The sequence below is a fragment of the Roseovarius sp. genome, from assembly GCF_040219995.1.
Classification (GTDB): domain Bacteria; phylum Pseudomonadota; class Alphaproteobacteria; order Rhodobacterales; family Rhodobacteraceae; genus Roseovarius.
Map to the genome: position 1 here is coordinate 57,672 of NZ_JAVJUC010000046.1, position 170,932 is coordinate 228,603.

Below are 170,932 nucleotides of genomic sequence, written 5' to 3' on the forward strand. Positions count from 1 at the left end.
CACCTGGAATTCAACGACCTGCCGGTCAGCCTGACCGCGCGTGCTGGAGCGGGAACAGAGGTTGCCTTTCTGTCCGCAACGGAGTGGCACGACCTTCCCGATGAGACGCGCATCGCGTTCTTCGCCACGTTCTTCGGCGAACTTGTCACCGAGCGGATGGAGCATTTTCAGCAGACCATCAACTGTTGCAGCGTCACTGCCGCAGCCCTCAGCCTGTCGGCCCTCGGCTTTCCCTGCGACGTCAATGACATCTTCCGTAAGGCCAACCTGCCCAGTGCCTATGTCGTCAATACCGGGATCGCCCTTGGCGAATTGTTCGACATCGCCTGCACCTACATTCACACCAAGGGCCTGAACGACCGCGTGAAGGTGCGCGTCCATTACATGGATGCCGACACCACGGACGAGCACATGCTGCGCGACGGCATCATGGAATCCGTGCAGGTCGCCGGCAACAATGACATCATCGTCGCAAATTTTCAGGTGGGTCTCGCGCATGGCCGCACCGACATGCCGGGCGGGCATTTCGCCGTTATCGCGAAATGCAATCCCAGCACCGGGCTTGTTCACATGATGGATGTCCATCCCGAGAAATACGGCAAGATGTGGGTGACCACCACCGCCCGGCTGCATGCCGCGATGTCCGATCGTGACGGTGGGTCACTGCGGTCGCGCGGCCTGCTGCGGTTCTCGGCGCGCGAGGCGATGGATACCGAGTTGACGACCTTCGCGCAGGACTGTCGCTATGTCGACAGCACCGCGCATCTTGACATCACGAACGAGAAGCGCCGCGAGATGTTCCGCCGTTCCACGCCGAACCTGAACGGTCTCAGTGTCTTGGCTGAAAGTTTCGAGCTGTTCGGCGATCACTGGGCGAGCGAGGACAAGCTGCTGCGCTCGACCGACGTGTCCTATACGGAATCGCTCAGCACGATCCGCTCGGCCAAGGAGCTGGCGGAGATCGCCCATCAATATCTCGGGAAGTTCTCGGATCTGCATCTCGATGCCGAAAGCCGCATCTTCGAGGAACGCGATGAGGACGAGGCAGACGATCCCGAGGCGTGGTTCACAGAGCAACTCGACCAGCTTGGTACAGCGTCGCAGCGGCACCTGATGGTCAATATCGACCTCAACGCCGTGCTGGGGCACGAGGCAGTGGCAATCCCCGAAAGCGCCTATGTCGAGACTGCGCTTTTGCAGGAATTCTGGTGCCTGTGCATCGCCTATGACGCCGATACCGATTACGTGACGCTGGTCGACATGAGCCCGGCGACATCACAGGTCTGGCAGGTCCCGCGCTCTCACCTGTTTCGCGGTCTGCGCGAAAAGCGCAATCCGTCCATGGTCCTGCTGTTGCGCAAGGACGTGCCCAAAGATCCCGGCGACGTCACTCGCCTGATTTCCGAGAATACGCTGGCGCTGTTTTACGATCCTGACGACTCGTGGTCCTACATGCTGCAAAGCATCCTTTCCAACATCGGCGTGACCAAGATCTTTCAGCAGGACGTGTCTGGCAATGGCACGCTGGCTTCGCGGATGCGCCAACAACTGGAGCGTCTGACCGGCAAGGCGACAGTGCCCTACATGTTCCTGAACGGCGAATACCTTGGGCGGCGTGACGATATCGTCAACGCCATCCTCAGCGGATCGCTTCAGGAACGGATCCGCGCGGCTGGCCTGCCGGCCCTGCCCGCCGACGAGACCCCCAGCCTCGAGCACAACCTCTACGGCTATCCCAAGGGCGGGCTGACCGAACCGCGCGACGGCAAACGCAACGTTCTCTTGTGCGCCTGCGGGTCCTCCGCCGCCGACAAGGTGCCGCGACTGGTCGAGGAACTGACCGCCGCGGGCCACCATGTAAAGCTGGCCCCGTCACCACAGGCCGAACATTTCTTCAAGGATTTCGGAACCGAAACGATCCTGAACAATATCAAACACAGCGACATCTACCGCGACAGCGACGAGTGGAACTTTCGCTACGAGCAATTCGACATGAAAGTGCGCGCCTCGCATCTTGCCTTGTGTGACTGGGCTGATTGCGTGATCGTCGCGCCGATCACCTGCAACACCATGGGCAAGGTCGCGAACGGGATCGGCGACAGCCTGATCACCTCGGTCTTCGTTGCGTGGCAGTACCAGAAAAAGCCGGTGATCTTTTGTCCGGCCTGCAACACCAACATGTGGAACAACATCAACACGCAGAACAACGTCGCGCAATTGAAACGTCTCGGCGGCACATTCGTGGGCCCAAGATCGGACAAGCTGTCGAATGGCATGGTCGGCGTCGGGGCGATGGCGACACCCGAGGAAATCCTGGCGGCCCTCGACGTCGCCTTTGACGACCTTGATCATCAGGAGCACCGGGTGATCAAATGGGCGCAAGAGGCATCACGCCAGAATGACGGCGGCCTCTGGCCAAGGATATTTCGCACGATCGAGGAACAGGTGGTCGGCGTGAATATCGTCGACGAGGAAAGCGGCGATAGCCTGCTGCACTTTGCGGCGGGCGGCGCGGGCGAAACCTCGGGGCATGGCACGGCTCAGGGCAAAACGGATCTGAACGCCGCGCGAAAGCTCATTGAGTTGGGGATCGACGTTAACATCGTCAACGCGTTCGGCTTCTCGGCGATGCATGTCGCGATGAAGAATCGTGCCGAGGACATCATCAACCTGCTGCTTGATCAGGACGACTTCAACGTTAGGAGTTGCCTGCAACTGTTGAGTGAAGTGGAATTGTCCGAGCAGGTCTATACCCGCCTGGTCGACTGGTCGAAAAAGTTCAATGTCGATGATCCAGACGCGGTTGGTCTGGACAGTGCCGGGCAGGACAGCCCGGGCACCGAGGCCGAAACAACCCATCTCTACTTCACCTATGGCTCGCTCAAACGCGGCTTCCCCAATCACGACAAGTACAAGGATCTGTTGTCGGACTTTGTCGGCGAGGCCAAGACCTTTCAACGTGTACCGCTGGTCGTTCAGAACGAACCCGCCTGCACCAACAACAAATGCCCCTACCTGCACCGCATGGCAACACTCGTCGATCTGAAAGGCCATGGACAACAGGTCATGGGCGAGGTTTACCGGGTCAAGTCGAGCGGACTGAAAGAGATCGATAAGCTGGAGGGCTACAACGGCCCGGGGCAAAAGAACACCTACATGCGCAAGACGATCTCGGTCGTCGTCAACGGCGAGAAAGTGCAGGCGCATTGCTACTTCATCGCCGAGCCGCAGGCGTATATGCAAAGCGTGAAAGACGGGACATCCTCGATCCTGTCAGAATACACTCTGGACATGGCACAGGGTGCGCTCAAGCCTGGATGGGAGACCCCGATCGGCGGCTGACCCACCCTGCCCCGCACGTTCGCCAGCCCGCCCGTCTCGTCGACGGGCCGGTTGGCGAACCCTGCTTTCAATCAAAATACTTAAGTATTTTCAGCTACATGAAAGTCACCTGAGGCCCCCTTGAACTTCGGGTTGAAACACGCGACAGTCTTCACGAGGTAGATAGATGCACGACAGTCGAACCGCGACCGCCGGGCAAAAATCGAGGGGGAGGGGCCGGTATGGTCGTGCGAACCATCAACGGTTTGAATGAAATCGTTGGGCGAATAATATCTGTTCTGGCCATCATTTTCGCCGCGATCATCATTTATGATGTGGTTCTGCGCTACATGTTCAGCGAGCCGACACGTTGGGCCTTTGATGTGTCCAAGCAACTCTTCGGTTTCTACTTCGTGCTGCTCGGCGGTTACGCGCTACGGCACAAGGCGCATGTGCGTGTCGATATCCTGACTGAAAAGCTGGGGCGCGGCGGTCAGCGCATCGCCGACCTGCTGGGCTACGCGATCTTCTTCTTCCCCTTCGCCTGGGTATTTCTCACCCGCTCCTGGGATTTTGCCGCGCGCTCCTGGGCGCAGGGTGAAGTCACCTATGGGGCCATTCAGATGCCGGTCTATCCGCTCAAGATGGCGATGTGCGTCGCTGCCGGGCTGTTGCTGCTACAGGGGCTCGCCGAGGTTCTCAAGATCATATTCGACCGGCAGGAGGCCTCTGAATGAACCCCGAACTCATTGCCGTTTTGATGTTCGGCCTGCTTCTTCTGGGCCTCTTTCTCGGGCATCCGCTGGCCTTCGTTCTGGGCGGCACCGCAGTGCTGACCGCGATCATCGCCGGAAAGCCGATGGTTCTGGGCATCGTCATCAACCGCATCTTCGGCGATGTGCTGGACAATTACACCCTGATCGCGATTCCGCTCTTTGTCCTGATGGCCCGATTTCTATCGGATTCAGGCGTCACCGACCGAATGTTCGAGACGCTGCGACTGATGCTCAGTCAGGTGCGCGGCGGATTGGCACTCGCGGTGGTATTCATCTCGATCCTGCTGGCGGCAACCACGGGCATCATCGGCGCGTCGATCACCGTGATGGGCGTGATGGCCCTGCGCCCGATGCTGCAATACGGCTATGCGCCGTCGCTCACCGCCGGGGTAATCGCCGCCTCGGGCTGTCTCGGCATCCTCATTCCGCCGTCGATCATGCTGATCCTGATGGCCAGCTATTCGCCGCTCTCGGTGGGCGAGTTGTTCGCGGGCTCGATGATCCCCGGCGTGCTGCTCGGCCTCAGCTACGCTGTCTATGTCTACATCATCTCGGTGCTGCGCCCCGACCTCGCCCCGGCGGTGGAGCCCGACGAGAAGGTCGAGCGCGCCACACTGATGCGGATGCTGGCGGTCGAGGCGCTGCCACCGCTCGTGCTCATTTTCGGCATTCTCGGCTCGCTTCTGGCAGGCATTGCCACCGCGACCGAGGCGTCGGCGATCGGCGCGGCGCTCGCGCTGCTGATCGTGATCGCGCGCGGGCGGTTCAGCTTGGCACCTTCTACGGCGCGATGCTCGAGACCGGGCGCACCTCGGCGATGATCCTGTTCATCGTGGTGGGTGCCACCGCATTCACGGGCGTGTTCAACATCACCGGTGGCCTGCGCGCCACGCAAGAACTGATCCGCACGCTCGACATGGAACCGTGGATGCTGATCACCATGATGATGGCGATCGTGTTCATCCTCGGGGCGTTTCTGGACTGGACCGGGATCGTCCTGCTGTCCTTCCCGATCTTCCTGCCGATCATTCAGGAAATGCCCGACGTGAACCTGCTGTGGTTCGTCGTGCTGATGGCCGTCGTGCTGCAAACCTCGTTCCTGACGCCACCATTCGGCTATGCGCTGTTTTACCTGCGGGCCATCGCGCCCAAGGATTTGCGCACTGGCTCGATCATCCGCGGCGTGCTGCCGTTCATCGCGCTGATTGTTGCGATGTGTGTGCTCGTCGCGATCTTTCCGGCGCTGGTCACCTGGCTGCCGGATGTCCTCTACACCAAGTAACCACAACCATGGAGAAGGGAGATACCATGACCATCAAGGCATTCGTACTCGCGGCGGGGACCGCGACCGCGCTGGCCGGGCAGGCCACCGCGCAAGAGAACTGGACGATGACCACAACCTGGCCGTCCTCGCTTGAACTGATCGAGACCGACCGTCACTTCGTCGATCTCGCCAACAAGCTGACCCAAGGCGAATTGACTATCGAGTTCTTCGACGGCGGCTCGCTCGTGCCCTCGGGCGAAGTCTTTGGCGCGGTCGAATCGGGCACCATCCAGGCGGGGGCCGACTGGCCGGGCTACTGGGCCGGGCGCGACGCGGCCTTCTCGCCGCTGGCCACGACGCCAAGCCTCTTCAACGCCGTCGATTACGTCAACTGGATCCAGCAATGGGGCGGTGCCGACCTCTATAACGAGATCTACGGCAACTATAACATGGTCTATCTGCCCTACGGCGTGACCAACAACGAATCCGGCTTCCGCACCAACGAGCCGATCCGCAACCTCGAAGACCTGCAAGGCAAGCGCCTGCGCCTCTCGGGGCTGGAGCAGGGCAAGCTGCTGGAACGTCTAGGCGGCAATCAGGTCTCCATGGCAGGTGGCGAAATCTACCAGTCGCTGGAGCGTGGCGTGATCGACGGGGCCGAGTTCTCGACCCCCAATGTCGACTGGTCGGGCGGCTTTCAGCAGGTCACCGAGTATTGGGCGACGCCGGGCTGGCACCAGTCCGCCTCGGTCTTTGGTGTGATGATCAACAAGTCCGCCTGGGACGCGCTCAGCGCCGAGACGCAGGAGAAACTGCAGATCGCCGCTGACGCAACGCTCTTGTGGTCGCTCGCCTTCACCGAAAAGCGCGCGACCGAAGCCTATGCCAAGTTCGACGAGGCGGTCGAGATCAACCGCTATGACGACGAGACGCTGGCCAAGGTTCAGGAGATGGCCAACGAGGTGATCGTCGAGACCGCCTGCGAAAACCCGAACTCGGCCAAGGTCTATCTGAGCATGGTCGAGTATCTCAACGACTACGCACAATGGCGCGATGCCTCGGCTCCGTTCAACCTCGGGCGCACGCCCAACGGGCCCGACGCCGCCGCCCTGCGCGATTGCGTCAAGTAAGCCTGACGCGCACCGACAAAACAAATGCCCGCCGGAAACGGCGGGCATTTTTCATGGCTGCCCCTGACTATTCCGCAAGATGACAGGCCACCCGGGTGTCGCCAATTCTCCGCATCTCCGGGCGCTCGATGCGGCAGCGCTCAACGGCCAGCGGGCAGCGCGGGTGAAACGCGCAGCCCGGCGGCGGGTTGATCGCGTCGGGGATCTCGCCCTTGGGCGGATCGACCTCGCGGCCATAGGCATCCATCCGTGGGGCCGCATCAAAGAGCATCCGCGTGTAGGGGTGCTTGGGGTCGCTGAACAGCCGGTCGCGCGGCGCCTCCTCGACCAGCCGCCCCAGATAGAGCACGCCGATCACGTCGGCCATGTGATGCACCACCGTCAGATCGTGGCTGATGAACAGGTAGGTCAGGCCAAACTCCTCGCGCAGGTCCGACATGAGGTTGAGCACCTGGCTCTGCACCGAGACATCGAGCGCCGAGGTCGGTTCGTCGCAGACGATGATCTTGGGCTCGGACGACAGCGCGCGGGCGATACAGATACGCTGCCGCTGGCCGCCGGAGAATTCGTGCGGATATTTGCCCGCATCCGCCGCCGAGAGGCCCACCTGTTCCAGCAGCCGCTCGGCCAACCCGTCGGTCTTGCCGCCGCGCGCGGCGACCGGTTCGGCGATGATGTCGCGCACCCGCCAGCGCGGGTTGAGGCTGGCGTAAGGGTCCTGGAAGATCATCTGGATATCGGCGCGCACGGCGTCGATCTTCTTTGCATCGGTTTCGCTCGCCAGATCGACGCCCTCGATCTCGACCATGCCCTCTGACGGGGGCACCAGCCCGACGATGATCTTGCCGATGGTGGATTTGCCCGATCCGCTCTCGCCCACCAGCGCGTAGACGCTGTTCTCGGGCACCTCAAAGCTCACCTCCGACACGGCGGTCAGCAGCGCGCGAGGCTGACGCTCGATCACCCGGTTGAGCCAGGGTTTCGAGACGTCGAAAATGCGGGTGAGGTTCTCAACCTTGATGATCGGGCTCATGCCTCGGCCTCTTCTGTCGCGTCGGTGTTGAGCGGGAACCAGCAGGCGGCGCGCCCGTCGCAGCGCTCCAGCGTCGGGCCCGGCTCCTCGCGGCAGCTCGGCTGCGCGCGCTCGCAGCGCGGGGAAAAGGCGCAGCCGGGGGGCAGGTTGCCCAGCCGAGGCATCGCGCCGGGGATCTGTCGCAGCCGCGCCCGGCCCTGGCTTGCGAGCGGGGTCGAGGCCATGAGACCGGCGGTATAGGGATGCCGGGCACGGCCCAGTACCTCGCGCACCGGGCCAAGCTCGGCCAGTCGCCCGGCATACATCACCGCCACGCGGTCGGCGGCCTCGGCGATCACGCCCATGTCATGGGTGACCAGCATCACCGCGACCCCCCTCTCGCGGCAGAGGCGCTTCAAGAGCACGATGATCTGCGCCTGCACAGAGACATCGAGCGCCGTGGTGGGCTCGTCGGCGATCACCAGGTCAGGCTCGGCGCAGAGCGCCAGCGCGATCACCACCCGCTGCCGCATCCCGCCCGAGAATTCGTGCGGATAGCTGCCCATCCGCTGGCGCGCCGCCGGGATGCCCACCTCATCAAGCGCGGCCACGGCGCGGCGGCGCGCCTCAGACTGGCTCACATCGAGATGTTCGAGGATCGTCTCGGCCAGCTGATCGCCCACGGTCAGCAGCGGGTTGAGCGAGGTGAGCGGGTCCTGAAAGATCATCCCCATCCGCTTACCCCGCAGCCGCCGGAGCGCCTCGCCGCGCAGGGAATGCACCGGCTGGCCGCTCAGCAGCACCTCGCCGGAGGTGATCCGCGCGGGCGGGTCCAGAAGGCCGATCACGGCATTGCCGGTCATGGACTTACCAGCCCCGGATTCGCCCACCACGCCGAGGATCTCCCCTGCCGCGATATCGTAGCTGACGTGATCCACGGGCCGCAGGACACCATGCCGCGTGGGAATTTCCACGACGAGGTCGCGGACGGAGAGGACGGGGGTATCGGTCATCGCAACCTCGGGTTCAGCGCGTCGCGCAGCCAATCGCCCAGCAGGTTGATCGACAGCGCCAGCGCCAGCAGGGTCATGGCGGGGAAGAACAGGATCCACCATTCACCGGAGAACATGAACTCCTGCCCGATGCGAATGAGCGTGCCGAGCGAGGGTTTGGTGGGGGGGGCGCCGACGCCGAGGAACGACAGCGTCGCCTCGGCGATGATGGCAAGCGCCAGCGAGATTGTCGCGATCACCAGCACCGGGTTGAGCACGTTGGGCAGGATGTGGCGCAGCATGATCGAGAACGGCGTGCGGCCGATCAGCCGCGCCGCCTGCACGTATTCCTTGTTCTTCTCGACCAGCGTGGCCCCTCGCACCACGCGGGCGAACTGTACCCAGTCGCTGAGGCCGATGGCGAGGATCAGCACCCAGATCGCCATCGCGTCGCGATGCTCGGGCGGGGTGATGCCCTTGGCGATGCCGAAGATCAGCATCGCCACCAGGATCGCCGGAAAGGTCAGCTGCACATCGGCGACGCGCATGATGATGGTCTCGGTCCAGCCGCCGAGATAGCCCGCCATCAGGCCCACGGTGACGCCGATGAGCATCGCCAGGAACACCGCCGACAGGCCGACAAACAGCGATATCCGCATCCCGAACAGGATCGTCGAGAACACGTCGCGCCCCTGATCGTCGGTGCCCAGCACGAAAAACTCGCCGGTGAACTGATTGGCCTGCCCCGGCGGGGTAAAGCCGTTCATCAGGTTGAGCGTGGCGGGGTTGAACGGGTCATGCGGTGCAATGAGCGGCGCAAAGAGCGCCCCCAGCATCATCAGCAGCACCACCGCATAGGAGACCACCGCCACCGGCGAATGCCGGAACGACCAGATGAAATCGCTCTCCCACATGCGGCGCAGGCGCGAGGGGGGCGGGGGTGTTGTGGGTGTCTCGATTCGGGTCTCGGCCATGTCAGTGCCCCCCTGCGGTGCGGTCGACGCGCAGGCGCGGGTCGACCGCGAAATAGAGCATGTCGACGATCAGGTTGATGCCCACGAACATCACCGAAATCAGCATCAGATAGGCGGCCATCACAGGGATATCGACGAACTGGATCGCATTGATGAAGAGCAGCCCGACGCCGGGCCATTGAAACACCGTCTCGGTGATGATCGCAAAGGCGATGATCGAGCCGAGTTGCAGGCCGGTGATGGTGATCACCGGCACCAGCGTGTTCTTGAGCGCGTGGCGGAAATTGATGGAGTTCTCGCGGATGCCACGGGCGCGGGCAAAGCGGATATACTCCATGCGCAGCACCTCGAGCATCTCGGTGCGCACCAGCCGCATGATCAGCGTCATCTGGTAGAGGCCGAGGGTGATCGCGGGCAGTATCAATGCCTTGAGCCCGCTTTCGGTGAGAAAGCCGGTGGTCCACCAGCCGATGCGCGTGACCTCACCGCGCCCGAAACTGGGCAGCCAGCCAAGCTCGACCGAAAAGAGGTAGATGAGCAGGATGCCGATAAGGAAGGTGGGCAGCGACACCCCGATGAGCGAGACGGTCATGATAACATTGGCCGCGACCCCCCGTCGCCAGATCGCGGTGAAGATCCCGAGGGCGATGCCTCCCGCAAGCGCCATGAGGCCCGAGACGAAGGCCAGTTCTAGCGTGGCGGGCAGGCGCTCGACGAGGATTTCCGACACCGGCCGCCCCTGCCGGTAGCTCAGCCCGAAATTGCCCTGCACCGCCTGTTCCAGAAACCGCCAGTATTGCACCGGAAAGGGCTGATCTAGGCCCAGTTCGGCGGTGAGCCGCGCGATATCGGCCTGGGTGCGCTCCTGCCCCAGCATCGCGTCGACCGGATCGCCCACGAAGCGGAACATGGCGAAGGCGACAAGGCCAACGACCAGGAGCACGAGCACCGATTGGGCGACGCGTCGAATGATATAGGCCAGCATGAATGACTCCGGCTCGCGAGGAGAAAGGGGAGGGCGGCAGGCGCAGGGCCCGCCGCCCGTCCGGTCTTACTTCATGGTGAAGTATTTCACCTTCGGGTCGTCCTCGGGGCTGACCTCGATACCGACATTTTCCTTCATCCCCCAGTTCAGCACCTGGTGGTGAATCGGCAGGTAGAGCACCTCGTCCTGCACCGTGTTCCAGATCTCGGCGATGGTCGCGTTGCGCTTGTCGAGATCGGTCTCCGACGCGAGGCTCACGATCTTGGCGTCGAGATCGGGGTTTGAATAGCCCGTGCCGTTCCAGCTGCCACGCTCTTCGCCGCGCGTATGCACGAGGAAGTTGAAGATATACTCGCTGTCATAGGTCGGAACACCCCAGCCCAGCATGTAGAAATCGGTGCCCCCCGAGGAGATCAGCGGGAAATGCTGCGCCTTGGGCTTGGCATCGAGATTGACGGTGATGCCGATCTGGCCGAACATGCCGACGGCGGCCTGACAGATGCCCTCGTCGTTGACATAGCGGTCATTCGGGCAATCGAGCTGGATCGAGAAGCCGTCGCCATAGCCCGCCTCTTCCATCAGCGCCTTGGCCTTGTCGGTATTGGTCTCGACCTGGTCCATCTCCTCGGTCCAGCCATTGACGAAGGGCGGCGCGATGATGCCCGCAGGCTGGCTCTGCCCGCGCATCACCACCTGACGGATGGCATCGCGGTTGATGGCAAGGTTCATCGCCTCGCGCACGCGCACATCCGCGAGCGGGTTCTTGCCCTCGACATTGTCGTTCGGGATGTCGTCAGGGCCCTGATTGAGACCGAAGAAGATCGTCCGGTTCTGCGGCGCGGTCTTGACCACCAGACCGTCGGTGCCCGACACCCGCTGGAGATCCTGCACCGGCACGTCCTGAATGAAATCGACCTCGCCCGAGAGCAGGGCCGCCACCCGCGTGGCGGCGTTCTGGATCGGGGTGTAGACGATCTCGCTCACCTCCATCGGGAACTGGTCCATGCCCCAATAATCGTCATTGCGCGTCAGCACGGTTTTCACATCCGGCTCGCGGCTCACCAGCTTGAACGCGCCGGTGCCGTTGGCGTTGGTGGTGGCGTGGGTCGTCTCGCCGCCATCCACGTCCTGCACCTCGACCACGCCATTGGCCTCGGCCCAGCCGCTATCCATCATGAACAGGTTGGTCAGGTTCGAGGGCAGGATCGGGTTTGGCCCGTCGGTGACGAATTCGACGGTGTGATCATCCACCGCGCGCACCTCCACGACCGAGGACAGCAATTCCTTCATCCGCGACTGTTCGGATTGCGCGCGGTTGATCGAAAAGACCACATCCTCGGCGGTGAAATCCGCGCCGTCGTGATAGGTCACGCCCTGCCGCAGGTTGAAGACCCAGACATTGGGGTCGTCTTCCTTGGGGGCCCAGTCGGTGGCAAGCGCCGCCTCGAACGCCCCGGTCATGTCGCGGATGATGAGCGGCTCATAGACCTGATGGGCGAGGGTATGGGTCGGCCCTTCGTTTTGTGCATGCGGATCGAGCGTCAGCGAATCGCCCGCTCGTGCCCACCGAAGCGTTTCAGCGGAGGCGCCAATTGTGGTGCTGGCCAAAAGCACAGCGGTCAGAACTATCGTCTTTTTCATGATTATCTCCCTGTCAGCAGACCCGGGCCGCAGCGCGGGCTGATAGCGACAACAATAACCAAGTTTGTCACGCCTTCAACAAAACCCTCGGGTAAAGCAACACGGCGCGCCCCATGCCAGGGCGCGCCGCTCAATTGGATCGCATCGCGGCCCGCTTTCAGGCCATGGCACCGATCAGACTTCTGCAAGGTTCCCAAGCAGAACACCAGTCAGTTGCAGATCTCCACCTTCGATGATCGCGCCGCTTTCCGTACCGGTTTCATAGCTCACATTGCTATTCGACGTGCCGCTGAGGTCCTGTGTATCGTCGAGGAAAACCCATCGCGGTGCATTCTCAGTCTCAAGCCCCACTGCAAAGCGCAGGATGTCGAGTGCGTCAGTCACGTTGACCGCGCCGCTCTGATCGACATCCGCTGCAATGAAATCCATCGCATTTGCAGGGCCAAAACTCGGATTCAGCCCGACCGCAAGGCGCAGCGCATTAAGCGCGTCAGTCACGTCGATACTGGCATCGCCCGTATCAAAGTCGCGCACCGCATCCACCCGGCCTTCACCGGTCAAAGACCCGAGCCGCAGGTTATATGCGCCCGGTGTCCCGGCGGCCTGCCCCAGGATCGGCGCACCCCCGGCGGTGAAATTCACCACCGCCCCGTCGATACCCGCACCGCTCTCATCAATCAGGCTGACATTGAGCGTGAGTCGATCTTCACCAGGATTGAGCGTACCCGCAGAACCGGTATTCTCCGGGGTCGGGGCGGTCTGGTCCGACGATGATTCGATAAAGGTCTCATCCCCCGTGAGAAGGAAGTCGATCAGTGCGTTCTCGTAGGCCACTGTGCCGGGCGTAAGGCCTGCGCCTTCGACAGCTGTGCGCGCGGCACCCACAGCAATGTCGTCAAAATCATCGACACTCAGGATGTCGCCCGGCGCATCCGGATCGTAGAAGCCCTCAAGCGTCTCACCGGCATCATAGGTGAACAGGCTCTGTTCCTCGGTCGTTACCCGCCAGTCGTCGCGGAACTCGCCATACAGGTCATCAAAGGCCAGCGGGCGCTCCAGCACGGTGCCATCGGCGCGCGCGATATCGTCATCCGGATTGCCGTTGCCATCGCCCAACAAGCCCTCGACTGCGCCCGCCATGTCGGCGCTGATCTGCACGCTGAGATCGACAAACGCCTCGCGCACGATAACGTTAAGCCGCGCATCGCCGTTGCCAACCGTGCCATCCGCACCGGCGAAGATAACCGTGTACATGTCGCCATCGCGCGCAATCAGGTCATTGCCGACCTCGATGGCGTCCCCGTCCGCGATCGTCGTCACCACGCCTCCGATCGACAGCGGGCTGTCATCGGCCGAGTCGATCATCACCTCCTCGCCATTCCCCAGCCTTGCGGCAATGGCGATATTAGCCGAGACATTGGGCACCGGGTCGCCCAGATCATCGAGCACCGGCCCCATCCGCGACTGAATCTCGAAATCGCTGAAGCTGCCTTCCGAGGTGCCGCGCAGCAGCACGTATTCGCCGATGGCGTGGAAATCGTACCCCACCCCATCGAGCGTCAGCAGGTGCGGATCGCCCACCGTCCATGCAATCGGCGTGGTCGGCGGCGGCGGCGGCGTGCCGGCATCCGGATCGGCCAAAGCCTGAACGTCGGCAACGCTCAGGCTGCTGAAGATCAGATTGCCACCATTGCCCAAATCGACCGTGGTCTCGCCCCCGTTATCGGTCGCATTCGCCAGCGCCGTATTGCGCCCGACCAAACCAAGGCCCGTGAACGAGAAATCCAGCGCATCCTCGGCGGCGTTGAAATCCTCGATCACCGTGCGGCCGTTGCCGACGAAGAAGATATCGCTGCCACTGCCGCCGTTCAGCGTGGCATCCCCCTCCCCCCCGGCCAGCGTGTCGTCACCGCCCCCGGCGATTATGGTGTCATTGCCCTGACCGCCTTCAAAACGCTCGTTCTCATCAGTGCCGATGAAGGAGTCGTTGCCCTGCGTGCCGCGAAAATGCTCGAAGCCGGAGATCGTGTCGGTGAAGGTGCCGCCGCCAAAGAACACGCCGGTCGCCACACCCGTCGCGGCGTTTATGCTGACGGATTCGATAAATGAATCGTAGCGCAGCCGGTCAAAGCCAAGGCCCCCGTCGAGGTCGTTATTGCCGCCGGTGTAACGGTAGGATTCAGCATTGTCCGAGCCGACGAAGGTGTCATTGCCCGCCGTTCCGCGCACCTCCCACACCGGGGCGGTGCCGCCGATCGTCTCTGCATTGCCGAAGCCGTCATCGGCGATGGTGCGGGTGGCGAGATTGACGTCGATGCCTTGCGTTCCGTCACTCATATCGAGCCGCACCGCGCCGATGGGGTCGGCACCCTCGACACGTTCGGTGCCATTGCCGTTCACGATGATCGTATCGACCCCGTCACCAGGCTGAATACTCATCCATTGTTCACCCTCGGGCGAGACGTCGAATGTGTCCGCGCCGGAGGTGCCGATGATCGAAAGCCCCCCCGTCGTCCAGCCAGAAAGGAGCGGGAGTTCGACATTGGTGAACGTGTCGGTACCAAGCCCGCCCTTGGCCACGCTGCCGGTATTCGCGCCGCCATCGACCTGCACATCGATCGTCGAGACAATACCGCTGTAATCGACCACGACGAAGCCGCCTGGATCGGAGGTAATCCCTGTAAAGTCGATCTCGTCATTCCCGCCAGACCCCTGCACGAGATCGAAGCTGGGATTGTCCCCGGTCGTGATCAGATCATCCCCCGCCGTGCCGGTGAGCGTGTCATTATCATCAGTGCCCAGCACCAGATTGCCAGACCCCGGCGTAACGAATTGCACGTCGGCCCCGGCCAGATCAGCAGCGCTCAGGTTTCCAAACGAAACAGTGTTGCCATCGCCGAAATCGACCAGGGCACCGCCCTCAAGTTCAGGAAAAACATTCAGCGAGGCAAAGGTGCTGGCGGGGACGTCCGTCGCATTGGCAATCGCCGCATCCACCGCCGCCTGATCCAGCCCCGCCATCCGTACGATCAGCGTTTCAGTCGCAACATCGAAATCTGCAATCGTGTCATTGCCGCCGAGGTGCACGAAGGTGTCTGTACCCTCCTGACCTTCGTAGAGGTTGTCCACGAGCGCCTCGCCGGTGATCTGATCATCCCCGTCCGAGCCACGCAGATGCTCAAAGCCCGCGATCGTGTCGGTGAAGGTGCCGCCACCGGCGAGCGTGCCCGTGGCCGTGCCCGCCGTCGCGTCGATCGTGACCGATGCGATGGTGTCGCGGTCATAGCGCAGCCGGTCGAAGCCACCCCCGCCATCCAGCGTGTTGTTGCCACCCAGCGCCGTGTAAGACTCGTCACGGAACGAGCCGGTGACCGTGTCATCAAAGCCCGACCCCTGAATATCCCAGACTAAACTTGTTCCGGTGATGGTTTCGGTATTGCCGAACCCGTCATTCACGATCTGGCCGGACCCGTTCGCCAGGTTGATGTCGATCGCCTGATTGACCTCGCGGAAGTCAAGCCGCACCAGACCCGTGCCGTTGATCGAAAAACTATCGACGCCCGCGCCACCACTAAGGCTCATCCATTGCTCGCCCTCGGGCGTCACGTCAAAGGTATCGTCTCCCACGGTCCCCCGGATGCTCAGCCCGCCGATCGACCAGCCCGAAAAGAGCGGGTTATCCACTTCGACAAGCGTGTCGGTGCCCGCAGCCCCCCCCGCCGCGAACTTGGTGACCGTGCCGGTGTTCCCACCACCGTTGATCACCACGTCAATCCGGTCAAACCCGCCATAGCCGATCCCGACATAGCCATCAGTGATGCCGCTCATATCGATCGTGTCATCGCCGGTCGAACCGCTTACAAAGTCGAATCCGGTATCGCCACCGGCATTGTCCCCGGTCGTGATCAGATCATCCCCCGCCGTGCCCACGAGGTCGTCACTGCCGTCCGTGCCCAACACCAGATTACCAGACCCCGGCCTTACGAATTGCACGTCTGCCCCAGCCAGATCAGCCACCGTCAGCCCGGCGAACGTCACCGTGCTGCCGCCAAAGTCGACCTGCGCGCCCTGTGAGAACGAGCCCGACACATCGCCCGGCGCGTCCGTGGCCGCCGCCATCGCCGCATCTACCGCCGCCTGGTCGAGTCCGGCCAAGCGCACAAGGAGGATGTCTTCGCCCGCGTTGAAATCCCCGATCATGTCGTTGCCGCCCAGATGATCAAATCTGTCGGCACCGCCACGCCCCTCGTAGCGGTTGTCCACCCCGGCCTCGCCGATGATCGTATCATCGCCGGATGAGCCCCGCAGCCGCTCAAATCCACTAATCGTGTCGGTGAAGGTGCCGCCACCGTCGAAGGTACCGGTCACCACGCCACCCGCCGCGTCAATCACGACCGAGGCCACACCAGCCGAATCGTAGCGCAACCGGTCAAAGCCAAGCCCGCCATCGAGGTTGTTGTTGCCACCGGTATAGCGGTAGGATTCGGCATTGTCCGAGCCAACGAAAGTATCATCCCCGCCGGAGCCCCAGACCTCCCAGATCGGCGCATTGCCGTTGATTTGTTCTATGTTGCCATAGCCGTCATCGGCGATTTCTCCAGTCGCGAGATTGACGTCGATCCCATCGCCAAACCGCATGTCGAGCCGCAAGGCGCCGACGTCGTCATTGGGGTCAAGGCGCTGACCGACAGACGTGTTGATCGTGTAGGTGTCCTGCCCCGCGCCGCCGCGAATGCTCATCCATTGAAGATCATCGAGCGTGACGTTGAACGTGTCGTCAAAGCCCGTCCCGTCGAGCCCGAGACCGCCCACGGTCCAGCCCGCGAACATCGGATTTTCCACGCCGAGCAATGTGTCGGTGCCAAGCGCCCCCTTGTCCACCGTGCCAGTATTGGTCGCCCCGTTGATCGTCACATCGATGCCCGAGCCGAGACCGCTGTAACCCAGACCCATGAAGGCCGTGTTCGGATTCATGCCGGTCATGTCGATGATATCATCGCCCGCCGAGCCGACCACCGCATCCCCGTTCGGCGTCGCATCGCCGGTCGTGATCAGATCATCGCCCGGGGTGCCTTCGAGGAAATCGTCGCCATCCGTGCCAATCGTGCTCGATGCTGTGGGCAATCCACCATCACCAACTGTGACATTGATGTTAGCGACGTCTGCCGCGCTCAACCCCACAAAGCCGAGGCTTTCACCCGATATGAACCCAACAAGCTGGCGGTCTCCGACGCCACCGGGATCGGCAAAGAAAAAGGAATTGGCAAAGGCATCTTCAATATCCTGCTGGGTCACGCCTGGAATGTCGATGAGGATGCTGTCATTCGCGACATCGAAGTCGGTGATGATGTCATTACCACCGGAATAAACGTACGTGTCTTGCCCGGTTCCAAGCGAAACGAAATCGTCGCCAAGACCACCGCCGATGGTGTCATTGCCGTCACGCCCTTCCAGACGGTTGTCGTTGGTATCGCCCGCGAGGCTGTCGCCATTGTTCGAGCCGCGCAATTGCGCGATACCGCTTACGCTGTGCGTGAAGCCGTTGCCGTCCCAGGTGCCGGTCACCGTGCCCGCGCCCAGATCGGCTATGATCTGACCGACCCCGGACCGGTCATAGCGCAGCCGGTCGAACCCGCCGCCGCCGTCGAGCGTGTCGTCGCCACCACGCAGGATGAAGCTCTCGTTCGACATGCTGCCGGTGATATCATCGGCTAGATCGGTGCCGCGCACCTCCCAGACATCACCCGGCCCGTCGATCGTCTCGGCATTGCCGAAGCCGTCATCGGCGATGGTGCCGGTGCCCAAATCAACGTCGATCCCACCGGGTGAGCCGGTAAAGGCAAAATCGAGCCGCACGAAGCCTTCCGTACCGATGGTGAAACTATCGGTCCCGTCGCCCGCGCGCGCCTGCATCCACTGGTCCGCGCCGGGGGCAAGGTTGAACACGTCGTCGCTCGCCGTGCCGATCACGCCCAGACCGCCTTCGTTACCCCCCGCCGTCAACGGGTTCGCGATTCCAATCAGCGTGTCGGTACCAAGCGCGCCCTTGTCCACGTCGAATGTATTCGTCGCGCTGTCGATCGTCACAGTCACCGGCCCGCCAAGCGCGCCATAACCCAGTGTGAGGAACGCCGTGCTCTGGTTCATACCCGACGCGTCGATCGTGTCATCGCCCGTGCTGCCCTCCACGAAATCCCCGTCCGGCGTGGTATCGCCGGTACCGATGTAATCATCGCCCACCGTGCCCACGAGGTTATCATTGCCATCCGTGCCAGCGATAACGCTCGCGGGGCTGGGGTCGACCGAGACGCTCGTCAGGCTGCTAAAATCGATGGTCGCACCTTCGGCGAGCGCACCGGAAGCTGCGGTAAGGCCACCCACCTGAATCGATTCGTTCAGAGTTTGGAGTTGTGCAGGGGTCGTGGGCAGGGTGAGCGGATCTCCACCGATCTGAAAAACGACCGTTTCCGAAGACCCGTCCTCGTCCCGAAACTCGAATTCCAGGATATCATGGCTGGTGCCACCCGTAGTGGCAATGGTGCCCAGTCTCGTAATGTCATCATTCGGCAGGGGCACAGGTCCACCTGGCACCCCCGGCCCGCTGAGCGTGGCCGACGCAACGGCCGCCGTGATATCGACGACCGGCAGGTCTTGGGCCGTTGCGGCCTCTTCGACGCTGTAAGAGAAGGACGTTTGACCCGCCGGAATTATGAGGACAAGCGAAACCGCATTGACTTCAATGACATCGTCAGATGTGTCCCGCGATATCTGAAACCCGGAAAGTGTAAACGTCGGCATCGGAAAATTCCCCTTTGTGATGGTCTTGCGCGCCAGAATATGGCGGGATGGATATTGCCCGAGTTAAACTGGACTGTCGCTTCGCAATCAAGTTTTCAGTCGCACACTCCTTGAAAAAGGGCTGAAATTTCTCAGGATACCTGCATATTTCCCCTAAGGGTTGCGTCCATCGAACGCCACAAAACCTCGAGTTTTCCCGCGATGTCGTGCGGCGACACGACCACAGATCGGTCATATTCGCGCCCAACTCTCACCCCGCTGGCGGACTATGTTATTAACAGTCGTGCGCTTGCGCCGTTTCTTGCAACAGACCGATCAGATCAGCGAAACCCTTGGGGCACTCATGCTTACAGCCAACGAACAGCTCTTTCTCGAACTGGTGAACGCAGCCCGTCTGGACCCTCTGGGCGAAGCCGCACGTCAGGGCATCGACCTGAACGAAGGGCTTGACCCGGGCACGATTGCGGACACGCCGGTGCAGGCCCTCGCCCCAAATGCGCAGGTGCAACAGGCGGCGGCCGAACACGGTCAGTGGATACTCGACACCGACACCTTCGAGCACACCGGCGAAGGCGGCAGCTCGCCTGGCGATCGGATGGAGGCGGCGGGGTATATTTTCGAGGGCTCGTGGAGTTGGGGGGAAAACCTGGCGCTGCTGCGCACCACCGGCTCGATCGACCTCGAAAGTGCGATCACGGACCACCATGACGGCCTATACGCGAGCCCGGGCCATCGCGAAAACCTCTTTGCCGCGCATTTCCGCGAAACCGGCATCTCTCAGCAACGCGGCGAATTCGAAGAGGGCTGGGACGCCTCAGTCCTCACCCACAAATTCGCCACATCGGGTAGCGACTTTTTCCTCACCGGCGTCATTTACAACGACACCAACTTCGACTTCGCCTATTCCGTGGGCGAAGGCCGGGACGCGTTTCAGATCTCGGCGGCGGGGGCGACAACAGCGACATGGGCGGCAGGGGGCTATAGCCTTGCCCTCGGCAGTGACCCCGCCGTCAGCGTGACACTTGGCGAGCCCGGCAGTGGCATATCGCTGACGGTCGACATGTCACAGGGAAATGTCAAACTCGATCTGCTCAACGGTGATCGGATCCTGACATCGGGAAATGTCGTTCTGGGCGAGGGAGCGCTCGATGTGCAGATGCTGGGCGCGGTAGACAACTCCGCAACCGGCAATACACTCGAAAATTTCTTCTATGTCGGACGCGGTGACAACAGCTTGACCGGCGGCGGCGGTCTCGACACGGTCGTCTTCACCGGACAGCGCAGCGAATTCGATATCGCCGAAACCGGCACTGGACAATTCACCATCACCGACCTGCGCGATGGCCCGGAGAGCGACGGGACCAATACGCTTACGGATATCGCCTTCGCGCAATTCACGGATTCCACCATATCGCTACAGCCTACAGGTACCGGCACCGCAATAAGCGGTCTGGTCAGCACGCCCGCAGCACAAGGCGCCGCCGATCTCGTTCTCAGCTTTAGCCTCTCCGATGGCAGCGAACAGGTCCTGGCCACGGATACGTCCGGACATTTCGATCTGCATCTGCCCACGGGACTGACCGGCCATATCGACCTCGCACCCGGGGCGACCAGCACCCAAACCCCCGACGTCGGCGATGCGCTCGACATTCTGCGGATCGCGGTCGGGCTCGCACCGTCCTTCGGGCCTGCCACGCCGCATGATCTGATCGCGGCAGATGTGGATATGTCGGGTGATATTACAGTCAATGACGCACTGAACGTGCTGCGTGCCGCGGTCGGGCTCGAAACACCCGACGTCGGACCCGGAGACTATGTGCTCCTCGATTCCAGCCAGTCATTCGACGGATTGAACGCGGGCTCCGTCACCTATGAGACAGGTGCCGATCTCGATCACGGGCTGGACGGGGGAACGCTCGATCTACAGTTGGTCACTCTCGGGGATCTGGGCGCAACTCAGGCCGTCTGAGACAACACGACGTCAGAGGGATCCATCCACATTACCCGGCAAGATCGCCGTCATCAGAAATTCGAATCCGGGATCGAACGGCACGGTCAACCGTAGACCATCCGTGACAGGCGCACTCCCCGCCGCTATCGCCGCCAGATCGGCCTCGGGGTCAAGGAAGAGCCATTCCGGCCCGATCTCGAGCGGCAGGCCAACGGCCAGGCGCAGAACACCAAGCGCATCGCTCACACTGACCGTCCCGTCGCGGTCGAAATCAGCGGCGATCTGATGAACCGACGAGGCCGGCCCGAAACTGGGATCGAGCCCAACCGCGAGCCGCAGCACATCAAGCGCATCACTCACGTCAATAGCCGGGTCGCCTGCGCTGTAGTTACGCAGAATGCTCAGACGCCCGGTCTCACCAGCAAAGCCCGCCAGATCGAACCGTCCCTCGGCATCGGCCGTCAGACGGGCCATACCCGCACCGTCAGGCGTGAACGTGATCTCGGCCCCGATGAGCCATGGGTTCGGCTCAGAGGGACGGATCAGCAGCACATGTGCAGCCTCAGGTATTGGCGCAGGCCCAGGATCAGCGCCCGGCGGCGTCGGCTCTGGCTCGGGTGACCGCGCGCCGTCGAGCAGCGCAAGCGAAATCCTGTCCGGCCCGTCAAAGGCTGATCCGAAGAGATCCTCGCGTCCGAGTGTTGTGCCATCATGGCTCTGGATCACCACTACGTCATCGCGAAACACGATCCGTGCCCCCCCAGTGACCCGCGTGACGGTCAGTTGATCGGGATTGCGCAGCATAGTGTAATCCGACAGGTCCAACCTGTCCTGCGCCACATTGAAATCAGTGATCCTGACCTCGCCTCCGCCGCTTTGCATGACAAAGAGATCAGCCCCTACCCCGCCGGTCATGGTGGTCCCCGATGGCCCTGCAACAAGGATATCATCCCCGGCCCCACCCGATAGGGTGCTTGCCGCGGCTTCGGCTACAACAAGGTCATCGCCCGCCCCACCGGCCAGCACGCCCGCGCCACGCAGCACCACGCCGATATTGTCCATCGGCACGCTCAGATGCGCCAGACCGCCATTGCCCTGCGTCGCGACAATGACTTGCAGCGCGTCTTGCGCATGCACCGCCGCCAGCCGCGTGATCCCGTCGAGCCGCGCCGCCGCGTCACTCGCGATACTGTCGAGATGCACCAGCCGACCATCCGGCAAGAGCGTCAACAAACTCAACCCGTCATCGCTGCCGCCCGCCACCACGAAGACCTGCCCTGCAACCTGCGCAACCGCGATATCCTGCACGTCGGCAAACCGACTGAAACGGCTGTCGATCAGGTGGTCGCGGACCTGTAGCGCGCCTGTGGCCGATACCTCGAGCACGCTCAGCGAATCCGTCCCGGCCGCACCCAGAACCGCGAACTGCGTGCCATGCGCAGCGACTGTCTCGATCGCGGTCGGGTTTGCCACGCCGAATCCATCCTCGACCCCGACCGCATGGCCAAACGTGACACGACCGGCCAGGTCGACCCACTCGCTTTCGACACCGTCCAGCGTGGCCCGGGTCAGGATCACACCTTCGGCACCCTGCATCAGGCTCAAAGCGCTGTCCGGCCCGGTCCAGTCTTGCAATCGGCTCAGCCCGGCATCAGCCTCCATGCGGTAAATTCCACCGCCCGACAGGGCCAGCACACCGCCCCCCGCGTCATCGCCCAGATAGGCCAGCCGGTCCACTGCCCCAAGCGCGGGATCGACCGGCACCGGCGCGCGGATGGCCTCGAACGTTCCATCCTGTGCCAGACCATACGAAATCAGCCGCCCGTCACCGACGCCGAGCAACAGCATCGCCTCCTCCGGCGCGCCGCCAACGGCAATATCACGGCTCAGGGTAGCACTGAACGACGGCGCGAACAGCACACTGTCGTGTAGGCTCAATGTCCCCGACGCCCCCAGCCGATACACGCTGAGCCCGCCGCCTGCATCGGTGGCAGCATAGATCAGTGTCTCGCCATTCAGCTCATTGGCAGTCAAGGCGCGGATCGCCGTATCCAGACGCGCCTCACCCGTGATCACGCGTGCATTGAAATGCAGACGCATCTTGCCCCCTTCGTGTGCAACTCAAGCCCGGATCATGGCCACGGGCAACGGCACGCACGGGGCGGAAACCTTGCTCAAAGAGTGATTTATTCGGAAGGGTTTAATTGCATTTGACGAATTGCCCTGACACCGAATTAGACCGAAAAATTGATTTTTCCCTTGTCAAAATGGCACGGACACTTGAGAAACTAGTCAACAATCCATCACTTTCTGAACTGCGAGGCCGATGTGACCAAGAATTTTTCAAAACCCGTTGATGCGCGTTCCACTGTTTCCACTGAAATCGATAGAAAGGCCTTTGTCCGCGACTGGATCGCGAAACGTCTCACGGCAGGAAAACTTGCGGGATCGGGGCTCATCGGTGCCGTCCTGACCCTGCCGATGCTGGCCGCGGCACAAACCACCGGTGAATTCGTCAGCGCCTCAGGGATCGAGGGCGTGACTGATGTGCGTACGATGCCGGATGGTTCGGCCCAGCTCACCATGAGCAACGGCACCACGATTTCCGTGCCCGCCGCAGATGTTCAGATCGCCACCAATGGACAGGTTCTCGTCAGCGACCGGATCATAGACATCGCCGCCGAGGTGATGGCAGGCGGAGCGGGCGGCGTCGGCGGCGGTGCCATCGCCGCCGGACTTGCCGGAGGTGCCGGGCTCGCAGCGGCAGCCGGGGGCGGCGGCAGTGACGGTGGCGATGGTCCACCTGCGCTGCCAGTGCTCAACGGGGAAGACTTTCAATCGACGGTCCTCGGTGTCAGCGGCGGCTTCAACAACGGCAACACGGGCATTGGGCTGCCCGAGGGCACAAGTTCCGTCGAGGTCACCATAACCGACGAAGACGGTGAGGAAACCACCGTGCCCGCACAGCTTGACGAAGAGGGCAACTGGACGACCCCTGAAGCCGATAACCTTCCCCAGGGCAACGTCACGGTGACCGTCACATCTTTTGACGCAGACGGCGAGGAAATCGGCAGCACTTCGCAGGAATTCAATGTCGATACGGTCCCCCCGACCATCACCATCGATGACACCGGTGCGGGCGAGGATGGCGTCCTTAACCTCACCGAGCAGGGCGAGGGGATCACCCTCTCCGGCTCGACCGATGCCGAGGACGGGCAGACCGTGACCGTCATGGTTGGCACAGAGGAATTCACCACCACCGCCTCGGGCGGGGCTTGGAGCGTTGTCGTTCCGGCCGGCAGCCTCGCGACAATCGAGGACGGAGCCACCGTCGAAATCACGGCCAACGTCGCGGATGCAGCGGGCAACGAGGCGGTCGAGGCGACCGACAGCTTTGGCACCGATCTCAGCGCTGCGATCACAATTGAGACGATCGCGGGCGATCCGGTGGCTGCGGCCGACATCACCGCCGCCGACCGTGTGGGTGGCTTCGACGTCACCGGCTCTGTCACCGGCGTTGAGGACGGCCAGACCGTCACCGTCACGCTCAACGGGACCGACTTCACAGCACAGGTGGCAGGCGGTGAGTTCACCGTGCCGATCTCCGCAGGCTTCCTCAACGGCCTCGACGCGGGCCCCGTCACACTCAACGTCTCGGCCAGCGTCACGGACGTGGCAGGCAACACCGCCACCGACACGCCCGCCCCGATCGCTGCCGATTTCACCGGCCCGTCGATCGCGATAGACCCGATCCCGACCACCAGCGGCGATGACACCCTCAACATCGAGGAACGCGCCAACGGCTTCGAAGTGTCCGGCACAACCGACCGCGTGGCGCAGGGCAGCACCGTCACCGTTACGGTGAACGGTGAAGAGCTGACCGGCCCCGTCACCGTTGATGCAAATGGCGACTGGTCCGTCACCGTCGCTTCAGGCGACGGCGGCACCTTCCCACAAAACGGCCCGGTCACGATCACCGCAGAGGTCACAGACTCCGACTCCGGCATTCCCGCCTCAGCCGTCCCGCTCGACCTCAACGTCGATCTTCAGGCCCCCACGATTGAAATCACCGATACAGGGACCGGCGACGACGGTATTCTCAACCTCACCGAACAGGGCGAGGGGGTTACCATCTCCGGCACCACCGATGCCGAGGACGGACAAGAAGTGACCGTCCGCCTCTTCGACGGCCCCACACAGATACCCGGTGGGGGCGGCACCGAGTACACCGCCACCGCCTCGGGCGGCAACTGGTCGGTGGACATTCCCGCCGCGACGCTGGCGCAATTTGTGGGCGACGGCACCGTACGCGTCACCGCCGATGTCTCGGATTTGGCTGGCAACCCGGCGGAGACAACGGAGCAAAGCTTCGGCCGCGACCTCACCGCGCCGACCATCTCGTTTAACGACATTTCCGGTGACAACCAGATCGGGCTGCTCGACGTGCAGGGCGACCTCTTGATCAGCGGCTCCACCAATGCCGAGATCGGCCGGCCGGTCACACTCACCTTTGATGGACAGACCTTCACCGGTGAAGTTATCGGCAACAGCCTCGGCGGTGCCGAGCCGAATTCTTGGTCGGTGATAGTGCCGCAAAGCGCAATTCAGGCGATTCAGACCGAGGCCAATACAGGTGACGGTACGCTCAGCGACATTCCTGTCACTGCCACCGTCACCGATGCTGCGGGCAACCCCGCGGACGCGCCCGCGACGACCACAGTCGACGCCGATTTCAACGGCCCTTCGATCACCATCGACGATATCTCGGGCGACAACCTCGTCAACGCCGCCGAGGCTGGCGAAGACATCATCCTCTCGGGCACCACCAACAACGTGCCCGACAGCGAGGATGTGACGCTCAATGTGGGCAGCCTTGGACCGTTGACCGTCGGTATCGTCGGCGGTGTCTGGCAGACCTCGCTGACCCCCGCACAGGCAACGACAGCGGGCCTCACGGATGGCGCGACGGTCGATATCACGGCTGATGTGACCGACGGCGATGGCGTGCCAGCCCCGCAGGCCACGGCCGAGATCACGGCGGATTTCACCGCGCCGACCATCGCCATAAACACCGTTTCCGATGACGACATCATCAATATCGACGACAGTACGGAATCGCTGATCATCTCCGGGACCACCACCGGGGTTGAGGCTGGGCAATCCGTCTCGGTGAATGTCGAGGGTCTTGGTGGCGAGTCTGCCGAAGTCGGCGCAGACGGCACATGGAGCGTGGGTTTCACGCCCACCCTTACCGAACAGTGGGTCACGGATGAGGGCAACGGGGCAACGCCCGCCATCACCGCCAATGTGACCGACCTCGCGGGCAACCCAGCACCAGAGGCATCGCGCCCGGTCACTATCGACGTCAGTGCACCGACCGTCAGCATCAATCCGCTGCCTCTTGGTATGGATGACGTGATGAACCTTGCCGAACAGGGCACAGACCTGGTGATCACCGGAACCGCGACCGACACGACCGAGGTTACAGTCACCTTCAACGGCACCGCACTCGCCCCGGTCGCGGTGACCGGCGGCAACTGGACGCTCACCATCCCGTCGGCCGATCTTACCGGGCTTGCCGATGGCGCAACCATCGCCGTGCAGGCAGATGTGACCGACAGTTCAGACAACACCGCGCAGGACACCGCCTCTTTCGGCACCGATTTCACGGCCCCAACCATCACGATCACCGATACTGGCGTCGGGCCGGACGATATCCTCAACATCGCCGAGAGCGAGGCGGGGATCACCGTGACGGGTAATGTGACCGGTGCCGACGGTCAGACCGTAGCCGTCACGCTGAGCGGCGCGGCGGCAACACCCATCGTCGGCACCGGCACGGTCACCGGCGGCACCTTCGCGGTAGAGTTCACATCGGGTGATCTTTCCAGCATCGGCTCCTGGCCCTCCGCGACCGTCACCGCCGAGGTCTCTGACGCGGCGGGCAACCCGGCGACCCCAGCAACCGACAGCTTCGATATCGACCTCACCGCACCCACCATCGCCTTCGACGATCCGCCGCCTGCAGATTTCGTCCTTGGCATCGAGGAACGCGACAGCCTTGAAACCGAAGGCGTCGCCGTCACCACGACAGAACCCGATGGCACGCCCGTCACGCTGACCTTTACCCGTCCAGACGGGTCGGGCGGCACGGTCACGGATGTCACGATCAACACCACCGTATCGAACGGCGGGACGTTCGACATCCCCCTCACAGCCGCACAAATCGCCACACTTGAGGACGAGACGACCTACACGCTCGACCTCACGATCACCGACGATGCCGGCAATACCGGATCCGACCAGATCGACGTGCCAACCGATTTTGTACCGATCCTCACGATCGACGAAGTCGGCGTGGACGGGGCGGTCGACCTGTCGGATACCGAGGATGCCAGCATCACCGGCACCACGCTCGGGGTCGAGGAGGGTCGACCAGTCACGGTGACCGTCACCGGGTCGACCAGCGGTCAGGTTCTCAACACCACGGCGGCTGTCGGTGCGGGCGGGATATGGACTCTGCCGATCGACCCTACGTTTTTCGACGAGCTGGAAGCGGGCGAGACCTTTACCGTCAGCGCATCCGTGAGCAATGACGCAGGCCGGGCAGCGAACGCGGAACAGGCCGATATCGACGCTTATCTTGCCTCGCTTTATGCAATCGTGAACACCGCTGAAAGCGGGGCTACGCTTACGATGAGCGCGATCGCGGGAGAGGGGCTGGATACAGACGCAGGCATCACCACCACGATGTCTTTTGATCCAGCGCGGGCCACCTACATCAACGGGAGCGATGACGACAATCTCGACCTTTTCATCGCCAACACAGCGAATGCGGCGACTGGAAGCGTCCTTTTCAGCGGAGGGACCGCTAGTGGGTCGCTGGCCGATGGAGATGTACTTTATACATTCGATATGACGGACCAAGGGACAGGCCCAATTACGCTCAGTTTCGTTGAGGAAAGCCAAGGCGGTCCGACCGAACTCCAGATCGGCACCGCCGGGGGCGACACGCTCACTGCGTCGAACACCGACTCGGTCATTCAGGCCAAGGGCGGCGATGACAGCATCGACGTCTCGGAGAGCGGCACCAATATCGTCGTGTTCGAACTGGATCAGGCCAGCAACGGCACCGACACCGTGACCGGATTTACCACCGGCGACACGTTCCAGTCGGATGTCATCGCCTTCCTCGGCGAGGCAGACCTGCGCGGCGACGGGGATTTCGTCCAGAGCATGACGGACGGTCAGGCCATCGGCGTCAACACCGGTTTCGTGATCTTCACCACCGCGCTTGCCGACACCAACGCGGCCACGCTTGAAACTGCGTTCGAGGGCCTTCTGGATGAAACTGCGGGCGACGTGGTCTACTTCCTCGCAGGGGATGGCACCAATGCCGCACTGGCGCGGGTAGACGTCACCGCACCGGATGACGCCTCGGTCGAAATCCTCGCGAATTTCAGCGATATCGGCGATCTGAGCCAGCTCAACGCCGATAACGTGATCCTGCCCGACCCTGCCGGCATCACCTGAGACAAGCGTTGCACCAATAAGACAGGCGGGCCGGATTGCGCATGCTCCGGTCCGCCTGACGTTTGCAATGCCCGGCCTTTGCGGAGTAGTAAGAAACTGAGGGAATAATCGGCAGTCATGAACGCGGTGACACAAACGGCGCAGGTCGCAATCAGCAAGGACCGCCACGGCGGGCGCTTTTGGCAGCGTTTCGCCTCCTATGCGTTTGCGCGCGACCGGCATAGCGTGCCCATCGTCCTCGCCGAGCTTGAACCGGCAGCGAGCGCGTTTCCCCTTGTCTTTCGCCGCAGCGCAACCGGCAGCGTGGAACCACACGCCCTTCTGCACCTGACGGCGGGCGAGCCTTCGCCCTTCGTCGCCTCCGACGGCACGTGGCGGGGCACCTATGTACCCTCGATCCTGCGCGCCCATCCCTTTGCCGCAACCCCTGCGCAGGCGGGCGCAGAGATGGCCCTGCTGGTGGACGAGACAAGCGGCCTGGTCACCGATAACCCCAAGGACGAGGCATTTTTCGACGAAACCGGCGCGCCCTCGTCAGCGCTAGAACAGGTGATCGCCTTCTTTCGCACCCGTGCGCAATCCGAACTGGCCACGCAAGCCGCCTGTGCCGCCCTGCAGGCTGCGGGGCTGCTATCGCCACTCGCCCCCCTGGCGGGCATGAACGACAGCGACGCCGACGGCTTGCTCACCGTCGATCCGGCCAGGCTCGACGCGCTCGATCCTGCCGCCCTGCCCGATCTTTGGTCCTGCGGCGCGCTGCGGCTCGCCCATGCGCAGCGCGTCTCGCTCTGCCATGCCCGGTGGATGGCACGGGCGCTGCGCGCCGGGGCGGATTTCGCACCGCGCACAAGCGCCCCTGCCCCCGACAGCAACCTTTCAGGCTTTCTCGACGCGCTCGCCGATGCGCAGGATCACGACAGGGGCACAGTGTGACCGGACCCCGAATACCCGCTCTCGTCGCCACGCTCTGCCTGTTACTTGCCGCCTGTGCCGAGCAGCCGGATCTTGCACCGGTGCGGGCGAGCCTGGAGAGCGGCACTGCGGGGCTCGGGGCTGACCGGGTGCCCGACACGGTGGCGCGCGAGGCCTTTGGCCAGCATATCGTGCGGGCTGTCATGGCCGAGCCCGCAATCACCCGCAGCACAGCCGAGATTCGCGGCGCCCGCGCCGACAAGCGTGCCGCCGATGGGGCCTTTCGCCCAGATCTCAGTGTCGGTGTGAATGCCCAGACCCGGCTCGACAGCAACACGAACAGCGACAGCGGGCCGTTCCTGCGCGTCTCGCAACTGGTTTACGATGCCGGGGCCGCGCGCTCCAACCAGACTGCCGCCGAGGCCCGGGTGCTGCAAAGCCGCGCGCAGCAGATCGAGACAGGCGCACGGGTGACGCTCGAAGCGGTCGAGGTCTACAAGCGCCTGCTCACCAGCCGCCGCCTGCTGGCCATCGCCGAGGAAAACCTGAACGTGCTGCGCGACTTCGCGGGCCAGATCGAAGAGCGCGCCGAGCGCGGTGCAGGCTCCACCGCCGACCGCCTGATCGCCCAGAGCCGCGTCGCAGATGCCGAAACGCAGCGCGTCGATGCGCAGGCGCAGTTGGAACGCGCCGAGGCCGCCTTCCGCCGCCTCTTCGGCGACATCCCGGCGAACCTGCCGCGCCCGGTCAAAGCCCCGCCCCTGCCCGCCGGTGAGGCCGATGTTCTCGACCAGAGCCCGCGCCTGCGTGCCGCCAACGCCACGCTCAAGGCCGCCGAGGCCGATCTCATGGCGGCCAGTGCCCGCCGTCAGCCGGGTGTAGAACTGGGTGCCACCGGGCAGCGCGCCTCGGGTGGCGGCGGTGATCTGGCGCTTGATCTCACGCTCAACTACAGCCTCGACACGCGGGGCGAGCGCCGCGCCGCCGTCGATGCAGCCCAGGCCCGGCTTGATGCCGCGCAGGCCGAACGCGACACGCTTTTGCGTGACGTGCGCGAGGCATTGGCCTTTGTGCGCACCGATCAGTCGGCAGGCGAGGCGCGGGTGATCGCAGCCCGGCAGGCCGTGGCCAGCAATGCCGCCAGCGTCGATGCGGCGCGCGAACAGTTCAGCATCGGACGCCGCAGCATGGTCGACCTACTGGACGCGCAGCGCGATTACGTGCGTGCCGAGGACACCCTGATCCGCGCTGAACAGGAACGTTTCCTGACCGACTACGCCGCGCTTGCGCTGACCGGCGACATTCTTGACCTCTTCGACATCACCCTGCCAGAGGTGACGCCATGACCACGCCGTCACCCCGCGTGGTCCCGCTCGACCGCGAGGCGCGCAGCCGCCCCGACGAAACGTCGCCGCTCGAGGCCTGCCTGCTGCATGCCGCCGCTTCGCTCGATCGTCCAATGACGCTTGCAGCGCTGCATGCCGTTCAAAGTTCCGACGTCACCGGAACGCTCGGCGTGCGAGAGGCGATCACGGCGGCAGAGCGTGCAGGGATGCAGGCGGCCTTCGGCGCACGCAAGCTCCGCGATTTCGACAGCACGCTCACACCCGCCATCTTGCTGCTCGAGGGCGAGCGTGCGGTGGTGCTCCACGGGGTGACCGGCAACGGGCAGCTTGCCATTCACGATCCCGCCCTTGGTGAAGGCATTGGCGAGATTGCCCGCGACGATCTGGAACAGCAATATACCGGCCATGCGATTCTGCTGCGCCGCGAACACCGCGAGGATATCCTCGCCAGTTCCGAGGGACGGCGCGGGCACTGGTTCTGGTCGGCCCTTGCCGCCAATCGCTGGTCCTATACGCAGGTCTTGCTGGCCGCGGTGCTGGCAAATTTCCTCGGGCTGACCACCTCGATCTTCATCATGGTGGTCTATGACCGCGTGCTGCCCAACGAGGCGACCGAGTCGCTCATCGCACTGACCATCGGGGTGGGCATCGCGCTCCTGTTCGACTTCCTGATCAAGAACCTGCGCGCGGGCTTTATCGACCGCGCGGGGCAACGCGCCGACATGGTGATGGGGCGGCGCATCTTCGATCAATTGCTCGACATGCAGATGCGCGCGCGCAAGGGCTCGACGGGCGCGCTCGCCAGCACCCTGCGCGAGTTCGAGACGCTGCGCGATTTCTTCACCTCCGCGACCCTCGTCGCGGTGGTCGATCTGCCCTTCATCCTGCTTTTCATCGGGGTCATCTGGATGATCGGCGGGCCATTGGCCCTAGTTCCTGCCATCGCCGTGCCGTTGGTGCTGATCGTCGGCATCGCGGTGCAGCCCGTCCTCGCTCGCCTCGCCGAGCAGAGCTTCAAGGACGGTCAATCGAAGCAGGGCGTGCTGGTGGAAACCGTCTCAGGGCTGGAAACGATCAAGGCCACCGGGGCCGCGCGCCGCATGCGCGCCCGGTGGGAAGAGGCCATCGCCCGTCAATCCGAACATGGCGCCCGCGCCCGCGCCGTCACCCAACTGGCGATGAACGCTACCAGCTTCACGCAGCAGACGGCACAGGTGATGATCGTTTTCTACGGCGTTTTCCTGATCACCGCGGGCGAGGTCAGCATGGGCGCGCTGATTGCCAGCGTGATCCTGACAGGGCGCGCTCTGGCTCCGCTTGCACAACTGGCCCAGACCCTCACCCGCCTCAATCAGGCGCGCAGTTCCTATCGCAATCTCGACGCGTTGATGCGCGCCGACAGCGAACGCCCAGAAGGCCGCCACTGGCTCAGCCGCCCGCGCCTCGACGGGCGCATCCGCTTCGACGACGTGCATTTCAGCTATCCCGACCAGACCGTTGCCGCCCTCAAGGGGGTGAGCTTTACCATCCAACCGGGAGAAAAGGTCGCCATCCTGGGCCGTATCGGATCGGGCAAGAGCACCGTCGCGCGGCTGCTCTTGGGGCTTTACGCCCCGGACAAGGGCGCTGTGCTGGTGGATGACACGGATATTCGCCAGATTGACCCCGGCGACCTGCGGCGCAATATCGGCTCGGTCCTGCAGGACGTATGGCTATTCTCCGGCACCGTGCGCGAGAACATCGCAATCGGCGCACGCCGCCCCCGCGATGCCGATATTCTGGAGGCCGCGCGCATCGCGGGCGTCGAGGATTTCGTGGCAAAGCACCCCTCGGGCTATGATCTGATGCTTGCGGAACGGGGCGAAGGGCTCTCGGGCGGGCAGAAACAGGCGATCACGCTGGCGCGCGCCCTCGTCGGTCAGCCCCCGGTGCTCCTTCTTGATGAGCCGACCAGCGCGATGGACGTGCAGAACGAGCGCGACGTGATCGCCCGCCTCAAGGAGGAGGCCAAGGACCGCACGCTCATCGTGATCACTCACCGCACGAGCCTGCTTGATCTGGTGGACCGGGTCATTGTAATCGAGGACGGGCGCGTCGGGGCCGATGGCGACAAGTCGATCCTGGCACGCGCCGCACGACAGGCGGGGGCGAAGGATGGCGCGTGACCACGATCTCGACCGTCTGGCCCGCGAGATGCGCGGGCGCTCCGCGCTGCGCGGCTCGATCCTCCTCTTCACCATTCTGGCCTTCCTCGCCATTGCGGTCATCTGGGCCGCAAGCACCGAGATCGACGACGTCACCCGCGCCGATGGGCGCATCGTGCCTTCGGCCTCGGTGCAGGTGATCGAGGCGGCGGAACCGGGCGTGCTGCAATCACTCCATGTCAAAGAGGGACAGGTCGTCGAAAAGGGCGATCTGCTGATGGAACTGGACGGCACCCTGCTGGACAGTCAACTCGATCAGGAACAACAGCGCGCCTATGGCCTCATGGCTCGGATCGAACGATTGCAAGCGGAAATCGACGGGGTCAATCTTGCCTTCAGCCCCGATCTGGTGGCGCGCGCAGCGGATGTGGTCAGGTCTGAGACCGCACTTTATCGCGGGCGGCAGGCCGAGTTGCGCGCCGAGATCGACATTCTCGAACGCCAGCGTCTGCAACGTCGGCAGGAATACGAGGAAGGGTTGGTCGACCGGCAGACCGCCCAAGAAACCCTCGCCGTTCTGACCGAGGAACGCGACATGATGGAACCTCTGGTTGAGCGCGGTATGGAACCCGCCACCACACTCCTCTCGCTGCGCCGCTCCGAGGCCGAATGGCGCGGTCGCGAGGTGCGGGCCCGCGCCTCACTCACCCGGCTGCAATCCGCGCTTGATGAGATCGACGACCGGATCGCCGCACAGCGCAGCCGCTTTCGCAGTGCTGCACTCACGGATCTGGCCACCGCGACAGCGGAACTGGCAGCGTTGAAACCGGCCCTCCCCGCCCTCCAGAGCCGCGCCGCACGCTCTCGCCTCTACGCGCCGGTGCGTGGCATCGTCAACCGCATCCACAGCCCCACCGTCGGGGCGTTGGCCCGCCCAGGCGAGGAGTTGATCGAGATCGTGCCGCTTGATGACACACTTCTGGTCGAGGCTTATGTGCGTCCCGACGACATCGCCTTTCTCTATCCCGGCCAGCCGGTGAAGGTGACGATCACCGCTTATGACGCGTCGCGCTACGGCAACCTCTCGGGCGAGATCGTCCGCATCGGTGCCGACACGATCACCCGCACGGAACGCAGCGAAGAAGAGGTCTTCGTCGTGGAAATCCGCACCACCGATACGATCCTCGATGCCGATGGCGTCGAGGTCGAGATCATGCCGGGCATGGTCGCGCAGGCCGATATCCTCGCGGGGCGTAAGACCGTGCTCGATTACATCTTGCGGCCCGTCGTCCGGGTCAAGGAGCGCGCCCTGCGCGACTGAGACCGCCAGGTGCCGCGCTTAACAGATGCGCGGAAGCTGCTCGCCCACGAGCATGTCCACGATGCGCGCGCCACCAAACAGCGTGCGCATCGTGACCCGCCCGGCATTGCCCTCCATCACCCGGCCGATCGCCACGGCACCTGCTCCTTCAGGGCGCGAACGCATCGCGGCAAGCGCCGCCTGAGATTCAGCCTCCGGGACCACCGCCACCAGCGTCCCCTCATTGGCGAGGTAGAGCGGATCAAGCCCGAGGATCTCGCACATGCCCTTGACCTCCGTGCGCAGCGGCAGCGCCGCCTCGTCAATCTCGATCGCGAGCCCCGCCGCCTCGGCCAGTTCATTGAGGACCGACGCCACGCCGCCACGCGTCGCATCACGCGCGGCGCGCATGCCGGGTGCCGCCTCCAACACCGCCTCCATCAGATGGCCCAGCCCCTGACAATCCGACGAAATATCAGCCCCGAGCGCCATATCCCCCCGTGCCGCCAGAATGGCCGCGCCGTGATCGCCCAGCACACCGTTGACCAGCACCACGTCGCCGCTCTCGATATACCCCGCCTGCAGATCGCGCCCCGGCGGGATCACCCCGATCCCCGAAGTGTTGACGAACACCTTGTCGGCCATGCCGCGGCCCACCACCTTGGTGTCGCCAGTCACGATGCGCACGCCCGCATGGTCGGCCTCTGCCCGCATCGAGGCCACGATGCGCCGCAAGAGCGCCACCTCGGTGCCTTCCTCGATTATGAAGGCCGCCGATAGCCACAAGGGCCGCGCGCCACCAACGACGAGATCATTGACCGTGCCACACACCGCGATCTTGCCGATATCGCCTCCCGGAAATTCCACCGGATCGACAACGAAACTGTCGGTCGTAAAAGCCAGCCGTGCGCCCGGTACCTGCAACGCATCGCTTGTCAGGCGTGCCTGGTCCTCCATCAGGTCGGGCACAAAAACGGAAGTGAACACCTCTTCGATCAGGTCGCGCATCGCCTTGCCGCCACCGCCGTGGGCCAACGTAACCCGCTCATCCCTCATGCTCATCCTGACCGTCACCTTTCCAATAATACTCGCGCGATGCGCACCACTCGCTCAGCCCCGTGCGGCCCGGATCAGACGCAGGATATCCTGCGCCGCCTCGGGGATGTTGGTGCCGGGGCCGAAGATCGCCTTCACACCCGCCTTTTTCAGGAACTCGTAGTCCTGCTGCGGAATGACACCGCCGCAAATCACCAGGATATCACCCGCGTCGCGCGCCCCCAGTGCTTGGATCAGGCGCGGTGCCAGCGTCTTGTGCCCCGCCGCCTGAGAGCTGATACCGACCACATGCACGTCGTTGTCGATGGCGTCCTGCGCGGCCTCTTCCGGCGTTTGAAAGAGCGGGCCAACATCGACGTCAAAGCCGATATCGGCGAAAGCCGTGGCGATCACCTTGGCCCCGCGGTCATGCCCGTCCTGCCCCATCTTCACGACCAGCATGCGCGGTCGCCGCCCCTCTTCCTCGGCGAAATCCTCGACCGATTTCTGGATTGCGGCAAAGCCCTCGTCGCCCTCATAGGCGGCGCCGTAAACCCCGGCCAGCGTCTTGACCTCGGCGCGGTGCCGTCCGAATTCCTTTTCCAGCGCCATGCTGATTTCCCCCACAGTGGCGCGGGCGCGCGCGGCCTCGACCGCCGCGTCCAAGAGGTTGCCGCCCGCGCTGGCGCGGCGGGTCAATTCATCCAGTGCCGCGTCGCAGACCGCCTGATCGCGGGTCGCGCGGATACGCTCCAGCGCCTTGATCTGGCCGTCGCGCACCTTGACGTTATCGACATCGAGAATGTCGATCGGATCTTCCTTGTCCTTGCGATACTTGTTGACGCCGACGATCACCTCATCGCCCCGGTCAATCATCGCCTGCCGGGTCGCCGCCGTCTCCTCTATGCGCAGCTTGGGCATGCCGCTCTCGACCGCGCGGGTCATGCCGCCCATTTCCTCGACCTCCTCGATCAGTTCCCACGCTTTTTCCGCCAGATCGTGGGTCAGTTTTTCCACATAGTAAGAGCCCGCCAGCGGATCGACCACGTTGGTGACACCGGTTTCTTCCTGCAAGATCAACTGCGTGTTGCGCGCTATCCGGGCGCTGAAATCGGTAGGCAGGGCAATCGCCTCGTCGAGCGCGTTGGTGTGCAAGCTTTGCGTCCCGCCCAGAACCGCGCTCATCGCCTCATAAGCGGTGCGCACCACGTTGTTATAGGGGTCCTGCTCCTGCAGGCTCACACCGCTGGTCTGGCAATGGGTGCGCAGCATCTTGGATTTCTCGGATGTGGCCCCGAATTCGGTCATGATCCGGTGCCACAGCAGCCGCGCGGCGCGCAGCTTGGCGGCCTCCATAAAGAAATTCATCCCGATGGCGAAAAAGAACGACAGGCGCGGCGCGAAACTGTCCACGTCCATCCCCGCCTCGATCGCCGCCTTCACGTATTCGCGGCCATCGGCCAGCGTGTAGGCCAGCTCCTGCACGAGGTTCGCGCCCGCCTCCTGCATGTGATAGCCCGAGATCGAGATCGAGTTGAAGCGCGGCATGTGCTCCGCCGTATACCCGATGATGTCCGAGACGATCCGCATCGAGGGTGCGGGCGGGTAGATATAGGTGTTGCGGACCATGAATTCCTTCAGAATGTCATTCTGGATGGTGCCAGAGAGCAGGGCCTTGTCATGCCCCTGCTCTTCGCCCGCGACGATGAAGCTGGCCAGCACCGGGATCACCGCGCCGTTCATCGTCATCGAGACGCTGACCTTGTCGAGCGGGATGCCGTCGAAGAGGATCTTCATGTCCTCGACGGAGTCAATCGCGACACCAGCCTTGCCGACATCGCCCTCGACACGCGGATGGTCGCTGTCATAGCCGCGATGTGTGGCGAGATCGAAGGCGACCGAGACACCCTGTTGCCCGGCAGCGAGGTTGCGGCGGTAAAAGGCGTTAGATTCCTCGGCCGTGGAAAAGCCCGCATATTGCCGGATCGTCCAGGGCCGCCCGGCATACATCGTGGCCTTCACGCCACGGGTGAATGGCGCCTCGCCGGGAATACCGCCCAGATGCGGCAGGTCGGCCACATCCTCGTGGGTATAGAGCGGCTCGACCTCGATGCCCTCGAGCGTCTTCCATGTCAGATCGCTCAGCGGTCGTCCGCGCAGTTCGCCCTCTGCGATCCTACGCCAGTCGTCTTTCTTCGATGCCATTGTCTTGTCCTCTTGTCGTGCGACCGTCGGGCGGGTGTTTCCCCGCCTCGTTCGGTCCGGTTTCCTCTATCAGTCGGGCCAGACCATCCGCCCCGGCACTGAGCCAGAAGAGATCGTCTGCATAGGCCTCTTGCAGGGCCTGTTTTTGGTAGGCGTCAAAGGGTTGCCAGCGCCCCTCGCCCTCGGGCAGAAGGCCCACATCGCCGCCGCGCGCCGCCACTGCCCGGCGCAGCGCGGCAAGATCGGGCGCGCGGTTCAGCCAGACGCGCGCCGCGCGGCGAGGGGTTTCGTCCAGCCCGATCATGTGGTGCAGCCGGTCTTCGGGGCGCGAGCCATGGCGCTCATGCGGCAGCACCACGAGATCGACGCCCGGCAGCGCGCAGGCCAGATCGCCGATCACCTCGCGCCAGTGCCGATTGACGGTGACCAGCCGGTCGAGATCGCCCGCCTCCGGCAGGCGATGACCGCGCGCCACGCCATAGGCCAGCGCCGAGGACCACCAGGCATCCTGCCCCCGGATCGAGACCGCCACACGGCTGATCCGCCCGTCAAAGGCATGGGCATAGCGCGCCATCCGCTCGCCCGCGCCGTCATAGAGGCGGCCCTGCCGCAGGTTGCGGCGGGCGGCGCCGATCATGTTCTCGTCGCTGACCACGATCCGGCGCAGCCCCGCCTTGCGCGCCTGTGACAGCCGCAATGCGATGCGCCCGCGCGCGCGATCCATCTGCCGCGCCGCACTCTCACCGCCGGGCAGGGGAATGACCCCGGTCAGGATCCCGTCGCGCGTGACGTCAGGCCCCCAGACGCCGAGACCCTGCGCCGCCAGCGCGGCGGCATTGGCGCGCATGTAGTGTTGAAAGCTCGTGGTCGCGGTGCGATGCGCCCCCAGATGCAGGATGATCTCCATGACAGCCCTCGCCTTTTGCCCATATGCCACGTGCCCCGTTCGGCGCATGGTCCTGCCCGGCAGGCTAGGGGCAAATCCTGAGCATCGGATTAATCTGGCAATTTTCGGGCACGGGCCGAATTCTCCCTTCGCAATCGCGCGCACAGGGCCTATATCTTGCCCAGCAGGAGACCCCATGAAACCCATCTTGACGCTTGTTTTCGCAGTCTTTACCGCGACCGCCGCCCTTGCACAGACCGAGGAGGGCGTGGAGTTCGATGGTATGATCTTTGGTGCCGATGAGATCAATTTGAACGAATTGAAGTGGATAAAACGCCCTCTTGTCGTGTTTGCCGATACGCCCAACGACCCGCGATTCATCGAACAGATGGAATATATCGAAGGGCGGCTTTCGGCGCTCGAGGCGCTTGACGTGATCGTCATCACCGACACCGATCCCGCAGCCCAGACCGACATCCGGCGCAAACTCCGCCCGCGCGGCTTCGGGCTTGTGGGCATCGCCAAGGACGGGTCGATTTTCCTGCGCAAGCCGACACCGTGGCATGTGCGCGAGATCATGCGCTCGATCGACAAGCTGCCCGCCCGGCAGCGCGAATTGCGCGAAGGCTCGGCAGGCGACAGTTGATCGCGCGCCCTCATCACGCCTCTCCCTGCACGACAATCAGATATCCCGGTGCCCGCGTCATCAGGATCAGCGCGCCGCGCGTCTCGTCCCAGGCCAGAACCGTCCCGGTCTCGTCGAGCGCATGGCGAAACGCGCTCTCGGTCACCTCGGTCATGCAGGTCCGCGCCTCTAGCCCCGCGCGCCGCATCGCCATACCTGTGGGGCGGTGGTAATTGGCCATGACGACCATCGCCATATCCGCCCCCTGCCCCGGCATGTCGAGCGCCGCCGCACCTCGCAGCGCAATCTCGCGCTGCATCCCTGCCACGCTGTCGGTCACGGAAAGCGCCGATTTCACCTGCCCGGTGACCAGGTCATATAGGCCCACGGCACAGCCCCGCCGGGCCTCAAAGGCCTGCGTGTCGCCGAGGGAAAACCACTGCCCCAGCCACACCCGCTGCGCCGCCTCGTCCTCGCGCTGACAGCCTGCCACAAGGGCAAGCGCCGCCAGACAGGCGAGCGGCACAGGGCTATGGTTTAGGGCGCGGGTCATCCCCTCACTCAAACTCCATGATAACGTCGTCCACCGCGAGGCTGTCGCCCGGCCCGGCATTGACCTTCGACACAACGCCCTTGCGCTCCGCGCGCAGGATGTTTTCCATCTTCATCGCCTCCACCGTGCAGAGCGCCTGACCCTCCTGCACCTCGTCGCCCTCGGCGACGTTGACCTTGACGATCAGCCCGGGCATCGGGCAGAGCAGCATCTTGGATGTATCAGCGGCAAGTTTCTCGGGCATTAACGCCGCCAGTTCCGCCTGCCGGGGCGTGCGCACATGCACCTTGAGGTCGGCCCCGCGCGAGCGGATGCGGAATCCCTGGGTGATCTTGCCCACCTTGAGCACCAGCGCATCGCCATCCACGTCGAGCCGCGCCAGCGTGTCGCCCGGCGTCCAGTCGCTGCTGACGCGCAGGGTGCTGCCATCTTCGAACCGCACGCTCGCACCCTCGCGGTCGGCGGCGACGGTCACCGGATAGCTGTGCCCTTGCAGGCTCACCACCCAGTCCTCGCCGACGTGGCGCTCGTGATTGTCCATCCGCCCTGAGACCCGGGTGCGCCGGATTTCCGCCACCCGGTGCATCGCCGCCGTGCTCGCCGCGATCCGGCGCAGCACGTCCTCAGGCAACTCCACCCCGCTGAACCCTTCGGGATATTCCTCAGCGATGAAGGCGGTGGTCATATCGCCGCTGACGAATTTCGGATGATCCATCACCGCGCTGAGGAACGGCAAGTTGTGGCCGATCCCCTCGACCTCGAAGGCGTCAAGCGCGTTGCGCATCCCCTCGATGGCCGCCGTCCGCGTCGGGCCCCATGTGCAGAGCTTGGCGATCATCGGGTCGTAATACATGCTGATCTCACCGCCCTCATAGACGCCGGTATCGTTGCGCACCACGGCGCCCTCGATATCAAGTTCCTCGGGCGGGCGATAGCGGGTGAGACGGCCGATCGAGGGCAGGAAGCCGCGATAGGGATCCTCGGCATAGAGCCGGTTCTCGATGGCCCAGCCGTTGATCTTCACATCGTCCTGAGTGAGCGCCAGCTTTTCGCCATAGGCCACACGGATCATATGCTCGACCAGATCGACGCCGGTGATCAGTTCGGTCACCGGATGCTCGACCTGCAAGCGGGTGTTCATCTCGAGGAAATAGAAACTGCGGTCGCCATCGACGATGAATTCCACCGTGCCCGCACTGGCATAGCCGACGGCATGGGAGAGGGCCAAGGACTGCTCGCCCATGGCGCGGCGGGTCTCCTCGTCGAGGAACGGGCTCGGGGCCTCTTCCACGACCTTCTGGTTACGGCGCTGGATGGAGCATTCACGCTCGTTGAGATACACCCCGTTGCCATGGCTGTCGCAGAGAACCTGAATCTCGATATGGCGCGGCTGCGTCACGAACTTCTCGATGAAGATCCGGTCATCCCCGAAACTGCTCGCAGCCTCGTTCTTGGAGCTTTGAAAGCCCTCGCGCGCCTCCTCGTCACTCCAGGCGATGCGCATGCCCTTGCCGCCGCCGCCGGCACTGGCCTTGATCATCACCGGATAGCCGATCTCGTTGGAGATCTTCACCGCCTCCTCAGCGTCCTCGATCAAGCCCATGTAGCCCGGAACGGTGCTGACATCGGCCTCCTGCGCAATCTTCTTGCTGGTAATCTTGTCCCCCATCGCCTCAATCGCCTTTACGGGCGGGCCGACAAAGGCCACGCCCTCGGCCTCCAGCGCCTTGGCAAATTTGGGGTTCTCGGACAGGAAGCCATAGCCCGGATGCACCGCCTCGGCCCCGGTTTGACGAATCGCCTCCATCACCTTGTCGATGACGATATAGCTCTCATTCGCGGGGGGCGGACCGATATGCACCGCCTCATCCGCCATCTGCACATGCAGCGCGTGACGGTCGGCGTCGGAATAGATCGCGACCGTCGCAATCCCCATCTTACGCGCCGTCTTGATGACGCGGCAGGCGATTTCGCCCCGGTTGGCGATCAGGATCTTCTTGAACATGCTATCGGTCCCTTCTTGAGAGTCTTGGCCGCGCGACACTGTCAGTCGTGGGCCCGGTTTGGCTCTTGCCATAAAAAAGGCCACCGCTGCCCAACGCAGCGATGGCCGAAATGGAAGTGGTCCGCGCTGTGCGCGCGACCGCGGTCACATCTTCAGCAACGGCCCGGATAGGCCTGGCAATAGATGACGTTACCAGCGGCCCCCACGGCGGCACCGGTGACGACGCTGCCACCGACCACGGCCCCTGTGACGGCACCCGCGCCCCCGCCCAGAAGGGCCTGTTCCGGGACCGTGTCACCACAGGCCGCAAGCCCGAGAAGGGCAATCGCGGCCATGGCAGAAACAATCCTGAGTTGTTTCTTCTGCGGTTTTCGAGTCGTGTGCATGGGCCTGTGGCTCCTTCTGTCAGCGCATGTTGATCCGCGCCACAAAAGCTCAGTCCGCGCGCTGCGTCAAAGCGGTCCTCTCTGCACGCAGCATAACCGGCGAACTGCCGCTCACTCTTATAAGGCTCTGTAAAAAAAGAAAAAGTGGGCGGCGTGCGCAAGCCTGCACACAGCCGCCCAACAGGGGAAGGGTAACGGAAATGACATATGGTCAAAGCCGCTGGGGAACGGGCCTCCGTTACCTTCTGAAACATGGCATTGCGTGAAGCGCACGCCAAATCCAAACCGCAGCGCAGCGCTGTATCGGCGAGGCTTTGCGCATTTCCGCACGCATTGCGCGAATTCATGCCGATCTGGGTGTGGCTCATTCGTCCAGACCCTCGAAGACTTCGGGAAAATTTGTCCGTGCCACACTCACATCGACCACCAGAAGCGACTCATAGCTTTCAGGATCGAACGACTCCTCGGCGGGCTTTACCTCGCGGCCCAGAAACCAGCTCAGACGCCCGGCATCGAGGTTGCCGCGCTCGAACGGCTCATCGCCGAAACACTCCCACAGCGCGCGCAGAAACCCGACATCGGCCCGCTTGTCAACAGGACGGCGATCCCGGTAACGCTCGCGCGCGGTGAGCGGCGTGGCTCCCTTGGGATTGGCGCGGCGAATGGTAAATTGATAATCCGTTCCCGGCAGACGCCCGGGAAATCCGCGATGCTTCAGCATGTGGCGCCCTCCGGATCACAGGGGCGCGTTAGCGGTGGTAGTGCCGGAGCGGATGGTGACACCCGCTCCGGAGCAAGCCCAATGGGCTTACTTGTACTTGCCAGTGCTGGCCGGCTCGGTCGAGATGGGCTCGGGCTCAACGACCACAAACTCTTCTTCCGCGGGCTGTGCGCAGGCTGCGACAAAGGCGACGAGGCCGATGGCGAGAACGCTCTTGATGCTGTTCGACATGTATAACTCCTGTCTCTCGTATCTTCGAAAACTGGCGCGCGCAGACATAATGCTGACGCCCGCCAAGTGGGCGAGGTAAAGGTCGCTTGGGTGCAACCCTCGGGCAAGCTAGCCGAAATTTCAAGATTTGAATACATGCAATCCGCAAACCGGCGCGCATGTGTCCGCAAAGTCGCAGTGCTCAGCCCCGGAGAATCCGGCCCCGCAAGATATTGCGTTCGCATCAAAACATCTCCCAGATGCAGGTGTCGCCCTCGGGCCGGTATGCCTCGAAGACCTGTATGACGGCGGGATCGTAAACCCCGAATTCCGAGGGCCGATCGGCGAGCGAGATCACCACGCGGCCCGGTTGCGGCCCGATATTGGACAGCCGAGGCAAGGCATAGGTCACGCATAGCCAATCAAGATCCTCCATCACCCGTTCCAACCCGGCCTCACCGCCCTCGAACCCCTCCGCCACGAAGCGGAACCTGTAGGTCAGACCGCCGCCAGCGGGCCGATCGGTCAGCACCTCGTGAACTCGCGCCTCCAGCCCCGATGGCAGCCGCAGCACCTCCTCCTGCGCCGCGGCTGCGCAGGGCAGCGCCAGCAGCACGAACGCCATGCCCGCCGCCAGCCTCACCGCCCCGATCCCGACCAGCGCGCGACACGCGCCGGATCCTCGAAGAGCGCGGCGATCCGCGCCTCGGCGTCAGTACGGGCAAACCGCCCTGCCACCGTTCCTCCTGCCCGGAGCCGCAGACCGCCCTCTTCGCGCCAGACACGCACCACCGGGGCAAAGCCGCGCAAATGCTGCAAGGCACGCCACATGTCCTGTCGCACCCGATGCGCCACACGGACGCGCGATGCCTCGGGCAGATGCCCCTCGACGGCCAGATCGAACCGCGCGGGAAGGCGCCGCGCCACCGTCAATGCGCCGTCCTCCTCTTCGATCAGATGCCAGCGCCCGCGGGCCATGCCCCTCGCCTCCTCGTTTCTTCTGGCCACAAATATCCCGGGGGAGTCGCCCGGCACGGGCGACGGGGGCAGCGCCCCCATGCCCTCACAGCGGGATGTTGTCGTGCTTCTTCCAGGGCAAGTTCTTCTTCTTGTTGCGCAGCGATGCAAACGCCCGGCTCACCCGCATCCGCGTGCTGCGCGGCTGGATCACTTCGTCAATGAACCCGCGCTCGGCAGCGACGAAGGGATTGGCGAAGCGATCCTCGTAGCTTTTGGTATGCGCGGCAATCTTTTCCGCATCGCCAAGGTCAGAGCGATAGATGATCTCGGTTGCACCCTTGGCCCCCATCACCGCGATCTCGGACGTCGGCCAGGCATAGTTGAAATCGGCGCGCAGATGCTTGGAGGCCATCACCACATAGGCCCCGCCATAGGCCTTGCGGGTGATTACCGTGACCTTAGGCACCGTCGCCTCGCCATACGCATAGAGCAGCTTCGCCCCATGCTTGATCACCCCGCCATATTCCTGACCGGTGCCGGGCAGGAAACCGGGCACGTCGACCAGCGTCAGGATCGGGATTTCGAAGCAGTCGCAGAACCGCACAAAGCGCGCCGCCTTGCGGCTGCTGTCGATGTCGAGACAGCCCGCCAGAACCATCGGCTGATTGGCCACGACGCCCACGGTCTGCCCTTCAAGCCGGATGAAACCGGTGATCATGTTCTTGGCGAATTCGGCCTGAATCTCGTAGAAATCCGCCTCATCGGCGATCTTGTGGATCAATTCCTTCATGTCATAGGGCATGTTGGGATTGTCGGGAATGAGCGTGTCGAGACTTGCCTCTACCCGTCCCGGCTCATCGAAGAACGGGCGTTTGGGGGGCTTCTCGCGGTTGTTGAGCGGCAGGAAATCCACCAACCTGCGGACCTCAGCCAACGCCTCGACATCATTCTCGAAGGCCGCGTCGGCAACCGAGCTTTTGCGCGTGTGCGTAACCGCGCCGCCCAGCTCCTCCGCCGTGACCTGCTCGTTGGTCACTGTCTTGACCACGTCGGGGCCGGTCACGAACATGTAAGAGCTGTCTTTCACCATGAAGATGAAATCGGTCATTGCGGGCGAGTAAACCGCGCCGCCCGCGCACGGCCCCATGATGACACTGATCTGCGGCACCACGCCCGAGGCCTCGATATTGCGCTGGAACACCTCGCCATACCCCGCAAGGCTGTCGACGCCTTCCTGAATCCGCGCCCCGCCCGAATCGTTGATACCGATGACCGGCGCGCCGTTCTCGACGGCCATATCCATGATCTTGCAGATCTTCTGCGCGTGTGTGGCGCTGACCGAGCCGCCAAGCACGGTGAAATCCTGGCTGAAGACATAGACCTGACGGCCGTTGATCGTGCCCCAGCCGGTGACCACGCCGTCGCCATAGGGGCGGTTCTTTTCCATGCCGAAATCGGTGCAGCGATGCGCCATGAACATATCGAATTCCTCGAAACTGCCCTCGTCGAGCAACAGCTCGACGCGCTCGCGCGCGATCAGCTTGCCACGCCCGTGCTGCGCGTCGATGCGGGCCTCGCCGCCGCCCAGCCGCGCATCGGCACGACGGCTTTCGAGTTCCTCCAGAATGTCTTTCATGGCGCTCCCCTTTTCTCTCTTGGCGCGCAGCATAAGGAGTGCGGCGCGCAGGACCAAACAGAATCCGGCAAATTTGCAAACTATTGCAAAACATCAATTGAATAACTGTAAACTTGCTAATCAACTTCGGTTTTGCAACCTGACCCGATGGACATCCCCGCGCCCGCATCCTAGCCATGTGGACATGAGCCCGGAACCCCGCGTCCGTTTCCTGGACCGCGCCACACCACCACATATCTCGACACTGATCCTGCTCGCGGGGCTGTCGGCGCTCGCGATGAACATCTTTCTCCCCTCCCTGCCGGGCATGGTCGCGTATTTCAAGACCGAATACCGGCTGATCCAGCTTTCAGTGGCGCTCTATCTGGGCGTCAACGCGGCGTTGCAACTGCTGATGGGGCCGATTTCCGACCGTTGGGGTCGGCGCCCGGTCATCCTGTGGGGGCTGGGCCTGTTCCTCGTGGCGACCCTCGGCTGTCTCGCGGCGCCCAACGTCTACGTGTTTCTCACTTTCCGAATGGTGCAGGCCAGCGTCGTCGTGGCGATGGTACTTTCCCGCGCGATCGTGCGGGACATGGTGCCACAGGATCGCGCCGCCTCGATGATCGGCTATGTGACCATGGGAATGGCGGTGGTGCCGATGATCGGCCCGGCCTTTGGCGGGGTACTCGACGAGATCTTTGGTTGGCAGGCGAATTTCTGGCTGCTCTTCATTCTCGGCGCAGCGCTCTTCGCGCTGTGCTGGCGCGATCTCGGCGAGACCGCACCGCTGACCGGGCGCACCCTGCTGCAACAGTTCCGCGATTATCCCGCCCTGCTGACCTCGCGCCGCTTCTGGGGCTATGCAGCGGCGGCGGGGCTGTCGTCGGGGTCGTTCTTTGCCTATCTCGGCGGTGCGCCCTATGTCGACGATCAGGTTTTCGGCCTGCCACCTTCAACCTTGGGGCTGCTCTTCGGCGCGCCCGCGATAGGCTATTTCCTCGGCAATTTCGCCTCGGGCCGCTACTCGATGCGCTTCGGCGTCAACCGGATGGTGCTCTGGGGAGCATTGTTCAATGGGGGCGGTATCGGCCTTAACCTCGCCTTGTTTCAGTTAGGCTTCGGCTCTCCGCTCACGTTCTTCGGGCTGATGACCTTCATGGGTCTGGGCAATGGAATGGTGATCCCCAACGCCACCGCAGGGGCGCTGTCGATCCGGCCCGATCTGGCGGGCACGGCAAGTGGGCTTTCGGGGGCGCTGATGATCGGGCTGGGGGCCGCGCTCTCGGCGCTGGCGGGGATGCTGCTGACACCGGGCAGCGGGGCCGTCACACTCCTGTCGATCATGTTCGCCACTGGGTTGGCGGCGGTCGTCACCATCCTGCTTGTTATCCGCCGAGAACGTCGGCTTGGATTGGCGCAATAGACAACGCGCGGGCGATACCCCGCCTATTCCTGCGCGCTCCGCATCTGCTCCGCGATCTGCGATGCCCATTCTCCGATGATCGGCAGGAACTCGATCTGGCTGAGCGCCCAGACAATCAGCGACAACAGCACCGTCGCACCCAACACGGTGCCAAGCCCCACCGCCAGCCCGCGCGCGAAGTTGAACGCCAGAAGGCGCGGCATGTTGTTGTGGATGCGCACGAAGCGATGCCGGTTCAGGGTCTCAAGCTCGGCCCTCAGGGCGCGCAATTCCTCGCTCAGATCATCGCTCTTGGCGGGATCATCCTTCATCCGAACGTCGCCACCACGTCATACATTACCGGCTCGAAACTCTTGCACAAATCGTTGATCTTGCGATTGCGCGCACGCATCTCGTCGCTGCGCAGCATCGCCTGAAAATCCTCGCGCGAGCGCCATTGCGAATAATTTGCGATCCGGGTCTGTGCGTCGTTCACATGCAGACCGGCGGCGATGAAACCGGACTGCTTCGAGATGAAATCGCGATAGGCGTCTTCCAGCAGGTCAAGCAGGTCCTGACAGGTGCCCGGTGTCGCCTCAAACGTGGTGAGCACGGTCTGATGAGTGGTCTGGGATGTGATATGCGGCATGGCGCACCTCCTTTGAGGTGAGCCTAGCATGCGGTCGCGACACGGTAAATTCTCCGCGCCCCTTAACCCTCGCTTTACTCTTTTTAACGAGGGTTAACGCGGAGGTAACCATGTCTCGATGCCTGGCTCTTGCCGTACTGCTCTCGTTCTGGCTGGCGAGCCCGGTCTTGTCGGGTGCCTGGCCGCGCGAAAAAGGTACGGTGTTCCTGTCTCTCGCGGGTCAGGCGGAGGGTCCGGATGAACATGGAGTCTACCGGCAGAATTTCACCCTTTTCGCCGAATACGGGCTGACCAACCGGCTCACGCTCGGGGTGGATGCCGGAGGCGATGCGCTGCGGATGACCAAGGCCATCGGCTTTCTACGCTGGCCGCTGGGTCGTACCGACCGCCAGGTGAAACTCGCCTTTGAACTGGGGGCGGGTCAGGTTGACGGCGAAAACGCCCTGCGTCCGGGTCTGTCACTTGGCCGCGGCATCGAGATACTCAAACGTCACGGCTGGCTGGCCGCAGATGGCCGTGCGATCCTGTTCACCGGCGGCGGCATGACGCTGGAAAGCGATCTGACCTTCGGCCTATCCGTCACGAATCGCAGCAAGGTGATCCTGCAGATCCAGACCGGGCATCCAAAACTGGGGGCCGCCTACGCCCGCTTCGCGCCGTCCTTCGTATTCGAGACCAAACCCGGCGCACATATCGAATTCGGGTTGATCGAGCCGCTGATCGGTGACGGGGACCGCGGTGTCAAACTGGGGCTCTGGCGCAAATTCTAACCACGTCAGAGCCCGGCTTTTATCACAGCGCGTCGTCGATCCGTACCCGAAGTATGACTCGGCCTGACACAGGCGTTGGCCAGCGCAGGTTGATGCGATCATTCTCCGGGCCCTGGCTTGCTTCGAAATAGGGCACCACATGCATCACCTCACCGCCGCTACTGCGCAGCGGCCCATCGGCCAGCACAGATTCGACTGTCTGTGCCCAAGCCCCGAACGGAAGGCGTGGGGCTGGTTCGATGACCCATGTGGCACCGGCGCTCGCCTCTTCATGCGCCATGACAAGCGGGCTTTCGGCCTGAATGTCGATGTTGTGAAAGGTGTTCTGGGCGAAGGTGATGCCGCGCACCCGGTCGAAATCCAGATCGGCAAAGCTGGTATCCACGGCCTCCACCCGGTCAATCGACCCGATCGCGCGAAACGTATTGCCGGTGACCGTCATACCATTCAGGAAATGCCCGGGCCCATGCGGCTTGACTGTAATGAAGGTAAACCATGGCACCATGTCGCTGGCCAGAAAGACATTGCCCGTGACGCTTAGCGCGCTGAAGGAAAACTCGCTGGCGAACTCGGGGGCGGAATCATGCTCGTTCACCCACTCGATGAAACAGTTGTCGATATAGTTGCCGCTGATCGTACCGCGATTGTTGGTACGGGTCAGCACGAAGCCCGCGCTGCGGATCCCGTTTGCGGCGGAATCCCCCTGAAACACGTGGTTGTCGGTGATCAGAGAGCTTGATCCGGCCATGACCGCGAAATGCCGGAAGAACGTGGCGCGGTTGTCGCGGATCTTGAGGTCATTGGCATTGGCGTTGAAGCCGATGCTGGCGCGTTCGGTCACCAGAAGCGGGCTCTCGTTTGAGAGGAACTGGCAGCGGTCGATCATCATGCCCTGATCGCCCTCGCCGTGGCTGGTGATGCCGCGATCTTTGGGGCGGGTGATGAAACAGTCGCGAAAATGGTTGGCCGAGCCCGAGGGCGGTAGCAACACGGCGCTGCAATCCCCCGCGCACTGGAAATCCACCTCCGAGAACACCATGCGCGACACGTCCTGAAAGCCGCTGAAATCGAGCATATATTTGAAGCGAAGAAAGGTGAAGACCTGCGTGCCGGCCGCATCGAACAGCGGCTGGCTGAGCGTCAGCCGGCCAGCGGCGATGTTGCGCGAGGTGACATAAACCTCGCGGCCCACGCCGTTACCCTCGACCAGCGATCCGACGGCGATATTCGCTACATCCACGACGTTTGACAGGCGTTTGTTGTTGGCCTCAGGGTCATAGCTGGCCTGCGAGATGACGATATCTGTGCCCCAGGCGGGGGTCGGGAAAACTGAGAACTGTCCGTTCTGGATAACGTGGCGCTGGTTGTAGGTGCTGCGATTGCCCACGACGGCGGCCATATCGACGGGTTCGCGCAGTGCGATCTTGCGCCCCGCGAGATTGAGCGTGACATGGCCTGCATTGTTCAAGAGCGCCTGATAGGCCTTCTTGAACGCCAGTTCGCTGTCGCCGAACGCGTCGATATAGGCGGGCAGGTCGTAATTCTTGGTCAGCGACAGGATCGCATCCTCGGGCATCGCCAGCGTCCCCTCGAACCGGATGCGGCTCTGGATCGTGGTGCTTGACCCAAGGAAATATGTACCCGCAGGCACGATGATCTCACGCCCGCCCGCCGCCGTGTCGGCGGCCTCAAAAGCGGCGTGATCGTCGGTCACCCCGTCACCGATGGCACCGTGATCGCGCACATCGACCATGGCGATTACATCGCGCAGGAAGAACCGGCTCACATCCTCGATCTCGATATCATCAATCCGCACGACGCCCCCCGACGGGCCGGTCAGGTCGATCCCGAAATGCCCGAACACCGCCTGCGGCCCCCAGACCATATCGACCCCCGGGCGCTGACCGATGCCGACGATGGCACTTACCTCGACCACCTCGCCATAGGTCGTCAGCGTGACCTGCGTCGCCTCGACCGTCACACCGGCAAGCGCCGCGCCACTGGTATCCCCGGCAAATGCGGCAATCCGCACATTGGGCAGGTTGCCCGCGATGGCCTTGACCCGCGCGCGCACCTGAAGGTAGCACCCCGGCAGGATCGGCGTCTCGCCCATGAAGCGCAGGCGCTGCACAGCCTCAATCTTCTGCAGTTCCAGCGCGCCGCCGAAATCCTGATCGGCCGGGACAAAAGCCGCATTGGCCGCATTTTCATAAGTGTCCGAGCCGGGCCGCCCGTCGCCGCGCGACCACTGATCGAGCCCCGCCGCGAAGGGCCGGGGCATGAGAACGATGCCTTGGGTGATTGCCTTGTTCATGGATATCCCTTTCTCTCTCCCGCGCCGCGCGTGGTGGGGAGAGGGGATAGCCACAAGGCGTTAACCGGATGTCAGGGCACCGTCACGGTGCCCCTTGGATGGCTCAGGCGGCCACCTCGGGGGCCTCTCGCACCTGCACACCGTTGATTTTCCAGCCGTCTTCCAGCTCGACCATCTCGTAATCGACGATCCAGGCCTTTCCCGCAGGGCCGCGCAACATCACACTCTGCCACAGCTTGCCCGCGATCACCTCGGCGTCGAGAAAGGTCACGTCCGACGGGCGCCAGACCATCGGATACCCCTCGCGCACCATCGTGCCGAAGGTCTCCGGCGTGCCGAACTTGCGCTGAATGAACGGGCTGGCGAAACTGTAGGCGCGGTCCACGTCCTCGGCCAGAAACGCCTCGATCTGGGATGAAATGACCGACCGCAGGGCCGCCTCGTCAGAGCGTGCCGCACCGCTCAAACCAAGGGCGACGGTCAGGGATAGAATGAAATACCGCATGGCAACACCTCCATACCGAGCAGAGATAGGCCGCCGCCCTAGCGTTGCAAGCTTTCCAGATAGGCGACCAGATCGGCCATCGGCGGGCTGACCCTCAAAGTCTCGCCCCGCTCGGTGCGCAGGGCCACGCTACGCGGCTCGAAGAAATCGCCATAGATCGGCATCTCGCTGCCATGCGCGACAATCGGATCGCGCCCGTCTATCCGCTCCACCACGCGCGCCAGCGGAAAATGCCCGCCATTGGCGCGTTGCAGGCCAGTCAGATCGGTCGGATCAATGGTCAGCACCATCTTCATCGGGCCATTGCCTTGGGCGGCCGGACCGTGACAGGCCGCGCAGTAACGGTCATAGACCGCCTTGCCCCCCCGCACATCCTGCGCCTGCGCAGCGCTTGCCAGAATTGCGAGGGCCAATGGGAAAAAAATGGCTTTCATTGCGGCCTCCTTGCACCCTGTCGCCAGTCTCTCCCGCAAAAGTGCCGCCCGCCATGATCAAAGTCAAACACCGGCCCACCAGTCCCAGAAGCCGTTTCAAACGGCTTCAAAAGCAGCTTGCAAGCCGCTTTCCACGCGCTTTTCAAAGCGCGTTACAAGGCCTTTGCAAACGGCCTTTCGCCCTCACCCAGCGAGCTCGAGCACCTGTTGCCAAACCGGATCGGCCACCTCGACCGGATCAGCAGGCCGCTTGCCCTGCCCCGGCAGGCGGGCCCCCTCATCCTGCGTGGCCGCCTCGGCCACCTGCGCCAGCCGGTCGAAGAACGCACCCGAGACCTCTGGATCCATCAGCAGGTAATATTGCCCCAGATCATGCGGCGGCCCCTCGGGGGCTTTGAGCGGCTTGACGCCCCGGCTCACCACCCCGCCCGTCATCCCCGCTGCCAGCAGTTCCGCCATCAGGCCAAAGCCCCAGCCCTTGGGGCCGCCGATGCTGACCAATGAGCCGCCAAGCGCGGCCTCTGGATCGGTGGTGGGCTGACCAGCAGCATCCACCGCCCAGCCTTCGGGGATAGGCTCGCCCGCGGCCTTGGCCATGGTGATCTTGCCCAGTGCAACCACCGTCGTCGACTGATCGAACTGCATGGCGATACCGCCCTGCCCGTCCGGCACGGAAAAGGCGATCGGGTTGGTGCCGATGACGCGCGTCTTGCCACCCGGGGCCGCCACGATGGGCGAGGCATTGGTCATCCCCAGACCGATCAGGCCCCGGTCTGCGATCTGCTCGGTGAAATACCCCAGAGAGGTGCAGGTATGCGCGTGCCCCACCGCAAGGCTCGCCACGCCGCAGTCGCGCGCCGCCTCCGCCGCCCGGTCAATCCCCCGGGCAAAGGCGGGCTGCGCAAAGCCGAATTTCGCATCGACGACCACAGCGCCCGGGCGCGGCTGCGTCACCTCGGGCTCCACATCGCCCTTGACGCGCCCGGTCTGCAATTGCTGGCAATAGCTTTCGAGATAGTAGAGCCCGCAGATCCGGTTGCCGACGCTTTCCACCTTGCGCACCGCGCGCGCCACCTCTGCGGCAATCCACGGCTGCGCACCATGCCGGATCAGCGCCGCGCGCGTCTGTGCCTCGATATCGTTCAGGGAAATATGCACCATGCCGCTCTCCGATCATTTGAACGATAGCTATGGTGGTGCCGCGATCACAGGTCAATTCAGACCTTCTGAACGCAGCTTCAGCTTTTGCGAAACGCAAGAATTCAGCCCGCCACGATCCGCCCCTGATCAAGCTTCACGATCCGGTCCATCCGCGCCGCCAGATCAAGGTTATGCGTCGCAATCAGCGCCGACAGTCCGGTCCCCCGCACCAGCCCGGTCAGCGCCCCGAACACCTGATCCGAGGTGCCGGGATCGAGATTGCCGGTCGGCTCGTCGGCCAGCAGAACGCGCGGGCTGTTCGCGAGCGCCCGGCAAAAGGCCACCCGCTGCTGCTCGCCCCCCGACATCGCCGAGGGGCGATGCCCCGCGCGCGCGCCCACGCCCACCTGCTCCAGCAACTCTTGCGCCCGCGCCTGCGCCGCCTTGCGCGCCACGCCATTGGCCAGCTGCGGCAGAACGATATTTTCCAGCGCGCTGAACTCGGGCAGCAGATGGTGGAACTGATAGACAAAGCCAACCTCCTGCCGCCGCAGTGCCGTGCGCCGCCGGTCGCTCAGCCCGGTCATATCCTCGCCGCCGATCTCGACCCGGCCCGCATCGGCCACATCCAGGAGCCCCGCGATATGCAACAGCGTCGATTTGCCCGCCCCCGACGGCGCCACAAGCGCCACCATCTCGCCCTTGGCCAGCATCAGGTCAGCCCCCGCCAGCACCTGCACCTCGCCGGTCTGCCCCTTGTTGTAGGTCTTCTCGATCCCCGTCAGCCGCAGCATCACGTCACTCATAGCGCAGCGCCTCCACCGGGTTCATCCGCGCCGCCCGCCGCGCCGGAAAGATCGTGACCACAAAGGACAGTCCCAGCGAGAGCATAACCGCCGACAGCACATCGCCCGCCTGCAACTGCGCCGGCAAATGATAGATGCCGCGTATCGACGGGTCCCAGACCTGCCCGCCCATCAGCACGTTCACGAAGCTGAAAATCGGGTCGATATAGATCGCGAATAGGCAGCCGAAGATCACCCCCGCCGCCGTGCCTATGAGGCCGGTAAACGCGCCGCAGATGAAGAAGATGCGCAGCACCGAGCCCTCGCTCAGCCCTATGGTGCGTAATATGCCGATATCGCGCCCCTTGTTCTTGACCAGCATGATCAGCCCGGAGGTGATGTTCATCGCCGCGATCAGCACGAGGATCGAGAGAATCACGAACATCACGTTATCCTCAACCTCCAGCGCGCGCAGGAACGAGCCGCTGGAATCCTGCCATGTCCAGACCTGCGCGCGCTCACCCGCAGCACGCAACAGCGGCAGGGTCATGTCGTCAACGTTTTCCGGGGCCTCGACCATTACTTCCAGCTCATCCGCGCGCCCGTCGCGGTTGAAGAACGATTGCGCCTCGGCAAAGGGCAGATAGACCCGCACCCGGTCGATGTCATAGCGCCCTGCGGTGAAGATATAGACCACCTCATAGGCATTGATACGCGGGCTTGTGCCAAGCGGCGTCTTAACCCCGTTGGGCGAGATCAGCTTGATCCGCTCGCCCACAGTCACGCCCAGTTCCTGCGCCACACCCGAGCCGATGGCGATGCCCTCTGCAAATCGCGCGATATCCCCGCGCGAGGCCTCTGCATCGGCCACGCGCGGAATCGTGCGTAGATCCTCCGGGCGGATTCCAAAAACCTGAACCCCAGCGTTGCGGTCACGCGCACTGGCCATCACCTGCCCCTTGACCAAAGGGGCCACCCGGGTCACGCTTGGCACATTGCGCACCCGGTCTGCCATCGCTTCGTATTCCCCGATGGTGCGGTCGAGGCGGCCAGACTGTTCATCGACCGTGCCTGCGTTGTAGATCGTCACATGCGCGTTGGCGCCGAGGATCGTATCGACGAATTCCGCCCGAAAGCCAGAACGCACAGCGAGCGTCGCAATCAGCGCAAAGACCGCCAGCGTGATGCCAATGAGGCTGATCCAGGTCATCACGCTCACGCCTCCTTCGGCGCGCTTGGCACGCAGGTAGCGCCAGGCGATCATCCACTCGAACGCGGCAAAAGGGGCGGGCGATCTGGCCATTGCGGCTCCTTCGGTCAAGTCGCGCGGACAGTGCTGTTTTCGCTAGGGGGCGTCAAGGTCGTGCGGCCTAACTGAGCGCCTGCATCACATGGCCTCACATTCACACGAGATGCTCTGGGGCAGGCCTGAGTCGACGCCATCTTATTACAGCAACCACATGAAAGGTGCCGCCATGCAACGCCCCATCCGACGCCGACGCCCGCCGCTACCCCTTGTCTATCGTCACCCCCGGCCTTGGCGGTTTGACGACTGGGCCGCCATCTGACGCGACCGCAAGGCCACAGTTGGCGGCGCGTGGCGACCCTGCACCACATTTCGTTTTTGCGTCCTTGCATCGCCTCGGTATAACGACGACATCCCGTTCAGGAGGTTTGTTCATGACCCATCGCCGCCATTTTCTTGCAACTGGCCTTGCCGCTATTGCACCCGCACTTGTGCCGGGCCTTGCCCGCGCCTTTGAGCTTGATCCAAAATTCACGCCGCAAGAGGTGACGTTCGACCCGAAGTACCAGCCCGGCCAACTAATCGTGCTGCCGCGCGCACATTTCCTGTATCTGGTCATCGAACCGGGCCGCGCCCGCCGCTATGGTGTGGGGGTGGGCCGTGCGGGACTGGAATTTACCGGCACGGCCACCATCGACGTCAAGAAGAAATGGCCCACATGGCGCCCGACAAATGAGATGATCGAACGCGAGCCGCGAACCTATGACCGCTTCAAGGACAATGATTACGTCCAGCCTGGCGGCCCCGAGAACCCGCTCGGCTCGCGCGCGCTCTACCTCTTTCAGAACGGGCGTGACACCTATTACCGGATCCACGGCACAACGCAGCCATCTTCGATAGGACGCTCGGTCTCGAACGGCTGCATCCGCATGATCAACGACCATGTGCAGGATCTGTATGAACGCGTCCCTGTCGGAACCGTGGTCACCGTTCTCTAGAGCAGCGATTGACACAAGCGGATCGGGGCGCGGCCCCAATCCATGAATGTGATCTTCGCGGGCTGAATTGTACAATACGCTCGACGTCGCTTCGCGATCATACTTGATTTTCGAAAGCCTCAATCCCATACTCAGCTCTGCGACGTTACCACTATCGACCATCTGCTCCTTCTACGGCTCAGTCACTCGATCTTGCACGACAGAGCCGGGCTGCCGCACTCCCGCGGGCAGCAAAAACTGAAGGAGAACAGAGCGATGGCTTCTGGCACCGTGAAATGGTTCAATTCCACCAAGGGCTACGGCTTCATTGCGCCCGATGGCGGCGGCAAGGACGTTTTCGTCCACATTTCCGCTGTTGAGCGCGCCGGTCTGACCGGTCTGGCCGACGACCAGAAAGTGAATTTCGACATCGAAGCCGGTCGTGACGGCCGCGAATCTGCGTCGAACATCACCCTCGCCTAAGGCGTTGACAGATTTGACGAAACTGGGCCCCGCGCGGGCCCTTTTTCATTGCGGGACTTCATTGCGCGGCGGCGATCAGCTCGGCCACATGTGGCCCCAACGCCTCGACGATCCGCCGCACGCCTTCGGCATTGGGATGGATGCCGTCGGGCTGAAAGTAGCGCTGCAACGCCGCGGGGTCGCCTTCGCCCAGCCCGGCAAAGAACGCCGGCGCCAGCATCGCGTCGTAAGCCTCCGACAATTCGGGGTAAATCGCGTCGAACTCAGCCTTGTAATCGGCCCCGTAATTGCCCGGTGCGGCCATCGGGACCAGCAAGACCTCGACCCCCCTGACTTCGGCCACCTCTAGAATTGTCTCGATGTTGCCGCGACTTACCGCCGGGTCAATGCCCCGCAACAGGTCATTGCCGCCAAGCGTCACGATCATCGCGTCGATCTCGGGCGTCAGGCTCCAGTCTACCCGCGCGGCGCCGCCCGCCGTGGTATCCCCGGATACGCCGGCGTTGATCACCTCCGCTTCAACCCCCTGATCTTGCAGCCAATTCCGCATCTGCGGGACAAAGCCATCTTCCTCGGGCAACCCGTAGCCCTGGGTCAGACTGTCGCCCAATGCCAAAACCGTGACCGGTTCTGCCGCGCTTGCCGGGCTGACAAGCGCGCCGATCACGGCTAAGACCTTGCCCATCCCCCGCAGGGCCCCATATGTCAAAAAACCCTTTTCAATCAGGCGCAAACGCATGAACTCTCCTCTTCTGTCCCTCTCCGATGCATCGCTCGCGCTGGAGGGGAATACCGGTCTCGTCCGGATACTCCACGGGATCACGCTGGATGTCCACCGGGGCGAGAGTGTCGGGCTGGTCGGCCCGTCGGGCTCCGGCAAATCTTCGCTGCTGATGCTGATGGGCGGGCTGGAGCGCGCCACCGGCGGCACCGTCCGCGCGCTCGACCACGATCTCGGCGCGCTCACCGAGGATCAGCTCGCCCGCCTGCGCCGCGACAATTTCGGCGTCGTCTTTCAATCCTTTCACCTCATCCCCACGATGACCGCGCTGGAAAATGTCGCGACGCCGCTGGAGCTTGCGGGCGCGCCCGATGCCGATGCCCGCGCGCTTGAGGAACTCACCGGCGTCGGGCTCGCGGACCGTGCCGGTCATTACCCCTCGCAGCTTTCGGGCGGGGAGCAGCAGCGCGTGGCGCTCGCCCGCGCCGCAGCACCACGCCCGGCGATCATCCTGGCCGATGAGCCCACCGGCAACCTCGATAGCAGCACCGGCGAGACGATCATCGAATTGCTGTTCGGGCTGCGCGACCGCCACGGTGCGACGCTGGTTCTGGTGACCCACGATTCCGATCTCGCCACGCGCTGCGACCGGGTCATCAGCCTGCGCGACGGGCGCATCGAGGGCACCGCATGAGTGTGAGAACCGCGGCGAAATTCGCCCGGCGCGAGCTCCGCGGCGGCCTGCGCGGGTTTCGCATCTTCCTCGCCTGCGTGATCCTCGGCGTGGCCGCCATCGCCGCTGTCGGCACCCTGCGCGAAAGCGTGCGCGCCGGGCTTGCCGATCAGGGCGCAGCGCTTCTGGGGGGCGACGCCGAACTCGAACTGACCTACCGCTTCGCCACCGAGGTCGAGCGAGACTGGATGGAGGGCGCGGCGATTGAGGTCTCGGAAATCGCCGATTTCCGCTCCATGGCGCTCGGACCCGAGGGCACGCGCGAACTCACGCAGGTCAAGGCCGTCGATAGCGCCTATCCCCTTGTCGGAGAGATAGAAATATCCCCCGACATGCCGCTCAAGGCGGCGCTTGCCGGGGCGAATGACCTGCCCGGCGCGGTGATGCAGCCGCTCCTGATCTCCCGCCTCGGCCTAGACATCGGCGATACGTTTCGACTTGGAGAGCAGGAGTTTCGCCTCATGGCCGAACTGGTGCGCGAGCCCGACCCCTCGCGGGCGGGCTTCGGTCTCGGCCCCCGCACCATCGTCGCGCGCGCCGCACTCAACGGCTCGGGGCTGCTGTCGCCCGGCTCGCTCTTCACCTCGAAATACCGGCTGACCCTGCCGCCCGGCACCGATCTCGCCGCGATGGAGCGTCGCGCGACCGAGGAACTGGACGGCAGTGGCTTTCGCTGGAACGACGCCCGCAACGCCAGCCCCCGCGTCGCCGAATTCGTCACCCGCCTCGGGGCGTTCCTCGTGCTCGTTGGGCTCTCGGGCCTTGCCGTGGGCGGCGTCGGCATCTCGGCGGCGCTGCGCAGCTATCTCGCGGGCAAGGTGCAGGTCATCGCCACATTGCGCAGCCTCGGCGCGGATCAGCGGACCATCTTTCTGACCTACTTTCTTCAGGTCGGTGTTCTGGCCGTTCTCGGCATCATCGGCGGGCTGATCCTCGGCGTCGGTCTGCCGGTCCTGCTTGGGCCTTTCATCGCCGCGCGCCTGCCGGTGCCTGCGGTCTTTGCCGCCTATCCCGCCCCGATGATCGAGGCGACGCTCTACAGCATTCTCAGCGTTCTGATCTTCACCCTCTGGCCCCTTGCCCGGGCGCGCGAAGTGCGCGCCGCGGCGCTCTACCGCGAGGCGGCGGGTGCGCGTCACGGCTGGCCCGGCACGGCCTATGTTATTGCCACGCTTGTGCTTATCGGCCTTTTGCTGACTGCGGCGGCGCTCTTTTCCGGCAACCTGGCGCTCACCCTCTGGACAGCAGGCGGCATCATCGGCGCGCTCGGCGCGCTTAGCCTCGCGGCACTCGGGGTTCAGCGTGCCGCCCGCGCCCTGCGTCCCCGTCTACGCAGCCGTCCCGCGCTTGGCTGGGCGCTCGGGGCCATCGGCGGGCCGGGCAGCACCGCCGCCCCGGTCATGCTCTCGCTCGGGCTGGGCCTCACGGTGCTCGCCGCCGTCGGACAGATCGACGGCAACCTGCGCCGTGCCATCGCCGGAGACCTGCCCGAGCGCGCGCCGTCCTTCTTCTTCGTCGATCTGCAAAAGGACCAGATGCCGTGGTTCCTCGACCGGCTGGAGACCGACCCGGCGGTCAGCCGCATTGACCATGCGCCGATGCTGCGCGGCATCATCAGCCGCATCAACGACCGCCCGGCACGCGAGGTGGCCCCGGGGCATTGGGTGGTCGAGGGTGACCGCGCGATCAGCTATGCCGAGACGCTGCCCGCACGCACCACCCTCACTGCGGGCGACTGGTGGGGCAATGATTACACCGGGCAGCCGCAGCTCAGCTTCGCTGCCGAAGAGGCGGCGGAAATGGGCATCGGCCTCGGCGACGAGATCACCGTCAACATCCTCGGACGGGATATCACCGCGCCCATCACCTCGCTGCGCGAGGTGGATTTCTCCAGCGTCGGCATGGGCTTCGTCATGCTGATGAATCCCTCCGCCCTCGCCGGTGCGCCGCATACCTTCATCGCCACGGTCTATGCCGACAGCCAGGCCGCCGAAGAGGCGATCCTGCGCGAGGTCACCGACCGCTACCCGAACGTGACCGCGATCAATGTGCGCGACGCGCTGATGCGCGTGACGGATCTTCTGGCCAGCCTCGCCTCTGCCACCTCCTGGGGGGCCTCGGTCACGCTGCTCACGGGCTTTCTGGTGCTGATCGGGGCGGCGGCGGCGGACGGGCGCGCGCGCACCTATGAGGCCGCGATCCTCAAGACGCTTGGCGCGGCGCGCGCGCAGATCCTGACCAGCATCGCGCTGCGTGCCATCCTGCTGGGCACAGCCGCAGGCGGCGTGGCGCTGGCGGCGGGCATCGGCGGGGGCTGGGCCGTCAGCCATTTCGTGATGGAGACACCCTTCACGGTGATCTGGCCCTCGGCGCTTGCCATCGTCGCGGGGGGCATCGCGGTCACATTGCTGGCCGGGCTTGCCTTTGCCCTGCGCCCGCTGCGCGCCCGCCCCGCCCGCATCCTGCGGGCCCGCGAATAGCCCCTTCTTTTTGGCAAAAATACTCTCGAGGGTCCGGGGGTGAAACCCCCGGCGGATCGGTCGGCGAAAGCCGGTCGATGATCCCTTCACCAAACGCCACGTTGATTTTGCGCAACCCGGCTGGCACTGCATGCGCGCATCGACAGGAGTGCTCATGAGTGATTCGCTGCCCATCCCGCTTTCTCCCCCGCTGACCACCGCGCAGCAGACCGCCCTCGTCAATCTCGTGCGCCGCGCCTCGCGGGCCGAGATCATGCCACGTTTCCGCACGGTGACCCGCGCCGAGGCCGACACCAAATCCGGGCCGACAGATCTGGTGACCGAAGCCGACCGTCAGGCCGAGGCGATGCTGGCGCGCGGGCTGCAACGGATGTTTCCGCATGCCCTGATCGTGGGCGAAGAGGCCGTGGCCGAGAACCCGGATTTGCGCGATGCGGTGGCCGAAGCAGAACTCGCCTTTATAATTGACCCGGTCGATGGCACCTGGAATTTCGTCCACGGCCTGCCGCTCTTCGGGGTGATCATCGCCGTCACCCGCTTTGGCCGCCCGGTTCTGGGGTTGCTGCATGATCCGGTCTCCGACGATTGGATCATCGCCGATGAGGCAAGCCCCGCGCGCCTTGCCGCAGCTCTCGGGTCCGAACGCGCGGTACGCGTCTCAAAGGGCGGCGACCTGGCGGATTTGCAAGGCTACATCCATTTCTATCTCATGCCACAGGATCAGCAGGAGCGCGTAGCCCCGCTTCTCGCGACACTGGCCCGGTGTTTTACCTTGCGCTGTTCGTGCCACGAATACCGCCTGCTGGCGCAGGGCGCGGCGGATTTCATCCTATCCGGTGTGCTCAACCCGTGGGATCACGCGGCGGGTGTGCTGATCTGCCAACAGGCGGGCGGCGTGGCGTGGATGCTTGACGGGCGCGACTACAATACCGCGATCACCGAGGGGTTCCTGCTCTGCGCCTCGGATCAGGCCACTTGGGACCGCTTGCGCGATCACTTCGACTGCCTTCTGGAGGATTGAGCGGGCATCATCAGTTTTTCATTGCCATAAAACCGCCATAACGGCATGTATAAATGACCCTTCGGGTCTCAATCATGTTAGTTTTCGGAATTTTCTTATGACGTCCAAGCCGCGCGCTACGGATGACGACGATGCAATAACCCTGTCCGATGAGGACCGGGCGGCGACGATTGATCGTCTCTATGATGTCGCGCTTGATCCGACCGGCTACGAGGCCCTTCTTGACCATTGGGAAAGCACGGTCGGACCATTGCGGGCGCGGGTCGATCTGAACGCGCCGCGCCTGCTGGACGACCCGCGTATGGCAGCGCATTTCCGCCGCGCGACAGAGTTTCTCGACCGGGTCAAGGTCACGGCTCCGACGCCCGGCACGACAGCCGAGGATCTCGAGGCCATCCTGGCGCCGTTCGACCGCGTTCCGGCGGCACTGCTCGACCGGAACAATGATATCCGCGCGGCGAATGCCGCGGCACGCGTGGTGATGCAACTGCCCGCACAGGCACACCTCGGAGATCTGCCGATTCATGACGCCGACAGAGAGGCGGTCGCCGAGACGCTCGCCCTGCTCTTCGAGGATCGCGCCAAGGACAGCGCCGTCCTGCGCGTACGCTCGCAGCGCGCCGATCACCTGATCGTCTTTCGCCTGCAACGCTGCATCGCCGCTGACGGCACAGTGTTGGTCCTCGCCGCCTCGAACGAGGTCAGCCTACCAAAGGGTTTCTGCGACATCCTGCGTCAGGCCTTTGATCTTACGGCTACCGAGGCCGATATACTCTGTCATCTGGTCGATTGCCGCAGCGTGAGTGACATTGCTGTGGATCGGGACCGGTCGGTGGATACGATCCGGGCGCAGATCAAGTCGATCCTCGCCAAGACCGAAACCCATTCTCAACTTGAGTTGGTGCGGCTGGCGCTGTCGATGATCGACATGACGGCGTTGACGGTACGCTCGGCCACGGGCCAACACGATGTCTGCCGTGGGTCTGCCACTCTCGCCGAGCGCGGCTTTCATTCGCTGCAGGCCTTTGATGGACGAAGGGTGGACTATCTGGTGCTGGGCGCGCCGCAGGGACGCCCGGTGCTGTACCTGCCGCTTGATTTCGGACTGGTCCGCTGGCCCGCCTCAGCCGAGGCTTGCGCCACCGCGCGCAGCCTACGGATCATCGTGCCGCTGCGTCCGGGCTATGGTGGTTCCGACATGGTCGGACGTGGCGTGGATTATGATACCGCCCTTATTCAGGACACGATGCTGGTGCTGGCCGCCGAAGGCGTGGCGCGCTGCCCGATCATCGCGCTCAGCGGGGATACATATTATGCCGTGCGATTGGCCCGCGCCAATCCCGGGTTCTTTACCGGCATTATCGCGTGTTCCGGCATGCTGCCCCTCACCCGCCGCGAGCAGTTCGAGCGGATGGATAAATGGCATCGCTTCATCATGGCCGGTGCCAAATATACGCCGCATCTGCTGCCCTTCATGGTCAAGGCCGGCTTTCTTCTGGCACAGAAGCTTGGCAAGCGCGGGTTCATTCATGCGGTCTTTGGTAATTCCGCAGCCGACATCGCCACCTTCGAGGAACGCGAGGTGTACGAGGCTATTGTCACCGGCTCCGACGTCGCGCTTTCGAAGACCCATTGCGCACACGAGGCGTTCTCACGTCAGCTCATCGCCGGGCAACTGACCGACTGGACGAGCGATCTCACTGCGCTGCGCGGACAGGTTCCCCTGATCCTGATGAACGGTGCACAGGATCCGCAGGTGCCTGTCGCCACCTATGAAGAGTTTCGCCGCGATCACGACTGGATCGAATTTCACCTGTTCGAGGATGCCGGGCAGTTGGCCTTCTTCCGCCACTGGCGCGATGTGCTTGATCGGCTCATACCTCTTCTCGGGGATTGAGTGTGAAATAGCACCCTCATACCCCATTTGGGGTATGACAGACTCAGCACATTCACATTAGCGTGAGGCCACGTGATCAGATCGGGTGATTGTGAGTGATGGCGCAACCGTTCCTGTCGCGTATTCGGCGCGTCTGACGTGCTGAATGCCATTTTAGACAGATATTTCATAGTAAGAAGGCGGCCCGTCTGGGCCGCCTTATTTTTAGCTGTTCTATTCCGCCGCCTCCGCATAGTCCTCCAGCGGCGGGCAGGTGCAGATAAGGTGCCGGTCGCCATAGACATTGTCCACCCGGTTGACCGGTGGCCAGTACTTGTCCACCCGGAAGGCACCCGGCGGGAAACAGCCTTGTTCGCGGCTATAGGGCCGGTCCCACTCGCGAATGAGATCCTCCATCGTGTGCGGCGCGTTCTTGAGCGGGTTGTTCTCGGCCTCCATCCGCCCCTCCTCAATGTCGCGGATCTCCTGCCGGATGGCCAGCATCGCCTCGCAAAAGCGGTCCAACTCGGCCTTGGTCTCGCTCTCCGTGGGCTCCACCATCAGCGTGCCGGGCACCGGAAAGCTCATCGTGGGCGCGTGAAAGCCGCAATCCATCAGCCGCTTGGCGATATCGTCCACCGTGACACCCGCGCTTTTCTCGAACGGACGCGTGTCGAGGATGCATTCATGCGCCACCCGGCCCGTCGGCCCCTTGTAGAGCACGTCATAGGCGCCCTCCAGCCGCTTGGCGATATAGTTGGCATTGAGGATCGCCACCCGCGTCGCCTGGGTGAGGCCCGCGCCGCCCATCATCAGGCAATAGGCCCATGAAATCGGCAGCAACGAGGGCGAGCCATAGGGCGCGGCGCTGACCGGCCCCTCTTCGCCGCCTGTCGCCGGATGGCCCGGCAGATGCGGCACCAGATGCGCCTTGACGCCAATCGGTCCCATGCCCGGCCCACCGCCGCCATGCGGGATGCAGAAGGTCTTGTGCAGGTTGAGATGGCTCACGTCGCCGCCCACGTCACCGGGCCGTGCGAGCCCCACCATGGCGTTCATGTTGGCCCCGTCGATATAGACCTGCCCGCCATGTTTGTGGGTGATGTCGCAGACCTCGCGCACCGTCTCCTCGAACACGCCGTGCGTTGAGGGATAGGTGATCATGCAGCCCGCAAGGTTCTCGGAATGCTTTTCGGCCTTGGCGCGAAAATCCTCCACGTCGATATCGCCGTTCTCGGCGGATTTCACGACGACCACATCCCAGCCCACCATATGCGCACTTGCCGGGTTGGTACCGTGCGCGCTGACAGGGATAAGGCAAACCTTTCGATGCCCCTCGCCATTCGCCCGGTGATACGCAGAAATCGTCAGGAGCCCCGCATATTCGCCCTGCGCGCCGGAATTGGGCTGCATGGAAATCGCGGCATAGCCGGTGATGTCACACAACTTGGCCGACAGGTCATCGATCATCTCCTTGTAGCCAAGCGCCTGATCCGCAGGCACGAATGGATGCAGCAGCGAAAACTCGCGCCAGCTGACCGGCATCATCTCGGCGGCGGAATTGAGCTTCATCGTGCAGCTGCCCAAGGGGATCATCGCCCGGTCAAGCGCCAGATCGCGATCCGCCAGACGGCGCATGTAGCGCATCATCTCGGTCTCGGCCCGGTTCATGTGAAAGACCGGATGCGTGAGATACGCGCTCTCGCGCTGCAGCGCCTCGGGGATGCGATATTCATGCGTGAAATCGCTGTCCTCCATGATGATCCCGAAGGCGCGCCAGACCGCCTCCACGGTCGCGGTGCGGGTGCGTTCATCAAGCGTGATGCCTATCTTGGTGTCGCCGACGCGGCGCAGGTTCACACCCTCGCGCACCGCCGATTGCAGCACGCCGCGTTGCAGCAGCCCCACATCGACGGTGATGGTGTCGAAGAAATCGCCCGGCTCGACATGAAATCCCGCCGCCTCCAGCCCCTTGGCCAGTCGCACGGTCTTGCGGTGGATGCGCTGCGCGATGGCGCGCAGACCCTTGGGACCGTGGAACACCGCATACATCGACGCCATGACAGCCAAGAGCGCCTGCGCGGTGCAGACATTCGAGGTGGCCTTCTCGCGGCGGATATGCTGCTCGCGGGTTTGCAGGCTAAGGCGGTAGGCACGGTTGCCGTGGCTGTCCACACTCACCCCCACGATCCTGCCTGGCAAAGCGCGCTTGTAGGCGTCTTTCGTGGCCATATAGGCGGCATGCGGGCCGCCATAGCCCACCGGCACGCCGAACCGCTGTGTCGAGCCCACGGCGATGTCGGCCCCCATGGCGCCCGGCTCTTTCAGCAGGGTCAGCGCCAGAGGGTCGGCGATCACGATGCCGATGGCCTTGGCCTCGTGCAATGCCGCGATCTCGGCGCTGAAATCGCGCAGATGTCCATGCGTGCCCGGATACTGGAAGATCGCGCCGAACACCTTGTCGGCCTCCATATCCTCGGGCGCGCCTACGATCACCTCGATATCCAGAGGCGCGGCGCGGGTCTGCATCACGGCGATATTCTGCGGGTGACAATTCTCATCGACAAAGAACGCCCGCGCCTTGGACTTGGCGACGCGCTGCGCCATGGTCATCGCCTCGGCTGCCGCCGTCGCCTCGTCGAGAAGCGAGGCATTGGCAATCTCCAGCCCGGTCAGATCGCTCACCATGGTCTGAAAATTCAGCAGCGCCTCCAGCCGTCCCTGGCTGATCTCGGGCTGATAGGGCGTGTAGGCGGTGTACCAGGCCGGGTTCTCGAAGATATTGCGCTGGATCGCGGGCGGCGTGACCGTGCCATGATAGCCCTGCCCGATCAGCGAGGTCAGCACCTTGTTCTTGGACGCGGTCTGCCACATGTGATGCAGCAATTCGCTTTCCGACTTGGGCTTGCCGAAATCGAGCGGGGCCTCCTGCCGGATGGATTTCGGCACCGTCTCGTCGATCAGCGCATCAAGGGTCTCCACGCCCAGCACCTCGAACATCTCGCCCATCTCCTCGGGCGAGGGGCCGATATGGCGGCGATTGGCGAAATCATAGGGCAGGTAGTCGGTCGCTTTGAACGGCATGTCGGTGTCCTCATCGCATCCGGGGGCGGCGCGCGCCGGCCCCCTGCTTCATCTTTCCGAAAAATACTCTCACTGAGGGATAAAACTCAGCCAATGTATTTCTTGTAGGCGGCCTCATCCATGAACTCGTCCATCTGACCGGGCTCAGACGGCTTCATCTTGAAGAACCACGCATCGCCCTGCGGGTCGTCATTGACCTTGCCGGGCTCATCGGTGAGCGTCTCGTTGACCTCGACGATCTCTCCATCGATGGGCGCGAGGATATCCGAGGCCGCCTTGACGCTTTCAATCACGACGATCTCGTCATCCTTGGTGACCTGCTTGCCGACCTCGGGCAGTTCGACAAAGACCACATCGCCCAATTGCTCGCTGGCATGCTCGGTGATGCCCACGACCACGACATCGTCTTCTTCGCGCAGCCATTCATGTTCTTCGGTGAATTTCATCTTGTGCTCCCTGGTGCTGGTTCAGCGTTTGAAATTGGCGGGGGTGAAGGGCAGCTTCGCCACCCTGACAGGAAGGCGCTTGCCGCGCACTTCCCCAAAAAGCTCGGTTTCCACTTTGGCCATCTCTGTAGGCACATAGCCCATCGACATCGGCCCTTCGATCGTAGGTCCGAACGCGCCAGAGGTGACATGGCCCACGGGGTCGCCCCCCTCGGCGGCGGCGAAAAGCGGCGTGCCCTCGCGCATCGGCGCGCGGCCCTCGGGGCGCAGGCCGACACGGGCGCGGGCTGCGCCGGTCTGCAGCTCATTCAGAATGCGCGCGGCACCCGGAAAGCCCCCGGCCCGGTCGCCGCCTGTGCGACGCACCTTCTGGATGGCCCAGTTGAGACTGGCCTCGACCGGGCTGGTGGTGGTGTCGATATCGTGCCCGTAGAGACACAGCCCTGCCTCGAGCCGCAGGCTGTCGCGCGCGCCGAGGCCGATGGGCTCGACGTCCTCATGCGACAGCAGCGCACGGGCCAATGGCTCGGCCTGATCCTCGGGCACGGAAACCTCATAGCCATCTTCCCCGGTATATCCCGAACGCGAGATCCACAGATCTCCGAAACCGCTGTCGAAAATGCCCACATCCATGAAGCGCATCTGCGCCACGCCCGGCACCAGTGCCTCCAGCACTCCCTCGGCGGCGGGGCCTTGCAATGCAAGCAGCGCACGGTCGGTGATCTCCTCGACCTCGACGCCCGAAAGCCCGGCCCGCATATGCGCGATATCGTCGGTCTTGCAGGCGGCGTTGACCACGACGAACATGTGATCGCCGCGATTGGCCAGCATCAGATCGTCCAGAATACCGCCCGTGTCATTGGTGAACACACCGTAGCGCTGCCGCATCACTCCCAGACCCATCAGATCGACGGGCACCAGCCCCTCCATCGCGCGGGCGACCTCTGCATAGCCGCCCGGCGCGCGCAGGATCAACTGCCCCATGTGGCTCACGTCAAACAGCCCCGCCTTGGCGCGGCAATGCAGATGCTCTTTCATCACGCCCATGGGATATTGCACCGGCATGTCATAGCCCGCGAAAGGCACCATTTTGGCCCCCAATTCACGGTGCAGCGCGTTGAGCGGTGTGATCTCCAGATCGGCCATCAGCGTCCTTCCCTATCCATCCGGGCCGGATCATGTGCTGATCGCTCCGGCACCGACAAGACGCGGGCCAAAGGCCGCGCCGCGATGCCCCCTCTGTCCTTTCGCCTGAGATCGCTATCCCTTCGGCGCCCCGCATGTCGCAGCCGGGTCTCTCCAGAGTTCATTTGACGGGGCAGGTCCCTTTTGCCTGAGAGTTTCCGGGGCGGTTGCTCCTTCGGCACTGGCACGCGCCAGTTCTCCCTGTCCAGTCGGGGTGCACGCTAGTATACCGCGCGCAGGCCTTCAAGCCCGTTTCATGCAGGGCACGGCTGAAAAGATCGTGAAAAGCGCCTCGTTGTCGCAGACCAACGCATCGAGCGTCACCTCGTCGAGATGGGCATAAAACGCCTCGACCGCATCCACGAGGGCCACCCGCAACCGGCAGGCCGAGGTCAGCGGGCAGGTATTGTCCACATCGGCAAAGCATTCGGCGACGGGGGTGTTTTCCTCCAGCCGACGAAACACCTCACCCACCCGGATCTCCGACATCGGGCGGCCAAGGGTCACGCCGCCGGTGCGCCCGCGCTGCGTGTGCAGGAACCCAAGCTGCCCCAGTTTGTTGATGATCTGCGCCAGATGGCTCTCGGAGGTGTTGCAGCGCTCGGCGATCTCGGACTTGGTGACCAGACGCCCCTCATTGGCCGCGCAGAACATGAGCAGGCGGATGGCGATGTTGGTGCGTTTGGTGATCCGCATGGTGTCCGGCTCCCTTGCTTGAATTCGGCGAGGATTGCCCCGAGACTGATAAGAAACCATGATTCAGATCAAAGGAGCGGCAAAACCTTCATGCAGGATGCATATTTCTTCGGCTATGGCAGCCTTGTGAACCGCGCGACCCATGTGTTTGAGGGCGCGCAGACGGCGCATCTCAGGGGCTGGCGGCGCATCTGGCGGCATACCGATCTGCGGCCCGTTGCCTATCTCACGGTGGTGCCAGACGAGGAGGCCGAGATCGACGGGCTGATTGCGCCGGTGCCCGGTGCCGATTGGCCCGCGCTCGACGCGCGCGAGGCGGCCTATATCCGCGCGCCCGCCGCGCATCAGGTACGCCACGCCCTGCCGCATGCGCCCGAGATCGCGGTCTATACCATCCCCGCCGGCCACCACGGCGCACCGACACAAGCGCATCCCATCCTGCTGAGCTATGTCGACGTCGTCGTGCAGGGCTATCTGCGCGAATTCGGCGAGGCCGGGGTGGCGCGGTTCTTTGACACCACCCAAGGCTGGGACGCCCCCATTCTCGATGACCGCGCCACCCCGCGCTATCCGCGCCATCAGGCGCTGAGCGGCGAGGAGCGCGATCTGACCGACATGCATCTGGCCCGGCTCGGCCCCTCGATCATCGCGGCTCTGGAATGACGCAAGACCGCCCATGGACAGGCCCCGGCAGGCACGCCACTATCTCAGAGTGTAACGGTGACAGGGGGCACTTGCGGTGAAGTTCCATTTTCTCTCGACATGGGCGATGACCCTGTTGCGGCTGAGCCGCAGGCTCTGGCTGCGGGTCAGCCTTTTCGCCCTGCTTGCCGTGCTCGCGGCGGCGGTATCGATCCTGCTCGAAGACCAGATTCCCTCGGCGTTGAAAGACCGGTTCACCACCGAATCGGTGATGCCGATCCTGTCGATCCTCGCCTCTGGCATGCTCGCGGTCAGCACCTTCTCGCTCAACGTGATGGTAACGGCGCATAACGCGGCGGCGCAGCAGACCACCCCGCGCGTGCACCGCATCCTGCTGGCCGACACCACCACCCATACCGCGCTTGCGGTCTTTATCGGGGCCTTCGTCTATGCGCTCAGCTCGATCATTCTGATCAAGTCGAATGTCTATCCCGAAGGCTCGAGTGTGCTGGTTCTCGGCTTCACCGTGGCGGTCGTGGTGCTGGTCTTGCTGGCGCTGTTGCGCTGGATTCATCACCTCAGCGACCTCAGCAGCATGGATGCCACGCTCGAGGCGACCGAGGCCGCCGCGCGCGCCTGCCTCATCCGCGCCCGCCGCCTGCCCTCTCTTGGGGGGGTGGTGATGACGCAGGAGACGGCCATTCCCGAACAGGCCAGCCCGCTCACGGCCCCGGCGACGGGCTATGTGCAGTTCATCGATATGCCGGGCATCAGCGAGCGGCTGAAATCAGATCAAAAGCGCGTCTATCTTTATGCCCGCCCCGGCGATTATGTGATCGAGGACCAGACCATCGGACATGCGATCGGCCTCGACGATGACGGGATCAAGGCTGTCGCGCGCCATCTTACCATCGGCCGGTACCGCACGTTCGAGCAGGATGCCTCCTACGGGTTGCTGGTGCTGTCAGAAACCGCCTCGCGCGCGCTCTCGCAGGGGATCAACGATCCGGGCACGGCGATCGCGGTGATGTGCCGTCAGGAAAAGCTGCTGCTTGAATGGGCGCATGCCGAGCCACAAAAGAAAGCGCCGCTTTTCTCGCGCATCTTTCTGCCCGACACCTCGCGCCACGCGATGATCGAGAACGCCTTTGCCGGAGCCGCCCGCGACGGGGCCGATCAGATCGAGGTCGCGCTGCGGCTGCGCGACGCGCTCGGGCGGATCGCGGACGCCCCGGATCCCGATCTGGCGGAGGCGGCGCGCGAGATGAGCACGCGGGCGCTTGACTATGCCGACGCGGCGCTGCCGCTCGAGCGCGAGCGCAAGCGTCTGCGCGACGCAACCGGCGGGATCAGTTTCTTGCCTTGATCACCTGCAAGAGCGGCAGAACTTTCGCCATCTCCGGCCCGCGCGCCTGACCAGTCAGCGCCAGACGCAGCGGCATGAAGAGGCCCTTGCCCTTGCGCCCCGTCGCGTCCTTGATCTCGGCGGTCCATTTGCCCCAGGTCTCGTTGTCATGCGGCCCCTCGGGCAGGAGCGCCATCGCCTCGGCGATGAAAGCGCGATCCTCCTCTTCAATCACCGGCTCGGCCCCGTCGCGAAACATCGCCCACCACGCCTCAAGATCATTGAGCGTGGTGACGTTCTCGCGCGTGACCTCCCAGAATTGCGGGGCAAGGGCGTCAGGCACGCCAATCTCTGCGATGGTCCCGGCCACCGCCTCATAGGGCCGCGCACCGATGATCCGGGCGGTGAGCGGGAAGAGGTCGTGCTCGTCGAACTTGGTCGGCGCGGCACCGAACCGCTCGATGTCAAACCCCTCGATCAACTCGGACATATCAGTCCGCAGCTCCACCGGATCAGCCGAGCCGAGCCGCGCCATCAGGCTCAGGAGCGCCATCGGCTCCACCCCCCGCGCGCGAAAATCGCGCAGGGAAAGTGTGCCAAGACGCTTGGACAAAGCCTCGCCCTGCGGACCGGTCAAAAGCGAGTGATGCGCGAATTGCGGCGCCGTGCCGCCAAGTGCCTCGATAATTTGGATCTGCGTCGCGGTATTGGTCACATGATCCGAGCCGCGCACCACATGGGTCACGCCCATTTCGACGTCATCCACCACCGAGGCCAGCGTATAGAGCACCTGCCCGTCACCGCGAATGAGCACCGGATCCGAGACCGAGGCCGCATCGATGGAAATCTCGCCAAGGATGCCATCCTGCCAGATGATCCGCTCCTGATTAAGCTTGAAGCGCCAGACGCCATTGCCACGCTCCGCGCGCAGGGCCGCTTTTTCCTCCTCTGACAGGCTCAGCGCGGCACGGTCATAAACCGGCGGGCGGCCCATGTTGAGCTGCTTCTTGCGCTTGAGGTCAAGCTCCGTCGGTGTCTCGAACGCCTCGTAGAACCGTCCCATGTCGCGCAGCCGGTCGGCGGCTTCGGCATAGCGGTCGAGCCGTTCGGACTGCCGCTCGACCCGGTCCCAATGCAGGCCCAGCCAGTCGAGATCGTATTTGATCGCGTCCACATATTCCTGCCTGGAACGCTCCGGGTCGGTGTCGTCGATGCGCAGGATGAAGGTGCCGCCCGCCTTGGCGGCGATGAGGTAATTCATCAGCGCGGTGCGCAGGTTGCCCACATGGATATATCCGGTGGGCGACGGGGCGAAACGGGTGGTGGTCATGGGCGTCTCCTGACTGTCGCGCGGGCTTTGTCACAGGCGCGGGCGATTGTCCAGATTGCGGCGGCTCTAGCCCTGGGTGGGCCAGGCGTGATGCTCGTCGTCGATCACGAAGGCATGCGCGTGCCGCCGCCCGCCATGGGCGCGCAGATGCGGATGATCCTCGGGCAGGTCTGGATGTTCGTGCTCGGGTGCATCTGGCAGACCGGCGGGCCAGAGCCGCGCCGCCAGAGCCAGCCCCAGAGCCGCCACACCTGCAAGCAGCATCAGGGCAGGCCCCATGCCCGCCGCATTCCCCGCCCAACCCGCCAGAGGGTAAGTCAGCAGCCAGCAGGCATGGCTCAGTGCGAATTGCGCGGCAAAGACCGCCGGGCGATCCTCGGCATGGGCAGAGCGGCGCAACAGCCGACCCGAAGGCGTCAGGATGGTTGAATAGAGAAACCCGGTCATCCCCCAGACCAGCAGGAACACGCCCCACCCCGGCAGCCCGCCGCGCCAGAGTATCGCCCCCATCAGGAGGGCCATCACAATCAGGCCACTTGCGCCTGCCATCATCACCGGCCGGTCTGAAAGATGATCAAGCAGGCGCGGCAGGACCAGCGCCGCCGCCATCGAACCCGCGCCAAAGGCGGCCATCGCAATCGCCAGACCGGTCTCACCCGCGCCGTAATCGCCGCGCACCAGCACCACGGTATTGACCAGCACAAATGCCCCGACCGAGGCGGCCGCGAGGTTGAGCGCCAGGAGCCCGCGCAGGCGCGGCGTCGCCAGATAGATGCGCAGCCCTCGCGACAGACGCTCGCGGAACGGGCGCGCCGCTGCCGTGCCGCTCAGGACAGGGATCACCGACACCGCCACCAGAAGGGCGGACCCGACAAACCCCGCCACCGTGCCCAGAAACAGCCAGTGATAGCTCATCACCGTCAGCAAGAGACCGGCCAGCGCCGGGCTTGTCAGGTTCTCCAGGTCATAAGCCATGCGCGACAGCGACAGCGCCCGGGTATAATCGCGCTCCTCGGGCAGCACATCGGGCAGCACCGCCTGATAGGCCGGGGTGAAAGTGGCCGAGGCAGCCTGCAACACGAAGATCAGTCCGTAGACCTGCCAAAGATCGCTGACAAAGGGCAGGCAAAGCGCCACCGCCGCCCGAATGAGATCGGCCCCGATCAGCACGGCCTTGCGTGGCAGCCGCTGCACCAGTGCCTGCGCGACGGGCGAGAGCCCCACATAGGCCACCATCTTGATCGTATAAGCCGTGCCCAGCACCAACCCCGCGCGATCCCCCGCGAAATCATAGGCCAGAAGGCCGAGCGCCACGGTCAGCAGCCCCGAGCCTACGAGCGCCACGACCTGAGCAGCGAACAGGCGGGAATAATCGCGGTTCCGGAACAGGGACAACATGGCTCCATGCTAACCGTTCTGCGGGTCGCTTCGAAAGGGGCAAGCGCGCAGGTGTCCGGTTCTCAAATTTGCGTGACCGTCAATCGTGCTACATGCAACTACGCTATTGTTTGCGAGGAATAACGAAACAGGAGGTTCACATGTCCCGCACCACTCTCACCCGCCGCGCTGTTCTGGGCTCGGCCGCAGCCCTGCCGCTGGCCGCTGTCGCCGCCACATCCGCGCGCGCCACTGCGCCGATGATGGGCGCAGGCACCACGCGCTTCAACCGCGTGACGCTTGGCGACTTCGAAGTCACGACGCTTCTGGCCGCCACCACGCCGCGCCCCGACCCGCATTCGATCTTCGGGCTCAACGTGGACAAGGCGACCTTCGACGAGGCGTCCGCCGCGGCCAACATCCCCACCGATCAGGCGCAGTTCTTCTTCACCCCCACGGTGGTGAATACAGGCAGCGAACTGGTCCTCTTCGATACCGGGCTCAACCCCGAGGGCATCACCTCCGCGCTGGAGGCGGCAGGCTACACGCCCGATCAGGTCGATGTGGTGGTGATCACCCATATGCATGGCGACCATATCGGCGGGCTGATGGGCGATGGTGGCGCAACCTTCGCCAATGCCCGCTATGTGACCGCGAGCACCGAATTCGACGCGTGGGCGGCGATGGACAATCAGACCTTCAACGCCAAGATGCGCCCGCTGGCCGAACAGACCGAGATGATCGGCGACGGGGCGAGCGTCGCCTCAGGCATCACCGCGATGGCGGCGCATGGCCACACGCCCGGCCACACGGCCTATATGATCGAGAGCGGCGGCAGCCAGCTTCTGATCGCGGCGGATTTCGCCAATCACTATGTCTGGTCGCTGGGATATCCCGATTGGGAGGTCAAGTTCGACATGGACAAGGCCAAGGCCGTCGAAACTCGTCGCCGCCTGCGTGGTATGCTGGCCGCCGACAAGATCCCCTTCGTCGGCTATCACATGCCCTGGCCCGGCACCGGCTATGTCTCGGCCAAGGGCGACGGCTTTGTCTACGAGCCGACCAGCTATCAACTTATGCTGTGACAGCCGGGCGGGGGCGGATTTACTTTCCCGCCCCCGCGCCCCATATCGCCGGGATGAAAGACCCGGCACCCAACCTCGCAGAGATCGAAAACATCGCCCACAATGCCCTCGCGCAGCTGCCCGAAGCGTTCAGACGCGCGGCGTCCGACGTGGCGCTGATCGTGACCGAGTGGCCGCCGGCGCGTATCCTCGCAGAGATGGAGATCGATGATCCGCTCGATCTGACCGGGCTTTACGAGGGCATACCGCTCACCGAGAAATCCAGCTTCGACCAACCGCTCGGCCCCGATACGGTCTGGCTGTTTCGCGCGCCGATCCTGGCGGAATGGCGCGACCGGGGGGATGTGAGCCTGGAGAATCTGGTGACCCATGTGGTGGTGCATGAATTTGCCCATCACCTCGGCTGGTCGGACACGGATATCGCCATGATCGACCGCTGGTGGGAATGAGGCATTCCCGTTTCGAATGGCTGACGCCATCCGACCCGCCGGGGGCGCTGCCCCCGGACCCCCGGAATACTTGGGCCAAAAAGAAACCTGGGCAAGGTCAGAGTTGGCCTGCCGCCTGCAACCGCTCCCAGGCGAATTTGACATAGCTGCTGCGGAACGAATGCCCGCCAGGATGCAGGCACAGCTCGAGAATCTCGCCGCGCGGGTTGCGGCGGCTTTGGCATTCGAGGTCTCCCTCGATCAGTTCACCCGCCGGGCTGAAGCCGCCGAGATGTTCGTACATGTCCATCGATTCCGAGACCTTGCCCTGCCAGGTTTCGCGAATCGGTCGCCCCTCGAGCGGCACCGTGGGGTCGCTGCGCCCGTGGATATGCACGAGGCTCGCCGCCGGTGTCTCGCAGCTGTCGGGCGGACCCTTCCAGAACGTACCCGCGATGGCGGCAAAGCCCGCGAACCGCTCGGGCATGGTGCAGGCGAGGTTCCAGACCATCATGCCGCCCGCCGAAAACCCCGCCGCCATCAGCCGCCCTGTATCTATGGGAAAACGCCGCGCGGCATCCTCGATCACCGTCTCGACATAGCGATATTCTAGCGATCCGTCGGCCTCCATATGGCTGGGGGACGAGGGAATGACCCAGTCGTCATCGGCGGATTTGAGCGCGATGAGCGCCAGCCCCATGTCCGACACCATGCGGCGCAGGTTGGCGTTGCGCATCACCGCCGCCGCCGAACCGCGATAACCATGCGCGTAGATGATCGCGCCGACCGGGCCCTTGGCCTGCCCATCAGGCAAAGCGATGCGATAGTGTCGTTCGCCGATACGACAATTGGTATCTGGCCCACAGGCCAATGCGCCCCCGGTCCAGAACAGGACGAAAAAAGCAGGCAAAATCGCAAGATGTCTCATCACTGGCTCCCTCAGACTCGGCAACAGACTGCGCCTGTCAGGCCGTGCATGACAAGTCACAAGCACGTATCGCGCGTGACACGATCACAACTTTGTGAACGCAACTCACGACACCAAGAAACGGATTGGTAACTCTCATGGCTCTTGATGGGCAGTGCGATGCGGACTGGAGGAAGACCCATGAGGATACGCTTGGCATTTTACGCGCTAATGGCGCTTGCTCTGTTCGGCGGACCGGGTGCGCAGGCGCAGTCTCAGGCCGAGTTGCGAACGACACTGCAGGCGGCGTTGCAGCGCAACCTTGGCCGTTCGATGCTTGGCGGCGCGTTGCCGCATGTAGACCTGAAAACGGGAACACTGACCCGGTTCTATCCAACCGAGAACCACCAGGTAATCCTGAAAATGGGCGGAGTGTATGTGATGTGCTCTACCTTGGTGACCGAGGATGGACGAGAGGCGCTGGTTGACTACTACATAACCGAAAGCGACGGACGCTTTGGCGTCATCCGGACCGAGATCGACAACCGCGCGCCGCTGCGCGCATTGATGGAGGCGGGGCACGCCACGCGGCTGGAGTGAGCCGATGACCACGGCCGAAACGACCGACCCACGCACGCCCACCCTAGGGCTATATTTGCGGCTGACAGCGGTGATGGTGCCCACCTTCCTGATCTTCGCCGGATCGGGGCTTTTGTGGCTCAGCGAAAAGAACCTTTTGCGCAGCGAAGAGGCTATGGCGATGCGGATAGGCAATGCCACCTCGCGCGTCGGCGGGGCGCTGGAGCGGTTCAGCGATCAGAACCCCGAGCCGGTCGATTGGCAAAGCCCATATGTCACCGATCTCATGCAGACCCTATTGGGCGATCCCGCGATCCGCTGCGTGCAACTGCTTGACGCAGAACGCGGAGACGTGCTTGCCGTCGTGCCACAGGGGCTAGGCTGCCAGGGGGCCGAGCGCGCACTGTCGCTGCCCTACGAGGTTTATTCCTGGCCAATCACCGAACTGGTTACGCGCTTTGACGAGCGCGAGATTGCAACAGTGAAACGCTATCAGCGCGATTTTCTGCTGCTGTTGCTCGTGGGAGGAATCCTGATTGCGACACTCGCCAATTGGGTGTCATTTCGGGTGATCGTGGGACGCCCTCTGCGCCGCCTGATCGGACGCCTGGAAGACGCCCGAGAAACGGCGATTGCCGCGAACGAGGCCAAATCCGATTTTCTGGCCAAGATGAGCCACGAAATTCGCACTCCGATGAACGGGATCATCGGCATGGCCGATGTGCTCTCAGAATCCGATTTATCACAGGAACAGGCCAGCTATGTGCGCACGATCACCCGCTCGGGCGATGCACTCCTGACGATCATCAACGACATTCTCGATTTCTCGAAAATCGAGGCGGGTAAACTCACGCTCGCGCAGGAACCCTACCGGCTGCGCGAACTCGTCGAGGATGTGACGCAGCTCTTGGCACCGCTCGCCGCCCGCAAGGGGATCGCGCTCTACGGCCATGTTTCCCCCGACCTGCCGGACGTGATGCTGGGCGATGCCGGGCGCGTGCGGCAGATACTCGTCAACATCGCGGGGAACGCCGTCAAGTTCACACTGGAGGGACATGTCGCGCTCGAAGTGGCACGGGGTACTGCCGGCGAGGTTGTTCTTTCGGTTACCGATACCGGTGTGGGCATCCCGAAGGACCAGCAAGCCAACGTCTTTGCAGCGTTCGAACAAGCGGACAACAGCGCCGCACGCAACTTTGGTGGCACCGGCCTCGGTCTTGCCGTCAGCCGCCAGCTTGTCATCTTGATGGGCGGGCGCATCTCCCTTAATAGCCGCGAAGGCCATGGGACACGGTTCGATATCACCCTGCCGCTCGTGCCGGACGGCGGAACAAGAGACGGGCTCTGCGCCGCCCCCCTCGTCTTGCCGGGTGCCGAGCCGCCGATGATCTGGGTGCTTGACCCGCTCGCTGGCCGCAAAAAGGCGATGACGAATTTACTCTCGCATCTCGGGGCCGCGATCGGGGACGCCTCACGACCCGACAGTGCCGCGCCCGATCTTCTGATTCTCGATGAAGCCGCCGCAGTGCCCACAAACACCGCCCAAGTGCCCCGCATCGTTCTATCGGACACACCGACCGCGCCGCCACCGAACGGTGCGATCCTGCGCAAACCCCTGCAAGAGGGGCTTTTCCTGGAAACGGTGCGACGGGTTCTCCAAGGGCAACATAAACTCTCTGAGGGTATCTCTAGGGCAGGCCATCCCGCTGCCCCGCGGATCACCTCCACGAGTGCACCACCAGGTTGGGCAGATGGGCTGGATGTGCTCGCAGTTGATGACAACGCAACGAATCGGCTGTTGCTTGAACGCTATTTCACCGGTTCCGGGGCAAGGCTGCGCCTTGCCAGCGGTGGAGCGGAAGCCGTCGAACTCCAAAGCGAGCGGCAGGCCGATCTTGTGTTGATGGATGTCTCCATGCCGGGGATGGACGGGCATCAGGCGACGGGACTGATCCGCACGCATGAGGCGGCACATGATCAGCCATCCGCACATGTCGTGGCAGTCACCGCCAATGTTCTGGACCAGCATCGGCAGGCGGCACATCTGGCCGGGATGGATGGCTTTCTGAGCAAGCCGCTCCGCAAGGCGGAGCTGATCGCCTATGTGAGTCGCTATCGCGAAACATGGGATCAGCTGAGCTGTCCCGCCAGTGCGACCACATGGCCGCGCGCCGCAGAATAGCCACTCACTACACTTCCGTCGCACCCTCACGCCAACGGTTAATGATGGGATACCGCCGGTCGAGCCAGAAGGCGCGCTTGCTCAGCCGCGCCCCCGGCGCCGACTGAAACCGCTTGTACTCGCTGATATAGAGCAGGTGTTCGACCTTGGCCGCATCCACTGCGTCATAGCCCGCCACGACGCAATCGGAGACTGATCCGTCCTGATCCACGAGGATGTGTAGGATGTCGTCAAGCACCGGGTAATCAGGCAGCGAATCGCTGTCCTTCTGATCCGCGCGCAGCTCCGCGCTCGGCGGCTTGTCGATCACGCGTGCGGGGATGACCGCGCCCTCAGGCCCCTGCATCCAGCCCCGGTGATGAGTATTGCGCCAGCGACAGATCTCGAACACCCGCGTCTTGTAGAGATCCTTGATCGGATTGTACCCGCCCGCCATGTCACCGTAGATCGTGGCATAACCCACGGCCACCTCGGACTTGTTGCCGGTCGTCAGGAGCATCTCGCCGAACTTATTCGACAGCGCCATCAGCAACAGTCCGCGCAACCTTGACTGGATGTTCTCCTCGGTCAGGTCCGGTTCAGTCCCCTCGAAAAGCGGCGCGAGCGTCGCGGTGATCGCCGCTCGACCCTCTGCAATGGGAACAAAATCGTAGCGGCACCCCAGATTTTCGGCGATTGCCCTGGCATCCTCCAGCGAGTCCTCCGACGTGTATTCAGAGGGCAGCATCACGCAGCGCACGTTCTCGGCGCCAATCGCATCGACCGCGACGGTCGCCACGATCGCGCTGTCCACCCCGCCCGACAACCCCAGCAAAACGCGCGAAAACCCCGCCTTGCGCAGGTAATCGCGCAGCGCCAGCACCATCGCATTGTAATCCTGTTCCAAATCATCCGGCAGATGCGCCAACGCGCCCGGCAAAGCCTGCCAACCGGCAGGCCCCCGTTCAAAATCGACATGCGACACGGCCTCTTCGAACATCGGCAGTTGCACGACCAACCCGCCCCCGGGGTTGAGCACGAAAGACCCGCCATCAAAGACCTGATCGTCCTGCCCGCCCACGAGATTGAGATAGACCAGCGGTAGTCCCGTCTCGATCACGCGCGCCACCATCAAGTTCTGGCGGGTCTCAATCTTGTCACGGTAATGCGGCGACCCGTTGGGCACGAGCAGCATCTCGGCCCCCGTCTCTGCAAGCGTTTCGGCCACGTCGTCGTGCCAGGCATCCTCGCAGATGGGGCTACCGATGCGCAGGCCACGTACGGTATAGGGGCCCGTCACGTCGCCGCTTTGATAGATGCGCTTTTCGTCAAAAACGGTCTCATTGGGCAGGTGATGCTTGAACACCCGCGCCGTCACCTGCCCGCCCTGCAGGATGTAATAGGCGTTATAGAGCCCTGCCCCTTCGAGCGCTGGACCGCCGATCGCGATGGCGGGACCATCGGCACAGTCGCGCGCAAGCGTCTCGATGGCGGCGATGGCGGCCTGGTGAAAGGCCGGTTTCATCACCAGATCCTGCGGGTTGTAGCCGGTGATGAACATCTCGGGCAGCGCCACGAGGTCAGCCCCCGCCGCGCGCCCCGCCTCCCAGGCGGCCCGCGCGCGTGCCGCATTGCCCGCAAGATCACCCACCGTGGCGTTCAACTGCGCCAGTGTCAGCCGGAACCGGTCCGCCATGCGCGTGCCCCTTCATCCTGTCCTGCGCCTGATTTAGCAGAACGCCGCGCGAGGGAAAGCCGATTTGCCCGAAACCCGTTGTCACGACTGCTTGCGTCCACTAGATTTGCCGCACCGTCGGGCAATGGGGCGGGATCGGGCATCGGGGCAGACATGACGCGCTTGTTGACACGGACGATTATATTGACCGCCACATTTGCGGTCGCAGGCGTGGCCACCGCACAGGATGGCGAGGTCGAAACGAAACAATATGACGATGGTGGCATCTACGAGGGCACGTTCAAGGACGGGCTCCAACATGGCACCGGCACCTATACCCTGCCCAACGGCTATGAATATACCGGTGAGTGGGTCGAGGGCGAGATCAGGGGCCGCGGTGTGGCGCGCTTTCCCAATGGATCAGTCTACGACGGCGAGTTCGCGCGCGGCAAACCCAATGGCATCGGCAAGATCGTGTTCACCGACGGCGGTACCTACGAGGGCGAGTGGAGCGACGGCAAGATCACCGGTCAGGGCGTCGCCGTCTACGCCAACGGCGTGCGCTACGAGGGCGGTTTTCTGAATGCGATGCATCATGGGCGCGGCCGTATGGAAAGCCCCGGTGGCTATCGATACGACGGCGATTGGGTCAACGGCGTCAAGGAAGGTCAGGCGACGATCACCTATCCCGACGGCGCGATCTACGAAGGCGCTGTGGCGCGTGGTGCGCGCGAAGGTGACGGCAAGCTCACCATGTCCGACGGGTTGATCTACGAGGGCACATGGAAGGCAGGCCAGATCGACGGCACCGGCAAACTGATCCAGCCCAACGGCGACGTGTACGAAGGCGATCTTGTGGCTGGACGACGCGAAGGCACTGGCCGCGTGACCTATGAGAACGGCGATGTCTACGAGGGCGAGTTTCAGGATGATCGCCGCCACGGCCAAGGCACCTTCACCGGAACTGATGGCTATCACTATGAGGGCGAGTGGCGCGCCGGCAAGATTTCAGGTGAAGGCCGCGTGACCTATCCCGATGGTTCGGTCTATGTGGGCGAGTTTCGTGATGATCTCGCCAACGGTCAGGGCAAGATCACCTATCCCGACGGCTCCACCTACGAGGGCGACTGGGTAGGCGGCGTGATCGAGGGCAGCGGCACCGCGACCTATCCTAACGGGCTGGTCTACGAGGGTGAGTTCGTCGATGCCAAGAACCACGGTCAGGGTGTGATGACCTATCCCGACGGCTATCGCTATGAGGGCGAATGGCAAAACGGGCAACGACACGGGCAGGGTACGGCCACGTATCCTGACGGCACCGTCTATGAAGGCGGGTTCGCCGATGGGCAGCGCCATGGACAGGGCAAGATCACCATGCCTGATGGCTTCGTCTACGAGGGGGAATGGCAAAACGGTGAGATTTCGGGCCGGGGTGTGGCCACCTACACCAACGGCGATGTCTACGAAGGCATGTTCCGCGCGGGCAAGCGGCAGGGCGAGGGCACGATGCGCTATTCCAGCGGTCAGGAAGCCAGCGGCACATGGGAAGACGGCGCGCTGACCCGCAACACCGAAACGGCGGACTGATCACACGACGCGCCCGGCGTCGATATCCTCCAGCACCTTGGCGGCCCCGTCGAGCACGGCTGTCCGCCGCGCCTCGTCCATCTTGTCCCATGTGCGATAGACCGGCCCCATTCGTGGATTGCGCCCGAACCGGTCGCGGTGCCGGATGACGAAATCCCAGTAGAGCAGGTTGAACGGACACGCCCCTTCGCCCGTCTTTTGCTTCACCGAATAGGCGCAGGTGGTGCAGTAATCAGACATCTTCGCGATGTAATTGCCAGAGGATATGTAGGGTTTCGAGGCTATGATCCCGCCATCCGCGAACTGGCTCATTCCGATGACGTTCGGTGCTTCGACCCATTCGAACGCATCGGCATAGACGGCCAGATACCACTCATGCACCTGGCCCGGGTCGATGCCTGCGAGCAGCGCAAAGTTGCCTGTCACCATCAGCCGCTGGATGTGGTGTGCGTAGGCCTCTTCCTGCGTTTGCTCAACTGCTTGCGCGACGCAGTTCATCCGCGTCTCGCCACCCCAATAAAACCAGGGCAAATCACGGGTCTGGCCCAGCGTGTTGCGTGCCGTATAGCCCGGCCCCTCGCGAAAATAGATCCCGCGCATGTATTCACGCCAGCCGATCACCTGCCGGATGTAACCTTCGGCGGCATTGATCGGCACCCGCCCCGCTTGCCACTCCTCAACCACACGAGAGCAGATAGCCAAGGGATCAAGCAGGCCGATATTGAGGTACATGGAAATGACCGAGTGATGCACATAGCGGTCATCCTGTAGCATCGCGTCCTGATAATCGCCGAAGCCCGCCAGTAGATGTTTGACGAAATGGTCGAGTGCGCGCTTGGCCTGCGCCGAGGTCACCCCGAACCAGAACGGGTGAATATCCCCGAAATTATCACCAAACCGCGCCTCGACCAGATCGAGCACGTCCGCCGTGATCTCATCCGGGGTGAAGCGCATCGGGCGCGCGCGCAGCATGTCGGATTTCGCTGGCTTACGGTTGTCGTGGTCATAGTTCCACTTGGCGCCCGCCGGTTTGTCACCCTCCATCATCAGGCCCGTCTTGCGCCGCATTTCGCGGTAGAAATACTCCATCCGCAGTTCCTTGCGGCCCTCGGCCCATTGGTCGAACTCGTCAAGGCTGCAAATGAAGCGATCATCCGGCAGTTGCGTCACGGTCAGCGGGGCATTCCCGAGCGCCTCGATCAGCCGCCATTCACCGGGTTGGGTGACGATCACCTCCGAGGTCCCATGCTCTTGCCCGCGGCGCATCAATTCACCGACGATGCTCTTGCTGGCCTCGGGATCATCCAGCAGCGTATACGTGACCTGCCAGCCATCCTCGCGCAATTCTTGGGCAAAATGGCGCATGGCCGACAGGATCAACGCGATTTTCTTGGGGTGATGGGGGACATATGTGCCCTCCTCCATCACCTCAGCCATAACCACGATATCGCGGGATTTGTCGGCCTCGCGCAGTGCTGACAATTCGTGGCTCAACTGGTCGCCCAGCACGAGGACAAGACGCCCTACCATGGCACCCGCGCGCCCTGCCAATCAAAGAATTGCCCGCTATCCTCGACCGTTAAATCGCCGATCACCGACAGCAGGTTCTGCGCCGCCTCTTCGGGCGGCACCGACGGATGTCGACCAAGGTATTTCTCGGTGAACGGCGTCTGCACGGTGCCGGGATGAAGTGCGACGCAAATCGCCTCGCGATGGCTGCGCCCCAGCTCTATAGCCCCGGTGTGGATCATTTGGTTGAGCGCCGCCTTGGCGGTGCGATAGCTGTACCAGCCGCCAAATCCGTTATCCCCGATCGAGCCGACCCGCGCCGAGAGGGCCGCGAAAAAGCAGCGCCCGTCACGCGGCAAGAGCCGCACGGCGTGTTTCAAAACCAGTGACGGGCCGATGCAATTCAGCGCAAACTGATCCATCATCGACTTGGGCGTCACCTGCTTGAGCGCCTTCTCAGGCTGCGCGCCGTCGATCTCCAGCGCACCAGTCGCGACGAGGACCAGATCATACGGCCCGTCTAGCCGCCCCAACCCTGCCTCAACGGAGGATTCGTCGGTCACGTCGAGCCCGTCCGCGCTGCGCGACAGGCCGGTGACCGCCACGCCCCGCGCGCTCAGCGCCTCGGATACCGCCCGCCCGATGCCACCGGACGCGCCTATGATCAATGCCTTATCCATGATCGCAGAGCTAGCCGATGAGGCATAGGCTTCAAGCCTGTTTCGCAGGGGGCGGAAAAATTTCGGGGTTTTCATCGGCGTGCGGCGCTCTTATAGTTTTGATCATGTTGATGCAGAACCATATCGCCCGCCTGCCCCGCGCCCCCCGGCGCGGCCTCCGGGCTGTTCTGCTAGGCCTAAGCCGCCTCTGAGCGTGCCGTCATGGCGCGACCGCTCAGAGGATGTGCCGTTTTCGCGCCGCAGGCTTAGGATTCATTGAAAGAGACCCGACATGACAGATCAGACCAAAGATAAAGTGGTGATCTTTGACACCACCCTCCGCGATGGCGAACAGTCGCCCGGCGCGACCATGACCCACGCCGAAAAGCTCGAAATCGCGTCGATGCTCGACGAAATGGGCGTCGATATCATCGAGGCGGGCTTTCCGGTCGCCTCCGAGGGAGATTTTCGCGCCGTCAGCGAGATCGCCAAACAGGCGAAAGATGCCACGATTTGCGGCCTCGCCCGCGCCAACCTCAAGGACATCGACCGCTGCTGGGACGCGGTGAAACACGCGAATTCCCCGCGCATTCATACCTTCATCGGCACCTCGCCGCTGCACCGTGCGATCCCCAATCTCACGCAGGATGAAATGGCCGACCGCATCCACGAGACGGTGACGCATGCGCGCAACCTCTGTGACAACGTGCAATGGTCGCCGATGGATGCCACGCGCACCGAATGGGACTATCTCAAGCGCGTCGTCGAAATCGCGATCAAGGCGGGCGCCACGACGATCAACATCCCCGACACGGTGGGCTATACCGCCCCGGTCGAGAGCGCCGATCTGATCCGCCGCCTCATCAATGAGGTGCCGGGCGCCGATGAAATCGTCTTTGCAACCCATTGCCATAATGACCTCGGCATGGCGACCGCCAACGCCCTTGCGGCCGTCGCTGGCGGCGCGCGGCAGATCGAATGCACGATCAACGGGCTGGGCGAGCGCGCGGGCAACACCGCGCTGGAAGAGGTGGTGATGGCGCTCAAGGTGCGCGGCGACATCATGCCCTATGAGACCGGTATCGACACTCGCAAGATCATGAACATCTCGCGCCGGGTGGCGGCTGTGTCGGGCTTTGCCGTGCAGTACAACAAGGCGATCGTCGGCAAGAACGCCTTTGCGCACGAGTCGGGCATCCACCAGGACGGCATGCTCAAGAACGCCGAGACCTTCGAGATCATGCGCCCCGAGGATGTGGGCCTCGCCGCCACCAATATCGTCATGGGCAAGCATTCGGGCCGCGCCGCGCTGCGCGCCAAGCTGCATGATCTCGGTTACGACCTTGCCGACAATCAGTTGGGCGACGTGTTCGTGCGGTTCAAGGAACTCGCCGATCGCAAGAAAGAGGTCTATGACGAGGACCTGATCGCATTGGTGAATGCCGGGCTCGATGACGAGAGCGACCGCTTGCAGATCAAGCACTTGCAAGTGATCTGCGGCACCGACGGGCCGCAAAAGGCGACGCTCACCATGGTGATCGACGGCGAAGAAAAATCGACCGAGGCCACCGGCGACGGCCCGGTGGATGCCACTTTCAACGCGGTCAAGGCGCTCTTTCCGCATGAGGCGCGGCTGCAACTCTACCAGGTGGCCGCCGTGACCGAGGGCACCGACGCACAGGCCACCGTGTCCGTGCGGATGGAGGAAGAGGGCCGCATCGTGACCGGGCAATCGGCGGATACCGATACCGTCGTGGCCAGCGCCCGTGCCTATGTCCACGCGCTCAATCGGCTGCTGGTACAGCGCGAGAAAACCGGCAGTGACAAGCGTGAAGTCAGCTACAAGGACGTCTCCTGACGCCCGTCGATCACGCCCACGCCCGGCCCAGACCGGGTGGGGGCAGACCGCTCAGACCATCAAGGCTGTCGCCACCAGGAAGGCCCCTGCCGCAAGGCCCGACGACACCGTGCGCAGGTGGTTGAACATCGTCCATCGCCGCACGTAGTGCCGCCAATAGGTCAGCGTATCCGGCGCATCGGCCCTCATCATATCCAGCCGCTTGTTCATCGGCACGTTGCCCAGCATCGTCACCAGCACGGTGCCGATCACATAGAGCGCGGCCCCCGCGACGATCCAGAACATTGCCGCCCCCTCGATACGGGCAACCGCGTAGAGCCCAAGGGCCACCGCCACCGGATCGAGCCCCAAGAGGGCCACAAGGAAAGCCGAGCCATAAACCTCGCGATTGATCATCTGCATCGCCTCGATCCCGGCCACGCCCCGCGCCACCCCGAGCGCACGCATCACGAAATCGGAAAAGGTGAGAAACACCCCCGACACCAGTGCCATGGCGAGCGCGGTGCCACCAAAGACGATCAGTTCCACTAGATTTGTCATATCTTTGTCTCCTGTTCGAGTATTGGGGTCTCAGGCTGCCATGCGGCCCATGTCGCGCGCGCGTTCGATCCAGCGGCCGCGCTTGGCCGCGTCCGACAGCTTGACCGAGCCGAATTGCACCACCTTGCGCGGCTTGATCCCGCAGAATTTCAGCACCTGATTACGGATAACCCGACGCGGCGGCTTGAGATAAAGAAGCGTGTCGATCAGCGTCGGCGTGTCCGAGGTGAGGATCGCATCCGCCGTACGGCCCGTTAGCAACTTGTCCCAGCCCATACCGCGCTTGTGGTATTTGAACCCGAAGCCCGAGTTCAGCGCACGATCCAGCACCGCCTTGGCGCGCGCGGGCATCGCTCCCCACCAATAGGGATGCACGATCAGCAGGTGATCGGCCCAGGCAACATTCTCCTGCCACGCCAAGAGGTCGGGTTCGAGTGCGGGCATGTCCGGGCCATAGCCCTCGAAATGCGGATCAAAGAGCATGGCGTTGAGATCCATACGCCGGATTGTGGCCCCGGCGCTCTCAGCACCGGCCTCATACGCATCGGCGAGAGCGGAACAGAAGGACGTGGCGCGGGGGTGGGCCACCCAGATGAATATCTTGCGGGTCATATTGATTTCTCCGTTGACTTTACATTGTGTAAATTGACACGGTGTCAATAAGCGAAAGGTTTACTCTATGTCAAGCGAAATTTCGACGACCCGCGACCGCATTCTCAATGCCGCGTGGACCCTGCTGGAATCAAACCCGGGCGTGGCCGCGCGTATGTCGGATATCGCCAAGGCGGCAGGCGTCAGCCGGCAGGCACTCTACCTGCATTTTCCGAATCGGACGGAGCTTTTCATCGCGGTGACGCGGCATCAGGATGCGGTCTTCGGCGTGCAGGACATGCTCGAGGCAAGCCGTGCTGCTGCAACCGGAGAGGCCCGGCTGCAGGCGTTCATCACCGCCTGGGGCAATTACATTCCGCGCATTTTCGGCGTCGCCAAGACCCTGCTGGTCATGCGCGAAACCGATGCCGACGCGGCGCAAGCCTGGGACGAGCGAATGGCTGACATGCGCGAGGGCTGTGCCGCTGCGGTGGCGGCTCTGGCGCGGGACGGGGCATTGGTCATGGAGGAGCGCGAGGCGACCGACCTCTTGTGGACGCTGCTTTCGATCCCGACATGGGAGCATCTCACGCGGCTCTGCGGCTGGCCGCAGGAGCTTTACATGTCGGAGATTACCCGCCTCGCACGGCTCGGGCTTTGTGGGCAGGCATAAGTATCATCCCGGGCGCGGGCGGATTTACTCCGCCCATTCCCAGGGGCGCGTGAACTGGCCGAGGACGTGGCCGATAGCTTCTTCATCCGCGTCGCCGGTCCGGGTCAGCTGCGCCACCAGCCCGCGTTTCTTGTCATCCACCACTGAGGTCACCTGCGCGGCAATGCCCGCCTCGCCGAGTGCGGCGTTATATATCCGGGTGATCGCGCGCTTGCGCAAATCGGGTTTGAAGACCTTGCCAACGGCGGTCTTGGGCAACTCGTCCAGCACCTCGATATATTTCGGGATCGCGGCGCGCTCATGCACGTGAATCTTGCAATGCTCCAGCAGGTCCGCGCCGGTGGCACTGCCGCCCTCGACCAGCTCGACATAGGCGCAGGGCATTTCGCCGGAATAGATATCGGGTTGCCCAATCGCCCCGGCCATGGCCACATCGTGATGCGCCATCAGCGCCTCCTCGATATCCGCCGGGTCGATATTGTGCCCACCCCGGATGATCAGATCCTTGGCGCGCCCGGTGATCCAGAGATAGCCATCGCCGTCGATCCGCCCCAGATCACCGGTACGCAGATAGCTCTCGTGGTGATAAAGATCCTTGTTCTTGGCCGCCTCGGTATAGGTGCTGCCCGGAAAAACCCCGGGGTTCGAGATGCAGATTTCGCCCACCTCGTCAGTGTCGCATTCCACCGGTTGGCCCTCCGCCACCTTGTATATACGCACATCTGTATAGGGAAACGGCACCCCGACCGAGCCCACTTTCTTCTGGCCCTCGGGCGGGTTGCACGACACAAGACAGGTCGCCTCGGTCAGCCCATAGCCCTCGATAACCTTCATGCCCGTGGCGGATTCGAAACGGTTGAAAAGTTCCAACGGCATCGGCGCGGAGCCGGAAAACGCGTTCTTGACGGTCGACAGATCGGCATCCACCTTGCGCTGCATCAACGCCGAAACGGCGGTCGGCACGGTAATCACGAAGCTGATCTTCCAGCGTTCGCAAAGCTTCCAGAAGTTGTCGAACACCCCCTCGCCGCGATAGCCCGCAGGCGTCGGAAAGACCACATGCGCGCCCGACTTGATACAGGCCATCAGGATCACGTGGCAGGCAAAGACATGAAACAGCGGCAGCGGGCACATCACGTTGTCGTCCTCGGTGAACAGCAGGGTATGCCCGACCCAGCCGTTATAGATCATGCCTGAATATTTGTGCTGCGCGACCTTCGGCATGCCCGTAGTGCCGCCCGTGTGGAAATAGGCAGCGACCCGGTCGCCCGCACTATCCTTGAAATTCAGTGTCTTGCTCTGTCCCGCCATCGCCTTGTTGAAATCGAGCACATCGGCATGGTGACCGGTCGGATTCTTCGGGCGCACCAGCGGCACGATCCAGCTCTTCGGCGGGGTCAGGTAGCGGTTGAGATCAATCTCATAAACTGTGTGCACATCGGGCGCGTGGCGCACCGCCTCGGCAGTCTTCTGCGCGATATCGGTCTTGGGGAAGGCCTTGAGCGTGACCACCACCTTGGCCCCGGTTTCGCGCAGAATGGCGGCGATCTGTTCAGGCTCCAAGAGCGGGTTGACCGGGTTGACGATCCCCGCAATCGCGCCACCGATTGTGGCGACGGCGGTCTCGATACAGTTGGGCAGGACCAACGCGATCACATCGTCCTCAGCCAGTTTCAGGCTGCGGAAAAGGTTCGCCGACTGACAGCACTGATCGTGAAACTGTTGCCATGTCAGGCTCTGCGCCTTGTCGGTGGGGCCAGAAAGCAACTGATAGCTGAGTGCCGGACGGTCCGGAAAGGCGCGCGCGGTCTCGCTAAGCATCTGGTAGAGCGTCGCCGGTTTCTCACGCGCCTCCCAAGGCATCTCGTTCTGAATGTCGAGCGCGTCCTGCCGCGATGTGAAAGCCATCGGTCCGTCCTCCCATTATGCCCCGCCTCTCCCGCGCGGGTGCTCCCTGCGCGACAGAATGTGCGGGAATGCGAGGCGGCGCAAGTTTTACGCTGCGTATCCGTGTCTCTCGGCTAACGCCTCAGTCCTGCGGGCCGAGGCACCCGGTCAGCGCGCGCGCCATGCCGCGCAGTATTTCCGGATAGAGCGAAGGACCGGGGGCGACATCACTGGCCAAGGGATCAAGCACGCCGTGGCCGACGTCATCACCAAAGACCGTGCGAACCAGCTTTGGGTCGAATTGCGGCTCGGAAAAGACACAGACAATATCCAGCTCTTCGGACATGTCCCGAAGTGCGGCGACCCGCGCAGGCCCCGGGTCGGCGGCATCCCCGAGTGCTATCGCACCCGCTGCCGCAATGTCGAAACGTGCCTCGAAATACTGATAGGCATCGTGAAACACGAGGAACGGCACGTCGCGCAACGGCGCAATTTGTTTGGCGATATCGGCCTGAAGAGCGGCGATCTCTGCTTGCACCGCTGCGGAATTTGCCTTGTAGAGCGCGGCGTTTTCCGGATCGTGCTCTGCCAGTTCATCCGCGATGACATCCAGCCAGATCCGTGCGTTCGCCGGATCGAGCCAGGCATGCGGATCGGCCCCGTCATGGGCGTGGCCGTGATCATCGTGGCCGTGGTCATCGTGTGCATGATCGTCATGGCCGAGGTCGTGGTCGCCATGCTCATCAAAGGCGATGCCCTCGCGGAATGGCAAAACGCGCGTCTCACCGGCCCCCAGAAGGGCAATCACATGCGCATCTTCGGCCAGCGAGGCGATCGACCCTTCAAGCCAGGGCGTCAACCCCTCCCCTATCCAGAAGACGAGGTCGGCTGCCTCCAGCGCCGCCGCCTCGGACGGGCGCATCGCGTACCCGTGCGGCGATGCGCCGGGCGCGATCAGAAGATCGGGCGTGCCTGCCCCCTCCATGACCTGCGCCACGAGCGAATGTACCGGCGTGATATCGGCCACGACCTTGGGTGCCTCAGCCTGTGCCGCCCCGGCAAACCCCAGACCGGCACTCAATGCTGCGATGACTCGAAGCGACATGGAAGACCCTCTCTATATGTAATATCATAACGTATCAGAGCGCTTGATAATTGTAACTCTATAACATATCAAGCCCCAAAATTACCCGCAGTGGAGGCCCGTCATGGATACCATCGGATTCGAGCAGCATGATCACAAAAGCTGTGTGCAGGGCGCTCTTTCGGCTGTCGAGGCACAGTGCGCCGCACATAAGCTGCAATTCACTCCGGTGCGCCGCCGGGTACTGGAAATCCTGCTCAGCGAGCACCGCGCCATGGGCGCCTATGAAATTCTCGACGTGCTGCGCGACGAAGGTCTGGGGTCGCAGCCCCCGGTCGCCTATCGCGCGCTCGACTTCCTCGTCAGTCATCGCTTCGCGCACAAGGTCGAACGGCTCAACGCCTTCATCGCCTGCACCCATCCGGGGCAGACGCACACGCCCGCCTTCCTTATCTGCCGCAACTGCGATGCCGTAGCCGAGGCCCATGCCGAACCCACGCGCGGCATTCTGGGCAGGGCCGCCGATGAGGCGGGCTTTGCCATCGAGCAGGCCGTGGTCGAAGCCGTGGGCCTGTGCCCCAACTGCCGCGAGGAGCAGCCCGCATGCGCCTGATCGAGACCGACGGGATCGCGGTGCGCCTAGGCGGGTCCATGGTGCTACACGATGTGAGCCTCGCCGTTGAGCGGGGCGAGATCGTGACCATCGTCGGTCCCAACGGATCGGGTAAATCAACGCTCCTGCGCACCATCATCGGCGCGATCAAACCAGCCCGCGGACAGATCCGCCGATCGCCCGGGCTGCGCATCGGGTATGTCCCACAAAAGCTGCATATCGACCCTACCCTGCCCCTCACCGTGGCCCGGTTCCTGAGCCTGCCGCGCCGCCACTCGCCCGCGACCGTGCGTGCGGCGCTTGAACAGGCAGGGTCGCCCGACCAGCGGGACCGGCAGATGACCGATCTCTCGGGCGGGCAATTCCAACGAGTGCTTCTTGCCCGGGCGCTGATGGAGAAACCTGACTTGTTGATTCTCGACGAGGCCACGCAGGGCCTTGACCAACCCGGCTCCGCCGCGTTCTACCGCCGGATTGAGGAGGTCCGGCAGGAGATGGGCTGCGCCGTGCTGATGGTCAGCCACGAATTGCACGTGGTGATGAGTGCCAGCGACCGGGTGATCTGCCTCAACGGTCATGTCTGCTGCGAAGGTCGCCCCGAGATCGTGGCACAGGCCGAAGAATACCGCGCCATTTTCGGAACCGGCACGCAGGGCGCGCTCGCACTTTACCGCCACGACCATGACCACGGTCATGATCATGATCACGATCATCCGCACAGCCACGAGGCCGCCGAATAATGCTTGACGATTTCCTGATGCGCGCGGCACTTGCCGGGCTTGGCGTGGCGATTGCGGCGGCGCCCCTCGGCAGTTTCGTGGTCTGGCGGCGCATGGCCTATTTCGGTGACGCCACGGCGCATGCCGCGATCCTCGGCGTGGCCGTGGCATTGGCCTTTTCGATGTCGGTCTTTGTCGGTGCGCTGGTGATGTCACTGATCATGGCGACCACAGTCTCTACGCTGTCGGGGCGCGGCTTTGCTATGGACACGCTTTTGGGGGTTCTGGCGCATTCCGCGCTCGCCTTCGGCCTTGTGGCGGTGTCGTTCCTGTCAGGCGTTCGGATCGACCTGATGGCTTATCTCTTCGGCGACATCCTCGCCGTCAGCCGAGGTGACCTGGCGGTGATCTGGGGCGGCGCAGCACTCGTGCTGGGGCTGCTGGCGTGGCGGTGGCAGGCCCTCTTGACCGCGACGCTCAGCCCGGACCTGGCCTACTCAGCGGGCATTGATCCCAAACGCGAGCAATTGGTCCTTACACTCGCTCTTGCCGTTGTCGTTGCGGTGGCGATCAAGGTCGTTGGCGTGCTGCTGATTGCCGCCATGCTGATCGTGCCCGCCGCCGCAGCCCGCCCTCTGTCCACAACGCCCGAGCGCATGGCGCTCATCGCAGCATTAATCGCGGCCGCCTCGGCGCTCGGCGGTCTGCGGGCGTCCTTTGCGATGGACACGCCCACGGGGCCAACCATCGTCTGCGCCGCCGCGACGATCTTTGCCGCAACGACGCTCGGCAGCAGCCTCTGGCGCAGGCACCGCAGTCCGTCTGTCTTGTGATCAGCTTTTCCATTCAGTGATCTGACTTAATTTGTCGGGAATACTATTGACTCTTTTAGTCAGTAATTCGTAGGAATAACCCACGAATTCACTCGGAAACCTGAAAGGAACCCCGATGCACCCGTTCAAAGCCGCAATGAGCGTGACCGCCCTCATGGCCCTGACCGCGCCTGCCTTCGCGCAGGAGGTCAATCTCTATTCCAGCCGTCACTACGACAGCGACGACGCGCTCTATGCCGCCTTTACCGAGAAGACCGGCATCACAATAAATCGCATCGAAGCCAAGGCTGACGAGTTGATGGCCCGTATGGAGGCCGAGGGTGCCAACAGCCCCGCCGACGTGTTCATGACCGTCGATGTGGGCCGCATCTCGCGCGCCGAAGAGCGGGGGCTGCTCCAGCCGTTCGAGTCGCAAACGATCGAAGCCAACGTACCCGCGCATCTGCGCGACGACGAGAATCTCTGGACCGGTCTCTCGCAGCGCGCGCGCATCATCTTCTATTCCAAGGAGCGGGTCGAAAACCCGCCGCGCACCTACGAAGAGCTGGCCGACCCCGCCTATGAGGGGCAAATCTGCATTCGGTCTTCATCGAACATCTACAACCAGTCGCTCATGGCCTCTATCATCGAGAACCACGGCAAAGAAGCAGCCAAGGAGTGGGCCGCGGGCATCGTTAAGAATATGGCGCGCGAACCGCAGGGCGGCGACACCGACCAGCTGCGCGGCATCGTCTCGGGTGAGTGCGACATCGCCGTGGCCAACACCTATTACTTCGCCCGCGGCCTCGCCAGCGACGTGGACGGGCTGACCAGCGGTATCGACGGCATCGGCTGGGTCTGGCCGAACCAGAGCGGACGCGGCGCGCATGTCAACCTCGCCGCCGCCGGGATCGCCGCCAATGCGCCCAACAAGGACGAGGCCACGGCACTGCTGGAATTCCTCGCCAGCCAGGAGGCGCAGGCGCAATTCGCCAATGCCAACAACGAATATCCGGTCATGTCCGGTGTGCCGATTGGTGAGCATGTCGCCAAGATGGGGCTCTTCATTCCCGACAATGACACGCCGACCGCGTCGTTCAAGGCACATGCCGCAGACGCACAAACCATCTTCAACGAGGTTGGCTGGGACTGATCGGGCAAGACCCTCTCACGGACAAACGAATGCCGGGTTCGGGGATGAACCCGGCATTTTCAATCGTGGCGCATCGCGATCAGATGCCCCAGGCCGCGCATTTACGATCCACCGTCTTGCGCGCGACGCCCAGCCGGCGTGCCGCCTCGGCGCGGTTGCCCCCGCAGGCATCGAGCACGGCCATGATGTGACGCTGTTCGACCAGATCCAGCGTTTCAATCGCCTGAGTGCCGGTGACACGCCCGGAGCCCGCAAACTCCTCTGGAAACTCCCCCAGGATCACCGAGCGTTCGATCAGGTTGCGCAATTCGCGCACATTGCCGGGCCAGTCGTAGCGGCTGAGCTTGAGCAGCACCTCCTCGTTCAGCTCCAGCGCGGGCATGCCGAGCGAGCGGGAAAACTCGCTCATGAACAGGGCGGCGAGTTCCACGATATCTTCGGCGCGTTCGCTGAGGCGGGGCATCTCGACATTGACGATATTGATCCGGTGGTAAAGGTCAGCGCGGAAACGGCCCGCTTTCACCGCCTCTTGCAGATCGGCATTGGTGGCAAAGAGAAAGCGCAGGTTGAGCGGCACTTCCCGTTCCGACCCCAAGGGCCTGATCCGCTTGTCCTCCAGCACCCGCAACAGCCCGGCCTGCACATGTTCGGGCAGTTGCGCCACCTCATCGAGCAGCAGCGTGCCGCCATCGGCATGCAGCAAGAGCCCATCCTTGCGCGGCCGCCCGTCCTCGACCACACCGAACAGTTCCTCGGCGATCCGGTCTGCGGAAATGGCGGCACAATTGACCGCGACAAAGGGTTTCTCGGCCCGGTCCGACAGCCCGTGCAAGGTGCGCGCGGCGATTTCCTTGCCGGTCCCGCTCGCCCCGGTGAAAAGCACCGAGGTCGGCAAAGGTGCCAGCTTGGTCAGCATCTCGCGCACCGCCTGAACGGGGGCGGAATTGCCCAGAAGCCGCCCGCGCGCCGCCTGCCCACCCTCCGAGAGTTCATGCCGCAAGAGGTAGTTCTCGCGCGCCAGATACTTGCGGTCGAGCGCCCGCGCGACCGCGTTCAGGATCTGGTTGGCGCGAAACGGTTTGAGGACGAAATCGCTGACCCCCGCGCGCAGCGCCTTGATCGCGGTATCAAGATCCGCATAGGCGGTGATCAGGATCGTATCGGCAAAAAGCCCGACCTGCCGCTGCTCCTCCAGCCAATCAAGCCCGCTCTTGCCCGGCATAACGTTGTCGAGGATCACCAGATCGAAATGCACCTGATCGAGGATCTCGCCCGCCTCCTCGGCAGAGCGCGCCTGTTCCACCCGCTTGCAGCGCGGCCCGAGCGTCTTGATCAGGAAATTCCGCATTCCCGGCTCATCGTCGATGATGAGCACGGCGGCGCGCGACAGGTTCTCACCATAGTCGTCGCGAGTCTCGTCGGGCGCGGGCCTGGCCGTCATTCAGCCGGGTCACCCAGCCGGACAGCGTCGCCCGCGCGCTTGGCCTCGGAGGTGTAGCCCAACTCGTGCAGGACGGTGGGTGCGGCGGCGGTGATGATCCCGCAGGCGACAAAGGCCGCAATCATGACTTTCATTTCTCAGTTCCCTTCTGTTGCAGTGGCCCGGCGCAGGTAGTCTATCATATCCTGCCGGTCCTCGGGTGCCGTGATCCGTTGCATCGGCATCTTGGAGCCGGGGATGTAGTGATCCGGGCCAAGGTCGAACAGCGCGTCTATGGTCTGTTCACTCCAGACGATATCTGCACCGTCCAGCGTGTCGGAATAGGCATAGCCGGGCAACGTTCCGGCGCGACGTCCGAAGATCCCGTGCAATGTCGGCCCCGCCTTGCGCGAGGGCGGCGGCGTCAGCGCGTGGCAGATCGAGCATTTGCGCATGAATTGCCGTTCGCCGTTGTCCATCTCCTCTGCCGGACGCAGAAAGCTGTGCTCAACAGCACCCGCCGGGTCATAGTCGTCGAGCAGGTCCACCGGCCAGCCATAGATCACCTCGCTCAGGCCGCCCGCATAGATCATGCCACCATCGGGCGAAAATTCGAGCGCCCAGACCGGGCCCCGCGCCATCGCCTGAAAATCCCGTGCGATCTGCCAATCGTCGGTGTCGATCACCATGATATAGCCGTGCCCGTCCCCTGCCGCCAGTTGCCCCGTCTCGGCATGAAAGGCGAGCGACAGGACCGGGCGGCGGTCGAGCGTGAAATCGGCAATCTCTTGCCCCGTGTTCGGGTCCACGACCCGCGTCGCGCCATCCACCGCGCCATAGGCCAGCCACGCATCCCCCGGCCCAAGCACGAGGCGGTTGATGCCAAATCCTTGATTGAGCAATTCGCGCGGCGGTGCGCCCGTCTCGCGCCACTGCCATTCGCGCAGCGTGCCATCGGCAGAGGAGGAATAGAGCAGGCGGCCATCCTCACTGAACGCCACATCGGTCACCGCCGCATCATGCCCCTTGAGAAACCGCGCCTCGCCCCCTGCCACCGGCCAGAGGCCGATGGAGCCGTCCCAACTGGCCGAGGCGATCCACGCACCGTCAGGCGAGACATCGAGTGCGGCGATCTTACCCTGATGTCCCTCAAATCGCTGGCCTTCGCCGGTAGTCCGATCCCAGACAATGACCGTGAAATCATCCCCACCGCTGACGACGCGATCTTCGTCCAAAGGCTCGACCGTCACGACCGCCGCCGCGTGCCCCTCGAACCAACGCGGCGCACGGCCCTGCCAGAGGCCCACAGAGTTGTCGAAACTGGCCGACACAACCTGACCGCTCTCGGGCAAGACGCTCAGCCCCATCACAGGCCCGCCATGCCCCTTGAGCGTGGTGAACTCCTGCGCCGCCAGCGGGGCGATCCCCGCCAACCCCATGAGCCAGAGACCGAGCACCAGCACGCGCATGGCTATTCCGCGGGCGTGCCGGCCTTGGTGCGATCTGAGCCGGGGTCGGGCGCATGGCCCTTCTCCTGCAACTCCTCGAGCCACAAACCGTGGTGCTCACGCGCCCATTGCTCCTCGACCTCGCCCGAGCCCATGGCGTCGAACGCGCCCTCCATTCCGACAGAGCCGATATAGATATGCGCGAGGATGATCGCGGTCAGCACAAATGCCATGATCGAATGCCACAGCGTCGCCAGCTGCATTTCCTCATGCGGGGCAAGCATCTCGGGCAGTACGCCGAAACCCACGGCCTGCGGCAGCCCGGTGTCGTTGAGAATGGCAAAGGTCTTGGCGAACATCGGCAGTTCAAACGGGAACAGCAGCGACAGGCCCGAGGCCGAGATCGACGCCCCAAACACGATGGTCGCCCAGAAGATCATCTTCTGCCCGGCGTTGAATTTCTTGGCGGGCGGATGCACGCCCTTGGTGAAGATGCCCCCGCCGACAGCGAGCCATTTCAGGTCGGTTCGGTTGGGAATGTTGTGCAGAACCCACATGAAGAACACCATCACGAGGCCCAGCATGAAGGCCCAGGAAATGTTGTTATGAACCCATTTCGACCCCACGGCGATTGTCGAGAACGCCTCATGCCCCAGAAGCGGAATGACCACCATTCGGCCAAAAAGCACAACCAGACCGGTAATCGCCAATACGATGAACGAGCCCGCCATCAGCCAATGGCCAAAGCGCTCGACGGCCTGAAACCGGGTCACACTGCGCCCTGTCTTTTCGCCGTCGATGCGAATACGGCCACGGATCAGGAGAAAGAGCGCAAGCAACACAATCGTGATGCCAAGGAGATAGGCGCCATAAGTCGCCAGTGGTCCTTGGCGAAATGCCAGCCACGACATGCCGCCATCCTGAATGAGCACGCGTGCCTCCGGCCCGCCGGACGACACCTTGACGTCATCAAGACCATAACGCAGCGCGCGCCAGACCTCGGCGTCAGAGGACCCACCAAGCGTGCCCAACTGTCCTGCCATCCCGGCGGCATCGTCGCCGCCTGTGGCATTGCGACGGAACGAGTCATCGACCGGCTCACCGCGCTGACGGGCCAGAATATCTTCGAGCGTCTGTGCGCCACCGGTTGCGCCGCGGTCGGGGCCGGATGGGGCGGGCGTGTCCTGTGCTGCAGCGGGCAGGGCGAGCAGGAGACATAGAGCCATGCTGAGTAAAGCGCGCATCATATCCTCGATCATTGTATAAGCTTCCGATTTCCTTCAAGGAAATCGGATCGGAAACTTTCAAAGTTTCCGATGCCGGGCGTCTTGAGGACACCCTGCATCGGTCACCGGCCGGGACGGTGCCCGGCCGGTCCGTGACGGAACTCAGCCGCCGCTTTGCTGGCCGTAGGCACTGCCCCAGCCCCACGCGCCTGACCCAAAGCCGCGCGCCACGACGCGTTCACGGTAGATGCTCGAGACGACATCGCCGTCTCCAGCCAGAAGCGCCTTGGTCGAGCACATCTCGGCGCAGATGGGCAACTTGCCCTCGGCAATCCGGTTGCGCCCGTACTTCTGGAACTCGGCCTGGCTGTGGTTCTCTTCCGGGCCGCCCTTGCAGAAAGTACACTTGTCCATCTTGCCACGACTGCCGAAATTGCCCGCCTGCGGGAATTGCGGCGCACCGAAGGGGCACGCGTAGAAGCAATAGCCGCAACCGATGCACAGGTCCTTGGAGTGCAGAACCACGCCTTCCTCATCCTGGTAGAAACAATCCACCGGACAGACGGCCATGCAGGGCGCGTCCGAACAGTGCATGCACGCGACCGAGATCGAACGCTCACCCGGCTTGCCGTCGTTGATCGTCACCACCTTGCGGCGGTTGATCCCCCACGGCACCTCGTGCTCGTTCTTGCAGGCCGTGACGCAGGCGTTGCATTCGATGCAGCGTTCGGCGTCGCACAGAAACTTTGCTCTTGCCATATCAGTATCTCCTTATGCTGCAACGATTTTGCAGAGAGTCGCCTTGGTCTCCTGCATTTGCGTAACCGAGTCGTAGCCATAGGTCTGGGCGGTGTTCGTAGCTTCACCCAGAACATAGGGATCGGCGCCGTCGGGATACTTGTCCCGCAGGTCCTTGCCCTCGAAATGACCGCCGAAGTGGAACGGCATGAAAGCCACGCCCTGCCCCACACGTTCGGTCACCATCGCCATGACCTTGACCTTTCCGCCCTCGGGCCCTTCGACCCAGACCTGCGATCCGTCCCGGACGCCGATATTGTTGGCGTCATGCGGATTGATCTCGACGAACATGTCTTGCTGCAATTCCGCAAGCCACGGGTTCGAACGCGTCTCGTCGCCACCACCCTCGTATTCGACCAGACGGCCGGAGGTGAGGATGATCGGGTAATCCTTCGAGAAGTCGTTCTTCTGGATCGAGGCATACATGGTCGGCAGGCGGTAGGCGTGCCGGTCCTCGTAGGTCGGATAATCCGCCACCAGATCGCGCCGGTTGGTATAGAGCGGCTCGCGATGGATCGGCACCGGATCGGGGAAGGTCCAGACCACGGCGCGCGCCTTGGCATTGCCGAACGGGGCGCATTCATGGGCAATCGCCACCCGCTGGATGCCGCCCGAAAGGTCGGTTTTCCAGTTGGTGTCGGGGCCCGCGACCGCGTCGATCGCACTGCGTTCCTCGTCGGTCAGTTCGCTGTCCCAACCCAGATCCATCAGCATCTGCATGGTGAATTCCGGATACCCGTCCTGGATATCGGAGCCCGCCGAGTAGACGCCTTCGGCCAGCAGATTGTCGCCATCCCGCTCGACGCCGAAACGCGCGCGGAAGGTCAGACCACCCTCGGAGACCGGCTTGGACATATCGTAGAGGATATGCGTGCCCGGGTGCCCCATTTCGGGCGTGCCCCAGCAAGGCCACGGCAGACCGTAGGTCTCGCCATCCGCAGGCCCGCCAACGGCGCGCAGCGTGGTGCGGTCGAAGGTGTGCTGGTTGGCCATGTGCAGCTTCATCCGCTCAGGGCTCTGCCCGGTATAGCCAATCGTCCACATGCCGCGATTGAACTCGCGGGTGATGCTCTCGACATTCGGCGTCTCGGGGTCATCCATCTCGATATTGCGGAAGAACCGATCAGCCCAGCCGAACTTGTTGGCGAACTTGGCCATGATGACCTCGTCCGGCTTGCTCTCGAACAGAGGCTCGACCACGCGGTCCCGCCACTGGAGCGAGCGGTTCGAGGCGGTGACAGAGCCGCGCGTCTCGAACTGGGTACAGGCCGGCAGCAGGTAGACGCCATCGGTGCGGTCATGCATCACCGCCGAAACCGTCGGATAGGGATCGACCACGACCAGCATGTCGAGCTGTTCCATCGCCGTCTTCATTTCCTTGCCGCGCGTCTGGCTGTTGGGCGCATGCCCCCAGAGCACCATGGCCCGAACCTTGTTGGGGTTGTCCATGTTGGCAGGGTCTTCGAGCACGCCGTCGATCCAGCGGCTGACCGGGATACCGCTCAATTGCTGGAGCGACTGGTCCTTGCCATCCTTGTCCTTAATCGTGGCGAACTGGGCGTCGAGCCACTCCATATCCTCGCCCCAGACCCGGCCCCAATGCGCCCAGGACCCTTTTGCAAGGCCGTAATAGCCCGGCAGTGTGTGGCTGAGAACGCCGAGGTCCGTGGCACCCTGTACGTTGTCATGGCCACGGAAGATGTTGGTGCCGCCACCGGCGGTGCCCATGTTGCCGAGCGCCAGTTGCAGGATGCAGTAAGCGCGGGTGTTGTTGTTGCCGTTGGTGTGCTGCGTGCCACCCATGCACCAGATCACGGTGCCGGGACGACTATTGGCGAGCGTCCGCGCCACGCGGCGCAGCTGGCTGCCCGGCGCACCGGTCACCCGCTCCACCTCTTCGGGCGTCCACTTGGCCACCTCGTCGCGGATCTGGTCCATGCCCCAGACACGGGTGCGGATGAACTCCTTGTCCTCCCAGCCGTTCTCGAAGATGTGCCACAGGATGCCCCAGACGAGCGCCACGTCCGACCCGGGACGGAAGCGCACATATTCATCGGCATGCGCCGCCGTGCGGGTAAAGCGCGGGTCGCAGACGATGAGGGGGGCGTTGTTCTCTTCCTTGGCCTTCAGCACATGCAGGAGCGAGACGGGGTGCGCCTCGGCCGGGTTGCCGCCGATGATGAAGATCGCCTTGGAATTGTGGATGTCGTTGTAGCTGTTGGTCATGGCGCCGTAGCCCCATGTATTCGCAACGCCGGCCACGGTCGTCGAGTGACAGATCCGCGCCTGATGATCCACGTTGTTGGTGCCCCAATAGGCGGCGAACTTGCGGAAGAGATAGGCCTGCTCGTTATTGTGCTTGGCGCTGCCCAGCCAATAGACCGAATCCGGGCCGCTCTCTTCGCGGATCTTCATCATGCCGTCGCCGATCTCGTCGATCGCCTGTTCCCAACTGATGCGCTTCCACTCGCCGCCCTCTTTCTTCATTGGGTACTTGAGGCGGCGCTCGCCGTGCGCGTGCTCGCGCACCGACGCGCCCTTGGCGCAATGCGCCCCGAGGTTGAAGGGGCTGTCCCAGCCGGGCTCCTGACCCGTCCAGACACCGTTTTGCACCTCTGCCACGACCGTACAGCCGACCGAGCAATGGGTGCAGACGGATTTCACGGTTTGCACCGCCTCGACGGCGGCGCTTTGAGCATTCGCGCGAGTGACGGTGCCACCCATGGCACCGATGGCCGCCAGGCCACCGATGGCCAGACCGCTGCCGCGCAGGAACGCGCGGCGGTCGACCGATGTGTCGGCGACCTCAGACAGGATACTGGTCCGCTGGGGGCGTCGCGCAACCCCGTTGGTCTTTTTCCTAAGCATGTTTCTCTCTCCTCCCTGGGCCTGAATTCAGGCTGGGTACTGCGGTTTCCCCTGACAGTCGGGCGTCACGCAACCAGTCGTCAGCGGTGTTGGACGGCGTCCGGAACTTAGAACCGGGCGCTGTCAAAGTAAGCGCGGGTATGCGCGGTGTCCTGCATCTTGTCCGATGTCAGGTCGGGCTCGGCGGCTTCGGCCTTGCCCGCGGTCACCACGCTTGCGACCGCGACAGCGGGCGCGCCGGTGGCGGCCATCTTGAGGAAATCGCGGCGGCTGCTGCCATCCTCGGGTTTCCTGGTCATGAAGGTTTCCCTCCTCTGGTTATGGCAGGCTGATGCCCGCCGGTTAACGCGCGGGATCATCCCGCGCTCATCCGAAAGCCCTGCGTCTCGATCTCCATTAACACCCGCCCGACAGCACCGACCGAGGCATAGAGAACCGAATTACGCGCGGCCTCCAAATCGCTGAAAAAATGCCCGGCCCAAGGGCCGACATGCTTTGCAAAAAATGTCTTTTGCTCGGCGAGCGTTGCCGGTTTGCCGAAGCGGCCCCGGATCAACCCGGCCATCATCTCCATGCAGGAGGCGATATTATCCTCGGGCTCATAGACATTTTCGGCCCGCGTCATCCCGCGCGCGGCCATGTCCCGGCGCAGGCCGGCCAGCGGCTTTTCATTGAGAAAGCCGGTCAGGTAGTAGCTGGCATAGGGCAGCAGTTCACCCCGGCCCAGCCCGATGAAAAGCGCGTTGAACTCGCTCTCGACCGCGCCGGGCTTGCTCACGCGGGCGACGCGGGCGAGCGCCGCGATGGCCTGCCCCATATCGCTCTGATCACCGCTCAGCGCGGCGGTCTTGTCGAGCAGGTCCTGCCCCGGCGGGCGCGCCAGCAGGGCGGCGAGGAAATCATAAAGATCGGCGCGCAGTGCGTCCTCCTCAGCGATCTCCGGCGTGGCGGTCTGGTCTTGCATAAGGGCCTCTTGCTGGGTCATGCCGATGCTCCGGCGGTATCGTCAAACTCGAACCGCATGCGGCGGCGTGGCGGTGCGGCCTCCTCGGCCTCGGGCGTATCGGCCCAGGCATACGGCTCTGCCGTCTCCTGTCGCTCCTCGGCCTCCGCGACCTGCGGGTAGTCTTCTTCGGCCTCCTGCGGGGCTTCCTCAGCCTCAGGCTGCTCCGCCGCCTTCGCTTCGGCCTCGGCCTGCCGCGCCATTTCCTCGACATGGGCGGTCATGCCCTTGCCGACCTGATAGGCGGTCTGCATATTCTCGATCACTGTGGCGCTGTCGGTGAAATCCTCACCGTAATCGATCAGCCCGTCGAGATTGGCGAGCGCCGGGTTGCTCAGCCACAGCCGCCGCAGCGCACGGCGCCGCAGCCGGTCGGGCACGGCCTTGGCCATGAAGGCGCGAAAATCATCGCCGGGCTGCAACGTATCCGGATCAGGCAGGCCCAGTTCCTCGCAAAGCTCGGCATCGCTCTTCTCCGCCTGCTCCGCGTCCTGCACGGCGCGCGCCTCAGCCTCGGCCGCGCGGGCCTGCGCCTCGGCCTCGGCCTCGACCTGCGCCTTGCGGCGCGACCAGAAATCACCTCCCCGGCTCAATGCAACCTCCCTTTGCGCGCCATCACCGGCGCGCGATACACGTCGCTCATCTGCGGAATGCGCGGATCGCCGATGCCATCCTGCGCGTCGCCCATCGTCCGTTTGTCGCGACGGCGTTTCTTGAACTCCTCGTCCTCGTGATGCGCCTCGACAAAATCACGCACCCACGCCACGAGCCCTTCGGGCATCGGCACCTTCTCGACGATCTCTTCGCCGGTATCCGCGTAATCCTGTGCCTCGAAGGGCGACGCGGTGGCCAGCACCACGTCGAGCGGCGCGCCGTCGCGATGCGCGGCCGCCCCGTTGCGCATCACCACGTAAACAGACGGCACCTTGGCCGATATGCCTTGCAGATACGCTTCTGTCTGGGTGTGGTGCAATTCGACCTGTACGGTCGCGGCATGGTATTCCACTGCCTCGCCCTCGCGGCGCAATTCGCGCCACTCGGCAGGACCGGCCCCGGGCAACAGCGCTACCGCCCGCCACGACCACGCCGCCCACCGGGTCACACCCGGCGACTTTCGGATCACGATCCCCACCGGCATCGTCACCTCTTTTTCGTGGCTATGGGTCACGCGTCGTGCCATCCCCTTGCTGCGTGACACCAGATTGGTCCAGTTTCCTGACCGCGCAAAGCCCTTTTTGTGTGCAACGGTCCACTTTGAAACACAGGCGGACATTTTGGACCGGCATGACACGCGACCAGAACCCGAAGGGTCAAATTGTCCACACCCGCCCTCTCAATGCTGCAATGCCGCATTGCAAGATACTGAATTCAAACAGAATCAATCGGGATTAAAATCGCCCGCTCAACGTGCCCTCTGGCCGAACATCGTGATTCGAATTGCTGTTTACGAGGGCTTCGAATCATGCCTACTCTTGCGCCGAACAGACGGAAAACGTCGCCTTCCCAGCCGTGCAAAACACCCGGGGTGAAAATGCCTAAGCAACTGATATTGTGTGACTGTTCCGCGTCACAGACGATCGACACCGAGGGGTTGGAGACGGCCACCGGCCTGCCCTGCTCGCGGCTGCACAGCGCGCTTTGCACCGACGAGATCGGGTCGGCGGCCAAGGCGATCGAGAGCGGCGAGGCAATTATTTGCTGCGCGCAAGAGGCCCGGATATTCGAGGAGCTGGCCACCGATCTGGAGGCCGACACACCCGCCCTTGTCGATCTGCGCGACCGGGCCGGCTGGTCCGACGACCCGGCCCCGAAACTACCCAAAATGGCCGCATTGCTGGCCGAGGCAGCCCTGCCGACCCCACCGGAAAAGACCCTCGACGTGGTTTCCGAGGGGCTGTGCCTGATCATCGGGGCCTCCGACGTGGTGCTGCCCGCCGCCGAAAAACTGGCCCCGCTTCTGGGCGTCACGGTGCTGCTGACAGATGACACCGACCCGCCCGAGGCGCGCGAGTTCGATGCCATTCGGGGGCGTATCACGCAGGCAAGCGGGGCATTGGGCCAGTTCGAGTTACGCCTCGACGCGCTGCAACAGGTCAATCCCGGCGGTCGCGGGGCGCTGCGCTGGACCGCGCCCCGTGACGGCGGGCAGACGCAATGCGATGTCATTCTCGACCTTACGGGGGGCACGCCGATGTTCCCCGCCCCGCAGAAACGCGAGGGCTATCTGCGCGCCGATCCGGGCAGTCTGACGGCGGTCTCGGACGCGGTGTTCGAGGCGGCGCAACTGATCGGCACGTTCGAGAAACCGCTCTATGTGGCGCTTGAGCCGCTGATTTGCGCGCATAGCCGCGCCGAGCAGACCGGGTGCAGCAAATGCCTCGACATCTGCCCCACCGGCGCAATCTCACCGGATGGGGATCATGTCAGCATCGACCCGATGATCTGCGCGGGCTGCGGCGCCTGCGCCGCGCGCTGCCCCTCGGGGGCGATCACCTATGACGCGCCACCCCCCGACATGACGTTTCGGCGCATCCAGACGCTCGCCTCGGCCTATCGCAAGGCTGGCGGCGACGCGCCGCGCCTGCTGGTGCACGACGCGAGCCACGGGTCAGAGATGATCCGCCTCGCCGCGCGCCATGGGCGCGGGTTGCCCGCCGATGTGATCCCGCTGGAAGTGTCGGCGCTCTCTGGCTTTGGCCATGCCGAGATCCTCGCCGCCCTCGCCTCGGGCTTTGGGGCTGTCTCGATCCTGCTCTCGCCGCGCACCGAGCGCGACGCGCTGGATCAAGAAGTGCCGCTGGCACAAGCGATGGCGGGCGGTGCGCCTGTCGGGATGCTTGACCTCGCCGATCCCGACGCGCTCTGCGATGCGCTCTATGACGCCGAACCTGCCCCGGCGCTGTCCGAGCCGGTCCTGCCGATGGGCAGCCGCCGTCAGGTGGCCCGCCTTGCGGCCCGCGCGCTCAACACCGATGGCGGCACCCTGCCCCTGCCCGACGCCGCCCCCTATGGCGCGGTGCTGGTCGATCAGGATGCCTGCACGCTCTGCCTGTCATGCGTCTCGCTCTGCCCCTCGGGCGCGCTGATGGACAATGAGGACCTGCCGCAACTGCGCTTTCAGGAGGATGCCTGCCTGCAATGCGGGATTTGCGCCACGATCTGCCCCGAAAAGGCGATCACGCTGGAGCCGCAGATGAATCTAGACGACAGCGCCCTCACCCAGGTGGTGCTCAACGAGGAAGAGCCCTTCGCCTGCATCGAATGCGGCGTGCTTTTCGGGTCGAAATCCACCATTGAGCGGATCACCGAAAAGCTGGCGGGCAAGCATTCGATGTTCGCCACCTCGGACGCGGCGAAGATGATCCAGATGTGCGAAGGCTGCCGGATCAACGCGCAGTTCCACTCGGGCGACAATCCCTTTGCCGCAGGGCCGCGCCCGCGCGTGCGCACAACCGAGGATTACCTCAGCAAGCGCAAGGATCACTGAAATTGAATCGGCGCGCCCAGATCGGCGGGGGTCATCTCCGCCACATAGGCCAGGATCGCCTCCACCTCGTCGAGCGTCACCTCGACGGGGACAATCGGCGAGGGCCGGTTGATCGGAAACGGCGCGGTGACATCCTCGACCTGCGTGAAGGCGGCATGCGGCTTGAGCGCGTAAAAGCTTTGGAACCGCGCCGCCCAGTCGGGCATTGTGCGCAGCACGGCGAAGGATGGTGTGGAGCCCATGGCGTTCATCCGGTTTTCCGGGGCCACGACATGACAGCGCCCGCATTGCGCCAGCGACACCCGCTTGCCCTCGGATGCGTTGCCGTCAAAGTCAGGTACGGTCTCGGCCTCTTCGGCCACCTCCGGCAAGGTAAAGGGCGCGCGGCCCGCAACCTCATAGCTGGTGACGGTGCGCTGCCCGATCTCGGACGTCAGCCACTCGGCGAAGCGCACGGCCCCCGGATGGTCGCTCGCACGCGCCATGCGCCACAGACGGTCCTTGCCTTGAAACACGGGGCGTCCCGTCTCCGGACCAAGCGTCACCTCGGCCCTATCCTCCGGATTGACAACCTCGATCCGAACCCCGGTCTTGAGCGAGAAGCGCGGCAGCAGGTAGTCGAGCAGGCCAGTCTCCACCAGGGCGGCAGGCGCGCTCAGCCGAAACCTCTTGTCATCGGCGTGCGCCTGCTCCACGTCCAGCATGAGGCCAAGAGCCGCAAGCACGATCCACAGCCGGTTTGCCATATGAGAGATCACTCCGCGCATACCCAAGCCTAGAAAAGCGCCACTATCGGCGTCAAGTAGTCTGAACCACGAAGGGAGAATCCGATGACCGACGATTTCAACATGTCGATGCGCAAGTTCCTCAAGCAGGTGGGCGTCACCTCGCAGCAGGCCATCGAGGAGGGGCTGCGCGAGAAAGGCGCCACCGCCGGGCAGGAATTCGAGGCCAAGGTGGTCCTGACTGTCGACGGGCTCGATATCGAGCATGTCGTGACCGGCACGATCAAGGGGCAGGGCTGACGTGGCAGTGACACGAGAGAGCGTCCTCGCGGCGCTCAAGGACATAACCGATCCGGTGAGCGGATCGGATATCGTGGCGGCGGGCGTGATGCGCGCGCTGACCGTCGAGGGCGGCGCAGTGCGCTTCGTGCTGGAGATCGATCCGGGAAAGGCCGAGGCCTACAATCCGGTGCGCGATGCGGCCGAGGCGGCGGTCAAGGCGCTGCCGGGGGCCGAAACGGTCTCGGTCGTGCTCACCGGCCATTCCGCCAAGGCGCCGCCCGATCTCAAACCCGGCAAGCCCGCCGAGCCGAAGGGTCCCGAAAAAGTGCCCGGCGTCAATCACCTGATCGCGATTGCGAGCGGCAAGGGCGGCGTCGGCAAATCCACCGTGTCGGCCAACCTCGCCTGCGCGCTCGCCGCCGAGGGCCGCCGCGTCGGGCTGCTTGATGCGGATGTCTACGGGCCCTCGCAGCCGCGCATGCTCGGCGTGTCGGGCCGCCCGGCGAGCCCCGATGGCAAGACCATCCTGCCGATGCGCAATCACGGCGTGACGATGATGTCCATCGGCCTGATGACCAACGAGGGGCAGGCGGTGGTCTGGCGTGGTCCGATGCTGATGGGGGCGCTGCAACAGATGCTGATGCAGGTGCAATGGGGCGCGCTCGACTGTCTGCTGGTCGATCTGCCGCCCGGCACCGGCGACGTCTCGATGACGCTCGCGCAAAAGGCGCAAGTGGACGGTGCAATCATCGTCTCCACCCCGCAGGACGTGGCGCTCCTGGATGCCCGCAAGGGGATCGACATGTTCAACCAGCTGCACGTGCCGGTGCTGGGCATGATCGAGAACATGTCGACGCATATCTGCTCCAATTGCGGGCATGAGGAACACGTCTTCGGCCATGGCGGCGTCAAGCTGGAGGCCGAGAAACTGGGCGTGCCCCTGCTGGCGGAAATCCCGCTGCATCTCGATATTAGGCTCGCCTCGGATGGTGGCGCGCCTATCGTGGTGTCGAAACCCGACAGCGCGCAGGCTCAGGCGTTTCGCGACGTGGCCCGGCAGCTTATCGCACAGGGCGTGGCATGAGCACGCCCAGCTTTCCGCCGCTGATGTCGAGCCTTGCGGTCGAGGGAGCCATTGACCCATTCGAGAAGGCCTGCGCCATGGCCGCATTGGGCTGTGACGCAGGCCTGATCGTGCACAACGTGACGGCCAATCACCTGCTGGCCGCTCTCGTCATGGCCCCCGAGGTCCCGCTCGAAGAGGCGATGGCGATGCTGCCCGTCTGCGGCGTGGGGTTTCAGAACGCGCTCGGCGCGCTCGCCCCGCCCGAAGTGGCCGTGCACTTGGAATGGTCAGGCGGGCTGCGCATCAACGGTGCCGCTTGCGGGCGGCTGCGCGTCGCGGCGGGTGGCACCGCACCGGATGAGGAACCCGGCTGGCTCGTCGTCGGCCTTGAACTCCCTCTGATCCAGATCACCGAGCGGCCCGGCGACGCGCCCGATCAGACGGCACTCTATGACGAAGGCTGCGCCGAGGTCGATCCCGTGGGATTGCTGGAAGCCTGGGCGCGACACACGCTGGTCTGGATCAACCGGTGGGAAGAGGGTGGCCCCAAGGTCCTGCATTCCGAATGGCGTGGTCTGGCCCATGGCATCGGCGAGGACATCACCATTGACGGGCGCAGCGGCACCTATCTCGGCGTCGACGAGCGCTTCGGCTTGCTGTTGCGCGACGCCGACACCACCCACCTCATCCCCCTCAGCACCCGTCTGGAGACCCCGCAATGAAACTCGCCCGCGCGATCCATTTCGACGAAAGCGACCAACGCGTCTATCACAGCCCGGCCCGCACCGGCGAATGGTGCATCTGCGGCGGGTTCGAGTTTTCCAACTGGTCCGAGGCCGATCTGACCGGCAAATCCCGGCAGGCATTTTCCAATGGCTGGTTGGGGTTGGAGACATTCGGCCGCGTCACATTCGTCGCGGTCACGCAAATCGAAGAGGCGGAGGTCGAGACACTGACCCGCGCCCTCGCGCAGCATTTCGTGGACATCTACGGCGCACCCTCCATCGACGCCGCCTTGCCCGTGGCCCGCGATGAGATCACCCAGATGATCGAGCTTTGCGAGGATCACGCGCCCAACACCCTGCTCACCGTACTGCGTGAGTTGACCGAGGCTGGCGTGCGCGAGACGTTCAGCGTGATCGAGGCGCAGGAGGCAGAGCTGGAGCAATTCGCGATCCATGGCTCGCTGGACGAATAACGCTCCTCGCCTGGTGCCCGCGGCCGGACTCGAACCGGCACGGCCTTTCGGCCTGGAGATTTTAAGTCTCCTGTGTCTACCATTCCACCACGCGGGCAAGGGGCGGCGTTGGACGCGCGCGGACAATATCCGCTTTGTCCGGGGTGTAAAGCCAAAGCGGCGCGTCAGATGTCGTCTTCCAGCGCCTCAAGCCCCGGCAGCAGATGCCGCTCGGTCAGCCACGGGTTGAGGTCAAGCGCGCGGCGCAGGATCAGCGCCGCCTCGCCCGGGCGCTGCAACGCCACAAGCGTCAGCGCCTGCCCGGTCATCGCCGCGATATGGCGCGGCGACAATTCCAGCGCCCGCTCCAGATCCGGCAGCGCCGCAGCGTAATCCTGCATTATGAAATTGACGAAGGCGCGCTGATTGTAGCCCTCGGCATAGTTTGGGCAGTAGGCGATCAGCGCGTCGAACGCATCCACGGCACCGGCGAAATCATAGGCCTCGCGCCGCGTCATGCCCTCGTCGAGCAGGTCTTGCGCACGCGCGTCCGGGGCATCGGCCCAATATTCCCACATCTCGTTTGAAATGCGCTGCGCGGTACGCTCGTCCTCGGCCTCCTGCACGTCCTCGATCAAGCCAGCAATGGCCGCGCGGTGATCGGGCGGCTTGGGGCAGGTCTGGGCAATCGCCGGTCCGGCCGATAGCAGAAGCGCGGTCAGGGCAAATCTCATGCAACATATAATGATGCCTCAGGGCCAAAGGTCAAATCACGTCCGAGAGCGCGTTCTCCTTGACCGCCTGCATCGCCACATAGGTCGAGGTATTGGCCAGATGCGGCAGGCCCGAGATATGCTCGGCCAGAACCCGGCGGTAATCGGCCATGCTCTGCGTGCGGATCTTCAGAAGGTAGTCGAAATTCCCGGCGATGAGATGCACCTGCTCGATCTCGGGCACCTTGGAGACGGCGGCATTGAACTCGGCCAGCGCTGCCTCGCGCGTGTCATGCAGCCGCACCTCGACGAAACTGACGTGATCCAGCCCCAGCCGGATCGGATCGAAAAGCGCGCGGTAGCCGGTAATCACCCCGTCCCGCTCCAGCCGCCGCAGACGCGCCTGCGTGGGTGATTTCGACAGGCCAATGGCCTTGGCGAGGTCGGTCACGCTGATCCGCCCGTCACCCGCCAGAACCCGCAGAATCGCCCGATCGAAACGGTCGAGATCAAGCTGTTCACTTTGATCCACTTTTCTCTCCAATTCGATGCGACTGGCCTGAGATTTCAGTCTAATCGGGAAAAGTCACTTAGACAATGATGGTAGCATCGCCCAACCACTCATGGGGGAGCAGCCATGCCATATGATACCGATATCCGCCGCGCCATCGACCTTGGCACCTATGCCGACGAGGCCGAGACGCTGGCCCGCCTGACCGAGATCGCCGACCTCTCGCCCGAGGACCGCGCGCGCATCTGCGACCGTGCTGCGCAATTGGTGCGCGACATTCGCCGCCGGTCTGATACCGGGCTGATGGAGGTGTTTCTGGCCGAATACGGCCTCTCGACCGACGAGGGTATCGCGCTGATGTGTCTGGCCGAGGCGCTCTTGCGGGTGCCCGATGCCGACACCATCGACGCCCTCATTGAGGACAAGATCGGGCCCTCGGACTGGGGCAAGCATATGGGGCATTCCACCTCGCCGCTGGTCAATGCCTCGACCTGGGCCTTGATGCTGACCGGCAAGGTGCTCAAGGACGAACAGCCCGGCCCGGTGGGCCATCTGCGCGGTGCCATCAAGCGATTGGGCGAGCCGGTGATCCGCACCGCCACGGGCCGCGCGATGAAGGAAATGGGCCGTCAATTCGTGCTGGGTGAGACCATTCAGGCCGCGATGGACCGCGCGGCGGGGATGGAGAAGAAAGGCTACAGCTATTCCTACGACATGCTGGGCGAGGCCGCGCGCACCGATGCCGACGCCACCCGCTACCACCTCAGCTATTCCCGCGCGATCAGCGCCATCGCCAATGCCTGCACCAACAAGGACATCCGCGACAATCCCGGTATTTCCGTGAAACTCTCGGCGCTGCATCCGCGCTACGAGGTAGCACAGCGCGACGAGGTGATGAACATCCTCGTGCCGCGCCTGCGCTCACTCGCGCTGCTGGCGAAATCGGCCAAGATGGGCCTCAACATCGACGCCGAGGAGGCCGACCGCCTTGCGCTCTCGCTCGATGTGATCGAGAGCGTGCTCTCGGAGCCTGCACTTGCCGGTTGGGACGGGTTCGGCGTGGTGGTGCAGGCCTACGGGCAACGCGCCGCCCATGTGCTCGACTACCTGCATGATCTGGCCACCAAACTCGACCGCCGGATCATGGTTCGGCTCGTGAAGGGCGCCTACTGGGACACCGAGATCAAGCGCGCGCAGGTCGAAGGCGTCGACGGCTTTCCGGTCTTCACCTCGAAACCCGCAACCGACATTTCCTATATCGCGAACGCGCGCAAACTGCTGGCGATGACCGACCGCATCTATCCGCAATTCGCCACCCACAACGCCCACACGGCGGCGGCGATCCTCGACATGGCGACGGATAAATCCACCTTCGAGTTCCAGCGCCTGCACGGCATGGGCGAGGCGCTGCATGACATCATCCTGAAATCCGAGGGCACGCGCTGCCGCATCTACGCCCCCGTCGGCGCGCATCGCGACCTGCTGGCCTATCTGGTGCGCCGCCTGCTGGAAAACGGGGCAAATTCCAGCTTCGTCAACCAGATCGTGGATGAGGATGTGGCCCCCGAGACCGTCGCCCGCGACCCGTTCGAGGCGGTGAATGATCCGCAGCCGCACCTGCCCACCGGGCCGGACCTGTTCCAGCCCGAGCGGCCCAATTCACGCGGCTTTGATCTGACCCATCAGCCAACGCTCGACTCCATCGAGGCCGCCCGCGCGCCCTATGCGTCGCACCAATGGGCCGCCGCACCACTGCTGGCGGGCAAGGCGCAACCGAAAGAGCCAGAGCGCGTCGAGAACCCCGCCGATCCCGCCGACAGCCCCGGCACCGTCGCCTGGGCCTCGGAGGAGGATATCGAGACGGCGCTTGCGGCGGCCAAGCCATGGCAGGCCACGGCAGCCGAGCGCGCCAAGATCCTCAACAAAGTGGCCGATCTCTACGAGGAGAATTACGGCGAGGTTTTCGCGATCCTGCACCGCGAGGCCGGGAAATCCATTCTCGACGCGGTGGCCGAGTTGCGCGAGGCGGTGGATTTCCTGCGCTACTACGCGGCCAATGCGCCAGAGGGGCAGCCCATCGGCACCTTCACCTGCATCAGCCCCTGGAACTTCCCGCTTGCCATCTTTACCGGCCAGATCGCGGCGGCGCTCGCCGCAGGCAACGCAGTGCTGTCGAAACCCGCCGAGCAGACCCCGCTGATCGCGCATCTGGCCATCGGCCTGATGCACAAGGCCGGCGTGCCCGAGACGGCGCTGCAACTGCTGCCCGGTGCCGGACAGGTCGGCGCGGCGCTCACCTCCGACGCCCGCGTCGGCGGCGTGGCCTTCACCGGCTCGACCGACACCGCGTTGAAAATCCGTGGCGCAATGGTCAAGCACCTCGCCCCCGGCGCGCCGCTCATCGCCGAAACCGGCGGGATGAACGCGATGATCGTCGATAGCACCGCCCTGCCGGAACAGGCGGTGCAGGCGATCGTCGAGAGCGCCTTCCAATCCGCCGGGCAACGCTGCTCCGCGCTGCGCTGTCTTTATGTGCAGGAGGACATCGCCGAGGGCTTTACCGAGATGCTCACCGGCGCGATGGACGCGCTGCATGTCGGCCACCCCTGGCACCTCTCGACCGATTGCGGCCCGGTGATTGACGAAGAGGCGCGCGCCGGGATTGCCGAACATATCCAGCAGGCCCGCGCCGACGGGCGGCTGTTGCACGAGCTCAAGACCCCCAATGCCGGGACATTCATCGCGCCCACGCTGATCAAGGTTGGCGGCATCGAGGATATGGAGCGCGAGATCTTTGGCCCGGTCCTGCATCTCGCGACCTTCAAGTCGCGCAACCTCGACAAGGTGATCGGTGCGATCAACGCCACCGGCTATGGCCTGACCTTCGGCCTGATGACCCGGATCGACGACCGCGTGCAGCATGTGACCGAGGCGGTGCATGCGGGCAATATCTATGTCAACCGCAACCAGATCGGCGCCATCGTGGGCAGCCAGCCGTTCGGCGGTGAGGGCATGTCGGGCACCGGCCCCAAGGCGGGAGGGCCGCACTACCTGACACGGTTCTGCGCCCATCCCGCGCCGGTGGAGGGCGAGAAATGGGACGCGGCCATGCCCGTCGCCGCCGTGCAAAAGGCGCTCGATGCCGCCAACACGGCCCCGCACAGCCCGCGCGAGGCCCTCGTCCTGCCCGGCCCCACGGGTGAGTCGAACCGGCTGACGACGCATCTGCGCCCGGCGCTTCTGTGCCTCGGGCCGGGGCGCGAGGCGGCAGCGGCACAGGCGCGTGCCGTTGCCAAACTCGGTGGTGTCGCGGTCGAGGCGTCGGGCCGCGTCGATCCGCACGCGCTCAAGACCATGGGCGGGCTCTCGGGTGCGCTCTGGTGGGGCGACGCGCGCGACGCCCGCGCCTATGCGCAGGCCCTCGCCGAACGCGCGGGCCCGATCCTGCCGCTGATCACCGGGCGACCCGACACCGGCCACGCCCTGCTTGAGCGGCATGTCTGCGTCGACACCACGGCGGCGGGCGGCAATGCAGCGCTCTTGGGTGGCATGTCCTGATCGGAGCGGTCTAGGCAAGCAGCATCCACAGGGCCACAGCCCCGAGGATCAGGCCGAACCCGATATTCATCGCCCGCGCGCTTCCTGCGCGGGCGAAGAGCACGCCCAACTGCGCGCCCATTATCGTCCAGATCGTGAACGCGATGAGATTGTTGAGCGTGAACAGCGTGGTGATCCCCAGAACCAACAACGTTTTATCAGGTCCGGGAACGTCTAGGAACTGCGTGAACATCAGCGCGATGATCACATAGGCCTTGGGATTGAGCAGCAACAGCATCGCGCCGTCACGGAACAGGGCCGGTTGCGCCTCCTCGCTGGTATCGTGCCGTCCCGCGCGCAGCAGCCCGACCGCGATCCAAAGGACGTAGAGCGCCCCTGCGACCTTCAGCACGCTGAACATCGTCGGGGCCGCGTCAAGCGCGCGCAGCGCACCAAAGCCGATGGCAGCGGTGACCAGCCATGTGGCGACGTGATATCCAAGGCTTGCCGGCAGCGTTGCCCGCACGCCGAAACGTGCCCCATTGGCGGCAAAGAACAGGTTTCCAGGGCCGGGACTATAGGCCAGCGGCAAGAGAAACAGGAACAGGGCAATCGCGGTCTGAGTCATCGGCACACCTCTTGGTCTGTGGCTACATGAGCACCGCACAGCACAGACCGCGACCCGGTTCCTGCGCAAATTGCGCAGGTGCTTGCAAGAGCCGCCTTTTCGTCGCTCGCGTTCCGCGCTAGCTTCCCCTCATGTTTCCGATCCGCGATCATAACCCTTCGGGGCGCACACCCTACGTGACCTACGCGCTGATCGCACTCAACGTGCTGATCTTCCTCAGCTACTGGTCATTGTTCTCGGATCAGCGCGCCTTGATGCTGTTCTTCGACGACTGGGCGATGATCCCGGCGGATGTGACACAGGAGGGGGCATATACTGGCCTGCTCACCTCGATGTTCCTGCATGGCGGGGTGATGCATCTGGTAGGCAACATGCTGTTTCTCTGGATTTTCGGCGACAATATGGAGGACCGAATGGGCCACCTGCCCTATCTCGGGTTCTATATCGTGTCGGGGCTGGCGGCGAGCGTGGCGCAAATTCTCGGCGGCCCCGGGTCGATGGTACCGACGGTCGGGGCCTCAGGGGCCATTGCCGGGGTGATGGGCGGATACCTGTTGCTATTCCCCCGCGCGCGGGTCGATATCCTGCTGATCTTCATCATCTTTTTCCGGGTCATTACGATCCCGGCGGCCCTGATGCTGGCGTTGTGGTTCGGGTTTCAGGTCTTCGCGGGTCTGGGGACCAGCGCCGAGACCGGTGGTGTCGCCTATTGGGCACATGCCGGGGGGTTCGTGGCCGGTGCCGTGCTGACACTACCGGTCTTCCTGCGTTTGGGCGGTCCACGCTTCTGGGAATTGCATGACGGCAAACCGCCCTATCCGCACACCGATTACACCACCCGCCGCACCCCGATCCCGCGCGTTCGGAAACGCCGATGAGCCAGCCGCTGAAAGCCACCTGCCATTGTGGTGCGGTCGAGCTGCGTGTGCGCCCGCGCGATCCTGCCCTCGGCGACGCGCATCGCTGCGATTGTTCCTTCTGCCGCAGGCGCGGCCCGGCGACGATCAGCGTGGCCCTGGACCATCTCGAAATCGTGAAGGGGGCCGAGGCGCTGACGCTTTACCAATGGGGCACCGGCACCGCGAAACACTACTTCTGCAAGACCTGCGGAATCTATACCCACCACCAGCGCCGATCGAACCCGAATGAGTATGGCGTCAACCTCGGGGCGCTTGAGGGCGTGAACCCGCGTGACTTCGATCCGATTCCGTGGGTCGACGGGGTGAATCATCCGTCAGATTCGTAAAAGGTTGGTTAAGCGCGGGGCCGTTCAGCCCCGGATCGCCTTGGTGAACTTGTCGAACAGCGCCTCGTTGGCGCAGATCACCTCGCCATCGCGCAGGATGTCGGCCCCTTTGGTGATCGGCTCCACGAAACCTCCCGCCTCGCGCACGATGATCACGCCCGCTGCCAGATCCCACGCGTTCAAACGCCGCTCCCAGAAGCCGTCATAGCGCCCCGCCGCCACATAGGCCATGTCGAGCGCCGCCGATCCCCAGCGCCGCACGCCCGCACAGGTGGGCATAAGCCGCGCCAGATCCTGCAGGGTGTCGGGCAGGTCCGAGCGACCGCCGAACGGCACGCCGGTGGCAAAGATCGCCTCGATCATCTTGTGACGGCCCGAGACCCGCAAACGGCTTTCGTTCATCCACGCGCCGGTGCCCTTTTCGGCAAAGAACGCCTCGTCCTTGCTGGCGTCATAGATCACGCCCGCGACCACCTCGCCCTTGTGTTCGAGCGCGATCGACACCGCCCAATGCGGCAGCCCGTGCAGAAAATTGGTGGTGCCGTCCAATGGGTCGACAATCCAGCGGCGGGTGGGGTCCTTGCCCTCTTCCTCGCCGCCCTCTTCGGCCAGCCAGCCATAGGTCGGGCGCGCGCCCATCAATTCGGTCTTGAGGATCTTCTCGGCGGCGATGTCGGCGCGGCTGACGAAATCGCCCGCGCCCTTCATCGAGACCTGAAGGTTCTCGACCTCGCGGAAATCCTTGGCCAGCGCCCGCCCCGCCTTGCGCGCGGCTTTCAGCATCACGTTGAGATTGGCACTGCCTACCATGGCTTTCGCTCCTTCTGGGTCAGGGCGCGCGTATACGCCGGGCCGTGCCCCCAGACAAGGGGGGCAGGATCAATAGGGCATGGGATGGGCGCGATGCGCGGCATCGAGATCAGAGAGCACCTCATCACCCAGCGTGATATCCCCCGCACCAAGCGCCAGATCGAGTTGATCCATGCTGGTCGCGCCGAAAATGGCCGAGCAGATGAAGGGCCGCGTCAGGCACCAGGCGAGCGCCATCTGCACCGGGTCGAGGCCGTGTTTGCGCGCCACGCCGATATAGGCCTCGACCGCCTCAAAAGCGCGCGGTCCCTTGCGCCCGCCCAGATCGGTGTTGATCGTCATGCGAGAGCCTTCAGGCAGCGCGCCGCCCTGATACTTGCCGCTGAGCAGCCCTGCCGCCAGCGGCGAAAAGGCGAGCAATCCGACATCCTCGTTCACGCTCAGCTCCGCGAGATCGGTGTCGTAAAGGCGGCACATCAGCGAATATTCGTTCTGGATCGAGGCCACGCGCGGCCCATGCCCGGCCTCGGCCAGCCGCAGCCATTGCGCGGTGCCCCAGGCGCTTTCGTTCGACAGACCAAAGGCGCGGATGCGGCCCTTCTCGACCTCGCGTTGCAACGCGTCGAGCGCCTCTTCCATATGCGCGAGCGTCTCTGCGCGATCCTGCGCAGAGGGATCGTAAGTCCAGTTCTGCCGGAACATGTAGCTGCCCCGGTTCGGCCAGTGAAACTGGTAGAGGTCAATGTGGTCGGTCTGCAGCCGCCGCAGCGAGCCCTCGATCGCCTCGGGGATGGTCGCGGCGGAAATCGGTGCACCGTCACGGGCATGGGCAAAGCCGATGCCGGAATGTTTGGTGGCCAGGATCACGTCCTGCCGCCGCCCCGTCCGCGCGAGCCACTCGCCGATGATCTCCTCGGTGCGCCCGGTGGTCTCGGCCCGGATCGGGGCGGTGGGATACATCTCGGCGGTGTCGATGAAATTCACCCCGCGCTCCAGCGCGCGGTCGATCTGCGCGTGGCCTTCGGCGGGGGTATTCTGGGCCCCCCATGTCATCGAGCCGAGGCAGAGCGCACTCACCTCGATGCCGGTGCGCCCCAGCGGTCGTTTCTGCATGTCCCGTTCCCTCGTCGCGGTTCTGCGCGGCACTTTAGGGTGTTGGACCGGATGTGCAACGGGGGGTCGCGCGACGGGCACTTACGCCGCGAAGACGGCGTCCACGTCGGCAAAGCCCTTCAACTCCAGAGGGTTGCCCGAGGGATCACGAAAGAACATCGTCCATTGCTCGCCCGGCTCGCCCTCGAACCGCACCGAGGGCGGAATCACGAAATCGACCTCCGACGCGCTCAGCCGCCCGGCCACGCGCTGCCACTCCGAGAGGGGCAGCACCACGCCGAAATGCGGCATCGGCACCATGTGATCGCCGACCTTGCCGGTGGCCTCGGTGGCAAAGGGCGTGCCCAGATGCAGCGACAGCTGATGCCCAAAGAAATCGAAATCTACCCAGGTCTCGGTCGAGCGTCCCTCGACCGCGCCCAGAAGCCCGCCATAAAAGCTGCGCGCCGCGTCGAGATCGGTGACGTTGATTGCCAGATGAAACGGGTGTGCCATGTCGAGACTCCTCATGCCTGTTGCGGGGCACCTTTCAATGGCTTAACCCGGTTTGCAAGCAGTTCCCAAGGGAGGATCCTTCACATGGCTTACGGTTTCGACACGTTGCAAATTCACGCGGGCGCGCGGCCCGATCCGGCGACCGGCGCGCGGCAGGTGCCGATCTATCAGACGACCGCCTATGTGTTCCGCGATGCCGAACACGCGGCGGCGCTCTTCAACCTGCAGGAGGTGGGCTATATCTACTCGCGCCTGACCAACCCGACGGTGGCGGCCTTGCAAGAACGCGTTGCGACGCTGGAAGGCGGGGCCGGTGCGGTGTGCTGTTCCTCGGGTCATGCGGCGCAGATCATGGCGCTCTTTCCGCTGATGGGGCCGGGGCTCAATGTGGTGGTCTCGACCCGGCTTTATGGCGGGTCGATCACGCAATTCAGCCAGACGATCAAGCGCTTCGGCTGGTCTGCGCGCTTTGTCGATTTCGATGATACCGACGCCGTCGAGGCGGCGATCGACGAGGAGACCCGGGCGGTGTTCTGTGAATCCATCGCCAACCCCGGCGGCTATATCACTGATCTTGATGCGATTTCCGCCATCGCGGACAAGGCGGGTCTGCCGCTGATCGTCGACAATACCTCGGCCACGCCCTATCTGTGCCGCCCGATCGAGCGTGGCGCGACGCTTGTGGTGCATTCGATGACCAAGTTCCTCACCGGCAACGGCACGGTGACCGGGGGCTGCGTGGTCGATTCCGGGCAGTTCGACTGGTCGGCCTCGGGCAAGTTCCCGTCGCTCAGCGAGCCGGAAGCGGCGTATCACGGGCTCAAGTTCCACGAGACCTTCGGGCCGCTCGCCTTTACCTTTCACGGCATCGCCGTGGGGCTGCGCGATCTGGGAATGACGCTCAACCCGCAGGCGGCGCATTACACGCTGATGGGGATCGAGACGCTTTCCTTGCGCATGCAGCGGCATTGCGAGAATGCCGAGACGGTCGCCGGGTGGCTGGAAAAACATGAGGATGTCGAAGGGGTTACCTATGCCGGGCTGCCCTCGTCGCCGTGGCATGACCGGGTCGCGCGGATCTGCCCCAAGGGTGCGGGGGGCCTGTTCACCGTGGCGCTCAAGGGCGGCTATGATGCCTGTGTCAAGCTGGTGGACAGTCTTGAGCTCTTCAGCCACGTGGCCAATCTCGGGGACACCCGGAGCCTGATCATCCATTCCGCCTCGACCACGCACCGGCAACTGACCGAGGAGCAGCAGGTCGCGGCGGGGGCGGCCCCGAATGTGGTGCGGATTTCCATCGGGATCGAGGACGCGGATGACATCATCGCCGATCTGGAGCAGGCGCTGGCGAAAGCGGCGGGCTGAGCCGCGCCGGGTGTTGGTTAACGAAACCTGACCCGGGGCGCGCGGCGTGCGCGAATCGGAGCAGGTTTCGCCTGATTAACAAGGGCGATCCGCGCTTTTTCGGCGGTCTGCATCGCGTCGGTATCCTGTCGGTATCACGACGGTTTCGGTGCGGCGCGCGGGCGGGGTAACAGGGCGCACGGTTCAGGGTTTGGATCAGGGCAGATCGGCGATGTGCCCTTCGACCATCCCGATATGCGGATGATCAGGCGGCAGCGTGGCGCGGAAAATCTCCAAGGCTTGCTCATAGAGGGGCCGCGCCGCCTCGGGCTTGCCTTGCTCGACCAAAATCCCGGCGAGGTTGTTGAGGTCGATGGCATAGTCCGGATGCCCCTCGCCAATCGTCGCACGATCAATTTCAAGCGCCTCGCGGTACAGCCCCTCGGCCTCCGCAGACCGCCCCTGCGCCTGCACCACCACGGCGAGGTTGTTGAGGCGGATGGCATAGCTCGGATGCCCCTCCCCAACGACATCACGGGTGATCTCAAGTGCCTCGCGGTACAGCCTCTCGGCCTCCGCATAGCGCCCCTGCGCCCGCACCGCCCCAGCGAGATTGTTGAGGTCGATGGCATAGCCCGGATGCACCTCCCCAATCGTTGCGCGGTCAATCTCAAGCGCCTCGCGGAAAAGCTCCTCGGCCTCCGCATACCGCCCCTGCGCCTGAACCGTCCCCGCATGTTCGTTAATTGCGGTCGCAACCTGTTCCTCTGTACCGTCCTGCCGGGCGACCGCCAAAAGCGCCTCCCCGTGGCGATGCGCGGCAGCGTATTGACCCGCGCGCCAAGCATATTCCCGCGCCTTGAAGAGATTATCAAAGCCCGGATCAAGCCGCGCGGCGTTGGCGTAGTGGGTGGAGGCATCGCCCCACCGCACAGCATCTTCGGCCACCAAACCGCGGCCATAGGCTGATTGAGCGGCAAGCAGGATTCCACGTTCCTCACTTTCGGCCAAAAGCTCATCAATTTCTGCGTAATGAAGATCCTTGAACGCTTCGAGCGCAGAATGAATACGATTCTCACCCAGCGCCATTTGGGTGGCTTGGTCCTGCAAGAGCGTTTCGACCTGTGTTTCGCGTTGCTTGTGTTCGCGATACGCGACCTCTGGCTGCTGCAACTTTGCCATGACCCCCTGTTTTTGCTCTTTCAACCGGACGATTTCTTGTTCCAAGGCGGCTTTTTCGAGTTCAGACACCTTATCTTTCAGAGCATCCTTTTCCGCGATCAGTTCGTCGATCCGCGCATCTTTGCGTTGCAGTTCCGCAATGAAATCTGCTGGTGGCACGCCATGCTGATCCCGACCGACGACTGAGGCGTTCGGTGAGCCGTCAAGCGAAATATCCGTATCAGTCTTATCGGTCGTCACGGCCCGTAACCTTGGCGTTGTCACTGTCTTTGAGACTAATCTCCGCCGTAAACGTTTCATCTGTAGGCTCAGTGTTACGATCCCGACCAACGACATCGGCCCCAGGTGATTTGCTGACGGAAATCTTGGTGCTAGTTGTCTTCCGTGTCCCGCGCCACTGCTTGTATGCAATAATTGCGGTGATGACCGCCACCAAGACCCCGGCGATCACCCACCAATCCATTCCTGTTTGCGGCATTGATACCCCCTAACTCGTGATTTGCCCCCACCATACCCGCCTGAGGCGATTTGGGAAGGGGTGCGCCCGACCCTGGGTGGGCGTTTGCTACAGCGATGTCAGAGTGACCCCTGCGTCGCACGCGAACCTTTGCTCAGGGACATAACGGCAACCATGCGCCCTCCCGGGGGGAGGGTCGGGCGCGGCCCGGGGCACGCCCGGGCCGTCCGATGAATGAGCGGCCCGACGATGGCGCGGCGGGCCTGCGGCCCTCGAGTCCGCGTCGCTTCCACCCTTTGCCTCGGCGATTTGGTGCTGTAGGATCGGGGTTCGACGCGGGATGACTCCCGCATGACCCCGAGCGGTGTTACAGCGTTGCGCATGAAACCGAACTTTGCCCTGTCCCTGTCCTTTGACGGTATCCGCCTGCTGCATCGGGCAGGTGCGTCGGGCTGGCATCTGGTGGGCGAGGTGGCGCTGGATTGCGAGGATCTGAGCGCGGAACTCGGGGCGTTGCGCGAAAAGGCGGCGACGCTGGACGCGTCCGGCCTGTCGACCAAGCTGATCATTCCCGACGAACAGATCCGCTATCTCGATCTGCCCGCGAACAGTGCGCCCTATGGCGATTATGACGCGGCGGCGGCAGAGGCGCTCGATGGGGCGACGCCCTATGCGCTGGAGGATCTGGCGTTTGACTGGAATGTCGAGGGCGCGCGGCTCTATGTGGCGGCGGTGGCGCGCGAGACGTTGCAGGAGGCGGAAAGTTTTGCCGCCGATCACCGCTTCAACCCGGTGAGTTTCGTGGCCCGGCCGATGGGCGACGGGTTCGGCACGGAGCCGTTCTTTGGCGAGACCAGCCGTGCCGAGACCCCGGTCGAGCGGGACGCGGAGCGGATCGAGATCATCGGGGCGGCGCAATTGCCCGAACCCGAAACGGTGCCTGATCCGGTGGAGGATGCGCCGGAAGCCGAGGTGCCGCCCGCGCCGGAGCCCGAGAGCGATGCGCCGGAGGCGGCAGAGACGGCGGAGGCCGAGCCGGGGCCGGAGGCCGCGCCGGGGCGCGAGGCCGAAAGCGCGGTCGCCTTTACCTCGATCCGGGCGGAGCGCGATGCGCCCGCGACCGGTGCGCCGACGCTGGCCGGTGCGGCGCGCGCGGCGCCCAAGACCCCTGAAACGGTGCCGGTCGAGGCCGAGGCCGAGGCCACCCCCGGACCAGCCGCCGCGAGCCTTGCGCCGACGCCGGACAGCGGGCGGGACGACAAGGCCGCCGGTGACCGGGGCGCTATCGGCTTCTTTTCCCGTCGGCCACGGCGGGCCGAGCCGGTCATGCCGGCCCCGGTGCCACGCGCCGAGCCGGGCTTTTTCGGCGTCGAGGATGACACGCCCCCTGCCCCGGCCACGTCGGATGTCCCTGTCGCCTCCACCAACGGCGCCGGGCTGGCCCCGCCCGAGGACGAAGCCGAGCGCATGACGATCTTTGGCGCGCGCAGTTCGCAGCGCGGAAAGCGCGGCAAGCCAAGGTTTCTGGGGGTGATCCTGACGGCGGCGCTGATCCTGCTGATGGTCGGTGTCGCGGCCTGGGCGACGATCTTTCCCGACTCGGGTGTGGGGCGGCTGTTGCGCGGGGTGGAGCCGGAAATCGCGCTCACCCCGGAGATCCCGGAAATCGCCGCACCGGCAGCTGTTCCGGAGGCGCGTGAAACTGCCACGCCAGAGGCGCGTGAGACTGTCGTACCGGAGGCGCGCGAGACTGTCACCGAGGACCCGGTTCCCGAGGCGACGCCGCGCGCAGCCGTGCCGGAGCCCGAGATCGCCCTTGCCCCGGAGCCCGAGACCGCCCCCGAGGTCGCGGAGGAGCCCGAACCTGTCGCCGGGCCGCTCAGCCCGGACGAGGCGCGCGCGCGTTATGCGGTGACGGGGATCTGGCAGACCCCGCCCGCGCCACCACAGGAGCCCGAGGCGGGCACGATCGACGATTTCTACCTCACGTCGATCGACGAGGATGTGCCGATGGGCGATGCCGTGGCGCTTCCGGCGGTGCCGGGGCTGGCCCCCGATGCCCGGCCCGCGACGCCCGCCGCACCGGCCCCGCCCGGCACCGAATTCACGATTGATGCGCGGGGCCTCGTGGTGGCGACGCCCGAGGGCGCGCTGACCCCTGACGGTGTTCTGGTGCGCGCGGGGCCGCCGCCGGTGATCCCGCCCGACACGCCCACGCGTGCCGTGCCGGTGCCCGGTGTCACGCTGACCGAGGACGCGGCGGCGGAACTGGAGCGCCTGTCGGACATTCGCCCCCGGTCCCGGCCCAGCGACCTGATCGAACAACAGGAGCGCGGCGCGCTTGGCGGGCGCACCCGGACCGAACTGTCGGGCCTGCGCCCGCGCCCGCGACCGGAGGCCACCGTGCAGGCCGCCGCCGTGAGCACCGATCCCGATGCCGTGACAGCCGCGCTTGCCGAGGCGGTGGAGGACGCGGCCCCCGAGGCCACGCCGCAGGCTGTCGCAGCCTCGCTCAAGCCGCGCACGCGGCCCGGGGATTTCGAGCGGATCGTGCGCGAGGCCCCGCAGCAGAGCGCCGCTGCCGCCACCGTGGCGCCACGCATTCCAAGCTCTGCCTCGGTGGCGCGCAGCGCCACCGACCGCAACGCGATCAACATGCGGCAGGTCAATCTGATCGGCGTCTATGGCAGCCCGTCGAACCGTCGCGCACTGGTGCGGCTGTCAAACGGGCGCTATCAAAAGGTGCAGGTTGGCGACAGAATGGACGGCGGGCGCGTCTCGGCCATCGGAGACAGCGAATTGCGCTACAATAAACGCGGGCGGGATGTGGTGTTGCGGATGCCGAAGGGCTAGGCTGCGCACACGTCGCGTATTCTGACCCGGTAGGCCCCGATGGAAGGTTTCCTGTTCCAAGCCACGATATTGCTCGCCGCGATGGTGATTGCCGTGCCGATCGCCTCGCGCCTGGGGTTTGGCTCGGTGCTGGGCTATCTTGCTGCCGGGATCATCATCGGCCCGGTGGCCGGGCTGGTGGGCGGCCATCAGACCACCGAGTTGCAGCATGTGGCGGAATTCGGCGTGGTGATGATGCTGTTTCTCATCGGGCTGGAACTGGAGCCGCGCGCGCTGTGGGACATGCGGCACCGGCTGCTGGGGCTGGGTGGCTTGCAGATCACGCTGACGACGCTCGCCGTGATGGGCGGGGCGATGTATTTCGGTCAGGTCTGGAGCGTGGCGCTTGCCATCGGGATGATCTTTGCGCTGTCGTCGACCGCCATCGTGCTGCAGACCCTGTCGGAAAAGGGGCTGATGCAGACGGGCGGCGGGCGGTCGTCCTTCTCGGTGCTGCTGACGCAGGATATCGCGGTCATTCCGATGCTGGCCTTTCTGCCGCTGCTGGCGCTGCCCAAGGGGGCCGATGCGGTGCTGGGCGGTGTGCTGCTGCGCGGCGCCGAAGCCGATGCAGCACATGGCAACGCGACCGCTGCCCCGCATGAGGCCGCGCAAAGTTTCATCGCCAGCCTGCCGGGCTGGGGCGCGACGCTGGTGACCATCGCGGCGGTGGCGGCGATCGTCCTGACAGGCGTCTATCTCACCCGGCCGGTGTTTCGGTTCATTCACGCCGCGCGGCTGCGCGAGATGTATACCGCGCTGGCGCTGCTGATCGTGGTGGGCATCTCGTTCCTGATGATGCTGGTCGGGCTGTCGCCCGCGCTCGGGGCCTTCCTTGCCGGGGTGGTGCTGGCCAACAGCGAATTCCGGCACGAGTTGGAGAGCGATCTTGCGCCGTTCAAGGGGCTGCTGCTGGGGCAGTTTTTCATCACCGTGGGGGACGGGATCAATTTCGAGGTTCTGGCCGGTGCGCCGGTCCTGATCGTCGGCATGGCGGCGGCACTCATTCTGGTGAAGGGGGTCATCCTCTACGGGCTGGGGCGTGTCTTTGCGCTGCGCGGGCGCGATCTGTGGCTCTTTACGCTATCGCTGGCGCAGGCGGGGGAATTCGGGTTCGTGCTGGTGTCGTTTTCCAATCAGCAGAACGTGTTGCCGCGCGGCATGGGCGAGATGCTGCTGCTGGTGATCGCGCTGACGATGCTGATCACGCCGCTGTTGTTCATCCTCTATGACCGGCTGTCCAAGCGCATGACCGAGAGTGCCGAGACGCCGGACGCCGACGAGATCGACAGCGCCGGGCCGGTGATCATCGCCGGGATCGGGCGGTTCGGGCAGGTGGTCAATCGGCTGGTGCGCTCGAGCGGGTTCGAGACGGTGGTGCTGGATCATGACCTGGGCGCGATCCAGCGGATGCGGCGCTTTGGTGTCAAGGGGTTCTTTGGCGATCCGACGCGGCCTGACCTGTTGCACGCGGCGGGGCTGGCGGAGGCCAAGGTGCTGGTCGCCACGCTCGACAATCCCGATGCGGTGGTGCGGCTGGTCAGCTTTGCCCGCCGCGAGCGGCCCGACCTGCATATCATCGCCCGCGCCCGCGACCGCACGCATGTGTTCCGGCTCTATCAGGCGGGGGCGGATGACATCGTGCGCGAGGTGTTCGACAGTTCGCTGCGCGCCGGGCGCTACGTGCTGGAGAATATGGGGCTGACCGAGTTCGAGGCGGCGGAGGTCGAGAAGACCTTTTACCAGCATGACCGCCGCTCCGTGCGCGACCTGGCCGCGCTGTGGGATCCCGACACGCCCACCGTCGAGAACGCGGCCTATATCAGGCGCGCGCGCGAGCTGGAGCAGGAATTGCAGACCATGCTGCTGTCGCAGCTGGAGGAAAGCAGCGATCCGGGTGAAGGGCGGCAGAAGGCGGAGGGGTGAGGGCCTGTGGGGTGGTGATGTTGGGTCTGGAGCGGACATTAATTGGCCCGTAGAAGGTGCCGGGTGATCGCAGGGCCGGGGACTGGCGATGCGACGGGTGTGGCGGGTACTTTATGCCAGCCAAGTCATTCTAAACACAACACGTTGCGCGACCTTCCAAATCGCCAGGCCGCGGGACGGCCCGGCGATCGCGCGGCACCTTCGGTGCGTTTCGCGCGAGATGCGTCAATGTCCGCTCAAGGCCAGAACCGCCCCCGCCCCTCACGCTAGAAGCCGGAGATCACCACCGCCTCTACCCGGCGGTTGAGGTCGCGGCCGCTGTCGCTGTCGTTGGGCGCGCGTGGTGAGAGAAAGCCGATGCCATGCGCCTCGATGCGGTCGCCCTCGACGCCGTGGGTCTCGATCAGCAGGCCGCGCACCGCCTCGGCGCGGGCACGCGACAGCTCGATATTGGTGTCGAGCGCGCCGACCGCGTCAGTATGGCCGACCAGCGCGATACGCATCTCGGGCCGCGATAACAGCAGCTCGGCCAATGCGGCGAGGCTGTCATGCGGCCCCGGGCCCAATGTCGCGGCCCCAGAGCCGAAATCGAGCCCGCCAAGCACGGCATGACCCTGGCTGCGCAGGGTCTCGGCCAGGGGTGCACGCCCGTTGACCTCGGCACCGCTGTCCTGGGCAGGCGCGGCGGCGGGCAGGTCCGGCATGTCCGCAGGACGCACATGGGTCGCCTGCACATAGCCCCGCCCGCCCGCGCCGCTGACCATTAGCATCGCGTGTTCCGCTGCCGCCCCCATTCCGCGCCGGGCCAGCAGGTAGCGGTAATCGAAGAGATCGACGAAGATCGCTGGCGCGGGCAGAACCGGGGTGTTGAAGCGGAAATCGAACCCGCCGCATTCCTCGGCGGCGCAGTCGAAGAGCACCTCCCATCCGGCCTTTTCCAGCGCCTCGCGCAGCGGGGTGAGCACCTGCAACGTGGTCAGCCCGCGATCCGGCAGACGCCAGGCGCGGCTTTGGATATCGCCGTCGAGCCGCAGCCGGGGCAGTGTGCCGTCCGCGTAGGGGCCCGACGGCAGACGGATCGTATCGGCCTCGCGCAGGATATCGGCGGTCTGCTCGGACGCCTCGGGCAGGGGCAGATCGAGCGCGTGGGCCGGGAGAGCCAGCCCGATCAGCAGGGTTGCGAGAGCGACGCGCACCGGCCTTACCGGGCCTGCGCGTGGTAGTCGGGATTGGGCTGCATGGCCGTGGCCGAGGCCACCCGGTTGGTCATGTTGAAGAACCCCGCGACATTGGCGATGTCCCAGATGTCGCGATCGGCAAAGCCCGCCTCGCGAAGGGCGGCGCGATCCGCCTCGGTGATCTCGGAGGACGCCTTGGTGATCTTTTCGGCAAAGACCAGCATCGCCGTCTGGCGCGCATCGAGCGTGGCGGCGCGCCAGTTCATCACCATCGCCTCGCCCAGCGCCGGATCGCCGGACAGTTGCCGCACCGCCGCGCCATGCGCCACCTGGCAATACCAGCAGCGATTGATCGAACTGACCACCACAGCGATCATCTCACGCTCCAGCTTGCTCAGCCCCGAGGGGGCGAGCATCAGGTCGTTGTAAAGCGCGGTGAAGGCGTTGAGCTTGTCGATATCGAACGCATAGGCCTGCAGCACATTGGGGATCATCCCGAGCTTGTCCTCGCAGACATCGAAATATTTGCGGGTCTCGTCGGGCAGCGGGTCGACCATCGGCAGGTCGAGGGCTGTGGGCGTATCGGTCTTGGTCATGGCTCAGTCCTTCTGGCGGTAGTGATACTCTCCCACAGGTGTAAAGCCCATGGAAGTGTAGAGGGTGTTGGCCCCCGTATTGGCCCGCGTGCAGAGCACGGCGAGATGCGCGGCACCGTGACTGGCCGCCCAATGCGCGGCCTCGATCATCATCCAGCGGCCCATGCCCGCCCGCCGGTGCGCCGTGCGCACCTCGAGCGCGTGGACCATGGCGACGCCCTGATGCAGACCGGCATAGCCCACGGCGGCGGGGCGGTTGTCATGCCGCCCGAAGAGGCCGGTTTTGGCGCAGGTCGCGCGCTCCATCACCGCGATGCGATCAGGTCCGATGCCGCCCTCGGCCCAGATCTCGCGCATGATCTCGAGCGGTTCCCAGACCGAGAAGGTGGTGACGCGGGGTGCGCGCGTGCCGGTCAGCGCGGCGACCGGGGCGACGTAGAGGTTGACCGGATCGATCACGCGGTAGCCGTGGTCGGCCAGCATCGCGTCGAGGGCGTCGTCGCCTGCGCGGATCTGGAACAATGCCCCCTGCCCCAGCCCGCGCATCGCGGCCTCGGCGTCGGAGAGTTCCTGCGCCGTCAGCGCCCGCGTCGCCGTCGCCGCCGAGACCCGCTTGCCGCCGCCCGCGCCGTCGCGGATGGTGACCGGGCCGTGCGTCTCAATACGCGCCGGGGGCCATGTCGCCTCGGTCACGGCATAGAGCGTCTGCGCGTCGGGCGTCATCCGGCGAACATCCCTGACAGTTCGGCCATCGCCGCGTCGACCCGCGCGCCGTCCTGCCCGCGCACCACGACATTGGACCCGTGACAGCCGTCGCGGATGAACGGGTAGGAACCGAAGGTAAGGTCCGGGTAGCGCGCCGCCAGATCGGTGAGCGGCCCGGCGATATCACCCTCGCCGCGCCGCACCTCGAGCGTCTGCGACAGGACCGGCGCGCCGCCGGTGATCGTTGGCAGGACCGAGGCCAGCATCGCCTGAAAAATCGACGGCACCCCCGCCATGACATGCACGTTCTCGATGGTGAAGCCGGGGGCGGCGCTGATCGGGTTGTCGATCAGCGTGGCGCCGTCGGGAATGCGCGCCATGCGCAGGCGGGCCTCGTTCAACTCCTGCTCGCGGGCGGCGTAATGCGCGACCAGGATGGCGCGGGCATCGTCGCGCACGGAAATGGGGCGATCAAAGGCGCGGGCGACGTTCTCGGCAGTGATGTCGTCATGGGTGGGGCCGATGCCGCCCGAGGTGAATACCACGTCATAGGCAGCACTCAGCGCCTGCACACCCGCGACGATGGCGTCGGGGTCGTCGCTGACCACCCGCACCTCGCGCAGGTCGATGCCTGCGCGGGTCAGCTCACCAGCCAGATAGTGCATGTTGGCATCGCGTGTCCGGCCGGAGAGGATTTCATCCCCGATGACAAGCATGGCGGCACTCGGGTTGGGCATGGGGGCCTCCTTGATCTGCGGATGCCTTCGGTATAGGCGCAGCGCATGCGCTTTCAAACCCCTCTCGTGCCAGCGCGGCTGATCCGTCGCTACAAGCGGTTCCTGGCCGATATCCGGCTGGAGGATGGCCATGAGGCGGTGGCGCATTGCGCCAATCCCGGCTCGATGATGGGGCTGGCGGAGCCGGGCATGCGGATCTGGGTGGAGCCCAATGACGACCCCAAGAAGAAGCTGAAATACGGCTGGCGGCTGGTCGATCACGAGAACGGGCATTTCACCGGCGTCGATACCGGCCTGCCGAACCGCGCCCTGCGTGCCGCATTGCAGGCGGGCGAGGTCGCGGAACTGGCGGAATATGACAAAGTGCGACCGGAGCAGAAATACGGGGCGGGCAGCCGGATCGACTTTCTGCTGTCGGGCGCGGGCCTGCCCGATGCCTATGTCGAGGTGAAATCGGTGACGTTGTCGCGCGCGCCCGGCGTGGCCGAGTTTCCCGACAGCGTCACCGCGCGCGGTATGAGACATCTGGGCGAGTTGGCGAAGATGGCACAGGCGGGTCATCGGGCGGTGCTGTTCTACCTTGTGCAGCGCACAGATGCGCAAACGGTGCGGGTCGCGGGCGATATCGACCCCGGCTATGCACGCGCGCTGGAGGCGGCGCGCGCGGCGGGGGTCACGGTGCTGTCATACCGCGCCGATATCAGCCCCGCTGAGATCACGCTCGGTCACAGCTTGCATCACGACTAGGCACGCGCCTCTGGTCCTTTGGCGCAAATGGGCCTAATTAAAGACAAAACGGACCACACCATGAGGCCAGATGTGAACAAACACCGGGGACGCACCACGCGCGAGGGCATCCGCATCCACGAGGCGGCGGATTTTGCGGGTATGCATGACGCAGGGCGGCTGGCCGCAGAGATCCTTGACGAGATCGCCGACCATGTGTTCGTGGGCCAGACCACCGGGGCGATCGATGCGCTGATCGAGGAGAGGGTGAACGCCGCCGGGGCCAAGTCGGCCACCATCGGTTACAAGGGCTATCAGCATGCCAGCTGCATCAGCGTCAATCACGTGGTCTGCCATGGCATTCCGGGTGACAAGGTGCTCAAGGATGGCGATATCCTGAATGTGGACGTGACCGTGATCGTCGATGGCTGGTTCGGCGATACCAGCCGGATGTATGTGGCGGGCAAGCTGGGACGCAAGGCCGAGCGGCTGATCCAGGTGACGCATGACGCGCTGATGAAGGGGATCGAGGCGGTGCGCCCCGGCAATACCTTCGGCGATATCGGCCATGCGATTCAGGCCTATGTCGAGGCGCAGCGCATGTCGGTGGTGCGCGATTTCTGCGGTCACGGGCTGGGCCGGGTGTTCCATGCGCCGCCCAACGTGCTGCATTACGGGCGCGCGGGCGCGGGGGCTGTGCTGGAAGAGGGCATGTTCTTTACCATCGAGCCGATGGTCAACCTCGGGCGGCCCGAAACCAAGGTGCTGGCCGATGACTGGACGGCGGTGACGCGCGACAAGTCGCTCTCGGCGCAGTTCGAGCATTCGGTGGGGGTGACGGCAGACGGGGCGGAGATTTTCACGCTGTCGCCCGCGGGCCGGTTTCATCCGACATGGGGCGGCTGAGCGGGGGGATTGGGCTGGAGCGGACATTGACGTTCAGCCCCAATGCGCGGAATCAAGGCGCGGAACGCGCCGCCGCGCAGCGCCCGACCGCCCCCCGGGCGGGCGCTTTTGCAACGCCATAAACACGCGCAATCGTTGCAGTATTTGGCTGCCATAAAGCGCGCCCCGGAAAGGTTGCAGCGCCCACCCGCGGTCGGGCACCGCGCGGCTTGTCCCTGAAACGGCAAAGGTCGGCTTCAGGCCAAAACCAACCCAACACATGTGCCGCATTCACGGCCCTGCATGTTCTTTCAAGAGACCGGTAAGGCGCGGCCCACCCCACCTGCGCCGCAGCGCTCCGTTCACGCTCTCGTGCAGGCGTTCGGACGGGTCGCGCCCGACCACACGAGGGCGGCGCATCAGCAGTATCTTGCCCCAGCCGATCCATGTGCCGACCGACGGCGCGCTGGCATCCTGCGGAAACCGGGCGCGCCAGCCCTCTGGCAGGGGCAGTGCGCAGCCCTCGGCCCGTTCCAGCATCCACACCAGCGGGATATTCGCCAGTGGGCGCGCCGCCTGCACGCCGCAAAGCTGCCCGCCGACATCCGAATGGCAGCCCCGGAACCAGACCTGCTCCAGATCGCCGTCGAAGTCCGGCAGTGTTTCCCACAGGACCGGCCAATAGGCGTTGCGCGTCTCGTCCAATGCCAGGGCGTGAAAGCCGTGCCGCGTGGTACGCCCGAGGTGGTGACTGTGAAACCCGTGCTGATCGACGCGAAAGCGCCAGAGCAGCGGGATGCGCAGGCCAAGCGCCTTGACCGTGTCCCAGACGCCGACCATCTCGACATGGCAGGTGGCGTGGCAATGAGCGCGGGCGAATGCCTCTGCCACCTTGGAATGCGGCGTGCAGCGGTAATGCCGAAAGGCAAGGCGCACATTGCGCTCGGTCGCGGCCTCGGCCCGCACCAGGCCGACCCGGTCGATCACCCCGGCCAGCGAGCGCACCGCGTAGGCCCCGCGCGAATAGCCGATCAGGAAAATCCGGTCGCCGGGGCGGTAGCGGCTGGCAAGATAGCCATAGGCGCGGCGGATCTGCCGGTTGATGCCGCGCCCCAGGATGATGTCACCGGTCGCGCGCCAGTCGCGCCATTGGATCCCCGCCTCGTAATAGAGCGACAGGTCTTGTCCCGCCACCTCGCGCAAGAGCTTGAATGTCAGCCCGGCATTGGTCTCATAGCCCTCTGCAAGGCTCGACATCGTGCCGTCGAGGATCAGGACATGGGTGACCGGCCCGCGCCGGTGGGCAAAGGCCGTATGCTCGGCCCGAGAGCCGGGGCGCAGCCAGTCGTATACGCTCTTGGTCCAGTCACGCCATGACATGCGACACCTGTCCTGACAGGCCGCAGGCTGCGGCCCTCACGCGGTCAATATAAGGTCAGTCTGCACCGAAATAACTGACATTTCATGAAAATTCACGTGAACCATGCGTCAGAGCCGCGCCACCGTGACCACATCGCGCAATCCGTAGCCGTTGAACTCGGTGCTGAGGCTGCGGGTGTAGGCGCCCATGCCGTGGATCAGCAGGTAATCGCCCTCGGCCAGATCACCGGGCAGGGGCAAGGGCGCGGGCAGCCGGTCGATGCTGTCACAGGTCGGGCCGAAGACCACGCGCGGCTGCGGGGCACCGCGCCGTGCCGTGCCATCGGGTGCGATCACCTCGATCCGGTCGGGCGCGCCGATGTCGCGGATCTCGGTGAGGCCCCCGTAGACGCCGTCATTGACGAAGATCGCGCCCGTATCGCGCAGCGCCTTGACGCGGACCGCCATGCTGAACGCCTCGGCGACCATGGCGCGGCCCGGCTCACAGACAAGCGTCGGGGCGTCCGCGCCGAAGTGCTGCGCCATCCGGCTGCCGATATGGGCAAAGATCGCCGCGAGGTCCGGCGCGGGTCCGGTGCGGTGCGAGGCGAAACCGCCGCCGACATTGAGCCGGTGCAGACGCACGCCCGCGCTGCGCGCCACCTCGGCGGCGGCGGCGATATAGCTGCCCCAGGCGTTCGGGTCGGCGCATTGCGTGCCGGGGTGAAAGGTCATCGACGGGGTGAAACCGCGCGCCACCACGGCGCGCAGCAATTCCGCCGCGCGGTCGGGGCCGACGCCGAATTTCTCGCCGAAATCATAGGCGGCACCGACAACGGGGAGAGCCAAGCGCACGCTGATCTCGGCATCCGGCGCGACATGGCCCGTCAGCTTGTCCAACTCGTGCAGGCAATCGACCGAGAAGGAGCGCACGCCCATCTCAGTAGCAATCCTGACCTCGGCGGGCGAGCGCACCGGGTTGTTGTAATGCAGCGCGGCATCGGGGGCGACGGCGCGCACGGCACGCATCTCGGCGGGGCTTGCGACGTCGAACCCGGTGATCCCGGCGCGGGCGAGATTGGCCAGCACCTCCTCACCCGGGTTGGCCTTGACCGCATAGGTCACAAGGCCGGGAAAGCCCTGCCGGAACGTCTGCGCCGTGGCCTGAAGCCGCTCGGGGCTGAAATAGAGTACCGGTGCGTCGGGGGCATGGCGCATGAGATGCGCGCGCGGATCGGGGATGGGGGGGGTGTTTTCCATGGGTGTTTTCCCTCTTGGCCTGCTCTTTCTTTCAGTGTCCCCCGAATTTGCATCGATTCATCGCGTTATTTCGTCTAATCTTGTGGCAATATCTGGCGAAACGACGGCATGACATCACAGATCGACGAAACCGACCGAAAGCTGATCGCCCTCCTTCAGGACAATGCCCGCCTGCCGGTGGCCACGCTTGCGCGCCGTCTCGGGCTGGCGCGCACCACGGTGCAGGCGCGGCTGGACCGGCTGGAAAACTCAGGGGTGATCGCGGGGTATGCGCTGCGGCTCGGTCAGGCCGCGCGCGCTGCATTACGCGCCACGGCGCTTTTGAGCATCGAGCCGCGCACCGGCCCGGCGGTGCTGGCGCGGCTCAAATCGCTGCCGCAGGTGCGCCGGGTGCACACCACCTCGGGGCGGTTCGACCTGATCGTGACGATCGAGGCCGAGACCACCGAGGCGCTGGATGACACGCTCGACCGGATCGGCGAGGCCAAGGGGGTGAAGGGGTCGGAAAGCCTGATTCACCTCAGCACGAAACTCGACCGGGGGGCCTGAGGCCGCTGGTGCGATTCGGGTATTTTTGCCAAGAAGAAACCGGGGGCGTCAGCGACGACCGAGCAATCCGGCATGGCGGAACCACAGCACGAGCGCGGCCCCGATCAGCACGAGCCCCCCGCTCACGATCCAGAAGGCGCGCGGATCCTCCGCCCCCGGCATGCCGCCCACGTTGATCCCCAGAAGCCCGGTCAGAAGCCCGAGCGGCAGGAAGATCGCCGCCACCACCGACAGGATCAGCATCTGCCGGTTCATCAACTCGGCGCGCGCATCCATGATCTGATCATGGACCACCTGCGCGCGGTCGCGGATCGCGTCGAGTTCCTCGGCCAGCCGGGTCATGCGCTCGGTCGCCTCGCGCAGGCGCGAGCGGTCGTGCGGATGAATCCACGGCATGTCCTCGATCTCGAAGGTGCTGAGCGCGTCGCGCTGCGGGGCCATATGCCGCCGGAGCAGGATCGCCACCCGCCGGATATCGGCCAGCCCACGCCGGTCGAGCGCGCTCAGCCCTTCGATCACCTGATCCTCCAGCGTGTCGAGCTTTTCGTTGAGGCCCGCGACCACCGGCTCGGCACGATCCGCGAGCCGCAGGGCGAGCCGCGCCACCAGCTCCGCCGCGCCATCCGGACCCTGCCCGCGCGCCACACCGTCCATCACGTCGCGCACCGCCATCAGGCGGCGCAGTTGCACGGTGACGACCAGCCCCGCCGTGACCCACATGCGCAGGGAGACCATGTCCTCGACCTCGTCGCCGGGGTTGAGATTGACGCCGCGCAGGTTGATCAGCAGCCCCTCGCCATGCGCGGTGCAGCGCGGGCGGGTCTCGGGGGCCAGAAGCGCGCGCTTGACCAGCGGATCGAGCGCCGATGCCTCGAGCCAGTCGCGGGCGCCGGGCCGGGCGCAATCCACATGCACCCATGTCAGCGTGCCCTCTGCCGACCAATCCGCAGGAGCCGCGCCTTCGGGCTGCACGGCGGTGCCAGCCCCGTCCGGGGCGATCCGCCATACTGTCACACCGTCCATTTGCCCGTCTCCTGCCTGCTGCACCATCGTGAGCATGGGCCATATCGCGGCGCCTGTCACGCCGCCGCAGACCTAAGAAAATGCGCCGCCCGCCTTCCCCTTGTGGCGCGCATTCGTTAGAGCATCGCAAAACCCTTCAATTGCAGGACCGACACGTCATGGCGATGGACAAGACATTCAACGCAGCCGAAGCCGAAGCGCGGCTTTACGAGGCCTGGGAGACGGCCGGGGCCTTTGCCGCCGGGGCCAATGCGAAGGCAGGGGCCGAGACCTTCTCGATCATGATCCCGCCGCCCAATGTGACCGGCAGCCTGCATATGGGGCACGCGTTCAACAACACCTTGCAGGATATCCTCATTCGCTGGCACCGGATGCGCGGGCATGACACGCTGTGGCAGCCGGGGCAGGATCATGCGGGCATCGCGACGCAGATGGTGGTGGAGCGGCAGTTGGGCGAAGCCGGTCAGCGGCGCACCGATTTCACCCGTGAGGAGTTTCTCGCCAAGGTCTGGGACTGGAAGACGCAATCGGGCGGCACGATCATCAATCAGTTGAAGCGCCTTGGGGCCTCCTGCGACTGGTCGCGCAACGCGTTCACCATGTCGGGTGCCCCCGCAGCACCCGAGGGCGAGGACGGCAATTTCCATGATGCGGTAATCAAGGTTTTTGTCGACATGTACGACAAGGGCCTGATCTATCGCGGCAAGCGGCTGGTGAACTGGGACCCGCATTTCGAGACCGCAATTTCCGATCTGGAGGTCGAGAACGCGGAGGTGCCGGGCCATATGTGGCACTTCAAGTACCCGCTGGCGGGGGGCGAGACCTATGAGTATCTGGAGAAAGATGAAGACGGGACCGTGATCTTCCGCGAGACCCGAGACTATATCTCCATTGCCACCACGCGGCCCGAGACGATGCTGGGCGATGGCGCGGTGGCGGTGCACCCAGGCGATGAGCGTTACGCGCCCATCGTCGGCAAGCTGTGCGAAATCCCGGTGGGGCCGAAAGAGCATCGCCGTCTGATCCCGATCATCACCGACGACTATCCCGACCCGACTTTCGGCAGCGGTGCCGTCAAGATCACCGGCGCGCATGATTTCAACGATTACGGCGTGGCGCGACGCGGCGGTATCCCGATGTACCGGCTCATGGATACGCGCGCGCAGATGCGCGACGACGGGGCCCTTTATGCCGAATGCGCCGCGCGCGCGCAGGAGATCGCGACAGGTGCCGAGTTCACCATCGAGGAGGTGGACACATTGAACCTGGTGCCCGATCACCTGCGCGGGCTGGACCGGTTCGCGGCGCGGGAGAAGGTGGTCGAGGAGATCACCGAGGAAGGGCTGGCGGTGATGACACGCGCGGACGATCCGCGTCTTGGCAAGGCGGCGCAGAAACCGGCCACCCCGGAAGAGGGCGAAGAGACGCGCGATGCCGAATGGGTGCCGCTGGTCGAGGCCAAGCTCATCATGCAGCCCTTTGGCGACCGCTCCAAGGTGGTGATCGAGCCGATGCTGACCGATCAGTGGTTCGTGGACACCGCCAAGATCGTGCAGCCCGCGCTCGACGCCGTGCGCTCGGGCGAGGTGACGATCCTGCCCGAGGCGGATCGCAAGGTCTATTTCCACTGGCTGGAGAATATCGAGCCGTGGTGTATTTCGCGGCAGCTGTGGTGGGGGCATCAGATCCCGGTCTGGTACGGGTTCGATCTCAGCTCGCCCGATTTCCGCGATGACGAGAACGACGGCGCGCTTGATCTTGTGGAAATGCTGCGCGGGCTGAACGAGGGGCATACCGGGCATCTGATGGAATGCGGCGCGGATTTCGCGACGGTGTCCGATGCCTGGCACGACAAGCTGGCGGCGTTGCCGGTGCCGCTTGCCGCGATGCAGGTGGTCGAGGTTGCGAGCCGGGAGGACGCCCTGCACCGGCTGGCCTCGTCGCTGGCCGAGTATACCGCGACGCAGGACCCGACGCATCTGGTCTATCCGATCTGGCGCGATCCGGATGTCCTCGACACCTGGTTCTCCTCCGGGCTCTGGCCCATCGGTACACTGGGCTGGCCCGAGGACACGCCGGAATTGCAGAAGTATTTCCCGACCTCGGTACTGATCACCGGCTTCGACATCATCTTCTTCTGGGTCGCGCGCATGATGATGATGCAATATGCGGTGGTGGGGCAGAAACCATTCAGCCACGTCTATGTGCATGCGCTGGTGCGCGACGAGAGCGGCAAGAAGATGTCGAAATCATTGGGCAACGTGCTCGACCCGCTGGACCTGATCGACGAGTATGGCGCGGATGCGGTGCGCTTTACCCTCACCGCGATGGCGGCGATGGGGCGCGATCTGAAGCTCTCGAAAGAGCGGATCGCGGGCTATCGCAACTTCACCACCAAGCTGTGGAATGCCGCGCGGTTTGCCGAGATGAATGGCGCGACAGGCTCTGGCGGCACGGTGCCGACGCCCTCTGCCACGGTCAACAAGTGGATTATCGGCGAGACCGCCAAGGCGCGGATCGCGGTGGACGAGGCGCTGGAGAACTTCCGCTTCAACGATGCCGCGAACACGCTTTATGCCTTTGTCTGGGGCACGGTCTGCGACTGGTATGTGGAATTTTCCAAGCCGCTCTTGATGGATGGTGACGAGGCCACCAAGGCGGAGACGCAGGCGGTGATGGCCTGGGTGATCGACCAGTGCCTGATCCTGCTGCACCCGATCATGCCCTTTGTCACCGAGGAATTGTGGGGCACGCTCGGTCAGCGTCAGAAGATGCTGGTGCATGCCGATTGGCCCAGCTACGGCGCGGACATGGTGGACAACGCGGCGGATCGCGAGATGAACTGGGTAATTTCGCTGATCGAGCAGATCCGCTCGGCCCGGGCACAGATGCATGTGCCCGCCGGGCTGCATGTGCCGCTGTTGGTCACCGAATTGAACGAGGCGGGCCGTGCGGCCTGGGCGCGCAACGAGGTGATGATCAAGCGGCTGGCGCGGATCGAGAGCCTGACCGATGTGGATGCCTTCCCCAAGGGCTGCGTGACCGTGACCGTCGAGGGCGGCAGCTTTGGCCTGCCGCTGGCGGATATCATCGACGTGGGAGAGGAAAAGGCGCGGCTGGAGAAGACGCTGGGCAAGCTGGAGAAAGAGCTAGGCGGGCTGCGCGGGCGGCTGAAGAACCCGAAATTCGTCGAAAGCGCGCCCGAGGACGTGGTGGCGGAAACCCGCGAGAACCTTGCCCTGCGCGAGGAGGAAGAGGCCAAGCTGCGCGCCGCCCTCGACCGGCTCGCCGAACTCGGCTGAAGAGATGGCACCGCCGGGGCGCTCAACCTCCCGGCGGTGCGACGTTCGAGATCGAACCGCCGGGCTGGCGGCTATGTCATCATCCGGGTTGGGCAGGTCCCATATCGAGACGTCAGGCTAGAGCGCGGGCCTGCGTTCTCGACCCCATGGGTGGGCATTCGGCAGCGTTATCTCAGAACGTGGTATACGTTTCGGGCAAGTTTGACCTCTTCACGGCGTTGGGGCTGCGATCATGGTCAAAGACTGTCGAGTGAATGTTCGCGCCCTCCGGAACAATGCGTTCTTCGAACCAAGGGATGTAGACCCCTGCAATCGTGCTCCTGCTGGTCTTGATGTGTCGGCGTTTGAAGCGAGGCAGACACTCCAGCATCGACCATGCCGGGGTCATTGAATTGTTGATAGGCGCCTGCGCATCGGGTGCCATGTAGCGCTCACTGTTCTGAGCGAGGACAATGGTGTTGATCGTGCGCGTCTTGAGCAGCACGTCCGCTGCCTGTGCTTCTCGAATCATCCAGGTCAGGGGTATTTTGGCGATCGCGCTCTTGGCCTCGGGATATCCGCCGCCGACATCACCGTGCGACCCTACGAACCAGGCTTCTTTCACATCCTGCTCGATCTCAGATTTCGCATTGAAGTGTTCACGCCGGTGCATCTTGCCTGCGGGCCAGAGCTGAGGTTGGAACATGGTCCTGCGCTCGTCCAAGGCGAGGGCATGCCGCACGCTCTCGACACTTGGATTCGTGCTTGTGAACGCATGTGATCTTAACCTTGGCCCGAACCTTCCACTCTCAATCACTGACCCAACGGTGTCGAAAAGGCCCAGCAATCGAATCCGGGGGCGGGTCGGGCGAAGTATGCGCTCAAAAAGACGGACTTCTGCAAAGCTGTTGTCACCAGTCTCGCTATCCGCATTCTCTCCTATGCTTTTGTATGCCCGGTAGGCGTAGTTCAAAAGGTTCAGGTTGTCCGGATGGAGCAACCCGACCGCGTGAATGAAGCCCGCCAGAACCCTTGCGGTATATGCACCCCGGCTGAAGCCGAAGATGAAGATCCGATCTGCTTCATCGCATTCACCGTTCTTGTGATCGTAATGATGGACGAGATAGCGATAGGCCTGCTTTACGTTGGCATCCATTCCCCAGCCGGTGGCCAAGCCCCAGATCTCGACCAAGCGCCTGTAATAGTAGGATGCGGAATTCTCGGCCCCGAAGGTGCCGACACCGGGGTCATAGAAGACGCATTGTTCCGGAGATTTCTTGAGACATCCAAAGAGCCGCAGGATGTTCGTCCTATCCTGCGAAATCTCGTTCGACGTTCCGTCACACAGAATGACAATGTTCTTGCTCAATTGCTTCACCCAACGGTTAATTCGTCTTCCAGGTAGTGTAACTCCGAGGTTTCAGCCTAGCCAACTGTCAGAGCCCTGATTCGGTCGATCATGGATTTGGACAAGCGTGCGACTTGCTCGATCGCCGCCAGAATATCTTGCGTCGTCCGGATACGTTCGAGGAGTTGGCGCGCATCGTCGCGTCGGCTCTGCAACTCCGCAAGGATCGCATCGACCACAGGCGTCGACAAAAGCTCTTGTTCGAGTTTTTCCAAGGCTTCTTCCTTGGCATCGCGTGCCGTGCGCCACGCGGCATCAATCCGTGCATGGGTTTCCATGTCGCCCTTGAACTTGGCCAGCAGTTTTTGCTGTCGGGCTGTTCGGGTGAATTCGTCGAACATGAAGTCCACGGTCTTTGCGGTTTGAAGTATCTGCGCTGCCGTTGCCATCGCGCGGCTCCCTTATGTCTAGTGCGGACCTTATTGTGTTTCCGCGAATGCCTTTACCGCTTGGGCCAGATCGAAGATGCGGCTGTTCGCGTCATTCAGCGCGTCCTGGCTACCTGATCGCCCGAAGCTGTCGACGATGGCCGCATGTGTCACCCCGATCTGCCAGAACACCCGCCAGCCGGCCGACTCCTCGGCCCGGCGCGCGGCCTCATAGGCCTCCTCGATGCGTGCGAGGTCGCCGGCGTTGCCGGGCGTTCCGGTATCGGTCGCACTCTGAAGCCGGTCATAGGCTGCGGCCACCTCGGCGCGGTCAAATTCGCGGTTGAACCAAACGGCGACGATCCGGGCGGCGGTCTGAACGGCAGGATCGGCCTCGGTCACCACGGATTTCAACAGGCGATACCTGTAGGCCTCGAGGATCTCGGAACTGGCCCGCCCGACAAGATCCCGCCCGGTCTGAGAGAACACGCGTGCGGCCAGACCCTCGTCACCGGCGCGCGGCGCTGCGGTTTCGGTCAGATCACCAACCGCATCGAGCGCGGCCACCGCAGCCGCCGCCGTTTCGGCCCGCGTGTCGGTCGTCAGGATGGTCTGAAGCGCCTCCGCGTAATCCTTCAGGCCGCGGACCAGTCGCCGGGCGTTCGCGGCCTCGACCCGAGGGTCGCCTTCGGGAAGTGCGTCCGAGGCGGGGCGGATTTCCGACGTCTGAGGGTCAAATACCTTGGGTGCAAGGCGACAGACCTCCTCGAAGTCGGGCGGGGCCTGGGAAAACTCGACCGCCGTCGGCTCGAGCGGTTGGCACCTCTCTTCCAAAGCGTAGAGGCTGGACTGCTGCGCCAGGACCGAGCGCCTCAATTCGGCCAGTCCGGCATCCAGTTGCCGATCATCAAATGCACGCTCTGCGGTAGTACCGGCCCGGCTGACCGAGCCTGCAAAATCCTCCATCAGCGGGCGGACGGGATCACTGCTGCACGCGCCGAGACCTATAAGGACAGCCGCATACAGAGCGAAGCGGGCAGACATGGCGGCGAACATAAATCACCTCTTTTCAATAGATTAACGTAAAAAACCTATATGCGCATGGACGTTAGCGCATCACCCCGGCACGGAAACAGGATACCTCAAGTCCAGTCACCGCTCAAGAGCGCGATCATGCCGCTAATCTCTGGCGTCCTCGGTAACAGGATTCTCACGTTTATTTGAACGAAAAAAAATGCTACAATAGATTGTGTTCCTTTCTGGTTTTGAGCGGTTGGCATGAGTCGTTCCTAACGCGTGATCTTTCGTCACACTCGGGACAGGAAAATGAAAATTGAGAAAAAGTATTTGATCAACGAGGATCTCGTTGAGATGCCTTCTACGGCGCTTTTGCAGGCGCGCACGGGCGATCAGGCCAAGTTTGAACGAGCGGTTTCGCGGGTCATTTCGCGCGATTTGCCGATGGTGTCCACGGACGGGATCATCGCGGGGCTTCGCTACAAATCGTCGGTTGATGGCCAGTCGGATTTCTACTTGCCGCGATATGTTGTGCGTTCGATGCAAGGACGCCGAACCACGCGGCTAGAAATGTTTCCACCCAGCGACGATCCTGCGGCACCTGCAGGGCGTCTTACCGTTGAGCTTCAGGCGCTGCCGCTGGTGACGGTGGACCCGGTGCGCATCATGCCGCACGACGTATCACTGAGACTGGGCTACCACGTGCCGGTTTCCTCGGACACGCCCTCGGAAACCTCGTTCGGACTGGCGCGATTCGAAGGACGGTGGCGGAATTCGGACCCGGACACCGATGGCGTGACGGCCTTGAAGATCGCAGTGGCCGGCGAAAATCAGCTCAAACTCCACGCCACACGAGACCAGCATGCCAACAAAACCGATCTGGGAACGGTCGTCGCCGACATACGTGACGGCCGTGCCATGGCCAGTTTTCATATCCAGGGAAGTACCGTCACCCTGACGCTCAGCGAGCGCGATGGCGTGCTTTCGGTGAGTGAATTGCTTGACGTGCATGACCCGGGTGCACCTGGAGATCGTGTGATTCACCACGTTTTCCACCCCGATCACGCCACCGGTGACACGCCTTTCATTTGGATGGATCTGGCGCCGGTATCCGATGTCGGCAGCACGGTGCGGAAGTCGGTGACCACGATCGAGGACATGGAAACCTATATCCGGCTTTACCGTGTGCTGACGCGGCCGGAACATCGGGCGCGGATAGAGGTGACGGCGACCGCGACGGTCGGGCGCCGCAGCGTCAAACAGAATTTTGTCGGGCACAAAGCCAGGAAAGCCCTGCTTGAACGCGTCGGGGCCAAGGCATTTCATATTGATCCGGCCGCCGCCAAGAAGATCCGCGAAAAGGCACTGAGCACCGCGATCGACCAGCCCGAAGCAGCGGTTCAGCCGAATATCGAGATGCGGATTGAGCGCACGCCGCAGGCCAACACCAGACCCGCGACGCCGCGGGTTGCGCCCGACAGCACGCGGCGGATCGACACCATCCGGCTGCCGGTCGCGGACACCCTCGATCAGCCTTCTGTCCTGCGCCGCAGCGTCCCCACGCGTTTCGGGCGCAACGCCGAACTGGTCCGCCGGATCGCCGAGTCCCGACGCTTGGCCGAAGAGGCGGGGCGCACCTCGAGCGAAGGGCAGCGCCGGGCGGACGTCCAGACCCTGTCCGTCGCGCTCAACAAATCCTTTCTCGACAAGATCGTGACCTCCAAGCTGCCAAGCTGGGTCATGGTCGAGCCCAGCGGCAAGCCGGTGCTGACGCGCAGACAGGAGACCGGTGTTCAGATCGTGTCGCCGTTCTGGGCTGATCCGGACCTACACGCCGACCAGCTCGACGCGCCCGAGGACAGTTCGGGTGGCCTGGTCCTGCTGCGCCATGAGATCCGGTCCGGTTCGGATACCGCGATCTTTTATCAGGACGGGCTGGTGCCCTCGCAGATCTACTACGAACCTCAGGAATTCCGGCTGGTGCGATCCGAAAGCGCCCCCTATGCGCCGCTCGTGCTGTTTCATCTCAACGAAGAGGTCGATGAATCCGCCGCGAGTGATGATGGGCCAAGCTATTCGGTCACGATGACCTATCAGGCAAAGCCCTATATTCAGCCCGATCTCATTGCCATGGCACATGAACAGTTCGGGGCGGACAGTCACATATCGCCGATCACGCCGACCGTGACGTCGCTTACGATCGGGCTTTTGGCCGACAACGGCGACACCGAAGCCGAAGTCACGCGCGACGACGCGGAGGTCGATTTTGTGCATGGTCTGAGCGATGCACTCACCTTTGACGAGGATGAGTACCGCCAGTTGACCACGGCGTTTCAGACCGCATCGGGTATTGGGCTGTCGGGACATGTCGCGGCGACCTTTCCCGACGGACGACAGGGCACGGTGCCGGTTCGGATCGGCATGCGCAACACCATCGGCGACGTGTTCAACGCCAGTCTTACCAACGCGGAAGACAGCCCCTCCACCACTGTCACATACGTCAACCGCATTGAGAGTCCGACACGGATTCATGAGTTTCCAGTCGTGATACTGGGTGAAGACCGGCGCGCCATTGCGGAAACGGCACCGCCGACCGATCCGCTGGAGCCGGGCGGAACGCTGGCTGTCACGTACCGGTCGGACCCGCCCGGCGGCACGCTGACAGTGCCGCCGCAACTGAGCGATGTTTCGGTGCTGCCGGACCTGCTGGCGATCCTCGCCCAAACAACCGTTGTGCAGGGCTATGCGAACGACACGTTCGAGGTCACGGTTCGTATTGAACCGATGTTCTTTGATGTCACACCTGAGGGTGCCGAGCCGTTGACCGGCGTTTCCGTCACCTTTCGAACGCGCGAAGAGCCGGTTGTGCTGACACCGGACGCGCCGTCGCAAACCGTGACCTTGCAGATGCCGCATATCCTGTTCCTGACCAACGCGACCGAAGCGCAGCATTACGCCTATTCGGTTCAGGATCTGCATGCCTCGGGCGCGGGTGCGGCAACCCCCTATGCTGCCGGATCAGGGAACCTCGATGTGCAACCGGCGATGTCTCAGAGCGGGGGGGCCTGATGCTTGTTTTCGACCGCCCCGTCGCGCATGTCGGCAATGCCTTTCTGGATGACGCCGATCCGCACCTGGCGCATCTGCTGCCAGACCGGTTGTCGCCGATCGTGACCGATGGCACGCCCGAGCTCTCGCTGGTTCTGCATGTGAATGACGACGGCGAGGGCGGCGGCGTTTTTCAGGGACGGTTTGCAGGCTCCATGCTGTCGTTTCAGGCGCCGGACGGGATGGAGTGGACGAGGGCGGCGATCTCGGGCTGCAATGTCCGCGTCACCCCACGCACGCAAGTCCCCGGCGCGGAAGAGCTCATGACGTGGCGCGCTGCTGTCACGGACGGTGAGGGTGGTGTCTTGATCCAGCTCTTGCTCGATGCAAGGTCGGCGCTGCTGATGCGGCGACTGGCGCTTGGCGATGATCGCGTCCTCGACCTGAGCTTTGATCTGGAGATTCCGGGCCGGGCGCAAGGTGTACCGGCGACAGCCGAACTGCCCGGCGTGCAGCTTTGGGATCACCTGTCGGCGCAACTGGGGGCGGCCCCTACCCGCCCGGTCGATATAGAGCGGGCTTTTCTGTCCCTGCCCAAAGGGCTCATAACCTTTCACGCCATGGGTCGCGCGTCATTGCCCGACACGGATCGTCTGCTGCGTGAGACGGCAGCACGCGCGCGCGCCTTGATCTTTGACCCGGACCCAGACGGCGGTCATGTGCTGATAGAGCGCGACCGCATGAGCACGCTGCGCGTGGCGCTCGACACCCCGCGTACGGAAGTTCGTACACACAGGATAGACTGGTCGATGGGCGACTTCGTGGCCGGGTTGGACGACGCGGGCCGGTCACGTCACTTTCCGCAGATCCGAACCATAGAACCGTTTGCCGATGTCGACATCCACGTCCTGAACCAGATTCCACTGGATTCACGGCACGCCATGCAAGCGGTCGTTGATCTTTCCTTTCCCGGTCCGGGTGGCACGCCCGAAAACAGCACGTTGCGGTTTCGTCCCGACGATCCGATCGATGCGACACAGCGGACGCGCTACCCCGCGATCACGCAGGCGTTCGAAGTCACCAGCCGGGTCAAACTTGTTCTGGCCCCCGGGCCCGGCGGCGGGTTTCCAAGGTTCTGGCCGCCAGATCCGACCTTCGAGCCTGCCGCGAACCCGTTCATGATACATGTGTCACCCGAGCGCCTGCAGGTCACGCTGATCCATCTTGTCGCCGACGACGGCATCTTCGATCTGTGCAGCGCGGTGCGGGCGACGTTCGGGCATGATGGCGGTGAAACCGTGGCCGTGCTGACACCTGACGCCCCGGAGGCCCGCGTGGTTCTGACCGGTCATCGAATGGGCACGGTTTATGCACTGCGCATCGAGGCGCTGCCGCCGCCCTCCGAAAACGACGCAGCCGATCATGTCGTGCGCGACGGCCCCGAAACGGAAACCACCGTGCTGGTGGCGCGGGTCGATCTGATGGTGCGCGCGCCGAACCGGATCACCTGCCAGATCGGCGATGACGCAATCCGTTTTGCAGTGCTCGACGTCGCATCCCCCTTCAGCGGATACGTGACGACCCGCGTCTTGCGTCCGGGTCAGACAACCGAAATCGCGGTCTGGCGCCCAAGCGTTTTCTCGACGCTTGCCTATGATTGGCGCGCCGCAATCGTGCGAGAGAACGAGGACGGGCAGCCTCGACCAATGACCCAGGGAAACTGGGCGCGCACCTCTGAAAAGGAGATCGCCCTCATCTGAACCCGTGCCGCCAGTAATTGGAATTTCAATTATTCGAAAGGTTCTTGCCCATGCTCACTGCACCGTCTGTAGCCGTCGTCAACGGCGTCACCGTTTGGGGTGATGACACGGATTTCTTCAGGTTCTACCTGACCGGGTCGCACCCCCGGATCCGCCTCGATGAGGCGGGCGACCCGATTTTCCTTTTGGTTCAGTATGCGATTTCCGATGATGACCGACGAGCCGATCCGGCGCTGCCCGACGGTGCCGGCTATGTCAATTTCGACGTCAGTTTCGAAGTCACCGATGACGAGCTCGAAGCTGTGCGCGCCGAGATGCAGACGCGGGTCGACGCGGAGTGGGAGCGGCGCCGCAACGGCACGCCGGAGGAGCGCAATTCGCGGGGGGTGAAGGGCACGACGGAGCCGCCGAATGTCGAGTTCGCCCAGCCAGACTATATCCGCGGCGGGGTCAACATGTACGCCCCGCAGTCGGAACTGCTCGTGGACAAGCAGGTTGCCCAGGGTGAGCCCGATCTGATGGCCGGGAATATCGCTGTCTTCTCGATGGACCTGACCGCAGCCGGATCGGAATTCATGCATCAGACCCTGACCGCCGGAACCGGGTCGGACCTGACGCCGATACAGATCGGCTACAAGCTGTTCTTTCCCGCCCGCATCCCCCCGGTTCATATCGAAGTGACCGCAGAAAGCGAGCGCATCTACGAAGAGACCCGCAAGTTCATGGATGGCGAGGGCGTGGACAAGTGTACGACCTACGATTTCCAGCAGTCTGACATCAACACCGCGCTTGCAGAGGTTTCAGGGCTGATCGATGTCAAGATCGACCCCGGTTCGGCAAATGTCAGCGACGAGGTTCTCGACGAGCTTCGGCAATATGCGCTCGACATGATGCAGCAGCTGATCGAAAACAACTTCTTCACCGAAGATCCCGCGCTCGGCTATTATCCGGGACTAGAGGACGAACTGCCCGAGGATCTGCTTGATGAAGAGCGTCGCAACCAGCGCCGCAACGGCAACAGCAAGAAGTACCTGAAAAAGTCCTTTGACAAGACGACAATGGACCTGCGGCTTAACCTGCAGCAAAGTTCGGTCGTCGAACTGCAGATCAATCCGCAATCCACGCTGCAGACGTTCTTTGAAGGTTTGCCCCCATCGGAAATCAAACGTTTCGTTCGCCGCCTGCGGCTCGACAACGATCTGTTCAAGAACCTGAACCTGACCACGCGCGTGTTCGCCGATTTCGCTGGCACGGACCTGGAGGCGGTCGAGGTCGAACTGGAATATCGCGGCACCGATTTCGATGGCAGCAACCGGGTTCACAACAAGACGCTTGTGTTCACCGATACCGCCCCGCAACTCTGGTCGCCCTCGCTTATCGGGTCGGAACGCACCGTGCGCTATCGCTACCGATCGAAACTTACCGGAGGCGAGTTCGGCCCGTTCAGCGAGGCCGGGACCATCGAGAGCAGTTCCCTCAACATCGCCATTCCGACGCCGGGGCGACTGGAGCGCAAGGTCGTCGTGGGTGCGTTGGATTTCGATGCGCTGAAGCTGCATTCGGTGCAGGTCGACCTGATCTACGAGGACGATGCGCTCGGGGTTACGCCGGTCAACGAGACGGTCATCCTGACCAAGGCCCATCCCGAAGCGGTGCTGTCGCGTGAAATTGGCGCGGCGGTGCGCAACCCGGTCAGGTTCCGCCGCCGGTTCGCGTTTCAGTCTGGTGAGATCATGGAAGATGAAACCCTGCAGGAATCGGCGTCCGCGACGATCTTTATCGATCAGCCGTTCGGCGCGTTGATGGAGGTTCGGCTGCTGCCCGTGGGACGCGGTTGGGGCGAGGTCGTGCAGGTCACCATCGAGCTATTCTACAAGGACCCCGACAACGATGTGGACATCACCGAGGTCGCGGTGCTGAAAAGCCATCAGGACCTGCGGGTCTGGACGGTGCGCCTGCGCGACCCGGACAAGACCGATTTCACGTATCGGGTAAATATCAGCTATAGCAACGGCGATCACGAAGAGGGCACGCTGCAATCCGATTCCGGGTCCGGCGTTGTTCCGATTTCGGTGCGCGAGCCCCGCACGACGACAGTGGCGGTGATCCCCAACAGGCTGGATTTCGACGCGGCTCCGATCTGCGAGGTGGTGCTGGATCATGCCGAAAGCGACACCCGGGACACCCTGACCTTCCAGACGACAGAGCGACAGGACTGGATCGTGCCGATCCGGCCGAACGAACCGCTCAGCTACACCGCACGTGTCACGCATTTCCCCGATGATCGCGATCCTGTCGTGATCGACATCCCGGATCAATCCGACACCGCGCTGGTGCTGCCACCCTACAAGGCCCCCGAGGCCGGTACCATCGAGATACGGATCATGCCGTCGCTGATCGATTTCGAAAAGACGCCCGTGGTTGTCGTTGACCTGTTGTACGAGGATGACGCCAACGATTTCAGCACGACCCATTCCATAGGGTTCGAGGCGGGCGCCACCACCCAGACGTGGTCGATCCCGGCCAAAGACGTGGCGCGACGACTGTATCAGATGACGCTGACCTATTTCGTCGCCCCCGACAACCAGCCCGTGGTCAAGGAGCCCCAGTTTCTAACAAAAAGCCTGATCGTCGTGCCGCCTTTCGCGGCTGACGTTGAATGACAAACATATCGCAAGAGGGAAAGAATTATGCTCAAGACGCCTGCATTCCAGTATTACGACGACTTGCGTGTAACCGTGTATCAGGACGATACCAAATGGTGGAAATTCTATCTTCTGCCTGACTATGTGTCGATCCGGCGCGATCCCAACGGCAAGCCGATCTTTCTGCTGATCAAGTACGCATTTTCCGACGAGGACCGCGAGAACAACCCGGATCTGCCCGTTGGCGGCGGCATGCTGAACATGGATGTCGAGCTTCGGGTAAATGAAACCGATGAGGACTCGTTACGCGGCCGGCTGCAATCCTACGTGGACACCGAATGGCAGCGGCTCAAGGATTTTGCCGAGAACCACAGCCACACGCTCGAGGAAATGACCCTGTCGAGTTGGCACAACCGGACCAACGGGGTTCCAAGACCTGCGGGCGATCCGGTCACACCGCCGGCCCTGACGATCAAGGATGTGTCGCTCGGGCTTGACCCCGACCGCCCGGAAGCGCCGCCGGGTAACGAGGCGCCTGAGATCGAACTGTCCTATCCGGAATGGACGAAAGGGACGTTCAGCATCCTTGCGCCTTCGTCGGAGAACCTGGTCACGCATTCCGTCGTGGACGGCCCGCTGTCGATGACCGGGCCCAACACGGCGGCGGTGATGCTGGAGCTCACGCCCGCAGGCGCCACGTTCTTCGAGAAGACAATCCTTGAACATGACGGCACCGGGGGAACCGATCTTCTTCCGATTGCAGCGGTGATGAAGGTGGCGTTCATGGGCCGCCTGCCCCCGGTCAATCTTCGGATTCAGGCGGATACCCGCGCCGTGCACAAGGCGCTGACCTCGATCGACCACGACTACGACAACTACAAGTGCCGTGAAGACGATATCGCACATTACGAAACCCAGCTTGAAATGGCCGTCGAGGCAAAGCTGATCGACGTGAAGTTCGACACCGGCATGCTCGACCTAGAAGATGACCTCGTACAGGAAATCCGGGGCACGGCGATGGGCGTGGTTCAGGACCTGCTGGAGAAACGCTTTTTCGAGGAAACCGAAGAGCCCGAGGAGGAGGAAGGCGACGACCTGCTGAAGGAAAAGACCGACTACTACATCCTGAAGCAGACCGAGAAGATCGATTTCCAAACGATCACCTACAACGAGACGATGACGAGCATCGCGGAGATCGAGAAGAACCCGCAGGGCACTCTTCAGACCTTCTTCGACGGGTTGTCAGAGTCAGAAATGCGCAACTTCGTGCGTTTGGTCGACCTCAACGACCCGTTCTTCCTGACGCTCGGGCTGGAGGTGAATTGCTTTGCCGATTTCGAGAACAACCCGATCGCCTTCGTCGAGGTGCAGGTGCGCTATGACGGGCGGGACGAGAACGGGGACCTCCAGCAAAAGCAGGAAACCTTTACCTTTGACAAGGACGAAACCAGCGGAACCTGGGACCCCAGCCTTATCGGGGGCAAGCGCGAGTATTTCTATCGCTGGCGCCTGGCCTATACCGGGCAGGAGCCCGGCGACTTTACCCGTTGGCAGCGCGATCGCACGCCGACGCTGAACCTGTCGATCCCCGACAGCGGCCGTCTGAACCTGCAGATCATTGCCGGTGCAATCGACTTTGCGCAGACCGTCGATCACGTCCAGGTCTCGGTCAGCTATGCAGACCGGGCCAACGGCGTGGAGGAGGAGACACAGACCTTCAAACTGGTCGACGGCCAGCCCACACAGACCTATACCCGGGATCTTTTCACCGACTGGGACAAGCCGGTGCAATGGAAGGCACGTTATTTCCTCAAGGACGGACAGGTCATCGAGGGCGAAGAGGTTTCGACCACGGAACGCACGATCTTTGTCAACGCACCGCTCTTCAGCAAGCTTGATGTCGGGCTGCTGCCGGTCGGGGCCGGCTGGGACAACGTTCAGCAGGTGATCGTCGATCTGGCCTACGAAGACGAGTCCAACGACTACCATGTCGATCAGTCTTTCCGGATCACGAAATCCGAGGAGTTCAAGACCTGGTCCGTCGTGCTGCAGAACAATGCCCTGCGCGAGTTCCGCTACAAGGTCTCGGTGTCCTTCAAGAACGGCGATTTCAAGGTATCCGACGAGATCGTCGCCGACGGAGACCAGACGATCCCGATTGTCGCCACCGACCTGCCGCAACTCGAAGTCAGCGTGATGCCGAATACGGTGGACTTTAGTCTGACCCCCGTCGTCACATGCACCCTGCGCTACGAGGACGACACAGCCGACATCAGCGAGGTCAAGACCTTCGCCTTTGACGCGAACGACAACCAGACCAAAAGCTGGAACATCACGATCGCCGATAACGAGCGCAAGACCTACACGCATGAGCTGGATTATCACACGGTACAGGGCAACACGATCACCCAAGACCCCGAGGAAACCGATCAGACCGTCCTGGTCATCCCCAGGGTGGTGTCGCCCGAGGTCAAGTGCCAGTTCAACGCGCGGCAGATCAATTTCACCGACACGCCGGTCGTCGAAATCCAGATCGACTATGACGACCCGGTCAATGGTCACACCACATCAGAGACGTTCACGTTGGAGAACCCGACGGATTCGCCGGTTTTCCAACACCCGGTGGAAGAGGGTAGCCCGCGTGAGTTCACGCTGACGATCATCTACCATCTGGCGGACGGGCAAAACGTGGTGCGCGATCCTGCCGTGGTGACCCGCAAACGCTTTGTCGTGCCCCGCTTTTTCGACTCGGACATGGTGCCTACCCCGGTTGAGCCCGATCCCGAACCGATTGGCTGATGAGAAAAGGAAGGTGACCGATGCTGCGTCTTGGCCCCCCGTACTATTCCTTTGAAGGCGTCACCGTCATGGGTGACGCCCAAGACAAGCTGCAATATTACTACTTCCCGAATTCTCCGCATGTGCCCGTCGATGATCAGGGGCGTCCCGCCATGCGCTTTGTCGCGATGAAGGAGGCGCAGGACGAGGTCGACGAAGGCGAGGAGGATCTGGGAGGCTTCTTCTTTTTCGACACGGTGCTGAGTTGGCCCGAGGCGACGTTGAAAAAGGTCAAGAAGGAGATCGAGGACAGCATCGAGGAAGACACCGGCGAGGAGGTCGAGATCCGCCTTGGACCACTGCCTTTCGGCCGCGGCGGTGTTCAGCTCAACTTTCTTGACGAAACCACGCGCGAGATCGTTCTGGACCCGCCGGACCCCGACCCCGACAACCCGGCACCGGACGATGCCGAACCGCAGACCAAAACAATACCGGCCTGGGTTCCGTTCCTGCGCACCAGCGGGACGCCGTCGCTTTACGGTGAGAACCGCGCGATCTTCACGGCCGAGTTGAACCGCAAGGCAACCAAGCTGCTGATGGGCGCATTCGACGGGCTGATCCCGGCATCGGTGTTCTACACGCTGGAATTTGTCGGCCAGATGGAGGCCTATAACGTCAAGGTCACGGCAGACTGGGAGCAAGTCTACGATTTCGTCCAGAACCGGTTCGAGGGCAACTTCATCTTTTTCAACACCGAGATCGACAAGATCGTATCCGAACTTGAGGAAAAGAAGATCATAAAGATCGAGGCCGCCCTAGATACGACCGAGACGGACATCGACGCTGACACTCTTGAAGCGCAGTTCAACGATGTTCGCAAGGACCTTCAGGAGATGGTGCTCGATACGTTCTTTGAGCCGACCACCAATCCCAACGCGGTGACGCCCGACGGTCAGAGTTCGTTCGACAGCACCGTTGACAGCCTCGTTCGGATGCGGTCGCTGGCGCATGGGTTTCCTTCGGTCGGGTATACCCGGCGCGAAGTGGACATCACCGAATTGCGATCCATAGAGGTCGATTATTCGGTGCGCCGCGCCGTGACGCGCCGGATCTATCCCCAAGGTCATATCCATGCCTTTTTCGAGGATCTCGGCGTCACCAAGGACGATATCGTCACGGTGGTGGACGGCGCCGACGATGTCTGGAGCAAGGCCGAGTTCTCCGCCTCCTGCGTCGCCGATTTCGAGGGCAGCGGGATCGACCAGATCTCGCTCGACGTACAATATGTCAAGGATGTCGACTTTACCGCCAATCCCGAAGAAGAAGACGAAGACGAGGACAATTCAAACGCGCTTTGGTCGTTCAACTTCAAGACCGGCGAAGAAGTCTTTCGTAAAGGCACATGGTTTGACCCCGAGATCGGGCCGAAGTTTTTTTACCGGTATCGGATCTTCTTCAAGCCTGACGCGATCCCCGGCCCGTCGAACATGATGGAAACCCAGTGGCGGCGGATCGAATCCAAGAACATCATCGTCAATGCGGCCGAACTGTTCGAGCGCCAGACTATCAACGTGCAGACCGTCGATAACTTTCCGTGGGATCGGTATCCGCAGGTGCTTTTGCGGGTTCGCTACAACGATCCGGTGTCCAAGTGGCTGCACGAGGATGCCAAGCTGCTCTCGGCTGACGATCACGACTATGCTGCCTCGTTCCGGCAACGGGCCAAGGATGGGATCGAACCGGAATACTCGCTGCAATATATTCGCAGCGACAACGAAGTCATCGAAACCGCCTGGGAACCGGTGGATCGGGGATTGACGGTGATCCGCAATCCCGATCCGGAGAAGCTGGAACTGACCTTCGTGGTCAGCCCGGCCACCGTTTTGGGCCTGCTGATCCTTGATCTTCGATATGAGGACCCCGAGAACGGCGTTTTCGAATCCACGACACTGATGTTTCAGGGCGAGGACGCCTACAAGCCGCAGATCTGGGCGATCCCGTGGAAAGACGTGACCAAGCGTCGTTTCCTCATGGGGCAGACGATCATCGACGCCAATTCCAACATCATCCAGACCGGCATGATCGAAGCCGAGGGCAACGTGCATGTTCTGGGCGACGTGTTCGCCAAATCCATGGAGGTGCAGCCCAAGCTTATCGGGCCAGACTTTGCCAGTCAGGGTGTGTCCAAGATCGTCCTGACGCTGAAATACGAGGACGCCGCTAACGGGGTTCTCAAGGAAACACTGCACGAGTTTTCGGCCCCGGGGGACGCGCCGACCTGGAAGGTCATGCTCAAGGACGCGAGCCGCCGTGAGTACAGCTATGAACTGACCTACGTGATGGATACCGGCTTTACCAAGACGACCGGGGAACAGACGTCGCGTGACAGGTTCCTCATGTTGTCTTCGGCGGTACCGTCATGAACACCAAGCCCGGTCTTCCTGCTGCGCGCACCGGACAGGCGGCATTCATTGACCGCGTGGCGCGGCTGTGCCGCCTGAGCCCGGAGGGCCGCGCGGCTGCCATCCGCCCTCTCTCTGGCGCTGCCGGTCTTGGGTCCGTGGATCGCACCTGTATCGATGGTGGCGGGGACATGATGCTGACCTTCGCCGTGCCGACCAACGGCGCGCTCACGGTCGGCGTCGCGTCTGCACTGCCGCAGCGCCCCGCACCGAATGTCCGGCTCTGGCGCCGGTGGGACGTGGCCCGCCCGACCGATGTCGGTCGCAGCCTGATCTTCGGCAAGCCACGCGCGACCGATTGGGAAATCGCGGTCGACGAGGTCGAGGCGATCGCCGCGCCGCCGTCCGTGTTGGCCGAATTGCGCACGCGCGGGTCGGTCTACATGACGGCACGCGACGAACCGGGCAGCGGGCGGGGGTGGCTGTCATTCGGCTTGTACCATCGCCAATCGCCGCGTCAGACGCTGGCCGCGCTTGGCCAGCCACAGGTCTGGGCCACGGTGCGCGACCTGATGACAGACCTGCTGGGCCGTCCGGTCAGCGACGGCACCCGTCCATGGAGCATCGCCGTGTCGGCGGCCGGCTCCGAAGGCAGGATCCGTATCGGCACCACGATCTGGGCCCGGATGCCGGAACATCCGGAAAAGGCACGACGACTGGCCCGGCAGATCGGGTTTTTCGGGCATGACCGTGACCTTGTTTCGGGGCTTTACAACTACTGCTGCGGGCAAGCCCGCGCCCCGCGCGGTGTCGGGGTCGCGGCCGAGTTCGATTTCGAAGACGGAGCCCTGAAAGGGGCGCATTACACCCTGCGCGTGCCACCGGTGGGCCTGGGGCCTGGATTCTTGAAGGAGGTCTTAGATGGACAAGATTGATCTTAGGCTGCTGATGACCCAGCAGGCCCTTGCCGAAAACCAGATCGGCGAAGAGGAATTCGAAACCGAAGGCGTGGTCACTGGCGAAGGCGGCGCCCAGGAACTCTTGGTGACGGTGCAGTTTTCCGGCGAGGTATCGCCCTTGGAAAACGCAGGGCTAAGCGTCGTGACGCGCGTGGATGACATCGTCACGGGGCGGATCGCGCCGGGTGATCTGGCGGGCTTGGCCGAGGTCGACTCGGTGGTTCGCATTGAAGGCAGCTATCCGATGGAAGACGAGCTTGACATCTCGGTGGTCGAGGTGAATGCCGACGAGGTCAACAGCGGAACCGGCATCGGAACGCCACCGCACACCTATACCGGCCAGGGCGTGATCCTCGGGATCATCGACAGCGGCATCGATTTCCAGCACCCGGCGTTCCTGAACCCCGACGGCACCACGCGCATTATCGCGATCTGGGATCAGATCGTCACGGCGACCGGAACGGAAACGGTTCCGCAGCCCTACGGGATCGGGGTCGAGTATGACCGCGCCGCGATCAATGCCGCGCTGGGCACGGCGAACCCGCAAAACTCTGTCCGCCATTTCAACAGCGGCTCGGGCCATGGCACACATGTGGCCGCGATCGCTGGTTCCAACGATGCCAATTTCCCCGGCATTGCCACCGGTGCCGAATACATCATCGTGCGCAATGCCTCGCTGACCTCGGTTCAGGCAAGCTGGGCCATGAAATACATCTACGACATGGCTGATGCGCTGGGCCGTCCCTGCGTGATCAACCAGAGCCAGGGCATCAACGAGGGTCCGCATGACGGGACGATGGCGCTGGAATTGATGATCGACAAGATGCTGGGTGTGCCGGGGCGGGCCTTTGTCAAATCTGCGGGCAACGCGGCCAACGACAACGCCCATTGGGGCGCGTCCATTCCAGCCGGTGGCCACGTGGACCTGCAGGCCAGCATTGCCAATGTCGGCACGCTTGCGCAGCTTACCCGCGGGGTGATCGAAATCTGGTACCCTGCCGCAGGCAGGCTGAGCGTGACGGTCACCAACCCCGCCGGAGAGGCGAAAGGCCCGCATGCCCAGCCAGCCAGTGGCAGCGCAACACATCCCGACAGCTATACCAGCGGGACCAACATTTCTGTCGGCATGACCACGGATTTGCAGCCCAACCACCAGAACCGTATCCGCATCTCACTGAACAATGCCGGTGGTCTGGATCTTGGGGGATGGACGATCCGGCTTGAGAATCCGGGCGGCGCGGCCGTGGCATTCCATTCCTGGGTCAGCCGCAACAGTGGCGCGCGGCTATCGTTCAACGGCTCGCCGAATCCGTCTGCCGCGACGATCTCTACCCCCGGCACCGCGCGCGAGGTCATCGCCGCAGGCAGCTATGTCACCAAACCCCCTGCAGGCGCGGGCGGGATATCGAACTTCTCGTCGCGCGGGCCGACGACCGACGGGCGGATCAAGCCCGATATTTCGGCCCCCGGCGAGTTGGTCAAGGCCGCGCGGTCACGCGATGCGAATAATGGTGCCTTCCCGCCGGAGCCGCCCGGCGGCCAGTATCTCACGCTGCAAGGCACCAGCATGGCCGCGCCGCATGTCACGGGCTCTATCGCCTGCCTGCTGGAAAAGAAGCCCACCCTTACCCAGGAACAGATCCGGCGTGGCCTCGCGGAAACAGCCCGGACCGATGCCAATACCGGAACCGGCGACGCGGTGCCCAACAACGATTACGGTGCTGGCAAGCTCGATACTCGCGCCCTGCTGGAATACGATTTCCCGGCGGCGGCGACGCAGACATGGGTGGTGATCCGGTCCTCGCTCTACAATTGGACCGAAGGCGATCGGCCGCCCAGCTTTGAGGTGTTCGCCAATGAAAACGGACGGGCGATCATAGAGTTGGCCTATGGGTCGCGTGACATCCCCAATGCGCCGGAACGCGACCCCGCCAACCCGCTGCGCTATTATCACACCGGCGAGACCCTGACGAACGTGCAGATCACCAACGCCGATGGCAGCACGCGCACGCTAAACCTTGACGCGCAGGACATCGTCCTGTCCGGAAACCGCGCAACCTGGACCATGCCGCAAGAGCTATGGGACTGCTACCGGGAGGAGCTGCGCAAATCCAGGATGAGCCCACCGCAAAGCCAGATGGCGCAGATGCTCTACTACCGGGTACGCTTTGAACCCACCGGCGGCACATCCGCGATACTCTGGCCGGGCGACGATTCCTTCAACGCATCGCCCGACAACAACCGCATGAACATTATCGCATTGCGGGCGGATCCTGTGACACAGGTGGTTCCGGACACCGCTGCAATGCAGGCGATGCCGCGCCATGCCGCCGAACTTGATTGGCTATGGAAGAACCTTCCCGATGACGACGATGACCGCAGGTCGCTGGTCAACATCTTTTCGCACCGGTTCTTCACCAATCACGTCGAGACAGACATCCGCGGCAAGATCCTCTCGCTCTGGGTTGAGGCCGGTCCGGCCCGGCAGCGGCTCTCTACGATGCTGGACCGTATGTTCACCACGGCGGCCGGTCTCGAAATGACCGTGCTCAAGCAGCCATGCCTTCGCGAAGGCATCATGCTGATCGACCACCTGCTGGAACTGGTGTCGATCGTTCCGCATCCGGACATGACAGGCGTTCGGGTTGCCGAACAATTGGTCGACGATGTGCTGCAGGAGATCCTCGATCCCAACGGGCAGATGAATCAGGGCCGCGCCCAGACCTGCGCCCCGGCCGGCATCCAGACGATGCTGATAAACGCGAATGCCGCCGAGTACACGCGGCTTCAGCGCGGCCTGCTTTCGGCGACCGGGCAGGCCACTCTGGCCAATGGCGACGTGGTCTCGCCTCCGGTCGGCATCTTTCGGGCTGCGAATTACGCGGGCGATCAATCCTCGGCCTTCTATGTCCGGACCAATGCCGAACTTGCCTTTCAGGCGATGCTTCTGAAATACGCACGCGGGTCGGATTTCCCCCGCTTTGATCCGGATGCACCGCCGGATTCCCCGCGGGGCATAAACACGGTGTTTCAGGCCACCATTGCACGCGGGCTGACCTTTGATGAGATCAAGACCGCGCTTGACGGATTGTTCAACGCGAACTTCACCAAGCGGATCGAGGCCGCGCCCTCGGACGCGCTGCGCAACCAGTTCGTCAACGACATGCAGTCCAGTTCCGATCCCTTGCTGACCGTGCTGCACTGGCGCCACCCGCCCAGCCATGCCGATACCGGGTTGCACGCGGTTCTGTCGACACGGCACGAGGCCAACCGCACCTTCTTCAAGAACCCGCAATATGCCGGGTCGCGCCCACCCAGCGGCTACCAGCCGAACGGTTCTGCCGCCAATCCGCCGCGCCGCACCGACGATCCCAGCCAGACGCTGGAATCGATGGGCGACGATGACATGTCGGATTGGGTGCGCGGCTACTACACGCGCGCCTGAGCCAAGCAGGATTTGATGACGGAGAGATATAATGCTCGCTCTATACGAAAAAACACAAGCGATCCCCGGTGTCATTGTCTACCGCGACCACCAGGATCTCGGTCAGTTCTACTACATTTGCGAGGTGCCCCGGATCTCCAAGGTCAATGGCACCCCGGCCTTGAGCTTCGTCAAGTTCCGGCGCGACATCACCGACAATGTCGATTTTCAGGAAGGCGACAGTCTGGGCGGCGGCATCCTGAATTTCACCGTGGATCTGGCGGTCACCGAGGATGAGCTCGATGACATTCGGAACGAGATCCCGGACCATTTCGACAATGTGCCCGATGAAATCCGCCTTGCGCCGGTGACGGTTCGGGACGGATCGGTGCGACTGAGCGTGATGCGTGATTCCGCCGATGCCGAAGGGGCATCGGCGGACGCGCCGCGCGGGCTGAAATTCTTCGAGGAAGTGCACGGGTCGACCAAGCCATCCTTGATCGGCGACCAGCGCGCCACCTTCACCGTCATGCTGAACCGCGAAATGGCCACCGCCATGGAACAGACATTGCGGGGCGGCATCAGCATGTTCGGCGTGCTGTATCAGCTGTTCTTCATGGGCATGCGTGATGCGTTTTCGATCAAGGCACGCGCAGACTACAAGCGCGTCTACACACATATGGAAACCGAACTGGGCGTGCAGGCGCAGATCAAGGCTGTCAGCCTGGCCGCCGATATCGGCGTCGCGTTCCAGCGCCTGCGCGAAAAGGGCATCGTCAAGGTCGAGATCACGCAATTCACCGATGACGAGGATCTCAAGGCGCAGCAGGACGAGGCCTGGGAGTGGATCAAAAACGAACTTATCAAGGATCTGTTCGAGACATCCATGTCGCCTCCGGGGTTCATGCAACCCGATGCCGGCGGTGGCATGCTGGGGCAGTTGCAGAACCTGTTCGGGCAGATGCCGGTGCCTACGCTTGGCGCGGCGATGCAGCCGCAACGGGGCGCGGTCGCCCAAACGCCTCCGAATACTGGCGCGCCTGCCAGCAATCTGTCAGATCAGGTCGCCTCGACCGCCGCGACCAACCAGACGCAGGCCGCCGCGCGCGCGCCAGCCGGCGGTGGCGGCAACGCGATTTCCGAGATTTCGCCGTTCCGGGTGGGCTTCTCGCTCAAGGTCTTTCACCAGGATGAACTGAAAGTGCGCGAGTTCGATTTCACGATGCAGGCCGCCATGCAGCAGGAAGCCAATCCCAATGGCATGTTCTCGTCGATCTGCGACGGCTACAACCTCGACAAGCATATCTTTGAGATTGATATGGACGACCCTTGGTTCGATCGCGTCGTGTCGACCGTTTCGATGGGTCAGGATCTGGCCTCGCTCGGTATCGCTTCGGTGGCGGTGAACATGGAATACCCCGCCGACCGACCGGCCAATCGCGATGCAGACCATATCGACGGCTTCTTGTTCCGTCCCGGTGAAACCGACAGCAGGTCCTTCACGACCTTCGTCAACGACCGCAACGACCGCGACTATCGTTACCGGATGACGATCACCTTCGATCCGACAACGGAATGGCGCGGCAAGGACAGTCAGATCGTGACCGACTGGACCGCCACGGCAGATCGTCAGTTGCCGCTTGCACCGATGGACGCAATCGAACTGATGCAGGTCGAGATCGGATTGTCGAGCCTTTCGAACGATCTGATCGCGCAAGTCGAGGTCGAAGTCGCTTATGAGAACCCCGTCACCGGTTTCACCGATCAAAGGACTTTCGTGCTGACACCGGGCGGCGCGGCGCAGACCTGGAAACTGCGGCTCGGGGCCGACGCGCCGCTCGAGTATCGCTACCGGCTGCGGTACTTTTTCCGCGAAGGCAACCTGCGGATTGAAACGCCGTTCGAGACATCGCAGGAACCGGCGCTGGTGGTCAATCCGCCGTTTCGCGGGTTGCAGCGCGTCACCATCAACCCGATGCTGCTGGACGCGCCGAACCTGCTGCAAGCCGTGGTCGACATCAGCTACACGGAAGACGACAGCGGATACCGTGTGTCCTATCGCGAGGAATACGACGGGATGACACCCTTGGCCGTGCGGCGGATCGAAATTCCGACCCTTGCCGAAGACCCCGCGCCCGTCGAGTTCAGCTCGACCGTGATCAAGATCGACGGCAGCGTTTCGACACAAGAAAACCAGACGGTCGAGAACGGGATCATCTTGTTGACCGAAGGGCCGGGAACTGTGCAGCGCATCCGCCTGAAATTGCCGCAGCAGTCGTTGGGGGACATGATCGCTATCAAGGTCGCTCTGACCGGCAGCGGCGATCTGGCAGACGAGACCTCGGCCCTCTTCACACCCAGCCAAATGGCCGATCAGTTCGTTTCGCTTGTCCAGCCAGACGGCGCGGCGCGGGAATACAGTTTTGCCGTGACAGGCTATGACGTCAACGGGGACGCAACCGAGCTCGCAACCGGTACCACAAACGATCAGGTGTTCATCGTTCCGATGAGCTGAGACCCGGTTTCGGGCAATAGGGCCCGCGCCTGTGTCGCGGGCCTCTGGTTTTCAGATCTGGATGATCAGCCTCAGTCTGCGTGTTCGATTCTGCGGTTTTCAAACAGTGCCGCCCAGGTCGCATCATCGACCACATCGGTGCGCGGCAGCCCGACGCTCTCGCGGAAATCGCGCACGGCCGCCGCAGTCTTTGGCCCGAAGATCCCGTCATCCTTGATCATGAGCATCTTTTGCAGACCCTTCACCGACAGCCCGCGATCTCCTGTTTCAAGGCTTGGCATGCTGCCCGGGGTCTGCGTGTCCAGCGTGTCCTGTATGTCCGCACCGTCCAACCCGAGGATTCCGAATTCATCGAGGTTCAGCACGGACTTGTAGTCGAAAACCGGGCACGCCTTGGAGGCCACTTCCCGATGTCCGTGAAACGTCACTTTGCCGTTATACGCATTGTTGATTTCAGTGCACAACGCACGTAGCCGGTCGAATTGCGCTTCGGTGAATGCGTCTTCGTGCAGACCGTGAAGGCAGATCGCTATGGTTCCGGTATTATGCCCGCGCTGTGCCGCCGGAGTGCGATCAAGGGGCCTCCCCTCTTCCAGCATTCCGTCCTTGCGGATGAAGTAGTGATACCCGACATCCGACCAGCCGTTATCCTGCACATGCCATTTGCGGATCGTGGCGATGTTGTCATGATGCGGGTGATCCGAAGCCGAGCAGTGAACAAACACCCGATCCACGGATCGCGACGGTTTCGTAAACATGAGCGTCTCCTCCTGAATGAATTTGAAAACAAGGGGGTGATCCACGGATCACGCGGAAAAACCAATCACTGGCGTGCAGCAACCTGAAACAGGCATAGCCGTCACCGACGGCAGCTGGCACGCTATGTCATGTCTGTATATTAGCACGTTTAAGGGCACTTTTGGAGAAAAAGCTCGCGCAGAAAGTGCCAAGCGCACGTCGACATGTCCGCTGCAGAGCACCCCGCAGGCCTGCCCCCGTCAGGTGGTCCGGTTTAGTCCTGGTGCATCATGGGCCCGGTTCGATCCCCGGCATTGGACCGCCCCAAGGCAGAGTGTTCCGGCGGGGATATTGAGTGCAAGATGAAGGGCTTATCCGGCTTCATCTTGCCGGAAATACTCGACTGCACCCGGTCAGGCCCAATCAGAAAGGCACGTCATCCGCGCCGGTGATGAAGCGGGCGACGACCTTCTTGATGCCGGCCTTCTCGAATTCGATTTCCAGCTTGTCGCCCTCGATGCTCAGGATGGCCCCGTAGCCGAATTTCTGGTGAAAGACGCGCTCGCCCACGGTGTGTGCGCTCAGCGCCTGCGCGTCGATCACCGGGGAGCGGGCTTCGGTCGGCTGGCTGATGGGGCGCGAGGCACCGCGCGATTGCAGGCGGCGCCAGCCGGGGGAGTTGTAGACATTGGCCTCGGCGGCGCGGGTCTCGATGCCACTCGCCGCGACCCCATAGTTTCCGCCGTAGAGTCCGGGTGGGGTGAGCACCTCGACATGCGCCTCGGGCAGCTCATCAATGAAGCGCGAAGGCATCTGCGATTGCCACTGGCCATAGACGCGGCGGTTGCCGGCAAAGGAGATGGTGCAGACTTCCTCGGCGCGGGTGATGCCGACATAGGCGAGGCGGCGTTCCTCCTCCAGCCCGCGCGTGCCCGACTCGTCCATCGAGCGTTGCGACGGAAAGAGCCCGTCCTCCCAGCCCGGCAGAAAGATGACGGGAAATTCCAGCCCCTTGGCGGCGTGGAGCGTCATCAGGGTGATCTTTTCGCCCGCCTCTTCGGTCTCGTTATCCATGATCAGGCTGACATGTTCGAGGAAGCCTTGCAGGTTTTCGAAGCCTTCCAGCGCCTTGATGAGTTCCTTGAGGTTTTCGAGGCGGCCGGGGGCCTCGGGCGTCTTGTCGTTCTGCCACATGGCGGTGTAGCCGCTCTCATCGAGGATGATCTCGGCGAGTTCCATATGGGTGAGGTCGGCATCGCCGGTCATCCGGCCCCAGCGGGCGAGGCCCACGATAAGGTCGCGCAGCGCCGCCGCGCCCTTGCCCTTGATCGCGCCCTGCTCGACCGCCAGCGCAGCACCATCGACCAGCGAGACGCCATTGTCGCGGGCGATGCGCTGGATGGTCTGCTGCGCCTTGTCGCCGAGGCCGCGTTTGGGGGTGTTGACGATCCGCTCGAAGGCCAGATCATCGACGGGCGAGGTGACGAGGCGGAAATAGGCCATCGCGTCGCGGATCTCCATCCGCTCGTAAAAGCGCGGGCCGCCGATGACGCGGTAGGGCAGGCCGATGGTGAGGAACCGGTCCTCGAAGGCGCGCATCTGGTGCGAGGCGCGCACGAGGATGGCCATGTCATCGAGACCGAAGGCGCGCATGCCGCGTGTACCGCGCTGCATCGATTCGACCTCTTCGCCGATCCATCGCGCCTCTTCCTCGCCGTCCCAATGGCCGATCAGGCGGACTTTTTCGCCCGCCTCGGCCTGCGTCCACAACTCCTTGCCCAGCCGGTCGCGGTTGCCTGCGATGACGCCACCGGCGGCGGCGAGGATATGCGGGGTGGAGCGGTAATTCTGTTCCAGCCGGATCACCGCCGCACCGGGAAAATCCTTTTCAAACCGCAGGATATTGCCCACCTCGGCGCCGCGCCAGCCATAGATCGACTGGTCATCGTCACCTACGCAGCAGATGTTGCGATGCCCGCCCGCGAGCAGGCGCAGCCAGAGATATTGCGCGACGTTGGTGTCCTGATATTCGTCCACGAGGATGTATTTGAACCGGCGCTGATATTGCGCGAGCACATCGTCGTATTTCTGAAAGATCGTTACCACATGCAGCAGCAGATCGCCGAAATCGACGGCGTTCAACTCCCTGAGCCGGGTCTGATACTGGCGGTAGAGCGCGGGGCCCTTGCCGTCATAGGCCGAGGCCTCGGCGGCGGGCAGGTTGTCGGGGGGCCAGGCGCGGTTCTTCCATTGGTCGATGATCCCGGCGAGCATCCGGGCGGGCCAGCGCTTGTCGTCTATGTTGGCGGCCTGCACCAGTTGTTTGAGCAGGCGCAGTTGGTCATCGGTGTCGAGGATGGTGAAATTCGACTTGAGATCAACCAGTTCGGCGTGACGGCGCAGCAGCTTGACGCAGATCGAATGGAAGGTGCCGAGCCACGGCATCCCTTCGACCCGCTCGCCCATCAGGCGGCCGACGCGCTCCTTCATCTCGCGGGCGGCCTTGTTGGTGAAGGTCACGGCGAGGATTTCGTTGGGATGCGCGCGTCCCGTGTTGAGCAGATGCACGATGCGCGTGGTCAGCGCCTTGGTCTTGCCGGTGCCCGCGCCCGCGAGCATCAGCACCGGGCCGTCGAGTGTTTCAGCGGCGCGGCGTTGCTCGGGGTTCAGATCTTCGAGATAGGGCGCGGGCCGCGCGGCCATGGCGCGGGCGGCGAGGCTTGCGCCTTCAAAGGCGTCGGATTCGTCAAAACTGCTCATGCGGCGGAGGATAGCGTGGGTTAAGACCGAGTTAAAGATAATGTTCAGGGATTGTTCCACCTAAAGCGGTATCGCCCGGTGAAATGCTAGCACCACTGCGGCAGATCGCGTCTTAAGCGAATTTCAGCCCATCGGGGACGATTGCCAAAGCAGGAATCGGGGAAATGGCGGCCACGTGCTAAGGTTGTGCTAGGGCAACTTCATACGCCTGCGCTTTGAGCGCTGTGCATTTTTACCAAATTTAACATCAAAAAAAGGAGTTTCACGTATGGTTAGTGCGGAACGCATCGAAAGCTATCGCAAAAAAGGCCGCGAGGTCCAACTGGCGCAGACCGGGGACGAGGACCTGGGTCCGCTGAAACTGTTACCCGGGACATGGAAGAACAGCGGTGGTTTTGCCGCGCGTGGCTGGAACATGATCGCCCTGCCCTTTGCCGCCGACGACAACCCTTTTGCCTATCGGCTGTTGATGAACCACTATGAGGAAGAGCTGAAATTCTCGTTGGTGGACAAGGCGGTGCCAAATCGTGGGATCGACCGGGCGGCGGGCACCAATACCGATCAGTTCGTTGTGACGCTGGATTTCGAGCAGATGATCAAGCAGATCGACGCCGAGGATCAGCCCGATAGTGGGTTGGCCGGGCCTGCCGACCTGCCAATCCACCACGAGCCGGGCCTGTGGCTGCACATGACGAACGAGCGCACCGATGACCTGGATATCGCGCGGCTAAGCACGGTGCCGCATGGCGACTCGATCCTGGCGCTAGGGCGTAGCGAGGTGATCGACGGGCCACCGGAGATCGAAGCGATCAACGGCCTGCCGACAGGTGTCACGCATGACTTGGACAACAACCCGTACCTGGCACCCTACAAGCACTATAGCGACAACCCATTCAAGGGTACGATAACGGCGGCAGGTTTTCCCGGGTTCAACCCGGTCAGCCCACATGAATTGCTGACGCTGGGGCTGCCCCCGAACGTGGCGCGGACCACGGTGCTGGAGGTCAATACCACGGTGAACAGTGGCGGGATCAAGAACCTGCCGTTTATCGTCAAGCAGGCCAATGCGGTTGAGATGGTGTCGACCTTCTACGTCATGGAGGTCGAGAACGGCGATGATGATGCCAAGCTGGTGATGGCCTATTCGCAGGTGGTGATCCTTGATTTCTTTCCGCGCCGTGACGGGCATCCGGGGCTGATCGGTTGGCCGCATGTGAGCATCAACACGATGGAGAAGGTGGACGAGCCCAGCTACGAGAAAGCCTCGATGCCGTCGGCCTGAAGGCTTGCGCGTCGCGGGGCGGGCCATGAGGGTCGCCCTGCGGCGTGTCGTTCATAGCAGAATGCTGGACAAGGGTTTGAAAATCCGCACAGATGCGGAAATGGACCTGCATGCCCGATACCCCGCCCTGAGTGACCTGCGCGCCCGCGCGCGCATTCGTATTCCGCGTTTCGTGTGGGAGTATCTCGACAGCGGCACCGGTGTGGAGGCCACCAAGGCGCGCAATCGGGTGATGCTGGATCAGGTCCGGCTGAGCCCGTCGATCCTGCATGGCGAGATCGCGCCGGACCTGAGCACGACCCTGCTGGGTGAGGACTATGCCCTGCCGGTGGGGATCGCGCCGGTGGGGATGTCGGGGCTGATCTGGCCCGATGCGGAGCGGCATCTGGCGCGGGCGGCGACGGCGGAGGGGGTGCCTTATACGCTGTCGACTGTGGCGAGCCAGAAGCCCGAGGATGTCGGCCCGCATCTGGAGGGGCGTGGCTGGTTTCAGATGTATCCGCCGCGCGACCCGGAGATTCGCCGCGACATGCTGGAGCGCGCGCGCAAGGCCGGGTTCGGGGTGCTGGTGCTGACGGTGGATGTGCCGGTGGGATCGCGCCGCGAACGGCAGGTGCGCTCGGGCCTGACGCAGCCGCCGCGCCTCACGCCCCGGCTGATGGCACAGGTGGCGCGCTGCCCGGCCTGGGCGAGCGGCATGGCGCGGCTGGGGATGCCTCGGATGCGGCTGATCGACGACTATGCCGGGCAGACCAAGGGCCTGCCGTCGAACAAGCACGCAGGCTATCTGCTGCGCACCTCGCCCGACTGGGACTATCTGCGCTGGCTGCGCGAGGCCTGGGACGGGCCACTGGTGGTCAAGGGCGTGCTGCGCGGCGAGGACGCGGCAGCGCTGGAGAAAGCGGGCGTCGATGCGATCTGGGTGTCGAACCACGCAGGACGACAGTTCGACGCCGCCCCCGCCACGATCGAGGCGTTGCCGGAGGTGCGCGCGGCCACCACGCTGCCGGTGATCATGGATGGCGGCATCGAGGGCGGGCTCGATATCCTGCGCGCGATGGCCCTTGGGGCGGATTTCGTGATGATGGGGCGGGCGTGGCATTTCGCACTTGGCGCGCTTGGGGCGGAGGGCCCGGCGCATCTGGCCGATATCCTGCGCGAGGATCTGAAGGCCAATATGGGGCAGTTGGGGTTGCAACGGCTATCGGACACGCCGAGCCGGTTGAGATAGGATTTAGCACTCTAATTCAATGCGTTACAAGAAATGCATTACAATGTATATACAAAGTATATGCATTATGCCATGATGCCCGCCGACAGGGAGGCAGACGCATGCCCGCAGACGGACGTAAGAAACAGGATCGCAAGGACAGCCAGCTGATCATTCGCATCAGCAAGGCGGATCGCGATGCCTTTGTCGATCTGTGCGAGACGCTCGATACGAGTGCAGCGCGCGAGATCCGGCGGTTCATTCGTGACTTTACCCTGTCGCATCAAACTGCCCCCGACGAGAGCGGTGCGGTGCAGGACATCACCGAAAAGGAGCCGAAACCATGGCCAAAAAAGCGAAAATCAAAGAGCTCAAAAAAGAAGTGAAGCTGCGCGAAGCCAAGGTATCGCGGCAGAAAACCAAGCTGAAGTCGGCGCGCAAGGCGCTCAAGAAAGCGGCCTGACCGGGCCATCACGCGGCGGTTGCCATCAGGGCACCCGCTATTCCTCTTTACCCTCAGAGACAGGAGACTGCTGTGTCCTCATTGACTGATATTCGCGGGATCGGCCCCGCCCTTGCCAAGGCGCTCGCAGCCCTTGGCATCACCAGCCCCGAATTGCTGGCACGCGCCGACGCTTCGGCGCTGACCCAGGTGCGCGGCATTTCGCCGGATCGCGCGCAGGGCTTCATCGACGCCGCCGCGGCACTTGGCAAGGCCCCGTCGACCCCCGAGTCCCCGGCCAAACCCGTGACCGCCGAGGCCAAGCCCGCCGCTGCCAAGCCCGAGGCTGCGGCCAAGAAAGCCGCGAAGACCAAGGCAGACAAGACAGCGGCGGCGAAAAAGGCCGACGCAAAGGCCAAAGACAAAAAGTCTGACGCGAAGAAGGCCGACAAGAAAAAGACGTCCAAAAAGAAGGACGACAAGAAAAAGGCCAAGAAGGACGACAAGTCCAAGAAGAAATCCGGCAAGGCGAAGAAAAAGAAGAAGTCCGGCAAGTGACCGCCTGCGCCCCTATCCCTGCCGGGTAGGGGTGCCCACCCTTTGGGACAGGAAATTCCCCCACCCGGCGAATACCCAGAATGGCGGATTGCGCAAAGCTTTCACAAATCTTACAAGGTCATAGCGCCGCAGCGCGGCATCGCCGCGGGTGGCCCAAGACGTGACCAACCGGGGGTAAAGGCCATGGCCGACTTCAAGAAAATCCTGATCGCCAACCGGGGCGAGATCGCCATCCGCATCATGCGTGCCGCCAATGAACTGGGCAAACGCACCGTCGCGGTCTTTGCCGACGAGGACAAGCTGAGCCTGCACCGGTTCAAGGCCGATGAGGCCTATCGCATCGGCGAGGGGATGGGGCCGGTCGCGGCCTATCTGTCGATCGAGGAGATCATCCGCGTGGCCCGCGAGTGCGGGGCCGACGCGATCCATCCCGGCTACGGCCTGCTGTCGGAAAACCCCGATTTCGTCGATGCCTGTGTTGCTGCGGGCATCACCTTTATCGGTCCCAAGGCGGATACGATGCGCGCGCTTGGCGACAAGGCGAGCGCGCGGCGCGTCGCCGTCGAGGCGGGCGTGCCGGTCATCCCCGCGACCGAGGTTCTGGGCGAGGATATGAAGGCGATCCGCAAGGAGGCGGGTGAGGTCGGCTATCCGCTGATGCTCAAGGCGTCCTGGGGCGGCGGCGGGCGCGGCATGCGGCCGATCAACTCCGAGGACGAGCTTGAGGAGAAGGTGCTGGAGGGGCGGCGCGAGGCCGAAGCGGCCTTTGGCAATGGCGAGGGCTATCTGGAAAAGATGATCCTGCGCGCGCGCCATGTCGAGGTGCAGATCCTCGGCGACAAGCATGGCAACATGTATCATCTCTATGAGCGCGACTGCTCGGTGCAGCGGCGCAATCAGAAGGTGGTGGAGCGTGCCCCTGCCCCCTATCTGAGCGAGGCGCAGCGCGAGGAAATCTGCCAGCTGGGTCATCGCATCTGCAAGCATGTCGATTACGAATGCGCGGGCACGGTCGAATTCCTGATGGATATGGACACCGGCGCATTCTATTTCATCGAGGTCAATCCGCGCGTGCAGGTCGAGCATACCGTGACCGAAGAGGTCACCGGCATCGACATCGTGCAGGCGCAGATCAAGATCGCCGAGGGCAAGACGCTGACCGAGGCCACCGGCAAGGCGTCGCAATACGACATCACGCTGAACGGTCACGCGCTGCAGACCCGGATCACCACCGAGGACCCGCTCAACAATTTCATCCCCGATTACGGCCGCATCACCGCCTATCGCAGCGCCACCGGCATGGGCATCCGGCTTGACGGCGGCACCGCCTATTCGGGCGGTGTGATCACCCGCTATTATGACAGCCTGCTGACCAAGGTCACCGCATGGGCACCGACGCCCGAGGCCGCCATCGCGCGCATGGACCGCGCCCTGCGCGAGTTCCGCATTCGCGGGGTGAGCACCAATATCGCCTTTGTCGAGAACCTGCTGAAGCACCCGACGTTTCTGAACAACGAATACACCACCAAGTTCATCGACACGACGCCGGAGCTTTTCAAGTTCTCCAAGCGGCGCGACCGGGGCACCAAGGTGCTGACCTATATCGCCGATATCACGGTGAACGGGCATCCCGAGACGACGGGCCGCGCGAAACCGGCCGACGTCAAGCTGCCGCGCCCGCCCGCATTGCAGGGCGAGCCTGCCCCCGGCACCCGCACGCTGCTGGAGGACAAGGGCGCCAAGGCCGTCGCCGACTGGATGCTGGCGCAGGAGCGGCTGCTGCTGACCGACACCACCATGCGCGACGGGCATCAGTCGCTGCTGGCCACGCGGATGCGGTCGATCGACATGGTGCGCGCGGCCCCGGCCTATGCCGCCAACCTGCCCGATCTCTTCAGTGTCGAATGCTGGGGCGGGGCGACGTTCGACGTGGCCTACCGGTTCCTGCAGGAATGCCCGTGGCAGCGCCTGCGCGATCTGCGCGCCAAGATGCCGAACCTGCTGACGCAGATGCTGCTGCGTGCCAGCAACGGCGTGGGCTATACCAACTATCCCGACAACGTGGTGCAGGAATTCGTGCGGCAGGCCGCCGAGACCGGCGTCGACGTGTTCCGCGTGTTCGACAGCCTCAACTGGGTCGAGAACATGCGCGTCGCGATGGATGCGGTGGTGGCGAGTGGCAAGATCTGCGAGGGCACGATCTGTTACACCGGCGATATCCTAGATGCGGACCGGGCCAAGTATGACCTGAAATACTATGTCGGCATGGCCCGCGAGTTGCAGGATGCGGGCGCGCATGTGCTGGGCCTCAAGGATATGGCGGGGCTGCTGAAACCGGCCTCGGCCTCTGTTCTGGTCAAGGCGCTGAAGGATGAGCTGGACATTCCCGTCCATTTCCATACGCATGATACGTCTGGCATTGCCGGGGCGACGATCCTTGCCGCCGCTGAGGCGGGCGTCGATGCGGTGGATGCAGCGATGGATGCGTTCTCGGGCGGCACGTCGCAGCCCTGCCTCGGCTCGATCGTCGAGGCGCTGCGCAACACGCCGCGCGATACCGGGCTGAACATCGAGCGCATCCGCGAGATGTCGAATTACTGGGAGGCGGTGCGCGCGCAATATGTCGCGTTCGAGAGCGGCCTCGCGGCGCCTGCGTCGGAGGTCTATCTGCACGAGATGCCCGGCGGGCAGTTCACCAATCTCAAGGCACAGGCGCGCAGCCTCGGGCTTGAGGAAAAGTGGCCCGATGTGGCCCGCACCTATGCGGATGTGAACCAGATGTTCGGCGATATCGTCAAGGTGACGCCGTCCTCCAAGGTGGTGGGCGACATGGCGCTGATGATGGTCAGTCAGGGCCTGACCCGCGCCGATGTGGAGAACCCCAAGACCGACGTGGCCTTTCCCGATTCTGTCTTCGACATGATGCGCGGCAATCTTGGCCAGCCTCCGGGCGGCTTTCCCGAGAGCATCGTGAAGAAAGTTCTGAAGGACGAGAAGCCCAACACAGAGCGCCCCGGCAAGCACCTCGAGCCGGTCGATCTTGAGGCCACGCGCAAGGATGTCGTCGCGCAGCTGGAAGGCAAGTCGATCGACAATGAGGATCTCAACGGCTACCTGATGTATCCCAAGGTGTTTCTGGATTACATGGGCCGTCACCGCATCTATGGCCCGGTTCGCACGCTGCCGACGCGCACCTTCTTTTACGGGATGGAAGCGGGCGAGGAGATCAGTGTCGAGATCGACCCGGGCAAGATCCTCGAAATCCGCCTGCAGGCCGTGGGCGAGACCAACGAGGAAGGCGACGTCAAGGTGTTCTTCGAACTGAACGGTCAGCCCCGGGTGATCCGGGTGCCCAACCGTCTGGTGAAATCGAGCACCGCCACGCGGCCCAAGGCCGAAAGCGGCAACCCCAACCATATCGGCGCGCCGATGCCGGGTGTGGTGGCGAGCGTCGCGGCGCAGGCCGGGGCCAAGGTGGGGGCGGGCGACCTGCTGCTGACCATCGAGGCGATGAAGATGGA

General features: G+C 63.6%; 130 protein-coding genes, 1 tRNA gene, 1 pseudogene and 1 riboswitch (1 of these 133 running past the window's edge). Of the genes and pseudogenes, 60 read left to right on the top strand and 72 right to left on the bottom strand.

Going from position 1 to position 170,932, the window contains the following annotated elements:
• The 4 genes and pseudogenes from RID11_RS20090 to dctP all read left to right on the top strand — a co-directional run.
• Positions 1–3,342: the 3' portion of a flavoprotein gene (locus tag RID11_RS20090; RefSeq protein ID WP_350142077.1), read on the top strand. It extends 264 nt beyond the left edge of the window; the window shows 3,342 of its 3,606 coding nt (coding positions 265–3,606); the start codon falls outside the window, past its left edge; the stop codon is at positions 3,340–3,342.
• 221 nt (positions 3,343–3,563) lie between these two features.
• Positions 3,564–4,058, top strand: coding sequence for a TRAP transporter small permease subunit (locus tag RID11_RS20095; protein ID WP_350142078.1), 495 nt, complete (start codon positions 3,564–3,566; stop codon positions 4,056–4,058).
• Positions 4,055–5,379: pseudogene (locus RID11_RS20100) on the top strand (TRAP transporter large permease). The gene RID11_RS20095 and the pseudogene RID11_RS20100 overlap by 4 nt, the downstream one beginning before the upstream one ends.
• Before the next feature lie 26 nt (positions 5,380–5,405).
• Complete coding sequence (gene dctP, locus RID11_RS20105; protein WP_350142079.1) at positions 5,406–6,491, top strand: TRAP transporter substrate-binding protein DctP; 1,086 nt, start codon at positions 5,406–5,408, stop codon at positions 6,489–6,491.
• 67 nt (positions 6,492–6,558) lie between these two features.
• On the opposite strand, the gene RID11_RS20110 is transcribed toward dctP, so the two are convergent.
• From RID11_RS20110 to RID11_RS20135, 6 genes are all read right to left on the bottom strand, one after another.
• Positions 6,559–7,524, bottom strand: a complete 966-nt coding sequence (locus RID11_RS20110; protein ID WP_350142080.1) for an ABC transporter ATP-binding protein — start codon at positions 7,522–7,524, stop codon at positions 6,559–6,561.
• Positions 7,521–8,516, bottom strand: coding sequence for an ABC transporter ATP-binding protein (locus tag RID11_RS20115; RefSeq protein WP_350142081.1), 996 nt, complete (start codon positions 8,514–8,516; stop codon positions 7,521–7,523). The genes RID11_RS20110 and RID11_RS20115 overlap by 4 nt, the downstream gene beginning before the upstream one ends.
• On the bottom strand, positions 8,513–9,469 hold the full coding sequence (locus RID11_RS20120) for an ABC transporter permease (RefSeq protein ID WP_350142082.1): 957 nt from the start codon (positions 9,467–9,469) through the stop codon (positions 8,513–8,515). Before RID11_RS20120 ends, RID11_RS20115 begins: the two co-directional genes overlap by 4 nt.
• Position 9,470: 1 nt before the next feature.
• Entirely contained in the window at positions 9,471–10,454 is a 984-nt protein-coding gene (locus RID11_RS20125) for an ABC transporter permease (RefSeq protein WP_350142083.1), read from the bottom strand.
• 66 nt (positions 10,455–10,520) lie between these two features.
• Positions 10,521–12,095: an ABC transporter substrate-binding protein gene (locus tag RID11_RS20130; protein WP_350142084.1), complete on the bottom strand. Its 1,575-nt coding sequence runs from the start codon at positions 12,093–12,095 to the stop codon at positions 10,521–10,523.
• 174 nt (positions 12,096–12,269) lie between these two features.
• A complete protein-coding gene (locus RID11_RS20135) occupies positions 12,270–18,893 on the bottom strand; it encodes a VWD domain-containing protein (RefSeq protein ID WP_350142085.1) in 6,624 nt (2,207 codons plus the stop codon).
• Between the two features lie 301 nt (positions 18,894–19,194).
• Here RID11_RS20135 and RID11_RS20140 point away from each other — a divergent pair, with 301 nt between their 5' ends.
• Entirely contained in the window at positions 19,195–20,862 is a 1,668-nt protein-coding gene (locus tag RID11_RS20140) for a CAP domain-containing protein (RefSeq protein ID WP_350142086.1), read from the top strand.
• A 12-nt stretch (positions 20,863–20,874) separates the two neighbouring features.
• On the opposite strand, the gene RID11_RS20145 is transcribed toward RID11_RS20140, so the two are convergent.
• Positions 20,875–22,944, bottom strand: coding sequence for a calcium-binding protein (locus tag RID11_RS20145; protein ID WP_350142087.1), 2,070 nt, complete (start codon positions 22,942–22,944; stop codon positions 20,875–20,877).
• 381 nt (positions 22,945–23,325) lie between these two features.
• Between RID11_RS20145 and RID11_RS20150 the strand changes: the two genes are divergently transcribed.
• The 5 genes from RID11_RS20150 (at position 23,326) to RID11_RS20170 (ending at position 34,100) form a co-directional block, all read left to right on the top strand.
• Positions 23,326–28,377: a beta strand repeat-containing protein gene (locus RID11_RS20150; protein WP_350142088.1), complete on the top strand. Its 5,052-nt coding sequence runs from the start codon at positions 23,326–23,328 to the stop codon at positions 28,375–28,377.
• 117 nt (positions 28,378–28,494) lie between these two features.
• The gene (locus tag RID11_RS20155) at positions 28,495–29,310 is read left to right on the top strand and encodes a SapC family protein (protein WP_350142089.1); all 816 of its coding nucleotides are present in this window, start codon (positions 28,495–28,497) and stop codon (positions 29,308–29,310) included.
• Positions 29,307–30,635 (top strand): TolC family protein, encoded by a 1,329-nt coding sequence (locus RID11_RS20160; protein WP_350142090.1) that lies wholly within the window; start codon positions 29,307–29,309, stop codon positions 30,633–30,635. Before RID11_RS20155 ends, RID11_RS20160 begins: the two co-directional genes overlap by 4 nt.
• A complete protein-coding gene (locus RID11_RS20165; RefSeq protein WP_350142091.1) occupies positions 30,632–32,800 on the top strand; it encodes a type I secretion system permease/ATPase in 2,169 nt (722 codons plus the stop codon). Before RID11_RS20160 ends, RID11_RS20165 begins: the two co-directional genes overlap by 4 nt.
• The gene (locus RID11_RS20170) at positions 32,790–34,100 is read left to right on the top strand and encodes an HlyD family type I secretion periplasmic adaptor subunit (protein WP_350142092.1); all 1,311 of its coding nucleotides are present in this window, start codon (positions 32,790–32,792) and stop codon (positions 34,098–34,100) included. Before RID11_RS20165 ends, RID11_RS20170 begins: the two co-directional genes overlap by 11 nt.
• Before the next feature lie 18 nt (positions 34,101–34,118).
• Here the strand turns inward: RID11_RS20170 and hypE are convergent, their stop codons facing one another.
• Genes hypE through RID11_RS20185 form a run of 3 tightly spaced genes read right to left on the bottom strand, consistent with a single transcriptional unit; the run spans position 34,119 to position 38,226 of the window.
• Positions 34,119–35,141: a hydrogenase expression/formation protein HypE gene (gene hypE, locus RID11_RS20175; RefSeq protein WP_350142094.1), complete on the bottom strand. Its 1,023-nt coding sequence runs from the start codon at positions 35,139–35,141 to the stop codon at positions 34,119–34,121.
• Positions 35,142–35,189: 48 nt separating this feature from the next.
• A complete protein-coding gene (gene scpA / locus RID11_RS20180; protein WP_350142095.1) occupies positions 35,190–37,319 on the bottom strand; it encodes a methylmalonyl-CoA mutase in 2,130 nt (709 codons plus the stop codon).
• Complete coding sequence (locus tag RID11_RS20185) at positions 37,291–38,226, bottom strand: hypothetical protein (protein ID WP_350142096.1); 936 nt, start codon at positions 38,224–38,226, stop codon at positions 37,291–37,293. The genes scpA and RID11_RS20185 overlap by 29 nt, the downstream gene beginning before the upstream one ends.
• A gap of 175 nt (positions 38,227–38,401) precedes the next feature.
• Between RID11_RS20185 and RID11_RS20190 the strand changes: the two genes are divergently transcribed.
• Positions 38,402–38,851 carry a DUF4174 domain-containing protein gene (locus RID11_RS20190; RefSeq protein ID WP_350142097.1) on the top strand — a complete coding sequence of 150 codons (450 nt, stop codon included), beginning with the start codon at positions 38,402–38,404 and terminating at the stop codon, positions 38,849–38,851.
• A gap of 13 nt (positions 38,852–38,864) precedes the next feature.
• On the opposite strand, the gene RID11_RS20195 is transcribed toward RID11_RS20190, so the two are convergent.
• From RID11_RS20195 to RID11_RS20230, 8 genes are all read right to left on the bottom strand, one after another.
• Positions 38,865–39,383: a hypothetical protein gene (locus RID11_RS20195; RefSeq protein WP_350142098.1), complete on the bottom strand. Its 519-nt coding sequence runs from the start codon at positions 39,381–39,383 to the stop codon at positions 38,865–38,867.
• 4 nt (positions 39,384–39,387) lie between these two features.
• On the bottom strand, positions 39,388–41,388 hold the full coding sequence (locus tag RID11_RS20200) for an acetyl-CoA carboxylase biotin carboxylase subunit (protein WP_350142099.1): 2,001 nt from the start codon (positions 41,386–41,388) through the stop codon (positions 39,388–39,390).
• A 152-nt stretch (positions 41,389–41,540) separates the two neighbouring features.
• Positions 41,541–41,723, bottom strand: a complete 183-nt coding sequence (locus tag RID11_RS20205; protein ID WP_350153233.1) for a hypothetical protein — start codon at positions 41,721–41,723, stop codon at positions 41,541–41,543.
• 415 nt (positions 41,724–42,138) lie between these two features.
• On the bottom strand, positions 42,139–42,495 hold the full coding sequence (locus RID11_RS20210; RefSeq protein ID WP_350142101.1) for a hypothetical protein: 357 nt from the start codon (positions 42,493–42,495) through the stop codon (positions 42,139–42,141).
• Positions 42,496–42,582: 87 nt separating this feature from the next.
• Complete coding sequence (locus tag RID11_RS20215; RefSeq protein WP_350142102.1) at positions 42,583–42,726, bottom strand: hypothetical protein; 144 nt, start codon at positions 42,724–42,726, stop codon at positions 42,583–42,585.
• A gap of 223 nt (positions 42,727–42,949) precedes the next feature.
• Complete coding sequence (locus tag RID11_RS20220; RefSeq protein ID WP_350142103.1) at positions 42,950–43,348, bottom strand: DUF6497 family protein; 399 nt, start codon at positions 43,346–43,348, stop codon at positions 42,950–42,952.
• Positions 43,345–43,683, bottom strand: coding sequence for a hypothetical protein (locus tag RID11_RS20225; RefSeq protein WP_350142104.1), 339 nt, complete (start codon positions 43,681–43,683; stop codon positions 43,345–43,347). The genes RID11_RS20220 and RID11_RS20225 overlap by 4 nt, the downstream gene beginning before the upstream one ends.
• An 85-nt stretch (positions 43,684–43,768) precedes the next feature.
• Entirely contained in the window at positions 43,769–45,301 is a 1,533-nt protein-coding gene (locus tag RID11_RS20230; protein ID WP_350142106.1) for an acyl-CoA carboxylase subunit beta, read from the bottom strand.
• Positions 45,302–45,485: 184 nt separating this feature from the next.
• On the opposite strand from RID11_RS20230, the gene RID11_RS20235 reads away from it, so the two are divergent.
• Positions 45,486–46,706, top strand: a complete 1,221-nt coding sequence (locus RID11_RS20235) for a multidrug effflux MFS transporter (RefSeq protein ID WP_350142107.1) — start codon at positions 45,486–45,488, stop codon at positions 46,704–46,706.
• A gap of 23 nt (positions 46,707–46,729) precedes the next feature.
• Here RID11_RS20235 and RID11_RS20240 read toward each other — a convergent pair whose 3' ends face one another.
• Together RID11_RS20240 and RID11_RS20245 are read right to left on the bottom strand one after the other, a co-directional pair.
• The gene (locus RID11_RS20240) at positions 46,730–47,017 is read right to left on the bottom strand and encodes a DUF5665 domain-containing protein (RefSeq protein WP_350142108.1); all 288 of its coding nucleotides are present in this window, start codon (positions 47,015–47,017) and stop codon (positions 46,730–46,732) included.
• Positions 47,014–47,334, bottom strand: a complete 321-nt coding sequence (locus tag RID11_RS20245) for an antibiotic biosynthesis monooxygenase family protein (RefSeq protein WP_350142109.1) — start codon at positions 47,332–47,334, stop codon at positions 47,014–47,016. Before RID11_RS20245 ends, RID11_RS20240 begins: the two co-directional genes overlap by 4 nt.
• 110 nt (positions 47,335–47,444) lie before the next feature.
• Here RID11_RS20245 and RID11_RS20250 point away from each other — a divergent pair, with 110 nt between their 5' ends.
• Positions 47,445–48,104 (top strand): hypothetical protein, encoded by a 660-nt coding sequence (locus RID11_RS20250; protein WP_350142110.1) that lies wholly within the window; start codon positions 47,445–47,447, stop codon positions 48,102–48,104.
• Positions 48,105–48,126: 22 nt separating this feature from the next.
• Here RID11_RS20250 and RID11_RS20255 read toward each other — a convergent pair whose 3' ends face one another.
• The 6 genes from RID11_RS20255 to RID11_RS20280 form a co-directional block, all read right to left on the bottom strand.
• Positions 48,127–50,418 (bottom strand): glycosyl hydrolase family 28-related protein, encoded by a 2,292-nt coding sequence (locus RID11_RS20255; RefSeq protein WP_350142112.1) that lies wholly within the window; start codon positions 50,416–50,418, stop codon positions 48,127–48,129.
• Between the two features lie 103 nt (positions 50,419–50,521).
• The gene (locus RID11_RS20260; RefSeq protein ID WP_350142113.1) at positions 50,522–50,923 is read right to left on the bottom strand and encodes a DUF4864 domain-containing protein; all 402 of its coding nucleotides are present in this window, start codon (positions 50,921–50,923) and stop codon (positions 50,522–50,524) included.
• Between the two features lie 38 nt (positions 50,924–50,961).
• A complete protein-coding gene (locus RID11_RS20265; protein WP_350142114.1) occupies positions 50,962–51,357 on the bottom strand; it encodes a c-type cytochrome in 396 nt (131 codons plus the stop codon).
• 183 nt (positions 51,358–51,540) lie between these two features.
• Complete coding sequence (locus RID11_RS20270; protein WP_350142115.1) at positions 51,541–52,518, bottom strand: Ldh family oxidoreductase; 978 nt, start codon at positions 52,516–52,518, stop codon at positions 51,541–51,543.
• A gap of 101 nt (positions 52,519–52,619) precedes the next feature.
• Positions 52,620–53,303: an ABC transporter ATP-binding protein gene (locus RID11_RS20275; RefSeq protein WP_350142116.1), complete on the bottom strand. Its 684-nt coding sequence runs from the start codon at positions 53,301–53,303 to the stop codon at positions 52,620–52,622.
• Positions 53,296–54,585, bottom strand: a complete 1,290-nt coding sequence (locus RID11_RS20280) for a lipoprotein-releasing ABC transporter permease subunit (RefSeq protein ID WP_350142117.1) — start codon at positions 54,583–54,585, stop codon at positions 53,296–53,298. The genes RID11_RS20275 and RID11_RS20280 overlap by 8 nt, the downstream gene beginning before the upstream one ends.
• 377 nt (positions 54,586–54,962) lie before the next feature.
• Between RID11_RS20280 and RID11_RS20285 the strand changes: the two genes are divergently transcribed.
• Both RID11_RS20285 and RID11_RS20290 read left to right on the top strand, forming a co-directional pair.
• Positions 54,963–55,526: a L,D-transpeptidase gene (locus RID11_RS20285; protein ID WP_350142118.1), complete on the top strand. Its 564-nt coding sequence runs from the start codon at positions 54,963–54,965 to the stop codon at positions 55,524–55,526.
• A 255-nt stretch (positions 55,527–55,781) separates the two neighbouring features.
• Complete coding sequence (locus tag RID11_RS20290) at positions 55,782–55,988, top strand: cold-shock protein (RefSeq protein ID WP_050663055.1); 207 nt, start codon at positions 55,782–55,784, stop codon at positions 55,986–55,988.
• Between the two features lie 58 nt (positions 55,989–56,046).
• Here the strand turns inward: RID11_RS20290 and RID11_RS20295 are convergent, their stop codons facing one another.
• Positions 56,047–56,673 carry an arylesterase gene (locus tag RID11_RS20295; RefSeq protein WP_350142119.1) on the bottom strand — a complete coding sequence of 209 codons (627 nt, stop codon included), beginning with the start codon at positions 56,671–56,673 and terminating at the stop codon, positions 56,047–56,049.
• Between the two features lie 52 nt (positions 56,674–56,725).
• On the opposite strand from RID11_RS20295, the gene RID11_RS20300 reads away from it, so the two are divergent.
• From RID11_RS20300 to RID11_RS20315, 4 genes are all read left to right on the top strand, one after another.
• On the top strand, positions 56,726–57,403 hold the full coding sequence (locus tag RID11_RS20300) for an ABC transporter ATP-binding protein (RefSeq protein WP_350142120.1): 678 nt from the start codon (positions 56,726–56,728) through the stop codon (positions 57,401–57,403).
• Positions 57,400–59,922 carry an ABC transporter permease gene (locus RID11_RS20305; RefSeq protein WP_350142121.1) on the top strand — a complete coding sequence of 841 codons (2,523 nt, stop codon included), beginning with the start codon at positions 57,400–57,402 and terminating at the stop codon, positions 59,920–59,922. The genes RID11_RS20300 and RID11_RS20305 overlap by 4 nt, the downstream gene beginning before the upstream one ends.
• Positions 59,923–60,076: 154 nt before the next feature.
• Positions 60,077–60,943 (top strand): inositol monophosphatase family protein, encoded by an 867-nt coding sequence (locus RID11_RS20310; RefSeq protein ID WP_350142122.1) that lies wholly within the window; start codon positions 60,077–60,079, stop codon positions 60,941–60,943.
• 97 nt (positions 60,944–61,040) lie between these two features.
• Positions 61,041–62,840, top strand: coding sequence for a bifunctional helix-turn-helix transcriptional regulator/alpha/beta hydrolase (locus tag RID11_RS20315; protein WP_350142123.1), 1,800 nt, complete (start codon positions 61,041–61,043; stop codon positions 62,838–62,840).
• A 213-nt stretch (positions 62,841–63,053) separates the two neighbouring features.
• Here the strand turns inward: RID11_RS20315 and gcvP are convergent, their stop codons facing one another.
• The 4 genes from gcvP to RID11_RS20335 all read right to left on the bottom strand — a co-directional run bounded on the left by gcvP (position 63,054) and on the right by RID11_RS20335 (position 68,230).
• Positions 63,054–65,903, bottom strand: a complete 2,850-nt coding sequence (gene gcvP, locus RID11_RS20320; protein WP_350142124.1) for an aminomethyl-transferring glycine dehydrogenase — start codon at positions 65,901–65,903, stop codon at positions 63,054–63,056.
• 86 nt (positions 65,904–65,989) lie between these two features.
• Positions 65,990–66,349 (bottom strand): glycine cleavage system protein GcvH, encoded by a 360-nt coding sequence (gene gcvH / locus RID11_RS20325; RefSeq protein ID WP_350142125.1) that lies wholly within the window; start codon positions 66,347–66,349, stop codon positions 65,990–65,992.
• Positions 66,350–66,370: 21 nt separating this feature from the next.
• Entirely contained in the window at positions 66,371–67,495 is a 1,125-nt protein-coding gene (gene gcvT, locus RID11_RS20330) for a glycine cleavage system aminomethyltransferase GcvT (RefSeq protein ID WP_350142126.1), read from the bottom strand.
• Positions 67,496–67,659: 164 nt separating this feature from the next.
• A riboswitch (glycine riboswitch) is annotated at positions 67,660–67,747 on the bottom strand.
• A 30-nt stretch (positions 67,748–67,777) separates the two neighbouring features.
• Positions 67,778–68,230 carry an RrF2 family transcriptional regulator gene (locus RID11_RS20335; RefSeq protein WP_350142127.1) on the bottom strand — a complete coding sequence of 151 codons (453 nt, stop codon included), beginning with the start codon at positions 68,228–68,230 and terminating at the stop codon, positions 67,778–67,780.
• Positions 68,231–68,320: 90 nt separating this feature from the next.
• Between RID11_RS20335 and RID11_RS20340 the strand changes: the two genes are divergently transcribed.
• On the top strand, positions 68,321–68,893 hold the full coding sequence (locus tag RID11_RS20340; RefSeq protein ID WP_350142128.1) for a gamma-glutamylcyclotransferase family protein: 573 nt from the start codon (positions 68,321–68,323) through the stop codon (positions 68,891–68,893).
• Positions 68,894–68,969: 76 nt separating this feature from the next.
• A complete protein-coding gene (locus RID11_RS20345; RefSeq protein WP_350142129.1) occupies positions 68,970–70,238 on the top strand; it encodes a DUF2254 domain-containing protein in 1,269 nt (422 codons plus the stop codon).
• Here the strand turns inward: RID11_RS20345 and gltX are convergent.
• Together gltX and RID11_RS20355 are read right to left on the bottom strand one after the other, a co-directional pair.
• Positions 70,222–71,547, bottom strand: coding sequence for a glutamate--tRNA ligase (gene gltX, locus RID11_RS20350; protein ID WP_350142130.1), 1,326 nt, complete (start codon positions 71,545–71,547; stop codon positions 70,222–70,224). The genes RID11_RS20345 and gltX overlap by 17 nt on opposite strands.
• A 66-nt stretch (positions 71,548–71,613) precedes the next feature.
• On the bottom strand, positions 71,614–72,945 hold the full coding sequence (locus RID11_RS20355; protein ID WP_350142131.1) for an MFS transporter: 1,332 nt from the start codon (positions 72,943–72,945) through the stop codon (positions 71,614–71,616).
• 140 nt (positions 72,946–73,085) lie between these two features.
• Between RID11_RS20355 and RID11_RS20360 the strand changes: the two genes are divergently transcribed.
• Together RID11_RS20360 and RID11_RS20365 are read left to right on the top strand one after the other, a co-directional pair.
• A complete protein-coding gene (locus RID11_RS20360) occupies positions 73,086–74,009 on the top strand; it encodes an MBL fold metallo-hydrolase (RefSeq protein WP_350142132.1) in 924 nt (307 codons plus the stop codon).
• Positions 74,010–74,062: 53 nt separating this feature from the next.
• Complete coding sequence (locus RID11_RS20365) at positions 74,063–74,458, top strand: metallopeptidase family protein (RefSeq protein ID WP_350142133.1); 396 nt, start codon at positions 74,063–74,065, stop codon at positions 74,456–74,458.
• Between the two features lie 97 nt (positions 74,459–74,555).
• Here the strand turns inward: RID11_RS20365 and RID11_RS20370 are convergent, their stop codons facing one another.
• Entirely contained in the window at positions 74,556–75,365 is an 810-nt protein-coding gene (locus RID11_RS20370) for a CE1 family esterase (protein ID WP_350142134.1), read from the bottom strand.
• Between the two features lie 180 nt (positions 75,366–75,545).
• On the opposite strand from RID11_RS20370, the gene RID11_RS20375 reads away from it, so the two are divergent.
• Entirely contained in the window at positions 75,546–75,944 is a 399-nt protein-coding gene (locus RID11_RS20375) for a hypothetical protein (protein WP_350142135.1), read from the top strand.
• A gap of 4 nt (positions 75,945–75,948) precedes the next feature.
• On the top strand, positions 75,949–78,105 hold the full coding sequence (locus RID11_RS20380; protein ID WP_350142136.1) for an ATP-binding protein: 2,157 nt from the start codon (positions 75,949–75,951) through the stop codon (positions 78,103–78,105).
• Between the two features lie 7 nt (positions 78,106–78,112).
• Here the strand turns inward: RID11_RS20380 and RID11_RS20385 are convergent, their stop codons facing one another.
• On the bottom strand, positions 78,113–79,780 hold the full coding sequence (locus RID11_RS20385) for an NAD+ synthase (RefSeq protein WP_350142138.1): 1,668 nt from the start codon (positions 79,778–79,780) through the stop codon (positions 78,113–78,115).
• Between the two features lie 153 nt (positions 79,781–79,933).
• Here RID11_RS20385 and RID11_RS20390 point away from each other — a divergent pair, with 153 nt between their 5' ends.
• The gene (locus RID11_RS20390; protein WP_350142139.1) at positions 79,934–81,346 is read left to right on the top strand and encodes an MORN repeat-containing protein; all 1,413 of its coding nucleotides are present in this window, start codon (positions 79,934–79,936) and stop codon (positions 81,344–81,346) included.
• Here RID11_RS20390 and RID11_RS20395 read toward each other — a convergent pair whose 3' ends face one another.
• Together RID11_RS20395 and RID11_RS20400 are read right to left on the bottom strand one after the other, a co-directional pair.
• The gene (locus RID11_RS20395; protein WP_350142141.1) at positions 81,347–82,876 is read right to left on the bottom strand and encodes a cryptochrome/photolyase family protein; all 1,530 of its coding nucleotides are present in this window, start codon (positions 82,874–82,876) and stop codon (positions 81,347–81,349) included. It lies immediately after the preceding gene.
• Positions 82,870–83,535, bottom strand: a complete 666-nt coding sequence (locus tag RID11_RS20400) for an SDR family NAD(P)-dependent oxidoreductase (RefSeq protein WP_350142142.1) — start codon at positions 83,533–83,535, stop codon at positions 82,870–82,872. The genes RID11_RS20395 and RID11_RS20400 overlap by 7 nt, the downstream gene beginning before the upstream one ends.
• A 271-nt stretch (positions 83,536–83,806) precedes the next feature.
• On the opposite strand from RID11_RS20400, the gene RID11_RS20405 reads away from it, so the two are divergent.
• Positions 83,807–85,372, top strand: coding sequence for a 2-isopropylmalate synthase (locus RID11_RS20405; RefSeq protein WP_350142143.1), 1,566 nt, complete (start codon positions 83,807–83,809; stop codon positions 85,370–85,372).
• Positions 85,373–85,423: 51 nt separating this feature from the next.
• Here the strand turns inward: RID11_RS20405 and RID11_RS20410 are convergent, their stop codons facing one another.
• Positions 85,424–85,912 (bottom strand): anthrone oxygenase family protein, encoded by a 489-nt coding sequence (locus tag RID11_RS20410; RefSeq protein ID WP_350142144.1) that lies wholly within the window; start codon positions 85,910–85,912, stop codon positions 85,424–85,426.
• A gap of 30 nt (positions 85,913–85,942) precedes the next feature.
• The gene (locus RID11_RS20415; RefSeq protein WP_350142145.1) at positions 85,943–86,524 is read right to left on the bottom strand and encodes an NAD(P)H-dependent oxidoreductase; all 582 of its coding nucleotides are present in this window, start codon (positions 86,522–86,524) and stop codon (positions 85,943–85,945) included.
• Between the two features lie 67 nt (positions 86,525–86,591).
• Here RID11_RS20415 and RID11_RS20420 point away from each other — a divergent pair, with 67 nt between their 5' ends.
• Entirely contained in the window at positions 86,592–87,176 is a 585-nt protein-coding gene (locus tag RID11_RS20420; RefSeq protein WP_350142146.1) for a TetR/AcrR family transcriptional regulator, read from the top strand.
• Positions 87,177–87,200: 24 nt separating this feature from the next.
• Here RID11_RS20420 and RID11_RS20425 read toward each other — a convergent pair whose 3' ends face one another.
• On the bottom strand, positions 87,201–89,084 hold the full coding sequence (locus RID11_RS20425; RefSeq protein WP_350142147.1) for an acyl-CoA synthetase: 1,884 nt from the start codon (positions 89,082–89,084) through the stop codon (positions 87,201–87,203).
• Between the two features lie 121 nt (positions 89,085–89,205).
• Complete coding sequence (locus tag RID11_RS20430; protein WP_350142148.1) at positions 89,206–90,168, bottom strand: zinc ABC transporter substrate-binding protein; 963 nt, start codon at positions 90,166–90,168, stop codon at positions 89,206–89,208.
• Between the two features lie 103 nt (positions 90,169–90,271).
• On the opposite strand from RID11_RS20430, the gene RID11_RS20435 reads away from it, so the two are divergent.
• The 4 genes from RID11_RS20435 (at position 90,272) to RID11_RS20450 (ending at position 93,444) form a co-directional block, all read left to right on the top strand.
• On the top strand, positions 90,272–90,760 hold the full coding sequence (locus tag RID11_RS20435) for a Fur family transcriptional regulator (protein ID WP_350142149.1): 489 nt from the start codon (positions 90,272–90,274) through the stop codon (positions 90,758–90,760).
• Positions 90,751–91,500 (top strand): metal ABC transporter ATP-binding protein, encoded by a 750-nt coding sequence (locus tag RID11_RS20440; protein WP_350142150.1) that lies wholly within the window; start codon positions 90,751–90,753, stop codon positions 91,498–91,500. Before RID11_RS20435 ends, RID11_RS20440 begins: the two co-directional genes overlap by 10 nt.
• A complete protein-coding gene (locus RID11_RS20445; RefSeq protein ID WP_350142152.1) occupies positions 91,500–92,312 on the top strand; it encodes a metal ABC transporter permease in 813 nt (270 codons plus the stop codon). Before RID11_RS20440 ends, RID11_RS20445 begins: the two co-directional genes overlap by 1 nt.
• 115 nt (positions 92,313–92,427) lie before the next feature.
• The gene (locus RID11_RS20450; RefSeq protein ID WP_350142153.1) at positions 92,428–93,444 is read left to right on the top strand and encodes an extracellular solute-binding protein; all 1,017 of its coding nucleotides are present in this window, start codon (positions 92,428–92,430) and stop codon (positions 93,442–93,444) included.
• Positions 93,445–93,523: 79 nt separating this feature from the next.
• On the opposite strand, the gene RID11_RS20455 is transcribed toward RID11_RS20450, so the two are convergent.
• The 10 genes from RID11_RS20455 to RID11_RS20500 all read right to left on the bottom strand — a co-directional run bounded on the left by RID11_RS20455 (position 93,524) and on the right by RID11_RS20500 (position 103,387).
• Entirely contained in the window at positions 93,524–94,885 is a 1,362-nt protein-coding gene (locus RID11_RS20455; protein ID WP_350142155.1) for a sigma-54-dependent transcriptional regulator, read from the bottom strand.
• Positions 94,882–95,019: a hypothetical protein gene (locus RID11_RS20460; RefSeq protein WP_350142156.1), complete on the bottom strand. Its 138-nt coding sequence runs from the start codon at positions 95,017–95,019 to the stop codon at positions 94,882–94,884. Before RID11_RS20460 ends, RID11_RS20455 begins: the two co-directional genes overlap by 4 nt.
• A 3-nt stretch (positions 95,020–95,022) precedes the next feature.
• Positions 95,023–96,333 (bottom strand): c-type cytochrome, encoded by a 1,311-nt coding sequence (locus RID11_RS20465; RefSeq protein WP_350142157.1) that lies wholly within the window; start codon positions 96,331–96,333, stop codon positions 95,023–95,025.
• A gap of 2 nt (positions 96,334–96,335) precedes the next feature.
• Positions 96,336–97,559 carry a formate dehydrogenase subunit gamma gene (locus RID11_RS20470; protein ID WP_350142210.1) on the bottom strand — a complete coding sequence of 408 codons (1,224 nt, stop codon included), beginning with the start codon at positions 97,557–97,559 and terminating at the stop codon, positions 96,336–96,338.
• Positions 97,560–97,700: 141 nt separating this feature from the next.
• Entirely contained in the window at positions 97,701–98,297 is a 597-nt protein-coding gene (fdh3B, locus tag RID11_RS20475) for a formate dehydrogenase FDH3 subunit beta (RefSeq protein WP_050664169.1), read from the bottom strand.
• A 12-nt stretch (positions 98,298–98,309) separates the two neighbouring features.
• Positions 98,310–101,204: a formate dehydrogenase subunit alpha gene (locus RID11_RS20480; protein ID WP_350142158.1), complete on the bottom strand. Its 2,895-nt coding sequence runs from the start codon at positions 101,202–101,204 to the stop codon at positions 98,310–98,312.
• A 107-nt stretch (positions 101,205–101,311) separates the two neighbouring features.
• Entirely contained in the window at positions 101,312–101,503 is a 192-nt protein-coding gene (locus RID11_RS20485) for a ubiquinol-cytochrome c reductase iron-sulfur subunit N-terminal domain-containing protein (protein WP_050664171.1), read from the bottom strand.
• Positions 101,504–101,559: 56 nt separating this feature from the next.
• Entirely contained in the window at positions 101,560–102,189 is a 630-nt protein-coding gene (locus RID11_RS20490; RefSeq protein WP_350142159.1) for a TorD/DmsD family molecular chaperone, read from the bottom strand.
• Positions 102,186–102,800, bottom strand: a complete 615-nt coding sequence (locus tag RID11_RS20495; RefSeq protein ID WP_350142160.1) for a DUF3306 domain-containing protein — start codon at positions 102,798–102,800, stop codon at positions 102,186–102,188. Before RID11_RS20495 ends, RID11_RS20490 begins: the two co-directional genes overlap by 4 nt.
• Positions 102,797–103,387, bottom strand: coding sequence for a DUF3305 domain-containing protein (locus tag RID11_RS20500; protein ID WP_350142161.1), 591 nt, complete (start codon positions 103,385–103,387; stop codon positions 102,797–102,799). The genes RID11_RS20495 and RID11_RS20500 overlap by 4 nt, the downstream gene beginning before the upstream one ends.
• Positions 103,388–103,738: 351 nt before the next feature.
• Between RID11_RS20500 and RID11_RS20505 the strand changes: the two genes are divergently transcribed.
• The gene (locus RID11_RS20505; RefSeq protein WP_350142162.1) at positions 103,739–105,694 is read left to right on the top strand and encodes a 4Fe-4S binding protein; all 1,956 of its coding nucleotides are present in this window, start codon (positions 103,739–103,741) and stop codon (positions 105,692–105,694) included.
• Here the strand turns inward: RID11_RS20505 and RID11_RS20510 are convergent.
• Complete coding sequence (locus tag RID11_RS20510; protein ID WP_350142163.1) at positions 105,688–106,440, bottom strand: hypothetical protein; 753 nt, start codon at positions 106,438–106,440, stop codon at positions 105,688–105,690. The genes RID11_RS20505 and RID11_RS20510 overlap by 7 nt on opposite strands.
• 84 nt (positions 106,441–106,524) lie before the next feature.
• Between RID11_RS20510 and RID11_RS20515 the strand changes: the two genes are divergently transcribed.
• From RID11_RS20515 to RID11_RS20530, 4 genes are read left to right on the top strand one after another with little or no spacing between them, the layout of a single operon-like run.
• Complete coding sequence (locus RID11_RS20515; protein ID WP_350142164.1) at positions 106,525–106,719, top strand: DUF6494 family protein; 195 nt, start codon at positions 106,525–106,527, stop codon at positions 106,717–106,719.
• Between the two features lies 1 nt (position 106,720).
• Complete coding sequence (locus RID11_RS20520) at positions 106,721–107,785, top strand: Mrp/NBP35 family ATP-binding protein (protein ID WP_350142165.1); 1,065 nt, start codon at positions 106,721–106,723, stop codon at positions 107,783–107,785.
• Positions 107,782–108,489, top strand: coding sequence for a biotin/lipoate--protein ligase family protein (locus RID11_RS20525; RefSeq protein WP_350142166.1), 708 nt, complete (start codon positions 107,782–107,784; stop codon positions 108,487–108,489). Before RID11_RS20520 ends, RID11_RS20525 begins: the two co-directional genes overlap by 4 nt.
• Positions 108,486–108,965: a DUF6505 family protein gene (locus RID11_RS20530; protein ID WP_350142167.1), complete on the top strand. Its 480-nt coding sequence runs from the start codon at positions 108,486–108,488 to the stop codon at positions 108,963–108,965. The genes RID11_RS20525 and RID11_RS20530 overlap by 4 nt, the downstream gene beginning before the upstream one ends.
• A gap of 11 nt (positions 108,966–108,976) precedes the next feature.
• Here the strand turns inward: RID11_RS20530 and RID11_RS20535 are convergent.
• From RID11_RS20535 to RID11_RS20545, 3 genes are all read right to left on the bottom strand, one after another.
• Positions 108,977–109,062, bottom strand: a tRNA-Leu gene (locus RID11_RS20535).
• 67 nt (positions 109,063–109,129) lie between these two features.
• Entirely contained in the window at positions 109,130–109,678 is a 549-nt protein-coding gene (locus RID11_RS20540) for a tetratricopeptide repeat protein (RefSeq protein WP_350142168.1), read from the bottom strand.
• A gap of 31 nt (positions 109,679–109,709) precedes the next feature.
• Positions 109,710–110,189, bottom strand: a complete 480-nt coding sequence (locus RID11_RS20545; protein ID WP_297771020.1) for an Lrp/AsnC family transcriptional regulator — start codon at positions 110,187–110,189, stop codon at positions 109,710–109,712.
• Between the two features lie 105 nt (positions 110,190–110,294).
• Here RID11_RS20545 and putA point away from each other — a divergent pair, with 105 nt between their 5' ends.
• Positions 110,295–113,726: a bifunctional proline dehydrogenase/L-glutamate gamma-semialdehyde dehydrogenase PutA gene (gene putA / locus RID11_RS20550; RefSeq protein ID WP_350142169.1), complete on the top strand. Its 3,432-nt coding sequence runs from the start codon at positions 110,295–110,297 to the stop codon at positions 113,724–113,726.
• 10 nt (positions 113,727–113,736) lie between these two features.
• Here putA and RID11_RS20555 read toward each other — a convergent pair whose 3' ends face one another.
• A complete protein-coding gene (locus RID11_RS20555) occupies positions 113,737–114,333 on the bottom strand; it encodes a LysE family translocator (protein ID WP_350142171.1) in 597 nt (198 codons plus the stop codon).
• Positions 114,334–114,464: 131 nt separating this feature from the next.
• Between RID11_RS20555 and RID11_RS20560 the strand changes: the two genes are divergently transcribed.
• Both RID11_RS20560 and RID11_RS20565 read left to right on the top strand, forming a co-directional pair.
• Positions 114,465–115,211 carry a rhomboid family intramembrane serine protease gene (locus RID11_RS20560; RefSeq protein WP_350142172.1) on the top strand — a complete coding sequence of 249 codons (747 nt, stop codon included), beginning with the start codon at positions 114,465–114,467 and terminating at the stop codon, positions 115,209–115,211.
• The gene (locus tag RID11_RS20565) at positions 115,208–115,579 is read left to right on the top strand and encodes a GFA family protein (protein ID WP_350142173.1); all 372 of its coding nucleotides are present in this window, start codon (positions 115,208–115,210) and stop codon (positions 115,577–115,579) included. Before RID11_RS20560 ends, RID11_RS20565 begins: the two co-directional genes overlap by 4 nt.
• A 24-nt stretch (positions 115,580–115,603) precedes the next feature.
• On the opposite strand, the gene RID11_RS20570 is transcribed toward RID11_RS20565, so the two are convergent.
• The 3 genes from RID11_RS20570 to RID11_RS20580 form a co-directional block, all read right to left on the bottom strand.
• A complete protein-coding gene (locus RID11_RS20570; RefSeq protein ID WP_350142174.1) occupies positions 115,604–116,389 on the bottom strand; it encodes an inositol monophosphatase family protein in 786 nt (261 codons plus the stop codon).
• A gap of 69 nt (positions 116,390–116,458) precedes the next feature.
• Positions 116,459–117,502, bottom strand: a complete 1,044-nt coding sequence (locus tag RID11_RS20575; RefSeq protein WP_350142175.1) for an aldo/keto reductase — start codon at positions 117,500–117,502, stop codon at positions 116,459–116,461.
• A gap of 81 nt (positions 117,503–117,583) precedes the next feature.
• Positions 117,584–117,997: a VOC family protein gene (locus RID11_RS20580; protein WP_350142176.1), complete on the bottom strand. Its 414-nt coding sequence runs from the start codon at positions 117,995–117,997 to the stop codon at positions 117,584–117,586.
• Between the two features lie 84 nt (positions 117,998–118,081).
• On the opposite strand from RID11_RS20580, the gene RID11_RS20585 reads away from it, so the two are divergent.
• Positions 118,082–119,362: an O-acetylhomoserine aminocarboxypropyltransferase/cysteine synthase family protein gene (locus RID11_RS20585; RefSeq protein WP_350142177.1), complete on the top strand. Its 1,281-nt coding sequence runs from the start codon at positions 118,082–118,084 to the stop codon at positions 119,360–119,362.
• A 195-nt stretch (positions 119,363–119,557) separates the two neighbouring features.
• Here the strand turns inward: RID11_RS20585 and RID11_RS20590 are convergent, their stop codons facing one another.
• A complete protein-coding gene (locus RID11_RS20590) occupies positions 119,558–120,853 on the bottom strand; it encodes a tetratricopeptide repeat protein (protein ID WP_350142178.1) in 1,296 nt (431 codons plus the stop codon).
• 508 nt (positions 120,854–121,361) lie between these two features.
• On the opposite strand from RID11_RS20590, the gene RID11_RS20595 reads away from it, so the two are divergent.
• Entirely contained in the window at positions 121,362–123,833 is a 2,472-nt protein-coding gene (locus RID11_RS20595) for a hypothetical protein (protein WP_350142179.1), read from the top strand.
• 39 nt (positions 123,834–123,872) lie between these two features.
• Complete coding sequence (locus RID11_RS20600) at positions 123,873–125,798, top strand: cation:proton antiporter domain-containing protein (protein WP_350142180.1); 1,926 nt, start codon at positions 123,873–123,875, stop codon at positions 125,796–125,798.
• 266 nt (positions 125,799–126,064) lie between these two features.
• On the opposite strand, the gene RID11_RS20605 is transcribed toward RID11_RS20600, so the two are convergent.
• From RID11_RS20605 to RID11_RS20620, 4 genes are read right to left on the bottom strand one after another with little or no spacing between them, the layout of a single operon-like run.
• Positions 126,065–126,994, bottom strand: a complete 930-nt coding sequence (locus RID11_RS20605) for an OmpA family protein (RefSeq protein ID WP_350142181.1) — start codon at positions 126,992–126,994, stop codon at positions 126,065–126,067.
• Positions 126,995–126,999: 5 nt separating this feature from the next.
• A complete protein-coding gene (locus RID11_RS20610) occupies positions 127,000–127,572 on the bottom strand; it encodes a peroxidase-related enzyme (protein WP_350142182.1) in 573 nt (190 codons plus the stop codon).
• Between the two features lie 3 nt (positions 127,573–127,575).
• A complete protein-coding gene (locus RID11_RS20615; protein WP_350142183.1) occupies positions 127,576–128,295 on the bottom strand; it encodes a GNAT family N-acetyltransferase in 720 nt (239 codons plus the stop codon).
• The gene (locus RID11_RS20620; protein ID WP_350142184.1) at positions 128,292–129,014 is read right to left on the bottom strand and encodes a competence/damage-inducible protein A; all 723 of its coding nucleotides are present in this window, start codon (positions 129,012–129,014) and stop codon (positions 128,292–128,294) included. Before RID11_RS20620 ends, RID11_RS20615 begins: the two co-directional genes overlap by 4 nt.
• Positions 129,015–129,059: 45 nt before the next feature.
• Between RID11_RS20620 and sfsA the strand changes: the two genes are divergently transcribed.
• Together sfsA and map are read left to right on the top strand one after the other, a co-directional pair.
• Positions 129,060–129,761: a DNA/RNA nuclease SfsA gene (gene sfsA / locus RID11_RS20625; protein WP_350142185.1), complete on the top strand. Its 702-nt coding sequence runs from the start codon at positions 129,060–129,062 to the stop codon at positions 129,759–129,761.
• A 60-nt stretch (positions 129,762–129,821) separates the two neighbouring features.
• Positions 129,822–130,646, top strand: a complete 825-nt coding sequence (gene map, locus RID11_RS20630; RefSeq protein ID WP_350142186.1) for a type I methionyl aminopeptidase — start codon at positions 129,822–129,824, stop codon at positions 130,644–130,646.
• 270 nt (positions 130,647–130,916) lie between these two features.
• On the opposite strand, the gene RID11_RS20635 is transcribed toward map, so the two are convergent.
• Positions 130,917–132,005 carry a T6SS phospholipase effector Tle1-like catalytic domain-containing protein gene (locus tag RID11_RS20635; RefSeq protein ID WP_350142187.1) on the bottom strand — a complete coding sequence of 363 codons (1,089 nt, stop codon included), beginning with the start codon at positions 132,003–132,005 and terminating at the stop codon, positions 130,917–130,919.
• A 108-nt stretch (positions 132,006–132,113) separates the two neighbouring features.
• On the bottom strand, positions 132,114–133,244 hold the full coding sequence (locus tag RID11_RS20640) for a type III PLP-dependent enzyme (protein WP_350142188.1): 1,131 nt from the start codon (positions 133,242–133,244) through the stop codon (positions 132,114–132,116).
• A gap of 108 nt (positions 133,245–133,352) precedes the next feature.
• Between RID11_RS20640 and RID11_RS20645 the strand changes: the two genes are divergently transcribed.
• Positions 133,353–133,793, top strand: a complete 441-nt coding sequence (locus RID11_RS20645) for an Lrp/AsnC family transcriptional regulator (protein WP_350142189.1) — start codon at positions 133,353–133,355, stop codon at positions 133,791–133,793.
• Positions 133,794–133,841: 48 nt separating this feature from the next.
• On the opposite strand, the gene RID11_RS20650 is transcribed toward RID11_RS20645, so the two are convergent.
• Complete coding sequence (locus RID11_RS20650; RefSeq protein WP_350142190.1) at positions 133,842–134,816, bottom strand: zinc transporter ZntB; 975 nt, start codon at positions 134,814–134,816, stop codon at positions 133,842–133,844.
• A gap of 158 nt (positions 134,817–134,974) precedes the next feature.
• On the opposite strand from RID11_RS20650, the gene RID11_RS20655 reads away from it, so the two are divergent.
• Complete coding sequence (locus RID11_RS20655; RefSeq protein ID WP_350142192.1) at positions 134,975–138,118, top strand: valine--tRNA ligase; 3,144 nt, start codon at positions 134,975–134,977, stop codon at positions 138,116–138,118.
• A gap of 172 nt (positions 138,119–138,290) precedes the next feature.
• On the opposite strand, the gene RID11_RS20660 is transcribed toward RID11_RS20655, so the two are convergent.
• The 3 genes from RID11_RS20660 to RID11_RS20670 are packed head-to-tail and all read right to left on the bottom strand — an operon-like array spanning position 138,291 to position 140,839.
• Positions 138,291–139,466, bottom strand: coding sequence for a T6SS phospholipase effector Tle1-like catalytic domain-containing protein (locus RID11_RS20660; protein WP_350142193.1), 1,176 nt, complete (start codon positions 139,464–139,466; stop codon positions 138,291–138,293).
• Between the two features lie 56 nt (positions 139,467–139,522).
• Positions 139,523–139,894, bottom strand: a complete 372-nt coding sequence (locus RID11_RS20665) for a hypothetical protein (RefSeq protein ID WP_350142194.1) — start codon at positions 139,892–139,894, stop codon at positions 139,523–139,525.
• A 30-nt stretch (positions 139,895–139,924) separates the two neighbouring features.
• A complete protein-coding gene (locus tag RID11_RS20670) occupies positions 139,925–140,839 on the bottom strand; it encodes a hypothetical protein (protein WP_350142195.1) in 915 nt (304 codons plus the stop codon).
• A 360-nt stretch (positions 140,840–141,199) separates the two neighbouring features.
• Here RID11_RS20670 and RID11_RS20675 point away from each other — a divergent pair, with 360 nt between their 5' ends.
• From RID11_RS20675 to RID11_RS20710, 8 genes are all read left to right on the top strand, one after another.
• Positions 141,200–143,959, top strand: a complete 2,760-nt coding sequence (locus tag RID11_RS20675; protein ID WP_350142196.1) for a hypothetical protein — start codon at positions 141,200–141,202, stop codon at positions 143,957–143,959.
• The gene (locus RID11_RS20680; RefSeq protein WP_350142197.1) at positions 143,959–145,698 is read left to right on the top strand and encodes a hypothetical protein; all 1,740 of its coding nucleotides are present in this window, start codon (positions 143,959–143,961) and stop codon (positions 145,696–145,698) included. Before RID11_RS20675 ends, RID11_RS20680 begins: the two co-directional genes overlap by 1 nt.
• Before the next feature lie 50 nt (positions 145,699–145,748).
• A complete protein-coding gene (locus RID11_RS20685; RefSeq protein ID WP_350142198.1) occupies positions 145,749–148,361 on the top strand; it encodes a hypothetical protein in 2,613 nt (870 codons plus the stop codon).
• Positions 148,362–148,388: 27 nt separating this feature from the next.
• Entirely contained in the window at positions 148,389–151,142 is a 2,754-nt protein-coding gene (locus RID11_RS20690) for a hypothetical protein (RefSeq protein WP_350142199.1), read from the top strand.
• Between the two features lie 68 nt (positions 151,143–151,210).
• Positions 151,211–153,544 carry a hypothetical protein gene (locus RID11_RS20695; protein WP_350142200.1) on the top strand — a complete coding sequence of 778 codons (2,334 nt, stop codon included), beginning with the start codon at positions 151,211–151,213 and terminating at the stop codon, positions 153,542–153,544.
• Entirely contained in the window at positions 153,541–154,458 is a 918-nt protein-coding gene (locus RID11_RS20700) for a hypothetical protein (protein ID WP_350142201.1), read from the top strand. Before RID11_RS20695 ends, RID11_RS20700 begins: the two co-directional genes overlap by 4 nt.
• Entirely contained in the window at positions 154,445–157,927 is a 3,483-nt protein-coding gene (locus tag RID11_RS20705; protein WP_350142202.1) for a S8 family peptidase, read from the top strand. The genes RID11_RS20700 and RID11_RS20705 overlap by 14 nt, the downstream gene beginning before the upstream one ends.
• 31 nt (positions 157,928–157,958) lie before the next feature.
• Entirely contained in the window at positions 157,959–160,421 is a 2,463-nt protein-coding gene (locus tag RID11_RS20710) for a hypothetical protein (protein WP_350142203.1), read from the top strand.
• Positions 160,422–160,492: 71 nt separating this feature from the next.
• Here RID11_RS20710 and RID11_RS20715 read toward each other — a convergent pair whose 3' ends face one another.
• Positions 160,493–161,179, bottom strand: coding sequence for a peptidoglycan recognition protein family protein (locus tag RID11_RS20715; RefSeq protein WP_350142204.1), 687 nt, complete (start codon positions 161,177–161,179; stop codon positions 160,493–160,495).
• Positions 161,180–161,582: 403 nt separating this feature from the next.
• Positions 161,583–163,919, bottom strand: a complete 2,337-nt coding sequence (locus RID11_RS20720) for an ATP-dependent helicase (protein ID WP_350142205.1) — start codon at positions 163,917–163,919, stop codon at positions 161,583–161,585.
• 268 nt (positions 163,920–164,187) lie between these two features.
• On the opposite strand from RID11_RS20720, the gene RID11_RS20725 reads away from it, so the two are divergent.
• The 5 genes from RID11_RS20725 to RID11_RS20745 all read left to right on the top strand — a co-directional run.
• Complete coding sequence (locus tag RID11_RS20725; RefSeq protein ID WP_350142206.1) at positions 164,188–165,201, top strand: heme-binding protein; 1,014 nt, start codon at positions 164,188–164,190, stop codon at positions 165,199–165,201.
• A gap of 100 nt (positions 165,202–165,301) precedes the next feature.
• The gene (locus RID11_RS20730; protein WP_350142211.1) at positions 165,302–166,432 is read left to right on the top strand and encodes an alpha-hydroxy acid oxidase; all 1,131 of its coding nucleotides are present in this window, start codon (positions 165,302–165,304) and stop codon (positions 166,430–166,432) included.
• A gap of 101 nt (positions 166,433–166,533) precedes the next feature.
• A complete protein-coding gene (locus tag RID11_RS20735) occupies positions 166,534–166,797 on the top strand; it encodes a hypothetical protein (RefSeq protein ID WP_350142207.1) in 264 nt (87 codons plus the stop codon).
• A gap of 149 nt (positions 166,798–166,946) precedes the next feature.
• On the top strand, positions 166,947–167,411 hold the full coding sequence (locus tag RID11_RS20740; protein ID WP_350142208.1) for a helix-hairpin-helix domain-containing protein: 465 nt from the start codon (positions 166,947–166,949) through the stop codon (positions 167,409–167,411).
• Between the two features lie 183 nt (positions 167,412–167,594).
• A partial coding sequence (locus RID11_RS20745) for a pyruvate carboxylase (protein WP_350142209.1) occupies positions 167,595–170,932 on the top strand: 3,338 nt, incomplete at its 3' end.

Coding starts and splice junctions, on each gene's coding strand:
- RID11_RS20095 (WP_350142078.1), top strand. CDS start 3,564: ATGGTCGTGCGAACCATCAACGGTTTGAATGAAATCGTTGGGCGAATA.
- dctP (WP_350142079.1), top strand. CDS start 5,406: ATGACCATCAAGGCATTCGTACTCGCGGCGGGGACCGCGACCGCGCTG.
- RID11_RS20110 (WP_350142080.1), bottom strand. CDS start 7,524: ATGAGCCCGATCATCAAGGTTGAGAACCTCACCCGCATTTTCGACGTC.
- RID11_RS20115 (WP_350142081.1), bottom strand. CDS start 8,516: ATGACCGATACCCCCGTCCTCTCCGTCCGCGACCTCGTCGTGGAAATT.
- RID11_RS20120 (WP_350142082.1), bottom strand. CDS start 9,469: ATGGCCGAGACCCGAATCGAGACACCCACAACACCCCCGCCCCCCTCG.
- RID11_RS20125 (WP_350142083.1), bottom strand. CDS start 10,454: ATGCTGGCCTATATCATTCGACGCGTCGCCCAATCGGTGCTCGTGCTC.
- RID11_RS20130 (WP_350142084.1), bottom strand. CDS start 12,095: ATGAAAAAGACGATAGTTCTGACCGCTGTGCTTTTGGCCAGCACCACA.
- RID11_RS20135 (WP_350142085.1), bottom strand. CDS start 18,893: ATGCCGACGTTTACACTTTCCGGGTTTCAGATATCGCGGGACACATCT.
- RID11_RS20145 (WP_350142087.1), bottom strand. CDS start 22,944: ATGCGTCTGCATTTCAATGCACGCGTGATCACGGGTGAGGCGCGTCTG.
- RID11_RS20150 (WP_350142088.1), top strand. CDS start 23,326: ATGCTGGCCGCGGCACAAACCACCGGTGAATTCGTCAGCGCCTCAGGG.
- RID11_RS20155 (WP_350142089.1), top strand. CDS start 28,495: ATGAACGCGGTGACACAAACGGCGCAGGTCGCAATCAGCAAGGACCGC.
- RID11_RS20165 (WP_350142091.1), top strand. CDS start 30,632: ATGACCACGCCGTCACCCCGCGTGGTCCCGCTCGACCGCGAGGCGCGC.
- RID11_RS20170 (WP_350142092.1), top strand. CDS start 32,790: ATGGCGCGTGACCACGATCTCGACCGTCTGGCCCGCGAGATGCGCGGG.
- hypE (WP_350142094.1), bottom strand. CDS start 35,141: ATGAGCATGAGGGATGAGCGGGTTACGTTGGCCCACGGCGGTGGCGGC.
- scpA (WP_350142095.1), bottom strand. CDS start 37,319: ATGGCATCGAAGAAAGACGACTGGCGTAGGATCGCAGAGGGCGAACTG.
- RID11_RS20185 (WP_350142096.1), bottom strand. CDS start 38,226: ATGGAGATCATCCTGCATCTGGGGGCGCATCGCACCGCGACCACGAGC.
- RID11_RS20190 (WP_350142097.1), top strand. CDS start 38,402: ATGAAACCCATCTTGACGCTTGTTTTCGCAGTCTTTACCGCGACCGCC.
- RID11_RS20195 (WP_350142098.1), bottom strand. CDS start 39,383: ATGACCCGCGCCCTAAACCATAGCCCTGTGCCGCTCGCCTGTCTGGCG.
- RID11_RS20200 (WP_350142099.1), bottom strand. CDS start 41,388: ATGTTCAAGAAGATCCTGATCGCCAACCGGGGCGAAATCGCCTGCCGC.
- RID11_RS20205 (WP_350153233.1), bottom strand. CDS start 41,723: ATGGCCGCGATTGCCCTTCTCGGGCTTGCGGCCTGTGGTGACACGGTC.
- RID11_RS20210 (WP_350142101.1), bottom strand. CDS start 42,495: ATGCTGAAGCATCGCGGATTTCCCGGGCGTCTGCCGGGAACGGATTAT.
- RID11_RS20215 (WP_350142102.1), bottom strand. CDS start 42,726: ATGTCGAACAGCATCAAGAGCGTTCTCGCCATCGGCCTCGTCGCCTTT.
- RID11_RS20225 (WP_350142104.1), bottom strand. CDS start 43,683: ATGGCCCGCGGGCGCTGGCATCTGATCGAAGAGGAGGACGGCGCATTG.
- RID11_RS20230 (WP_350142106.1), bottom strand. CDS start 45,301: ATGAAAGACATTCTGGAGGAACTCGAAAGCCGTCGTGCCGATGCGCGG.
- RID11_RS20235 (WP_350142107.1), top strand. CDS start 45,486: ATGAGCCCGGAACCCCGCGTCCGTTTCCTGGACCGCGCCACACCACCA.
- RID11_RS20240 (WP_350142108.1), bottom strand. CDS start 47,017: ATGAAGGATGATCCCGCCAAGAGCGATGATCTGAGCGAGGAATTGCGC.
- RID11_RS20245 (WP_350142109.1), bottom strand. CDS start 47,334: ATGCCGCATATCACATCCCAGACCACTCATCAGACCGTGCTCACCACG.
- RID11_RS20250 (WP_350142110.1), top strand. CDS start 47,445: ATGTCTCGATGCCTGGCTCTTGCCGTACTGCTCTCGTTCTGGCTGGCG.
- RID11_RS20255 (WP_350142112.1), bottom strand. CDS start 50,418: ATGAACAAGGCAATCACCCAAGGCATCGTTCTCATGCCCCGGCCCTTC.
- RID11_RS20260 (WP_350142113.1), bottom strand. CDS start 50,923: ATGCGGTATTTCATTCTATCCCTGACCGTCGCCCTTGGTTTGAGCGGT.
- RID11_RS20265 (WP_350142114.1), bottom strand. CDS start 51,357: ATGAAAGCCATTTTTTTCCCATTGGCCCTCGCAATTCTGGCAAGCGCT.
- RID11_RS20270 (WP_350142115.1), bottom strand. CDS start 52,518: ATGGTGCATATTTCCCTGAACGATATCGAGGCACAGACGCGCGCGGCG.
- RID11_RS20275 (WP_350142116.1), bottom strand. CDS start 53,303: ATGAGTGACGTGATGCTGCGGCTGACGGGGATCGAGAAGACCTACAAC.
- RID11_RS20280 (WP_350142117.1), bottom strand. CDS start 54,585: ATGGCCAGATCGCCCGCCCCTTTTGCCGCGTTCGAGTGGATGATCGCC.
- RID11_RS20285 (WP_350142118.1), top strand. CDS start 54,963: ATGACCCATCGCCGCCATTTTCTTGCAACTGGCCTTGCCGCTATTGCA.
- RID11_RS20290 (WP_050663055.1), top strand. CDS start 55,782: ATGGCTTCTGGCACCGTGAAATGGTTCAATTCCACCAAGGGCTACGGC.
- RID11_RS20295 (WP_350142119.1), bottom strand. CDS start 56,673: ATGGGCAAGGTCTTAGCCGTGATCGGCGCGCTTGTCAGCCCGGCAAGC.
- RID11_RS20300 (WP_350142120.1), top strand. CDS start 56,726: ATGAACTCTCCTCTTCTGTCCCTCTCCGATGCATCGCTCGCGCTGGAG.
- RID11_RS20305 (WP_350142121.1), top strand. CDS start 57,400: ATGAGTGTGAGAACCGCGGCGAAATTCGCCCGGCGCGAGCTCCGCGGC.
- RID11_RS20310 (WP_350142122.1), top strand. CDS start 60,077: ATGAGTGATTCGCTGCCCATCCCGCTTTCTCCCCCGCTGACCACCGCG.
- RID11_RS20315 (WP_350142123.1), top strand. CDS start 61,041: ATGACGTCCAAGCCGCGCGCTACGGATGACGACGATGCAATAACCCTG.
- gcvP (WP_350142124.1), bottom strand. CDS start 65,903: ATGCCGTTCAAAGCGACCGACTACCTGCCCTATGATTTCGCCAATCGC.
- gcvH (WP_350142125.1), bottom strand. CDS start 66,349: ATGAAATTCACCGAAGAACATGAATGGCTGCGCGAAGAAGACGATGTC.
- gcvT (WP_350142126.1), bottom strand. CDS start 67,495: ATGGCCGATCTGGAGATCACACCGCTCAACGCGCTGCACCGTGAATTG.
- RID11_RS20335 (WP_350142127.1), bottom strand. CDS start 68,230: ATGCGGATCACCAAACGCACCAACATCGCCATCCGCCTGCTCATGTTC.
- RID11_RS20340 (WP_350142128.1), top strand. CDS start 68,321: ATGCAGGATGCATATTTCTTCGGCTATGGCAGCCTTGTGAACCGCGCG.
- gltX (WP_350142130.1), bottom strand. CDS start 71,547: ATGACCACCACCCGTTTCGCCCCGTCGCCCACCGGATATATCCATGTG.
- RID11_RS20355 (WP_350142131.1), bottom strand. CDS start 72,945: ATGTTGTCCCTGTTCCGGAACCGCGATTATTCCCGCCTGTTCGCTGCT.
- RID11_RS20360 (WP_350142132.1), top strand. CDS start 73,086: ATGTCCCGCACCACTCTCACCCGCCGCGCTGTTCTGGGCTCGGCCGCA.
- RID11_RS20365 (WP_350142133.1), top strand. CDS start 74,063: ATGAAAGACCCGGCACCCAACCTCGCAGAGATCGAAAACATCGCCCAC.
- RID11_RS20370 (WP_350142134.1), bottom strand. CDS start 75,365: ATGAGACATCTTGCGATTTTGCCTGCTTTTTTCGTCCTGTTCTGGACC.
- RID11_RS20375 (WP_350142135.1), top strand. CDS start 75,546: ATGAGGATACGCTTGGCATTTTACGCGCTAATGGCGCTTGCTCTGTTC.
- RID11_RS20380 (WP_350142136.1), top strand. CDS start 75,949: ATGACCACGGCCGAAACGACCGACCCACGCACGCCCACCCTAGGGCTA.
- RID11_RS20385 (WP_350142138.1), bottom strand. CDS start 79,780: ATGGCGGACCGGTTCCGGCTGACACTGGCGCAGTTGAACGCCACGGTG.
- RID11_RS20390 (WP_350142139.1), top strand. CDS start 79,934: ATGACGCGCTTGTTGACACGGACGATTATATTGACCGCCACATTTGCG.
- RID11_RS20395 (WP_350142141.1), bottom strand. CDS start 82,876: ATGGTAGGGCGTCTTGTCCTCGTGCTGGGCGACCAGTTGAGCCACGAA.
- RID11_RS20400 (WP_350142142.1), bottom strand. CDS start 83,535: ATGGATAAGGCATTGATCATAGGCGCGTCCGGTGGCATCGGGCGGGCG.
- RID11_RS20405 (WP_350142143.1), top strand. CDS start 83,807: ATGACAGATCAGACCAAAGATAAAGTGGTGATCTTTGACACCACCCTC.
- RID11_RS20410 (WP_350142144.1), bottom strand. CDS start 85,912: ATGACAAATCTAGTGGAACTGATCGTCTTTGGTGGCACCGCGCTCGCC.
- RID11_RS20415 (WP_350142145.1), bottom strand. CDS start 86,524: ATGACCCGCAAGATATTCATCTGGGTGGCCCACCCCCGCGCCACGTCC.
- RID11_RS20420 (WP_350142146.1), top strand. CDS start 86,592: ATGTCAAGCGAAATTTCGACGACCCGCGACCGCATTCTCAATGCCGCG.
- RID11_RS20425 (WP_350142147.1), bottom strand. CDS start 89,084: ATGGCTTTCACATCGCGGCAGGACGCGCTCGACATTCAGAACGAGATG.
- RID11_RS20430 (WP_350142148.1), bottom strand. CDS start 90,168: ATGTCGCTTCGAGTCATCGCAGCATTGAGTGCCGGTCTGGGGTTTGCC.
- RID11_RS20435 (WP_350142149.1), top strand. CDS start 90,272: ATGGATACCATCGGATTCGAGCAGCATGATCACAAAAGCTGTGTGCAG.
- RID11_RS20440 (WP_350142150.1), top strand. CDS start 90,751: ATGCGCCTGATCGAGACCGACGGGATCGCGGTGCGCCTAGGCGGGTCC.
- RID11_RS20445 (WP_350142152.1), top strand. CDS start 91,500: ATGCTTGACGATTTCCTGATGCGCGCGGCACTTGCCGGGCTTGGCGTG.
- RID11_RS20450 (WP_350142153.1), top strand. CDS start 92,428: ATGCACCCGTTCAAAGCCGCAATGAGCGTGACCGCCCTCATGGCCCTG.
- RID11_RS20455 (WP_350142155.1), bottom strand. CDS start 94,885: ATGACGGCCAGGCCCGCGCCCGACGAGACTCGCGACGACTATGGTGAG.
- RID11_RS20460 (WP_350142156.1), bottom strand. CDS start 95,019: ATGAAAGTCATGATTGCGGCCTTTGTCGCCTGCGGGATCATCACCGCC.
- RID11_RS20465 (WP_350142157.1), bottom strand. CDS start 96,333: ATGCGCGTGCTGGTGCTCGGTCTCTGGCTCATGGGGTTGGCGGGGATC.
- RID11_RS20470 (WP_350142210.1), bottom strand. CDS start 97,559: ATGATGCGCGCTTTACTCAGCATGGCTCTATGTCTCCTGCTCGCCCTG.
- fdh3B (WP_050664169.1), bottom strand. CDS start 98,297: ATGGCAAGAGCAAAGTTTCTGTGCGACGCCGAACGCTGCATCGAATGC.
- RID11_RS20480 (WP_350142158.1), bottom strand. CDS start 101,204: ATGCTTAGGAAAAAGACCAACGGGGTTGCGCGACGCCCCCAGCGGACC.
- RID11_RS20485 (WP_050664171.1), bottom strand. CDS start 101,503: ATGACCAGGAAACCCGAGGATGGCAGCAGCCGCCGCGATTTCCTCAAG.
- RID11_RS20490 (WP_350142159.1), bottom strand. CDS start 102,189: ATGACCCAGCAAGAGGCCCTTATGCAAGACCAGACCGCCACGCCGGAG.
- RID11_RS20500 (WP_350142161.1), bottom strand. CDS start 103,387: ATGGCACGACGCGTGACCCATAGCCACGAAAAAGAGGTGACGATGCCG.
- RID11_RS20505 (WP_350142162.1), top strand. CDS start 103,739: ATGCCTAAGCAACTGATATTGTGTGACTGTTCCGCGTCACAGACGATC.
- RID11_RS20510 (WP_350142163.1), bottom strand. CDS start 106,440: ATGGCAAACCGGCTGTGGATCGTGCTTGCGGCTCTTGGCCTCATGCTG.
- RID11_RS20515 (WP_350142164.1), top strand. CDS start 106,525: ATGACCGACGATTTCAACATGTCGATGCGCAAGTTCCTCAAGCAGGTG.
- RID11_RS20525 (WP_350142166.1), top strand. CDS start 107,782: ATGAGCACGCCCAGCTTTCCGCCGCTGATGTCGAGCCTTGCGGTCGAG.
- RID11_RS20530 (WP_350142167.1), top strand. CDS start 108,486: ATGAAACTCGCCCGCGCGATCCATTTCGACGAAAGCGACCAACGCGTC.
- RID11_RS20540 (WP_350142168.1), bottom strand. CDS start 109,678: ATGAGATTTGCCCTGACCGCGCTTCTGCTATCGGCCGGACCGGCGATT.
- putA (WP_350142169.1), top strand. CDS start 110,295: ATGCCATATGATACCGATATCCGCCGCGCCATCGACCTTGGCACCTAT.
- RID11_RS20555 (WP_350142171.1), bottom strand. CDS start 114,333: ATGACTCAGACCGCGATTGCCCTGTTCCTGTTTCTCTTGCCGCTGGCC.
- RID11_RS20560 (WP_350142172.1), top strand. CDS start 114,465: ATGTTTCCGATCCGCGATCATAACCCTTCGGGGCGCACACCCTACGTG.
- RID11_RS20565 (WP_350142173.1), top strand. CDS start 115,208: ATGAGCCAGCCGCTGAAAGCCACCTGCCATTGTGGTGCGGTCGAGCTG.
- RID11_RS20570 (WP_350142174.1), bottom strand. CDS start 116,389: ATGGTAGGCAGTGCCAATCTCAACGTGATGCTGAAAGCCGCGCGCAAG.
- RID11_RS20575 (WP_350142175.1), bottom strand. CDS start 117,502: ATGCAGAAACGACCGCTGGGGCGCACCGGCATCGAGGTGAGTGCGCTC.
- RID11_RS20580 (WP_350142176.1), bottom strand. CDS start 117,997: ATGGCACACCCGTTTCATCTGGCAATCAACGTCACCGATCTCGACGCG.
- RID11_RS20585 (WP_350142177.1), top strand. CDS start 118,082: ATGGCTTACGGTTTCGACACGTTGCAAATTCACGCGGGCGCGCGGCCC.
- RID11_RS20595 (WP_350142179.1), top strand. CDS start 121,362: ATGAAACCGAACTTTGCCCTGTCCCTGTCCTTTGACGGTATCCGCCTG.
- RID11_RS20600 (WP_350142180.1), top strand. CDS start 123,873: ATGGAAGGTTTCCTGTTCCAAGCCACGATATTGCTCGCCGCGATGGTG.
- RID11_RS20610 (WP_350142182.1), bottom strand. CDS start 127,572: ATGACCAAGACCGATACGCCCACAGCCCTCGACCTGCCGATGGTCGAC.
- RID11_RS20615 (WP_350142183.1), bottom strand. CDS start 128,295: ATGACGCCCGACGCGCAGACGCTCTATGCCGTGACCGAGGCGACATGG.
- RID11_RS20620 (WP_350142184.1), bottom strand. CDS start 129,014: ATGCCCAACCCGAGTGCCGCCATGCTTGTCATCGGGGATGAAATCCTC.
- sfsA (WP_350142185.1), top strand. CDS start 129,060: ATGCGCTTTCAAACCCCTCTCGTGCCAGCGCGGCTGATCCGTCGCTAC.
- map (WP_350142186.1), top strand. CDS start 129,822: ATGAGGCCAGATGTGAACAAACACCGGGGACGCACCACGCGCGAGGGC.
- RID11_RS20635 (WP_350142187.1), bottom strand. CDS start 132,005: ATGTCATGGCGTGACTGGACCAAGAGCGTATACGACTGGCTGCGCCCC.
- RID11_RS20640 (WP_350142188.1), bottom strand. CDS start 133,244: ATGGAAAACACCCCCCCCATCCCCGATCCGCGCGCGCATCTCATGCGC.
- RID11_RS20645 (WP_350142189.1), top strand. CDS start 133,353: ATGACATCACAGATCGACGAAACCGACCGAAAGCTGATCGCCCTCCTT.
- RID11_RS20650 (WP_350142190.1), bottom strand. CDS start 134,816: ATGGACGGTGTGACAGTATGGCGGATCGCCCCGGACGGGGCTGGCACC.
- RID11_RS20655 (WP_350142192.1), top strand. CDS start 134,975: ATGGCGATGGACAAGACATTCAACGCAGCCGAAGCCGAAGCGCGGCTT.
- RID11_RS20665 (WP_350142194.1), bottom strand. CDS start 139,894: ATGGCAACGGCAGCGCAGATACTTCAAACCGCAAAGACCGTGGACTTC.
- RID11_RS20670 (WP_350142195.1), bottom strand. CDS start 140,839: ATGGAGGATTTTGCAGGCTCGGTCAGCCGGGCCGGTACTACCGCAGAG.
- RID11_RS20675 (WP_350142196.1), top strand. CDS start 141,200: ATGAAAATTGAGAAAAAGTATTTGATCAACGAGGATCTCGTTGAGATG.
- RID11_RS20680 (WP_350142197.1), top strand. CDS start 143,959: ATGCTTGTTTTCGACCGCCCCGTCGCGCATGTCGGCAATGCCTTTCTG.
- RID11_RS20685 (WP_350142198.1), top strand. CDS start 145,749: ATGCTCACTGCACCGTCTGTAGCCGTCGTCAACGGCGTCACCGTTTGG.
- RID11_RS20690 (WP_350142199.1), top strand. CDS start 148,389: ATGCTCAAGACGCCTGCATTCCAGTATTACGACGACTTGCGTGTAACC.
- RID11_RS20695 (WP_350142200.1), top strand. CDS start 151,211: ATGGGTGACGCCCAAGACAAGCTGCAATATTACTACTTCCCGAATTCT.
- RID11_RS20700 (WP_350142201.1), top strand. CDS start 153,541: ATGAACACCAAGCCCGGTCTTCCTGCTGCGCGCACCGGACAGGCGGCA.
- RID11_RS20705 (WP_350142202.1), top strand. CDS start 154,445: ATGGACAAGATTGATCTTAGGCTGCTGATGACCCAGCAGGCCCTTGCC.
- RID11_RS20710 (WP_350142203.1), top strand. CDS start 157,959: ATGCTCGCTCTATACGAAAAAACACAAGCGATCCCCGGTGTCATTGTC.
- RID11_RS20715 (WP_350142204.1), bottom strand. CDS start 161,179: ATGTTTACGAAACCGTCGCGATCCGTGGATCGGGTGTTTGTTCACTGC.
- RID11_RS20720 (WP_350142205.1), bottom strand. CDS start 163,919: ATGAGCAGTTTTGACGAATCCGACGCCTTTGAAGGCGCAAGCCTCGCC.
- RID11_RS20725 (WP_350142206.1), top strand. CDS start 164,188: ATGGTTAGTGCGGAACGCATCGAAAGCTATCGCAAAAAAGGCCGCGAG.
- RID11_RS20730 (WP_350142211.1), top strand. CDS start 165,302: ATGGACCTGCATGCCCGATACCCCGCCCTGAGTGACCTGCGCGCCCGC.
- RID11_RS20735 (WP_350142207.1), top strand. CDS start 166,534: ATGCCCGCAGACGGACGTAAGAAACAGGATCGCAAGGACAGCCAGCTG.